At 65.6% G+C, this 225,635-nt stretch carries 213 protein-coding genes, 3 tRNA genes and 3 pseudogenes; 108 read left to right on the top strand and 111 right to left on the bottom strand.

Annotation, left to right across the window (positions count from 1 at the left end; all coding sequences use genetic code 11):
- Positions 1-34 precede the first annotated feature (34 nt).
- Together F7D01_RS01080 and cpdR are read right to left on the bottom strand one after the other, a co-directional pair.
- Positions 35-109 (bottom strand) — tRNA-Val (locus F7D01_RS01080).
- 74 nt (positions 110-183) lie between these two features.
- Positions 184-576: a cell cycle two-component system response regulator CpdR gene (gene cpdR / locus F7D01_RS01075; protein ID WP_215228446.1), complete on the bottom strand. Its 393-nt coding sequence runs from the start codon at positions 574-576 to the stop codon at positions 184-186.
- A 145-nt stretch (positions 577-721) separates the two neighbouring features.
- Between cpdR and F7D01_RS01070 the strand changes: the two genes are divergently transcribed.
- Positions 722-1,633: an N-formylglutamate amidohydrolase gene (locus F7D01_RS01070; protein WP_251566963.1), complete on the top strand. Its 912-nt coding sequence runs from the start codon at positions 722-724 to the stop codon at positions 1,631-1,633.
- 221 nt (positions 1,634-1,854) lie between these two features.
- On the opposite strand, the gene F7D01_RS01065 is transcribed toward F7D01_RS01070, so the two are convergent.
- Both F7D01_RS01065 and F7D01_RS01060 read right to left on the bottom strand, forming a co-directional pair.
- Positions 1,855-2,649: a SapC family protein gene (locus F7D01_RS01065; RefSeq protein ID WP_215228444.1), complete on the bottom strand. Its 795-nt coding sequence runs from the start codon at positions 2,647-2,649 to the stop codon at positions 1,855-1,857.
- 75 nt (positions 2,650-2,724) lie between these two features.
- On the bottom strand, positions 2,725-4,173 hold the full coding sequence (locus F7D01_RS01060) for an FAD-binding oxidoreductase (protein WP_215228443.1): 1,449 nt from the start codon (positions 4,171-4,173) through the stop codon (positions 2,725-2,727).
- A gap of 166 nt (positions 4,174-4,339) precedes the next feature.
- Between F7D01_RS01060 and F7D01_RS01055 the strand changes: the two genes are divergently transcribed.
- Together F7D01_RS01055 and F7D01_RS01050 are read left to right on the top strand one after the other, a co-directional pair.
- A complete protein-coding gene (locus F7D01_RS01055) occupies positions 4,340-4,906 on the top strand; it encodes a hypothetical protein (RefSeq protein ID WP_215228442.1) in 567 nt (188 codons plus the stop codon).
- Between the two features lie 105 nt (positions 4,907-5,011).
- Complete coding sequence (locus F7D01_RS01050; protein WP_215228441.1) at positions 5,012-6,394, top strand: DEAD/DEAH box helicase; 1,383 nt, start codon at positions 5,012-5,014, stop codon at positions 6,392-6,394.
- 15 nt (positions 6,395-6,409) lie between these two features.
- Here the strand turns inward: F7D01_RS01050 and F7D01_RS01045 are convergent, their stop codons facing one another.
- Both F7D01_RS01045 and F7D01_RS01040 read right to left on the bottom strand, forming a co-directional pair.
- The gene (locus tag F7D01_RS01045) at positions 6,410-8,221 is read right to left on the bottom strand and encodes a diguanylate cyclase (RefSeq protein ID WP_215228440.1); all 1,812 of its coding nucleotides are present in this window, start codon (positions 8,219-8,221) and stop codon (positions 6,410-6,412) included.
- Positions 8,222-8,299: 78 nt separating this feature from the next.
- Positions 8,300-10,603, bottom strand: a complete 2,304-nt coding sequence (locus F7D01_RS01040; protein WP_215228439.1) for an ATP-dependent helicase — start codon at positions 10,601-10,603, stop codon at positions 8,300-8,302.
- Positions 10,604-10,741: 138 nt separating this feature from the next.
- Here F7D01_RS01040 and F7D01_RS01035 point away from each other — a divergent pair, with 138 nt between their 5' ends.
- Entirely contained in the window at positions 10,742-11,311 is a 570-nt protein-coding gene (locus F7D01_RS01035; protein WP_215228438.1) for a hypothetical protein, read from the top strand.
- A 90-nt stretch (positions 11,312-11,401) separates the two neighbouring features.
- On the opposite strand, the gene rsmD is transcribed toward F7D01_RS01035, so the two are convergent.
- Genes rsmD through F7D01_RS01020 form a run of 3 tightly spaced genes read right to left on the bottom strand, consistent with a single transcriptional unit; the run spans position 11,402 to position 13,486 of the window.
- On the bottom strand, positions 11,402-11,947 hold the full coding sequence (rsmD, locus tag F7D01_RS01030; RefSeq protein WP_215228437.1) for a 16S rRNA (guanine(966)-N(2))-methyltransferase RsmD: 546 nt from the start codon (positions 11,945-11,947) through the stop codon (positions 11,402-11,404).
- Positions 11,944-12,708, bottom strand: a complete 765-nt coding sequence (locus F7D01_RS01025; RefSeq protein WP_215228436.1) for a pseudouridine synthase — start codon at positions 12,706-12,708, stop codon at positions 11,944-11,946. Before F7D01_RS01025 ends, rsmD begins: the two co-directional genes overlap by 4 nt.
- 46 nt (positions 12,709-12,754) lie before the next feature.
- Positions 12,755-13,486, bottom strand: coding sequence for a DUF6445 family protein (locus F7D01_RS01020; RefSeq protein ID WP_215228435.1), 732 nt, complete (start codon positions 13,484-13,486; stop codon positions 12,755-12,757).
- Positions 13,487-13,559: 73 nt separating this feature from the next.
- Here F7D01_RS01020 and F7D01_RS01015 point away from each other — a divergent pair, with 73 nt between their 5' ends.
- A complete protein-coding gene (locus F7D01_RS01015; RefSeq protein ID WP_215228434.1) occupies positions 13,560-15,284 on the top strand; it encodes an MFS transporter in 1,725 nt (574 codons plus the stop codon).
- Here the strand turns inward: F7D01_RS01015 and F7D01_RS01010 are convergent.
- From F7D01_RS01010 to purB, 8 genes are all read right to left on the bottom strand, one after another.
- A complete protein-coding gene (locus tag F7D01_RS01010; RefSeq protein WP_215229600.1) occupies positions 15,281-16,576 on the bottom strand; it encodes a folylpolyglutamate synthase/dihydrofolate synthase family protein in 1,296 nt (431 codons plus the stop codon). The genes F7D01_RS01015 and F7D01_RS01010 overlap by 4 nt on opposite strands.
- 5 nt (positions 16,577-16,581) lie before the next feature.
- Positions 16,582-17,430, bottom strand: coding sequence for an acetyl-CoA carboxylase, carboxyltransferase subunit beta (gene accD, locus F7D01_RS01005; RefSeq protein ID WP_215228433.1), 849 nt, complete (start codon positions 17,428-17,430; stop codon positions 16,582-16,584).
- A complete protein-coding gene (gene trpA / locus F7D01_RS01000) occupies positions 17,427-18,227 on the bottom strand; it encodes a tryptophan synthase subunit alpha (RefSeq protein WP_215228432.1) in 801 nt (266 codons plus the stop codon). Before trpA ends, accD begins: the two co-directional genes overlap by 4 nt.
- A gap of 427 nt (positions 18,228-18,654) precedes the next feature.
- Positions 18,655-19,869: a tryptophan synthase subunit beta gene (gene trpB, locus F7D01_RS00995; RefSeq protein ID WP_215228431.1), complete on the bottom strand. Its 1,215-nt coding sequence runs from the start codon at positions 19,867-19,869 to the stop codon at positions 18,655-18,657.
- Positions 19,866-20,507 carry a phosphoribosylanthranilate isomerase gene (locus F7D01_RS00990; protein ID WP_215228430.1) on the bottom strand — a complete coding sequence of 214 codons (642 nt, stop codon included), beginning with the start codon at positions 20,505-20,507 and terminating at the stop codon, positions 19,866-19,868. Before F7D01_RS00990 ends, trpB begins: the two co-directional genes overlap by 4 nt.
- A 4-nt stretch (positions 20,508-20,511) precedes the next feature.
- The gene (gene pyrF, locus F7D01_RS00985; RefSeq protein WP_215228429.1) at positions 20,512-21,186 is read right to left on the bottom strand and encodes an orotidine-5'-phosphate decarboxylase; all 675 of its coding nucleotides are present in this window, start codon (positions 21,184-21,186) and stop codon (positions 20,512-20,514) included.
- Positions 21,183-21,587 carry a LapA family protein gene (locus F7D01_RS00980; RefSeq protein ID WP_215228428.1) on the bottom strand — a complete coding sequence of 135 codons (405 nt, stop codon included), beginning with the start codon at positions 21,585-21,587 and terminating at the stop codon, positions 21,183-21,185. Before F7D01_RS00980 ends, pyrF begins: the two co-directional genes overlap by 4 nt.
- A 54-nt stretch (positions 21,588-21,641) precedes the next feature.
- Positions 21,642-22,952, bottom strand: coding sequence for an adenylosuccinate lyase (gene purB, locus F7D01_RS00975; protein ID WP_215228427.1), 1,311 nt, complete (start codon positions 22,950-22,952; stop codon positions 21,642-21,644).
- Between the two features lie 193 nt (positions 22,953-23,145).
- Here purB and F7D01_RS00970 point away from each other — a divergent pair, with 193 nt between their 5' ends.
- Positions 23,146-25,941, top strand: a complete 2,796-nt coding sequence (locus F7D01_RS00970) for a DUF3857 domain-containing protein (RefSeq protein ID WP_215228426.1) — start codon at positions 23,146-23,148, stop codon at positions 25,939-25,941.
- Between the two features lie 28 nt (positions 25,942-25,969).
- On the opposite strand, the gene radC is transcribed toward F7D01_RS00970, so the two are convergent.
- On the bottom strand, positions 25,970-26,680 hold the full coding sequence (gene radC, locus F7D01_RS00965; protein ID WP_215228425.1) for a DNA repair protein RadC: 711 nt from the start codon (positions 26,678-26,680) through the stop codon (positions 25,970-25,972).
- Between the two features lie 195 nt (positions 26,681-26,875).
- Here radC and F7D01_RS00960 point away from each other — a divergent pair, with 195 nt between their 5' ends.
- From F7D01_RS00960 to F7D01_RS00940, 6 genes are all read left to right on the top strand, one after another.
- On the top strand, positions 26,876-27,244 hold the full coding sequence (locus tag F7D01_RS00960; RefSeq protein ID WP_215228424.1) for an AtpZ/AtpI family protein: 369 nt from the start codon (positions 26,876-26,878) through the stop codon (positions 27,242-27,244).
- Positions 27,245-27,256: 12 nt separating this feature from the next.
- Positions 27,257-28,051 carry a F0F1 ATP synthase subunit A gene (locus F7D01_RS00955; RefSeq protein ID WP_255750116.1) on the top strand — a complete coding sequence of 265 codons (795 nt, stop codon included), beginning with the start codon at positions 27,257-27,259 and terminating at the stop codon, positions 28,049-28,051.
- A gap of 39 nt (positions 28,052-28,090) precedes the next feature.
- Positions 28,091-28,318: a F0F1 ATP synthase subunit C gene (locus tag F7D01_RS00950; protein WP_215228423.1), complete on the top strand. Its 228-nt coding sequence runs from the start codon at positions 28,091-28,093 to the stop codon at positions 28,316-28,318.
- Positions 28,319-28,408: 90 nt separating this feature from the next.
- Positions 28,409-28,903: an ATPase gene (locus F7D01_RS00945; RefSeq protein ID WP_215228422.1), complete on the top strand. Its 495-nt coding sequence runs from the start codon at positions 28,409-28,411 to the stop codon at positions 28,901-28,903.
- Entirely contained in the window at positions 28,896-29,090 is a 195-nt protein-coding gene (locus tag F7D01_RS15445) for a hypothetical protein (protein ID WP_371819623.1), read from the top strand. The genes F7D01_RS00945 and F7D01_RS15445 overlap by 8 nt, the downstream gene beginning before the upstream one ends.
- The gene (locus F7D01_RS00940) at positions 29,087-29,473 is read left to right on the top strand and encodes a hypothetical protein (protein ID WP_371819622.1); all 387 of its coding nucleotides are present in this window, start codon (positions 29,087-29,089) and stop codon (positions 29,471-29,473) included. Before F7D01_RS15445 ends, F7D01_RS00940 begins: the two co-directional genes overlap by 4 nt.
- 91 nt (positions 29,474-29,564) lie before the next feature.
- Here F7D01_RS00940 and gloB read toward each other — a convergent pair whose 3' ends face one another.
- Positions 29,565-30,326, bottom strand: coding sequence for a hydroxyacylglutathione hydrolase (gene gloB / locus F7D01_RS00935; RefSeq protein ID WP_215228421.1), 762 nt, complete (start codon positions 30,324-30,326; stop codon positions 29,565-29,567).
- Between the two features lie 114 nt (positions 30,327-30,440).
- Entirely contained in the window at positions 30,441-32,144 is a 1,704-nt protein-coding gene (gene rpsA / locus F7D01_RS00930) for a 30S ribosomal protein S1 (RefSeq protein ID WP_215228420.1), read from the bottom strand.
- 565 nt (positions 32,145-32,709) lie between these two features.
- Between rpsA and F7D01_RS00925 the strand changes: the two genes are divergently transcribed.
- Positions 32,710-33,420 (top strand): EAL domain-containing protein, encoded by a 711-nt coding sequence (locus tag F7D01_RS00925; protein ID WP_215228419.1) that lies wholly within the window; start codon positions 32,710-32,712, stop codon positions 33,418-33,420.
- An 18-nt stretch (positions 33,421-33,438) separates the two neighbouring features.
- Here the strand turns inward: F7D01_RS00925 and F7D01_RS00920 are convergent, their stop codons facing one another.
- The 4 genes from F7D01_RS00920 to aroA are packed head-to-tail and all read right to left on the bottom strand — an operon-like array spanning position 33,439 to position 36,270.
- Positions 33,439-34,062 carry a DUF2238 domain-containing protein gene (locus F7D01_RS00920; RefSeq protein WP_251566961.1) on the bottom strand — a complete coding sequence of 208 codons (624 nt, stop codon included), beginning with the start codon at positions 34,060-34,062 and terminating at the stop codon, positions 33,439-33,441.
- Entirely contained in the window at positions 34,059-34,685 is a 627-nt protein-coding gene (locus F7D01_RS00915) for a d(CMP) kinase (protein WP_215228418.1), read from the bottom strand. The genes F7D01_RS00920 and F7D01_RS00915 overlap by 4 nt, the downstream gene beginning before the upstream one ends.
- Positions 34,682-34,951, bottom strand: a complete 270-nt coding sequence (locus F7D01_RS00910) for a permease (RefSeq protein WP_215228417.1) — start codon at positions 34,949-34,951, stop codon at positions 34,682-34,684. Before F7D01_RS00910 ends, F7D01_RS00915 begins: the two co-directional genes overlap by 4 nt.
- Positions 34,948-36,270: a 3-phosphoshikimate 1-carboxyvinyltransferase gene (aroA, locus tag F7D01_RS00905; RefSeq protein ID WP_215228416.1), complete on the bottom strand. Its 1,323-nt coding sequence runs from the start codon at positions 36,268-36,270 to the stop codon at positions 34,948-34,950. Before aroA ends, F7D01_RS00910 begins: the two co-directional genes overlap by 4 nt.
- Positions 36,271-36,417: 147 nt before the next feature.
- Here aroA and F7D01_RS00900 point away from each other — a divergent pair, with 147 nt between their 5' ends.
- From F7D01_RS00900 to rimM, 5 genes are all read left to right on the top strand, one after another.
- Positions 36,418-36,747: a TIGR02300 family protein gene (locus F7D01_RS00900; RefSeq protein ID WP_215228415.1), complete on the top strand. Its 330-nt coding sequence runs from the start codon at positions 36,418-36,420 to the stop codon at positions 36,745-36,747.
- A gap of 123 nt (positions 36,748-36,870) precedes the next feature.
- A tRNA-Ala gene (locus tag F7D01_RS00895) sits at positions 36,871-36,946 on the top strand.
- 248 nt (positions 36,947-37,194) lie between these two features.
- Entirely contained in the window at positions 37,195-38,667 is a 1,473-nt protein-coding gene (gene ffh / locus F7D01_RS00890; RefSeq protein ID WP_215228414.1) for a signal recognition particle protein, read from the top strand.
- 33 nt (positions 38,668-38,700) lie between these two features.
- Entirely contained in the window at positions 38,701-39,183 is a 483-nt protein-coding gene (gene rpsP, locus F7D01_RS00885; RefSeq protein WP_215228413.1) for a 30S ribosomal protein S16, read from the top strand.
- Between the two features lie 55 nt (positions 39,184-39,238).
- Positions 39,239-39,784 carry a ribosome maturation factor RimM gene (gene rimM / locus F7D01_RS00880; protein ID WP_215228412.1) on the top strand — a complete coding sequence of 182 codons (546 nt, stop codon included), beginning with the start codon at positions 39,239-39,241 and terminating at the stop codon, positions 39,782-39,784.
- Here rimM and F7D01_RS00875 read toward each other — a convergent pair.
- The gene (locus tag F7D01_RS00875) at positions 39,781-40,668 is read right to left on the bottom strand and encodes an oxidoreductase (protein WP_215228411.1); all 888 of its coding nucleotides are present in this window, start codon (positions 40,666-40,668) and stop codon (positions 39,781-39,783) included. The genes rimM and F7D01_RS00875 overlap by 4 nt on opposite strands.
- Before the next feature lie 53 nt (positions 40,669-40,721).
- On the bottom strand, positions 40,722-41,630 hold the full coding sequence (locus F7D01_RS00870) for an NAD(P)/FAD-dependent oxidoreductase (protein WP_215228410.1): 909 nt from the start codon (positions 41,628-41,630) through the stop codon (positions 40,722-40,724).
- Positions 41,631-41,686: 56 nt separating this feature from the next.
- Here F7D01_RS00870 and trmD point away from each other — a divergent pair, with 56 nt between their 5' ends.
- The 12 genes from trmD (at position 41,687) to F7D01_RS00810 (ending at position 54,279) form a co-directional block, all read left to right on the top strand.
- Complete coding sequence (gene trmD / locus F7D01_RS00865; RefSeq protein WP_215228409.1) at positions 41,687-42,433, top strand: tRNA (guanosine(37)-N1)-methyltransferase TrmD; 747 nt, start codon at positions 41,687-41,689, stop codon at positions 42,431-42,433.
- The gene (rplS, locus tag F7D01_RS00860; RefSeq protein ID WP_215228408.1) at positions 42,430-42,801 is read left to right on the top strand and encodes a 50S ribosomal protein L19; all 372 of its coding nucleotides are present in this window, start codon (positions 42,430-42,432) and stop codon (positions 42,799-42,801) included. Before trmD ends, rplS begins: the two co-directional genes overlap by 4 nt.
- Positions 42,802-42,929: 128 nt before the next feature.
- Entirely contained in the window at positions 42,930-45,203 is a 2,274-nt protein-coding gene (locus F7D01_RS00855; RefSeq protein ID WP_215228407.1) for a S9 family peptidase, read from the top strand.
- Positions 45,200-46,384 carry an APC family permease gene (locus tag F7D01_RS00850; RefSeq protein WP_215228406.1) on the top strand — a complete coding sequence of 395 codons (1,185 nt, stop codon included), beginning with the start codon at positions 45,200-45,202 and terminating at the stop codon, positions 46,382-46,384. The genes F7D01_RS00855 and F7D01_RS00850 overlap by 4 nt, the downstream gene beginning before the upstream one ends.
- Positions 46,385-46,462: 78 nt before the next feature.
- Entirely contained in the window at positions 46,463-47,671 is a 1,209-nt protein-coding gene (locus F7D01_RS00845; protein WP_215228405.1) for an APC family permease, read from the top strand.
- 99 nt (positions 47,672-47,770) lie between these two features.
- The gene (locus F7D01_RS00840; protein ID WP_215228404.1) at positions 47,771-48,796 is read left to right on the top strand and encodes an aspartate-semialdehyde dehydrogenase; all 1,026 of its coding nucleotides are present in this window, start codon (positions 47,771-47,773) and stop codon (positions 48,794-48,796) included.
- Between the two features lie 17 nt (positions 48,797-48,813).
- Positions 48,814-49,371, top strand: coding sequence for an aspartate-semialdehyde dehydrogenase (locus F7D01_RS00835; RefSeq protein WP_215228403.1), 558 nt, complete (start codon positions 48,814-48,816; stop codon positions 49,369-49,371).
- The gene (locus F7D01_RS00830) at positions 49,368-50,129 is read left to right on the top strand and encodes an alpha/beta fold hydrolase (RefSeq protein WP_251566960.1); all 762 of its coding nucleotides are present in this window, start codon (positions 49,368-49,370) and stop codon (positions 50,127-50,129) included. Before F7D01_RS00835 ends, F7D01_RS00830 begins: the two co-directional genes overlap by 4 nt.
- A 61-nt stretch (positions 50,130-50,190) precedes the next feature.
- Positions 50,191-52,047 (top strand): M2 family metallopeptidase, encoded by a 1,857-nt coding sequence (locus F7D01_RS00825; RefSeq protein ID WP_215228402.1) that lies wholly within the window; start codon positions 50,191-50,193, stop codon positions 52,045-52,047.
- 24 nt (positions 52,048-52,071) lie between these two features.
- Positions 52,072-52,533 (top strand): RimK/LysX family protein, encoded by a 462-nt coding sequence (locus F7D01_RS00820; protein WP_215228401.1) that lies wholly within the window; start codon positions 52,072-52,074, stop codon positions 52,531-52,533.
- A gap of 13 nt (positions 52,534-52,546) precedes the next feature.
- Positions 52,547-53,452, top strand: coding sequence for a 30S ribosomal protein S6--L-glutamate ligase (gene rimK, locus F7D01_RS00815; protein ID WP_215228400.1), 906 nt, complete (start codon positions 52,547-52,549; stop codon positions 53,450-53,452).
- Between the two features lie 86 nt (positions 53,453-53,538).
- Positions 53,539-54,279, top strand: a complete 741-nt coding sequence (locus tag F7D01_RS00810; RefSeq protein WP_251567327.1) for an SIMPL domain-containing protein — start codon at positions 53,539-53,541, stop codon at positions 54,277-54,279.
- Here F7D01_RS00810 and F7D01_RS00805 read toward each other — a convergent pair whose 3' ends face one another.
- The 4 genes from F7D01_RS00805 to rpsF form a co-directional block, all read right to left on the bottom strand.
- Positions 54,280-55,719, bottom strand: a complete 1,440-nt coding sequence (locus tag F7D01_RS00805) for an AMP nucleosidase (RefSeq protein WP_215228398.1) — start codon at positions 55,717-55,719, stop codon at positions 54,280-54,282.
- A 129-nt stretch (positions 55,720-55,848) separates the two neighbouring features.
- Positions 55,849-56,481, bottom strand: a complete 633-nt coding sequence (gene rplI, locus F7D01_RS00800; protein WP_215228397.1) for a 50S ribosomal protein L9 — start codon at positions 56,479-56,481, stop codon at positions 55,849-55,851.
- Between the two features lie 13 nt (positions 56,482-56,494).
- Positions 56,495-56,719, bottom strand: a complete 225-nt coding sequence (gene rpsR / locus F7D01_RS00795; RefSeq protein ID WP_215228396.1) for a 30S ribosomal protein S18 — start codon at positions 56,717-56,719, stop codon at positions 56,495-56,497.
- The gene (gene rpsF / locus F7D01_RS00790) at positions 56,719-57,084 is read right to left on the bottom strand and encodes a 30S ribosomal protein S6 (RefSeq protein WP_215228395.1); all 366 of its coding nucleotides are present in this window, start codon (positions 57,082-57,084) and stop codon (positions 56,719-56,721) included. Before rpsF ends, rpsR begins: the two co-directional genes overlap by 1 nt.
- A gap of 223 nt (positions 57,085-57,307) precedes the next feature.
- Between rpsF and F7D01_RS00785 the strand changes: the two genes are divergently transcribed.
- The gene (locus F7D01_RS00785) at positions 57,308-58,279 is read left to right on the top strand and encodes a DUF808 domain-containing protein (protein WP_215228394.1); all 972 of its coding nucleotides are present in this window, start codon (positions 57,308-57,310) and stop codon (positions 58,277-58,279) included.
- Here F7D01_RS00785 and F7D01_RS00780 read toward each other — a convergent pair.
- Complete coding sequence (locus F7D01_RS00780) at positions 58,276-58,551, bottom strand: hypothetical protein (protein ID WP_215228393.1); 276 nt, start codon at positions 58,549-58,551, stop codon at positions 58,276-58,278. The genes F7D01_RS00785 and F7D01_RS00780 overlap by 4 nt on opposite strands.
- Complete coding sequence (locus tag F7D01_RS00775; protein ID WP_215228392.1) at positions 58,548-59,978, bottom strand: glutamate ligase domain-containing protein; 1,431 nt, start codon at positions 59,976-59,978, stop codon at positions 58,548-58,550. Before F7D01_RS00775 ends, F7D01_RS00780 begins: the two co-directional genes overlap by 4 nt.
- A 75-nt stretch (positions 59,979-60,053) precedes the next feature.
- Here F7D01_RS00775 and F7D01_RS00770 point away from each other — a divergent pair, with 75 nt between their 5' ends.
- The 5 genes and pseudogenes from F7D01_RS00770 (at position 60,054) to dnaN (ending at position 65,934) form a co-directional block, all read left to right on the top strand.
- Positions 60,054-60,884, top strand: a complete 831-nt coding sequence (locus tag F7D01_RS00770) for an LD-carboxypeptidase (protein ID WP_215228391.1) — start codon at positions 60,054-60,056, stop codon at positions 60,882-60,884.
- 32 nt (positions 60,885-60,916) lie between these two features.
- Positions 60,917-61,840: pseudogene (gene fabD, locus F7D01_RS15100) on the top strand (ACP S-malonyltransferase); the annotation flags it as partial.
- Positions 61,817-63,862, top strand: coding sequence for a beta-propeller domain-containing protein (locus F7D01_RS15095; protein ID WP_371819730.1), 2,046 nt, complete (start codon positions 61,817-61,819; stop codon positions 63,860-63,862). The pseudogene fabD and the gene F7D01_RS15095, both read left to right, overlap by 24 nt.
- A 25-nt stretch (positions 63,863-63,887) precedes the next feature.
- Positions 63,888-64,640 (top strand): 3-oxoacyl-[acyl-carrier-protein] reductase, encoded by a 753-nt coding sequence (fabG, locus tag F7D01_RS00760; RefSeq protein ID WP_215228389.1) that lies wholly within the window; start codon positions 63,888-63,890, stop codon positions 64,638-64,640.
- A 166-nt stretch (positions 64,641-64,806) separates the two neighbouring features.
- Entirely contained in the window at positions 64,807-65,934 is a 1,128-nt protein-coding gene (gene dnaN, locus F7D01_RS00755) for a DNA polymerase III subunit beta (protein ID WP_215228388.1), read from the top strand.
- Between the two features lie 19 nt (positions 65,935-65,953).
- Here dnaN and F7D01_RS00750 read toward each other — a convergent pair whose 3' ends face one another.
- Both F7D01_RS00750 and F7D01_RS00745 read right to left on the bottom strand, forming a co-directional pair.
- A complete protein-coding gene (locus F7D01_RS00750) occupies positions 65,954-66,967 on the bottom strand; it encodes an NAD(P)-dependent alcohol dehydrogenase (RefSeq protein ID WP_215228387.1) in 1,014 nt (337 codons plus the stop codon).
- Between the two features lie 78 nt (positions 66,968-67,045).
- On the bottom strand, positions 67,046-68,350 hold the full coding sequence (locus tag F7D01_RS00745) for an FAD-dependent oxidoreductase (RefSeq protein WP_215228386.1): 1,305 nt from the start codon (positions 68,348-68,350) through the stop codon (positions 67,046-67,048).
- Between the two features lie 252 nt (positions 68,351-68,602).
- Between F7D01_RS00745 and F7D01_RS00740 the strand changes: the two genes are divergently transcribed.
- The 3 genes from F7D01_RS00740 to F7D01_RS00730 all read left to right on the top strand — a co-directional run bounded on the left by F7D01_RS00740 (position 68,603) and on the right by F7D01_RS00730 (position 73,923).
- On the top strand, positions 68,603-71,254 hold the full coding sequence (locus tag F7D01_RS00740) for an EAL domain-containing protein (RefSeq protein ID WP_371819621.1): 2,652 nt from the start codon (positions 68,603-68,605) through the stop codon (positions 71,252-71,254).
- 74 nt (positions 71,255-71,328) lie between these two features.
- The gene (gene lepA / locus F7D01_RS00735) at positions 71,329-73,146 is read left to right on the top strand and encodes a translation elongation factor 4 (RefSeq protein WP_215228385.1); all 1,818 of its coding nucleotides are present in this window, start codon (positions 71,329-71,331) and stop codon (positions 73,144-73,146) included.
- A gap of 30 nt (positions 73,147-73,176) precedes the next feature.
- Entirely contained in the window at positions 73,177-73,923 is a 747-nt protein-coding gene (locus F7D01_RS00730) for a sce7726 family protein (RefSeq protein WP_215228384.1), read from the top strand.
- On the opposite strand, the gene F7D01_RS15440 is transcribed toward F7D01_RS00730, so the two are convergent.
- From F7D01_RS15440 to F7D01_RS00700, 6 genes are all read right to left on the bottom strand, one after another.
- Entirely contained in the window at positions 73,920-75,026 is a 1,107-nt protein-coding gene (locus tag F7D01_RS15440; RefSeq protein WP_215228383.1) for a beta family protein, read from the bottom strand. The two genes, F7D01_RS00730 and F7D01_RS15440, sit on opposite strands and share 4 nt — an antisense overlap.
- A 4-nt stretch (positions 75,027-75,030) precedes the next feature.
- Positions 75,031-75,516, bottom strand: coding sequence for an ImmA/IrrE family metallo-endopeptidase (locus F7D01_RS00720; RefSeq protein WP_215228382.1), 486 nt, complete (start codon positions 75,514-75,516; stop codon positions 75,031-75,033).
- Positions 75,504-75,896 (bottom strand): hypothetical protein, encoded by a 393-nt coding sequence (locus F7D01_RS00715; RefSeq protein ID WP_215228381.1) that lies wholly within the window; start codon positions 75,894-75,896, stop codon positions 75,504-75,506. Before F7D01_RS00715 ends, F7D01_RS00720 begins: the two co-directional genes overlap by 13 nt.
- A gap of 104 nt (positions 75,897-76,000) precedes the next feature.
- The gene (locus F7D01_RS00710; protein ID WP_251566958.1) at positions 76,001-76,741 is read right to left on the bottom strand and encodes a hypothetical protein; all 741 of its coding nucleotides are present in this window, start codon (positions 76,739-76,741) and stop codon (positions 76,001-76,003) included.
- Positions 76,742-77,135: 394 nt separating this feature from the next.
- Complete coding sequence (locus F7D01_RS00705; RefSeq protein ID WP_215228380.1) at positions 77,136-78,401, bottom strand: glutamate-5-semialdehyde dehydrogenase; 1,266 nt, start codon at positions 78,399-78,401, stop codon at positions 77,136-77,138.
- Positions 78,402-78,451: 50 nt separating this feature from the next.
- Positions 78,452-79,300 (bottom strand): pyrroline-5-carboxylate reductase, encoded by an 849-nt coding sequence (locus tag F7D01_RS00700; protein WP_256443712.1) that lies wholly within the window; start codon positions 79,298-79,300, stop codon positions 78,452-78,454.
- Positions 79,301-79,408: 108 nt separating this feature from the next.
- Here F7D01_RS00700 and proB point away from each other — a divergent pair, with 108 nt between their 5' ends.
- From proB to ligA, 5 genes are all read left to right on the top strand, one after another.
- A complete protein-coding gene (proB, locus tag F7D01_RS00695) occupies positions 79,409-80,563 on the top strand; it encodes a glutamate 5-kinase (protein ID WP_215228378.1) in 1,155 nt (384 codons plus the stop codon).
- Positions 80,564-80,656: 93 nt separating this feature from the next.
- Complete coding sequence (locus tag F7D01_RS00690) at positions 80,657-81,454, top strand: outer membrane protein assembly factor BamD (RefSeq protein WP_215228377.1); 798 nt, start codon at positions 80,657-80,659, stop codon at positions 81,452-81,454.
- Positions 81,455-81,591: 137 nt separating this feature from the next.
- The gene (gene recN, locus F7D01_RS00685) at positions 81,592-83,256 is read left to right on the top strand and encodes a DNA repair protein RecN (protein WP_215228376.1); all 1,665 of its coding nucleotides are present in this window, start codon (positions 81,592-81,594) and stop codon (positions 83,254-83,256) included.
- A gap of 29 nt (positions 83,257-83,285) precedes the next feature.
- Entirely contained in the window at positions 83,286-84,173 is an 888-nt protein-coding gene (locus tag F7D01_RS00680) for a S9 family peptidase (RefSeq protein WP_215228375.1), read from the top strand.
- Entirely contained in the window at positions 84,170-86,329 is a 2,160-nt protein-coding gene (gene ligA, locus F7D01_RS00675) for an NAD-dependent DNA ligase LigA (protein WP_215228374.1), read from the top strand. Before F7D01_RS00680 ends, ligA begins: the two co-directional genes overlap by 4 nt.
- A gap of 26 nt (positions 86,330-86,355) precedes the next feature.
- On the opposite strand, the gene F7D01_RS00670 is transcribed toward ligA, so the two are convergent.
- Positions 86,356-87,387, bottom strand: a complete 1,032-nt coding sequence (locus tag F7D01_RS00670; protein WP_215228373.1) for a histidine kinase dimerization/phosphoacceptor domain -containing protein — start codon at positions 87,385-87,387, stop codon at positions 86,356-86,358.
- Positions 87,388-87,640: 253 nt separating this feature from the next.
- Between F7D01_RS00670 and F7D01_RS00665 the strand changes: the two genes are divergently transcribed.
- Positions 87,641-89,122, top strand: coding sequence for a carboxylesterase/lipase family protein (locus tag F7D01_RS00665; protein ID WP_215228372.1), 1,482 nt, complete (start codon positions 87,641-87,643; stop codon positions 89,120-89,122).
- Between the two features lie 3 nt (positions 89,123-89,125).
- Here F7D01_RS00665 and F7D01_RS00660 read toward each other — a convergent pair whose 3' ends face one another.
- The 4 genes from F7D01_RS00660 to F7D01_RS00645 form a co-directional block, all read right to left on the bottom strand.
- Positions 89,126-90,484 (bottom strand): MFS transporter, encoded by a 1,359-nt coding sequence (locus F7D01_RS00660; RefSeq protein ID WP_215228371.1) that lies wholly within the window; start codon positions 90,482-90,484, stop codon positions 89,126-89,128.
- A gap of 168 nt (positions 90,485-90,652) precedes the next feature.
- Complete coding sequence (locus F7D01_RS00655; protein ID WP_215228370.1) at positions 90,653-91,432, bottom strand: DUF2459 domain-containing protein; 780 nt, start codon at positions 91,430-91,432, stop codon at positions 90,653-90,655.
- Positions 91,392-92,294, bottom strand: a complete 903-nt coding sequence (locus F7D01_RS00650; RefSeq protein ID WP_215228369.1) for a 50S ribosomal protein L11 methyltransferase — start codon at positions 92,292-92,294, stop codon at positions 91,392-91,394. Before F7D01_RS00650 ends, F7D01_RS00655 begins: the two co-directional genes overlap by 41 nt.
- 9 nt (positions 92,295-92,303) lie before the next feature.
- Entirely contained in the window at positions 92,304-93,050 is a 747-nt protein-coding gene (locus F7D01_RS00645) for an SDR family NAD(P)-dependent oxidoreductase (protein ID WP_215228368.1), read from the bottom strand.
- 138 nt (positions 93,051-93,188) lie between these two features.
- On the opposite strand from F7D01_RS00645, the gene sdhC reads away from it, so the two are divergent.
- The 4 genes and pseudogenes from sdhC to F7D01_RS00625 all read left to right on the top strand — a co-directional run bounded on the left by sdhC (position 93,189) and on the right by F7D01_RS00625 (position 96,720).
- Positions 93,189-93,584: a succinate dehydrogenase, cytochrome b556 subunit gene (gene sdhC, locus F7D01_RS00640; protein ID WP_215228367.1), complete on the top strand. Its 396-nt coding sequence runs from the start codon at positions 93,189-93,191 to the stop codon at positions 93,582-93,584.
- Positions 93,585-93,595: 11 nt separating this feature from the next.
- The gene (sdhD, locus tag F7D01_RS00635; RefSeq protein ID WP_215228366.1) at positions 93,596-93,982 is read left to right on the top strand and encodes a succinate dehydrogenase, hydrophobic membrane anchor protein; all 387 of its coding nucleotides are present in this window, start codon (positions 93,596-93,598) and stop codon (positions 93,980-93,982) included.
- A pseudogene (gene sdhA / locus F7D01_RS00630) lies at positions 93,982-95,819 on the top strand (succinate dehydrogenase flavoprotein subunit). Before sdhD ends, sdhA begins: the two are co-directional and overlap by 1 nt.
- Before the next feature lie 37 nt (positions 95,820-95,856).
- On the top strand, positions 95,857-96,720 hold the full coding sequence (locus F7D01_RS00625) for a glycoside hydrolase (protein WP_251566957.1): 864 nt from the start codon (positions 95,857-95,859) through the stop codon (positions 96,718-96,720).
- A gap of 1 nt (position 96,721) precedes the next feature.
- Here the strand turns inward: F7D01_RS00625 and F7D01_RS00620 are convergent, their stop codons facing one another.
- Together F7D01_RS00620 and F7D01_RS00615 are read right to left on the bottom strand one after the other, a co-directional pair.
- Positions 96,722-97,282, bottom strand: coding sequence for an ATP-dependent Clp protease proteolytic subunit (locus F7D01_RS00620; RefSeq protein WP_215228365.1), 561 nt, complete (start codon positions 97,280-97,282; stop codon positions 96,722-96,724).
- A gap of 62 nt (positions 97,283-97,344) precedes the next feature.
- Positions 97,345-98,223, bottom strand: a complete 879-nt coding sequence (locus F7D01_RS00615; RefSeq protein WP_215228364.1) for a neutral zinc metallopeptidase — start codon at positions 98,221-98,223, stop codon at positions 97,345-97,347.
- Between the two features lie 107 nt (positions 98,224-98,330).
- Between F7D01_RS00615 and F7D01_RS00610 the strand changes: the two genes are divergently transcribed.
- The 6 genes from F7D01_RS00610 to F7D01_RS00585 all read left to right on the top strand — a co-directional run bounded on the left by F7D01_RS00610 (position 98,331) and on the right by F7D01_RS00585 (position 104,924).
- Positions 98,331-99,083 (top strand): 3-hydroxybutyrate dehydrogenase, encoded by a 753-nt coding sequence (locus F7D01_RS00610; RefSeq protein ID WP_215228363.1) that lies wholly within the window; start codon positions 98,331-98,333, stop codon positions 99,081-99,083.
- A gap of 32 nt (positions 99,084-99,115) precedes the next feature.
- Positions 99,116-100,591: a M20/M25/M40 family metallo-hydrolase gene (locus F7D01_RS00605; RefSeq protein WP_215228362.1), complete on the top strand. Its 1,476-nt coding sequence runs from the start codon at positions 99,116-99,118 to the stop codon at positions 100,589-100,591.
- A 98-nt stretch (positions 100,592-100,689) separates the two neighbouring features.
- Entirely contained in the window at positions 100,690-102,153 is a 1,464-nt protein-coding gene (gene guaB, locus F7D01_RS00600) for an IMP dehydrogenase (protein WP_215228361.1), read from the top strand.
- A gap of 40 nt (positions 102,154-102,193) precedes the next feature.
- Entirely contained in the window at positions 102,194-103,180 is a 987-nt protein-coding gene (locus F7D01_RS00595; protein WP_215228360.1) for a hypothetical protein, read from the top strand.
- The gene (locus tag F7D01_RS00590) at positions 103,177-104,358 is read left to right on the top strand and encodes an RsmB/NOP family class I SAM-dependent RNA methyltransferase (RefSeq protein ID WP_215228359.1); all 1,182 of its coding nucleotides are present in this window, start codon (positions 103,177-103,179) and stop codon (positions 104,356-104,358) included. Before F7D01_RS00595 ends, F7D01_RS00590 begins: the two co-directional genes overlap by 4 nt.
- Before the next feature lie 59 nt (positions 104,359-104,417).
- Positions 104,418-104,924: a tetratricopeptide repeat protein gene (locus F7D01_RS00585; RefSeq protein WP_241553653.1), complete on the top strand. Its 507-nt coding sequence runs from the start codon at positions 104,418-104,420 to the stop codon at positions 104,922-104,924.
- A gap of 38 nt (positions 104,925-104,962) precedes the next feature.
- Here the strand turns inward: F7D01_RS00585 and F7D01_RS00580 are convergent, their stop codons facing one another.
- Positions 104,963-105,439 (bottom strand): RNA pyrophosphohydrolase, encoded by a 477-nt coding sequence (locus tag F7D01_RS00580; RefSeq protein ID WP_215228357.1) that lies wholly within the window; start codon positions 105,437-105,439, stop codon positions 104,963-104,965.
- The gene (locus F7D01_RS00575) at positions 105,436-106,392 is read right to left on the bottom strand and encodes an alpha/beta hydrolase (protein ID WP_215228356.1); all 957 of its coding nucleotides are present in this window, start codon (positions 106,390-106,392) and stop codon (positions 105,436-105,438) included. The genes F7D01_RS00580 and F7D01_RS00575 overlap by 4 nt, the downstream gene beginning before the upstream one ends.
- 174 nt (positions 106,393-106,566) lie before the next feature.
- Here F7D01_RS00575 and F7D01_RS00570 point away from each other — a divergent pair, with 174 nt between their 5' ends.
- From F7D01_RS00570 to F7D01_RS00555, 4 genes are all read left to right on the top strand, one after another.
- Positions 106,567-108,591, top strand: a complete 2,025-nt coding sequence (locus F7D01_RS00570; protein WP_215228355.1) for a 2-oxoacid:acceptor oxidoreductase subunit alpha — start codon at positions 106,567-106,569, stop codon at positions 108,589-108,591.
- Entirely contained in the window at positions 108,588-109,634 is a 1,047-nt protein-coding gene (locus F7D01_RS00565; RefSeq protein WP_215228354.1) for a 2-oxoacid:ferredoxin oxidoreductase subunit beta, read from the top strand. The genes F7D01_RS00570 and F7D01_RS00565 overlap by 4 nt, the downstream gene beginning before the upstream one ends.
- A gap of 114 nt (positions 109,635-109,748) precedes the next feature.
- Positions 109,749-110,417, top strand: coding sequence for a hypothetical protein (locus F7D01_RS00560; protein ID WP_215228353.1), 669 nt, complete (start codon positions 109,749-109,751; stop codon positions 110,415-110,417).
- A 108-nt stretch (positions 110,418-110,525) separates the two neighbouring features.
- Entirely contained in the window at positions 110,526-111,470 is a 945-nt protein-coding gene (locus F7D01_RS00555; RefSeq protein ID WP_215228352.1) for a metal-dependent hydrolase, read from the top strand.
- On the opposite strand, the gene F7D01_RS00550 is transcribed toward F7D01_RS00555, so the two are convergent.
- Positions 111,427-112,095 carry a phosphatase PAP2 family protein gene (locus F7D01_RS00550; protein ID WP_251566955.1) on the bottom strand — a complete coding sequence of 223 codons (669 nt, stop codon included), beginning with the start codon at positions 112,093-112,095 and terminating at the stop codon, positions 111,427-111,429. The two genes, F7D01_RS00555 and F7D01_RS00550, sit on opposite strands and share 44 nt — an antisense overlap.
- Positions 112,096-112,136: 41 nt before the next feature.
- Between F7D01_RS00550 and F7D01_RS00545 the strand changes: the two genes are divergently transcribed.
- From F7D01_RS00545 to F7D01_RS00535, 3 genes are read left to right on the top strand one after another with little or no spacing between them, the layout of a single operon-like run.
- Positions 112,137-113,531: a deoxyribodipyrimidine photo-lyase gene (locus F7D01_RS00545; protein ID WP_215228351.1), complete on the top strand. Its 1,395-nt coding sequence runs from the start codon at positions 112,137-112,139 to the stop codon at positions 113,529-113,531.
- A gap of 28 nt (positions 113,532-113,559) precedes the next feature.
- Positions 113,560-114,825, top strand: a complete 1,266-nt coding sequence (locus F7D01_RS00540) for a cyclopropane-fatty-acyl-phospholipid synthase family protein (RefSeq protein WP_251566953.1) — start codon at positions 113,560-113,562, stop codon at positions 114,823-114,825.
- Positions 114,822-115,994: a serine hydrolase domain-containing protein gene (locus tag F7D01_RS00535; protein WP_371819620.1), complete on the top strand. Its 1,173-nt coding sequence runs from the start codon at positions 114,822-114,824 to the stop codon at positions 115,992-115,994. The genes F7D01_RS00540 and F7D01_RS00535 overlap by 4 nt, the downstream gene beginning before the upstream one ends.
- A gap of 116 nt (positions 115,995-116,110) precedes the next feature.
- On the opposite strand, the gene F7D01_RS00530 is transcribed toward F7D01_RS00535, so the two are convergent.
- The gene (locus F7D01_RS00530) at positions 116,111-116,824 is read right to left on the bottom strand and encodes an SDR family NAD(P)-dependent oxidoreductase (RefSeq protein WP_215228350.1); all 714 of its coding nucleotides are present in this window, start codon (positions 116,822-116,824) and stop codon (positions 116,111-116,113) included.
- Between the two features lies 1 nt (position 116,825).
- Positions 116,826-118,298, bottom strand: a complete 1,473-nt coding sequence (gene purF / locus F7D01_RS00525) for an amidophosphoribosyltransferase (protein ID WP_215228349.1) — start codon at positions 118,296-118,298, stop codon at positions 116,826-116,828.
- A 145-nt stretch (positions 118,299-118,443) separates the two neighbouring features.
- Between purF and F7D01_RS00520 the strand changes: the two genes are divergently transcribed.
- The 7 genes from F7D01_RS00520 (at position 118,444) to F7D01_RS00490 (ending at position 126,981) form a co-directional block, all read left to right on the top strand.
- Positions 118,444-119,727, top strand: a complete 1,284-nt coding sequence (locus tag F7D01_RS00520; protein WP_215228348.1) for a lipoprotein-releasing ABC transporter permease subunit — start codon at positions 118,444-118,446, stop codon at positions 119,725-119,727.
- Entirely contained in the window at positions 119,720-120,403 is a 684-nt protein-coding gene (locus F7D01_RS00515; protein ID WP_215228347.1) for an ABC transporter ATP-binding protein, read from the top strand. The genes F7D01_RS00520 and F7D01_RS00515 overlap by 8 nt, the downstream gene beginning before the upstream one ends.
- A gap of 64 nt (positions 120,404-120,467) precedes the next feature.
- Positions 120,468-120,746 (top strand): hypothetical protein, encoded by a 279-nt coding sequence (locus F7D01_RS00510; protein ID WP_215228346.1) that lies wholly within the window; start codon positions 120,468-120,470, stop codon positions 120,744-120,746.
- Between the two features lie 78 nt (positions 120,747-120,824).
- The gene (gene dnaE, locus F7D01_RS00505; RefSeq protein WP_215228345.1) at positions 120,825-124,307 is read left to right on the top strand and encodes a DNA polymerase III subunit alpha; all 3,483 of its coding nucleotides are present in this window, start codon (positions 120,825-120,827) and stop codon (positions 124,305-124,307) included.
- Positions 124,308-124,354: 47 nt separating this feature from the next.
- Positions 124,355-125,965, top strand: a complete 1,611-nt coding sequence (locus tag F7D01_RS00500) for a long-chain fatty acid--CoA ligase (protein WP_215228344.1) — start codon at positions 124,355-124,357, stop codon at positions 125,963-125,965.
- 37 nt (positions 125,966-126,002) lie between these two features.
- The gene (locus F7D01_RS00495; RefSeq protein WP_215228343.1) at positions 126,003-126,434 is read left to right on the top strand and encodes a DUF1330 domain-containing protein; all 432 of its coding nucleotides are present in this window, start codon (positions 126,003-126,005) and stop codon (positions 126,432-126,434) included.
- Between the two features lie 130 nt (positions 126,435-126,564).
- Positions 126,565-126,981, top strand: a complete 417-nt coding sequence (locus F7D01_RS00490; protein ID WP_215228342.1) for a hypothetical protein — start codon at positions 126,565-126,567, stop codon at positions 126,979-126,981.
- Between the two features lie 819 nt (positions 126,982-127,800).
- Here F7D01_RS00490 and F7D01_RS00485 read toward each other — a convergent pair.
- The 4 genes from F7D01_RS00485 to F7D01_RS00470 are packed head-to-tail and all read right to left on the bottom strand — an operon-like array spanning position 127,801 to position 132,035.
- Positions 127,801-128,886 carry a PA0069 family radical SAM protein gene (locus F7D01_RS00485; protein ID WP_215228341.1) on the bottom strand — a complete coding sequence of 362 codons (1,086 nt, stop codon included), beginning with the start codon at positions 128,884-128,886 and terminating at the stop codon, positions 127,801-127,803.
- 42 nt (positions 128,887-128,928) lie between these two features.
- Positions 128,929-129,456 carry a molybdenum cofactor biosynthesis protein B gene (gene moaB / locus F7D01_RS00480; protein ID WP_215228340.1) on the bottom strand — a complete coding sequence of 176 codons (528 nt, stop codon included), beginning with the start codon at positions 129,454-129,456 and terminating at the stop codon, positions 128,929-128,931.
- A complete protein-coding gene (locus tag F7D01_RS00475) occupies positions 129,456-131,225 on the bottom strand; it encodes a lytic transglycosylase domain-containing protein (RefSeq protein WP_215228339.1) in 1,770 nt (589 codons plus the stop codon). The genes moaB and F7D01_RS00475 overlap by 1 nt, the downstream gene beginning before the upstream one ends.
- 3 nt (positions 131,226-131,228) lie before the next feature.
- Positions 131,229-132,035 (bottom strand): uracil-DNA glycosylase family protein, encoded by an 807-nt coding sequence (locus tag F7D01_RS00470; RefSeq protein WP_215228338.1) that lies wholly within the window; start codon positions 132,033-132,035, stop codon positions 131,229-131,231.
- 87 nt (positions 132,036-132,122) lie between these two features.
- Here F7D01_RS00470 and F7D01_RS15435 point away from each other — a divergent pair.
- From F7D01_RS15435 to F7D01_RS00435, 8 genes and pseudogenes are all read left to right on the top strand, one after another.
- Positions 132,123-132,227 (top strand): annotated as a pseudogene (locus tag F7D01_RS15435) (FAD-binding protein); the annotation flags it as partial.
- A gap of 102 nt (positions 132,228-132,329) precedes the next feature.
- Positions 132,330-133,772, top strand: coding sequence for an electron transfer flavoprotein-ubiquinone oxidoreductase (locus F7D01_RS00465; protein ID WP_371819729.1), 1,443 nt, complete (start codon positions 132,330-132,332; stop codon positions 133,770-133,772).
- Between the two features lie 466 nt (positions 133,773-134,238).
- Positions 134,239-135,045: a 4-(cytidine 5'-diphospho)-2-C-methyl-D-erythritol kinase gene (locus F7D01_RS00460; protein ID WP_215228336.1), complete on the top strand. Its 807-nt coding sequence runs from the start codon at positions 134,239-134,241 to the stop codon at positions 135,043-135,045.
- Positions 135,042-135,773: an N-formylglutamate amidohydrolase gene (locus F7D01_RS00455; RefSeq protein ID WP_371819619.1), complete on the top strand. Its 732-nt coding sequence runs from the start codon at positions 135,042-135,044 to the stop codon at positions 135,771-135,773. Before F7D01_RS00460 ends, F7D01_RS00455 begins: the two co-directional genes overlap by 4 nt.
- Positions 135,774-135,852: 79 nt before the next feature.
- Positions 135,853-137,700: a dihydroxy-acid dehydratase gene (gene ilvD, locus F7D01_RS00450; protein ID WP_215228335.1), complete on the top strand. Its 1,848-nt coding sequence runs from the start codon at positions 135,853-135,855 to the stop codon at positions 137,698-137,700.
- Complete coding sequence (locus F7D01_RS00445; protein WP_215228334.1) at positions 137,697-138,077, top strand: hypothetical protein; 381 nt, start codon at positions 137,697-137,699, stop codon at positions 138,075-138,077. The genes ilvD and F7D01_RS00445 overlap by 4 nt, the downstream gene beginning before the upstream one ends.
- On the top strand, positions 138,067-139,458 hold the full coding sequence (locus F7D01_RS00440; protein ID WP_215228333.1) for an NAD(P)H-hydrate epimerase: 1,392 nt from the start codon (positions 138,067-138,069) through the stop codon (positions 139,456-139,458). Before F7D01_RS00445 ends, F7D01_RS00440 begins: the two co-directional genes overlap by 11 nt.
- Entirely contained in the window at positions 139,455-140,648 is a 1,194-nt protein-coding gene (locus F7D01_RS00435; protein WP_215228332.1) for a class I SAM-dependent RNA methyltransferase, read from the top strand. The genes F7D01_RS00440 and F7D01_RS00435 overlap by 4 nt, the downstream gene beginning before the upstream one ends.
- Here the strand turns inward: F7D01_RS00435 and F7D01_RS00430 are convergent.
- Genes F7D01_RS00430 through F7D01_RS00415 form a run of 4 tightly spaced genes read right to left on the bottom strand, consistent with a single transcriptional unit; the run spans position 140,645 to position 142,685 of the window.
- A complete protein-coding gene (locus F7D01_RS00430) occupies positions 140,645-141,430 on the bottom strand; it encodes a hydrolase 1, exosortase A system-associated (RefSeq protein WP_215228331.1) in 786 nt (261 codons plus the stop codon). The genes F7D01_RS00435 and F7D01_RS00430 overlap by 4 nt on opposite strands.
- On the bottom strand, positions 141,427-142,134 hold the full coding sequence (locus F7D01_RS00425) for a hypothetical protein (protein ID WP_215228330.1): 708 nt from the start codon (positions 142,132-142,134) through the stop codon (positions 141,427-141,429). Before F7D01_RS00425 ends, F7D01_RS00430 begins: the two co-directional genes overlap by 4 nt.
- Before the next feature lie 12 nt (positions 142,135-142,146).
- Positions 142,147-142,446: a phosphopantetheine-binding protein gene (locus tag F7D01_RS00420; RefSeq protein ID WP_215228329.1), complete on the bottom strand. Its 300-nt coding sequence runs from the start codon at positions 142,444-142,446 to the stop codon at positions 142,147-142,149.
- 35 nt (positions 142,447-142,481) lie between these two features.
- Complete coding sequence (locus F7D01_RS00415) at positions 142,482-142,685, bottom strand: hypothetical protein (protein WP_215228328.1); 204 nt, start codon at positions 142,683-142,685, stop codon at positions 142,482-142,484.
- Between the two features lie 19 nt (positions 142,686-142,704).
- On the opposite strand from F7D01_RS00415, the gene F7D01_RS00410 reads away from it, so the two are divergent.
- The 4 genes from F7D01_RS00410 to F7D01_RS00395 all read left to right on the top strand — a co-directional run bounded on the left by F7D01_RS00410 (position 142,705) and on the right by F7D01_RS00395 (position 148,258).
- Positions 142,705-144,231 carry an acyl-CoA ligase (AMP-forming), exosortase A system-associated gene (locus F7D01_RS00410; protein WP_215228327.1) on the top strand — a complete coding sequence of 509 codons (1,527 nt, stop codon included), beginning with the start codon at positions 142,705-142,707 and terminating at the stop codon, positions 144,229-144,231.
- On the top strand, positions 144,228-145,469 hold the full coding sequence (locus tag F7D01_RS00405) for a pyridoxal-dependent decarboxylase, exosortase A system-associated (RefSeq protein ID WP_215228326.1): 1,242 nt from the start codon (positions 144,228-144,230) through the stop codon (positions 145,467-145,469). The genes F7D01_RS00410 and F7D01_RS00405 overlap by 4 nt, the downstream gene beginning before the upstream one ends.
- Before the next feature lie 222 nt (positions 145,470-145,691).
- Positions 145,692-147,002, top strand: a complete 1,311-nt coding sequence (locus F7D01_RS00400; protein WP_215228325.1) for an XrtA/PEP-CTERM system-associated ATPase — start codon at positions 145,692-145,694, stop codon at positions 147,000-147,002.
- 314 nt (positions 147,003-147,316) lie between these two features.
- Positions 147,317-148,258 (top strand): crotonase/enoyl-CoA hydratase family protein, encoded by a 942-nt coding sequence (locus F7D01_RS00395; protein WP_251566951.1) that lies wholly within the window; start codon positions 147,317-147,319, stop codon positions 148,256-148,258.
- On the opposite strand, the gene F7D01_RS00390 is transcribed toward F7D01_RS00395, so the two are convergent.
- From F7D01_RS00390 to F7D01_RS00375, 4 genes are all read right to left on the bottom strand, one after another.
- The gene (locus tag F7D01_RS00390; protein ID WP_215228324.1) at positions 148,255-148,953 is read right to left on the bottom strand and encodes a pirin family protein; all 699 of its coding nucleotides are present in this window, start codon (positions 148,951-148,953) and stop codon (positions 148,255-148,257) included. The genes F7D01_RS00395 and F7D01_RS00390 overlap by 4 nt on opposite strands.
- A gap of 73 nt (positions 148,954-149,026) precedes the next feature.
- Positions 149,027-150,142 carry a cell division protein ZapE gene (gene zapE, locus F7D01_RS00385; RefSeq protein ID WP_215228323.1) on the bottom strand — a complete coding sequence of 372 codons (1,116 nt, stop codon included), beginning with the start codon at positions 150,140-150,142 and terminating at the stop codon, positions 149,027-149,029.
- Positions 150,139-150,594, bottom strand: coding sequence for a PaaI family thioesterase (locus F7D01_RS00380; RefSeq protein ID WP_215228322.1), 456 nt, complete (start codon positions 150,592-150,594; stop codon positions 150,139-150,141). Before F7D01_RS00380 ends, zapE begins: the two co-directional genes overlap by 4 nt.
- A gap of 1 nt (position 150,595) precedes the next feature.
- Positions 150,596-151,378, bottom strand: coding sequence for a succinate dehydrogenase iron-sulfur subunit (locus tag F7D01_RS00375; RefSeq protein ID WP_215228321.1), 783 nt, complete (start codon positions 151,376-151,378; stop codon positions 150,596-150,598).
- A gap of 113 nt (positions 151,379-151,491) precedes the next feature.
- Here F7D01_RS00375 and F7D01_RS00370 point away from each other — a divergent pair, with 113 nt between their 5' ends.
- The gene (locus F7D01_RS00370; protein WP_215228320.1) at positions 151,492-152,226 is read left to right on the top strand and encodes an SDR family NAD(P)-dependent oxidoreductase; all 735 of its coding nucleotides are present in this window, start codon (positions 151,492-151,494) and stop codon (positions 152,224-152,226) included.
- Positions 152,227-152,284: 58 nt separating this feature from the next.
- Here F7D01_RS00370 and F7D01_RS00365 read toward each other — a convergent pair whose 3' ends face one another.
- Complete coding sequence (locus F7D01_RS00365) at positions 152,285-155,089, bottom strand: ribonuclease E/G (RefSeq protein WP_215228319.1); 2,805 nt, start codon at positions 155,087-155,089, stop codon at positions 152,285-152,287.
- A 481-nt stretch (positions 155,090-155,570) separates the two neighbouring features.
- Here F7D01_RS00365 and F7D01_RS00360 point away from each other — a divergent pair, with 481 nt between their 5' ends.
- From F7D01_RS00360 to prfB, 4 genes are all read left to right on the top strand, one after another.
- On the top strand, positions 155,571-156,437 hold the full coding sequence (locus tag F7D01_RS00360; protein ID WP_371819618.1) for an N-acetylmuramoyl-L-alanine amidase: 867 nt from the start codon (positions 155,571-155,573) through the stop codon (positions 156,435-156,437).
- Positions 156,438-156,505: 68 nt separating this feature from the next.
- Complete coding sequence (locus tag F7D01_RS00355) at positions 156,506-159,043, top strand: penicillin-binding protein 1A (RefSeq protein ID WP_215228317.1); 2,538 nt, start codon at positions 156,506-156,508, stop codon at positions 159,041-159,043.
- A 50-nt stretch (positions 159,044-159,093) separates the two neighbouring features.
- Positions 159,094-159,645, top strand: coding sequence for a peroxiredoxin (locus tag F7D01_RS00350; RefSeq protein WP_241553697.1), 552 nt, complete (start codon positions 159,094-159,096; stop codon positions 159,643-159,645).
- A gap of 88 nt (positions 159,646-159,733) precedes the next feature.
- Positions 159,734-160,860, top strand: a protein-coding gene (prfB, locus tag F7D01_RS00345) for a peptide chain release factor 2 (protein WP_215228316.1) whose coding sequence is annotated in 2 segments (ribosomal slippage) — positions 159,734-160,115 and positions 160,115-160,860 — 1,128 coding nt in all. Because the reading frame shifts where the segments join, the coding sequence is not laid out codon by codon here.
- A gap of 140 nt (positions 160,861-161,000) precedes the next feature.
- Here the strand turns inward: prfB and F7D01_RS00340 are convergent.
- Complete coding sequence (locus F7D01_RS00340; protein WP_215228315.1) at positions 161,001-161,372, bottom strand: hypothetical protein; 372 nt, start codon at positions 161,370-161,372, stop codon at positions 161,001-161,003.
- A gap of 181 nt (positions 161,373-161,553) precedes the next feature.
- Between F7D01_RS00340 and F7D01_RS00335 the strand changes: the two genes are divergently transcribed.
- Positions 161,554-162,498 (top strand): ATP-binding cassette domain-containing protein, encoded by a 945-nt coding sequence (locus tag F7D01_RS00335; RefSeq protein WP_215228314.1) that lies wholly within the window; start codon positions 161,554-161,556, stop codon positions 162,496-162,498.
- Positions 162,495-163,217 carry an ABC transporter permease gene (locus tag F7D01_RS00330; RefSeq protein WP_215228313.1) on the top strand — a complete coding sequence of 241 codons (723 nt, stop codon included), beginning with the start codon at positions 162,495-162,497 and terminating at the stop codon, positions 163,215-163,217. Before F7D01_RS00335 ends, F7D01_RS00330 begins: the two co-directional genes overlap by 4 nt.
- A 273-nt stretch (positions 163,218-163,490) precedes the next feature.
- Here the strand turns inward: F7D01_RS00330 and F7D01_RS00325 are convergent, their stop codons facing one another.
- From F7D01_RS00325 to miaA, 10 genes are all read right to left on the bottom strand, one after another.
- Positions 163,491-164,453, bottom strand: a complete 963-nt coding sequence (locus tag F7D01_RS00325; protein WP_215228312.1) for a nitronate monooxygenase family protein — start codon at positions 164,451-164,453, stop codon at positions 163,491-163,493.
- Positions 164,454-164,572: 119 nt separating this feature from the next.
- Positions 164,573-166,387 carry an SLC13 family permease gene (locus tag F7D01_RS00320; protein WP_215228311.1) on the bottom strand — a complete coding sequence of 605 codons (1,815 nt, stop codon included), beginning with the start codon at positions 166,385-166,387 and terminating at the stop codon, positions 164,573-164,575.
- Positions 166,388-166,453: 66 nt separating this feature from the next.
- Positions 166,454-168,145 carry a 2-isopropylmalate synthase gene (gene leuA / locus F7D01_RS00315; RefSeq protein WP_215228310.1) on the bottom strand — a complete coding sequence of 564 codons (1,692 nt, stop codon included), beginning with the start codon at positions 168,143-168,145 and terminating at the stop codon, positions 166,454-166,456.
- Between the two features lie 201 nt (positions 168,146-168,346).
- Complete coding sequence (locus F7D01_RS00310) at positions 168,347-168,997, bottom strand: YceI family protein (RefSeq protein WP_215228309.1); 651 nt, start codon at positions 168,995-168,997, stop codon at positions 168,347-168,349.
- 54 nt (positions 168,998-169,051) lie between these two features.
- A complete protein-coding gene (locus F7D01_RS00305) occupies positions 169,052-169,435 on the bottom strand; it encodes an I78 family peptidase inhibitor (RefSeq protein WP_215228308.1) in 384 nt (127 codons plus the stop codon).
- Positions 169,436-169,490: 55 nt separating this feature from the next.
- Entirely contained in the window at positions 169,491-169,937 is a 447-nt protein-coding gene (locus F7D01_RS00300; RefSeq protein WP_215228307.1) for a hypothetical protein, read from the bottom strand.
- A 58-nt stretch (positions 169,938-169,995) separates the two neighbouring features.
- The gene (ilvC, locus tag F7D01_RS00295; RefSeq protein ID WP_215228306.1) at positions 169,996-171,015 is read right to left on the bottom strand and encodes a ketol-acid reductoisomerase; all 1,020 of its coding nucleotides are present in this window, start codon (positions 171,013-171,015) and stop codon (positions 169,996-169,998) included.
- Between the two features lie 118 nt (positions 171,016-171,133).
- A complete protein-coding gene (ilvN, locus tag F7D01_RS00290) occupies positions 171,134-171,649 on the bottom strand; it encodes an acetolactate synthase small subunit (protein ID WP_215228305.1) in 516 nt (171 codons plus the stop codon).
- 1 nt (position 171,650) lies between these two features.
- Entirely contained in the window at positions 171,651-173,414 is a 1,764-nt protein-coding gene (ilvB, locus tag F7D01_RS00285) for a biosynthetic-type acetolactate synthase large subunit (RefSeq protein ID WP_215228304.1), read from the bottom strand.
- A gap of 96 nt (positions 173,415-173,510) precedes the next feature.
- Positions 173,511-174,482, bottom strand: coding sequence for a tRNA (adenosine(37)-N6)-dimethylallyltransferase MiaA (miaA, locus tag F7D01_RS00280; RefSeq protein ID WP_251566949.1), 972 nt, complete (start codon positions 174,480-174,482; stop codon positions 173,511-173,513).
- On the opposite strand from miaA, the gene serB reads away from it, so the two are divergent.
- On the top strand, positions 174,475-175,359 hold the full coding sequence (serB, locus tag F7D01_RS00275) for a phosphoserine phosphatase SerB (RefSeq protein WP_215228303.1): 885 nt from the start codon (positions 174,475-174,477) through the stop codon (positions 175,357-175,359). The genes miaA and serB overlap by 8 nt on opposite strands.
- 90 nt (positions 175,360-175,449) lie before the next feature.
- On the opposite strand, the gene bfr is transcribed toward serB, so the two are convergent.
- From bfr to purL, 3 genes are all read right to left on the bottom strand, one after another.
- Positions 175,450-175,983 (bottom strand): bacterioferritin, encoded by a 534-nt coding sequence (gene bfr / locus F7D01_RS00270; RefSeq protein ID WP_215228302.1) that lies wholly within the window; start codon positions 175,981-175,983, stop codon positions 175,450-175,452.
- A 97-nt stretch (positions 175,984-176,080) separates the two neighbouring features.
- Positions 176,081-176,275, bottom strand: a complete 195-nt coding sequence (locus F7D01_RS00265) for a bacterioferritin-associated ferredoxin (protein WP_215228301.1) — start codon at positions 176,273-176,275, stop codon at positions 176,081-176,083.
- A 68-nt stretch (positions 176,276-176,343) separates the two neighbouring features.
- Positions 176,344-178,578 carry a phosphoribosylformylglycinamidine synthase subunit PurL gene (purL, locus tag F7D01_RS00260; protein ID WP_215228300.1) on the bottom strand — a complete coding sequence of 745 codons (2,235 nt, stop codon included), beginning with the start codon at positions 178,576-178,578 and terminating at the stop codon, positions 176,344-176,346.
- 119 nt (positions 178,579-178,697) lie between these two features.
- Between purL and F7D01_RS00255 the strand changes: the two genes are divergently transcribed.
- The 7 genes from F7D01_RS00255 to F7D01_RS00225 all read left to right on the top strand — a co-directional run bounded on the left by F7D01_RS00255 (position 178,698) and on the right by F7D01_RS00225 (position 184,057).
- Complete coding sequence (locus F7D01_RS00255; protein WP_215228299.1) at positions 178,698-178,961, top strand: exodeoxyribonuclease VII small subunit; 264 nt, start codon at positions 178,698-178,700, stop codon at positions 178,959-178,961.
- Positions 178,954-179,877, top strand: a complete 924-nt coding sequence (locus tag F7D01_RS00250; RefSeq protein WP_215228298.1) for a polyprenyl synthetase family protein — start codon at positions 178,954-178,956, stop codon at positions 179,875-179,877. The genes F7D01_RS00255 and F7D01_RS00250 overlap by 8 nt, the downstream gene beginning before the upstream one ends.
- Complete coding sequence (coaD, locus tag F7D01_RS00245; RefSeq protein WP_215228297.1) at positions 179,877-180,389, top strand: pantetheine-phosphate adenylyltransferase; 513 nt, start codon at positions 179,877-179,879, stop codon at positions 180,387-180,389. The genes F7D01_RS00250 and coaD overlap by 1 nt, the downstream gene beginning before the upstream one ends.
- 81 nt (positions 180,390-180,470) lie before the next feature.
- Positions 180,471-181,196 (top strand): peptidylprolyl isomerase, encoded by a 726-nt coding sequence (locus tag F7D01_RS00240; RefSeq protein ID WP_215228296.1) that lies wholly within the window; start codon positions 180,471-180,473, stop codon positions 181,194-181,196.
- 104 nt (positions 181,197-181,300) lie between these two features.
- Complete coding sequence (gene queA / locus F7D01_RS00235) at positions 181,301-182,332, top strand: tRNA preQ1(34) S-adenosylmethionine ribosyltransferase-isomerase QueA (RefSeq protein WP_215228295.1); 1,032 nt, start codon at positions 181,301-181,303, stop codon at positions 182,330-182,332.
- Positions 182,333-182,339: 7 nt separating this feature from the next.
- Positions 182,340-183,296, top strand: a complete 957-nt coding sequence (locus F7D01_RS00230) for an ABC transporter ATP-binding protein (RefSeq protein ID WP_215228294.1) — start codon at positions 182,340-182,342, stop codon at positions 183,294-183,296.
- Entirely contained in the window at positions 183,293-184,057 is a 765-nt protein-coding gene (locus F7D01_RS00225) for an ABC transporter permease (RefSeq protein WP_215228293.1), read from the top strand. Before F7D01_RS00230 ends, F7D01_RS00225 begins: the two co-directional genes overlap by 4 nt.
- On the opposite strand, the gene F7D01_RS00220 is transcribed toward F7D01_RS00225, so the two are convergent.
- Positions 184,047-184,820 carry a TSUP family transporter gene (locus tag F7D01_RS00220; RefSeq protein ID WP_215228292.1) on the bottom strand — a complete coding sequence of 258 codons (774 nt, stop codon included), beginning with the start codon at positions 184,818-184,820 and terminating at the stop codon, positions 184,047-184,049. The genes F7D01_RS00225 and F7D01_RS00220 overlap by 11 nt on opposite strands.
- Before the next feature lie 120 nt (positions 184,821-184,940).
- Between F7D01_RS00220 and F7D01_RS00215 the strand changes: the two genes are divergently transcribed.
- Together F7D01_RS00215 and tgt are read left to right on the top strand one after the other, a co-directional pair.
- On the top strand, positions 184,941-185,933 hold the full coding sequence (locus tag F7D01_RS00215) for a YdiY family protein (protein WP_215228291.1): 993 nt from the start codon (positions 184,941-184,943) through the stop codon (positions 185,931-185,933).
- Between the two features lie 4 nt (positions 185,934-185,937).
- Positions 185,938-187,077 carry a tRNA guanosine(34) transglycosylase Tgt gene (gene tgt / locus F7D01_RS00210; protein ID WP_215228290.1) on the top strand — a complete coding sequence of 380 codons (1,140 nt, stop codon included), beginning with the start codon at positions 185,938-185,940 and terminating at the stop codon, positions 187,075-187,077.
- On the opposite strand, the gene F7D01_RS00205 is transcribed toward tgt, so the two are convergent.
- A complete protein-coding gene (locus F7D01_RS00205) occupies positions 187,074-187,250 on the bottom strand; it encodes a hypothetical protein (RefSeq protein ID WP_215229854.1) in 177 nt (58 codons plus the stop codon). The two genes, tgt and F7D01_RS00205, sit on opposite strands and share 4 nt — an antisense overlap.
- 99 nt (positions 187,251-187,349) lie before the next feature.
- The gene (gene rpsD / locus F7D01_RS00200; RefSeq protein WP_215228289.1) at positions 187,350-187,964 is read right to left on the bottom strand and encodes a 30S ribosomal protein S4; all 615 of its coding nucleotides are present in this window, start codon (positions 187,962-187,964) and stop codon (positions 187,350-187,352) included.
- 244 nt (positions 187,965-188,208) lie between these two features.
- Here rpsD and F7D01_RS00195 point away from each other — a divergent pair, with 244 nt between their 5' ends.
- Entirely contained in the window at positions 188,209-188,520 is a 312-nt protein-coding gene (locus F7D01_RS00195) for a chorismate mutase (RefSeq protein WP_215228288.1), read from the top strand.
- A 4-nt stretch (positions 188,521-188,524) separates the two neighbouring features.
- Here the strand turns inward: F7D01_RS00195 and F7D01_RS00190 are convergent, their stop codons facing one another.
- The 10 genes from F7D01_RS00190 to F7D01_RS00145 all read right to left on the bottom strand — a co-directional run bounded on the left by F7D01_RS00190 (position 188,525) and on the right by F7D01_RS00145 (position 198,109).
- Positions 188,525-189,262: an RNA methyltransferase gene (locus F7D01_RS00190; RefSeq protein WP_215228287.1), complete on the bottom strand. Its 738-nt coding sequence runs from the start codon at positions 189,260-189,262 to the stop codon at positions 188,525-188,527.
- Positions 189,263-189,266: 4 nt separating this feature from the next.
- Positions 189,267-189,758, bottom strand: coding sequence for a transcriptional regulator NrdR (gene nrdR, locus F7D01_RS00185; RefSeq protein ID WP_215228286.1), 492 nt, complete (start codon positions 189,756-189,758; stop codon positions 189,267-189,269).
- Positions 189,759-189,977: a hypothetical protein gene (locus tag F7D01_RS00180; RefSeq protein WP_215228285.1), complete on the bottom strand. Its 219-nt coding sequence runs from the start codon at positions 189,975-189,977 to the stop codon at positions 189,759-189,761.
- An 11-nt stretch (positions 189,978-189,988) separates the two neighbouring features.
- Positions 189,989-191,314, bottom strand: coding sequence for a serine hydroxymethyltransferase (gene glyA / locus F7D01_RS00175; RefSeq protein WP_215228284.1), 1,326 nt, complete (start codon positions 191,312-191,314; stop codon positions 189,989-189,991).
- On the bottom strand, positions 191,311-191,775 hold the full coding sequence (gene rpiB / locus F7D01_RS00170; RefSeq protein ID WP_215228283.1) for a ribose 5-phosphate isomerase B: 465 nt from the start codon (positions 191,773-191,775) through the stop codon (positions 191,311-191,313). The genes glyA and rpiB overlap by 4 nt, the downstream gene beginning before the upstream one ends.
- Positions 191,776-191,939: 164 nt before the next feature.
- Entirely contained in the window at positions 191,940-192,881 is a 942-nt protein-coding gene (locus tag F7D01_RS00165; RefSeq protein ID WP_215228282.1) for a retropepsin-like domain-containing protein, read from the bottom strand.
- Positions 192,882-192,955: 74 nt separating this feature from the next.
- The gene (gene rpoD / locus F7D01_RS00160; protein WP_215228281.1) at positions 192,956-194,980 is read right to left on the bottom strand and encodes an RNA polymerase sigma factor RpoD; all 2,025 of its coding nucleotides are present in this window, start codon (positions 194,978-194,980) and stop codon (positions 192,956-192,958) included.
- An 8-nt stretch (positions 194,981-194,988) separates the two neighbouring features.
- Positions 194,989-196,884, bottom strand: coding sequence for a DNA primase (gene dnaG, locus F7D01_RS00155; protein ID WP_215228280.1), 1,896 nt, complete (start codon positions 196,882-196,884; stop codon positions 194,989-194,991).
- A gap of 32 nt (positions 196,885-196,916) precedes the next feature.
- Entirely contained in the window at positions 196,917-197,660 is a 744-nt protein-coding gene (locus tag F7D01_RS00150) for a hypothetical protein (protein ID WP_215228279.1), read from the bottom strand.
- Complete coding sequence (locus F7D01_RS00145; protein WP_215228278.1) at positions 197,657-198,109, bottom strand: GatB/YqeY domain-containing protein; 453 nt, start codon at positions 198,107-198,109, stop codon at positions 197,657-197,659. Before F7D01_RS00145 ends, F7D01_RS00150 begins: the two co-directional genes overlap by 4 nt.
- 153 nt (positions 198,110-198,262) lie before the next feature.
- On the opposite strand from F7D01_RS00145, the gene carA reads away from it, so the two are divergent.
- From carA to greA, 4 genes are all read left to right on the top strand, one after another.
- Positions 198,263-199,444, top strand: a complete 1,182-nt coding sequence (gene carA / locus F7D01_RS00140) for a glutamine-hydrolyzing carbamoyl-phosphate synthase small subunit (RefSeq protein WP_215228277.1) — start codon at positions 198,263-198,265, stop codon at positions 199,442-199,444.
- Positions 199,441-200,196 carry a hypothetical protein gene (locus F7D01_RS00135; protein ID WP_215228276.1) on the top strand — a complete coding sequence of 252 codons (756 nt, stop codon included), beginning with the start codon at positions 199,441-199,443 and terminating at the stop codon, positions 200,194-200,196. Before carA ends, F7D01_RS00135 begins: the two co-directional genes overlap by 4 nt.
- Positions 200,196-203,525: a carbamoyl-phosphate synthase large subunit gene (gene carB, locus F7D01_RS00130; protein WP_215228275.1), complete on the top strand. Its 3,330-nt coding sequence runs from the start codon at positions 200,196-200,198 to the stop codon at positions 203,523-203,525. The genes F7D01_RS00135 and carB overlap by 1 nt, the downstream gene beginning before the upstream one ends.
- A 111-nt stretch (positions 203,526-203,636) precedes the next feature.
- On the top strand, positions 203,637-204,104 hold the full coding sequence (gene greA / locus F7D01_RS00125; protein WP_215228274.1) for a transcription elongation factor GreA: 468 nt from the start codon (positions 203,637-203,639) through the stop codon (positions 204,102-204,104).
- A gap of 90 nt (positions 204,105-204,194) precedes the next feature.
- Here the strand turns inward: greA and F7D01_RS00120 are convergent, their stop codons facing one another.
- From F7D01_RS00120 to F7D01_RS00100, 5 genes are all read right to left on the bottom strand, one after another.
- Positions 204,195-204,425, bottom strand: a complete 231-nt coding sequence (locus F7D01_RS00120; protein ID WP_215228273.1) for a DUF4170 domain-containing protein — start codon at positions 204,423-204,425, stop codon at positions 204,195-204,197.
- Between the two features lie 101 nt (positions 204,426-204,526).
- The gene (locus F7D01_RS00115; RefSeq protein ID WP_215228272.1) at positions 204,527-205,006 is read right to left on the bottom strand and encodes a hypothetical protein; all 480 of its coding nucleotides are present in this window, start codon (positions 205,004-205,006) and stop codon (positions 204,527-204,529) included.
- A 78-nt stretch (positions 205,007-205,084) separates the two neighbouring features.
- Positions 205,085-205,429, bottom strand: a complete 345-nt coding sequence (locus F7D01_RS00110) for a hypothetical protein (RefSeq protein WP_215228271.1) — start codon at positions 205,427-205,429, stop codon at positions 205,085-205,087.
- Positions 205,430-205,446: 17 nt separating this feature from the next.
- Positions 205,447-205,869 carry a phage holin family protein gene (locus F7D01_RS00105; RefSeq protein WP_215228270.1) on the bottom strand — a complete coding sequence of 141 codons (423 nt, stop codon included), beginning with the start codon at positions 205,867-205,869 and terminating at the stop codon, positions 205,447-205,449.
- Between the two features lie 21 nt (positions 205,870-205,890).
- Entirely contained in the window at positions 205,891-206,490 is a 600-nt protein-coding gene (locus tag F7D01_RS00100) for a hypothetical protein (RefSeq protein WP_251566947.1), read from the bottom strand.
- 159 nt (positions 206,491-206,649) lie between these two features.
- Here F7D01_RS00100 and eno point away from each other — a divergent pair, with 159 nt between their 5' ends.
- Positions 206,650-207,936, top strand: coding sequence for a phosphopyruvate hydratase (eno, locus tag F7D01_RS00095; protein ID WP_215228269.1), 1,287 nt, complete (start codon positions 206,650-206,652; stop codon positions 207,934-207,936).
- On the opposite strand, the gene F7D01_RS00090 is transcribed toward eno, so the two are convergent.
- The 9 genes from F7D01_RS00090 to F7D01_RS00050 form a co-directional block, all read right to left on the bottom strand.
- Positions 207,933-208,859, bottom strand: a complete 927-nt coding sequence (locus F7D01_RS00090; RefSeq protein ID WP_215228268.1) for an aldo/keto reductase — start codon at positions 208,857-208,859, stop codon at positions 207,933-207,935. The two genes, eno and F7D01_RS00090, sit on opposite strands and share 4 nt — an antisense overlap.
- A gap of 35 nt (positions 208,860-208,894) precedes the next feature.
- Entirely contained in the window at positions 208,895-209,320 is a 426-nt protein-coding gene (gene ribH, locus F7D01_RS00085; RefSeq protein ID WP_215228267.1) for a 6,7-dimethyl-8-ribityllumazine synthase, read from the bottom strand.
- Positions 209,321-209,325: 5 nt separating this feature from the next.
- The gene (gene ribB, locus F7D01_RS00080; RefSeq protein WP_215228266.1) at positions 209,326-210,585 is read right to left on the bottom strand and encodes a 3,4-dihydroxy-2-butanone-4-phosphate synthase; all 1,260 of its coding nucleotides are present in this window, start codon (positions 210,583-210,585) and stop codon (positions 209,326-209,328) included.
- A gap of 162 nt (positions 210,586-210,747) precedes the next feature.
- Positions 210,748-210,823: transfer RNA gene (locus F7D01_RS00075), tRNA-Lys, on the bottom strand.
- Between the two features lie 92 nt (positions 210,824-210,915).
- Positions 210,916-212,037 carry a rod shape-determining protein RodA gene (rodA, locus tag F7D01_RS00070; protein WP_215228265.1) on the bottom strand — a complete coding sequence of 374 codons (1,122 nt, stop codon included), beginning with the start codon at positions 212,035-212,037 and terminating at the stop codon, positions 210,916-210,918.
- Positions 212,034-214,082 carry a penicillin-binding protein 2 gene (gene mrdA / locus F7D01_RS00065; RefSeq protein ID WP_215228264.1) on the bottom strand — a complete coding sequence of 683 codons (2,049 nt, stop codon included), beginning with the start codon at positions 214,080-214,082 and terminating at the stop codon, positions 212,034-212,036. The genes rodA and mrdA overlap by 4 nt, the downstream gene beginning before the upstream one ends.
- Entirely contained in the window at positions 214,082-214,636 is a 555-nt protein-coding gene (mreD, locus tag F7D01_RS00060) for a rod shape-determining protein MreD (protein WP_215228263.1), read from the bottom strand. Before mreD ends, mrdA begins: the two co-directional genes overlap by 1 nt.
- Positions 214,636-215,565, bottom strand: coding sequence for a rod shape-determining protein MreC (mreC, locus tag F7D01_RS00055; protein WP_215228262.1), 930 nt, complete (start codon positions 215,563-215,565; stop codon positions 214,636-214,638). Before mreC ends, mreD begins: the two co-directional genes overlap by 1 nt.
- Before the next feature lie 19 nt (positions 215,566-215,584).
- Entirely contained in the window at positions 215,585-216,631 is a 1,047-nt protein-coding gene (locus F7D01_RS00050; protein WP_215228261.1) for a rod shape-determining protein, read from the bottom strand.
- A gap of 195 nt (positions 216,632-216,826) precedes the next feature.
- Here F7D01_RS00050 and mutL point away from each other — a divergent pair, with 195 nt between their 5' ends.
- Both mutL and F7D01_RS00040 read left to right on the top strand, forming a co-directional pair.
- Positions 216,827-218,677, top strand: a complete 1,851-nt coding sequence (mutL, locus tag F7D01_RS00045; RefSeq protein WP_215228260.1) for a DNA mismatch repair endonuclease MutL — start codon at positions 216,827-216,829, stop codon at positions 218,675-218,677.
- A complete protein-coding gene (locus F7D01_RS00040) occupies positions 218,677-219,156 on the top strand; it encodes a hypothetical protein (RefSeq protein WP_215228259.1) in 480 nt (159 codons plus the stop codon). Before mutL ends, F7D01_RS00040 begins: the two co-directional genes overlap by 1 nt.
- Here F7D01_RS00040 and F7D01_RS00035 read toward each other — a convergent pair.
- Genes F7D01_RS00035 through ychF form a run of 4 tightly spaced genes read right to left on the bottom strand, consistent with a single transcriptional unit; the run spans position 219,153 to position 223,204 of the window.
- Positions 219,153-219,617, bottom strand: a complete 465-nt coding sequence (locus F7D01_RS00035; protein WP_215228258.1) for a MaoC family dehydratase — start codon at positions 219,615-219,617, stop codon at positions 219,153-219,155. The two genes, F7D01_RS00040 and F7D01_RS00035, sit on opposite strands and share 4 nt — an antisense overlap.
- A gap of 14 nt (positions 219,618-219,631) precedes the next feature.
- On the bottom strand, positions 219,632-220,447 hold the full coding sequence (locus F7D01_RS00030) for a DUF1206 domain-containing protein (protein WP_215228257.1): 816 nt from the start codon (positions 220,445-220,447) through the stop codon (positions 219,632-219,634).
- A 56-nt stretch (positions 220,448-220,503) separates the two neighbouring features.
- Entirely contained in the window at positions 220,504-222,060 is a 1,557-nt protein-coding gene (locus tag F7D01_RS00025) for an alkaline phosphatase (protein ID WP_215228256.1), read from the bottom strand.
- A gap of 43 nt (positions 222,061-222,103) precedes the next feature.
- A complete protein-coding gene (ychF, locus tag F7D01_RS00020) occupies positions 222,104-223,204 on the bottom strand; it encodes a redox-regulated ATPase YchF (RefSeq protein WP_215228255.1) in 1,101 nt (366 codons plus the stop codon).
- Between the two features lie 132 nt (positions 223,205-223,336).
- Between ychF and F7D01_RS00015 the strand changes: the two genes are divergently transcribed.
- On the top strand, positions 223,337-223,579 hold the full coding sequence (locus F7D01_RS00015) for a hypothetical protein (protein WP_215228254.1): 243 nt from the start codon (positions 223,337-223,339) through the stop codon (positions 223,577-223,579).
- Here the strand turns inward: F7D01_RS00015 and pth are convergent.
- On the bottom strand, positions 223,576-224,145 hold the full coding sequence (gene pth / locus F7D01_RS00010) for an aminoacyl-tRNA hydrolase (protein WP_215228253.1): 570 nt from the start codon (positions 224,143-224,145) through the stop codon (positions 223,576-223,578). The genes F7D01_RS00015 and pth overlap by 4 nt on opposite strands.
- A gap of 200 nt (positions 224,146-224,345) precedes the next feature.
- Between pth and F7D01_RS00005 the strand changes: the two genes are divergently transcribed.
- Positions 224,346-225,371: an IS110 family transposase gene (locus F7D01_RS00005; RefSeq protein WP_215228252.1), complete on the top strand. Its 1,026-nt coding sequence runs from the start codon at positions 224,346-224,348 to the stop codon at positions 225,369-225,371.
- Positions 225,372-225,635: the final 264 nt, after the last annotated feature.

Raw genomic sequence — 225,635 nt, 5'->3', positions numbered from 1 at the left:
GGGGCGCGGGGCCCGGCGGGGTCTTGCTTGCCGATGGTGGGCGTAGGAAGAGTTGAACTTCCGACCCCTGCGATGTCAACACAGTGCTCTACCACTGAGCTATACGCCCGAACCGTCGGCCCTGCGCGGGTCAGCCCCGCGAAGGAGGCGGCGTTTAGCGACGCCCGAATGGGCGCGCAACCCTTAAAGCGAGGCCTGTCGCTCGGTCTCGAACACGCGATCCACCTCGAGCACCAGATCGCGCAGGTGAAACGGCTTGGACAGGATCTTGGCGCGCGGCTGGTCGGCCTGCGCCTTCAGCGTCACGGCGGCGAAGCCGGTGATGAACATCACCTTCGTGCCGGGGCTGACCTCGTTGCAGCGCTGCGCCAGTTCGATCCCGTCCATTTCCGGCATTACGATGTCGGACAAAAGCAGGTCGAACTCGCCCTCTTCCAGAAGCGGGATCGCGGCGGTTCCGCGATCGACGCTTTCGACTTCGTATCCGGCCTTGATCAGGGCGCGGGACAGGTAGGTGCGCATGGCCTCGTCATCTTCGGCGAGCAGGATTCGGCGGGGAAGGGGGGGAGCATTCATGGCTGATGCCGATAGCACCGCTCCCTTAAAAAATCCTGTCCCGGGGCGCGCGAAAACCTGTTTTGACATCCGGCCCGCGGCGGTACAGCCTGCTGCAGATGGACGGCACCTCAATCCTTTTCCGGCGGACCGGGCGATCGCATTCGTGATCGAGACCGGAAGGGTTCCGGGCCTCGATACGCCCGCTTTCCGCGTGGTGTCGCCCGATCGCCCCGCGCTGCCGGTCCTGATCGCCGCGCCCCATGGCGGGCGCGCCTATCCCGAGGCGTTGAGCGAGCGCATGCGGGTGCCCGATGCCACGAAGCTGCGGCTGGAGGATCGCTATGTCGATCGGCTGGCCGAGGAGGTCGCGAACCAGACGGGCGCGGTGCTGATCGCGGCGAACGCGCCGCGCGCGATGCTCGACCTCAACCGCGCGCCGGACGACATGGACTGGACGATGGTGAGCGGGGAGAAGCCCGCGGGCAAGCAGCATTCGCTTGCCAACCGCCGCGCGCGCACCGGGCTGGGGCTCGTGCCCCGGCGCATTTCCGGCATCGGGGAGATCTGGCGGGACCGGCTGAGCAGCGCGGAACTGGACGACCGGATCGCCGCCATACACGCACCCTATCACGCGGCGGTCGCCACGATCCTGCGCGACATCCGGACGCGGTGGGGGGCGGCGCTGCTGGTCGATCTGCATTCGATGCCGCCGCTGCGCCGCCGCCATCCGTCGGACGTGACGGCCGAGTTCGTGCTCGGCGATCGATTCGGTGCATCCTGCGATCCGATGATCAGCGCCACTGCGATCGGATATCTCTCCGGGAAGGATCGACCCGTCGCGCATAATCGCCCCTATGCGGGGGGTTACGTCCTAGATCGGCACGGGCGACCTTCGCTCGACATCCACGCGTTGCAAGTGGAGGTGTGCCGCACCCTCTATCTCGACCGGCGGGGGGAAGGATTGAGCGCTCGCATGCCCATGACCGCGCGGCTGCTGGCCGGAATGGTGCGCGCTCTGGCGGACGAGCTCAATCGCCAGCAGAGCGGCGGTCGCAGTGCCGAGGCGGCCGAATAACCCATAGAAGACTGCTGCCGTGCGATGCACTCGTTCAGATGGCACATAAAAAACCACCCCGTGCGATGCACGGGGTGGCCAAGGTTCAGGGAGGGGGTGCATCGAATGCACCCGGCCCGGACAAGCCATGAGGGGAGCGCTGCCGGGCTGCTCCATATGTGGGGAATTGCGGGTCGCGGATCAAGTCCCCATCGACCGCAAATCGGTTTCGCTTTATCGCGTCAATTCTGCAGTTCGGCGGTCGCCGCGTCGGGCATGACGGGTTTCTTGCCCTGCTGCGCCTGCCGCGCGAAGATAACGCGCATCAGATCGACCGAGAAAAGATGGGCGTAGATCAGCTGCAGAATGCCGTTCTCGTTCCATTCCTTCAGCCGCTCGGGCGCGAGTTCGCGCAGTTTGTTCTGATCGACCACCTGAAAACCGCGATAGACGAACGGCTTGCCGGGATTGCTGGCTTCCTCGATCCCGATTTCGCCATCGATCAGCAGGTCGTTTTCCTTGAGCGCAGCGATGAAGTTCTGCGTGCGCATCCCCGCCTCTTCGAACTGCTGGCAGAATTCCAGAATGCCCTGGGTCGCCTCGGTCGGCTTGCCTTCGCCGTCGAACACCGCCTCGCCACCGGCATCTTCGCCCACCAGGTCGGAGGTCGGATCGAAGCACAGCGACAGATCTTCGCTGTCCGGCTGAAGCCGGGCGAGCATGAAGGGATAGCGGCGGATATAGGCCGGAATGTAGACCGGCTCGGTCACCTTTCCGCTATCGTCGACGAAGGTATTCACGCCTTCGTTCAGACCCATCAGAGCGAGCGGAAGAGGCGCATCGCCCGACGAAAAGATGATCGGGAAATGGCGGCTGGCCGGCACGAACTCGTCGGAGGTCAGCGGGATTGCGTGCTGCCCGACCAGCCACGAGGCAGTCTCGGTCTGCCGCGTCTTGTATTGCGCGTGATCGCGCGAATTGAGCGGCATCAGATCTTTGTAGAACAGGGGCAGATTGGGCTGCGGCGCACTGGCCATCGGTCATCTCCGAAAAAGCTGAAGCGGGATCGATCGCGAAAACCCCGAGGGGCGCGGTCGAAGGGCGGGAGGGCTTTAGGAGTTCGCTTGCGCCGGTGCAAGCGGCACCAGTTTGCCCGGATTCATCAGGCCCGCCGGATCGAGCGCCTGCTTGACCTGCCGCAGCATCGACAGGGCGACGGGGTCGCCGAGCCGGGCGAAATCTTCGCGCTTGAGCTGGCCAATGCCGTGTTCGGCGCTGAGCGACCCGCTCCATTGCGTCACCAGTTCGTACACCTGAGAACTGATCTCCTTCCCGTCGCCGGTCATCCATTCCATCGGCTCCACGCCGGGTGGGGCGATGACGTGGAAGTGCACGTTGCCATCGCCCAGATGGCCGAAAGCGATGGCCTGCGTTCCCGGCCAGGCGGCTTCCACCTTGGCGACCGCTTCGGTAACGAAGGCGGGCATCCGGTCTACCGGCACGGAGATATCGTGCTGGACCGCCGGCCCCTTCTCCCGCTCCGCCGGGGCGATCGAATCGCGCAGCAGCCAGAAATATTCGGCCTGGCTTTCGTTCGCCGCGATCACCGCGTCTTCTAGCAGGTCGTGTTCCAGCGCATCCATCAGCACGGTTTCCGCCAGTTCGCCGAGGCGATCCGCATCGGCCCCTGTCGCGACCAGTTCGATCAGTGCGTGCCATGCATGGCGGTCCTCCAACGGCGGGCGCGCATCCGATAGGTGTGCGACGACATCGTCGAGCGTTTCCTGCAACACGACTTCGAACCCCTCCAGCGCGTCTCCGCATGCGCGCTGGCAATGCACGAGCAAGGTGCGAGCCGCCTCCAGCGACGACACGCCCGCCCAGATGACCCGCCGCTCCGCGATCGCGGGTTGCAGGGCCAGCGTGGCGGCCGTGACAATCCCCAGCGTCCCTTCCGACCCGATCAGCATCTGCTTCAGATCGAAGCCGCGATTGTCCTTCTTGAGCGGGGTGAGGGCGGAGAACACCTGACCATCGGGCATCACCGCCTCTATTCCCAGCACCTGCGCGCGCATCGAACCGTGGCGCAGAACCTGCGTGCCACCGGCATTGGTGGAAATGAGGCCGCCCACCGTGGCAGAGCCTTTCCCGCCGAGAGTGAGGGGGAAGCGCAGCCCCTCCGCCTCCACCCGCTCGTGCAGGGTTTGCAGGATGACGCCCGCTTCGCAGACCACCTGCCCGGATTCGGTATCGAGGTCGCGGATCGCGTTCATGCGTCGCAGGGAAAGCAGGATCGCGTGCCCGCTATCGTCGGGGGTGGCGCCGCCGCACATGCCGCTATTGCCGCCCTGGGGCACGATGGGCACGCCGTGGCGCGCGCACAGCTTCACCAGTTCGGCAACCTCTGCCGTATTTGCAGGGGAGGCGAGGGCGAGCGCGCTACCACTGAACCGTCCCCGCCAATCGGTGAGCCACGGCGCCATATCCTGCGCATCGCGGGTGAAGCCCTTGGCCCCGAGGAGGTCGGACGCCTGTTGCAGAAACTGTTCGATTTCGCTCATATCAATTCCCATGCCACAGGCTGCCCTGCCATCGCCAGCGCTTTGCGCCAATTAAGCCGCCATTCAAATCCGGGCGCTATCATGGCGTCGTTCCGGTCCGTGGGGGTATCGGCAACGCACTATCCGCGCACAGACCTTTCGAGCAAGACGGACGGACCGGGTTAGAATGACGACTTTCGCCGCATTTCTCGCCCCCCTCGTGTTCCTCCTGCCCGCTGCGCCGTTTTCCGGCCATGCGGAAACGGACGAAACCGACGCCCCGGGCTTTGCGAAATCGCCGGAAGCGCGGGCGGACGAGCCGACGCCGCCAGCCAATCGGTTTCCTCTATCCGCTGTCCTTCGCCCGGACGCTCACCAGGTCCGTATCGAACAGAGGATCACCATCCGGATCTCTCCGCGAACACCGGAAATGCAAAGCGCCGTCGCGGAAATTCAGCGGCGACAGCGCAACACGCGATGGGAAGAGCGCAAGACGAGCGGCTGCATTCCCATGGCTTCGCTGGTCGGTGTGCGCGTGAACGGGGCGGACCAGCTGTTGCTCTACACCCGGGACCGGTCGATGTTCACCGCCCGGCTCGAGGGGTCTTGCAGCGCCCGCGACTTCTATTCCGGATTCTATGTGGAGCCGAACAAGGACGGCAAGCTGTGCATCCGGCGCGACCGGCTTCAGTCCCGCAACGGGGCGAGCTGCCAGATAGCGCATCTCGGGCGACTGGTCCCCGTCTCCGATTGACCGGGAGCGGGCACCGCTTCCCTTGACAACTCGCGGCTTTGCGGCGATGGGCGCGGGATATGAAAGAGGAACCGGGTTCGGTTCCGCATTTTTCCGGACATTTGGATGAAGTTTGCCGATCTCGGCCTCTCTGATGAATTGCTGAAGGCGGTCGAGGCCGCCGGATACGACACGCCTACGCCGATTCAGGAACAGGCGATCCCGCCGGTCCTGATGATGAAGGACATCATCGGCATCGCCCAGACCGGGACGGGCAAGACCGCCAGTTTCGTGCTGCCGATGATCGACATCCTCAATCACGGTCGGCGGCGCGCCCGTATGCCGCGCAGCCTGATCCTGGCGCCGACGCGCGAACTGGCGGCGCAGGTCGCGGAAAACTTCGAAAAATACGGCGTCAATCACGACCTCACGCTCGCGCTGCTGATCGGCGGCGTGCAGATGGGCGACCAGGTGAAGGCACTGGACGAGGGCGTCGACGTGCTGATCGCGACGCCGGGCCGCCTGATGGACCTGTTCGAGCGGGGCAAGATCCTCCTCAACGGGTGCGAGCTGCTGGTGATCGACGAGGCGGACCGGATGCTCGACATGGGGTTCATCCCCGATATCGAGTTCATCTGTTCGAAGCTGCCCGAAACGCGGCAGACCATGCTGTTTTCCGCCACCATGCCGCCGCCGATCGAGAAGCTGGCGAAGAAGTTCCTTGACGATCCCAAACGGATCGAGGTCAGCCGCGCGGCGACCACCAACAAGGACATCACCGCGTTCAAGGTGATGGTCGGCCAGCGGCAGAAGCGCGAAACGCTGCGCTGGCTGCTCGCCCACGACCACGTCGATACGGCGATCGTGTTCTCCAACCGCAAGACCACGGTGCGCGAGCTCAACAAGAGCCTGCAGCAGCACGGTTTTGCCAGCGGGGAAATCCACGGCGACATGGACCAGACCAGCCGTATCCGCGAACTCGACCGGTTCAAGGCGGGGGAAGTCAACATCCTCGTCGCCAGCGACGTCGCGGCCCGCGGCCTGGACGTGAAGGGCGTGAGCCACGTCTTCAATTTCGACACGCCGTGGCATCCCGACGATTACGTTCACCGGATCGGTCGAACGGGCCGCGCGGGTGCCAAGGGGCGGGCGTTTACGTTCGTCACGCCCGAGGATGCCGAGGCGATCGAGAATGTCGAGAAGCTCACCGGCAACGCCATTCCCGTGTTCGGCAAGGACGACGTCCGCGTCGAGCTGAAGGAGCAGGGCAATGCTTCGGAAGCCGAAGCTACGAAACCGCGTCGCGCCACGAGAGAGAAGCGCGAGCGCCCCGAAAGGGAAGACCGTCCTCGCGACGAAGCTGCGAAACCCCGTCGTTCCGACAGGGGCAATGATACTAGGCGCGGGTCCAGCCGCGGCGGCAGGAACGACCGGGACGATGAAGGTTCCGTGCCTGCGGGCGAATGGAACGGGCCCAAGCCCGATTTTCTGAGCGTCAGCGCGAGCTGAACGCCGTCCCGGCGGTCAGGCCGCCAGCCGGTAGCAGTTCTTCCCGCTGGCCTTCGCCTCGTACAAAGCGAGATCGGCTGCTCCCAGCAGGGTTTCGGCGGTACCGCCTTCCTTCAGTTCGGCAACGCCCAGACTGACCGATATCGGGCCGGTGGGGCGTCCCCGACCGGCTTTGGCCGCGATCTGCGACCGGATGCGCTCGGCGACGTTGGAGGCGATTTCGAGATCGGTTCCGGGCAGGATCACGCCGAATTCCTCCCCGCCAAGCCGCCCCACCAGGTCTCCCTTGCGCAGGCACGACGCGGCGATCTGTGCGATGCGGACCAGCACGGCGTCCCCTTCCGGATGGCCGTAAGTGTCGTTGATCGACTTGAAATTGTCGACATCGAACATGACGAAAGAGAGCGGGGCCTTCATCGCCCGGGCTTCGCCCACCTGTTCGTCCAGCCGCGCGATAAGCTTGCGACGATTGGCGATACCCGTCAGCTGGTCGGTCTCGGCCAGCTTGAGCGCGTGTTCCGCCTGACGTTCCGCGGATCGCCGCACGGCTTCGAGCTGGTCTATCGCCTCCGCCTTTTCCGTCACGTCCACGATGGTGCCGAACATCGCCACCGGTTCGTCGTCCTGCACCTCCACGATTCCGTGACATTCGACACGACGCATCGTGCCGTCGGGCAGGACAAGTCGTGCCTGGAAGAAATAGGGATCGCGGGTCGCGAGGGACTGTTCGATCGCCTTCTCCACTATCGGCCGGTCGTCCTCGTGATAAGCCGTGATCGCGTTTTCCAGCGGGACCATCGCGTCCGTCACTTCCAGCCCGTGGATACGGAAGACCTCTTGCGACCAGAACACCTCTTCCGCACCTATCTCCAGCTGCCAATGGCCGACCTTCGCCGTCCTTTCCGCCATGGCGAGCAAGCGGTTCTGTTCTGCGAGCAGGGCGGCGCTACGGCGTGATTCCGACAGGAGCGCCGCAGTCGGGAGGCCGCAGGCAAGCAGAGTGAGCAGGAAGAATTGCAGATAGATCACCCGCCCCTGAATGTCGGCCCCGATCGAATTGATGGGACCGAGCTGATGGCTCGTCATCACGCTCCCCATGATGGCGATGATGAACACGGCACGCACCGCGCCGCCGACTCCCGCCGCGAAGGAAGCGAGGATGACGGTCGCGAGCGCCAGGAACAGCAGCGGAAACGCGGTCTGCGCGAAGGCGGCGAACCCTGCGATGGCGGCCAGGGCGATCACGACCGCATAGGCGACCGATCGTGATCCGGTTCGACGCTTTGCGGGGAACACGAACGGCACGAACAGTTCAACCAGCAGCGGGGTGACGATCAGGATCCCCAGTACGACGGTGGAGAACCACGCCGCAAAGAACGGCACCAGCTCTGCCGAACCGACGACGGTCGAGGTCGCGATCGTCGCGCTGGTCAAGCCGGCGATCAGCGTTCCCTTGCCGAAAGCGATCAGGCCCAGCCGGCTGTCGAAGGCGGGCAGTCCGGCCGTCCCGCGAAGGATGTAATGCGATGCGATGAGGCATTCCGCGACATTGGCCACGGTAAATCCGACACTGCCCAGCAGCGGCGTGCCTTCGAGCAGATTGGCTGCGCAGCTGGCGACCCCGATGCACAGGGCGAGGCGATACCGAAAAGCCGGCCAGATCACGCTCATCGCAGCCACGGCTACGCCGCTCGCAGGCCAGATGAAGGCGATTCCGCCCGTGCCCTTCGTCAATTCCAGGGTGAACACGCCACAGGCGAAATAGGTCAAACCGGTGGCAATGCAGATCAGCCAGAGCTGGTACGGGGATAGATCGCGCCTCTCCATGCGCCGACCGTGCCCAAGCTTGGTTAAGACCAGGTAACCCGCTTAGCGTAAATTACGTATTTCACGCCGGACCGACGATCAGGCGAGCTTGAGAAAGCTGTCGATCACGCGCTTCTCGCCGGCCTGCTCGAACTCGATGGTCAGCTTGTTGCCTTCCTGATCGGTCACCGTTCCGTATCCGAACTTCTCGTGAAAGACCCGCGCCCCGATCGCGATATCGGTTCGCGGCCGCGCCGCGAAGCTCGCGGCGCTGCGACGGCTTTCCTGCACGCGCGCCGGCTTGGTTTCATACCCGGTAGAGAGCGCCCGCTGCCATCCGGGCCCGCGCTTGCTGGCGCGATCGGGCGAGCTTTGGGACAGGTGCGCGAAGGGGTCCTCCTGTTCGCTCCAGTTCGCGCGCCAGAGCGATGCGCCGCCGGTCATCGTCGTTTCCTGATCGATGTGTTCCTGGGGCAGCTCTTCTATGAAGCGGCTGGGGATCGAACTCGTCCATTGGCCGTAAATGCGACGGTTCGCGGCGTGGAGGATGGTGCAGCGCCGCCGGGCGCGGGTGATCGCGACATAGGCGAGCCGACGCTCCTCCTCCAGGCTGGCAAGCCCGCCTTCGTCGAGCGAGCGCTGGCTGGGGAATACGCCTTCCTCCCAGCCGGGCAGGAACAGGTGATCGAATTCGAGGCCCTTGGCGGCGTGGATGGTCATGATCGTGACCTTCTCCTCGTCCTCGTTCGCGTCGTTATCCATCACCAGGCTGACATGTTCGAGGAAATCGCCGAGATCGTCGTAATCTTCCATCGCGCGGGCGAGCTCGGACAGGTTCTCCAGCCGCCCGGCCGCCTCGGCACTGCGTTCCTTCTGGAGCATCTCGTTATAGCCGCTTTCCTCCAGCAGCGTGCGCATCAGTTCCGCCGGCGTGACCTTGTCCGCCTGCTCGCGCCAGTCGCGGAACTGCACCATCAGGCGCGCGATCGTGTTCGCGGCGCGGGCGGGCAGTTCGTCGCTGTCGGCGAGTTGCAGGGAAGCGGCGGCAAGCGGCAGGCCGGTCCGCCGCGCATGCTGGTGCATCTTCTCCAGCGTCTTCGCACCGAGCCCGCGCTTGGGCTGGTTGTAGATACGCTCGAACGCCAGATCGTCCGCAGGCTGGGCAATGACGCGCAGATAGGCCAGCGCGTCGCGTATCTCGGCACGCTCGTAGAAGCGGAAGCCACCGACGATGCGATAGTTTAGGCCGATCTGGATGAAGCGGTCCTCGAACTCGCGGGTCTGGTATTGCGCGCGGACGAGGATCGCGACCTGGTCCAGCGAAGCGCCTTGCTCGATCCGCTCGATTTCGTCGCCGACGCGGCGGGCCTCCTCCGGCCCGTCCCACACGCCGATGATGCGCACCTTCTCGCCCGCGTCGAGCTCGGTCCACAAGGTCTTGCCCAGACGCTCGCTATTGGCGCGGATCAGGCCGGAGGCCGCGGCGAGGATATGCGGCGTGGAGCGATAGTTCTGCTCCAGCTTGACCACCTTGGCGCCGGGAAAATCCTTCTCGAAGCGCAGGATGTTGGCGACCTCCGCCCCGCGCCAGGAATAGATCGACTGGTCGTCGTCGCCCACCACGCAGATATTCTTGCGCTCCTGCGCCAGCAGCCGCAGCCACAGATACTGGACCGCATTGGTGTCCTGATATTCGTCCACCAGGATATATTTGAAGCGGCGCTGATACTGCTCCAGCACCTCGCGCTCGCGGCGGAAGATGTTGAGCATGTGGAGCAGGAGGTCGCCGAAATCGCAGGCGTTCAGTTCCTTCAGCCGGTCCTGATACAGGCCATAGAACTGCGCGCCGCGACCGTTGGCGTAGGCCTCGTTCTCGACCGCATCCAGATCGCGGGGATTGAGCCCCCGGTTCTTCCACCGGTCGATCAGCCCGGCCAGTTGCCGCGCCGGCCAGCGCTTCTCGTCGAGGTCGTTCTGCGCGATCAGCTGTTTGAGGAGCCGCAGCTGGTCGTCCGTATCGAGGATGGTAAAGTTCGATTGCAGCCCGACCAGTTCGGCGTGGCGGCGCAGCATCTTCGCGCAGATGGAATGGAAGGTGCCGAGCCACGGCATCCCTTCCACCGCGTCGCCGATGTGCCGCCCGACCCGCTCGCGCATCTCCCGCGCGGCCTTGTTGGTGAAGGTGACGCACAGAATTTCGCTCGGCCATGCACGCCGGGTTGCGACGAGATGTGCCAAACGTGCGGTTAGCGCCGCAGTCTTGCCGGTTCCCGCCCCGGCCAGCATCAATACCGGCCCCTCGGTCGTCAGCACGGCCTCGCGCTGCGGCGGATTGAGCCGCGCGGCATAGGGCGGAGCGGCGGATTCCGGAGTGCCGGCGGGAAGGGTGCTTTCGTTCGTCATGTCGGGTGTCGCGCGAACAGGTAGGGAACGACGCGCTTGGGGGCAAGCGGTGGATCGGCGGAACCGGTCCGGAACCCTGATAGCGCTTGCCCGTTATGTCGGCGAAACCGGTTTACGGCAGGAATAAGGAGCAAACATATGAAAACGATCCTAGCAGCAACCGCCGCCATGGGACTCGCGATCGCCGCAGTCCCTGCCGTTGCGCAGATGAACAACGACAGCATGGGCGAGATGAATTCCACCGGCATGCAGATGACGGCACAGCAGCAGGCCGCGTATGACGGCTGGCGCCAGTCGCGTCAGGAGGCCTACGACACCTGGGACGACAAGACCAAGACCTACTTCTGGACGCTCGACCCCATGGAGATGGAGGGCTGGTGGGCCCTGTCCGACGCGCAGAAGGCCAAGGTGCTCAGCATGACTCCGGAGCAGCAGGCGCAGACCTGGGCTTCGATCAAGTCGCAGCTTGCGAGCACGCCGGCGACGTCGAGCACCACCAGTTCGACCACTTCCAGCGGAATGTCTTCGTCGAACAGCGGCATGTCTTCCTCGAACAGTGGCAACATGTCGTCCAGTGCGAGCACGCCGCGCTATGTGAGCAACGAGATGGTGCAGAACATGGGCGCCGCAACGAAGCCGGCCGGCGGGGAATACCCGACCTGTTCGAAGACAGTGACCGATAACTGCGTGAACCCCGGCGCTCGCTAAGAGCTAGGATTCCGTATCGCTCCGGCATCCTGCAAAGGCTACCGGAGACGAGTAACGAACAAGAGGCCGCCCTGTCCGGGGCGGCCTTTTTCATATGCCCTGGCGCAAGAGCCAGAGCTTCGCCCGACCCACCTTTCGTTCTGCTGCTATCGAATAGCTGCGCAGGGACGGCTCTTCGTCGCACGCCGTTTCCAGCGCGACCCAGGTGGCGGGTGCCACCCAGCCGAGGCGCGCCAGCCGGTCGAGGGCGACGCCCCCCGCGCCGGTGTGATACGGCGGATCGAGCAGGATCAGATCGTGCGCCTGCTTGGCAGGGCCCAGCGAGAGAACCGATCCCGTCTGCACCGCGCTGCGGGTCTTGGCGTCCAGCGCGGTAATATTGTCGCGGATGGCTCGCACGGCGTTCTTGTCCTCCTCCACGAACAGGCAGAACGCGGCACCTCGCGACAGCGCCTCCAGCCCCAGGGCGCCCGATCCGGCGAAAAGATCGACGACGCTGAGCCCGTCGAACCCGCCGAGCCGGCTGGCGAGCATGCTGAACAGCGTCTCGCGCGTCCGATCCGCCGTGGGTCGGGTCGCCTCGCCTTTCGGCGCGACCAGGTTCCTCCCACGCCAATCCCCGGCGACGATCCTCACCGTCGGCGACCCTTGCCGAGGGTGCTGCGAAACCGACCGAGTTCCTCCTTGCGTATCTCTCGCACCTGGCCGCGCGCGAGATCGCCGAGCTCGAAGGGGCCGTAAGCGGTGCGGATCAGCCGGTTCACCTGGAGCCCGAGATATTCGAGCACCTTGCGCACCTCGCGATTCTTGCCCTCGGTTATCGACATCACGATCCACAGATTGCTCCCGGTCCGGCGTTCGATATCGGCATCGATCGGGCCGTAGCGCACGCCCTCGATCGTGACGCCTTCGATCAGATCGTGCAGCGCGGTTTCGGCCACTTCGCCGAAGGCACGAGCGCGATAGGTGCGCGGGATGCCCGATGCCGGAAGCTCCATCTGGCGTTTCAACTCGCCATCGTTGGTCAGCAGCAGCAACCCCTCTGTGTTGAGATCGAGCCGCCCGACCGGCATGACACGCGGCGCACCCTGGGGCAGGGCGTTGCGCAGCGCGGTGTAGATCGTCGGGCGCCCCTTCGGATCGCGCTCTGCGGTGATCAGCCCCTGCGGTTTGTGGAAGGCGAACAGGCGCGCGGGCTCGGCCTTGCCGATCGGTTTGCCGTCGACCGTCACCCCGCGCAAACTGGGAATGATGGTCGCCGGCGTATCGAGCACCTTGCCATCGATCGCGACCCGGCCATCGCCGATCATGCGCTCCACTTCGCGGCGGCTGGCGACGCCTGCGCGGGCAAGCAGTTTGGCGATGCGTTCGCCCTCGGGTCGGGAGTTCTCGGTCATGGCGCGCGCCTACGCCGTGGCGACGGCACGCGCAATGCGGGCGCGATCAACGCTGTCCGATCAGAAAGGCGTTGATGGTCACGCGACCGCTTTTTCTCAACCCATCGGGGTCCGATGGGGGAGGCGTGGGGACGACGCCCGAATGCAGGTTCCACCCGCGATAGGCGACCAGCCTGTCGGGCGCGGCCTCGACCTCCCCGATCATCTCGTAGCGGTCGGTGTCGCCGTAATAGTATTCGCCCGGCAGAGGGCCGAACGCAGCTTCGTCCGCCTTGACCGCCGCCTCGTATTCGTCCGCCCGCTCTGGCCGCACCGTTTCGAACCCGGTTCGCCGGTGGCGGTAGAACGCGGTCCCGCCACTCCCCTCCTCGCCGGTGTAGTGGACGGTCGCGACGAGGTCGGGCCGCGTGCCATCGTAGTGGGGGCGTCGCTGCATCGGGGTGAGGTCGGCGGGCCGCGCGGCGACGATGGAAAAGGCGCAGCTTTCCACCCCGAAATTCCCTTCGAACCCCAGATGTTCCGCGAAGAGCCGCGCCAGCAGAGGACCACCCAGCCGCAGATAGTTGGGGTCGAGCAGGCTGCGCAGGCCGGGGTAGCCGACCACGGGCGAATAGCGCGCGCGCCGGGCCGCCGCTTCCAGCTCCGCGATCCGCCCACTGAACGCGTCGATCACGATTACCGGTTCGCCCTCGCGCCCGAAACGTTCCACGCGGTAGCGTCGCCCGTTATCCTCTCCCTCTGCCACCGGCTTGTGGACGTTCGTGACGCCGAGGTTCATGTGCACTTCCCTATCGCTGGCCCGCGCGGCTAGTGTCGCAGAAATCGGAACCTACGGGAAGGACGGGCCGCATATGGCAGACGCCGCAGCGAAATCGAGTAAGCCAGGCTGGCGCGAGCTGTTTCGGGCGATGCGTAATCACAAGACCGGGTTCATGGCCCTGTTCGGTTTTGCCAGTGGCCTGCCCTTCGCGCTGTTCCTGGGCACCCTGTTCGCGTGGTTGAGCGAAACCGATGTCGAGCTGGAAACGATGGGCGTGTTCTCGCTGATCGGGCTCGCCTACGCTTTCCAGTTCATGTGGTCGCCGTTGATCGAGCGGGTCAACATCGCCGGGTTCCGGCGGCTCGGCAAACGCAAGCAGTGGATCGTGCCGGCGCAGATCCTGCTCGGCATAATCCTGGTCGCGCTGTCGCTCAGCCATCCTAGCAATTCCACGATCGGGTTCTTCTCGTTGCTCGCCGGGATCGGGGCGCTTGCTTCGGCGACGCAGGACATCGCGATCAACGCCTGGCGGATTGACGTGGCGGACGAGGTCGCGACGCTCGATATCCTCTCCACCATCTACCAGATGGGCTATCGCCTCGCGGCTCTGGTCGGCGGCGCGTTCGGCCTGATCATCGCGGAGCGGATCGGCTGGCCGCAGACATATCTTATCATGGGCGGCATCCTGCTGGTGATCGGGCTGGTCGGATTGCGGGCACCGGATTCCGATTCCGAGGTGAGCGATGTCGGTTCGCGGGGTGACGAGGACCTTCTGGCCCTGCGCAAGGCGGGCGAACTCCACCCCCGCATCCGTTTGCGCGCATTGTGGGCCGTCGGGCTGCTATGGGCCGTCGCGATCGCGATCGTGCTTATCTTCATGGGCCTCTCGCTGTTCAGCGCGCCCGAGAACCGCCCGAACCCGACCGACTTCACCGTGCAGTTCGGCCCTTGGATCATCGTTGCAACCGTCGTGCTGCCTGCGCTGATCGCGGGGTGGCTGGCCGCGAAGAAACGCGAAGGCACCTATCTGCTGGAAGCCGACGCCCCCGCGAGCAGTCGCGGCAGCTTCGTGATGGACCACCTTTATCGTGCCCTCGTCCTGCCGCTGGTCGAATTCGTCGGCCGATTGGGCTGGTCGCTGGTGCTGATCCTCGCGCTGGTGCTCACCTACCGGATTTGCGACGCGATCTGGGGGACGTTCGCCTACCCGTTCTATCTGGGCGAGTTGCACTATACGAACGACGAGGTCGCGGTTGCTTCGAAGTTTTTCGGCGTCGGCGCCATCGTCCTGGGCCTCGCGCTGGGCGGATACATGCTGACCGTGTTCGGTCGGATGTTCACCCTGACGCTCGGCGCGCTGCTGGCTGCGCTGACCAACCTGCTCTACGCCGATCTGGCGGTGGGCGGGCGCTACATGGGTATGGCGAGCGACGCGATCGGGCTGACCTGGGCGGTGGAGCAATTCCCGGGCGGCAGTGCGAGGCTCGCCAAGCTGATGCTGACGATCGGCGGCGAGAATCTGGCCATCGGGATCGCGGGCGCGGCCTACATCGCCTGGCTTTCCTCGATCGTGTCCAAGAAGTTCAGCGCGGTGCAGTATGCGCTCCTGTCGTCCCTCACCCTGCTGATCGGCACGCTGGGGCGGGGCGCGCTGGGGCAGATGATCGAGGAGCGGGGCTATTACGACGTCTTCGTGCTGACGACCTTCATCGGCATCGGCGCGGTGGTGCTGTGTATCGCCGAATGGATCCGTCAGAAGCGCGCGGGCGCCAATTCCGGCGTGGTCACGCCCGAGAACCCCGCGGCGGCGGCCTAGTCCGGCATCTCCCCGTTCAGGCGCAGCACCTCGCCCGCGAGGTAGAGCGATCCGGCGATCAGGACCGGCAGCCCGTCAGGCGGGATCGCACGCAGCGCCTCGGTAACGCTGTCGAAGCTGCGCGCGGCTCCGAAGGCGGCGGCGGGGTGCGAGGCATGGCCCGGCACCGCCACTGCCGAAAGCGTCACGATGTTCTCCGCCAGCGGGTCGATCAGCGCGCGCGGTGCCTTGTTGTCGAGCATCCCGAGCACGAGATGCAGCTTCCGCCCGGCGAAATGCCGCGCGATCGCTTCGCCTGCGTTCGGATTGTGCCCGCCGTCGAGCCACAGGTCGTGTCCGGGCACCAGCGCCGCCAGCGGGCCTTCGCCCAGCGCCTGCATCCGGGCGGGCCAGCGCGCACCGCGCAATCCGGCGGCGATCGCCTTGTTGCCGACGGTCACGTGGTCCTGATGCCGCAGCATGGCAATGGCGAGGCCCGCATTCTCGGCCTGATGCGCGCCGGGCAGGGCGGGCAGAGGCAGGGCGAGTTCGCCCGCGCGGTCGGCATAATGCAGCTCGACTTCCGTCGCCGCGACCGACCAGTCGCCGCCGCGCAGATGCAGGGGCGCACCTGCCACGCGCGCCGCGCGCTCGATCTCGCTGGATGCTTCGGGCGGATAGGACAGGGCGATTAGCGGTGAGCCCGGCTTCGCAATCCCCGCCTTCTCGAACGCTATGCGAGCGAGGGGGAGGGTGGGCGTGCCCTCCTCCGGTGCCAGCAGGAACCGCTCGTGGTCGATGCCCAGCGCGGCGATGCCACACGCCGCAGGCCGGGGCAGCACGTTGGTCGCATCGAAGCGGCCGCCGAGGCCGACCTCCACCACGCAGGCATCGGCGGGCACGCGCGCGAATTCGGTGAAGGCGGCGGCAATGGTCACTTCGAAGAAGCTGGGGTTGAGATCCTCGCCAGCGTCCAGCACCTGCGCCAGCAACTCGGCCAGCCGGTGGTCGGAGATCAGCTCGCCAGCGACCCGGATGCGCTCGTTATAGCGCACCAGATGCGGGCTGGTGGTGACGTGCACCCGTTTGCCATCGGCCTCCAGCATGGCGCGCAGGAAGGCGCAGACCGACCCCTTGCCGTTCGTGCCCGCGACATGGAACACCGGCGGCAGGCGGTCCTGCGGATGGCCCAGCCGCGCCAGCAGTTCGCGAACGGTGCCGAGGCCCAGCCGCCCGTCCGGCACCGAGAGCGCCGCCAGCCGGTCGAGCTGCGCCTGCACCGCGGGCGAATCGGAGCGGGCGAAGTCCTTCAGCGTCGTCAGGCCGCCGCGCGCGGCCGCATGTATTCGAGCAGCGTCGCCAGTTCGCTGCGCAGGTTGCGCCGCTCCACCACGCGGTCGATCATGCCGTGCTTGTGGAGATATTCCGCGCGCTGGAAGCCGTCGGGCAATTGCTCGCGGATCGTGTCCTGAATCACCCGCTGCCCGGCGAAGCCGATCAGCGCGCCCGGCTCGGCCAGCTGGACGTCGCCCAGCATGGCGTAGCTGGCGGTGACGCCGCCCGTGGTCGGGTCGGTCAGCAGCACGATGTAGGGCAGCCCGGCCTCGCGCAGGCGGCGTGTCATCACGGTCGCCTTGGGCATCTGCATCAGGCTGAGGATACCCTCCTGCATCCGCGCGCCGCCCGCGGCGGTCACCACGATATAGCCGCATTTGCGGTCGAGCGCGCGCTGCGCGCCGTTGCAGAAGGCCTGGCCGACGGCCATCCCCATGCTGCCGCCCATGAAGCCGAAATCCTGCACGCCGACGACCGCGTCCTGCCCCTCGATCGAACCCGATCCGACCACGAACGCGTCGCGCAGCGGGGTCTTTGCCCGCGCCTGCTTCAGCCGGTCGGTGTATTTCTTGGTGTCGCGAAACTTGAGCGGGTCCTGCCGCACCTCGGGCTGGGGCAGGGTTTCGAACCCTTCGTCCATCAGCTGGGAAAGCCGCTCCTGCGCGCCGATGCGTCCATGATGGCCGCAGCGCGGGCAGACGTGCAGGTTCTCCTCGTACTCCTTGGCGAAGATCATTTCCTGGCATCCTGGGCACTTGACCCACAGATGGTCCTTGGTTTCGCGCTTGCCGACGAAGGGCAGCGAATTGCGTACGCGGGTAAGCCAGTTCATGGGGTCGCCTTTGCCGCCGAATGCACCGCCTTGGCAAGCGCCGCGGTCAGCTCGCGGATGGCGGCGGGCGCGTCGGCACCGTGCTCGGCGACCAGTTCCACCAGCGCGGAGCCGACCACCACCCCATCGGCCACCGCAGCGATTTCAGCAGCTTGTTCGGGTGTCCTGACACCGAATCCCACGGCGACGGGGATGTCGGTCGCGCGCTTGATGCGGCCGACATTGGAGCGAATCGATTCGATCGCCGCCTGCTGCATGCCCGTAATACCCGCGACCGCGACATAATAGAGGAAGCCCTCGCTGCCATCGATCACGGCGGGCAGGCGCTTGTCGTCCGTGGTCGGCGTGGCGAGCCGGATCGGCGCGATCCCGGTGTCGCGCAGAGCGGGGCCGAGCGCATCGTCCTCCTCCGGCGGGATGTCGACGCAGATCACGCCGTCGACGCCCGCATCCTTCGCGGCGGAGGCGAACCATTCCGGTCCGCGCCGGATCATGGGGTTGGCGTAGCCCATCAGGATCAGCGGCACCTGCGCATGACGCTGGCGGAACGCGGTCGCGATCCGCAGGACGTCCGCAGTGGTCGTCCCACGCCCGAGCGAGCGGATGTTCGCCTGCTGGATCGCCGGGCCGTCCGCCATCGGATCGGTGAAGGGCATCCCTAGCTCGATCACGTCCGCGCCGCCCTCGACCAGCGCATCGAGATTGGCCGCCGTGTCGCCATCGCCCGCCGTGAGGAAGCAGACGAGCGCGGGGTGGGGTTTGGCAAAGGCTGAGGCGAGGCGTGTCGGGGCGGTCATTCTGAAGCGGGAAGTCCTACAGGATGGAACACATGGAACAGTGTCCTAGGGGCGGAAAAATCCGGTCCGCGTGCGCATGGCAAAGAACGGCTGGATGGGGAAGGGTATGGTTGCGGGCATGGCGTGATTATGCCTGTGGGGAGCGCTGTAGGACATACTCTGCCGCAACCGTCGCCCCGGCCCTCGAGCCGGGGTAGTGCTTCGTTTGGGCGTCGCAAGAAGGAAGCACTATCCCGGGTCAAGCCCGGGATGACGATCGGGGATCGGGGCGCGCGAGTCTGGCACGGGTGTTGTGTGCGGTTCCTCTCTCACCTTCAGCCCTGAACAGGAGAGCCATTTTCCCGCCGGAATGACGTCAGCGAGACACTGTACCTCATCACTCTATCGCATGCTGGATGTCAGATATCTTCGTCCGCTGCCAATCCGCTCAAATCTCCACTCCCAGCCGCTCGGCGACGGTGAAGATGTCCTTGTCGCCGCGGCCACACAGGTTCGCGAGGATCACGCTGTCCCTCGGCATTTCCTTCGCGCGCTTCGCCACGGCGGCGATCGCGTGGCTCGGCTCGAGCGCGGGGATGATGCCCTCGGTCCGGCAGAGGAGCTGGAAGGCCTCCAACGCTTCCTCATCGGTGACGGCGGTGTATTCGACCCGGCCGGTATCCTTCAGCCAGGCGTGTTCGGGGCCGATACCGGGATAGTCGAGCCCCGCGCTGATCGAGTGGCCTTCGGTAATCTGGCCGTCCTCGTCCTGCAGCAGGTAGGTCTTGTTGCCGTGGAGCACGCCGGGGAAGCCACCGAGCAGGCTGGCCGCGTGTTCGCTCCCGTCGAGCCCATGCCCCGCCGCCTCGACGCCGAGCATCTTCACGTCAGCGTCGTCGAGGAAAGGGTGGAACAGGCCGAGCGCGTTGGACCCGCCGCCGATCGCCGCCACCAGCAGGTCGGGCAGGCGGTCGATACGCGACAGCATCTGCGCGCGCGCTTCCTTGCCGATCACGCTCTGGAAGTCGCGGACCAGCTCCGGATAGGGATGCGGGCCGGCGGCGGTGCCGATGATGTAGAAGGTGTCGTGGACGTTCGCGACCCAGTCGCGCAGCCCTTCGTTCATCGCGTCCTTCAACGTCGCGCGGCCGCTGGTGACGGGGATTACTTCCGCGCCGAGCAGCTTCATGCGGAATACGTTGGGCTGCTGGCGCGCCACGTCGGTCGCGCCCATGTAGATGACGCAGGGCAGGCCGAACCGCGCGCAGACGGTGGCGGTGGCGACGCCGTGCTGGCCCGCGCCGGTTTCCGCGATGATCCGCGTCTTGCCCATCCGCATCGCGAGCAGGATTTGCCCGATGCAATTGTTGATCTTGTGCGCGCCGGTGTGGTTCAGCTCGTCGCGCTTGAACCAGATCTGCGCGCCCCCGACCGCCTCGGTCAGCCGTTCCGCGAAATAGAGCGGGCTGGGGCGGCCGACATAATGTTCCAGCAAGTCGTCGAACTGCGCCTTGAACGCCGGGTCCGCCTGCGCCGCGCGGTATTCACGCTCCAGATCGAGCACCAGCGGCATCAGCGTCTCGGCGACGTAGCGCCCGCCGTAATCGCCGAAATGGCCGCGCTCGTCCGGCATCTGGCGGAAGGTGTTGGGTTGATCGGTCATGCACGAGCCGCTTTGCAAAAGGCGACGATCTTGTCGACATCCTTCTCGCCCGGCGCGCTTTCGACGCCGCTGGAGGTATCGACCAGCGGCGCGGCGGTTTGCCGGATCGCCTCCGCCACGTTCGCGGGGTTCAGCCCGCCCGCAAGGCCCCATGGCAGCGCGCCGCGATAGTGCGCGAGCAGGCTCCAGTCGAAGGTGAGGCCCATGCCGCCGGGAAGGGCCGAGCCCGAGGGCGTTTTCGCATCGAACAGGATCAGGTCCGCCGCGCCCTGATAGCCGTCGGCGCGTGCAACATCCTCCGCCTTCGCCACCGGCAGCGCCTTCCACACCGGAAGGGAGAAGCGCGCCTTCACCTCGGCGCAGCGCTGCGGCGTTTCCGCCCCATGTAACTGTATGGCGTCGAGCCGACCGGCTTGCACGCCCTCCGCCAGCAGGCCATCGTCGGCATCGACGAACAATCCGACGCGCCCAATCCGCTGCCCCGCGCGCGCCGCCAGCGCGGACGCCCCCCACGTATCGACGTGGCGGGGGGAAGGGGGGAAGAAGACCAGGCCGATGAAGTCCGCCCGCGCGCCGATCGCGGCGTCCAGCGCTGCGGGCGTCGAGATGCCGCAAATCTTGATGAGCGTGGTGGGCACGGGGCTAGAGCGTCGCCTCGATCTCGCGCGCGGCTTTCGCCGGGTCACCGGCCTTGCTGATCGGGCGACCGATTACGAGGACGCTCGCGCCATCGTCGCGCGCCTGGCGGGGCGTGACGACGCGCTTCTGGTCGCCGGTGGGTGCGCCGGTCGGGCGCAGGCCGGGGACGACGAAGAAGCCGTCCCGCCACTGTTTGTGAACCGCCTTCACCTCCTGCCCGGAACATACGACGCCGTCGAGCCCGGCCGCCTCGGCCAGTTCCGCCAACCGCATGACCTGATCGTGGGGCGCTCCGTTCACGCCGGTGCGCGCGAGATCGCGCTCGTCGAGGCTGGTGAGCATCGTGACCGCTACGACCTTGGTGTTCTCGCCCGCCGCGGCCTTCGCATCCTCCATCATCGCGCGCCCGCCGCTGGCGTGAACGGTGACGATCGCGGGCTCCAGCACATGGAGCGCCTGCATCGCCCCGGCGACGGTATTGGGGATGTCGTGCAGCTTCAGGTCGAGAAAGACCGGTAGGCCGAGCTGCGCGATCTCGTGCACGCCATGATGTCCGTGGGCGCAGAAGAATTCGAGCCCCAGCTTGACCCCGCCGATATGCCCGCGAACCTTTTGCAGCAGGTCCTTCGCCGCATCGATGCGCGGCAGGTCGAGCGCGAGATAGATGGGGTTGCTCACCGGCGTTCGCTCTCGTCCGGTTCGGCCTTGGGAGAAGCCGGGGCGAGGTGGTTCTCGCGGTAGTCGGTATCCTCCCTCGCTACCGTGGTCGCAGTCGCGGGCGGGGGCACGGTGACCGGGTGGGGAGTGGGCGTCGCGACGGGCGCGGCGGTAGCGGTATTGGTCCGCGCCGCCGTTTCCAGCGAGTTGATCTTGCGTTGCAGGCTCCACCTGATCCCGCGCGACCACAGCCAGGTCGGCACCAGCCCGAGCAGGAAGGAGACGACGACCAGCGCAGGGATCTTGGTCTGGAGGATCAGATCCTCCCAGATGACCACATCGACCTCGCGCCAGTTGAAGAACGAAAATGCCAGCAATGCGAACAGGATCAGAACCCAGACGATGGTGCGAACGATCTGCATGGTCGATTTCCTTTGCGCGTGGCACCCGATGCTAGGGCGGGGGTGCCTCTTCGTCTAGCCGAAGACCCGGTCGAAGATCGTATCGACGTGCTTGAAATGGTATTCGAGGTCGAACTTCTCTTCCAGTTCCTCTTCCGAAAGCGCGGCGCGCACCTCCTCGTCGTTCTTGAGCAGGTCGAGCAGCGACAGCTCGCCATTGCTGGCCCACACCTTCATCGCGTTGCGCTGTACCAGAGCATAGGCATCCTCGCGGCTGACACCCGCCTGCGTCAGCGCCAGCAGCACGCGCTGCGAATGGATGAGGCCGCCCATCCGGTCCATGTTTGCCTGCATCCGATCGGGATAGACCAGCAGCTTCTCGACCACACCGGTCAGCCGGGCGAGCGCGAAGTCGAGCGTGATCGTCGCGTCCGGCCCGATGAAGCGCTCCACGCTGGAATGGCTGATGTCGCGCTCGTGCCACAGGGCGACGTTTTCCAGTGCGGGGAGGGCGTAGGCGCGGATCATGCGCGCCTGCCCGGTCAGGTTCTCGGTCAGGATCGGATTGCGCTTGTGCGGCATCGCGCTCGACCCCTTCTGCCCGGGACTGAAATACTCCTCCGCCTCCAGCACTTCGGTGCGCTGGAGGTGGCGGATTTCCACCGCCAGCCGCTCGATCGAGCCCGCGATCACCGCCAGCGTGGCGAAATACATCGCATGCCGGTCGCGCGGGATGACCTGCGTGCTGACCGGTTCTGGGGCGAGGCCGAGGCGCTCCGCGACATGGTGCTCCACCTCGGGCGAGACGTTGGCGAAGGTGCCGACCGCGCCGCTGATCGCGCAGGTCGCAATCTCGGCCCGCGCGGCGACCAGCCGCTTGCGGCAGCGGGCGAATTCGGCATGTGCCTGCGCCAGCTTGAGCCCGAAGGTGACGGGCTCTGCATGGATGCCATGGCTGCGCCCTATGGTGGGGGTGTATTTATGCTCCTGCGCCCGGGTGCGCAGCGCATCCAGCAGCCGGTCGAGATCGCCCAGCAGGATGTCGGAGGCGCGGGCGAGCTGAATGCTCAGCGTCGTGTCGAGCACGTCGGAGCTGGTCATGCCCTGGTGCATGTAGCGCGCCTCGTCGCCCACCTGATCGGCCACCCAGGTGAGGAAGGCGATGACATCGTGCTTGGTCACCGCCTCGATCGCGTCGATCGCGGCGACGTCGATCGCGGGCTCCGTCGCCCACCAGTCCCACAGCGCCCTGGCCGCGCTTTCGGGCACCACGCCCAGCTCGGCGAGCTTTTGCGTGGCGTGCGCCTCGATCTCGAACCAGATGCGGTACTTCGCCTCCGGCTCCCACAGGGCGGTCATTTCGGGGCGGGCGTAGCGGGGGACCATGCGTAAAACTCCATTGAACCGGCCTGTCGCGCCAGCCGCTAGGGCGCGGCCGGGCCGATGGCAAGCTTGGGGGGCGACCGGCGCGCCGATAGCATCGGCTATGGGGTATTCCCGCTTGGCAAGCGCGCCGGGCGGGTGATACCCCTATGGAGTGCGGGGTATCTCATCCGCTTTGGGGGTTGCAGGGGTATATATGAACAGGACGACGTATTTCGTGGCCGGCACGGTGCTGGCTTGCGTGGCGGCTCCGGCGGCGATCGCCGGGGAAGAGGTGCTGTACCGCCCGGCTCCGGACTGGGTCGAGGTGAAGACGCTGACGGCGAAGGATCTCGCCGACGGACCGCCGATCGTGAACGTGGAACAGCAGGTCCGGCTGGAAGGCGGCACCGTCTCCACCTACCGCGAGACCGCGCTGCGCCTCAATTCCCCGGAAATGATCACCAATGCGAGCACTCTGACCGCGAGCTGGATGCCCGACAAGGGCGATCTCATCATCCACGACGTGAAGCTGATCCGCGGCGACGAGATCGTCGACGTGATCGCGGGCGGGGCGAAGTTCGACGTGCTGCGGCGCGAGGCGCAGCTGGAGCGCCGGATCGTGGATGGTGCCCGCACCGCCACGCTGGTGCTGCCCGGCGCGCGCGTCGGCGACGTTCTGCGGTTCTCCTACAGCACCACGCAGAAGGATCAGGCGTTGGGCGAGAATGCCGAGTTCGTCTCTCCCCTTCCAACAGAGCCGGTCCCGATCGCGGACGGCCGCTTGATCATCTCCTGGCCGGAAGGAGAGGACGTCGACTGGATGCTGCGCGGCGCGGCTGGCGATCAGGCACCCGTGGCTCGCGATGGCTATCGTTTCCTGTCGGTGCCGCTGCCCTTGCCCAAGCCCGACGAGATGCCGTTCGATTCGCCCCTTCGCTATCGCCTGGGCGCGTTCGTGGAGGCGAGCACTTTCGCCGACTGGAAGCAGGTCTCGAGCGTGATGGCGCCGCACTACCTCGACAAGCTGTCCCTCGCCGCCGACGGCCCGATCATGGAGCAGGTGCGCGAGATCGAGGGGAAGACCTCCGATCCGCTGGAGCGTGCGGCGCTGGCAACGCAGCTGGTGCAGGACCGGATCAGCTATATGCTGAACGGCATGGACGGGGGCAATTACCTGCCCCAGGCCCCGGACGTTACCTGGCGCGAGCGGTATGGCGATTGCAAGGCGAAGTCGGTGCTGCTCGTCGCCATGCTGCGCGCGATGGACATCGACGCCGAGCTGGTCCTGGTGTCCACGATACAGGGCGACGCGATCCCAACGCTGCTGCCCACGCCGGGCAATTTCAACCACGTCATCGCCCATGCCGTGATCGGGGGTGAGGACTACTGGCTGGACGGCACGACCGCCGGGACGCGCCTCGCCAATGTGTCCGCCGTTCCCGCCTTCTCCTACGGCCTGCCCCTGCGCGCCGGGGGTGCGGATCTGATCGAGCTGGAGGCGCGCGTCCCACCGGTTCCCGATGCGACTGCCAGGGTGACGCTCGACAGCCGGGCCGGGCCGAACCTGCCCACGCTGTTCGATATCGAGCTGGGCCTTTCGGGTGCGGCCGCGGGGCAGTTGCGCGTGGTCAACGACCAGATGGGCAAGGAGATCGTGGACAATGTCGCGAACGCCGCCGTGCGCAGTTACCTCGGGAATGCGCGGATCGTCGATCGCTCGCTCGAATTCGACGACGAGACCGGGCGCGGCACGCTTCGCGCGACCGGCGTGATCGATTCGCCGTGGTCTCGCCAGGAAGAGGTGTATCAGCTCGAGCCGCCGGGCCAGCCAGCCGCGTCCGTTTCGTTCGACGCCGATCGTGCGCGTGCCGCGTGGCGCGATATCCCGCTGGCGCTGGGCGCTCCGACTTACGAGACGGTCGATCTCAAGGTGCTGCTGCCCGACGGCGGGAAGGGTTTCACGATCGAGGGCGAGCCCGATATCGACCAGACGATTTCCGTCGTGGAGGTGGACTCCTCCGCCGCGATCACCGGGGACGTGTTCGAACTGAAGCAGAGCCTGCGCTCGACCGGGGGCGAGCTGGCGGTCGGGGACCTGGTTGGCGCGAAGCGCGATACGGCGGTCTTGCAGCGCAAGCTGCCGACCATTATCGCGCCTGCCGATCTCGCGCTGACCTGGACCGGTGCGAAACTCGATCCGGCGCGCATGAAACCGCTCGAGGACGCCTTCGCCAAGATCATCGCCAAAGCCGACGAGCGCGAGCTTGCCGGTGCCTATTACGGGCGGGCGGCGTTGCGTAGCTCGGTTTACGACTATTCCGGTGCGCGCGACGACCTGACCAAGGCGATCGAGGCGGAGGCCTCGGCCGACATGTATTCCGAACGGGCGGGCCTCGCCTATCGCATGGGCGATTTCGAAGCCAGCCTGGCGGATTACCAGCAGGCCGAAGCGCTGAATGCCGACGGATCGACCTATTGGTCGCAGGTCGATCTGCTCGGCCTGCTGGGTCGGCCGGAAGAGGGACTGACGCTGGCGGAAGATTACGCCGACATTGCCGAGAAAAACTCCGACGCGCGCAGCCTGATGGCGTCTGCGCTGATGTGGAACGGCCAGATAGAGGAGGGGCTCTCCATCCTCGCGTCCGAGGTGAAAAAGCGCCCCGGCGACCCGACCCTGCTCAACAGCGAATGCTGGCAGGGCGGCATCTGGAACGCGGCCGACGCGTCGCTGCTGAGCGTCTGCGACCAGGCGGTCGCCAAGTCGGACTGGTCGGCAGACAAGCTCGACAGCCGGGCGATGGTCCATTTCCGGCTGGGCGAAATGGAGGAGGCGCTGACCGACCTCGACGCCGTGCTCGCCAGTGCGCCCGAACTGGCGCAGTCGATGTTCCTGCGCGGTATCGTCCGCCTGCGGATGGGCGACAAGGGTGGCCGCAAGGACATCGAGCTGGCCCAACGCATTCAGCCGAGCGTGGCGCGGATCAACAAGGCCTACGGCATCGAGCCCTGATCGGACCGGGGGCGGGGCCGGACGCCGGTCAGATAAGCCCCTTGGCGCGGAGGCTGACATGGCCTTCGCGCCCGACGATCACATGATCGTGCACGGTCATGCCGAGCAGACGGCCGGCCTCCATGATCCTCTGCGTGATCTGGATGTCGGCCCGGCTCGGCTCCGGATTGCCGCTGGGATGGTTGTGGACCAGGATCATGGCCGTAGCCCCCAGGTCGAGCCCGCGGCGAATGACCTCGCGCGGGTGGATCGCCGCCTCGTCCACCGATCCATCGCCCACATGATGGTCGCGGATGAGCTGGTTACGCGCATTGAGATACAGCACGCGCACCCGCTCCACCGTCAGATTGCCCATGTCGATGGTGAGATAGTCGAGCAGCGCCTGCCAGCTGCTCAGGACCGGTCGCTGTTCCACTTGTGCGCGGGCCATGCGCCGCGCGGCAAGCGCCACGGCCTTGAGCGCGGCGGCGCTGGTCTCGCCCATGCCCTTGACCGCGGCGAGCGCAGCGGGATCGGCGTCGAGCGCGCCGGGAAGCGAGCCGAAATGCTCGATCAGGCGCTTGGCTAGCGGCTTGGTATCGCCTTGCCGGAAGGCGGCGAACAGCAGGTATTCGAGGACCTCGTAATCGGCCAGCGCCTCCGCTCCTCCGGTCAGCAGGCGGCGGCGGAGGCGTTCGCGATGCCCCGCGCCGCCATGGGCGGGGGGCGGGGTTTTCCCGGTTTCCTGGTTTCCGCTCAATTCGTCGCGCCCCCGCTGCAATGCGTGGGAGCGGCATGACGGCTGTCACGCGAGTGCGCAAGTGGAGCGAATTGAATGGCTTCGCGGGCACCGCTCCGGTTGACTCGGATTTACCCCCCTTCTAAGGGGGCGGCGCCCTCGGCGGGCAGCTCTCGCCTATGCCGCGCACCCCTTCTACACGGAAAGGAGCTTGGCATGAGCGATGAGAAGCCCGCACGGGAACCCATTGCCGAGGATGCGCGGATCGATGCGCTCGAGGCGCGGCTGAAGGCCGCACGCGAGCGGGAAGATGAGCGCAACCGGTCCAGGACGGATGATCCCGATGCGAGTTATCGCATGGGCAACCGGGTACTGGCCGATCTTCTTGGCGGGCTTCTCGGCGGTGCGCTGATCGGATACGGCTTCGACGCCTTGTTCGGGACGCTGCCCTGGGGTCTGTTGGTGGGGCTGTTCGCAGGAATAGTCGTGGCCTTCAGGAACGTTTTCCGGATCGCGAGCGGGCCCTCCGGCGGTTCTTCCCAGGAAGAACGGGACCAGGGGCACGATCGGGATCAGACGCGATAGGGAATAGCGCAAGTGGCGGCAGAACATGCCAAGGTCGACCCGATGCACCAGTTCGCGATCGAACCCCTGTTCGGTTCGCGGACGTGGGAGCTGGCCGGCTTCAACATCTCCTTCACCAACAGCGCGCTGTGGATGCTGATCGCGGCGATCGCGCTGGGCATCTTCGTCTATGGCGGCATGAAGCGTGAGCTGGTGCCCGGCCGCTGGCAGATGATGGTGGAAAGCTGCACCGGCTTCATCGAGGACCTGCTGCGCGCCAATATCGGCGAGGCGGGACGTAAATACGTCCCCTACATCTTCAGCCTGTTCATGTTCATCCTGTTCGCGAACCTGCTGGGCCTGGTGCCGCTGCCGCTGGCCATGGCGGGCATCCACCCGTTCACCTTCACCAGCCACTTCACGATCACCGGGATCCTCGCGATCATGAGCTTCCTGATCGTGCTGGTGGTCGGTTTCTGGAAGCACGGGTTCCACTTCTTCAGCCTGTTCATCCCGCACGGCACCCCGGTGCCGATGATCCCGCTGATCTTCCTGATCGAGCTGTTCAGCTTCATGATGCGGCCCTTCAGCCTCGGCCTGCGACTGTTCGTGGCAATGATGGCCGGGCACGTCCTGCTGGAAATCCTGGGCAGCTTCATCATCGACAGCACCAATGCGGGCGCGGGCTGGGGCCTTGCCATCGGCACGCCCAGCTTCCTGCTGATGCTGGCGATCTGCGCGCTGGAACTGCTGGTCGCTGCGATCCAGGCCTACGTCTTCGCACTGCTTTCCGCGCTCTATATCAACGACGCGGAAAACCTTCACTAAGCCTTTCAACCAACGTATTTTACCCAAAGGAGTTTTGTCATGGATATGGAAGCTGCCAAGCTGATCGGTGCCGGTCTCGCGGCCATCGGTGCGGGCCTCGCCTCGATCGGCGTGGGCAACGTGTTCGGTTCGTTCCTCGAGAGCGCGCTGCGCAACCCGGGTGCCGCCGACGGCCAGCAGGGCCGCCTGTTCATCGGCTTCGCCGCCGCCGAACTTCTCGGCCTGCTCGCGTTCCTTATCGCGATCATCCTGATCTTCGTCGCCTGATCGACGGATACGCACAGTGCCGGCCGGGTTCGCGCCCGGCCGGCGGTGCACCCATCCTAGACTTGCGATCGATCTGACCGGACCCGACCCATGCCCCAGATAGCCCAGCTGACCGAAACCTATTCCAGCCAGATATTCTGGCTGCTGGTGATTTTCGGCCTGGTTTTCTTCGTCGTCGGCCGGGGCATGGTGCCCAAGGTCGTGGCGACCGTCGCCCAGCGTGACGAGCAGATCTCGGCCGACCTGGCCGCCGCGCAGGCCGCGCGCGACAAGGCGGACGAGGAAGAGGAAGCCTGGCGTCAGCGCGAGAACGAAAATCGTGTGAAGGCGCAGGGCATCGTTGCCGAGGCCAAGGCCGAAGCCGCCGCCAAGAGCGAGAAGAAGCTCTCCGCGGCGCAGGGTCGGATCGACAAGAAGATCGCCGAGGCCGAAGAGCGGATCGCGCAGTCGCGCGATGCCGCAATGGCCGAGGTCGAAACCGTTGCGGCGGACGCTGCGCAGGACATCGTGCGCCGCCTCGCCGGTGTGGATGTCAGCGCGGGTGATGCCAACGCCGCCGTAAGGAAGGTCATGGCCCATGGCTGAGCCCACCACCGATCCATTCGTTCCTGAGAACCCCGCCGTGGCGGAGCAGGTTGCCGAAGGCCACATGGTCAAGGATGCGCCGCATGCCGAGCCGAGCGCGCTCGGCCTGACGCCCGGCGGGTGGGTCGGTGCCTCGATGCTCGTCCTGCTTCTGATCCTGATCTGGAAAGGCGGGCTCAGGCGATGACCGGCGGGCTCGATTCGCGCATCGCCGCCATTCGCGAACAGCTCGACGAAGCGAAGAAGCTGCGTGCCGAGGCTGAAGCGCTGCGCGACGAATACACGACCAAGATCGCCAATGCGGAGAAGGACGCCGAGGCGATGCTCGAGAATGCGCGGCACGAAGCCGACGCCCTGCTCGAGAAGGCCGAGGAAGACAGCAAGGCGCTGGTCGAGCGGCGCAAACGGATGGCGGACGAGAAGATCGCCGCCGCCGAGCGCGAAGCGGTCGAGGACGTGCGCAACCGCGCGGCGAGCGCCGCTGCTGCCGCGAGCCGGGGCCTGATCGCCGAGAAGCACGATGCGAGCGCCGACAGCCGCCTTGCCGACGAGCTGATCGCGGGCATCTAACCTTCCAATAGTAGAGATTGCAAAAGGCCCTGCTTCGGCGGGGCCTTTTCGTATGCGCGGCGTGTGCACCTCGCCGAACCCGCCGGTCCCGCTAGAACGCGTCCTTGGCAGCCCTCAGCGCGGCAAAGGTCTGCGCCGGTGTTTCCCCGCCCCAGCGTTTCCGCATGGCGGGCTCGTCGGCGCGCAGGAAGGGATTGGTGGCTAGCTCGCGCGACAGCACGGTGGGCACGGTCGGCTCGCCGTGCAGCCGCTTCGTATCGACCTCCGCCGCATAGACTGCCAGCGCCCGGTTGTCGGGATCGGCATGGCGCGCGAATTTCGCATTCGCCGCGGTGTATTCATGCGCGCAGTAGAGCGTGGTTTCGGGCGGCAGGGCCTTGATCCGTTCCAGCGCGGCCCAGAACTGCTCCGGCTCGCCCTCGAACATCCGCCCGCAGCCCAGCGCGAAGACGCTGTCGCCGACGAAGGCGATGGCGTCGTCGGCAAGGTGGTAGGCGATGTGGCCATTGGTGTGGCCGGACACGTCGATCACGCGCGCTTCGTGCGATCCCAGGGTCACGGTGTCGTCATGCCCCACAACGCTGTCGATAGGAGAGATCTTCTCGACCTCGGCGGGCGCGATCACCCGCGCGCCGGTCGCCTCCACAATAGCCTTGTTCCCGCCCGCGTGGTCGGGATGCCAGTGCGTGTTCCAGATCTCCGTGATGCGCCAGCCCTTGCTTTCGGCCTGATGCAGATATTCCGCGCCATCTGGCGTATCGATCGCCGCGGTCTCTCCGCTGGCGGGATCGTGGAGCAGGAACCCGTAATTGTCGGAGAGGCAGGGGAACTGGTGAATTTGGAGGTCGGCCATACCCTTCGATGTAGGAACGGAGGGTAGAGTAGGAAAGGCCCGCCGCTCCCGGGCAGGGAGGGCGGGCCTTTCTTGTTACCTTCAGGCGCCGACGGACGGCGCCTTGGGGTCTACTTAGTCGTCGGCCTTCTTGAGCGCTTCGCCCAGGATGTCGCCCAGCGACGCGCCGCTGTCGGACGAACCGAACTGCGCCACCGCCTGCTTCTCTTCGGCGATCTGGTAGGCCTTGATCGAGAAGTTCGGCTTCTTCGAGCGGTCGAACCCGGTGACCATGGCGTCGACCTTCTGGCCGGTCTGGAAGCGATCGGGACGCTGTTCGTCGCGGTCGCGGCCGAGGTCGGAACGCTTGATGAAGCCGGTCGCGCCGTCTTCGCCGACCTGCACTTCCAGTCCGCCGTCGCGCACTTCGAGAACCGTGACGGTCACGGTCTCGCCGCGGCGCAGCGTGCCTTCCATGCCCGATTCGGTCGGTGCACCCTTTTCGAGCTGCTTCATGCCGAGGCTGATGCGCTCCTTGTCGATGTCGACGTCGAGCACGATGGCCTCGACCTCTTCACCCTTGCGGTGCAGCGCCAGCGCGTCCTCGCCCGAGATGCCCCAGGCGATGTCGGACATGTGGACCATGCCGTCGACGTCGCCGGGCAGGCCGATGAACAGGCCGAACTCGGTGGCGTTCTTGACTTCGCCCTCGACCTTGGAGCCGACCGGGTGCGCCTCGGCGAACTCTTCCCACGGATTGCGCTGGGCCTGCTTGAGGCCGAGCGAGATGCGGCGCTTCTCGGAATCGACTTCCAGCACCATCACTTCGACTTCCTGGCTGGTCGAGACGATCTTGCCCGGATGGACGTTCTTCTTGGTCCAGCTCATTTCGGAAACGTGGACCAGGCCCTCGATCCCCGGCTCCAGCTCCACGAAGGCGCCGTATTCGGTGATGTTGGTGACGGTACCGGTCAGCTTCATGCCCACCGGGTACTTCTGGCTGACGCCTTCCCACGGATCGCTCTCGAGCTGCTTCATGCCCAGGCTGATGCGCTGGGTATCGGCATTGATGCGGATGATCTGCACCGTGGCGGTCTGGCCGATCTCGACCACTTCGCTGGGGTGGTTGATCCGCTTGTAGCTCATGTCGGTGACGTGGAGCAGGCCGTCGATGCCGCCCAGGTCCACGAACGCGCCGTAATCGGTGATGTTCTTGACCACGCCGTCGATCACCTGGCCCTCGGCCAGATCGCTGATGAGCTCGCTGCGCTGTTCGGCGCGCGTCTCTTCCAGCACGGCGCGGCGCGACACGACGATGTTGCCGCGGCGGCGATCCATCTTGAGGATCTGGAACGGCTGCGGCTGATCCATCAGCGGGGTGACGTCGCGCACGGGGCGGATGTCGACCTGGCTGCCGGGGAGGAAGGCCACGGCGCCGTCGAGGTCGACGGTGAAGCCGCCCTTGACGCGGCCGAAGATGCGGCCTTCGACGCGCTTGCCTTCGCCGAATTCGCTTTCCAGCTTGTCCCACGCGGCTTCGCGGCGGGCGCGGTCGCGCGACAGCATCGCTTCGCCGTCGGCGTTCTCGACGCGGTCGACATAGACTTCGACTTCGCTGCCGACCGTCAGACCGTGCTCGTCCTTGTTACGCTCGAATTCCTTGAGGTCGACGCGGCCTTCGCTCTTCAGGCCCACGTCGATCACGGCCATGCCGGCCTCGATCGCGGTGACGGTGCCCTTGACCACGCGGCCTTCGAAGCCGCCGTCGTCGACATTGCCGAGCTGTTCGTTGAGCAGCGCCTCGAAATCGGCGCGAGTGGGATTGGCTGCTGTTGCCATAATGGGGTTCAGTCCTGTTTCAGTCATTTCCGGCCACCGGTTTTACCGGGGTCTTGTGGCCAGACTCTCCGCCGGGCCGGATGCCGTGGCGAAGGCCCTCGGGCGCGCCACCCTGGCCGAAATGCGATGCGGCGGCGCGTGAGTGCGCCAGCGGCTAACGGGCATCGGTCAGGAAAGCGTCCGTCGGACGGGCGCGCACATAGGCAAAACGGGCCGATTTGGCAAGCGGAAAGGTAGCGCTGCTGGCTATCCGAATCCTACACGATGGAACACATGGAACAGTGCCTTGGGCGGGAAATCGAACCCGCCCAATGGCCCGGCAAGAGAGCGTTTGAAAAGGAGGGAGCACAAGACTGCATCGCCGATCCGCATAGTGGAAAGCGGAAGGGTAGGACAGGCGCGCCATATCGTTCCGCGCCGGTGGCCGCAAAGGGTCGGCTGGAGGCGAAAATGCCAGCGTTCACGATATTTTATCGACTGGCGATTAATCCGCGACCGACAGGAGACGAAGATGGTTACTGGGTGTCAAGGTTGTCGCGGGGAAGACCACGCGTTCGATATCGCGATGGCGTTCCAGCCCATCGTCGATTGCGAAACCGGTGCGCCTTTCGCGTACGAGGCGCTGGTTCGCGGGGCCGACGGGGCAAGCGCGCACAGCGTCCTCTCCCGCGTTCATGCCGACAACCGCTACGCCTTCGACCAGAAATGCCGCGTCGCCGCGATCGAAGGTGCGGTGGCCGCTGGCATTATGGACACGGATGCGAAGCTTTCGATCAATTTCCTGCCCAATGCGGTCTATTCGCCGCTTGCCTGTATCCAGCTGACGCTGAAGACCGCCCGCGCTTGCGGCTTCCCCACGGATCGGCTGATTTTCGAATTCACCGAGGACGAGCACATGGCCGACACCGACCATGTGAAGCTGATCATCGAGACGTACCAGAACATGGGCTTCGGTACCGCGATCGACGATTTCGGCGCGGGCTATGCGGGGCTGGGCCTGCTCGCGGGCATCCAGACCGACTACCTGAAGCTCGATATGGAACTGGTGCGCGGTATCGATGCCTCGCGCCCGCGCCGCCTGATCGTGGAAGGCGTGGTGCGCATGGCGCGCTCGCTGGGCATCGCGGTGATCGCCGAGGGGATCGAGACGGCCGCAGAATACGAGACGCTGCGGGTGCTGGGCGTGCGCTATCTGCAGGGCTATCACTTCGCCCGCCCGGGTTTTCGCGAATTGCCCGCGATCGGCCCTGTGGAAAGCTACGCCGCCGTCGCCTGACGGAACCGCGGGCGCAAGTCAGGTCAGCCGCGCCAATTGCCGGTCATGCGGGCGCGACAGGAACAGCAGGGCCGCCGCCGCGCCGACCAGGCACATCAGCATGTCCCACTGGGTATCCCACGGGTCGCCCTGCGTCCCGAGGAACTCGTCCGCGCCTTGGCCTAGTGCCATGGCCGCACCGAACTCTATCAGTTCGTAGGAGGCGCTGACCGCGAGGCAGCAGGCGAGCACGAGCACGGTGAGCAGGGTTCCGCGGCCCAGCGCGCTAAGGCGCAGCAGCAATTCGCGAAAGACGATGGCGGGGACGAAGCCCTGCATCAGGTGGCCGAACCGGTCGTAGGGATTGCGCGCGAGGCCCAGCGAGTCCTGCACCGCGAAACCTGCCGGAACGCGCGCGTAGGTGTAGGCTCCGCCGAGCATCAGGACGAGGCCGTGCAGGCCGATCAGCACCAGTGCTAGCGTCGTGAGCGGGAAGCGCCGCCGCGTGGTCCACAGGACCGGGAGCGCGATCAGCGCCGGCGCGACCTTCATCCACCATGTCGCCCGGTCGTAGGGCGCCCATCCGGACCAGATCAGCGCGACGGCCCATACCGCGGTGAGGAGCCACAATCGTCTGGACGAGGGGCCTCTCGCCGTCGTCACTCGCCGCGGATCGCGGTTTCGACCGCCTCGATGGTGAAGCGGATCGCCTGATCGCGGTCGAGCGCGGTGGTGTCGATCACCTGCGCGTCGGGCGCGGGGGCCAGCGGGGCGACGGCGCGGCTGCGGTCGCGCCGGTCGCGCGCCTCCAGATCGGCGACGATGTCCTCCAGCGAGACGTCCTGCCCGCGCCCGCGCATCTCGGCCCAGCGGCGCTCCGCGCGCGCCTGCGTGCTGGCGGTGATGAACAGCTTCACCTCGGCATCTGGCGCGATAACGGTGCCGATATCGCGCCCGTCGAGCACCGCGCCGCCTTCCTGCGTGGCGAAGCTGCGCTGGCGCTCGAACAGCGCCTGGCGAACGCCGGTATGGATCGAGACGCGGCTGGCGAGACCGCCGACCCGCTCGGTCCGCAATTCGGGGTCGGCCAGCAGCCCATCGGGGAAGCCGCACGCGGCCAGCGCGTCGCCCCCGTCGTCCGGGTTGCCACCTTCGAGGAAGACCTGCCAGCCCACCGCGCGGTAGAGCAGGCCGGTGTCGAGATGCGGCAGCCCGAAATGCGCGGCCAGTGCCTTGGCGATGGTGCCCTTGCCACTGGCGGTCGGTCCGTCGACGGCGATGATCATGCCTCGCGCTCCTGCCCCTTGCGCCCGGTGCGGATCGCCTTGACCAGGCCGTAGATCGCGATCGCGGCCCAGAAGCCCTCCAGCACCAGCGACGGCCAGTTGGTGTGGACCAGCAGCGATACGGTGAGCAGCGCCGCGCCTGCCAGATTGGTGCCGTGCAGCACGAACGGGTTCGGCTTCGGCTGCCAGGTCAGATAGGCATAGGCGGCGATGATGCAGGCCATCCCGGCAAAGCCGACGATCGTGTAGATGTCGAGGTTGGTCATGCCGATGCCTCGGCCAGCAGCGCCTCGAAACTCGGGAAGCTGGTTGCGATCGGGCGGGTGTCGTCCACCTCCACCCCTTGGCGGCTGGCAAGCCCCGCGACCGCCATGCTCATGGCGATGCGGTGGTCGAGATGGGTGGCGACGGGGCCGCCGCCGGGCAGAGGCTCGCCGCCGGTCCCCTCTATGACGAGGCCGTCCGGCGTTTCCTCCACCCGCGCGCCGATGGCCGCCAGCGCGGTGGCCATGGCGGTCAGGCGGTCGCTTTCCTTCACCCGCAGTTCCTCCAGCCCGGTGGTGCGGGTGGTGCCCCGCGCCAGCGCGGCGGCGACGAACAGCACGGGAAATTCGTCGATCATGCTGGGGGCGAGGGCGGGGTCGACCTCGATCCCCGTCAGCGCCGCGTGGCGCACGCGCAGGTCGGCGACCGGCTCCCCGCCGACGTCGCGCCGGTCGAGCTCCTCGATATCGGCTCCCATCTCGCGCAGGACCGCGATCAGGCCGGCGCGCGTGGGATTGAGGCCGACATTTTCGATCGTCAGGTCGCTTCCCTCGACCAGCGTCGCGGCGACGATGAAGAACGCGGCGGAGGAGGGGTCGCCCGGCACCTCGATCGTCTGCGGTGAAAGATCCGCTTCTCCGGTCAGCCGGATCGTGCGCTCGCCCCCCGTTTCCTCGACCTCGATCGCCGCGCCGAAGCCTTTCAGCATCCGCTCGGTGTGGTCGCGCGTCGGCACCGGCTCGATCACGCCGGTGATACCCGGCGTGTTGAGCCCTGCGAGCAGCACCGCACTCTTCACCTGCGCCGATGCGACGGGCAGGCGGTATTCGATCGGGATGGCGGGGGTCATGCCCTCCATCGTCAGAGGCAGCGTTCCGCCGGGCGCGCCGTGGAACTGCGCACCCATGCGCGAAAGCGGCTCTATCACGCGGTTCATCGGTCGCTTCGACAGGCTGGCATCGCCGGTGAAAGTCGCGGTAATGCCGTGGCTGGCGATCAGGCCCATCAGCAGCCGGGTCGACGTCCCGCTATTGCCCATCTCGATCGCGGTGCGCGGTTGCAGCAGGCCGCCGACGCCCACGCCGCGGATCGACCAGGTGCCGTCCTCACCGCGCTCCACCTGCGCGCCCATGGCACGCAGCGCGGCGGCGGTGGCGAGCACGTCCTCCCCCTCCAGCAGGCCGGTCACGCGCGTCTCTCCGATCGCGAGCGCCCCGAACATCAGCGAGCGGTGGCTGATCGACTTGTCGCCCGGCACGCGGATGCGCCCGGTCAGCGGATTGGAAGGGGCGAAGCGGCGGGGCAGGGGGGCGGCGTGCATGGCGCGCGGCTTTGACACCGCAGGGGCCGCGTGGCAAGGCGCGCGCCACGCTTGATTCGGGGCGCCTGCGCCTCCACATCGAACCCGTATTCGAATTCAATTGCACGAGGGGCGGCGAACAAGCCGCGCCCGCACGAGGAAGATAACATGGCAAAGCCGGAATGGGGCACGAAGCGTAGCTGCCCCAAATGCGGAACGCGTTTCTACGACCTGGGCAAGGACGATCCCGTCACCTGCATCGAATGCGGTGAGGAATGGGATCCCGAGCCCGTGCTGAAGTCGAAGCAGCCGATCCCGTTCGAGGAAGACGAGAAGAAGAAGAAGGACGCGGAGGCCGATTCCGATCTGGCCGACGACGATCTGGAAGACATCGACGAGGACGACGATTCGCCCGACAACGAAGTCGATCTGGGCGGCGACGACGATCTCGGCGTGTCGAAGGGCAAGGGCGACGACGAAGGCGACGACGAAACCTGATCGCGTTCGTCGCCGATCTGGAACTTGCAACGATATAAGGCTTGCATTGGGCGGTGCGCCTTTCTAAAGGCCGCTTCCCGCAAGGGCGGTGCCTCCCAGGGCGCCGCGCAAGACAAGTGATTTGGGGCCTTAGCTCAGCTGGGAGAGCGCTACAATGGCATTGTAGAGGTCAGCGGTTCGATCCCGCTAGGCTCCACCACTTCACCGTTCTGCGGCTCTGGACTTGCTGCAAACGGCGGTGTCGTCCGCTTCCGGTGCTCACGGACTTGATGTCCGCTGCGCGCCGGTTCTCCGACACCACCGTTTTCGCTGGCGTTCAGAACCACAGTCCGGCAAAGTGGACTGCAATGAAGTCGGGATATTCCCGCACGCTGGCCGACGAGGTTTCGTCCGCCGGCGTTTTTCGCGTTTGCTGCGGGTTCGCGGCGTTTGGAGTGACGAGACACGATGTTTGAAGCGCTGTCCGATCGCCTGACCGGCACTTTCGACCGCCTCCGCGGGCGTGGTGCCCTGCGCGAACAGGATGTGCGCGACGCGATGCGCGAGGTGCGGGTCGCGCTGCTGGAAGCGGACGTGGCGCTGCCCGTCGCGCGCCAGTTCATCGACCGCGTCACCGAGAAGGCGGTGGGCCAGGACGTGCTGCGCTCGGTCACCCCGGGCCAGCAGGTGGTCAAGATCGTCAGCGACGAGCTGGTCGAGATGCTGGGCGGGGAAGGGCATGAGGATATCAACCTCGCCGCGCGCCCGCCGGTCGTCGTGATGATGGTCGGCCTGCAGGGTTCGGGCAAGACCACCACAACCGCGAAGCTGGCACGCTATCTGCGCGAGAAGCACGGCAAGCGCGCGCTCATGGCCTCGCTCGACGTCAATCGCCCGGCGGCGCAGGAACAGCTGGCGGTGCTCGGCACGCAGGTCGATGTCGCGACGCTGCCGATCGTCGAGGGCCAGCAGCCGGTCGATATCGCGCGCCGCGCGATGGAGGCGGCGCGGTTGCAGAACGCCGATGTGCTGATGCTCGACACCGCGGGCCGCCTGCATGTCGACGAAGCGCTGATGGCCGAGATGAAGGCGGTGGCCGGGGTTTCGACCCCGACCGAAGTGCTGCTGGTGGTCGACAGCCTGACCGGGCAGGACGCGGTCAACGTCGCGCAGAGCTTCTCCGACGAGGTGCCGCTGACCGGCGTGATCCTGACCCGGATGGATGGCGATGCACGCGGCGGCGCGGCCCTCTCCATGCGCGCGGTCACGGGCAAGCCGATCAAGTTCGCGGGCACGGGCGAGAAGCTCGACGCGCTGGAGGCGTTTCACCCTAAGCGGGTCGCCGACCGGATCCTGGGCATGGGCGACGTCGTCAGTCTGGTCGAAAAGGCCGCGGCGACGATCAAGGAAGAAGACGCCGAAGCGCTCGCCAAGCGCATGTCGAAGGGGCAGTTCGACCTCAACGATTTGCGCATGCAGCTGGCCCAGATGCAGAAGATGGGCGGCCTCGGCATGCTGGCCGGCATGATGCCGGGCATGAAGAAGGCCAAGGCGGCGATGGCGGCGAGCGGGATGGACGACAAGGTGCTCGTCCACATGGACGCGATCATCGGCTCCATGACCGGCAAGGAACGCGCGAACCCCGCGCTGATGAATGCGAAGCGCAAGAAGCGCGTCGCGGCGGGTTCCGGCGTGCAGGTGCAGGACGTCAACAAGCTGCTGAAGATGCACCAGGAAATGGCGCGCGCGATGAAGCAGATCAAGAAGATGGGCGGGCTCAAGGGCCTCGCCGCAATGTTCGGCGGTGGCGGCGGCATGGGTGGTGCCGGCGGCCCCGGAGGAATGGGTGGCGGCGGAATGCCCGGCCTGCCCGGCGGCGCTGGGGGCCAGGACGCGATGTCGGCTGACCTCGCCAATCTGCTCAACAAATCCAAGAAATGATTTCAGACGTTTAGAATCGAAAGGTAACACATCATGGCAATTTCCCTCCGTCTCTCCCGTGGTGGCGCGAAGAAGCGTCCCTATTACCGCATCGTCGCCGCCGACAGCCGCAAGCCGCGTGACGGCGCCTATCTGGAACAGATCGGCACCTACAACCCGCTGCTGGCGAAGGACGACGAGAAGCGCGTCCAGCTGAACGAGGACCGCGCGCGTTACTGGCTGGGCGTCGGCGCGCAGCCGAGCGACCGCGTCGCCCGCTTCCTCGACGCCGCCGGCGTGAAAGAGCGCACCGCGCGCAACAACCCGAACAAGGCCGAGCCGGGCGAGAAGGCCAAGGAACGTGCCGAGGAGAAGGCCACGAAGGCTGCCGAGGCCGAGGAAGCGCGCAAGGCCGCCGAGGAAGAAGCCAACGCTCCGGCCGAGGAAGCGGCCGCCGAGGAGGCTCCTGCCGCCCAGGAAGGCGCTGCGGAAGAAACCGCGGCGACTGCAGACGAAGGCGAGAAGGCCGAGGGCTGATGGCCCTCTCTCCCCTCCCGCTTGCGGGAGGGGCCGGGGGTGGGCGTGTGAAGCTATGACACGCCCCGCCAGGCCCCCCTCCAACCCCACCGACGGGCGCGAGGGGAATTCTCCTGGCCGCGCCGTCACGCTCGCGGCCGTTACCGGCGCGCACGGCGTGACGGGCGAGGTCCGGCTGAAGCTGTTCGGCGAGGACGGCGTCGCATCGCTGAAGCCGCATAAGCGGTTCAACGACGGCACGCTGACCCTTGCGAAAGTGCGCGACGACGGGAAGGGCGGGGCCATCGCCCGGTTCGCCGAGATCGCCGATCGCAATGCCGCCGAAGCGCTGCGGGGCACGGTGCTTACCGTGCCGCGGGAAACCCTCCCGCCGCTCGAAGAGGGCGAGTTCTACCATGCCGACCTGATCGGCCTGTCCGTGGTGACCGATGCGGGCGACCCGATCGGCACGGTCGCCGACGTGGTGAATTACGGCGCGACCGACATCATCGAGATCGCGCGCCCCGATGCGAAGCCTCTGCTGGTGCCGCTGATCGACGCCGCCGTGCCGGAGTGGAACGGCGAACGGCTGGTGGTGACCGCCGCTTTTGTCGAGGACTAGTCCGCGATCCCGTTCAGCCGCTCCAGCGCGTCCTCGGGCAGGTCCAGCGACGCCGCCGCGATGTTCTCGCGCAAATGCGCGCGCGAGGAGGTGCCGGGGATGACGAGGATATTGTCCGACCGCTGGAGCAGCCAGGCGAGTGCGACCTGGAATGGCGAGGCGTCGAGGTCCTTCGCCACCGCGTCCAGCGTCTCCGACTGCAGCGGACTGAACCCGCCCAGCGGGAAGTAGGGCACGTAGGCGATATCCTCATCGGCCAGCCAGTCGATCAGCGCATCGTCGCCGCGATTAGCGAGGTTGTAGGCGTTCTGGACGCAAACGATGGGACAGATGGTTCGGGCTTCCTCGACCTGTCCTCGGGTCACCGTGCTGATGCCGACATGCCGCACCAGCCCTTGTTCGCGAAGCCGCGCCACCGGTTCGACGAAGCGCGCGACACTCTCGCCGGTCGGGACGACGCCGCCATCGCCGCTGCCCATGATCCGCACGTTCACGACTTCCATCGCCTCCAGACCAAGATGTTCCAGATTGTCGCGTAGGCCCTGTTCGAGCGCATCGGGATCGTTCCAGGGGAGCCACTGCCCCTCTTCGTCGCGCCGTGCGCCGAGTTTGGTCACGATGGTCAAATCATTGGGGTAGGGATGCAGCGCCTCGCAGATCAGCCGGTTGGTTATGTGCGGACCGTAGAAGTCGCTGGTGTCGATATGATCCACGCCGAGTTCGACCGCTTCGCGCAGCACGGCCAGCGCCTCTTCGCGATCCCTGGGCGGCCCGAATACGCCTTCGCCTGCGAGTTGCATCGCGCCGTAGCCCATGCGTTTCACGGTGCGGTCGCCCAATTGCCACGTTCCGGCGGCGGCGGGGTCGAGAGGGCGATCGGTCATGCGGGTTCTCCTTTACGACCCGAAGCGCGAGGGGGCGTGCATGGTTCCGCTGGTCAGCGCCGCAGGGGCCGTTCCTGCGCCAGATGGTTGCGGATCGTCGTCGCGGCGACTCCGGCCTGCCCCATCGCGTGGCTGATCTGATCGAGCCCGAGCACCACGTCGCCCGCAGCGAACAGGCCGGGCACCGTGGTTTCCAGATGGTCGTCGACCGTCAGGCAGCCCTCTTCCGTTGCCTCCGCGCCGAGATTTACCGCCAGTTCGGAACGGATGTGGGAGCCGAGCGCGGGATAGACGCTGTCGAATTGCAGCCAGCCGTCGGCGGTTTCGACCGCGAGCCTGTCGCCCTCGATCCGATATTCGCCGCATGGGCCGTCGTGTGTTTCAATTCCGGCTTCGGCGAGTTCGGCCTGGCATTCCTCGTCCAGCTCGTGATCTACATCGGGCGCGACCAGCGTCACGTCGGCGGTATAGCCGCGCAGGAACAGCGCCTCGCGCGTGCCATGGTCGCCGGTGCCGATCACGCCCACGCGCTTGTCGGTGACCTCGTAGCCGTCGCAGATGGGGCAATAGCGCAGCAGGCCGCGCGCCAGCGCCTCGTCGTGCAAGGTGTCGTCCATGCCGGGCGGGTGGCGGTTGAACACGCCGGTCGCGAGCAACACGGAGCGCGCGGCGAAGCTCTCCCGTTCGGTCTCGATCCGGAAATGCCCGTCCTCGCGGGCCAGCGCGGTGACCCGCCGTTCCTCTCGTACCGCGCCGAAGCGGGCGGCCTGCCTGCGCATGCGGTCGAGCAGGTCGGTACCCGTAATCCCATCGGGATAGCCCGCATGGTTGTGCGTGCGCGGGATCAGCGCCGCCCGGCTGGTGCCGCAATCGAACAGCCGGACCTTGAGATAGAACCGCGCGAGATAGATCGCCGCAGTCAGCCCCGCCGGTCCCGCCCCGATGATGATGCAATCGTCCATCGCAGCTCAAACGCACGGGATGGCGTTGCGCTCCTGCGCGGTCTAAGCGGCGCGCCATGACCTTCGCCGCCACCGTCCTGACGCTTTATCCCGAGATGTTTCCCGGGCCGCTCGGTGTTTCGCTGGCGGGGCGGGCGCTGAGCGAAGGCGCATGGTCCCTCGATACCGTGCAGATCCGCGATTTTGCCACCGACCGGCACCGTACGGTGGACGATACCCCGGCGGGTGGCGGAGCGGGGATGGTGCTCAAGCCCGACATTCTCGCCGCTGCGATCGACCATGCGCGCGAGAAGCAGCCCGCCGCGCCGGTGCTCGCGATGACGCCGCGCGGGACTCCGATCACGCAGGCGCGTATCCGGGACCTGGCGGCGGGGCCGGGGGTGACGGTGCTATGCGGCCGGTTCGAGGGGTTCGACGAGCGGATTTTCGCCGGGCGGGACGTCGAGGAGGTTAGCCTTGCCGACATCGTGCTGTCCGGCGGCGAACCGGCGGCGCTCGCCATACTCGACGCTTGCATTCGCCTGCTTCCCGGCGTAATGGGCGCGGCTTCAAGCGGTATCGAGGAATCCTTCGAGGAAGGGCTGCTCGAATATCCGCACTACACCCGACCTCCGGAATGGGAAGGGCGCACGATCCCCGAAGTGCTGCGATCGGGGGATCATGCGAAGATCGCGGCGTGGCGCAAGCAACGCAGCGAGGACGATACACGGTTACGCAGGCCGGACCTTTGGGAGCGCCGCGGTGGCGCTCGGGCCCAGTCTGCCTCTGGCGCGCGGCATGAAGATAGGGACCAGGGTCAATGAACCTGATTCAGCAACTCGAAGCCGAGGCGATCGCCAATCTCGGCAAGGATATTCCGGATTTCCGCCCCGGCGATACGCTGCGCGTCGGCGTACGCGTGGTCGAGGGCACCCGTGAGCGCGTGCAGAACTTCGAAGGCGTGTGCATCGCGCGTTCGAACCGCGCGATGGGCAGCAATTTCACCGTCCGCAAGATCAGCTTCGGCGAAGGTGTGGAGCGCGTCTTCCCGCTCTATTCGCCGATCATCGACAGCGTCACCGTGGTCCGCCGCGGCGTTGTGCGCCGGGCGAAGCTGTATTATCTGCGCGGCCGCACCGGCAAGCGCGCCCGCATTGCGGAGCGCCGCGACAACCGGCCGGTCGACGCGTAAGCATCCACTCGCCTGCAACGGTAAAGACGGGGGCGGCCTTTCGGGGCCGCCCTTTTCTTTTGTGCAAAGGTCGGGCATCGCGCGCAAAACTTGCCGTTTTCACCCGATACGAAAGGCCCCGCCTTGCCATGCGAACCATGCTTCTCGCCGCCGCTGCCGCCCTGTCCATCTCTGCGCCCTTGGCCGCGCAGGACAATCCGATGAGCGACAGCGCCGCGGCAAGCCAGGTGCAGCAGCAGGGCGACATTTCCTTCCAACGCGTCTTCGGCAGCCCGAGCCTGAGCGGTTCCACCCCGCGCGCGACGAAGCTCTCGCCGGACGGACGCTGGCTGACCGTGCTGCGCCCGCGCGAGGACGAGAAGGAGCGCTACGACCTGTGGGGCTACGACCGCGAGAACGGCACGTGGTCGATGCTGGTCGACAGCAAGAAGCTGAGCAGCGGGCGCGAACTTTCCGAAGCGGAAAAGATGCAGCGCGAACGCGCGCGCATCGGCAGCCTGAAGGGGATCGTCAGCTATCAGTGGACGCCCGACGGGAACGCGATCCTCGTGCCGCTGGAAGGCGATCTCTACCTGGCGCAGCCCGGCGGTGATGTGCGGCGCCTGACCGACAGCGAGACGGGCGAGCTCAACCCCGCGATCAGCCCTGGCGGCGGCTATCTCTCCTACGTCGCGGACCGGCATCTGATGGTCGGCCCGGTGGGCGGCACGGCGCAGGAGGTGACGCCCGACGAGGCGAACGAGAACGTCCACTGGGGCGAAGCCGAATTCGTCGCGCAGGAGGAACTCGACCGGTCGACCGGATACTGGTGGAGCCCGGACGACCGGCGCATCGCGGTGGAGCGCTTCGACGAGAGCCGCGTGGGCGTCGTCACCCGCGCCGCCATCGGCGCGACCGGGACCAAGGTGTTCGACCAGCGCTATCCCGCGGCGGGCACGCCCAACGCCGTGGTCGATCTTTATGTCATGAACCCGGACGGGTCGGACAAGGTGAAGGTCGATCTGGGCAAGAACGACGACATCTATCTCGCCCGCGTAAACTGGGCACCCGATGGCAAGACCCTGTATGTCCAGCGGCTGGATCGCGAGCAGACGAAGATCGACATGCTGAAGGTCGATCCGGCCACGGGCAAGTCGTCGGTGCTGTTCACCGAGAAGGCCGCGCTACCCGATTACTGGGTCAACCTCACCAGCAATTACAAGTGGTTGAAGGACGGTTCTCTCATCTGGTGGTCGGAGCGCAGCGGCTACGGCCAGCTCTACCGGCTCGCCAACGGCAAGTGGACGCAACTTACCGGTAAGGGGCGCGATGCAGACTGGGTGGTTACCGACCTGGTCGGGGTGGACCAGGACACGGGCACGGTGTTCTTCGCCGGGACGAAGGACGACCCTCTCGCCAGCCAGATCTATTCGGTCGACTATCGAAAGCCCGGCGAGCCCAAGCGGCTGACCGACCCGGCCTTCGTCAACCAGGCCTCGATGGACGACAAGGGACGCACGCTGCTGATCACCCGGTCGAGCGACACGCAGCCGCCGCAGACCTATCTCGCCGACCAGGCGGGAACGGAACTGGCATGGGTCGAGCAGAACCGGCTCGACGCCGATCACCCCTACGCTCCCTATGTCGCGAGCCACGAACTGGCGAAATACGGCACGCTGAAGACGCGCGACGGCGCAACGCTGCACTGGAAGATGATTACGCCCGAAATGAAGCCGGGCAAGCGCTACCCCGTGTTCTTCAGCCATTACGGCGGGCCGCACGCGCAGGTCGTGACTAAAGGCTGGGACGGGCCGCTGCCACAGGCGATCGTGGACCAGGGCTACATCTATTTCGAGATCGACAATCGCGGCAGCGCCAATCGCGGAGCCCGGTTCGAGCAACCGATCTATCGCGCGATGGGCGGGATCGAGGTGTCCGACCAGAAACAGGGGGCGCAGTTCCTCAAGTCGCTGGACTACGTCGATCCGGACAAGATCGCGATCTATGGCTGGTCCTATGGCGGCTACATGACGCTCAAGATGCTGGAGGCCGATCCCGGCCTGTACGCCGCGGGGATATCCGGGGCGCCGGTGACCAAGTGGGAATTGTACGACACCGCCTATACCGAACGCTACATGGGCACGCCGCAGGACGACGCGGCAGCCTACGCGAAGGCGGATGCACTGGCGGACGCGGGCAAGATCGCCGATCCGATGCTGCTGATCCACGGGATGGCTGACGACAACGTGGTGTTCGAGAATTCGACCGCGCTGATCGCCGCGCTGCAGCAGTCGCAGACCCAGTTCGACATGATGCTCTATCCCGGCCAGACGCACGGTGTGGGCGGGCCTAACATCAGCCCGCAGTTGTGGAACACGATCTTCCGCTTCCTGAAGAATAACGGGGTGACCCCGCCCGAATGAGCGAAAGCCGATCCAGCGACCGGATCGGGCCCGCCGCGGTATGGGCCATCGCCGTCGGCGGGATGGTCGGCGGCGGGATCTTCTCGACGCTGGGGGTGGTGATATCCAGCGCGGGGCAATGGGCGGGCGTCAGCTTCGTGCTCGGCGGGCTCGTCGCACTGGCGACGGGCCACAGCCTGTCCGCGCTGACCGTCGACAGTGACGAGGCGGGCGGCATCTACAGCTTCCTGCGCGATCTCGGGCGCAAGCGGATCGCGGCGGCTTCCGCCTGGGTGCTGCTGGCTGGATACGTGCTGACCTGTGCGGTCTATGCCTACACTTTCGGGGCCTACATCGCCCACGCGGTCGGCGGGCCGGGGTGGATCGCGCCGGCGATGGCGAGCGCGGCGATAGTGTCGATGGCGGCGATCAATTTGCGCGGGGCGGGGCAGGCGACCGGCGTGGAAATCGCCATCGTCGCGGTGAAGCTGGCGATCCTTGCCGCGCTGGCGGCTTTCGGCCTGTCGAAGTTCGATGCCAGCGCGCTGACGATCCCATCGCAGCCGGGGCTGGTCGGCATCGTGGTCGGCGCGGCGAGCGTGTTCATGGCTTACGAAGGCTTCGAACTGCTGGCCTACGATTACGACGAGATGCGCGATCGCAAGCGCACGATCACGCGCATGATGGCTCTTTCCATCGTCAGCGCTGCGGCGATCTATGTGCTCGTGGCGCTCGCGGTGCCGATGCTGACGGGGACGCAGGCGGTGATGCAGGATGGCGAGGTGGCCCTGTCCAATGCCGGGCAGGCCGCGCTGGGCACGGCCGGGCTGATCGCAGTGACGATCGCCGCGGCGCTTTCCACCGCATCGGCCATCAACGCGACGATCTTTTCCAGCGCGCGGCTGGCCGAGGAAGTGGCGAAGGACGGTGCGCTGCCCGGCTGGCTGGACAACCGCAACGGACATGGCGCGCCGCAATGGGCGGTGCTGTCCCTCTCCGCACTCGCCTTGGGACTCGCTATCGTCGGGGGGCTGGGCGGTCTCGTCAGCGGGGCCAGCCTGGTGTTCCTGCTGGTGTTCGGCACGGTCAACGCGCTCGCCTTCGCTGAAAAGGTCGGGCGGCGCTGGGTATCGCTGCCGGGCGCGATCGGTGCCTTTTCCGCGATGGCGGTGCTGGTTCTGCATTTCGCCGGAGTGGCCTGAGCAAGAACTTTCCGTACTGATCTACGTTAAGTCTGCGTGGCCGCCGTTCGCGACCTGAAACGCAGGAGCACGTCGACCATGGCGACGAAAACCGACAAGTCCGATGGCGGCAAGCTGAGCCTGAACGCATCATGGTCGATGGCGGTCGGCGGAATGATCGGCGGCGGCATCTTCGCCACGCTGGGCGTGGTGTTCGACACTGCCGGAGCCTTCGCCCCGATCGCGTTTCTGATCGGCGGCCTGATCGCGCTCGCGACGGCCCATAGCTATGCCGAACTGACCCGCCACCACGACAAGTCGGGCGGCGTATTCATCTATCTCCATCAGGACGGCCATGAAACCGCCGCCAGGATCTCGGTCTGGGTCCTGCTGGCGGGCTACACCCTGACCGTCGCGGTCTATGCCTATACCTTCGGAGCCTATCTGTCCGACGCGCTGGGCGGACCCGACTGGATCAAGCCCGCCGCCGCTGTCGCCTCCATCGCGATCCTGGCCGGTGTGAACCTGATGGGGGTAAAGGAAAGTGCGGGGGTGGAGATCTTCGTCGTCTGGGCGAAGCTTATCATCCTGCTGGCGCTGGCGGTGATCGGCATTGCCCATTGGGCGCCCGATAACTTGCAGGTGACCGGCGATGGCGGCGGCGGACAGTCGCCTTTCCTCGGCGCGATCGTCGGCGCGGCCAGCGTGTTCATGGCCTATGAGGGTTTCCAGCTGCTGTCCTACGATTACGAGGAAATGGAGAAGCCCAAGCGAGACATTGGCCGCGGCATGATCCTGGCCGTGGCGGCGGTGATCGTCGTCTACATACTGGTCGCGGTCGGCACCGGCATGCTGATCGGCGCGGACAAGGTGATCGCGGAGAAGGAAGTCTCGCTGGCCATCGCGGGCCGCGCAGCGGCGGGCGAGGTGGGCTTCATCGCGGTGGCGATCGCCGCGCTGTTCTCGACCGCGTCGGCGGTGAACGCGACGATCTTCTCGACCGCCCGGCTGACCAAGCGCGCTTCCGAACTGGGCGAGATGCCTGATGCATTCGATAAGACCAATTCGGCGGGGGTACCGTGGTTCGGCACCGTGCTGATCGCGGTGGTGGCGGGCGTGCTGGCGCTGTTCGGCGGGCTCGACCCGTTGGTGAAGGCGGCCAGCCTCGTCTTCCTCGCCATCTTCGCGATCGTGAACCTGATTTCGATCCGCAAGGATGCGGGTATCCGCTGGATCTCGGTCGCTGGGCTGATCGGCGCGGTCGCCTCGGCAATCGTGCTGGTGATCCACTTCTTCGGCGTGGTGTAGCGCGAACGCTGGCTGCCCCCGCGCGAAGCAGGGATTGCTTGCCCGGCGGGCACGCGCGCCCTAGGTCGGCGCGCGAGAAAGCCAAGGAGTACGAAGCGAATGGGTTACCGCGTGGCCGTAGTGGGCGCGACCGGCAATGTCGGGCGCGAAGTGATGCAGATCCTGGCGGAGCGTGCCTTCCCGGCGGACGAGATCGCCGCCGTGGCGAGCAGCCGCTCGATCGGGACCGAGGTCGAATACGGCGACAGCGGCAAGATGCTCAAATGCAAGAACATCGAGCATTTCGACTTTTCCGGCTGGGATATCGCGATCTTCGCCGCGGGTAGCGGCCCGGCGAAGGATTACGCGCCCAAGGCCGCGGCTGCGGGCTGCGTGGTGATCGACAACAGCTCGCTCTATCGCATGGACCCGGACGTGCCGCTGATCGTGCCCGAGGTGAACCCCGACGCGATCGACGGCTACACGAAGAAGAACATCATCGCGAACCCGAACTGTTCCACCGCGCAGCTGGTGGTCGCGCTAAAGCCGCTGCACGACGCGGCGAAGATCAAGCGCGTGGTGGTCAGCACCTACCAGTCGGTCTCGGGTGCCGGGAAGGCGGGAATGGACGAGCTATTCGAGCAGAGCCGCGCCATCTTCGTCGGCGATCCGGTCGAGCCGAAGAAATTCACCAAGCAGATCGCCTTCAACGTCATCCCGCATATCGACGTGTTCATGGATGACGGTTCCACCAAGGAAGAGTGGAAGATGGTGGTCGAGACCAAGAAGATCCTCGACCCCAAGATCAAATTGAACGCCACCTGCGTGCGCGTGCCGGTGTTCGTCGGCCATTCGGAAGCGATCAATATCGAATTCGAGAACGAGCTGACCGCCGACCAGGCGATGGACATCCTGCGCGAGGCCCCGGGCTGCATGCTGGTCGACAAGCGCGAGGACGGCGGATACGTCACGCCGGTCGAAAGCGCGGGCGACGGTGCGACCTATATCAGCCGCGTTCGCGAGGACCCGACGGTGGAGAACGGGCTGACATTGTGGTGCGTGTCCGACAATCTGCGCAAGGGCGCGGCTCTGAACGCGGTACAGATCGCCGAGCTGCTCGGTCGGCGGCACCTGAAGAAGGGGTAGGACGCATGCGCATCGCCATGGCAACCGTAGCAGCCCTTGGCCTCGCTCTGGCCGCGTGCCAACCATCCGACGATCCCTCGGCGAAGGAGAGCGGCGCGGCGCAGACCGATACCGGCGAAGCGCCCGAGGCCGATGCGGTAACGTTGCGCGGCGACGGGCTGGCGGCTGGCGCGGAGAGCTTCTATTTCGGCGCGGGCCGCAGCGAGGTGGAAGCGGGCGTGACCAGCGCGCTGGGTGAGCCGACGGAGCGCGGCGATAACGCCGAGTGCGGCGCGGGGCCGGTGCAATTCACCATCTATCCCGGTGATCTCCACCTCAATTTCCAGGACGGCAAGCTGGTCGGCTGGCTGGTGCAGGACGGAAATTCCTCCCCCACCATCCGGACGGCGCAGGGTGTCGGCATCGGCACACCCGCGCAGGATGCGGCGGCGCGGATCGACGCGAAGCCGGTGGAAGGCTCCACCCTCGATGGCGAGTTCGCGGCAGCGGGCGACATCGGCGGCTTCTTCCGCCAGGCGGGCGGCGCGAAGCGTGTCACCGGGCTCTACGCCGGCACGAACTGCTTCGCCCGGTGAGCAACGACGCTACGACCGAACGTTTCGCCAGCTTCGACGGGGTCGAACTCGCGCTGCATCGTGTGGGCGAGGGCGCGCCGCTGTTGCTGTTGCATGGCCTGTTCTCCAGCGCGCAGATGAACTGGATCAAGTGGGGCCACGCGCAGCGGCTCGCCGATGCGGGATTCGCGGTCGCGATGCTCGATTTCCGCGTGCATGGTGAGAGCGCCGCACCGCATGACGAGGCGGCCTACCCGGAGAACGTGCTGGTCCGCGACACGGTGGCCGCGCTCGCGCATCTGGGCTGGGACGATTACGTGCTCGGTGGCTTCTCGCTCGGCGCGCGCACATCCTTGCACGGGGTGGTCCAGGGACTGCTGGAGCCGCAACGGCTGATCGTCGGCGGGATGGGCACCGCGGGGCTGGGCGAATGGAGCACGCGCTCCGCCTTCTTCCGCCGCGTGATCGACGAATTCGACACCATCGGGCGCGACGATCCGGCGTATTTCTCCCGCCAGTTCCTGAAATCGCAAGGGGTCGACCGGGTCGCGGCGCGGCTGCTGCTGGGCACGCTGCCCGACATGGAGCTCGGCGATCTCGACCGGGTCACGATGCCCACGCTGGTCGTGTGCGGCGACGAGGATCGCGACAACGGCTCGGCCGAGGAGCTCGCCGCGCTGCTGCCCGACGCGACCTATGTCGAGGTGCCCGGCACGCATATGTCCAGCGTGACGAAGCCGGAGCTGGGCCAGCGCATGGCGGAGTGGCTGACCGCTTGATTAAGCCGCGCGGCGCGGGCAAACCCGTCTCAACCGCAACCGGTTTTCGAGAGGGGAATCCATGAAATTCGCGCCCGTCGCCCTGTCCGCCATCGCCATCGCCCTGTCCACACCCGCCATGGCGCAGGACCAGACGCCCTTGGAAGATGCAGCCAGCGAAGTGGCCGCCGATTATCCCATGACGCCGGAAGGGGCGAAGGCGTGGGTCGCCGCGGTCGAGAAGGACCTGTTCGACTTCTCCGTCGACGCGGCGCGCACCCAGTGGGTTAACGCGACCTACATCACCGACGATACCGACGCGCTGGCAGCCAAGAGCGGGGCCGAGGGGACCGAGAAATCGGTGACCTACGCGTTGGAAGCGGCGGAATATGCCGAGGTCCCCGGGCTCGATCCCGATGTGAAGCGCAAGCTCGATATCCTGCGCAACGGCATCGTCCTGCCCGCGCCGACTACTCCGGGGGCCGCCACCGAGCTGGCCGAAATCGCGACCGGCCTGCAATCGCAATACGGCAAGGGTAAGGGCACGCTGAACGGGAAGCCGATCTCCGGCTCCGATATCGAGGCGGAGATGGGCAATCTCGAGCACACGCCAGACGAGTTCGAGGAGATGTGGACCAGCTGGCACGACAATGTCGGCGCGCCGATGAAGGGCGATTACGCCCGCATGGTAGAGATCGCGAACCAGGGCGCGAAAGAGCTCGGCTTCAGCGATGTGGGCGCGATGTGGCGTTCGGGCTACGACATGCCGGCTGACGATTTCACTGCCGAGACCGAGCGGCTGTGGCAAGAGGTGAAGCCGCTCTACATGGCGCTCCACACCTATGTCCGGGGGCGACTGAACGCGAAATACGGCGATGCGGTGCAGCCGAAGACCGGCCCGATCCGCGCCGACCTGCTCGGCAATATGTGGGCGCAGGAGTGGGGCAACATCTATCCCCTGGTCGCGCCCGCGGGATCGGGCGATCTGGGCTACGACATCGGCGACCTGCTGCAGGAGAAGGGCAAGGGCCCGCTCGACATGGTGCATATCGGCGAGAACTTCTATTCCTCGCTCGGTTTCGAGAAGCTGCCGGAGACGTTCTGGCAGCGCAGCCTGTTCACCAAGCCGGCCGACCGCGAGGTCGTGTGCCATGCGAGTGCATGGGACGTCGACAACAAGGACGATATCCGCATCAAGATGTGCATCAAGGTGAATGCGGACGATTTCGTCACGATCCACCACGAACTGGGCCACAACTACTACCAGCGTGCCTATAGCGACCAACCCTATCTCTATCTCAACGGCGCGAATGACGGCTTCCACGAGGCGATCGGCGATTTCGTCGCCCTGTCGATCACGCCCGAATATCTCGTCCAGATCGGGCTGCTCGATCGCAAGGACGTGCCGAGCGCGGACAAGGATATCGGCCTGCTGCTGCGCCAGGCGATGGACAAGGTCGCGTTCCTCCCCTTCGGCCTGCTGGTCGACAAATGGCGCTGGGGCGTTTTCGACGGATCGATTACCCCGGCAAACTACAATCAGGCATGGGTCGACCTGAAGCAGGAATATCAGGGCGTCGCCCCGCCGGTGGAGCGCCCCGCCGATGCCTTCGACCCAGGTGCCAAATACCACATCCCGGCGAACACGCCCTACATGCGCTATTTCCTCGCGCGGATCCTGCAGTTCCAGTTCTACAAGGCGGCGTGCGATCAGGCGGGCTGGAAGGGGCCGCTGCACCGCTGTTCCTTCTACGGTAACAAGCAGGTCGGGGACCGGCTGAACGCGATGCTGGAAATGGGCGCGTCCAAGCCCTGGCCCGATGCTCTGGAAACCTTTACCGGCAGCCGGCAGATGAGCGGCAAGGCGATGATGGAGTATTTCGCCCCGCTCAAGAAATGGCTCGACGAGCAGAACAAGGGCATGAAGAGCGGATGGTGACCCGCGCGCGATTGCGGGGGGCGCATGGCGAAGTCTGACCCGCTGCCGATCATCGGCTGGCGCGAGGTGATCGCGCTGCCGGAGCTGGGCCTGTCCGCCATTCCCGCCAAGATTGACACCGGCGCGCGCACATCGTCCCTTCACGCCACGGTGCTGGAGGACTATGAGCGGGACGGTCAGCATCTGGTGCGCTTCGCGGTCGATTATCACGAGCAGAAGGTACGCCAGGTGTGCGAGGCGGTGCAGGTTGGCTGGCGCGGCATCACCAGCTCCAACGGGGAAACCCAGCGGCGCCTGGTGGTGAAGACCCTGATGGAAGTGGGCGAGTACACGTTTCGGGCCGAGATCAGCCTGGCGGACCGCTCGGACATGAAATTTCCAATGTTGATCGGCCGCTCGGCACTACGGCGTCGTTTCGCCGTTGATAGCGGTCATTCCTGGTTGCAGACGCCGGGTCGCAACCCCGTTTCGGGACACAAGCCATGACGGACGCCTGCCGATGAAAATCGCGATGCTCGCCCGCAATCCGAACCTTTATTCGCATCGGCGGCTGGTCGAGGCGGCGGAGGCGCGGGGGCACGAGATGCACATTCTCAACACCCTGCGCTGCACGGTTCACATCGCCAGCCATCGCCCGCAGGTGTGGTACAATGGCGAGCCGTGCGAGGGTTACGAGGCGATTATTCCGCGAATCGGAGCCTCTATTACCAGCTACGGCATGGCGATCCTGCGCCAGTTCGAGATGCGCGGCTGTTGGCCGCTGAACGAGAGCGTCGCCATCGGGCGCAGCCGCGACAAGCTGCGCTCCATGCAGATCCTGGCGAAGCATGGGCTGGGCCTGCCCCTGACCGCCTTCGCCCACGATCCCAAGCAGGCGGAGGAGATCATCCGCTCCGTCAACGGACCGCCGGTAGTGATCAAGTTGCTGGAGGGGACGCAGGGTATCGGCGTGGTGCTGGCGGAGACGATGTCCAGCGCCAAGTCGGTGATCGAGGCTTTTCGCGGGGCCAATGTCTCCATCCTGGTGCAGGAATTCATCAAGGAAGCCGGTGGGACGGACATCCGCGCGCTGGTGATCGGGGGCAAGGTCGTCGCGGCGATGAAGCGCACCGGCGCGGCGGACGATTTCCGCAGCAATCTCCATCGCGGCGGCAGTGCGCAGCTCATCAAGATTACGCCCGAGGAACGCAGCACCGCGGTGCGTGCGGCGAAGCGCATGGGCCTGAACGTGTGCGGCGTGGACATGCTGCGCTCCAACCACGGACCGGTGATCATGGAGGTTAATTCCTCGCCCGGTCTGGAGGGAATCGAGAACGCAACGGGCAAGGACATTGCCGGGCAGATCGTTGATTTCGTCGTCGCGAACGCCAGGGACGGGAGGACGAAGACCAAGGGGCGCGGCTGAATTGTCTTGGGGGGTTCACGAAACGTGGATAGGCTTTGCCTGAGCGGTCGGATGCGCCGCTTTCAGGGGAGATTCCAACCGTGAAAATGCACCTTCTCGCCAGTTCGCTGCTTCTCGCGATTCCCGCCGGACTTTCGGCGCAGAGCGCGGAAATGCTCGCTCCGGGACAGACATTGCTTCAGGTGCAGGCCACCGGGGAATCCTATGCGGCCCCCGATATGGCGAGCGTGAGCGGCGGGGTCGTCACCTTCGCGGCGACATCGCGGGAGGCCGCGTCCTCCAATGCCGACGCGATGAACACGGTGGTCGCGGCGCTGCGCAAGGCGGGCGTGGCGGCGCGCGACATCCAGACGCAGAACCTCTCGCTCAACCCGCAATACAACTACAACCGCAGCGAGGGTCAGCCCCCTGCCATTACTGGCTATCAGGCGACCAACAGCGTGACCGTGCGAGTCCGCGACGTGAAGAAGGCGTCGGATCTGCTGACGGTCATGTTCGATGCAGGGGCCAACAACGTTTCAGGTCCCAACTTCTCCCTGTCCGATGACAAGGATGCCGTTGCCAAGGCGCGCATGGCGGCAGTGGCGGAAGCCAAGGCGGAGGCGGAGGCCTACGCCGCGGCGTTCGACATGAAGGTCGTTCGCGTGATCCGCATCAGCGAGCGTTCGCAGAGCGCGCAGTACGAGCCGATCATCGTCACCGGCTCGCGCATCGGCGCACCCCCGCCGCCTCCGCCGCCCCCGCCGGTCAGCGCACCGGCGGTCGAAGTCGGGGAGATGCAGCAATCGGTGACGCTGTTCGTCGATTACGCGCTGGGGCCGCGCTGATCAGCGGAACGGCGGCTCGTTGAAGGCGCGCAGCTTGCGGCTGTGGAGCCGCTGTCCCTCCTCGCGCAGGCGGCGGCAGGCGGTGACGCCAATCTGCAAATGCGCGGCGATCGCTTCCTCGTAGAACTTGTTCGCCTGCCCCGGCAGCTTGATCTCGCCGTGCAGCGGCTTGTCGCTGACGCATAGCAGCGTGCCGTAGGGCACCCGGAAGCGATAGCCCTGCGCGGCGATGGTCGCGCTTTCCATGTCGATCCCGACCGCGCGGCTGAGCGACAGGCGGCGCGCGGACTGGGTGTAGCGCAGCTCCCAATTGCGGTCGTCGGTGGTGACCACGGTGCCGGTGCGCATGCGCTTCTTGAGGTCGGCGCCATGCTCGCCGGAAACCTGCTCAGCCGCGCCGGCCAGGGCCTGCTGGACCTCGGCGATGGCGGGCAGGGGGATTTCGGGCGGCAGCACCGGGTCGAGCACATGATCGTCGCGCAGATAGGCGTGGGCGAGCACGTAGTCCCCGATCTTCTGGCTCGGGCGCAGGCCACCGCAATGGCCGATCATCAGCCAAGCTTCGGGCCGCAGCACCGCCAGGTGATCGCAGATCGTTTTCGCATTGGACGGGCCGACACCGATATTGACCAGCGTGATGCCGCCGCCATCCTCGCCCAACAGGTGGTAGGCAGGCATCTGGTGCCGCCGCCACGCGGTATCGGACAGCTGGTCGCGCGCATTGTCGACCGGCTCGTCTATATAAAGCCCGCCCGCACCGGCCAGCGCGGTGCAGCCGTTCTTGCCCAGCTGCTTGCCCGCCCAGTCAACGAATTCATCGACATAGCGATGATAGTTCGTGAACAGGACGAAGCGCTGGAAATGGTCGGTGTCGGTGCCGGTATAATGCGCCAGCCGGGCGAGGCTGAAATCGGTCCGCAACCCGTCGAACAGCGACAGGGGGATGGTGTCGGTATCCTCGTCCAGCTCGATCCCGTCGGCCAGCTCGTCGCCGATCAGCGCCAGCTCCGTGGAGGGGAAGTGGCGCGCGAGATCGTTCGGATCGATCCCGGCGAGTTCGGCCCCCACCGCGCCGTCGAGGACGTAGGGGAAGGGAATTTCCTGCCGCGAGCGCTGAACTTCCAGCGAGACGTCGTAATCCTCCCCGATCAGGCGCAGCTGCTCGGCCAGATAGGTCGCGAACAGGGCGGGGCGGGTGACGGTGGTGGCGTAGATGCCGGGCGCGGTGAGACGACCGAAGGAGCGGCTGCGATCGCGCGGCTGCTCGCCCCCGCGATAGATCAGGCGCAGCTCGGGATAGGCGTAGCTGCCATCGGTGCGACGCTCAGGTGGGGGCAGGGTGCCCTCGCGCGCATAGGCGACGACGTCCCTGCGCAGCCGTTCGATCGCCTCGTCATAGAGGCGGGTCAGGTCGGATATTATTGTTTCGATCGATTCCATCGCGCGGCTGATAGTATCGCGCGGATGCGACAGGCAAGAGAAAGGGGCGCGATCCGGTGTGGACCGCGCCCCTTTGCTGTTCCGTCCGGCGGTATGGGCCGGGGATCGGTCGGGCCGTGGCCCGCGCCCTTAGTTCTCGGTCGATTCGTCCGCAGCGTCCGCCTCGGCGTTCTCTTCCAGCAGCTCGGCGGGGATTTCGCCCGGCTCGAGGTTCGGATCGACGGCGTTGGCCTGCGCCATCGCCTCGATCTCGCGCTGCTCGTCTTCGAACATCTGCGCGAGGACGTCGACGCCCTGGCTCTGCAGTTCGGCTTCGTCGTCCGAACGCGCAACATTGGCCTTCACCGCGACGTGCACCTCGGGGTGCAGCGCGATGGTCACCTCGTGCATGCCGATCGTCTTGATCGGGCTGCCCATGATGACCTGCTTCTTGTCGATCGAATGGCCCTTCTCTTCGAGGCCGTTGACGATGTCGCGAACGTTGACCGAACCGTAGAGCTGGCCGGCGTTGGAGGAGGCGCGGATCAGCACGATTTCCGTGCCGTCGACCTTCTCGCCCGCCTTCTCGGCCTCGCCGCGGCGTTCCGCGTTTTCCTTCTCCAGGCGATCGCGATTGGCCTCGAAGACCTTCTTGTTCGCCTCGTTGGCGCGCAGCGCCTTCTTCTGCGGGAGGAGGAAGTTGCGGGCGTAGCCGTCCTTCACGGAAACGACGTCGCCGATCGAACCCAGATTGCCGATCCGTTCGAGGAGGATGATATCCATGTGTCTTCTCCTCTTACTTCACGATGTAGGGCAGCAGGCCGATGTGGCGCGAACGCTTGATCGCCTTGGCGAGTTCGCGCTGCTTCTTGGCGCTGACGGCGGTGATGCGGCTGGGCACGATCTTGCCACGCTCGGATATGAAACCCTGCAGCAGGCGCGTGTCCTTGTAATCGATGGTCGGCGCATTCTTGCCCGAGAACGGGCAGGTCTTGCGGCGGCGAAAAAACGGGCGGGCCATCAGTCGTCTCCCCGATCGCGATCGCGGCGCTTCTTGTCGCGGTCGTTCTTGCGCATCATCACGCTGGGGCCTTCCTCGTGTTCGTCCACGCGGATGGTCATGTAGCGGATGACATCTTCGTTGATGCGCGTCTGGCGCTCAAGTTCCTGAACCACGGCGCCCGGACCCTCGATATTGAGGAGCACGAAATGCGCCTTGCGGTTGCGGTCGATCTTGTAGGCGAGATTCTTGAGGCCCCAGGTCTCGGTCTTGGTGACCTTGCCTTCGTTCGCCTCGACGATCTCGGTGGCGGTCGCGGCCAGCTGATCGACCTGAGCCTGGCTCAGATCCTGGCGCGCGAGAAACACATGCTCGTACAGAGCCATGCTCGCTTCCTTTCATGTTGCTGCCGATCGCTGGCTGATCCGTCCGGATGACGGGGCCCCTCCGGCTTTCTTGGTTTCCACGGGGGCCGTCGCCCCCGCGGAAGGGGCGCACATAGCGACATTGGCCGCGAATGCAAGCGGCAGCGCGTTCGCGCACGGCGGATTGCATCGCCGGGCCGGGCACCCTAACGACCGGAACTTAACGGGGAAAGGAATTCGCAACATGCCCGGTGGTCTCGCCGCCCTTCTGGACGACGTTTCGGTAATCGCGCGCGCTGCGGCCGCTTCGGTGGACGATGTCGGCGTGGCCGCGGGCCGGGCCGGATCGAAAGCGGCGGGCGTGGTGATCGACGATGCGGCGGTCACGCCCAACTACGTCACCGGCATCACCCCGGCGCGCGAATTGCCGATCATCTGGCGTATTACGCTCGGCAGCCTGAAGAACAAGCTGCTGATCCTGTTGCCCGGCGCGCTGATCCTGAGCGAATTCCTGCCTGCGGCGATCATCTTCATCCTGATGGCGGGCGGTGCGTACCTGTCCTACGAGGGCGCGGAGAAGGTGATCGAGAAGCTTGGCGGGGAAAAGCACGGCGAGACGCTGGAAGACCCGATCGAGGACCCGGCGGAATTCGAGAAGAAGCGCACCGCGGGCGCGATCCGCACCGACCTGATCCTGTCGGCGGAGATCATGGCGATCACCCTGAACGAGGTATCGGCGGAAACCCTTGTGACCCGGGCGCTGGTGCTTGCGCTGGTCGGCGCGGGGATCACTTTCGTCGTCTATGGCGCGGTGGCGCTGATAGTGAAGCTCGACGATATCGGCTTGCACCTGAAGACGAAGACGTCCGCCTTCGCGCAGAGCGTGGGCGGCCTGCTTCTGAAGGCGATGCCCAAGATCCTAATCCTGCTGTCCTTTGTCGGCACGATCGCGATGCTGTGGGTCGGCGGGGGGATCATCCTGCACGGATTGGAAGAGCTCGGCCTGCACGCGCCCGCCGATCTGGCGCACGGGGCGCAGCACGCGGTGGAACATGCCACCGGCCCGCTCAGCGGAGTGCTGGGCTGGGCGACCTATGCCGGGCTATCGGCGCTGGTCGGCCTGTTGCTGGGCGCGGTGATCGTCTTCGTGCTGCACAAGGTGCTGAAGATCGGTCATGGGGACGGCCACGACGATGGGGCCGAAACCGGACACTAATCGACGCGGGTCAAGTCCAGTCCGCAGCGGGTGCAGGTCCTGTTCGGCCACGGTACCATGATGAACCGGCGGAAGAACAAATTGCTGCGGCAGCGCGGGCAATTGTAGCCCAGAATGCCGATATTGCCGACGAACAGGCCAAAGATCACGATCGCGAAGGCGATGCTGGAGTGCCCGACCCACTGATCGAACGCGATGATGAACACCACGCCCACGCCGACGAGGCCGAGCATCTTGAGCGCATGGCGCCGGGCGCGTTGGTAAAGGCTCATCCCAGCCGCGCGAGCACGTCGTGGGCGAACTGGCTCAGCGTGTCGTCGCGCGCGCCCATGATCACGATCCGGTCGCCGGGCCGCGCGTTCTCGACCAGGAAATCGCCGCAGCCGTCGCGGGTATTTATATGAATCGCCTTGCCACCGGCCTCGGCTATCATGTCCACGATCTGCTCGCTCCCCGCGCTGCGATCGACCGTGCCCCCGAAATAGACCGGGTCACACAGCACGGTCACGTCCATCGGGCCGAGCTCGCGGGCGAAGGTTTCGGCAAGTTCGCGTCCCATCTGGCGCAAGGGGCCGTAACCATGGGGCTGGAAGAAGGCGAGCACGCGGCCCTCGTGCGCCTTCAACGTGCGCAGGGTCGCGGCGCACTTGTCGGGATTATGGCCGAAATCGTCGATCACGCTCACGCTCGACGGACTGGTCCCGACGATGTCGAACCGGCGCGCCAGGCCAGTGAAGCTGCCGAGCGCGGCGACAGCGTCGGCCACCGGCACGCCCGCCGCGCTCGCCCCGGCGATCGCTGCCATCGCGTTGGAAAGGTTGTGCCGCCCGGGCAGGTGCAGCGTCAGCGCATGTTTGGTATCATCGCGCAGATCGTGGACCATCGCCGCTTGGCGCACAGGGCCGTCGGCGATCGAGCCCTTCTCGATCTGCAGTGCGGCGCAGCCGTTCTCCACCCCGAAGGTGATCGGGTCGTTGGCATGCGCAACAAGGCGGAAGGCCTCGGTATCGTCGGCATTGACCACGCCGACCTTCGATCGTTCGAGGAACGCTCCGAACAGGTCGCGCAGCTCGTCCATGCTCTTGTGGTCGAGCGAGACGTTCAGGAGGATGCCGACCGCCGGATCGTACTGAGCGATCGAGCCATCGCTCTCGTCAACTTCCGATACGTAAAGTTCAGGTCCGCCGACGACCGCGCTGGCGAAGGGGCGATCCTCGCTGACGAAGTTCTTCATCACCGCGCCGTTCATGATCGTCGGATTACGGCCCGTCTCGTGCAGAATCCAACCGAGCATGCCGGTAACGGTCGACTTGCCGCTGGTGCCTGCCACCGCGATGCCATTATCGGCGGCATTGAACAGCGCGGCGTTGAGATCGGCGCGGGTCAGGCGTGGAATGCCCAGCTCCTTCGCGCGGCCGACATCGGGCACGCTGTCTTCCACAGCGGCGCTGGCGACCAGCACTTGGGCAGGGTCGGTTATCCCGCTGCCATCCTGAGGGAACAGGGCGAAACCCTGTCGCTCCAGCGCGGCGAACTTCTCGGGGGTGCGACCTTGGTCGAAACTGCGGTCGGAACCGGCCACCTCCGCCCCGTGCGCCTTCAGGATTTGCGCCAGCGGCTGCATGCCCGATCCACCGATCCCGCAGAAGAACCAGGGGCGGGCGGTCAGGTCGGCTGTGGGATCGGGCAAGTCGCTCATGGCGGATCGAGGTAGGCGGGGAGGGCCGCTTTGTGAAGCGTTGCCAGCGCGACTTGCTAACCTTAGACCGGGCCGATGACCCGTATTGCCGTGTGTGCCCCCGCGACTCCCATTTCCGAAGCCAGCGCGCAGGCCTGCCGCCAGCTCGTCGCCGATGAATTCCCCGACCAGGAGGTCTGGTTCCACCCGCAATGTTTTGCGAAGCAGGGCCATTTCGCAGGGGACGACCTCGTCCGGCTGACCGCGCTGCTCGAATGCGCCAACGACCCACAATGGGATGCGGTGTGGTTCGCACGCGGCGGCTACGGCTCCAATCGCATCGCCGAGGCGGCGATCTCGCAGATGACAGGTCCTGCGCGCGAGAAGACCTATGTCGGTTTCTCGGACATGGGTTACCTCTTGGCCGCGCTCTACCGCGCCGGGATCGGCCAGCCGGTGCATGGCGCGATGCCGATCAGCTCGGGCAGCGAAACGGGCCGCGAAAGCGTGCGCCGCGTGCTGCGCTGGTTCTCGGGCGATCCCTCGGGGCTGGAGCCGCATGTGGATGGCCGGACACCAACCGCCGCCTTCAACCTCATCACGCTCACCATGTTGATGGACACGCAGCTGATGCCCGACCTTTCAGGCCATGTGCTGATGGTGGAGGAGGTCAGCGAATATCTCTATTCGATCGACCGGCTGTTCTTCAGCCTGACCCAGCGCCTGCCCCGCATCGCCGGGCTTCGCCTGGGCGCGGTGACGGCGGTGCCCGACAACGAGCGCGAGTTCGGTCAAAGCGCGGAGGATATCGCGCAATACTGGTGCGCGCGGGCGGGCATTCCCTATCTCGGCCGGGCCGAGATAGGGCATTCGGCGATCAACCGCATCGTGCCCTTCGGCCTTGCGCGCCCCGCCCCCGCTGTCTAGCCGCGCCGCCACAGGTTTTTACGGAGATATCGATGCGCGCATTCCTTTTTCCCGGACAGGGTAGCCAGAAGACCGGCATGGGGGCCGAACTCGCCGATGCGAGCCCCGTCGCCCGCGAAGTGTTCGAGGAAGTGGACGAGGCGCTGGGCCAGAAGCTGTCGCGGATCATGCGCGAAGGGCCGGAGGACCAGCTCACTCTTACCGAGAACGCGCAACCCGCGATCATGGCCAACGCCATCGCCACCCTGCGGGTGCTGGAGCGTGAGGGTGGCCTCACCATCGCGGACAAGGGCAATTGCGTCGCCGGGCATTCGCTGGGCGAGTACACAGCGCTGTGCGCCGTCGGAGCGTTCCCGCTGGCCGATACCGCGCGGCTGCTGAAACTGCGCGGACAGGCGATGCAGGCGGCGGTGCCGGTGGGCGAGGGTGCGATGGCCGCGCTGCTCGGTGCCGATGTCGAGAAGGCAGAGGCGCTTGCCGAAGCCGCCGCGCAAGGCCAGGTCTGCGAAGTCGCCAACGACAACGATCCGACCCAAGTCGTGATCTCCGGCCATCGCAGCGCGATCGAGCGGGCCATCGCGCTGACCAAGGAGCATGGGATCAAGCGCGGCATCCTGCTGCCGGTGTCCGCGCCGTTCCATTGTTCGCTGATGCAGCCCGCCGCCGATGCGATGGCGAAGGCGCTCGACGACTGCCCCCCGCGCGGGTTCAGCCTGCCGCTCTATGCCAACGTCACCGCCGCACCGGTCAGCGACCCGGTGGAGGAGCTCGGCCTGCTGGTCGAGCAGGTTACCGGCCGCGTGCGCTGGCGCGAAAGCGTGCTCGCCATGCGCGAGGACGGAATGGAAGATTTCGTCGAACTGGGCGGCAAGGTGCTCGGGCCCATGGTGGCCCGCATCGACCGCGAGGCAAATGTGACCAGCGTCATCTCTATGGACGATATCGAAAGTCTCGCTAGCTTCTCTGACGACCAATCTCGTCGGGACAAGGGGGCTGAGATGGGATGGAAGCTGAGACTGGGATTGCTCGGGCTCGCGGCGTTGACGGCCGGATGTGCAACGAGCGAATCTGTCGATCAGAATGCGAGATCCGCGATGCCCGCAGTTCGGGGGGAGCGCCAGCTCTCGCGCTACTTCGCCCAGGCGGAGAAGGACTACGATCGGTATCCTCCCATGCCGATGGCTCTCCCAGCGCCACTGGCAGTGGAGCAAGGGCCGGTGTTGAGCGATGCGGGGTCGGCCCCCAGCGCGGACACGAGCCAATTGGTGGTCGTCACCGGCACTCGCGTCGAGGAGCCGGGGATCACCAACACACAAGAGGTGGGAGTTGACGAGGGCGGCATCGTCAAGCGACACGGCGATCACCTGATCGTGCTGCGCCGGGGGCGCCTGTTCAGCGTGGCGATCGGTGAAGGTGGATTGGCTTCGGTCGACGCCATCGACGCATTTGCACCGGGGGATGACGACCCGGGCGACACATGGTACGACGAGATGCTGATCGAGGGCGATCAGGTCGTGGTGATCGGCTATTCCTACGGCGATGACGGAACCGAGATCAATCGGTTCACGATCTCGCCGGAGGGTCGCTTCGCCTATCGTGACACGCATTACCTCACATCGGGCGATTATTACAGTTCGCGCAACTATGCGTCGCGATTGATCGGGGACGAGTTGCTCTTCTACGCCCCGGTCCAGATCGATTTTGAAGATTGGCGAGCGGCGCTGCCGACTGTGCGCGCGCGCGAAGCGGATGGGACGATAAAGGAGGCTCGGCGCAATTCCGGTGCCACTACGCTTTTCGTGCCCGGAGCAGTTCTTGCCAAGCCTAACGGGCAACTCGATACGTTTCATACTGTGACATCGTGTTCGCTTTCCGGTCCCGATCTGCCTTGCCGGTCCACCGTCGTTTTGGGGGCTTGGGGACGCGATTTCTATTTCTCCTCAACCGCAGCCTACGTCTGGACCGATGGCATCAATCGGCTGAACCAGCAGACGTTCGACGAGGAGCCGTTCATTCCACCGATGCTTTATCGCATTCCGCTCGATGGATCGGCACCCCGGGCCATCGGCGTTGCAGGCAGTCCTGTCGACCAGTTCTCCTTCCGGGAGGACGGTGGAAGTGCGATCGATATCCTGACGCGTGCCGAGGACGGTGGCGGCGGCATGTGGGGAGGCGAGGTCAGTGACGGAACGCCGATGTTGCTCCACTTATCGCTCGACCGACTTGGCGACGGTTCGGACGATGCCAGACGAGGCGATTATCGCGAATTGCCGCCGGTCGATGGATATCGTTTTTTCAATCGGTATGTCGGTCGCCATTTGCTCTACGCCAGCGGGTCCTACGGGCGTGAAGAGAACACACCCGAAATCTATATCGTGCCGCTCGATCATCAGTGGGTGACGACGATCAAGCTGCCGCACGGAGTTACGCGCTTCGATGCGTTGGGCGACGACGCGGTCGCGATCGGTCCGGATGCAGCAGGTGGCCTGGGCTTTTCATCCATCGCGCTCGATCGTGCCAACGGTTCGGCACGGCTCGTGAACACATATGCGATGGCCCGAGCCGAAGAGGCAGAAACCCGCAGCCAAGCACTCTTCTATCGGTCCGATCCGGGCTCGCCCGATGGAGCAAACGGGATGCTCGGCCTCCCGGTATCGTTGCAATTACGCGACGATTTGGGTGAGTTTCTTGGAGATGCGTCAGCTATCGCTTTCCTACGCCGTGACGATCGGAAGCTTTCGCCTGCCGGTCAACTCGACAGTCGGCCGGTTGCAAACGCCGACGGCCGGGAAAGCGATCAATGCCAGGCGTCGTGCACTGACTGGTACGGTAACGCCCGCCCGATCTTCATCGGCAACTTGGTTTTCGCGTTGATGGGTTATGAAATCGTCGAGGGTCGCCAGGACGGCGCGCGGATCGTCGAACGTCGCCGGGTTGACTTCACGCCGGTGTCGCGTGAGGGGGCCAGCCCCAACTGACGGGCAGCACGAAAGGTTTGCGTCAATGTTTTCGCTCGAAGGAATGACCGCGCTCGTGACCGGTGCCAGCGGTGGCATCGGGTCCGCGATCGCGCGCGCGCTCGCCGCGCAGGGTGCGCGGCTGGCGCTGTCTGGCTCCAACGGCGACAAGCTGCGCGCCTTTCGCGAGCAGTTGCAGGACGAGTGCGGCGGCGACCACATCGAGATAACCTGCGACCTTTCCAGCCCGGACAGCGTGGAAAAGCTGATCCCCGCCGCGGTCGACAGCCTCGGCCAGCTCGATATCCTGGTGAACAATGCCGGTATCACGCGCGACAACCTCGCCATGCGGATGAAGGACGAGGAGTGGGACGATGTCATCCGCATCAATCTGGAGGCGGCGTTTCGCCTGATGCGGGCTGCGGCGCGGCCGATGATGCGCGCGCGGTTCGGCCGGATCGTCTCGATCACCAGCGTGGTCGGGGCGACGGGCAATCCGGGGCAGATGAACTACACCGCGGCCAAGGCGGGCCTGACCGGCATGTCGAAGAGCCTGGCGCAGGAGCTGGCGAGCCGCAACATCACCGTCAACTGCGTCGCGCCGGGCATGATCCGCACCGCGATGACGGAGCGGCTGGACGACAAGCAGAAGGATGCCATCAACGCTCGCATCCCGATGGGGCGGATGGGCGAGGGCGACGAGATCGGCGCGGCGGTGGCCTATCTCGCTTCGAAGGAGGCCAGCTACGTCACAGGGCAGACCTTGCATGTGAACGGCGGAATGGCGATGCTGGGCTGACCGACCAGAATTCCTGCGTCTTATCCCCAGCTTCGCCCGTCGGTCGGATACGAGAACTTGCCCCATGAGCACCCAGCGTTAAGGGTGTAGGAGAATATTCCGGCGCCGCGGGCGATTCCGGCCGACGGGTCGCAGCGACGGCGCATCAGGGGGTTGAAAGGGACCGATGAAGGCTACCATCGAACGCGCCACGCTGCTCCGCTGCCTGTCGCATGTGCAGTCCGTGGTGGAGCGCCGCAATACCATTCCGATCCTGTCGAACGTGCTGATCGACGCGAGCGAAGGCGGACAGGTGAAAGTCATGGCGACCGACCTCGACCTGCAGGTGGTCGAGACCATGAGCGCCGCCAGCGTCGAAAGCCCCGGTGCGATCACGGTGTCGGCACACCTGTTGTTCGATATCGCGCGCAAGCTGCCCGATGGCAGCCAGGTCAGCCTGGAAACGGCCGACAATCGCATGACGGTGAAGGCCGGGCGCGCCCGGTTCCAGCTGCCGACTCTGCCGCGCGACGACTTCCCGGTGATCGTGGAAGGCGACCTGCCGACCAGCTTCGAGATTCCGGCCAAGACCTTGGCGGAGCTGATCGACCGCACCCGCTTCGCGATCAGCACCGAGGAAACGCGGTATTACCTGAACGGCATCTTCCTGCACGTTTCGGACGAGGATCGCCCGGTGCTGAAGGCCGCTGCCACAGATGGGCATCGCCTGGCACGCTTCACCATCGATCGGCCGGAAGGGGCCGAGGGCATGCCGGACGTCATCGTGCCGCGAAAGGCCGTGGCCGAATTGCGCAAGCTGCTGGAGGAAGCGCTCGAGGGCAATGTCGAGCTCGACCTGTCGGCCAGCAAGATCCGCTTCACGCTGGGCGGCGAGGGCGGGGTGGTCCTGACCAGCAAGCTGATCGACGGCACCTTCCCAGATTACAGCCGGGTGATTCCGACCGGCAATGACAAGCTGCTGAAGCTCGATCCCAAGAGCTTCTTCGCCGGGGTCGACCGCGTTGCCACGATCGCCACCGAGAAAACCCGGGCGGTCAAGATGGCGGTCGAGAGCGACAAGGTCACGCTGTCGGTCACCAGCCCTGACAACGGCACCGCTGCCGAGGAACTCGCCGCCGATTACGGTAGCGACGGGCTCGAGATCGGGTTCAACGCCAACTACCTGAAAGATATCCTGAGCCAGATCGATAGCGACACGGTGGAACTCCACCTCGCCGATCCGGGCGCGCCGACACTCATCCGCAAGGACGAGAACAGCCCGGCGCTCTACGTGCTGATGCCGATGCGGGTCTGACCCGCACCGGCATTTCGCCTCAGCCGATTTCGATCGCGATCTTGCCGAAATGCTCGCCGCTCTCTTCGCGGCGGAAGGCGTCGGCAAGGTCTTCCAGCGCAAAGGTATCGCTAACCTGGGGCTTGATCCCGTTCGCCTCGATCGCGCGGACCAGCTCCATTTGATGGGTGCGGCTGCCCACGGTCAGGCCCTGCAACCGCTGGTTCCTGCCCATCATCTTGGCGGTCGCCACCTCGCCCGACTGGCCGGTGAGAACCCCGATCAGCGCGATGTGCCCGCCCATGCGCGTCGCGTCGATCGACTGGTCGAGCGTACCGGGTCCACCGATCTCCACCGTCACGTCTACTCCGCGCCCGTCGGTCAGCTCCGAGACGCGTTTGCCCCACTGCGGCAAGTCCTCGTAGTTGATCGTCTCGTCTGCCCCGAGCGCGCGAAGCCGCTCCAGCTTGTCGTCGGAGGAACTGGTGGCGATGACCCGCGCGCCCGCCGCCTTCGCCAGTTGTAGCGCGAAGATCGAGACGCCGCCGGTTCCAAGCACCAGCACGGTGTCGCCCGGCTTGACGTCGTCGTCGACGAACAGTGCACGCCAAGCGGTAACACCGGCACAGGTGAGGGTCGCCGCCTCGACGTGAGAGAGATTGCGGGGTGCGAAAGTGAAGCAATTCGCCGGACGAACGACAGCTTCGCGCGCATGGCCATCGATGCCGTCGCCCGGCACGTCCGCGAACCCGGGCTTGTCCGGGGAAGGCCCCGATTGCCACTTCGTGAAAAAGGTCGAGACCACCCGGTCGCCGACTGCGAAGTCGCTGACGCCGTCGCCTACCGCAACGACTTCGCCCGCCCCATCGGATAGCGGGATGCGGTGGCCGTCCGTCGGGATCTTGCCGGTAACGACGGCATAGTCGTGGAAGTTGATCGAGCTGGCCTTCAGGTCGACCCGGATTTCGCCGCGGCCGGGCTCGCCCGGATCATCCATCTCGAAGACTTCGAGTGTATCCAGTGCGGCAGGGGATCCGGTGCGAATGGCTTTCATGGTGATGTCCTGTCGTTGGAGAGTTTGCTTACTCGCTTCCAACGTGGCGGGCGGACGATCGTTTCTCCGCCTGAACAGTCAACGTCCTGCGCGGATCATCGCTTCGATATCGACGAACTTCTCCCGTGGGGAGCCCTCGCGGGCGGCGGCCTCTTCCGCCTCCTCGATTCTTTTCCAGTCCCGGAAGGTCACGATGTCGAGCCCGCGTTCTTCGGCCATCCGATCGAATCCGGCGCGGCCTTCCTTGTCGGAACCGGAGCCGATGTCTGCGGCGATGCGGTCCACAACGTCAAAGCCGTCGGGCCGGTTGGTTCCGATCGTCCCTGTCGGTCCGCGTCGCGCCCAGCCGACGCAGTACAGCCCCGGCCGGATCCGTCCTTCATCGTTGGCGAAGCGCCCCTGGCGCTCGTCGTACGGCACCTCGGGAATGGGGGCGGTGCGGTATCCGATGCAGGAGACGACGAGATCGGCGGGCAATCGATAGAGTTTTCCGGTGGGTTCGGGCCTGCCATCCACCAGCCGCGTTTCCGCGACTTCCACCTCTCGCACCCTTCCATCGCCGTGCAGGGCGACCGGGCTGGCGAACATGTCGAATTCGATTCGGACCGGCTTGGTCCCGCGCTCGGCCTCCGCTCGCGTCGCGAAGCTGCGCAGCAGACCGACCGACTTGCGAACTCCCGGATCGAGGTCCGCATCCGCTTCCTCCGGGGGAAAATCCGCAGGATCTACATGCGGTTCGGCCCGTTCGAGCGATGCGAGTTCGCCCAGTTCCTTCGGCGTCATCGCGATCTGATGCGGCCCGCGGCGCCCCAGGACGGTAATCGTCTCGATCCGGCTTTCGCGCAATCGGTCGAGCGCATGGCCGACGATGTCCGATCCGGCGAACTCAGCCTCCGTCTTCGACAGGATGCGCGCCACGTCGAGCGCGACGTTACCCATGCCGATGATGACGGCGTGGCGGCCGGTTAGATCGGGGGCGAGGGCGGTGAATTGCGGATGCCCGTTGTACCAGCCGACCAGCTCTGCGCTGCCGAAGATATTGCCAAGATCGCTGCCCGGTAGGTCGAGCGGGCGATCGTGCGGTGCGCCGGTGGCGAGCACGATCGCGTCGTAAAGCCCGGCAAGTTCCGTGATGGTGATATCCTCGCCCACGGTAACATTGCCGACGAACCGGGCATTGTTGCCGAGGCTGGTTTTCTCGAACCGGCGCGACACGCCCTTGATCGACTGATGGTCGGGTGCCACCCCGGTACGAATGAGGCCATAGGGCACCGGCAGACGATCGAATATGTCGATCCGCACGTCATCGCCCCATTTTTTCTGGGCCGCTTCCGCGCTGTAGTAGCCGGCGGGCCCGGAACCGATGATCGCGATATGCAGCATCGTCCGGCATTCCTCCAATCGCCACTACGTATGTCATGCGCGCCTGCCCTATCCAACACAAATACGGGGCGCTCGGGCCTTTCCTCTCGCAGCCATACGAGCGTCGCGTTTTATTTCGGCCTGAAGGTTAGGAGATTGATTACGCTTTTTGGTCATGGAGCCGTTATGGGAGGCGCACCAGCTACAGCACGATCGGACGATGAGACGGGGCGCCAGAGCGCGCGTGTTCGCGCGGAGCCCGCATCGAGCCCTGTGGGCTTGCCGCACGAGACTATTTCGCCCGTTGCGGCGGTCAAGCATCGCGGAGGGCGGGCTCGCGCCGCGGCCAACCAGGGCAACGCTGCTCGGCCCGAACAGTTCGATCGCTACGCAATGGTGCCCTCGCAATGGCACCACCTGGCGATCGCGCCGCTCCTTTCGATCCTGATCGGAGTGCTGGAGACATTCGCTTTTCCACCGCTCGCGCCGTTCCTCATGCTGCTCGCAGCCTCCGGATTCTTCTATTTCGGGAAGAGGGTGCATGCGTGGGAGCTGGAAGGCGACCGGGGGAAGGGGCCTACCGCCGTCATCGGCGGGGCGGTGACGGTTCTTCCCAGCCTGCTCACAGGCTTCGCTCTCGCGTTTTGGATGTTTCGCGCGGACCTTCACCTCGCCATCGGCGGCGCCCTGCTGATCTGTGCGAGTGCATTCGCCAGTGCTCTGATGAGCCGGCGTCCGATTCCGCTGGTCGTTTGCAAGGTCGCCTTATGGGGACCGCTGGCAGTAGTCGATATGACGGGCGTCTCCGCAGCCGCCCTGGGCATAATGATCGGCGGAGGAGCAGCGATCGCGTTCCTCCAGGTGCGTTTCGATCGATCGCGTGCGACGAAGGTCGAGATCGACGCGCGGGTGCAGACGCGCTCGATCGACATTCTGCGCGATTACGAAGAGACTGGACTGGGATGGTTCTGGGAAACACAGGCGGACGGGAAGATGACCTACATCTCCGATCCGCTTGCAGAAAGGCTGGGGGTAACGAAGGATGACCTGCTCGGTCGATCTTTCATGATCCTGTTTGATCCCGACGTTACGACCCGCGACAGCGAACGTACCATAAACTTCCACCTGTCCGCCCGATCGCCATTCCACGAATTGCCCATCAAGGCGGCGCCGACCTACGGCAGCGAGCGCTGGTGGTCGGTCAGCGGGCGTCCGATCTTCGACAGTTTCGAGAATTTCTGCGGGTTCCGAGGCTTCGGCACCGACCTCACGGAACAACGCCGCAGTCAGGAGCAGGCGTCTCGCCTGGCGATGTTCGACTCCCTGACCGGTCTCGCGAACCGCCATCAGATGTCGCAGACGCTGGAGAAGATCCTGCAGGCACGGCAAGTGCACGGCCGCGCTTGTTCGCTTCTCATGCTCGATCTCGATCGCTTCAAGCACGTGAACGACACCATGGGGCATCCGGCGGGCGATGCCTTGCTCGGACAGGTCGCCCATCGGCTCGAGAACGCCGTCGGATCGCTGGGGCGGGTAGGACGGCTCGGCGGGGATGAGTTCAAGGTTATCCTACCGGGTGCATTCGAACGCGACCGATTGGCTACCCTTGCCAAGGAGATAATCCACTCGCTGTCGCAACCGTATTCCATCGATGGCCAGCGCGTGGTGATCGGCGCCTCGATCGGTATCGCCTTGGCACCCGAAAACGGAACCGAAAGCGAGGAACTGATCCGGAATGTGGATCTCGCGCTATACGCGGCGAAGGAACGAGGCCGCGGTCGCTATCATTTCTATTCGCCAGACCTCCACAGCGCCGCGGAGGAACGCAGCCAGCTGGAGCAGGAACTGCGCGATGCGATCAGCACCGGTGGATTGGAACTGTATTATCAGCCGGTGGTGGAAACCGCGACCGAACAGATCGCCGGGTTCGAAGCGTTGCTGCGATGGACCCATCCGGTGCGCGGAAATATCAGCCCGGACAAGTTCATTCCCATCGCCGAGGATACCGGCCTGATCCAGTCGATCGGGGATTGGGCCTTGCGCACCGCCTGTGCCGACCTCGCCAAGTGGCCCGAGGAGGTACGGTGCGCGGTCAACGTATCGCCGCTTCAATTCGCCAACCCGAAGCTGCCCGCGATTATAGCCAGCGCGTTGGCGCACAGTGGCGTCGACCCTTCGCGGCTCGAACTGGAAATCACCGAGAGCGTGTTTCTGAGCGACGATACCGGCACGGAAACGATGTTCGCAGCACTGAAAAAGCTCGGTGTGAGGCTGGCTTTGGACGATTTCGGCACCGGCTATTCCTCGCTCGGCTATCTACGAAACGCTCCGTTCGACAAGATCAAGATCGATCAGAGCTTCGTGCGCGGAGCCACGATCCCCGGCAGCCGCAACGGCGCGATCATCCAGGCGATCACGAGTCTCGCCCATGCGCTGGGCATGGATACGACCGCGGAAGGCGTCGAGACGCTCGACGAACTGGATCTCGTTAGGATGCAGGGATGCAGCCACGTTCAGGGCTATATCTACGCCAAGCCTCTCAGCGCACAGGCGGCGGGTGAACGTCTGGCGACCGGGCTGGCGGCGGTCGCTCGCGGGCCGCGTTCCTCGCGTCCGCCGCGCCAGACGATGCTCCGCAAGGTACGGGTTCGTCATGAAGGCAACGAATACGACGCTACCATCCGCAATATTTCGGTATCGGGCGCCATGCTCGAAGGGCTGTGGAACGTGCCGCCGGGCACAGAGTTCGAAATTGTGCTGTCGCCGCATCTCTCGCTCGCGGGCGTGTCGCGCTGGAGCGAGGAGAACCGGCTGGGCGTGCACTTCCACACCGAGCTGACGCGCCATTCCTCCGGCACCTTCGTCGAGCTGATGGAGGATGCTCGCATGCCCCGGGCGCAGAGTGTGCGGCGGGTGAGCGCGTAAGGCGTATACCCCCCGCGTCGAAACCCGTGCAAACAGGCTGACAGCGGGGGTTGGCGGGGCTAATGGCGGGGGTGATGACCGACCTTTCCAAGATCCGCAATTTTTCCATCATCGCGCATATCGACCATGGCAAGTCGACGCTCGCCGACCGGCTGATCCAGGTCTGCGGCGGGCTGACCGACCGCGAGATGAGCGAGCAAGTCCTTGATAACATGGACATAGAGCGCGAGCGGGGCATCACCATCAAGGCGCAGACCGTCCGCCTTTCCTACACCGCGAAGGATGGCGAGACCTACGAGCTCAACCTCATGGACACGCCCGGCCATGTCGACTTCGCCTACGAGGTTTCGCGCAGCCTGGCCGCGTGCGAGGGCGCGCTGCTGGTGGTGGACGCGGCACAGGGGGTGGAGGCGCAGACCCTCGCCAATGTCTACCAGTCGATCGAGCACGACCACGAGATCGTCCCCGTCATCAACAAGATCGACCTGCCCGCGGCCGAGCCCGAAAAGGTCAAGGCCGAGATCGAGGACATCATCGGCCTCGACGCCAGCGACGCGGTGCTCACCAGCGCCAAATCCGGCATCGGTATCGAGGACACGCTGGAGGCGATCGTCGCCCGCATCCCGCCCCCCACGGGCGACCGCGACGCGCCGCTGAAAGCCATGTTGGTCGATAGCTGGTACGACCCGTATCTGGGCGTCGTCATCCTGGTCCGCGTGCTCGACGGCTTCCTGCACAAGGGGCTCAACGTCCGCTTCATGCAGGGCGGCACGCAGCACCTGGTCGACCGCGTCGGCGCCTTCACGCCCAAGCGCGTCGACCTGAAGGAGATCGGCCCGGGCGAGATCGGCTTCATCACCGCGCAGATCAAGGAGGTCGACCAGGCCCGCGTCGGCGACACCATCACCACGGTGAAGGGCGGGGCGGACAAGGCGCTGCCCGGCTATCGCGAGCCGCAGCCGGTCGTGTTCTGCGGCCTGTTCCCCGTCGACGCCGCCGATTTCGAGAAGCTGCGCGAATCGATCGGCAAGCTGCGCCTGAACGATGCGAGCTTCACCTACGAGATGGAATCCAGCGCCGCGCTGGGCTTCGGCTTCCGCGCCGGCTTCCTCGGCCTGTTGCACCTGGAAATCATCCAGGAACGCCTGAGCCGCGAATACGACCTCGACCTCATCACCACCGCCCCCAGCGTGGTCTATCGCATCCAGCTCGGCCACACGAAGAACGAGGAAGCGAAGGTGATCGAGCTGCACAACCCGGCCGATTACCCCGACCCCAACCGGATCGAGTGGATCGAGGAGCCGTGGATCAAGGCGACGATCTACACCCCCGACGACTATCTCGGCTCCATCCTGAAGCTGTGCCAGGACCGGCGCGGCATCCAGACCAACCTGACCTATGTCGGCGGCCGCGCGCAGGTGACCTACGAGCTGCCGCTGAACGAGGTGGTGTTCGATTTCTACGACCGGCTGAAGAGCATCAGCCGCGGCTATGCCAGCTTCGATTACGAGCAGATCGGCCTGCGCGAAGGCGACCTCGTGAAGATGAACATCCTCGTCAACAACGAGCCGGTCGATGCGCTATCGCTGATCGTCCACCGCTCCGTGGCGGAGGAGCGCGGACGCGGCATGTGCGAGCGGCTGAAGGACCTCATCCCGCGCCATCTGTTCAAGATCCCCATCCAGGCCGCGATCGGCGGCAAGGTGATCGCCCGCGAAACCATCGCGGCGCTGCGCAAGGACGTGACCGCCAAATGCTACGGCGGCGACATCACGCGCAAGAAGAAGCTGCTGGAAAAGCAGAAGAAGGGGAAGGCGCGGATGCGGGAATATGGGAATGTGAGCATCCCGCAGGAGGCGTTTATCGCGGCGCTGCGGATGGGGGAGGAGTGATTGCTTTAAATTCTGGACACCGGATTACCCATGCGTGAAACCGACATCAAAGCGGCGCTAATCGACCACCTGCGTTCTATGGGCGAGATAAAAAGGGGCGCCAGCTTGATATCTGAGCTCGCTATTGGAATGCAATCTAATCGAGTTGATCTCACGTTGGTGGATGATCGTATACATCATTTTGAAATTAAATCTGCATTCGATAGCCTATCTCGATTGGATGATCAGATAAATTCCTACTTAAAGTGCTCTGATCTCGTAACGTTGGCGGTTTCGACAAGGCACTTAAATGCTGCAATTTCTAGAATTCCCGAGAGCGTTGGAGTTCTAGAGATTACGACATTCGATGCGACGAGCCCTATCAAGAAAGTGAGAGAGCCTGCAAAAAGTCCTAATATTGAAAATAGTGCGATGTTGGAGATAATGCCTGTCGAAGCAATTAAAGAGCACTTTCAATTGAGCGATCGTTCCCTTCGAAGGGCAGATTTGCCCGATGCTTTTAAAGATGTTGACGTGATGCACGTAAAGCATCGGCTGACAAAATTCTTGCATAATCGATACGGTCCCTCAACACGTTCTTTTTTGCGGAAGGTCCGCGGTCGGGCGATAAAGAGAGATGACCTAGATATTCTCCGCCTTTGGTCGGCTGAACGCAGTTCCATATGCAAGGATAATTTCGACGCTAGCTACGAAGACATGGATAGGATGGTATTTGCATCGATTGGCGAAAGTTTTGGGCCAATACCGGATTACATTAGAAGTGAGATTGAGAGTTAATCAACCCATTCCTCATCTGCCGAAGAATTCCAATCGCCTCCTGCGTGCGCTTGACGATGTAGGTGAATATTAATGCGAACGGCCACCCACGGACTTTGGGATTTTAGGCCGGTCATATCCCCACCTGCAGCTGTCCTTATCCGTTGAGCTCCCCAACAAAGTAAATCGTCGTCCCATTGGGGGTCCTGCCGTGTTCGTAGCGCAGCGGTATCGAAACCGGAGTTTGAGCGGTGGTAGATCCAGCCAGACGCAGTCGGGTAGTCAACCCTTGGGGCGCCTTTGAAGGCTGGAGGGCGCTCTGCAGCGTAAACAGCGGCATGGTCGCCATACTCAAGCGAAATTGAGGCGTCGATAAGTGGCGGGCTCATTCTTAGCAGGTCGAAAAGTTGGCGCTCTCTCAAGGGGAGACTTGCATACTCAGGGTGAATGTCCGCGAAGGATGAGGGAAAGCTTGAGCCCATTAGCACGTATGTCCGTTGGCCTCCCTTCAAGATGTTATTAGCGGCTAAAATTGCATTCTGAGCGAGGGTCCCCACGGCCGTAAGGTCTTCCTTAGGTCCGATTTGTTCGCAGTCAAAAACTATTAGAACATGGTGATTTTGAAGGTCCTTCAACGCCAATGGACTAATTTTATCGAGGTCCCAATTACGAGAACGCCGTAACCGAATTACTAATCCTCTACCCCACGATAAATATCTTTCTATTTGGATAGCTAAGTTGTGGGGATCCGAATCTAATTGGGTAACCGGAGTTATGTCTTCCCGGTCTTGAATCAAAGTGCACCAGCAGTCATGACCGTTTGTCTGATCATGAAGCTGAGTGATCTCTGTGGTACCTAGTTTGCCCCAATCTGAGTCTAAATCGGATCGCGCCGCGGCTAAATCGAGCGCAAACGGCCTCGGCCCGAATGCTTCCGCGAAAGCTTCCAGACTTCGATCAATTGGGCCACCTGCTCCAGCTTTTGATCGAGGCCATGCTTGAAGTCGCACAAGCGGAAAAAGCAAATCCTTGGTGGGAGACGCAAGGTGCCCGAGAGCTCGACATTCGCCTTCACGAATAGTAAGGCCCGGGAAATAGTGCTTGGAGTCCAAGGGGTAGCTCATTTTCCTAAGTAGGCAGACCAAGCCGTATTGACATAGCAGCGGGCGAAACTTCAAGTGCCTGCGCGAGTTCCTTCGAAGAATTGTTTCCTTTTCGCATTAATTCTTGCACAAGAGCCCAAGGCATCAGGATGTCCGCAGCAAGTGCATTAGCTTCATATTCTCGCTGCTCAGAGAGACCGCTTCGATAGAAAGTATCATCCACAAGCTCATTGTCGATAACATCTCGATGCAGGACGAAATGAGCAATTTCATGAGCGATAGTGAACCGTTGCCGATTCTTGTGTTCATGCCGGTTTACGCGAATGGTCCAAGCGCCGTCATCTGCATTTCGGCTTAATGTCCCAGAAACTGCCAATGGTAAATCACTGATCACGACCTTGACGCCCAAGTCTTTGGCGATCGCGCCAACTGGTACGGGGGCGGCGGTTTGGTTCTTTCTAATAATTTCTTGCGCTCTTGGCGGGACGTCGGTGAAGGTCAATCGACCCATTCTTGTTCTCCATTGCCCTCGCTAGCACCGTCGTCGTTCCTGACGATTAGGGGCGCAAGCGCATCTTGGACTGCGTCTCTGGCAGACGCTTCAATTGCGGTCTGAATACGCGTGTTGATGATCGTCTGAAATTCAGGTGACTTCAAAAAAGCCTCGCTCCCCAATTTGGAGGTCTCGACCGCTTTTTCCTCAGCCATCGTCTTCAAGGTTTGGAAACCCCAGATGGCCGCTATAGCAATTATGATGCCTACGAACGTAACGATCACAGACACAACAGTAAGCAAGATTGATATAAGGTCCTTGTACTCCCAAGAACCTTTAACGATCAGTTCGGCACCTACTGCATGAAGCAATAGGATCAAAGCTATCGTCAGTGCCACATTGAGAGCTGGTAGCGCCCATAGAAGTCGTCTCATTACGTTTCACTAGAATTTCGAAACATGTTTGTCGATCCGTCAAGCGCACCGGTCGATTCTTAAGGCGCTCAAGCCCAACTCTCATCCTTCAAGCGCCTGATGCGGGGCTCATCTTCGCGCTCCTTCGCAGGCTCGGGATAGCGGCGCCAGCCGGGCGGGGGGAGCGATAGGGCCTCGTCCTGGTCCGCCGCGTCGGCCTGTGGCTGGTTGGCGGGCCATTCGTGGTAATGCGGGTTCTCCGGGTCCTCGTACCAGAGATAGCCGTTTGCCGCGTCCTCCTCCTCCAGCCGCCGGACCTCCGCCTCCGCGGCGCGCACGCGCGGGCTCTTGGCGCGGTCGTCCTCGCGGCGCATGTTGTCGATCAGTTCGTTGATCGAGGCGACGACCTCCTCCTCGCTGCGGCCGTCGCGTTCCGCCTCCCACTCGGCGCGCCACTGCTTCTTCAGCCGCCGCCGCTCCATCTCGCCGATCGCGCCGCGGTTGGCCCGCGCGCCGTCCGCCGCGAAGCGTTCCGGGCTGCGGTTCCGCAGGAGGAACATCAGCAGCCGGTCGTTGAAGACGCGGCGCGTGCCGACCAGCTTGCCGTAGGAGTACACGGGCACCTCCACCCCGTTCAGCGCGCGGTCCATCGCGGTGTCCTCCACCCGCTGCATCCCGATATCGAGCGCGGCGTTCCACGCGGCGCGGAAGCTCTCCGCCTCCGGGTGGCGGCGCAGCAGATAGGCGCCGTGGTCGGAGCGGTTCACGCGCTTGCACGCTTCGCTGACGCTGCCGGTCTCCGCCAGCGCCTCGATGAAGTTGCGCTGCACCTCGGGCTTCCACCCGTTCGAGCGCTCCTTCGCCCGGGGGACCGGGGTGAAGGCGGGGAGGGTGGTGCGGGGGCCGGGGGTTATGCGGTGGTGTCTCGTCGTCCATCGGCGAGGATGGAGCACAAACGCGGCGAGTAGGAAAGTTTGCGGGGGGTGGGTGATTTAAGGCCTCAGACGCCGGGCGGGGCGCATCCGCGCCCCTTGGCTTCCTCCGCGCAAAGCGCTCCGGGCGGGCGGTCGCCCTTGCGGTCCGCTGGTCGCGGACCGGACCTTTCCCGGCCTTGGGTGCAGGACTTAGGTCCGGTTGCGCCCGCGACCGCAAGGCCGACCGGCCGTCGCGGCTTATGCCGCGAAGCCAAGCGGGCCGGATGGCCCGCGCCCGGCGTTTGAGGGTCTACGGACGAATTTGCCCCTCGCCATGGACGAGGTACTTGAAGCTGGTGAGCTGTTCGAGGCCGACCGGCCCGCGCGCGTGCATCTTGCCGGTCGCGATGCCGATCTCCGCGCCCATGCCGAACTCGCCGCCGTCGGCGAACTGGGTGGAGGCGTTGTGCATTACGATGGCGCTGTCGATCGCGGTCATGAACTTCTTCGCCGCGGCCTCGTCCTCGGTCAGGATGCAGTCGGTGTGGTGGCTCGAGTGGGTGTCGACCCAGGCGATGCCCTCGTCCAGCCCGTCGACCACCTTCACCGAAACGATGGGGTCGAGATATTCGGTGGAGAAATCCTCCTCCGTCGCGGGCTTGATCCGGTCGTCGAGCTTCGCCGCCTCGGCGTCGCCGCGGATCTCGCAATCGGTGCCGAAGATCTCGGCCAGGGCGGGCACGGCCTTGTCCGCCACCGCGCGGTCGACCACGATGCTTTCCGTCGCGCCGCACACGCCGGTGCGCCGCAGCTTCGCGTTGCGGATGACCTTCACCGCCTTGTCGATGTCGGCCGCCTCGTGGATGTAGCTGTGGCAGTTGCCGTCGAGGTGGAGGAGCGTGGGGACGCTCGCCTGGTCGCGGACCAGCTCCACCAGCCCGCGTCCGCCGCGCGGGATCACCAGGTCGACGAACTCGTCCGCCTTGAGCAGCGCGGCGACTGCGGCACGGTCGGTGGTCCCGACGGTCTGCACCGCGTCCTTGGGCAGGCCCGCCGCCTCCAGCCCGGCCTGCATGCAGGACACGATGACGCGGGTCGAGTTGCGGCTTTCCGAACCGCCGCGCAGGATCACCGCATTGCCGGATTTCAGGCACAGCGCACTGGCGTCCGCGCCCACGTTCGGGCGGCTTTCGTAGATCATGCCGATGACGCCGATCGGCACCGCCACCCGCTCGATCTTGAGGCCGTTGGGCCGCTCGAAATGCGCCAGCTCGCGACCGACCGGGTCGGGCAGCTCGGCGATCTGTTCCAGCGCGCTCGCCATGCCTTCGACGCGCTCCTCGGTCAGGCGCAGGCGATCGACGAAGCTGTCGGGCTTCTTGCCCTCGACCGAGGCGACGTCCTTGCCGTTCGCCTCCAGCAGCTCGTCCATCGAGCCGCGCAGGGCCTTGGCCGCCTCGCGCAGCGCGGTGTTCTTCTGCTCGGTCGTCGCCTGAAGGAGGCCGCGCGCCGCCTCGCGGGCGCGGCTGCCGAGGTCGTGGATATGGATCTGCGGATCGAGGGTCTGATCGTTCATGTCGTGGGTCCTTATATATCTTGTCGTATCTTGGGCGCGGGAGCGGCGCGTCAGCGCAGCTCCACCGCGCGGTCGTAAGCGGCCTGCAGCGTGGCGCGCAGCTTGTCGGAGACGACGCCATCCCCGTTCAGCGCATCGAGCCCCGCGGCCGTGGTGCCGCCCTTGCTGGTAACCGAATTACGCAGCTCGGCCAGTTCGGTTTCCCCTTCCTCCTGCGCCATGGCGATGGTGCCTTCGATCGTGCCGAGCACCATCTCGCGCGCCTGCGCCTTGTCGAAGCCGAGCTCTTCGGCCGCCGCGACATAGGCGCGCGCAATCTCGAACACGTAGCCCGGGCCGGAGCCTGCCACGGCGGTGACGCGGTCGAGCGCGTCCTCGCTGTCGACGGTGACGGTGCGCCCGGCGCGGCCCATTAGGTCCTGCGCATGGGAGAGCTGATCCTGGTCCACGCCGTCCGCGGCGCAAATCCCGCTGACCGCGCGGCCGATTGCTGCGGGCAGGTTGGGCATCACGCGAATGACGGGCGCGCCGTCCATCGCGCTCGATAGGCGCTCGATCGAGCAGCCTGCGGCGATCGAGAGCACGTAGCCATCGTCCGCCAGCAGGTCGGCGAAACCGGGAAGGATATCGCCCACCATCTGCGGCTTGATCGCCACGATGATGACGTCGAACCTTTCATCCGATCCGAATTCCTCGCGGCCTTTCACCAGTCGCGCGCCATGCGGCCCGCTTTCCAGTGCCGGGTCGGTGACGGTGAAATCCTCCGCCCCCTTCATCCAGTGTCCCAGAAGGGCGCCGCCCATCTTTCCACAGCCGATCAGCAGAACTCTTTTCGAAATGGTTCGTTCTCCCTTTAAGAATATCGAAAAAGCGCGTCTGGCAGGGTATCGGTTCCCCACCGGATTCCGGCCTGCAAAGCGAAGCTTTACAATTGCGCCGGTTGTGCGCCGCACAATCAATACCTAGGTGGATCGCCGCCTTATTCAACCGGAGGACGAAGATACAGCGTGCCCGATAACCATACCGTCGTCGTCAAAATCGGATCGGCCCTCTTGGCCAATACCGACCTTCTCACCCCCCGTTTCGGATTCATGCAGCGCATGATGGAGGACGTGGCCCAGTTGCGAGAGGAAGGGACCAATGTGATCCTGTGTTCCTCCGGTGCGGTCGCGCTGGGGCTCAGGATGATGGGCGAGACCCCGGAAAGCGCGGGCGTCAGTGACAAGCAGGCGGCCGCCGCGTGCGGCATGCCGCTGCTGCTCAACGCATACAAGCAGATCGGGCACGAATACGGGATCGACATCGCGCAGGTGCTGCTGACGCTCGGCGATTTTGAGGATCACCGCCGCTTCCTCAACACCCGCAACACGGTCAACCGCTTGATGGAAGCGGGCGTGGTACCGATCGTGAACGAGAACGATTCGATCACGACCGAGGAAATCCGGGTCGGCGACAACGACCGGCTGGCGGCGAAGGTCGCGCAGATGGTCGGCGCGCAGGACCTCATCATCCTGACCGGGGTGGAGGGGCTGTACGACCGCAATCCCGACGATCCCGAGGCCAAGCTGGTCGAGGTGGTCGAGGACGTGGCGCCTTATATCGAGGCGACCAAGGGCAAGAGCACGCTGGGCACCGGCGGGATGGAAACGAAGCTGATCGCCGCGAACATGGCGCAGGAGGCCGGCTGCACCACCTGGATCGCCGATGGCGAGGTGGACAATCCGCTCACCTCGGTCCTGCGCGGTGAGCGCCGCTGCACGAAATGCGTCGCCCATGCCGATCCCGCGACCGGCTGGGAAAGCTGGATCGCCAACCGGCTGCAGATGGCCGGCAGCCTGGTGGTCGACCCGGACTTTGCCGGAGCGCTGGCTAATGGCGACCGCTCGATCACGCGCGACGATCTGGTGTCGGTCGACGGCGACTTCACCCGTGGCGACGTGCTCCACATCTATGACACCAATGGCGAGGAACGCGCACGCGGCCTCAGCGATTTTACTGCGGAGGAAATCCGCGTGATGGTGAACAATCGCGATATGCCGGCGGAGCAGCTGCTGGGGTACAATACGAAGGGCGAGATCGTGCGCGCGAAGAACCTCGTCTCGCTGCAAAAACGCCACCTGCGCTGGGACGCGCCATCGCCGACAGAGGGCCGGGTCAGCTAGGAATAGCGGCTTCTCGCCGCGCATGCGCAAGCCGTCGACATCCGCGCCAACTTCACTTGGCGTTCAGCGGAGCCGCGGTTATAGGCTTGCCCCATGACGACCCGTTCCCTCCGGCGCGCCGCCGCCGTTTCGCTTCTTGCCGCAACCACCGTGGTTTCCGGCTGTGCAACCGGCGCCAGTGGCGGGCCGCGCGATACCGCCTATGTCGCGCGCGACGTGGAGACGCTGTATCTGAGCGCGAAGGAACGGCTCGACCGGGGCGACACCAAGCTGGCCGCGGCGCTGTTCGACGAGGTCGAGCGCCAGCATCCCTATTCCCCGTGGGCGCGCCGCGCCCAGTTGATGAGCGCGTTCTCCTATTACGTGGCGCAGGATTACACGAAGGCGATCCAGAGCGCCCAGCGTTTCCTGTCGATCCACCCGGGCAACAAGGACGCGCCTTATGCCTATTACCTGATCGGGCTGAGCTATTACGAGCAGATCGGGGATGTGCAGCGCGACCAGAAGACGACCGAGCAGACGCTGACCGCGCTGCGCGAGCTGACCCGGCGGTTTCCCTACAGCGAATACGCCGCCGACGCGCAGCTGAAGATCGACCTGGTGAACGACCATCTCGCGGGCAAGGAGATGGCGATCGGCCGCTATTACGAGAATTCGGGCAAGTGGCTGGCCGCCGCGATCCGGTTCCAGAACGTGGTCGAGAACTACCAGACCACCAGCCACGCACCCGAGGCGCTATACCGCCTGACCGAAACCAACCTGGCGCTGGGCATTCCGGGCGAGGCGAAGAAATACGCGGCGGTGCTGGGCGCGAACTATCCGGGAAGCGAGTGGTACGAAAAAGCGTACAAGCTGATCGACGAGTACGCGCCGAACGCCCAGGCGACCTGACGGCCGAGCTGGCGGGTCGGGGATCGCGGGCGCTTTCCCGCTAATTCCGAGTTCGGCGGTCCGGCCGTTGGCTCTGGGGATATAGACCGGTGAGACCGCGTGACGCCGCGCTGCAGTCGCGCTAGACCGTTGGATCCATGCTGACCCGGCTTTCCATCCGCAACATCGTGCTGATCGAGGCGCTCGATCTCGATTTCGGGCGCGGGCTCGGCGTGCTGACCGGCGAAACCGGCGCGGGCAAGTCGATCCTGCTCGATGCGCTGGGGCTGGTGCTCGGCAATCGCGCCGACAGCGGTCTGGTGCGGGCGGGGGAAGAGCGGGCCAGCGTTACCGCCAGCTTCGAATTCGGCGCGCTTCCGGCGGCGCTCGTCGAAGCGCTCGACGATGCCGGGGTGGAGATCGAGCCGGGCGAACCGTTGCTTATCCGTCGGCAGCTGCGCGCCGATGGCGGCTCCAAGGCTTTCGTCAACGACCAGCCGGCGGGCGTCGCGCTGCTGCGCGAACTGGCCCCGGCGCTGGTCGAATTGCACGGGCAGCACGACGATCGCGGTCTGGTCAATCCGCGCGGGCATCGGGCGCTGTTGGATCGCTATGCCGGTGCGGATACGGCCGCGGTCGCGCGCAGCTGGCAGCACTGGCGCGCGGCGTCAGAGGCGCTGCGCGAGGCGCGCGAACGGATCGATACCGCGAAGGAGGAGCAGGACCTGCTGCTCGCCCATCTTGCCGAACTGACCGCGCTGGAGCCGCAGGCGGGCGAGGAAGAACGCCTCGCCGAAGCGCGCGCCGCCATGCAGAAGGGGGAGCGGCTGTCGGGGGACCTCGAGGAGCTGCGCCATGTGTGGGACGGTTCGGACTCGCCGCTGGCGGCATTGCGCGGGGCGGCGCGGCGGCTCGACCGGATCGCGCCCGAGCACGCGTTGCTCGCCGAAGCGCTCGCCAGCCTCGACCGCGCGGTAATCGAGGCGACCGAGGCGGAAGAGAAGCTGGAGAAGGCGGCAGAGGCGCTCACCCACGATCCCGCCGCGCTCGAGGCCGCCGAGACGCGCCTGTTCGACCTGCGGGCGCTGGCGCGCAAGCATCGCTGCGAGGTGGATGAACTGCCGGAAAAGGCGCGCGAGTTCCGTGCCGCTCTCGACGCGATCGAAGGCGGGGAGGCGGAGCTCGACGCGCTGGAGGCGGCGGAGCGCGAAGCGGGCGAGACCTATCGCGATGCGGCACATGCGCTGCACGCGGCGCGCGTCGCGGCGGCGGAGCGGCTGGACGTTGCGGTGGCGGAGGAGCTCGCCCCGCTGAAGCTCGACGCCGCGCGCTTCCGCACCCAGGTGACCGAATTGCCGGAGGAGCGCTGGGGCGCGCACGGGCTGGACGCGGTCGAATTTCTGATCGCGACGAACCCGGGCGCGGACTTCGCGCCGCTGGGCAAGATCGCGAGCGGGGGCGAGCTGTCGCGCTTCATCCTGGCGCTGAAGGTCGCGCTGGCGGAGCAGGGCGGGGCGGCGACGGTGATCTTCGACGAGATCGACCGCGGCGTGGGCGGCGCGGTCGCGAGCGCTATCGGCGAACGGCTTGCGCGGCTGGCGCGAGACGGGCAATTGCTGGCCGTCACCCACTCGCCGCAGGTCGCGGCGCGCGGGCGCATGCATTACGTCATCCACAAGTCGAGCGAGGGCACGGTGACGAAAACCAGCGTCACCCTGCTCGACGAGAGTGGGCGGCAGGAAGAGATCGCGCGGATGCTGTCGGGCGCGGAAGTGACGCCCGAGGCAAGGGCGCAGGCAGACAGATTGCTGGAGGGAGTATGAGAGGTGTCGTTGCCGCAGGAGCGTTGCTCATGATCGCGGGGTGCGCCGCGAAGGGCGATCCCACGGAGTCCGAGCAGCCGATCGCGCTTGCCGCCGACGGCGCGATGTGGGGGACGGATACCCATATGCCACCGGGCCAGCCCAGTGCGCTTATGCGCTATGCCGATCACGCGCGCGGCTACGCGGCGCTGCGGCTGCCGCAGGGGGACGGACCGTTTCCGCTCGCGGTGCTGTTCCATGGCGGTTGCTGGAAGGCAGGAGTAGCCGACACCGCCTATCTCGCGCCGCTCGCCACCCGCTGGCAGCAGCAGGGGATCGCGACGCTGAACGTCGATTATCGCGAGGTGGGCGAAGGGAAATTCGGCGGTGGCGGATGGCCCAATTCCTTCACCGACTGGCAGAAGGCGGCGGGGCTGATCGATCAGCTCCTCGCGAATTACCCGATTGATCGGAACCGCATCACGCTGGTCGGGCACTCCGCCGGTGCGCTGCCCGCTTTGTGGCTTGCCGAGCAGCGCGGGACGACCAGCCCCGGTGGCGGTGCGGCCCCGGTGAAGGCGCGGGCGGCGATCATCTTCGACGGTCCGGCAGATGTCGGGGCGGAGCGCGAGGCGTTCGACGCCCTGTGCGAATTCTCGGCGGTCGATCCGTTCATGGGCGGCTCGCCCGATGCCGTCGCCGGGCGCTACGCCGCCATCTCACCCGGCGAGCATCCACCGCAACTGAAGGAAATCCTGTTCGTCAACGCCCGCCTACCGCAGCCGCCTAAGAGCGCGCTCGACGCGGTGGGTGCCGGCGGGGCGAAGGTGGAAACACGGAGCAATCCCGGCGCGAGCCATTTCGACATCATCACCCCCGGGGCCGAGGCCTACACCGCGAACGAGCCTGCGATCATGAAGGTGCTGCGCGGGGAATGAGCGACGTAGACCCGTCGGCGATGACCGATGCCGAGGCCGCCAATGCGCTGATGCGGCTGGCGAAGCAGATCGCGCATCACGACCGGCTCTACCACGCCGAAGACGCGCCCGAGATCACCGATCAGGAATACGACGCGCTGGTGCGGCGCAATGCGGCGATCGAGGAGGCCTTTCCCCATCTGGTGCGCGAGGACAGTCCGAGCCGGCAGGTCGGGCACGCGGTTGCCGCCTCTCCGCTGAGCAAGGTCGCGCACGAGGTTCGCATGATGAGCCTCGACAATGCCTTCGCCGACGAGGAGGTGGCCGAATTCGTCGCCCGCGTGCGCCGTTTCCTGTCGCTGGAGGACGACGCACCGCTCGCCTTTACCGCCGAGGACAAGATCGACGGGCTCTCCTGCTCGCTGCGCTACGAGGACGGGCGGCTGGTGCGCGCCGCCACGCGGGGCGACGGTCAGGTGGGGGAAGACGTCACTGCCAACGTGCAGCATATCGCCGATATCCCGCAGCAACTAGACGGCAAGGACATCCCTGCGCTGTTCGAAGTACGCGGCGAGGTCTACATGGAAAAACAGGCGTTTGCCGCGCTCAATGCTGCGCAGCAGGACGCGGGTGGGAAGCAGTTCGCGAACCCGCGCAACGCCGCCGCCGGATCGCTGCGTCAGAAGGATGCGAGCGTCACGGCGAAGCGTCCCTTGCGCTTCTGGGCGCACGGGTGGGGCGCGGTTTCCGAAGGTGCCGTGCCGGGCGATACGCAGGAAGAGGTGATGCGGGCGATCGAGGGCTGGGGCCTCCCGCTGAGCCCGCATTTTTCGCGGGTCGAGGATGTCGACGGCATGTTCGCTGCCTACGAACGGATCGCCAAGGACCGAGCCGAGCTGCCCTACGAGATCGACGGCGTCGTCTACAAGGTCGACCGGCTCGACTACCAACATCGCCTGGGCTTCGTCGCCAAGGCACCGCGATGGGCGATCGCGCGCAAGTTCCCGGCGGAAAAGGCCGAAACGACGCTGGAAGCGATCGACATTCAGGTTGGGCGCACCGGCAAGCTGACCCCCGTGGGACGGCTCGCCCCAGTGCTGGTCGGCGGGGTCACCGTCACCAACGTCACCCTGCACAACAAGGACGAGATCGAGCGCTTGGGCGTGCGGCCCGGCGATCGAGTCCGGGTCCAGCGGGCGGGCGACGTGATCCCCCAGGTGGTCGAAAACCTGACGCCGGACGAAACGCGCGATCCCTGGCATTTCCCCGAGCATTGCCCCGAATGCGGTAGCGAGGCAGTGGCCGAGGAAGGGGAGGTCGATATTCGCTGCACCGGCGGGTTGATCTGCCCCGCGCAGCGCACCGAGCGGCTGGAGCATTTCGTCAGCCGCGGGGCGCTCGACATCGAGGGGCTGGGCGAGAAGACCATCGCGCAGTTCTTTGCTCTGGGCTGGCTGGAAAGCCCGGCCGACATCTTCCGGCTGAAGTCGCGGCGCGAGGAGATCCTCGCGCTCGAGGGCTGGAAGGACAAGTCTGTGGATAACCTGTTGGCGAGCATCGAGGCGAAGCGCACGCCAGACGCCGCGCGGCTGCTGTTCGGCCTGGGTATCCGGCATGTCGGAGCGGTCACGGCGCGCGACCTGATGAAGGGCATCGGCGATATCCGCCGCCTGCCGGAGAAAGCTGCCGAAATTCGCGCCTACCGCGAGGATAACCCGCGCGCGGAAGGGGAGGCCGAAAGCCCGTTCAACACGCGCATGGTGGAGGCCGTGAAGAGGATACTGGAAGTGCAGGCGGACGGGATCGGAACGGCCGTCGGGTTCGCGCTGGCTGACTTCTTCCACGAACAGCACAATATGGATGTCTGGAACGAGCTCATCGGACCGGAGCCAGGCGCGGGCGAGCTCGATCCTCCACGCTACGAGGTGGAGACGCGCGCCAGCCCGGTTTCCGGCAAGACGGTGGTCTTTACCGGCAAGCTGGAAACCATGAGCCGCGACGAGGCAAAGGCGCAGGCCGAGCGGCTCGGGGCGAAAGCGGCGGGTTCGGTCAGTGCCAAAACCGACCTCGTGGTCGTCGGCCCCGGCGCAGGCAGCAAGCTGAAGCAGGCCGAGAAGCTGGGTATCGAAGTGATCGACGAGGCGGGCTGGGCGGATATCGTCGCCGCGGCGGGGTAAGGCACCTCGCGAATTTCAGCCCGCCGCTATCGCGCCGTGGCAGTATCTGTCGCCGCCACGCGGCTGCTGCTCAGCGAGGCGCGGAAGCCGCCCACGATCGGAGCAGCCTCATGCGTACCGCCTGCCTGCTGGGCGAACGCGGCCATCAGGCTGGTGCCGAGGCCGCCCGAACCATCGGATACGGCGCCATGCCCCACGCCGTTGTCGTCGACGGTAAGCCGCCACTCCCCTTCCGTGACGTGGAAGAAAACACCGATCGTGCCGCTCCGCCCGTCGGGGAAAGCGTATTTGAGGCAATTCGACAGCGCTTCGTTGAGATACAGCCCGATGGCGACGGCGGTCTCACGCGGTAGCGTGACCGGCTCGATCTCGCGGTACAGGCGGACATGGCTGGGCACCGCGGCCTTTTCGAGCCGGTTCATCAGAGCGTCCAGATAGAGCTCCATCTCGACGTCGCTGTGCTCGGCCTGCTCGTAGGCGAGATTGGAATAGGCATCGGCGAAGGTGCGGATGCGACCGACCGCGTCGTCGATCGGGCGGTGCAGGGTGATGTCGGACAGGCGGCGCTTCTGAAATTCGAGCATGCTCGCCACCAGCGCGAAATTGTTCTTCGTCCGGTGCTCCAGCTCCGCGAGGAGGGTCAGGCGCCGATCCGCGGACCTCTGTATTTCTTTCAGAGAGCCATGCGCGGCCCGGCGGAAGGCCTCTGCAAAGCACATCACGATCAGGCAGCACACCGCATTAAGCACGACCCGCCCGGGGTCGGTCGGGTTGGTGAAGGTGAACGAGGACGGTGCCGGCAGGACGAAGTACCACGCCCACAGGAACGTCAGGATTGCCGCCGTGACCCCGGCGCGCAAATGGCCGTAGAGCGTGGCGAGCAGGACGGTGGGGTAGATCAGCGCGAAAGGCCCAGAACTCGGTGCGATCAGATCGACCGTGGTCCTGACGCCGATCATCGCGCCGGCGCACATTACGCCGAAGCCGTATTGCGCCGCCTTCTTCCCCCGGCGGGTCTGGAATTGGCGCGATACGTCGAACTGAGCCAGTCTGTGCATGGGCGACTCTTCGGGTGGTGGGTTTGCGAGACGGCGGACATGCGATCTCACCAGCTGGGCAACCCGGTCCCGTGGCTTGTGGTTGCAATAGCGCCTACTCGCCCGATTGTCGAACTTCGCTGGAAAAAGCGCGGGTAGCGATCCCGCTTGCGCGGGTCGGCCAATGGTGGGACGGTGCCTCCCTCAATGGATGAAGAGGGGAGTGGGGATGTCGCGAGTCGGAAAATCGCGGGCGCGAACCGCATGCGGAGCCATGATGGCGGCAGCCGCGATCGGGGCACTGGCGGTTGCTTCCCCGCTGGTTGCGCAAGGCGAACCAGTCCCGCAGGTCGCGGTCACGGGTGGGACGATCGCGGGCGAAATGGCGGAGGGCGGCGGTGCGCTGGTCTTTCGCGGTATTCCCTTCGCCGCTCCGCCAATCGGAGAACGGCGGTGGAAGGCCCCGCAACCGGTCCAACCATGGACGGGCGTGAAGGAAACGACCGAGCCGACCCCCGCCTGCATCCAGAACGACCAGGGCTGGAACCGCGCGGACTATCTCTTCGCGGACGAGGACTGCCTGACGCTGGACGTGCGCACGCCCGCCCTGTCGGGCAAGCGCCCGGTAATGGTCTGGATTCACGGCGGGTCGAACAAGGCGGGATCGGCCCATGGCATGGTCGAATCGCGCATCACCGATCAGGGCGTGGTGCTGGTGGCGATCCAGTACCGGCTCGCAATCTTCGGCTTCCTCGCTCCGCGGGGCGCGGCGGCGGAGGCGGGCGGCCATGCGGGCAATTACGGCCTGATGGACCAGATCGCGGCACTGCAATGGGTCCACGAAAATATCGCGAAGTTTGGCGGCGATCCGGACGACGTGACGATCTTCGGCGAAAGCGCGGGCTCGCAGGACGTCTCGCTGATGCTGGCCGCACCGCAGGCGCGTGGTCTGTTCGGACGCGCGATCATGCAGAGCGGCACGCCCGGCTTCGGCATGCCGTTCCGCAGCCAGGAAGAAGCCTTTGCGATCGCCGACCAGACCGACAAGCTGCTCGACACCGGCGGGTCGATCGAGAAGCTGCGGCGGACCTCGGTCAACGCGCTGCTCGACGCCGATCTGAAGCTGGAGGACAAGAGTATCCAGGGCAACGGGCTGATGTGGCTGAAGACCACGGTCGACGGCGTGGTCCTGCCCGACAGCCCGAAGGCACTGCTGGCTAAGGCGCCGAAGAAGCCGGTGATCATCGGGTCCAACCGGGCCGAGTTCGGGCCGCCGGCGGGCACCTATCCGATCGAGGCGATGGTCGGGCAGATCTACGGTCCGAATGCGGCGAAGGCGCTGGCGTTCTATGATTTCGACGGGGCGGACCACGATCCCCGGCTGGGCCATCCGCAGCTGGAGGTGGCGACCGACTACGTCTTCCGTTGCCCGGCGAACAATCTGGCGACCATGCTGGCGGGCGAGGGGTGGCCGGTGTGGCGCTACGAATTCGACCTCTCGCAGGACGGCGGGCTGACCGCGCATGCGAAGGACGTGGCCTATGTCATGGACTCGATCGCGTTCGGCGGCGGGGTCTCGTTGCAGGATTACTGGACCAACTTCGCCAGGACCGGCGATCCGAACGGCAAGGGCGTGCCGCAATGGCCCCGCTGGCAGGGCCGGCAGAAAGCCTACGTCCTGTTCGACGATACAGGCGTCACGAAGAAGTCCGACCTTCGCGGCGACTTGTGCGAACTTCTGCCGCCGGAACTCTGAACCTCAGTCGGTCTCGTCCAGCCCGCGCAGAACCGGCGGGCTTTCGATCGCGACCTCGTCCTCGCCATCCAGCCATTGTTCGAGTTTCGGCGTGGGCAGGCGGCGATAGCTGGTGAGGAAGGCGATCGCCACGAACAGCAGCGTGGCCGCGCCCATCGCCACCGCGATGCCGAGCGTGATGTCGACCGACTTGGTGGTGATCGTATCGCCGGTGGCGATCAGCACCGCGAACTGCGCGAGCACTGGGCCGATCAGGAAATCGCCGACCGAACGCACCAGCTCGATGAAGGCGAACACACGGCCGAGCAGGTTCGACGGGACGGAGAACGCAGCCAGGAACAGGGCGGGCGAGACGGTGGATCCGGCGCCGAAACCCAGCAGAGCCGCTCCGATGGTGACGAACGAGACCTGGTCCGGACCCTGCGCCGCCATCAGCAGGCCGCCCGCCACTGCGGTCACGCTCATGCCCGCCAGGATCATGATCGGCAGGTAGCGGGTGCGGAACACGAAATAGATCAGCACCGAAGCGAGCAGCGCACCCGGGAGCAGCGGCCAGAAGGCAAGACCCGCCTCGCCCGGGCTCCAGCCCCAGATCGTCGTCAATCGCTGGAGCGAGAGCGTCAGCAGGGTGAGGAACACGCCCCCGGCGAACGACGCGATGATGGTGCCGATGATCGGCAGGGTATGCAGCATCTGCCGCACCTTGATCAGCGGCTCGCGCGCGCGGTCCTCCACGATGAAGATCGCGGCGAAGCTGGCGAGCCCGATCGCCAGCGGCACCAGGAACAGGGGCGAGACGAAGCCCGTCGCGGGCAGGAAGGCGACCGCGCCGAAGGGAAGGATTGTGGCCCCGGCGCTCAACACGACCACTCGCCAGTCGAAGGTCAGGCCGGGCTCCGGCGGCTCCTCGTGCGGCAGGACGATGCGGCTGAGCACGCACGCCAGTGCCGCGATCGCGGCGAACGCGGTGAACATCGTGCGCCAGCCCAGCCCGCTCGCCGCCAATCCGCCCATCAGCGGTCCCGCTGCGATCCCGCCGAACAGCGCGATGTTGACGAATGCGGCGGTTATGTGGAGCCGACTGGCCGGAAAGTGCTGGAAGCACGGGGGCAGGGCGACCACCAGCAGCAGGCCGGTCGACAGGCCCGCCAGGACGAGGCCGATGGCGAACGCCGCCGGGCCCATGCCCGATACCGTCAGCGTCCAGGCGACGGCCGCGCTCGCCGTGAACAGCGCGAACAGCGGGCGGCGGTGGAAGCGCAGGCCGATATCGCCCGCCAGCAGTGCGCCGAAGGCGTAGCCCGCGGTCGCCAGCGAGGTCGCGAGGCCCAGCGCCCCCTTCGATATGCCGGTGTCGCGCATGATCGCATCGCGCAGCAGTTCGGTGGCGCTGGTCGCAATCAGGTACGGGACCAGGGCGAACAGGTGATGGCGAGCACAAGCGCGTAGTTTCCGCGCAATGCGCCCTTCAGCCCTGTGTCGCTCATGAACATGCCCCTCTGCGGTGCGAACCCGTGGATGGAAGCCCTTCTAACGGGCGAGGGCGCGATTGGTTCGCGCGCGCCATTCGCCGGACCGTTCGGCCGGGCGCGGAATCCATTTCATCACCCCGCCCGCGAACGGTGTCCAGCGCCCCATTTCGACCCCCGCTGCGGCCAGCGTATCGCCGACCCACTGGTTGCAGGTGTTGCCCAGGGTGTAGCGCCCAGTTGCGTCGAAATTGCGCGCGTTGGCCTGGTAACTGGTATAGGCGACGCGGCCCGCGCCGGGCGCGAGCGGGGGCAGGGCGGCCTCGATCCGCCGCACCAGCCGTGCATACTCCGCCGGGCGCAGGCGCAGCGGGCGCCAATCCTCGCCCGGCGCGGGGCGGGCGAAGGGAACCACACGGAGCAGTCCCGGCCCGCCCTCCGTGACGATGCGCAGCACCGTCCGCGCCTTCAGGTCGCTCCAGCTCGGAACGTTCAGGAACACCTCGCGCTCTCCCCAGCCGACATCGATATGCGTCGGCTGCTCGCCGCCCGGCAGAGGGTCGCGCAGGAAGGGGAAATCCGTGCGCCAGTCCTTCTGCGCGGTGACGATGGGCAACACAATTCCGGTGTGTACCCCGTTGCTCTCAACCATGATGGTCACGCCATCCTCGGGTTCGCGCCATCCGGCATTGCGCGGGATCGAGCTGCCGATCCATGCCGCCAGTAGAAACAGCAGAATCGCCGCCGACAGCCCGCCCGTCAGCCAAAGCGCAAGGCGATAGGCTCCCGTCCGCACCGCCTCAGCGACGCCGCACCAGCCACAGGATCGACCAGTCGCCATTGACCAACCGTGCCCGCAGGCGGAAGCCCGCGCGCCGGTAGGCCCGGCGCACCGCCGCCTCCTGCGTCGTCAGCAAGCCGGCCAGCAGGATCTGTCCGCCCGGAGCGACCGCTTCCGCGAAATCCGGCGCAAGGTCGATCAGCGGCCCGGCCAGGATGTTCGCGATGAGCAGGTCGTACGGGCCACGCGCCGCCAGCAGCACATCGTCCATCCCGTCCGCGACGACCATCGCCAGTTCCCCCCGGCCGGAACCCATCGGGATGCCGTTCGCCTGCGCATTGTCTTCCACCACGCCGACGCACACGGCATCTATGTCGGACGCGGTGGCGAAGGCGCGCTGCCACAGCGCCAGCGCGGCGAAGGCGAGCAGTCCGGTCCCGGTTCCGATATCCGCGACATTGCGGGCGACGATGCCGCCGCGCTTCATCGCGTCGAGCATGGCGAGGCAGCCCGCGGTCGTCTCGTGCTGGCCGGTGCCGAAGGCCTGGCTGGCGGGAATGACGAAATCGACCGTTCCCGCCGCTTTGTCGGGCGCATGGTCGGGCGTGCGGACATGGAACCGCGCGGCGCGGATCGGGTCCACACCTTGCTGGCTGAGCGTCAGCCAGTCCTCGTCCGCCAGCTTCTCGACCGTGAACTGCGGCGCGTCGCCCGCAAACAGCGCGGCGAGCGCAGTTTTTTCAGCCTTGCCGGGCCGGCGCGGATACCACGCCTCCAGCACCCAGTCGTCGGGCCGGTCCTCAGCGATCTCGCTGCCCGAAATGACGAGCTCCGGATCCCAGTCCTCGCGCTCGTCGTGGGCCAGTAACGCCGCCTGCACGACCGGCTTGGCGGCATGGGCGGAAAGCTTCCAACTGGTCACCGGGAATTCCTAACGAACATAGCTCGCCCCGTTGGCGTCGATCGTCGCGCCGGTCATGCTGGCGGGGGCGTCCAGCGCGCAGAAGGCGATGATCGCGGCCATCTCCTCCGGCTCCGCCACGCGGCCGAGCGGTATGTCGGCGAGCAGCCCCGGTCCGCCGCGGCTGGCGAGATAGTCGCCCGCCATCGCGGTGTCGGTAAAACCGGGCGTGACGGCGAAGCTCAGGATGTCCTCGCCAGCGTAGGCGCGCGCGATGGTCTTGTGCAGCGCCAGCATCCCGCCCTTGGCCGCGGCATAGTGCCAGTGCTGCGGCGAATCGCCCCGGTGCCCGGCACGGCTGGCGACATGGACGATCCGCCCCGGTCGCCCCGTCTCCTGCCAGTGGCGCACGGCGAACCGGCTGAGCTGCGCCGCCGCGGTCAGGTTGATCCGCAGCGTATCCTCCCATGCGTCGAGCCATTCGATGTCGGATGCGTCGAGCGGAACGCCGCGAAACAGCCCGGCATTGTTGACCAGCACGTCGATCTCGCCACCGGCGGTATCTAGCGCTTCCTCCCACAGCATCTGCGGGGCGGGCGGGTCGAGGAAATCGGCGGCGATCTCGCTCGCGCTGTCTCTGGCCCCATCCGTGGCCCCATCCCTTGCGTCGTCTCCGCGCGTGGAATGGCCGATGACGCGCGCGCCGCGCGCCTCCAGCATGTCGCGGGTGGCGGCGCCGATTCCACGGCTCGATCCGGTAAGAAGAACGGTAGGCATGGGGTCCATATCGAAAAGATTCCGCCCGCTGTCGAGCGTAGCTGCGCTTGCGCGAAGCGGCTCAATCGCTAATTAGGCCTCCGAACGCCGAAGGTACGGGCCGCCGCTGGCGCGGTCGCAAAGGAAACGAACACCCGCATGGCCAAGCCTCCCTCCGCCGACCGCCCGATCGCACCGCACCTGTCGATCTACCAGCGCAAGCCGCACATGATCGTGTCCATCCTGCACCGGATTACCGGCGACGGCATGGGCATCGTCGGCGTCGCGGTGCTGCTGTGGTGGCTGGGCGCGCTGGCAAGCGGACCGGCGGCCTACGAGACCTTCCATGGGGTGATGAGCTCCCCCATCGGATACATCGTGCTGATCGGCCTCACCTGGGCCTTCTTCAATCACATGGCGAGCGGCCTCAGGCACTTCGTGCTCGATATGGGGGCCGGTTACGAGCTCAAGACCAACGAGGCCTGGTCGGTCGGCGTGATGGTCATCGGCGTCATTCTCACCATCGCCTTCTGGGCGGTGATCCTGCTTCGATAGAGGAAAGTACCTTGGGTAACGGAACGTCCATCGGCCGCGTGCGCGGCCTCGGCTCGGCCCACGAGGGGCCGCATCACTGGATGCTGCAGCGCTTCACCGCGATCGGCAATCTGGTGCTGGTGGTGTGGTTTCTGGCCAGCATGCTGATGCTGCCCGACATGTCCTACGCCACGGTCAGCAAATGGCTGGCCGCGCCGATCCCGGCGGCGGCGATAGTGCTGCTGATCATCTCAACCTTCTGGCACGCGCGGCTGGGGCTGCAGGTGATGATCGAGGATTACGTCCATACCCCCGGCAACCGGTTCGCGGCGCTGGCGCTGCTCAACGTCGCGCTCGTCGCGGGGGCGGTGTTCGGGATCTTCTGCATCGTGCGCCTCGCACTGGGAGGGGCCGCCTGATGTCTAACCAGAACCCGAACGAAACCGGCGCGACCACGCAGCCGGCCTATTCCATCATCGACCACACCTTCGACGTCGTCGTCGTCGGTGCGGGCGGATCGGGCCTGCGCGCGACCATGGGCGCGGCAGAGGCCGGTTTCAGCACCGCCAACATCTCCAAGGTGTTCCCCACCCGCAGCCACACCGTGGCGGCGCAGGGCGGCATTGCCGCCTCGCTCGGCAACAATACCCCCGACCACTGGCAGTGGCACATGTACGACACCGTGAAGGGGTCGGACTGGCTGGGCGACCAGGACGCGATCGAATATCTCGCGCGCGAGGCCCCGGCTGCGGTCTACGAGCTGGAACACGCGGGCGTGCCGTTTTCGCGTAACGAGGACGGGACGATCTACCAGCGCCCCTTCGGCGGGCACATGCAGAACATGGGCGAAGGTCCGCCGGTGCAGCGCACCTGCGCCGCTGCGGACCGGACCGGGCATGCGATGCTTCATGCGCTCTATCAGCAGAGCCTGAAATACGATGCGGACTTCTTCATCGAGTATTTCGCGCTCGACCTGATCATGAAGGACGGGCGCTGCGTCGGCGTGATCGCGATGTGCCTCGACGACGGGACGATCACCGCTTCCGCGCGCAGGCCGTGGTGCTGGCGACCGGCGGCTATGGCCGCTGCTACTACACCGCGACCAGCGCTCACACCTGTACCGGCGACGGCGGCGGCATGGTGCTGCGCGCAGGCCTGCCGCTGCAGGATATGGAGTTCGTGCAGTTCCACCCGACCGGCATCTACGGCGCAGGCGTGCTCATCACTGAGGGCGCGCGGGGCGAGGGCGGCTACCTGACCAATAGCGAGGGCGAGCGCTTCATGGAGCGCTATGCCCCCAGCGCCAAGGACCTCGCCAGCCGCGACGTCGTGTCGCGTTCCATGGCACTGGAAATGCGCGAGGGGCGCGGCGTGGGGCCGGAGAAGGATCATATCTACCTCCATCTCGACCACATCGATCCGAACATACTGGCCGAGCGGCTGCCCGGCATTACCGAAAGCGGCAAGATCTTCGCCGGGGTCGACCTGACGCGCCAGCCTCTGCCGGTGACGCCGACCGTCCACTACAACATGGGCGGCATCCCGACGAACTATCACGGCGAGGTTCTGACCGTGAAGGACGGCCAGCCCGACACCGTCGTGCCCGGCCTCTACGCCGCTGGCGAGGCGGGCTGCGTTTCGGTCCACGGCGCGAACCGACTGGGCTCGAACTCGCTGATCGACCTCGTGGTGTTCGGCCGCGCGATCGGTCACCGGCTGAAGGACACGATCACGCCGGGCGCGAACCAGGAACAGCTGGCGAAGGACAGCGCCGAGTTCGCGCTGACCCGGCTTGATCATTTCCGCCACGCGAAGGGCGGATCGTCCACCGCCGAAATCCGCGCCGAGATGCAGAAATCGATGCAGAAGCACTGCGCCGTCTTCCGCGACACCGAAACGCTGGCCGAGGGCAAGAAGGAACTCGCCGCGATCAACAAGCGGATGCAGGACATCCACGTCACCGACCGCTCGCTGATCTGGAACAGCGATCTGGTGGAGACGCTGGAGCTCGACAACCTGATGGCGCAGGCCAACGTCACCATCGCCAGCGCGGACAACCGCAAGGAAAGCCGCGGCGCCCACGCGCACGAGGACTATCCCGAGCGCGACGACGCGAACTGGATGAAGCACACCGTCACCTGGTTCGATGGCTGGGGCGGTAATGGCGGCGATATGAAGATCGATTACCGCCCGGTGCACGAATACACGCTCACCGACGACATCGAATACATCAAGCCGAAGAAGCGGGTGTATTGATCGCAGGTTCAGCCGGGGCGAGCTAACGGAACCACCCATGGTGAAGTCCGCGCTCGCCCTGATCCTGTTGCCTGTGGCGGCGTGCGCATCCGCCATCGGGCACCCCCCACGCTCGCTCGGGCTCGATCCGTTCTACACGCAGTATCTGGATGCCGAGGGTATCCCAATCGTCGCGTCTTCCCGCGTGTCGAGGGCTGCGCTGACCGATGCGCGCGATATGGTCGAGGGCATGCTCGCCTTCCGGCCCGATCTGGCGGCGTGGCTGTCCAAAAATGGCTATCGCGTGGCCATCATGGCGGAGAGCGAGACCACGACCGACCTGCCGGAGCAGGCGCACTGGACCCGGCCCGCGAAGGACGATCCGCGCCTTACACGGTGCGAGCGCAAACACTACGACGAGCGCATCGGCGCGATGACCGACCGGCAGTATTGGGACAGCCGTGCCCGCGGCATGGCGGGGCCGCTCACCAGCGGGGCGGAGGAAGATATCCTGGGTAAGCCGTCCTCGCGCTATTACGGCGAGACGATTTTCGTCCACGAATTCTCGCACAATGTTCTTGCCGCGATCCGCGCGGTCGATCCCGCGCTCTCGCGGCAGATCGACGCGGCTTACGAGGCGGCGCAGCAGGCCGATCGCTGGCACAACGAATACGCCATGACCAGCGTCGACGAATATTGGGCCGAAGGGGCGCAGTTCTGGTTCAATTCGAACCGGCTGGCAGTGATGGACGGGCGCAGGGTGCTGAACGCCGACGACCTGAAGGCCTACGATCCGGCGCTCTACGCTGCCCTCGGCAAGGCATTCGGCGACAACCACCGCCTGCCCGCCGACCCGTTCTGGATGGCCGACGCGCGTGTGCCGCCGGGGCCGATCCCGGAAAATACCGCCGAGGTGTGCTAGATCACACCACGCCCGCGATCAGCCCGCGCTCCAGCGCCTCGTGGCAGTCGATGTACCAGTTGTCGGGCGCCTTCTTGCACACTTCCTCGAAATCGACCTCGCTTCCCTCGACCATGGCGCGAAAGCCCTCCTGCTCGATATTGATCGAATGCTCGATCTCGTGGAGCACGGCGCGCAGCTGGTCGGTGCAGCTTTGCAGCGGGCCGGAGAGGTTGATCGTGCGGGTGATCTGCCGCTCGTGCACCATCAGCCGCGTGCCCTTCGTCAGATAGCGGTTCGAGATGGGAAAACCGGCCATGAAGGTTGCGCCCGCCGAATAGACCGCCGCCTTACCAAGGAACAGCAACTCGCGCCCGGATTCGCGCAGCAAGCGCACATCGTCCGCCATGCAGCGCGCAATCTCCGGGTTGCCGCCCAGGGTGGTGATCGCGATCACCAGCGGCCCGTCCTCCGGCGCGGCGTTCAACTGATCGCGAAATTCATTGTACATCGCCTCGTTCACCCCACCGACGAGGCGGAGTTGCGGCGAGGAAAGAAGGCGCGGGTGGTCTTTTACGGACATGATTGCTCCTGAGGTTAAGGCCTAGGAGCGATGCGCGGGTGGTTCCGTTCCGAAACTGACGATCAGCTCATCTGAAAGTACCGGTCGCACTGGCTTTCGTCGCCGCTTTGCATGCCTAGGCGCAGGGCGTCCATTCGCTGGCTGCTGCTGCCATGGGTGAAGCTTTCCGGGTTCACCTGTCGCCCCGCGTTCTGCTGCAAGGTATCGTCACCGATCGCGGCGGCGGCTTTCATGCCTTCTTCGAAATCGCCCGCATCGATCTGGTCGCGATTGAGTCCGGCCCAGACGCCTGCATAGCAGTCCGCCTGCAGTTCCATGCGCACCTGTAGCGAATTCGCCGCCGAGCGGTCGCGCTGCTGCAGGCTGCGCACCTGCTGGTCGAGCCCGACCAGATGCTGGATATGGTGCCCGTATTCGTGCGCGATGACGTACAGGCGGGCGAAATCGCCGGGGCCGGCACCCAGCCGGTTGGCGAGCTCGTCGTAGAAACTGGTGTCGAGGTAGATACCTTCGTCCGCGGGGCAATAGAACGGCCCCATGGCGCTCTGCGCCGCGCCGCAGCCGGAGCGACCCGCGCGGGAGTAGAACACCAGCTTGGGCTGCTCGAACGCGATCCCCGCCTTCTGGAACACCGGTTGCCAGGTGCGGTCGAGGGAAGCTAGCGCGGCGCAGCTTTCCTGGCTGTACTGGTTGACCGAGCAGCTTTCGGCCGCGGTGCGACCGCCTGTATCGCCTGCGCCGGTATCCGCCGGTGCACCCTGCTGTTCGACCTGTTGCAATCCGCCGATCATCTGGCCCGGATCGACGCCGAAGATCACCGCCGCGATCAGCGCGATGACCAGCGTTCCGCAGCCGACTTTGCCCCCGCCGCCGCCGGGGAACCGCATGCCGCGCTGGTCCTCCACGCGAATATCGTTCGGATTGAACGGATTGAGCCGCATGATAACTCCCCTCGATCGGCCCCCCTGGCCGTGTTGTCTGCGCTAGGAACCGCAAACCAAGCCTGCGGGTTCCAGACCGTATATTCCTTCCAATTGGAGCTCCCCCTATGTTTCTGACCGGAAAGCGTGCCCTCGTAACGGGATCGACCTCGGGCATCGGGCTCGCGGTGGCCCGCGCGCTTCACGCCGAGGGGGCCGATATCGTGCTCAACGGCTTCGGTGAGGAGGAAGAGATCGCAGCGCTGAAGGACGAGCTGAATGCCGCTCACTTCGGCACCGACCTGACCGATCCGGACGCTATCGAGGCCATGATGTCCGAGGCGGGCGACATCGACATTCTCGTCAACAATGCAGGAATGCAGCACGTCGCCCTGATCGAGGAATTTCCGGCTGCGAAATGGGACGCGATCCTGGCGCTCAACCTGTCGGCGGCGTTCCACACCGCGCGACTGGCGGTGCCGCATATGAAGGCGAACGGCTGGGGCCGGATAATCAACACCGCCAGCGCGCATTCGAAGGTCGCATCCCCTTACAAGAGCGCGTATGTCGCGGCCAAGCACGGCTTGGCGGGCCTGACCAAGGTGCTGGCACTGGAGCTGGCGCAATGCGGGGTTACCGCTAATTGCATCAGCCCCGGCTATGTCTGGACCCCGCTGGTCGAAAACCAGATACCCGACACGATGAAGGCGCGCGGCCTCAGCCGCGACGAGGTGATCAACGATGTGCTGCTGGCGCCGCAGCCGACCAAGCAATTCGTCCAGCCAGAGGATATCGGCGCGCTCGCCGTATTCCTGTGCCGCGACGAGGCGGCGAACGTAAACGGAGCCAATTGGAGCATTGACGGCGGCTGGACCGCCTGAACGAAGGAAACGGGGCGACATTGCAACGGGGCATGGGGCTTTTCTCAGCTAGAGGGTTCGCGGCGCTGCTGGCGGCGGCGCTGTCGCTCGCGCTGGCGGCATGTGCGAGCGTACCCGAGCAGGGCGGCACGCGATTGGCCCCGATCGAGCAAGCGCTCTCTCGCGACATCGCCTTCCTCGCTTCCGACGAGCTGGAGGGTCGGCAGCCGGGCACCGAAGGCGCGCGCCATGCGCAGGATTACATTGTCGAACAGCTGCGCGCCGCGGGTTATCGCCCCGGCGTACCGGTCGCCGGGGGTGGCGACGGGTGGCGGCAGCGGATCGAACTGGTCCGATTCGACCCGGGGGAGCTGCACGTCACGGTGACTTCCGCGCACGGATCGCTGGTGCTGTCGGACCAGGCGGTCCTCTCCGGTCCGCAAACGACGGTGGGCTCGATCCGCAAGGCGCCGCTCGTCGCCATGCGCTCTACCGGCGAAGTGCTGCCGGAGGGTATTCTGGAGCATCGGGCGCTGTTGCTGGCATGGGACAAGCTCGATGGGCGGCTGGCGGCTGTGCAGACCGCTGCGCCGCAGGCCGTGCTCCTGACCACGCAAACCACTGAGGAGTTCGATCGCGCTGTGCACTTCCTGCGTGCCGACAAGTGGGCTCTGGCCTCAACAGAAACGGTGCCGGCGTGGATTCTGCTGCCGCCGCAGGATAGCGCGCGGCTGCTGTCCTTCGTGGAGAGGGCCCGACCGGAACATGGCGGATCGCTGCTCCCCCGGCTGGGTGCGCGGGTCGATGTCGATTTCACGCGGACCCGCAAGGCGATGGAGACCGCCAACATCCTGGGTCATCTTCCCGGCACCCGCCCCGGAAGCGGGGCGGTGCTGCTGCTCGCCCACTGGGACCATCTGGGTATGTGTGGAGAGCCCGAAGATGCGCACCGCATCTGCAACGGGGCGGTCGACAACGCCAGCGGTGTCGCGGCGATGCTGGAGACCGCACGCCGCGTTGCTGCCGCCGGGCCGCTGGAGCGCGACCTATACGTGCTGGCGACGGGCGCGGAGGAATGGGGCCTGCTGGGTGCGCGCGCCTTCACCGACGATCCGCCGGTTCCGCTGCCCACCATCGTGGCCGCGTTCAACATGGACATGCCCGCCATTTCGCCTGCCGGATCGAGCGAGACCGTAATCGGGTGGGGGCGGACCGGCCTCGACGACGGGATCGCGCAGGTGGCGCAGGCGCTGGGGCTGACGCTGGATACGCAGAACATTCGCGAGGACTATCTGCGGCGGCAGGACGGCTGGGCGCTGCTCGAACGCGATCTGCCCGCAGTGATGGTAACCAGCGCCTATGGCGACCGGGAGGCGTTCGACCGGTTCATTGCCTCCGGCTACCACACCCCGAACGACCGCTGGTCGCCGGACATGGAGCTGGGCGGCGCGGCGCAGGACGTGTTGTTCCACGTCGCGCTCCTGCGCCACTTCGGAAACACGCAATCCTATCGCGTCGGGCAGGAATGATCCGCCGGGCCTAGCCGAATGGCCGAAAGCGGGTTAGGGGGCGGCGCACGATTCCTCCCGGCAGCGAAGCTGCCTCCCTCGTGCGAAAGGCGCCCCTCGTGGCTACCAAGGACATTCCCCTCGGCCTCACCTTCGATGACGTGCTGCTGCGCCCTGCGGCCAGCGACGTCGTGCCGAGCCTCGCCAATACGCGAACCCGGCTGAGCCGGGAGATCGCGCTTTCCATTCCGGTCATCTCCGCCGCGATGGACACCGTGACCGAAGCCGACATGGCGATCGCCATGGCGCAGATGGGCGGGATCGGGGTGCTCCACCGCAATCTGGAGGTCGACGAACAATGCGCCGCCGTGCGCAGCGTGAAGCGGTTCGAGAGCGGCATGGTCGTGAACCCGATCACGATCCGTCCCGACGCGACTTTGGGCGAGGCCGAGGCGCTGATGGATTCGCATCGCATCAGCGGCATCCCGGTGACGGGGCCGGACGGCAAGCTGGTAGGCATCCTGACCAATCGCGACGTCCGCTTCGCCGAGAACCCGCACCAGCCGGTGCGCGAACTGATGACGACTGAAAATCTCGCGACCGTGCCGCTGGGCACGGGGCAGGACGAGGCGCGGCGGATGCTGCACCAGCGGCGCATCGAGAAGCTGCTGGTGGTGGACGACGATTATCGCTGCATCGGGCTGATCACGGTCAAGGATATCGAGAAGGCGGTGACCTATCCTGACGCGACGAAGGATGCCGCGGGCCGCCTGCGCGTCGCCGCCGCGACCACGGTGGGCGACAAGGGTTTCGCCCGCACCGAAGCGCTGATCGATGCGGAGGTGGACGTAATCATCATCGATACCGCGCACGGCCACAATGCCGACGTGGCCCGCGCGGTCGAACGGGCCAAGACGCTGAGCAATTCGGTCCAGATCATCGCCGGCAACGTCGCCACGGCGGAGGCCACCAAATCGCTGATCGATGCGGGCGCGGATGCAGTGAAGGTCGGGATCGGACCGGGCTCCATCTGCACCACGCGGGTGGTGGCGGGGGTAGGCGTGCCGCAGCTCACCGCGATCATGGATTGCGCCGAGGAAGGCGAGAAGGCCGGTATCCCGGTCATCGCCGATGGCGGCCTGCGGACCAGCGGCGACGCGGCCAAGGCGCTTGCCGCCGGTGCCTCCAGCGTGATGATCGGATCGATGCTGGCGGGGACCGCCGAGGCTCCGGGCGAGACGTTCATCTATCAGGGCCGCAGCTACAAGGCATATCGCGGCATGGGCAGCGTGGGCGCGATGGCGCGCGGCAGCGCCGACCGCTATTTCCAGCAGGACGTTTCGGCGATGAAGCTGGTACCCGAAGGGATCGAGGGACAGGTGCCCTACAAGGGTGCGGCAAAGGACGTCGTCCACCAGCTCGTCGGCGGGATCAAGGCGGCGATGGGCTATACCGGCAGCCGCACGATCGAGGATCTGCGCACCCGTGCACAGTTCGTGCGGATCACCAATGCCGGGCTGACCGAGAGCCACGTCCACGACGTCGCGATCACGCGGGAGGCACCGAACTATCCGACACGGTAGGAGCCTCCTCTGCCTCGCCGCCCTGCCGGCCGCCGCGGCGATGCTCGCGGCGGCGGTGCAGTCGGATGCGGTGGACTACTGGTCGACCCGCGACCTGAGCTTCATCGGCGGGGGCGAGAAATACGCGCGCACCCGCGCGATCTGTGCCGCCGTCTCCGACGCGCAACCGGCGGCTGCCGACATCCCATCGCCGAGCGAGCGGAAAGCGCTCGAAGGATGCGATAGCGAAGCGCTCTATTTCGGGTTCGGGGTCCCGATGGATCGGGCGAAAGCGCGTAAATGCGCGGTGGCCGAACGCGGCCATACCGAATACACCCTCGCGCTGCACCATGGCGCGGGATTGCTCGCCATGGCCTATGCCAATGGGGAAGGCGGGCCGAAGAACCTCGCCGTGGCGATCCACATGGCTTGCCAGATGGAGGACGCCCCGGCCGCGATGGATGCGCGGATCGAGCATCTGGACGATATCCGGAGCGGCAAGGCGGAGGGGGGAAGCTTCGATACCTGCGACGACATCACCAGCGGTGCGAGCGGCGGGGTCTGCGCCCAGTTCGCCGCGAGGCGTAGCCAGCAGGATCGCCAGCCGGAGATCGCCCGACTGAAGCGTGGGTGGACCGATGCGCAGGCGGAGGCGTTCGACAGGGCATACGAAGCGTTCCGCGCTTACGCCGATGCCGAACACGAGATGGACTGTTTCCGCGGCACCGCCCAGGCCGCATGCAACATTTCGGGGCGCGAGTACGAGATCGAACGTTTCTTGGATCGGATTGCCGCGCTCAAGGTAGGGGCACCTTTCGCGAAGGACGACGAACAGGAGCTCGGCATACCCAACCCGGCAATCAACCCGACCGCCTGGCGGAAAATGGTCGCCGATATGGATTCCGACACTCGCGCCTTCTACGAGCGCAACCGCGACGAAATACTGGACAAGCGCGCAACGTTCGAGCGCGCTCTGGTGCGGTTCGTCACAAGCACCTTCCCGGCCATGACCGCGCACGAAACGCGCGTGCGCTTTTCCGACCTATGACCCCGAGCGCGCGGATCGCGGCCGCCATCGACATTCTCGACAGCGTCGTCGAAGCGGCCCGGGGAGAAGGCGCACCCGCCGACCGGATCGTTGCCGAATGGGCGCGCGCGCATCGCTTCGCCGGATCGAAGGATCGCCGAGCCATTCGCGAACTCGTTTACGATGCGATTCGCCATTGTGGCCCCATTCCCGCATCCGGCCGCGCGGCGATGCTGGCGCTGGCGGAGCATCGCCCCGAAATCGCCCCGCTGTTCGACGGGTCGCAATACGGCCCGGCGGCGCGCCTGGACGACGAGCAGGCCGCAAAACCGGGCATTGCGCCCGATTGGCTGGTGGCCGAACTTGCGAATTCGGGTGTCGACGATGAAGAGGCCGCCGCGCTGATGGATCGCGCGCCGCTCGATCTGCGGGTCAATACGCTGAAGGCCGATCGCGACACTATCGAATTGCCGGAACGCGGCGAGCCGCTGGCCGCACCGCAGGGCCTGCGCTTCGCATCCGGCACGATGGTAGAGCAATGGGCCACCTATCGCGACGGGCTGGTCGAGATACAGGACCATGGCAGCCAGCTCGCCTGCGCCGCCGTCGCCGCGCGACCTGGAGAGACCGTGATCGACCTTTGCGCCGGTGCGGGTGGCAAGACGCTCGCGCTCGCCGCGACGATGGAGAATTCGGGCACGCTGCTCGCCTGCGATACCGACAAGCGGCGGCTCGGCAACCTGCCCCCACGCGCCGCGCGGGCCGGGGCGGGCCTGATCGAGACGATGCTGCTCGACCCGGGTCGCGAGCTGGAAGCCTTGCGGCCGTGGCAAGCGCAGGCCGACGCGGTGCTGATCGACGCGCCCTGCTCGGGGACGGGGACATGGCGGCGCAAGCCGGAAGCGAAGTGGCGATTAACGCCTCAGCGCCTCGCGCAGTTCGGGGGTGTGCAGGATCGCCTGCTCGACATCGCGGCCAGGCTGGTGAAGCCCGGCGGGCGGCTGGTGTTCGTGACATGCTCGCTGCTCGATGCAGAAGGGGCGGACCGGTTCGCGGCATTTCTCGAAGGCCACCCGACCTGGACCGGCGACCGGCCCGATCTCCCGCTCGGACGCGAGCGAGGCGAGGGCATTCGCCTCTCGCCCGCACGCGACGAAACGGACGGATTTTTCATCGCACGTGCATTCCTGCCGTGTTAGGTTCGCCTCGTATGCTCGATGCGCCCACCCCCGATCGCGCTCGCTGGAAGGACCTGCTCATGCGTTTTACGCCCGTCGCCGCCGCTCTTTCGCTGTTCGTGGCGGTGAGCGCCAGCGTGGTGCATGCCGATAGCGGGGAGCCCGATCCGCGCGCGGAAGTGCTGCTCGACCAGGGCAAGGCGGCGCTCGCGGCCGATCAGCCGCAGCAGGCGGTCGATGCGTTCGAGGCGGCGCTGGCGATCGATCCCGGTTACGAGGGAACCTACCTGGCGCTGGGCGAGGCGGCCCGCGCACAAGGCCTCCAGGGCAAGGCGATCCGCTATTACCGCGAAGTGCTGACCCGCAAGCCCGACGATTACGGCGCGATTTCGGGCGAGGGCATAGCGATGGTGGAGAAGGGCGCAGTGGAGAAGGCGCGGCTCAACCTGTCCCGCCTGGAATCGCTGTGCGGCGACGATTGCAGCGAGACGCAGCGCCTTGCCGCCGCGATCGCGCGCGGGCCGCAGCAACCGGTGCTGACGGCGGAGGCGGTGATGCCGGAAGCCAAGGTGTCGCAGAACAACTGACCCCGTTGCCGTGACGACCGAGGGTCGGGCCTGCCGACTCACACCAGCTCGCGAAACGCCTCAAGCACGGTACGATAGACCCGCTTCTTGAACGGCACGATCAGTTCGGGAAGCTGCTCGGGATCGACCCATTTCCAGTCGCAGAATTCAGGCGGGTCGTGCGCTTCCAGATCGATGTCGGCATCGGTGCCGGAAAAGCGCGCGAGAAACCAGGTCTGCTCCTGTCCGCGATATTTGCCGCCCCACAGCTTGCCGATCAACTCCTCGGGCAGATCGTAGCGCACCGGCTCTTCCATGCGCTTTAGCAGCGTCGCGTGCCGATCGGTCACTCCCGTTTCCTCGCCGAGTTCGCGGAACGCCGCGGTGTCCAGATCCTCCCCCGGATCGACTCCCCCCTGCGGCATCTGCCACCAGTCGCCTTCCTTGTTGTCGATCCGGCGACCGACGAAGACGCGGCCCTCTGCATTGACCAGCATCACGCCCACGCAGGGGCGGTATCCGAGTGTATCGTTCATTTCGCGTGTCGCTCCAGCATGGCGGCGATGGCATGGGTGAAGGCGGCGAGATCGCTCTGGCCGCTGGCGATCGCCTTGCGCAGATTGGCGAAGCCATGGATGATTCCGGGAAATTCCATATAGGTCACGTCGACGCCCGCCTGGATGAGGTGCGCGGCATAATTGCGCCCGCTATCGCGCAAGGGATCGAGGCCCGCGGTGCACAACACCGCCGGGGGAAGGTCGTGCGCCTGGCGCAGGATCGGCCAGTTGCGCACATCGCCTTCTGTGGGAGCGTAGCTCCTGGTGAAGAACGACATCGCGTCGCGGGTGAGCAGGTAGCCTTCCGAAAAATCCTGGAAGCTCTGATGCCCCGCGATATCGTCCGCCAGCGGGTAGATCGGTGCCTGCACCAGCACCGGGACGTCGGCAGGCTCGTCGGCGAGCGACTGCGCGGTGACGATGGTGAGGTTGCCGCCCGCGCTGTCGCCGCACAGCACCAGACCGGTGGTTTTCCGGTTCAGCTCCGTGGGATTGCTCGCCACCCAGCGCGCCGCTGCCTCCGCATCGTCGGGCGCTGCGGGGAAGGGGTGTTCGGGGGCGAGGCGATAGTCGACCGAAACCACCGGAATATCGAGCGAGGCGGAGAGTTCGCTGCACAATGCGTCATGGGTGTCGAGGTCGCCGATCACGAACCCGCCACCGTGGAAGAAGACCATGACCGGCCCCGCCTCGCGACTTTCCCGCGCGTCGTAGAGGCGCAAGGGGATGTCGCCAGCCGGGCCGGGGCAGGAAAGGTCGCGCTTCACCGCCATGTCCTTCGCCGGCAGTTCGGCGATGTGCACGCTGGCGTGCATGCCGGCGCGCGCTTCCTCCAGCGACAGCTCGCTCATCGGCGGCCTGCCGGCGCTTTCGAGAAAATCGAGGAAGGCGCGAACGTCATCGCGCACGAAGTGGTCGGTTTGCTCGGACATCGATCCTCCTGGGGCCTCAACCAAACCAAGCCTTCGGCATTTCGATCCCCTTGTCCATGCGACTTTTCCGAGCGTGGAGAAAAACTTGATTGTGGTGGCGGGCACGCGCACCTAGGTGACGCCCGCGAAAGAACGACGCCGCGCACGACGCGGCGCGACCGAAGGAATTTACGGATGGCAACAGCCGCCAGGGCCCCGCAGGAGCAGGCCCGAGACCCGCAATCCCCCGACGCCGTCGTGGTCCGTTTCGCCGGAGATTCCGGCGACGGCATGCAGCTGACCGGCGGTCAGTTCACACTGTCGACCGCGCTGGCGGGCAACGATCTGGCGACCTTCCCGGATTTCCCGGCGGAGATCCGCGCACCGCAGGGCACGCTGTTCGGCGTGTCGGCGTTCCAGATCAATTTCGGCTCTCGCGCGATCAACACGGCAGGCGACGCGCCCGACGTGCTGGTGGCGATGAACCCCGCGGCGCTGAAGGTGAACCTCGCCGCGCTGAAGCCCGGCGGGCTGGTGATCGCCGACACGGGCGAGTTCACGAAGCGCAATCTCGACAAGGCGAAATACGACAGCAATCCGATCGAGGACGGCAGCCTCGCGCCCTTCGACGTGCTCGCTTTCGACATCTCGCAGCGCACGATCGAGGCGGTCGAGCCCTTCGGCCTCGGCAAGAAGGATGCGCTACGCTGCAAGAACATGTGGACGCTGGGCCTCGCGCTGTGGATGTTCGACCGCCCGCGCGAGCCGCTGCACGACTGGCTCAAGCAGAAATTCGCGAAGAAGCCCGAAATCGCGGAGGCGAATATCGCCGCGCTCGACGCGGGCCATGCCTATGGCGAGACCGCCGAGCTGGCGGGGCCGCTGAAGCAGGTCCACATCCCGCCGGTGCCGAGCGAGCCGGGCCTTTACCGGACCATCACCGGCGCGGAGGCGGTCAGCCTGGGGCTGGTCGCGGGTGCGCAGCTGGCCGAGCTGCCGATGTTCTTCGGCGGCTATCCGATCACGCCTGCCAGCGCGATCCTGCACCACCTCGCGCGACTGAAGGAATATGGCGTCACCACCTTCCAGGCGGAGGACGAGATCGCCGCGATCTGCGCCGCGATCGGGGCGAGCTATGCCGGGCAGCTGGGCGTCACCAGCTCCAGCGGGCCGGGCATCGCGCTGAAGACCGAGGCGATCGGGCTGGGCATCATGGTCGAGCTGCCGCTGGTGATTGTGAATTCGCAGCGGGGCGGCCCGTCCACCGGCCTTCCGACCAAGACCGAGCAGAGCGACCTCTATCAGGCGGTCTATGGCCGCAACGGCGATGCGCCGATGCCGGTGGTGTCTACGCGCAGCCCCTCCGACGCGTTCGAATGCGCGATCGAGGCGTGCCGCATCGCGGTGCAATACATGACTCCGGTGATGCTGCTGACCGATGGCTACATCGCCAATGCCGCCGAACCATGGAAGGTGCCGGACCCGGCGAAGTACGAAGCTTTCCCGGCGAAGTTCATGGAAGAGCGCGAGAATGGCGAATTGCTGCCGTACAAGCGCGATGCGAAGGGCGCGCGGCCGTGGATCAAGCCCGGCACGCCCAGCCTGATGCACCGCATCGGGGGGATCGAGAAGGACGCGCTGAGCGGCAACATCTCCTACGATCCGGCCAACCATCAGGCGATGACCGACGCGCGCAAGGGCAAGGTGGAAGGCATCGCGGTGCCCGATCAGGAGGTATCCTCCGGCGAGAGCACCGGCACGCTGGCCGTAGTCGGCTGGGGCAGCACCTACGGGCCGATCCGGCAGGCAGTGCGCCGCGCCATCGCGAAGGGGTGCTCGGTCAGCCACATCCATGTGCGCCACATCTGGCCGCTGCCCGCCAATATGGGCGAGCTGCTCGCAGGGTTCGACCATGTGCTGGTGCCCGAAATGAACACCGGGCAGTTCAAGACCGTGCTGCGCGACCAGTTCCTTGTCGATTGCGAGAGCCTGACGAAGACGAGCGGTCAGCCGTTCAGCATCGGCGAACTCGAAGAGGCGATCGCGGCCTATTTCGACGATGTCGACGGCAATGAAGGCGGCGCGGTCGAAGTCAACGAAACGCAACTGCCGGGCCGTGAGAGCGGCCACGACGACGGATCATATCCAGACGCACCGTTCCACGGCGCAGGAGCGACTGCTCCGGGCAAGGGTTCGGATGAGGAAGCGGTGAACCAATGAACGCCCCCGTAAAAATCGAAACCACGCTGAAGGACTGGGAGACCGACCAGGAGGTTCGCTGGTGCCCCGGTTGCGGGGACTACGCGATCCTGAAGGCGGTGCAGCGCACGCTGCCGCAGCTTGGCAGCGATCCGGCGAACACCGTATTTATCTCCGGCATCGGGTGCTCCAGCCGCTTCCCCTATTACATGGAAAGCTACGGCTTCCACACCATCCACGGCCGCGCGCCGGCGGTGGCGACGGGGGTGAAGCTCGCCAATCCGGACCTCGACGTGTGGCTGGTAACGGGCGACGGCGACGGATTGTCCATTGGCGGCAATCATTTGATGCATGTTCTTCGCCGCAACGTGAACATGCAGATCATGCTGTTCAATAACGAGATCTACGGGCTGACCAAGGGGCAGTATTCGCCCACCAGCCGCGAGGGCACGCGCAGCCCCTCCACCCCGATCGGCAGCGTCGATCACCCGGCCAACCCGTGCGCCTTTGCGCTGGGGGCGGGGGCGCGCTTCGTCGGGCGCGGGATCGACGTGTCGAAGAACCTGCCCGACGTGCTGAAGGCCGCGCATGCGCACCAGGGCGCGGCATTCGTGGAGATCTTCCAGAACTGCATCGTCTATAACAAGGACGTGTTCGACGATTTCGCCGCGCCGAAGGGTGCGGAGGATCGCCAGCTGTGGCTGGAGGATGGCGAGCCGATGCTGTTCGGCAGCGAGAAGACCGGCGGCGTGAAGGGCCTTTCCTTCGATGCCGACAGCCTTTCCTTCCGCGTGGTCGAAGTGACCGACGGAGACTGGCAGGCAGCGGGCGTGCGCGTCCACGACGCGAAGAACCGCACCATGGCGCATATCCTTGCCGAGCTGCCCTTCGGCGAGTTCCCGATGCCGCTGGGCGTGCTCTACGACGATCCGCGCGCGACCTTCGAAAGCGGCGTCATCGCGGAGCGCGAGCGCGCGGTCAGCGGCAAGCAGGCGAACCTCGCCAAGCTGCTCGGGTCGGGGCAGACCTGGACCGTCGACGGCACCGCGCAGGACCCGGTCTGAGCAGGTCCTTCCCAAAAATCTCGGTTTTTCAGAACCTTTCGCGTCGCTGATCCATTGGTGAACTGCAAGCGCGCTTCGGCGCGATACATCCAGCAGACCAATGGGAAGACAGATATGAAACGCGTTCTTTTACTCGCCTCCGCTGCGGCAGCCATCTCACTGGCGGCCTGTTCGGACAATGCCGACGACACGGTCGATGCCACCGATGCTGCCGTCCCCACCGCGGATACCGCGATGATGGACGACAACGCGATGCCGATGGGCGGCGATCTGACGACGCAGCAGCAGACGAACTACGACGCGATGGATCGCCAGGCTATCAGCGACGAATACGACACCAATCGCGACACGATGATGGCGCAATCCACGAGCACTCCCGGTGCCACGCCGACCGGGACGGCCTCCAGCGGAACGAGCGATATGGCCGCCGGAAACGCCTCGTCCGGCGACATGTCTTCGGGCGACAGCATGAGTGGTTCGTCGTCGAGCAATTCGATGATGCCACGCGGTCAGATGGATTTCGCCTATCTCGATCGCAACAACGATGGGAAGCTGTCGGTCGCCGAGTACGCGATCTGGGCGGTGCCGGCGAACCCGAACAATCAGACGAGCATGGAAGACGCGACGAAGCCCTACATCTCGACCGAGCAGATCAACGATGCGGGCAAGACGTTCTTCTTCTTCGACAAGGACGGAAACACCTATCTCTCGCCCGAGGAGTTCACGATGGCGCGCAACAGCGCGCGCGCACCGGGCGCCAGCGCGACAGGCGCGACGATGTAATTCTCGCAAGACAACACATTACCGAGAGGGGCGGCAGGCGACTGCCGCCCTTTTCCTTGTCGGCCTTTTCATTTGACCGGGGCGAGGTAAGCGCGACACTGCGCGACCATGGATAACCTTACCCATTCGCTGGTCGGGGCGCTGCTGGGGCAGGCCGGGCTGAAGCGGCGCACCGGGCTCGCCATGCCTGCGCTGATCATCGGGGCGAACCTGCCCGATATCGACGCGACCTGCGTGATATACGGTACCGAGAGCCTCGCCATGCGACGCGGGCTGACCCACGGCCCGCTGGCGCTGGTGATCCTGCCGGTGGTGCTGGCGGCATTGCTCTACGCGTTCGACCGATGGCAGGCGCGGCGCGGCACACGACCCGAGGGGCGATTGCCGGTGCGGTTCGGCTGGCTGGTCGCGCTATCCTTCCTCGCCTGCCTGACGCACCCGGCGCTCGACTGGCTGAACGTCTACGGGATCAGGCTGCTCGCGCCGTTCAGCCAACGGTGGTTCTACGGCGACACGCTGTTCATCGTCGACTGGGTGCTGTGGCTGGTCATGGGGTTTGCGACATGGCTGTCGTGGCGGCGCGACCGGCACGGTTTGGCAACCTGGCGCAGACCGGCGCGTTACGGCCTGGCTTTCCTTGGCATCTACATCGCCCTCAACGGCATACTGACGGGCATGGCCGAGCGGGTAGGGGCGGGGTTGGCCCCGGAACCCACCGTTCTCATCGCCAGCCCGGCGCCCGGTCAGCCGTGGAAGCGGGACATAATCTTCGCCGACAGCACGCTGCGCTGGTATCAGGTCGGCTGGACGCCGCTGGGCTTGCAAGGGCAGCCGCTGATGATGGAGCCCAATCAGTGCCCGGTCGAGGTGGCCGATCTGCCGCGCTCTTCGGCAATCGACGCATTCCTGTTCTGGTCCCGCGCGCCGCTGTTCGCGCGTGGCGACGATGGCGCGGTGACGCTCTACGACGCGCGCTTCTACGATCCGCGGACGCGCGGGCGCTTCGCCGTCAACCTGCCCGGACTACAGTGCGAGCGCCCGCCGGCGCCATGAGCGGGATCAGAGCGGCGGCGGCAAAGGCCCAGCCTGCGCCGCCGAGCCAGCCGGCGAAGACGTCGCCCGGATAGTGCACCCCCAGCCACACCCGGCTCATGCCGATGGCGGCACCCAGCGCCAGTGCGCAGAGGAGCAGTGCGATCCGAAAAGGGCGACGGGCGATCAGGGGCGCAAACGCCAGCGCGATCGCGAGCCAGACGAGGGTCCCGTTGAACGCATGTCCGCTGGGAAAGCTGAACCCGCTCGCGTGCATCATGTGCGGCACGAAGTCCGGCCGGGGCCGCGCGACCACCACTTTGAGCAAGGTTCCAACCGCCCATCCGGTCAATACCGTGACCGCCAGCCACGCCGCCAGCCGCCATTGCCGCAGCGCCACGAGGAACCCCGCCGCGATGAGCGCGAACAGCATGCGCAGCGGCACACCGCCCAGCGCGGTGACATCGCGCACCGCCTCCGCTCCGCGCGTTGCCGCCCGATGCGGCACGAGCAGCGCATGCTCGATACCGGTGGTATAGCCTGCCGCGATGGCGATCGCGGTCGCGATGAAGCCCGCCCAGCACAGCAAGGCTCCCATGGCGGCGCGGCGCGGATCGATCCGTTCGTAGATTGCGGGAAGGGGCACAGGTCGGGAACCAGCGCACACGCCGTCTCGTTCCGCGCCCGATGGCCGATCCCCAGATAGTATGGTTCCGGCGCGATTTGCGCCTGTCCGACCAGCCCGCCCTTGCCGCCGCTGCCGAGGCGGGGCCGATCCTGCCCGTTTTCGTCCTCGACGACGATCGACCCGGCGATCGGAAATATGGCGGGGCGCATCGCTGGTGGCTGCACCACTCCCTCGAAAGCCTGGGCAAGGGGTTCGGTCGCCATAATGGCTCGGTCGTCCTGCGGCAGGGGGACAGCGTTTCCGTCCTAGCGAGCCTCGCCGACCAGATCGGGGGGGGGGCGGTCCATGCCAACCGCCATTACGAGCCCTGGTGGCGCGAGGCGGAGGAGGAGTTGCGGGACGCCTTGCCGGAAGGGTGCGAACTGGTGCTGCACGATGGCAATTACCTGTTCCCGCCCGGCACCGCCACGACCGGATCAGGCGATCCCTACAAGATTTACACCCCCTTCATGCAGGCGCTGCGCGAGCATTTTCCTCCACGCGACGAGATTCCGGCTCCCAAGCACTTCGCCTTCGCCGATGCGCCGGAAAGCGACGACCTGTCGGACTGGGACCTCCTGCCGACCAAGCCCGACTGGGCGGGCGGGATGCGCGATTTCTGGAAGATCGGCGAGGACGCCACGCGTGAGCGGCTGGACTGGTGGGCGGATCACGTCGCCGATTACGAGGACGACCGGAACCTGCCCTCGATCGATGGCTCCTCCCGGCTGTCTCCGCACCTCCACTGGGGCGAAATCTCGCCGGTGCAGGTTTGGCATCGCCTGAGCGGACGACGCGGGCAGGGGTGGGAAACTTACGAGAACGAGCTGATCTGGCGCGATTATGCTCAGAACGTGCTCTATCAGTTCCCCCGCTATCCCGAGGAAAGCTATCGCGATTACGACAGCTCGCTGTGGCGCAATCCCAATCGCGGGCATCTGATCCAAGAGGAACTGGAGGCCTGGCAGCAGGGGCGCACCGGCTACCCGATCGTCGATGCCGGCATGCGGCAGTTGTGGCAGACCGGGTGGATGCACAACCGGGTGCGGATGATCGCGGCGAGCTTCCTCATCAAACATCTGCTGATCGACTGGCGGCACGGCGATCGCTGGTTCTGGGATACGCTGGTGGACGGCGACTACGCCAGCAACGGCGTCAACTGGCAATGGGTCGCGGGCACCGGGGTCGATTCGAACATGTTCGTGCGGATCATGGCTCCACTCGGCCAGAGCGAAAAATTCGACGCGGGCGACTACATCCGCGAATATGTGCCCGAGCTGGCCGATCTAGACGACGACCAGATCCACGATCCCGACGACGAGCACCGTCCCGACGATTATCCGGAGAAGCTGATCGGTCACAAGGAGGCTCGCGAGCGGGCGCTGTCCGCCTATCGCGAGATGAAGGGCGACTGACACCCTTGCCGCACCGCCCGCCAGGAGTATGAGCGGGGCTATGGCGACGAAGGGGCACATGCGCGGAAGCAGCCTGCTGCACGGGGCACGACGGTTCGAGATCAAGCCGGGCTGCCTGGCGCGCATCTTCGCGCCCGGTTTTCACAAGGTGCTCGACCGGATCGACGCCGGACTGGCGACGGGCTCCATCACCGGGCGGCTGCCGGACGGCAGCGTGCGCGTGCTTGGCGGTCGCAGGCCGGGCTTCGACGCGGACGTCACGGTCAACAGCTGGCGCGCGCTGGTCCGGCTCGCCACCACCGGCTCGGTCGGCTGGTATCAGGCATGGGAAGCGGGTGAGTGGGAAAGTCCCGATCCGGTGCCGCTGTTCGCGCTGTTCATGGCCAATGCGCAGACGCTGGGCGATGCCGGGCGGGCCAAGCATTTCTGGCGCAAGGCGCTGCGTGCGGCCCATGCCATCAACCGCAATACGAAGAGCGGCTCGGCCCGCAATATCGAGGCGCATTACGATCTCGGAAACGATTTCTACAGCGCGTGGCTGGGGCCGACGATGGCCTATTCCAGCGCGCTCTTCTCTGACGGGGCGCGAACGCTCGAGGCGGCGCAGGCGGCGAAGATGGCGGCGATCCTCGACCGCCTCGCTCTCGCGCCGGGCAAGCGGCTACTGGAAATCGGGTGCGGCTGGGGGACGCTGGCGCAAGAGGCGCACCTGCGCGGAGCAGGCGTCGAAGCGATCAGCCTGTCGGACGAGCAACTGGCCTGGGCGCGCGAACAACAGGACGATGCGATCGAGTTCCTCCACCGCGATTACCGCGACGTGGACGGGAAATACGACGCGATCGCCAGCGTCGAAATGGTCGAGGCGCTGGGGCGCGAATACTGGCCGACCTTCCTAGACTGCGTCGCCCGCAACTTGAAGCCGGGCGGCCGCGCGGCGATCCAGTATATTTCCATGCAGGAGGCGCTGTTCGAAGGTTACGCCGACAGCGCCGACTTCATTCAGGCCTACATCTTCCCCGGCGGGCTGCTGATCCGCACGAGCGAATTCCGCGCGCTGGCGGAGGAGCGCGGCCTCGTCTGGACCGATCAGACCGATTTCGGGCAGGACTATGCCCAAACGCTGCGCCTGTGGCGCGAAAGGTTCGATAGTGCGGTGAGCGAAGGGCGCCTGCCGGCCGAGTTCGACGAGCGCTTCAGGCGCCTGTGGCGATATTACCTGATGTATTGCGAAGGCGGATTCCGGGGTGGCGGGATCGACGTGCACCAGGTCACGCTGGTGAAGGGAGAGGGATGATGAAGAGACTGTTCGTTTCGCTGGGCGCGCTGGCGCTGGCTTCGTGTGCCACCATGCCGATGGCGCAGGGCCCCGCGACGCAGATGTCGCAGCCGAAATTTCCCGATGCGGCGGATTCGCGCGAGGTGCTGTTCTGGAACGACGAGACGCGCTCGGCCCGCTTCCGCGCGATGGAGGATTACTTCGCCGGGATCGAGGTGGCGCACGCCGACGAAGTACGCGAACTGCCCAAGGGCGAGCCGCTCGGCGCTGCGACGCGGTCGAAGGTCGACGGCTATCTCGAAGCGATGAACGCCGCCGGGATCATGGTGCTGCAGGACGGCAAGGTGCGGTACGAAGCGTACCGGCTCGGTTTCGGACCGGAGGGGCGCTGGACCAGTTTCTCGGTCGCCAAGAGCTTCACCTCTACGCTGCTGGGCGCGGCGGTGAAGGACGGCGCGATTGCCAGCCTAGACGATCCGGTGACCAAATACGTACCCGCGCTGTCGGGCACCGCCTATGACGGCGTAACGGTGAAGCAGGTCGCCACCATGACCTCCGGCGTAGCGTGGAACGAGGACTATACCGACCCCGACAGCGACGTGGCGAAGTTCCTGAACATCGCGCCGGTGCCCGGCGAATCGCAGGTGGTTACCTACGCCCGCACGCTCAAGCGCGAGTCCCCGGCGGGCGAGAAGTGGGTCTACAAGACGCTGGAAACGGGCCTGCTCGGCCTGCTCGTGGAGAATGCCACGGGCGAGAAGCTGGCCGAATACGCCAAGCACAAGATCGTCGATCCGGCTGGCTTCGCGGGCGACATGTTCTGGATGACCGACCTGTCGGGCGGCAATATCGGCGGCTGCTGTGTCTCGCTAAGCCTGTCGGATTATGCCCGCATGGGGCAGTTCGTGCTGGAGGGTGGGCAGCCCTCGGTGCCGCAGGGCTGGTTCGACGAGGCGGGATCGGCGCAGGTCGAATTCGGCGGCGGCTACGGATACGGCTATCAATGGTGGACCTTCCCCGGCGGCAATTACGGCGCGCAGGGGATATTCGGGCAATACATCACCATCGTGCCGGATCGGAACCTGGTGGTGGCGGTCGTCTCCAACTACCCGACCGCGACGGGTGAGGGCCTGACCAAGGCGCGGCGCGAGTTGTGGCAGACCCTGATCGACGCGACGAAGGACTAAGCTGCAGATACGCTCGTCTTGAGCTTGTTGAAGGATCGCACTTTATCTTTTGCGTTGCGCCTTAAGTAAGGACGGCCCTTCGACAGGCTCAGGGCGAGCGGGATTATGTCGGTTGGCTAACCCACCCGCTCGCGGTGGGCGGTCTTGAAGTCTTCCTGCACCAGCGCGACGATCCGCTTCGCAACGTCTTCCGGCGGCTTGACCGTGTGCGGGTCTTCGCCAGGGAAGGCCCTGGCGCGCATCGCGGTGCGGGTGGCCCCGGGATCGAGGATCGCGACGCGGGTCTTGCTGATCTTCTCCACCTCCTGCGCGTAGCATTCGAGGAGGTTGTCGAACGCCGCCTTGCTCGATCCGTAGGCCGACCAGAAGGCGCGGGACTTCTCGCCGACGCTGCTGGTCAGGCCGACCACGCGCGCGGCATCGGCGCGCTTCAGCATCGGATCGAAATTCGCCAGCAGCGCCTGCGTCGCCAGCACATTGATCGTCAGCGCCTGATTGTACTGCTTCTGGTCGATCTGCGTCACGGGCGTCAGCATGGGCAGATAGGCCGCGCTGATGACGAGGTAGTCGAGCGCGTCCCAGCGCCCGTGGATGGCGGTTGCCAGGCGGGCGATACCGTCGGGCTCAGCGAGGTCGACGGGCGCGATGGTCGAGCTGCCGCCCGCATCGTGGATCGCGTCCTCCGTCGCCTCCAGCGCCTTCACATCGCGCGCCGTCAGGATCACGTGCGCGCCGGCGCGGGCGAACTCTATCGCCGTCGCCGCGCCGATTCCGCGCGATGCGCCGGTGACGAGGGCAAGCTTGCCCTCGAGCGGTTTGTTGTCGGCCATGTCAGGCAACCTTGTGTGTCGGGAATGTCAGCTGGTCGGCGCCGCGATCGCGCCGTTCGAGATCGGTCAGCGAGGTCGGATAGTCGCCGGTGAAGCAGGCATCGCAGAATTGCGGGCAGCCCGCATCGCGGGGCGCACCGCCGACCGCGCGGTAGAGGCCGTCGATCGACACGAAGGCGAGACTGTCGGCGCGGATGAATTCGCGCATCGGCTCGACCTCCATCCGCGCGGCGAGCAGCTTCGATCGCTCGGGCGTATCGACCCCGTAGAAACAGCTATGCGCCGTGGGCGGGCTGGCGACCCGGAAATGGACCTCCGTCGCACCGGCATCGCGCATCATCTCGACGATCTTCATGCTGGTGGTGCCGCGCACGATCGAATCGTCGATCAGCACGATCCGCTTGCCTTCGACCAGGCTGCGATTGGCGTTGTGCTTGCGCTTCACACCCGAATGGCGCGCGCTGTCGCTCGGCTGGATGAAGGTGCGGCCGACATAATGGCTGCGGATGATGCCCAGTTCGAACGGAACACCCGATTGCTGGGCATAGCCGATCGCCGCGGGCACGCCGCTATCGGGCACCGGCACGACCAGATCGACATCGCACGGGTTCTCGATTGCCAGCTGCTCGCCGATCGCCTTGCGCGCGGCATAGACGCTGCGTCCGTCGAATACCGAATCCGGGCGGCTGAAATAGACATGCTCGAAGATGCAGGGGCGCGAGCCGGCATTGCCGAAGGGGCGGTAGGAGGTGACCTTGCCGTCGTGATCGACCTCGATCATCTCGCCGGGCTCCACCTGCCGCTCGAATTCCGCGCCGACCACGTCGAAGGCGACCGTCTCTGACGCGAAGACCACCGCCTTGCCGATGCGGCCCATCTGGAGCGGGCGAATACCGAGCGGATCGCGGCAGGCGATCATCCCGGCCGGCGTCATCACGATCAGCGCATACGCACCCTCGACCAGCCGCAGCGCGTCGACCAGCCGGTCGCGCAGGGTGGGATAGCGACTGGTGGCGACGAGGTGGATGATTACCTCGGTGTCGCTGGTCGACTGGAAGATCGCGCCTTTCTGCACCAGCTCCTGCCGCAGCGTGCCGGCGTTGGAGAAATTGCCGTTATGCGCCACCGCGAACCCGCCGCTGGCGAGATCGGCGTAAAGCGGCTGCACATTGCGCAGGCCCGATCCGCCGGTGGTCGAATAACGCACATGCCCAGCCGCCATTGCGCCCGGCAGCTCGGCAATCGATTCCTGGCTGGAGAAATTCTCGGCCACGTGGCCGAGGCCGCGGCGGGTGACGAACTGCGTGCCGTCGAAGGCGGTGATGCCCGCCGCTTCTTGCCCGCGATGCTGCAGGGCGTGCAGGCCGAAGGCGGTCAGCGCCGCCGCATCGGACGCGTTGACCGCGCCGAAAACGCCGCATTCCTCGTGCAGCGTATCGCCGTCTTCGTCCATCCAGGGGTGGGTGGTGTCCATCAGAAAAGCCCGCGCCGATAGGTGTTTCGCCCCGCGCGCTCCCAATGGCGATGTTGCGGTATGATTACAAGGCCGGTGCGACGGGTGACACACGCAATCCCCGCCCGTCGGCCAATTTCATTGCGCAGACAGGTACGGGTGCCTAATGCGGCGCAAATTTCAGCAATTTCGCGGGCCTGCCATCTCCCTCTTCCTCTCTCCCTTCGAACGCATGATCGCCCGGCGCTATTTGCTGCCGGGGCGGGGCGAGGCGTTCATCGCGCTGGTCGCGAGCATCTCCATCGGCGTCGTCATGCTGTCCGTCGCCATGCTGGTGATCGTGATGAGCGTGATGAACGGATTTCGTGCGGAGCTGATCGACAAGATCGTGGGCATCAACGGCCACGCGATCGTGCAGGCCTATGGCGGGCGGCTCGACAACTGGCAACAGATCCTGAAGGAGGTCGAGGCGACGCCCGGCGTGACCGAGGCGAGCCCGCTGATCGAGCAGCCGCTGATGCTAACCTATAACGGCCGGGTCGAAGGCGTGCTGGTCCGCGGCGAGACTCCGAAGCAGATCGCGCAGCTGAAGGACAAGGTGGTCGGTGGCGATCTGAGCGCGCTGCGGCCCGATGCGGGCACGGTCGCGATCGGCGCGCGCCTGGCCGAGAACATCGGTGCGCGCGTCGGCGATACCATCACGATCGTCAATCCCGCCGGGCGCAGTACGCCGTTCGGGACCGTGCCGCGCCAGGTCGGCTATCAGGTCGCCGCGATCTTCGAAGTCGGGCTCTACGATTACGACAACAGCTTCGTCGTAATGCCGATGCAGGATGCGCAGACGCTGCTGCTGATCGGCGACAAGGTCCAGATGATCGAGGTGAAGACCAACGATGCCGACAATGTCGGCGAGATCATGGCTCCCGTGGCGAAGAAGCTGCAGGGTCAGGCGGTGGTCGCCGACTGGAAGTCGATCAACAGTTCGATCTTCGAAGCGCTTCAGGTCGAACGGGTGGCGATGTTCTTCGCCCTGAGCTTCATGGTGCTGGTCGCCGCGTTCAACATCCTCTCCAGCCTCGTCATGCTGGTCCGGGCGAAAACGCGCGACATCGCGATCATGCGGACCATGGGCGCGACGCGCAAATCGCTGCTGAAGATCTTCGTCACGACCGGCTTCACCGTTGGCGCGATTGGGACGGTTGCCGGCCTGATCTTCGGCTTCGTGGTGCTCTATTTCCGCGAGAGCATCGTGCGGGTGATCGGCTTCGTGACGGGACAGAACCTGTGGGATCCGCAGGTTCGGTTCCTCTCCACGCTACCGTCGCGGACCGATCCATGGGAGATTTTCGGTATCGTGGCGCTCGCGCTGATCCTCAGCTTCCTCGCGACGCTTTATCCCGCCTTCAAGGCGTCGAGCACCGATCCGGTACAGGTGCTGCGCTATGAATGAGGGCGCCACCCACGTCGTCGAATTGCGCGGCCTGACGCGCAGCTTCACCCAGGGCGAAACCACGATCAAGGTGCTGCGCGGCGTGGACCTGGCCGTCCGCCCGGGCGAGATCGTCGCGCTGCTGGGGCCATCCGGTTCGGGCAAGTCGACGCTGCTACAGGCGGTCGGCCTTTTGGAAGGGGGCTTCGGCGGCCAGATCGTGCTGGCGGGCACCGCGGCGGAGAAATCGAACAGCGCCATGCGCACGCAGCTGCGGCGCGAGAATCTGGGCTTCGTGTATCAGTTCCACCACCTGCTGCCCGACTTTAATGCAGCTGAGAATATCGTCCTGCCGCAGCTCGTGGCGGGCAAGCCGCGCGACGAGGCGGAAGTGCGCGCGCGCGAACTGCTGGAGGCGCTGGGGCTGGGTCAGCGGATGGATCATCGACCGAGCCAGCTTTCCGGTGGCGAGCAACAGCGCGTGGCCGTGGCCCGCGCGCTCGCCAACCGCCCGCGGCTGGTGCTGGCGGACGAGCCGACCGGCAATCTGGACGAGGCGACCTCCGACCGTGTGCTGGCGCAATTCCTCGAACTCGTGCGGGGCGAAGGCAGTGCCGCGCTGGTGGCGACGCATAACGAGCGGCTGGCCGCACGAATGGACCGGGTCGTCCGGCTGCACGAAGGGCTTCTCGAATAACATCTCATTCGCGGTGGACCTTGAGGCGCGGTCTCGCGTTTCCGACCACGAAGGAGATTGAAGCATGAGCGACCACCCCAGTACTTTCGACGCCACGCCGGTCAATTCGGACGAAGACGCGTGGGACGATGCGGCGGCGTTGCACGAGGCCGACGACGGCCAGGGCGTACTCGATTCGGCCAAGGCGCTGCGGCGCGGCAGCTTTGCCGACATGATCCGCTACCTCACCCGGCTGCCCGAGGAGGAGCGTGAGAAATACGTCATCCAGAAGGCCGGCGACCGTCAATACACCGCCGACGAGGCGGAGGGTCTCGCGGCACGGCCGGACTTCCCCAAGAGCTGACGAATAATTGCGGCGGGTCGGTGGAATAGCGCCGCCCGCCGCCTTGGCTAATCCGTTCCGCGGTCGCATATTGGGGCCATGTCCTTTGCCCCGTTCGTACCCCTTCGTATCCTGTCGAGCTATTCGATGCTGGAGGGCGCGATCGACCCCAAGGCGATCGCGAAGCTGGCGAAGGAGCGGGGCTTCCCTGCCATCGCCATCTGCGACCGGAACGGGCTTTACGGCAGCTACGCCTTCGCCTCGGCCTGCTTCGAGCAAGGGGTGCAGCCCATCGTGGGCACCCTCCTTGGTGTCGCGCGCCCATCGTCGGAGGCGATCGATCACCTGGCGCTGTTCGCACAGGATGAGGCAGGGTGGCAGAACCTGTGCCATCTCGTCAGCCGTGCCCATCTGGAGCGGCCGCTGGAGTTGGAGCCGCATGTCGCGCTCGATGAACTGGATGGCCGGACCGAGGGCCTGATCGCGCTCACCGGGGCGAGCGAAGGCGCAATGACCTGCCTGTTCGCGGAGGGGCAGGGCAGTCATGCCCTGTCCTATGGCGAGCGGCTGGAGGCGCTGTTCCCCGGTCGGCTGTATGTCGAGCTGTCGCGGCGCGGAAACGCAGTGGAAGACGCCGCCGAAGCGGCACTGGTCGACTGGGCCTACGACCGCGATCTGCCGCTGGTCGCGACCAATCCGGCCAATTTCGCCGATCCGCATTTCCACAAGGCGCACGACGCGATGCTGTGCATCTCGCATTCTCGCAAACTGTGGGAAGAGGACCGTCCGCGCTCCGCGCAGGAAAGCTTCGTCAAATCGGCGACGATGATGGAAGAAGCGTTCGACGACCTGCCCGAGGCGGTCGCGAACACGCTCGTCATCGCGCAACGCTGCGCCTACGCGCCGCCCGAGCGCGCCCCCATCCTCCCCAGCCTCGCCGGTGATATCGAAGGCGAGAAGGCGATGCTGGAGAGCGAAGCGAGGCGCGGCCTCGCCAAGCGGTTGGAGCCCTATGAGGAGCTCACCGAGGACGAGCGCAAGACCTATTACGACCGGCTCGATTACGAGATCGGCATCATCAACCGGATGGGGTTCCCGGGCTATTTCCTGATCGTCGCCGACTTCATCCAGTGGGCGAAGGATCAGGGAATTCCCGTCGGACCGGGCCGTGGCTCCGGCGCGGGCAGCCTCGTCGCCTGGGCGCTCACCATTACCGACCTGGACCCGATCCGGCTCGGTCTGCTGTTCGAACGCTTCCTCAACCCGGAACGCGTGTCGATGCCCGACTTCGACATCGACTTCTGCGAAACGCGGCGCGGCGAGGTGATCCGCTACGTCCAGAAGAAATACGGCCACGACCACGTCGCGCAGATCATCACCTTCGGCAAGCTGAAGGCACGTGCCGTGCTGCGCGATTGCGGGCGCATTCTCGACCTCGGCTACAACCGCGTCGATCGGCTGTGCAAGATGGTGCCCAACCATCCGACCGACCCGTGGAGCCTGCCACGCGCGCTGAACGGTGCCGCTGAGTTCAAGCGCGAATACGACAACGACAATGATGTGAAGCAGCTCGTCGATCTGGCGATGCAGCTGGAGGGGCTGCCGCGCAACTCCTCCACCCACGCGGCGGGCGTGGTGATCGGCGACCGGCCGCTGGCACAGCTGGTGCCGCTGTACCGCGATCCACGCTCCGACATGCCGGTGACGCAGTTCGACATGAAATATGTCGAGGGCGCCGGGCTGGTGAAGTTCGACTTCCTCGGGCTGAAGACGCTGTCCGTGCTGCAGCGGGCGGTCGATCTCCTTGCCAAGCGCGGGATCGCGGTCGATCTGGCGGGCCTCGCCTGGGACGATCCGGCGGTTTTCCAGCTCCTGAAGCAAGGCAACACGGTGGGCGTGTTCCAGCTGGAATCGGAAGGGATGCGCCGTACGCTGACGGCGGTGAAGCCGACCAAGTTCGAGGACATCATCGCCCTCGTGTCGCTCTATCGCCCGGGCCCGATGGACAACATCCCGCTGTTCGGGAAGCGTAAGGCGGGCGAGGTCGAGATCGAGTATCCGCACCCCAAGCTGGCGGGTATCCTGGAAGAGACCTACGGCATCTTCGTCTATCAGGAACAGGTGATGCAGGCGGCGCAGATCCTGGCGGGCTATTCGCTGGGTGATGCCGACCTGCTGCGCCGCGCGATGGGCAAGAAGAAGCAGTCCGAGATGGATGCGCAGCGCCAGCGCTTCATCGCCGGCTGCGCCGAGCATTCGCAGATCGACGCGAAGCGCGCGAACGAGCTGTTCGACTTGATCGACAAGTTCGCCGGCTATGGCTTCAACAAGTCGCACGCCGCCGCCTACGCGCTGCTCGCCTATCAGACAGCGTGGCTGAAGGCGCATTATCCGGAAGAATTCTACGCCGCCTCCATGTGCTTCGACATGCACCAGTCGGAAAAGCTGGCGGTGTTCGTCGACGATGCGCGGCGGTATCCGGGTAGGGAAGGCGGCGTCGCGGTCGAGCAGCCCGACATCAACCGTTCGGAGGCGGACTTCACCGTGGAGCGCACGGACGAGGGCTACGCCGTGCGCTATGCGCTGGCTGGTATCCGCAATGTCGGCGGCAAGGCGATGAAGGCGCTGTGCGAGGAGCGCGAGGCGCATGGCTGGTTCGAAAGCCTCGACGACCTGTTCGCGCGCATCCCGCAAGGCTGCATGAATTCTCGCCAGCTCGAAGCCCTGATCGCGGCGGGCGCGCTCGACCGGCTGGAGCCGAGCCGGGGGCGGCTGGCCGCCAATATCGACCTGCTGCTCGCCACCGCAGATGCCGCCCAGCGCGAGCGATCGAGCGGGCAGGAGGGGCTGTTCGGTGGCGACGACGGCCCCGGCAATACGCTGCGTCTGAAGGAGGCCGACGACTGGTCGCGCGCCGACAAGATGGCGAAGGAGCGCGAGAATTTCGGCTTCTATTTCTCCAGCCACCCGGTCGAGGCCTATCGCGACATCGCCAGCGCCAATGGCGCGCGGCCCTACGCATCGCTGATGGCGGCAGGTGCGCCAATGGGCGGCCGCTCCCGCGCGGTCATGGCGGCGATGGTGGAGAAGGTGAACAAGGGGCGCACGCGGCGCGGCGCGGATTTCGTGCGCGCCGATTTCTCCGACAGTTCGGGCCAGTTCAGCGCGGCGTGTTTCGAGGAGGCGCTGGTCGCGAATTTCGAGAAATGGGCCGAAGACGGCACCTGCGTCCTGCTGACGGTCGAGCTCGATTCCCCGTCGCCCGACGAGCCCCCGCGCGTGACGGTGCGCGGCGCGCGACCGCTGGCGGCGGTGGCGGGCAGCCAGCGCATGCTGCTGACGCTGGAAGTCGCGCACGAGGCCGCGATCGCGGAACTGGCCCTCGCTCTCCAGCCCGGCCCGCCGGGATATGGCGAGGTGGTCGCGAAGCTCGCTCTGCCTGCCGGTGAGCAGGCGATGATGCGGCTGGGATACGATTTCCGCCTCGACGGCGCGCTCGCCGAAACGCTGGGCGGGATCGAGGGGATCGCCAATGTCGCGCTGATCCCGAAAACTGGGCCGAAGCTTTTCCGCGCCGCCTGATTGCGATACCGGTTGCCCGGGAAAACGGGAAAGCGGGAGAGAATCGGATGGCAGGCCTGGGTGCGATGCAGGACTGGAAGATGCGGATCACGCATGTGATCGATCATGCCGCCCGCGAACATGCCACGCGCGAGATCGTGACCCACTGGGCCGATGGCAGCGAGACGCGCACCAACTGGGGCGAGATCCACCGAGACGCGCGCCGGATGGCGCAGGCGCTGGAAGCATTGGGGATCGAGCCCGGCGATCGCGTCGCGAGCATGGCGATGAACCATTCGCGCCACCTCGTCAGCTGGTTCGGTGTCGCCGGGATGGGCGGGGTGCTGCACACCGTAAACCCGCGCCTGTTCGAAGATCAGCTCGAATATATCGTCAACCACGCCGAGGACCGCGTGCTGTTCTACGACGCGGCGTTTCAGCCGATCGTGGACCTCATGCGCGACCGCTGGAGCACGGTCGAACACTATATCTGCTACGATCCCGCGCCGGGCTCCGACCTTCTGGCCTTCGAGGACTGGATCGGCGCGCAGGACGGCGATTACGCCTGGGTGGATGGCGAGGAGCGCGATCCGTGCATGCTGTGCTACACCAGCGGCACGACGGGCCACCCAAAGGGCGTGCTGTACGAGCATCGCTCGACCATGTTCCACGCCTGGTCCGGTCTCCAGCCGAGCGCGCACGATTTCGATCCCAGCACGGTGATGCTGCCGGTGGTGCCCATGTTCCACGCCGCGAGCTGGGGCCTGCCCTATGGTGGCGCGATGGCGGGGGTGAAGTTCGTGTTCTCCGCCGTCAACGAACCGCAGGTGCTGTGCGACCTGATGGACCGGGAGGGCGTCACCACCAGCGCCGGCGTGCCGACCGTGTGGCTCGCCATGTTCCAGCATTGCGATGCCACCGGCCGCGATCTGCCGAAGCTCGACAGCGCGACCATCGGCGGATCGGCCGCGCCGCAGTTCATGATCGAGCGGCTGATGAAGGCCGGGATCAAGGTCCAGCACGCCTGGGGCATGACCGAGACGAGCCCGATCGGGACGGTGGGCTCGCCCACCGCCGACTGGGCACGGATGTCGTTCGAGGAGAAGGTCGCGAAGTCGCGCATGCAGGGCCGCCCGATCTTCGGCATCGAACTGCGCACGGTCGATCTCGACGACCGGACGAAGGAGCTGCCGCGCGACGGGGAGAGCTCGGGCGCGCTGCAGGTGCGCGGTCCATGGGTCATCAAACGGTACTTCAAGGCGGAGGAGGACGCGGTCGATGCCGAAGGCTGGTTCGACACCGGCGATGTCGGCATCCTGCATCCCGACGGCACGCTGCAACTGACCGACCGGACCAAGGACGTGATCAAGTCGGGCGGCGAGTGGATCAGCTCGGTCGAGCTGGAGAACGCCGCTTGCGGCCATCCTGCGGTGGCCGAAGCCGCGGCGATCGGCGTGCACCACCCCCAGTGGGACGAGCGCCCGGTGCTGTTCGTCGTTCGCAAGGAGGGGCAGGATGTCGGCGCGCAGGAGGTGGTGAACTTCCTGTCCGACAAGGTCGCGAAGTGGTGGCTGCCCGATGCGGTCGAGTTCGTCGACGACATTCCGCACACGGCGACCGGCAAGATCAGCAAGAAGGACCTGCGCGATCGCTTCGCCGACTACCGGCTCGCGGACTAATCCCCCCCCCGGAACGGGGAGGATCGAGGAGAGACCAATGACCGAACGCTACATCAACCCCGGAGAAGCCAACTTCGCCGCGTTCAAGGATCTGCCCCGCGACCGGCCGATCCATATGCTCAACCTGGTGCAGTACCGCGACGAGGCGGCCTATCCCGAGGGTCATGAGAATGCGGGCAAGGGCTGGTCCGGCGCGCGGGCCTACAAGGAGTACGGCAGGACCAGCGGCCCGATCTTCGCCCGCGTCGGCGGCAAGATCGTGTGGCGCGGCGCGTTCGAGGCGGTGCTGACCGGACCGGAGGCAATGCACTGGCACGACGGCTTCATCGCCGCCTATCCCAGCGCCGATGCCTTCTTCGAGATGATCAAGGACGCCGAATACCAGAAAGCCGTCGTCAACCGCACCGCCGCGCTCGCCGACAGTCGCCTCGTGCGCTTCGATCCAGGGGAGAAAGGGGCGGGGTTCTGAGTGTGCCGGGCGGCGCGAAGTCCTACAGGATGGAACACTTGGAACAGTGTCCTGAGGCCGGAAATACCTTCCCCTTGCTCTTGCCCTTGCTGCGGCACAAATTTGCCATGTCGAAGATGCTCGATATGCCTTGCGTGACGAGCCAACAGTAACCGCAAGTTTTTATCCGGTGGATAGTGGGGACTATTGGCCGGCCCATGTCGCTCTGGCCATCAATTTCGGTGAGACCGGTCGAACTTACTGGTGGCTTCCCGCGAGTGGCGGAAGCAACAATTTGCAATACATCGTCTCGACGACAGATGTCACTCTGCCCGAATGGCATCCGCCATCCCCGGATGGGGGTGAAAGGCCACTGGGAGAGATTGAATATATCGGGACCGATGCCGATTATAACATCATCGACGATATCCCCACGATGGGCGGCATTGCACCGGCGCATATGTTGCTCACCTCGCTCGGGGACCGGACATGGCACTGGAGCACCACGCAGCGCGATAGCGCGCCCAAGCAATTTTTCGATCTGATCGGGTGCGCGTCCGACAACTGAGACACTCGTTCTCAGTCGAGCGAAATTTCCTGCGCCGCGCTCGCCGACAGTCGCCTGGTGCGCTTCGATCCGGGGGAGACGGGAGCGCATTTTTGAGTACGTCGGGCGAGCTAAGGTCTAGATGTTACCTTCTCCGCAACACTTGGATGTCTAGGATTATCTCGCTTCTGCAAACTTGCACGATAGGGGATGCCAGCATGAACAAGCATCAAACGATCCTTCCGATCCTATCCGCGACGCTTGTCTTGGCGATTAGCGCGGTTCCCGCAAATGGCGTTGCACAAACCGCGCCGGCTGCGCCCCCGGGGGAACAGGTTTGCCTAGCCATTGGTGTTTCTCATGGGACCATATTTGTAGACGACGGCGGCCAGCGGATTAGCTTGCATTGGTAGGCGGACCTTCGAGCGGCCCATGCTCGTCAGGGCCTTCCGGTATTGAAAGCCTGCTTGTCTCCTACAGCGAAAAGCCTGATGCCGGATCCGATGTTGTTTTGTCCGAAGACTGTCCCTCGTTCGAGGCCCAAATCGACGCGTTGTGGTCAAAGAAGGCTATCCATTTGCGCCTGGATGATCTTCCATCGGAGGTCGAAATTGGCCCGTTTGCGGTCAGCGACACAGACGATCTTTTCGATTTGGATTCCAGTAGCGGACGCCGAGGCGCTGATAGGTGGATACGCGAGACACTGGGCGCAGTTAGATCATGCTGGAATACCGTGAGAGCCGATACAAGCTATTCGGTCGTTGACGACTTATATCAAAGGCTATCGATCAAATTGCCGACGGCGACAGCGTCCGATGCCTTATGAAGATACTCTTTAGCTCATAACAACCGCAACTGCCCACCCACATCGGGTGCCCTGAACTGCGAGCAATCCAGCTCGAACTTGCCCTTCTCCATCCCCGCGCGTTTGCAGGCGAGGCGGAAACGGGCGCGGAAGAGGTCGGCCCAGACGCCGGTGGGGCGCAAGCGGCTGAAGAAGGCGGGGTCGTTGTCGCGGCCGTTTCGGATGGAGCGAACGATGCTCATCACCTTGTCGCCGCGTTCGGGGAAATGGACCGAGAGCCATTCGCGGAATAGCAGGGCGACCTCGTGCGGCAGGCGCAGCGGGATCCAGCCCGCGCTACGCACGCCCAGTTCGGCAGCGCGGGCGACGATCCCTTCCATGAACTCGTCGGTGATCGCGGGAATGACGGGCGCGATCGAGCAATGCGCGGGGATGCCTGCCTGAACGAGTTTTCCCAATGCGGCCATGCGCTTGGCGGGTGAAGCTGCGCGCGGTTCGAGTTTGCCGGATAGCGCCGGGTCGAGGCTGGTGACCGAGATCGCTACCGCGACGAGGTCCATCCGCGCCATCTCCGCAAGAAGGTCGAGATCGTCCAGCACCCGGTCGGATTTGGTGGTGATGGTGACCGGGTGGCGCGCGTCCAGGCACACCTCCAGCACGGCACGCGTGATGCGATAGCGCCGCTCGATCGGCTGGTAGGGGTCGGTGTTGGTCCCCATCGCGATCGGGGCGGGGCGGTAGGCGGACTTCGCCAGCGTCTCGCGCAGCAGCCGCGCCGCGTCCGGCTTCGCAAACAGCCTGGTCTCGAAATCGAGGCCGGGCGAGAGGTCGTGATACGCATGCGTGGGCCGCGCGAAGCAATAGACGCAGCCATGCTCGCACCCGCGATAGGCGTTGACCGAGCGGTCGAAGAAGATGTCGGGCGACTGGTTGAAGCTGAGGATCGACTTGGGCCGTTCCTCGGTCACCTGCGTACGCAGCTTGACCGGAAGACCATCGAGGGCCTCCATATGGTCGCGCCAGTCGCCGTCCGCCTCGCGCGTGGCGAGGCCGAAGCGCGTCGGCACCGCGTCCGATTGCGCCCCGCGGCCGTGCACGACAGGTTCGCGACTCCGTTCCATGAGTTGGAACATATAGAGAACATAAAAAGGGCGCTAGCGAAATTACACTTCGCGCAGCCGGGGCATCAATTCGACGAAGTTGCAGGGCCGGTTGCGGCTGTCGAGCTGTTCGGCGAGGATGCCGTCCCAACCGTCCTTCACCGCGCCGTTCGAGCCGGGAAGGGCGAAGATATAGGTGCTGTCCGCCACCACCGCGCAGGCGCGGCTCTGCACCGTGCTGGTCCCGATCGCCTTGAAGCTGAGCCAGCGAAACAGCTCGCCGAAGCCGGGAATATCGCGGGTGGCGACGCGCGACAGGGCCTCTGGCGTCACGTCGCGGCCGGTCAGGCCGGTGCCCCCGGTGCTGACCACGGCGTCGACCTCCCGGTCGGCGATCCAGGTGCGCAACTGCTGTTCGATCAGGTCGGCATCGTCGCGCACGATCGTCCGCGCGGCGAGGGTATGGCCGTGGTCGGTGAGACGCTGCACCAGGATATCGCCGGAGGTATCGTCGGCTTCGGTGCGGGTGTCCGACACCGTCAGCACGGCGATCCGGACGGGCTTGAACTCTTTTGCTTCGTCGATCGCCATCAGTCGGCGCGGCTGAGCCGGACCGGTCCGCCGCCCGAGGAGACATCCGGGAAGGTCGGCCACATCCCCTGCGCCAGGGCCTCGCGGCTGGGGGAGGGGGCGGCGGCCTGCCGCTCGTACATCCAGTAATTGCGCATCACGATCGCGACGTAACCGCGCGTTTCCCAATAGGGGATGCTTTCCATGTAGAGCAGCGGATCGTCCTCGTCGTTGACCTCGCTGTTCCAGCGGCCGACCGGGACCAGCCCGGCATTGTAGGCGGCCATCACCTTCGGCAGCAGCCCGCCGGTCGCGCCGCTATTTTTGAGCGTTTCGAGATGGCGCTGCCCGAAGGCGAGATTGACTTCCGGGCGATTGAGATCGCTCGGCCGCCCGGTGTAACCCAGCGCGCCCGAATGATCTTGCGCCGCGGCGGGCATGATCTGCATCAGGCCGCGCGCACCCTTCGGGCTGACCACGGCGGCGCGGAAATTCGATTCCTGCAGCGAATGGGCGAAGGCGAGAGCGGGATCGACCTTCCAGCCGTCGACCGGCTGCCATTTGGGCGCGGGATAGCGCAGCGAGGGGTCGGCATGGCCGCCGCGCGGCACGTTGTGCGCCATCCACAGCTGGGTGGAAGGCAGGCCAAGCTCGCGCGCGAGCCGGCATAGCGCGTCGAACTGGTCCGGATCGCCGATGCGGGCCTGGTGGCGCAGCACCTCGTCCGCGAGTTCGTCGCGCCCGATTTCGGACAGGGCGACGGCGACGCGCACATTGTCGACATCGCGCAGCCGCCGCCAGTCATTGGCGTCCAGATCTGCGGTCGCACCGGCTCCGGGCAGGGTCTCGCCCAATTGCTCGCGCGCCAGCATGCCATAGAGCGTTTCGTCCATCCGCGCGGCCCCGCGCAGTTCCTCCGCCGCTGCCTCTGGCTTGCGGCACCGCACCAGCGCGCGCGAAGCCCAGTAGTAGCCCGCCGCCGAAAGTTCCGGGTTGGCGGCCTGGCGCGCCGCGTCGCGGAACCCCTGCGCCGCCGGTTCGCAATGGCCCATCCGCCATGCGGCGAGCCCGGCGACCCAGGCCCCTTCGGCGACCCACGGGCCGCTGCCCTCGGCAACCGTCTGCGCCATGGCGAAGGCGGCGGGGTCCTGGTTCTCGATGTAATAGCTCCACGCGACGCGCTGGCGCCATTCGGCCCGCGCGGCGGAGCTGAGCGTCGCGTTGATCCCGTCGAGGAGGAGCCGCGCGCCGTCCGGATCGTCGCTTACGATACGCTCGGTAATGGCGCTTGCGATGTCGGCGGGCATCGTCCCGTCCCGAATGCCGTCGGGCAGGATGCGCTTGGAGATGTAGGGCTGGCTGGTGAAGCTGTTCTGGCGCGGCAGATAGGGCGCGCTCATCAGCCCGCGCTTCATGCCAAGATTGGTGATCTGCTCGGCCTGCGGCAGGCTGTCTCCCTTCGCCAGCCACGCCTGGATCGCGGGCAGTTCGATCCGCGGGGAATTGGCGTCGAGATAGTATTCGGCCATCGCGACCTGCGTCAGCGGGCCGTCCGGCTTCTGCGCCAGCATCGTGTCGACCTTGACCCAGTCCTGACCATCGATCGCGCGGAACAGGTCGGCGTAGAACGCCCGCTCGTCGGAAGAGAGGAGCTGCGGTACGTTGCTCGACGTGGCGCGAGCGCGGAAATAATCGACCGCGCTGCTGTTCGCCATCGCGGGCGCGGGGAGCGCGCCCAGAGCGGCTATTCCGATCAGTGCGGCTGCGAAGCCCTTGCGTTTGGGTGCCATGATTTACCTATCCGTCCAAGCGAGCCAGTTGCGCCAGAACCGGGTTCGCGCCGCCTTGCGCTGTAGCAGGGTCGCGAAGTCGCCGGCCGGCAACAGGTCTATCCCTCCCTCGTCATGGTTAAAAATCCGTGTATTGTCAGCCTGCTGCGCTGGCTCGTGTGGAATGTGGGACAGGATGTTGCGACCGAAGCAAATAATGCGCTTCGGGCCGACCATATCGATGTGGTGCGCCAGCAATTTCGCGTATCCGGCGCGACCGATTTCCTCCCAATCGGGATGAAGCGTATGGCGGGGGAGGAGCGCCGCGAGGTACGCTGCGTCCGCGCCCACCGCCATGGCGCGCAGGATCGCATCGAGGAAGGCGCCCTTCGGCCCGGAAAGGAGCCGATCGTTGTCGCTCTCCTCCGGCTGTTCGACCACGACCATCAGTTCCGCGCCCGCGGCTCCGCGCGGCGCAACGCGCGGATAGGCCCCGCCGCGATCGATCGAGCGATCCTCCAGCCACCAGGTCCGAAACGATTCGAGATCGGTCGGCCAGTTCGCCGGATCGCCGCCCGCCTGCACGACCGGATCGGTTGCGATGCGAGAAATCGCCTCGCGACCCTGAGGCGGGGGAGCGGGTTTGGGAACCTTGGGTGCCGCGCGCGGCTTGGTATCGGGAGAAGCGTCATCGGCAGCGCCGCCGGTTTCCGCGTCGAGCCATGCCGTAACGGCATCGCCCGTATCGATCGCGACCCCGGCATCGCGCCACCAGGCGAGCGCCGCCGCGATCTGCTCCCGAGCGGAAAGGGGTGGGGCTTCATCCGTCACGCAGGGCGGGTCTTGACCTGTCGCAAGGCACCAATCAAGGCATTTGCCGTATATTCCAAGCATTCCAATGGGGAAGGATTAGAGCGCATGAGCGAACGGGAATCGATGCCGTGCGACGTCGTGATTGTCGGGGGCGGGGTCGCCGGCCTCTCCGCCGCGATCAGGCTGAAGCAGATAAACGAAGAGCTGGAAGTCGTCGTGCTGGAGAAAGGCTCCGAGATCGGGGCGCATATTCTCTCCGGTGCGGTGGTCGATCCCAAGGCGCTCGACGAGCTGCTGCCCGACTGGCGCGACATGGACTGCCCGATGGCGGAAACACCGGTGACAGACAACTGGCACTGGCTGATGACGAAGGGTGGGAAGACGTCGATCCCGCACCTCGCGATGCCGCCGTTCATGTCCAACAAAGGGTGCTACACCGGCTCGCTGGGCAATCTCGCCCGCTGGCTGGGCGAGCAGGCCGAGGGACTGGGCGTAATGGTCTTCCCCGGTTTCCCCGCATCCGAAGTGCTGTTCGACGATAGCGGCGCGGTGGCCGGCGTCATCACGCAGGACATGGGCGTGGCGGCGGATGGCAGCCACAAGCCCGATTACCAGCCGGGCATGGAAATCCACGCGAAATACACCCTCTTCGCAGAGGGCGCGCGCGGGAACCTGACCAAGAAGATGAAGGCCAAGTTCGACCTGGAGGCGGATTGCCAGCCGCAGGTCTACGGCCTCGGCATCAAGGAATTGTGGGACATCCCGGCGGACAAGCATGTGCCGGGCCGCGTGATCCACACGCAAGGCTGGCCGCTGGCCGAAAGCGATACCTGGGGCGGGGGCTTCCTCTACCACCAGGCAAACGGGCAGGTTGCGCTCGGCTTCGTGACGGCGCTCGACTACAAGAACCCCTACGTCTCGCCGTTCCAGGAATTCCAGCGCTGGAAACAGCATCCGGCGATCCGCGAATATCTGGAGGGCGGCACCCGCGTCGCCTATGGCGCGCGCGCAATCAACGAAGGGGGCTGGCAAAGCGTACCCAGGCTCGCCTTCCCGGGCGGCGCGCTGATCGGCTGCGCGGCGGGCTTCGTCAACGTGCCCCGGATCAAGGGCAGCCACACCGCGATGAAGAGCGGCATGCTCGCCGCCGAGAGCGCGGCGGCGGCTATCGCCGCGGGCCACGAGAAGACCGAGCTGGCCGATTACGACACCAACCTGCGCGACAGCTGGATCGCGAAGGAACTGAAGCAGGTGAAGAACGCGCAGCCGCTGGTCGCCAAGTTCGGCGGCGATGTCGGCACGATCCTGGCGGGCGTCGATATGTGGATGCGCCAGCTGAAGATCGGCCTGCCGCTCTCGATGAAGCATCACCGCGATTACGAGGAATTGCAGCGCGCCGACCTGCACCAGCCGATCGCCTATCCCAAGCCAGATGGCGAGATCAGCTTCGACCGGCTGACCAGCGTCGCCTACAGCTTCACCAACCATGCCGAAGACCAGCGCAACCATTTGCTGGTGGAGGACATGGAGCTGCAGAAGCGCAGCGAGCTCGGCGTCTATGCCGGTCCCTCGACCCGCTACTGCCCCGCGGGCGTCTACGAATGGGTCGAGAACGAGGATACGGGCGAGCCGAAATTCGTCATCAACTCGCAGAATTGCGTCCACTGCAAGACTTGCGACATCAAGGACCCTAACCAGAACATCGAATGGACAACGCCCGAAGGCGGCGGCGGGCCGAACTATCCGAATATGTGATGGGGAGCGATAAGGCGTCCACTCCGGGCGCACCGTTGGGGTGCGTGCTGATCCTGGTGGTCGTCAATCTTCTGTCCATGGGCGCAATTGCTACGTCTTTCTCGCAGGGGCCATACTCCAGCCTACAACAAGAAATCTGGTACCGGTACGTGGCGCTAGGCTTCTTCATACTCGGTGCCGTCCTACCGACCGTCACACTGCTCCTTTTTAGGCGGCGCCAAGAATGGTTTGGAACTTTAGTGATCTGGATGCTCTCGGCTTTGCTATTTTTCGGAATTTACCTCTTTAATTCAGGTGGAGGGATTTGAGTTGGCGTGGCTCCCTTCTTCCTTTCTCCCCTTAAGGGAGAGATACGAGACTTGGGTCTGCGTATGCAAGCCCTAGTCGCAGTTGAGAGGGGGCATGGGCCGAAGCGGGCGCTTCGGTCCCCTCACTCAACCCTCTCCCGCGAGGGGAGAGGGCTCTGATGCGCGAAACCGCTTACGCCAAGATCAACCTTGCGCTGCATGTCCGCGCGCGGCGGGACGATGGGTATCACGAGCTCGAGACGTTGTTCGCCTTCGTCGATGTGGGTGACACGCTGACCGCTCGCCCGGCCGAAGCCGACCGGGTCGAGACCGTTGGCGAGTTTGCGGGTACGCTAAGCGATCCGTTCGACAATCTGGTTGCGCGCGCGCTGAATGCACTGCCCCGGCAGGACAGTCTTACGACCACGCTGGAGAAGAACCTCCCCGTCGCGGCGGGGTTGGGCGGGGGCTCGGCCGATGCGGGGGCGGTGTTTAGGATCGTACGCGAACTGCACGGCCTGCCCGACGACTGGCGGGAACGCGCCGCGAAGCTGGGGGCCGATGTGCCTGCCTGCGTCGAGAGCGTCGCCTGCATCGGGCGCGGTACGGGCACCGAGTTGGAGCCGATCGACAACGACCTGGCGGGCACGCATGTATTGCTGGCCAATCCCCGCACGCCGCTCTCCACCGGCCCGGTGTTCGCGCATTGGGACGGGCGTGATCGCGGTGCGATGCCCCGCGGAACCGTGCGCGAGATCGCGCTGGCCGGGCGCAACGATCTGGAAGGCCCGGCAATCGCGCTATGCCCGCCGATCGCGGGTGTGCTTGCTGCCCTGGCCGAAACCGAGCCCATGCTCGCGCGCATGTCGGGCTCCGGCGCGACCTGCTTCGCTTTGTATTCGAGCGCCGAATCCCTACATGAAGCCGCAGAAATGCTGGCCCGGGACCATGCGGGCTGGTGGCAGATGCGAGGACGATTGCGATGATGATTGACGACAAGCCCTATCGCCAGGTCGGTGAGCCGGTGCCGGGGAAGATCGTCTGCGTCGCGGATCATGCATCGAATTACGTTCCCGAGGACATTCCGCTCGGCATTCCCGACCGGCTGCTCGACACGCATATCGCGGTGGATATCGGCGTGAACGGCATGGCCGAACGGCTGGCTCGTCGGCACGCCATCCCGGCGCATATCGCCACTGTCAGCCGCCTGGTGGTCGACCTTCACCGGACAGAGGACGATCCGGCGGCGATCCCGATGACCAGCGACGGGCACACCATTCCCGGCAATATCGGTGCCGACCGCGAGATGCGGCTGAACCGTTTCCACCGCCCGTATCACGAGGCGCTGGCCAAGTGGCTCGATGCCGCGCGGCCCGAGCTGATCGTGGCGCTCCATACCTTCACGCCCGACCTTGAGAGCAAGGAGGAAGAGCGGCCGTGGGAAGTGGGCCTGCTCTACAATCGGGACGATTCCGCCGCCCGCCACGCGATTCGGCTTTTCGGGGAGGAGGGCCTGACCGTGGGCGACAACCAGCCCTATTCAGGCAAGCAGCTGAATGCGACGATGGACCGCCATGCGGAGGCGCACGGGCGGCGCTATCTCACGATCGAGATCCGGCAGGACCTGGTTCAGACCGAGGCCGATCAGTCGCGCTGGGCCGCGCTGGTCGCCGATATCGCCAACCGCACCGCACTTGCGCTGAAGGGCGGGTAAAGAAAACCCGTTTCGACAGCGCCGCCGCGTTCCCCTAGGGTCGCGACCCCAACCGCCGACGACCGACAGGATTTTCGCAATGCCCGCCTACCGTTCCCGCACCTCCACCCATGGCCGCAACATGGCAGGCGCGCGCGGGCTGTGGCGCGCGACGGGAATGAAGGACGAGGATTTCGGCAAGCCGATCGTCGCCGTCGTCAATTCCTTCACCCAGTTCGTGCCGGGCCATGTCCACCTGAAGGATCTGGGCCAGATGGTCGCGCGCGAGATCGAGGCGGCGGGCGGTGTCGCCAAGGAATTCAACACTATCGCGGTCGATGACGGGATCGCGATGGGCCATGACGGCATGCTCTATTCGCTGCCGAGCCGCGACCTGATCGCCGACAGCGTCGAATACATGGTCAACGCCCACTGCGCCGATGCGATGGTGTGCATCTCCAACTGCGACAAAATCACGCCCGGCATGCTCATGGCGACCATGCGGCTCAACATCCCGACCGTGTTCGTCAGCGGCGGGCCGATGGAAGCGGGCAAGGTCGTGGTGAAAGGGCAGGAGCGCGCCCTCGACCTGGTCGATGCGATGGTGGCCGCGGGCGACGAAAGCTACACCGACGAGGAAGTGGCGAGCATCGAGCGCTCCGCCTGCCCGACCTGCGGATCGTGCAGCGGCATGTTCACCGCCAATTCGATGAACTGCCTGACGGAAGCGCTGGGCCTTTCCCTGCCCGGCAATGGCTCGACCTTGGCGACCCATGCCGACCGCAAGAGCCTGTTCCTGCGGGCCGGGCGGCTGGCGGTGGCGCTGTGCAAGCGCTGGTACGAGGAAGACGACGACAGCGTCCTGCCGCGGACCATCGCGGGCAAGACCGCGTTCGAGAACGCCATGAGCCTCGACATCGCGATGGGCGGCTCGACCAATACCGTGCTGCATTTGCTCGCCGCGGCGCACGAGGCGGAGGTCGATTTCACCATGGCCGACATCGACCGGCTCAGCCGCCATGTCCCATGCTTGTGCAAGGTTGCGCCCGCGAAGTCCGACGTTCACATGGAGGATGTCCATCGCGCGGGCGGGATCATGGCGATCCTGGGCGAACTCGACCGGGCGGGCCTGCTCGATACGGCGGTGCCGACGGTCCACAGCCCGACCATGGCCGACGCGCTGGACGATTGGGACGTGGTGCGCACCGGGCAGCCGACCGTGCACGATTTCTACCGTGCGGCGCCCGGCGGCGTGCCGACGCAGACCGCCTTCAGCCAGGACCGGCGCTGGGACGCGGTCGATCTCGACCGCGAGGCCGGGGTGATCCGCTCCCGGGAACATGCCTTCAGCCAGGATGGCGGGCTCGCAGTGCTTTACGGCAACCTCGCCGAGGATGGCTGCATCGTGAAGACCGCGGGCGTGGACGACAGTATCCTCACCTTCCACGGCCCCGCGCGGGTGTTCGAGAGCCAGGACGCCGCCGTCGCCGCGATCCTGACCGACCAGGTGCGCGAAGGCGACGTGGTCGTCATCCGCTACGAAGGGCCGCGCGGCGGGCCGGGCATGCAGGAAATGCTCTACCCGACCAGCTATCTCAAATCGAAGGGGCTGGGGAAGGATTGCGCGCTCATCACCGACGGGCGCTTTTCCGGCGGTACCTCGGGCCTGTCGATCGGCCACGCCTCGCCCGAAGCGGCGGAGGGCGGCACGATCGGGCTGGTGGAAGAAGGCGACCGGATCGAGATCGACATCCCCAATCGCACGATCAATCTCGCGGTGGATGCCGCCACGCTGGCGAAACGGCGCGAGGCGATGGACGCTTCAGGCTGGAAACCGGCCGCTCCGCGCAGCCGCAAGGTCTCGGTCGCCTTGCGCGCCTATGCCGCGATGGCGACCAGTGCGGCGAAGGGAGCGGTGCGCGACGTGACGCGGATCGAGGACGCATGACCGGGCGCGGTCGCTTCGGTTCCATCGCGCTGGTCGCGCTTGCGCTGGCGGGCTGCGACAATTCGTCGGCGGGCGATGCCACGGGCCTGTCCGCCGCGATAGACAACGCCAATCCCCCATTGGAATGCGCTCCGTCGGGTGCACCCACCTTCGCGCCCGACTGTACGCTGGAGCGGGTGGGATCGAGCGACCACTGGCGGGTGACCAACCCCGATGGCAGCTTCCACCGGCTGGACAAGGGCGACAGCCCGAGCGGCTATGTCGCCGCCGCGGGTGTCGATCGTGGGTCGTCCGAGATCGCGGGCGATTACATCGTGATGACCATCGGGCGCGACCGCTATCGCTGGCCCGCCCCGAAGAGCCGCAATGCCCGCTGATCCGGTCCTCACCGCGAACGAAACGCGCCAGGCCGAACAGCGACTGGTCGAGCAGGGCATTTCCGAGCGCGAGCTGATGCAGCGTGCCGGCGAGGGCGCGGCGCATTGGGTCTGGCGTCTCGCCGCCGGTCACGCGGTCACGGTACTGTGCGGCCCCGGCAACAATGGCGGCGACGGCTATGTGATTGCCGCAGAGCTGGCGCGGCGTGGCGGCGAGGTGCGCGTGGTCGCGCCGCTCGATCCCTCGACCGACACGGCAAAGGCCGCGCGGGAGGATTGCCCGGTCGATGTCTCTTGCGATGCAGACGGCGCGAACGGCGCGGTGTTCGTCGATGCGCTGTTCGGCAGCGGACTTTCGCGCGCGCTCTCCGACGATTTGCAGGCGCTACTCGCGACACTCCACGAAGCGCACGACCACGCCGTCGCCATCGATCTGCCGAGCGGGGTGGAAACGGATCGCGGGCACTGCCTGAACCGGGTGCCGGAGTACGACCTGACCCTCGCGCTCGGCGCGTGGAAGGTTGCGCATTTCAGCGGCGAAGGCGCACTTAAGTCCGGCGCATTGCGACTAATCGATATCGGGGTCGAAGTTATCGCCGAAGGCGGAAAGCTCGCGCAGGCACCGTCTTTTCGTGCGCCCGAACCGGACGCCTACAAATACACCCGCGGCTTGCTGGCGGTTGTCGGTGGGGAGATGCCGGGCGCCACGCTCCTCGCCTCGCGTGCGGCGATGGGCGCGGGAGCGGGCTATGTGAAGCTGCTGGCGAGCCACTCCCATCCCGACGTCCCGGCGGATCTCGTGCTGGACGAGAGCGACCTGTCCGAGGCGCTGCGGGACGATCATATCCGCGCGATCCTGGCGGGTCCGGGTCTGGGGCGGAGCGCGCGATCGCGCGAGCGGCTGGCGGCGGTTCTCGGCACGGGGGCGAGAGCGGTACTGGATGCCGACGCGCTCCATCTGCTCGATCCCGACATGCTCGAAGGGGTGGACGCCACCCGCCTGCTGCTGACCCCGCACGAGGGCGAACTGGCGAAGCTGTGCGGAGCGTTCGAGGTCGATGGCGATACCAAGCTCGACCGCGCGCTGGCGCTCCATGATGCGATCGGAGCGGCGGTGCTCGCCAAGGGGCCGGACACGCTGCTGGTGGCCGATGGCGATACGCTGTTCTTCCCGCGTGGGCCGAGCTGGTTGTCGGTCGCGGGGACCGGCGATGTGCTGGCGGGCACGATCGCGTCCCGGCTTGCCACCGGTGACAGCATTACCGACGCCGCGACGGCTGGCGTCTTCCTCCAGCACCGAGCCGCGACGCTGGCCGGTCCGGCCTTTTCCGCACGGGATCTCGCCGAGGCGGTGCAGGAGGCGTTCGCGCAGTTCCTGTGAGCGGCGGGGAGGAGATCGTCCGCATCGCCGCCAAGGGCGATGGCGTGACCGCGAGCGGTACGCATGTGGCGGGCGCGGTGCCGGGCGACCGCTTGGGCGAAGACGGGGCGATCGTGCCCGGGCCGCACCATGTCATGCCGCCCTGCCGCCACTTCGCAACTTGCGGAGGGTGCCAGTTGCAGCATGCCGACGAGCGCGCGCTGGCCCAATTCGTCATCGACCGGGTGGTGTTGGCGGCGCAGGGGCAGGGGATCGAGGCCGAGCTGGTCGCCCCGGCGCATCTTTCCCCGCCTCGAAGCCGTCGCCGGGCCACGCTGCACGCGGCACGCGCGGGCAAGCGTGTCGCCATCGGTTTTCGCGAGGCGCGCTCCAACCGGATCGTCGACATGGCCGAATGCCATGTGCTGCGGCCCGAACTCTTCGCGCTGGTAGAGCCTCTGCGCGGCCTCTTGTCGCGCTGGGATCGCCTTGCCGTAGATGTCGATCTGACCATCACCGACCGGGGTATCGCCTGCGATATCCGCGGTCTCGCGCCCGATGGACTGGCGCAGACCGAGGCTCTGCTCGATTTCGCGCGCGACCATGCACTCGCGCGCCTGACGGTGGACGATGGGGCCGGGCCGTTGCCGCAATGGGAGCCCGAGCCTGCCACCGTCACGCTCGGCGGCGTTCCCGTCGCCTTGCCAGTCGGTGCCTTCCTGCAGGCGACGCAGGACGGTGAGGCGGCGCTGGTCGCGGCGGCGCGCGACTGGCTGGGTGAAACGAAGACCGTGGCCGATCTGTTTTCCGGCCTCGGCACCTTTGCCCTCGCGCTGGCGGGACCGGCGAAGGTGCTGGCGGTCGAGGCGGCGCGCGACGCGCATCTGGCGAACCAAGCGGCGGCGCGGGCGCATGGACGGCCGGTGTTTGCGCAGCATCGCGACCTGTTCCGCAATCCGTTGTCGGCAGAGGACCTCGGAAAGTTCGACGCGGTGCTGCTCGACCCACCCCGTGCCGGGGCGCGCGAGCAGGTCGACCGGATCGCACAAAGCACGCTGTCGCGCGTGGTCTATGTCAGCTGCAATCCGGCGAGCTGGGCGCGCGATGCGCGGCGGCTGATCGAGGCGGGCTTTACGCTGAAGGAACTGCGTCCCGTCGGCCAATTCCGCTGGTCGACCCATGTCGAGCTGGCGAGCCTGTTCGTCCGCTAGGCGCGCAGCATCTCCAGCAATTGCGCCTCCAGCCAGTCGCGCGCGTGGGGCTCGACATAGGCGTGGCTTGCACGCTCGCAGCGGCGGATGCGCGGATCTTCTGCGTCCCAGCCGCTTTCGAACACCTGCGCGGTACTGTCGGCGGTGGCGAGGAGGATTGCGGTCGGCCCGTCGAAGGCGGAAAGCCCGGTCGCCATGCGCTGCGCCAACCCGCCGGGCGCGGCGACGGGCCGCGCGGCCCGCACCAGCCCGCGCGCCAGCTTGCCCAGATCGACCCCGCCGGTGGCCAGGCGGCGCAACTCGGCCGGGTTGGTCAGCTTGGACAGATAGCGCGCGCGGCTCGCGTCGGGTGGTGGCAGGGCATCCTGCTGCTGTGCCGTTTCCTCGATAGTCCACGGGTTGGACAGGACCAGCGCGTCGCACCCTGCGCCACCAGCCAGCATCAGCGCACTGGCCGCGTCGCCATTGCCGAAGGCGACGACCCGCGAAACCTTGGGCGCGATGCCGCGAAAGGCGTCGATCGCGGCGCGAATGTCGTCCGCGCTCTTCTCGAAACCGCGATTGGCGCCGCTGCTGTCGCCGACCCCCCGCCGGTCGTAGCGAAAGACGGGAAATCCCTGCGCCGCGATACGCTCGGCGAGGTGCGCCTGGCCGGAAAAGGCACCCGAGCGGACTTCGTTGCCGTCACTCACGATCAGCAGACCGCTCGCCTCGCGCCCGCTGTCGAGCGTTCCGGCAAGCGTCTCGCCCGCGCAGGGGAAGGTGAAATGCAGGCGGCTCACTCCGGCTTCTCCGATGACCCCGGATTCTCGGAAGAAAGCGTATGGGTGATGATGGCGACCAGCGCGTCGGCCTGGTCGGAATCGGTATCGGGCTCGGCCCGCAGCCAGAGCGGATTGCCGCAGATATCGCTCTGAGCGATCGTCTTGCGCACCGGGTCGGGCGTGTATTCCGCGCCTTCGAGTTCCGCGAACAGTGTCGGTCCGAGCTGCCACCCGGCGAGCTCGACGCCCTCCCTCCGACCGGTTTCGGCGATCGCATCGGAGCTTTCCTCGCGCCCCGCCTCCCGCGCGGCGATCGTGCGCGCACGGAGCATCCCGCGCAGCATCTGGCGACCGCCGATCGGGGCGTAGTCCCATCCGGGCAGGCCATCCGGCACCAGCAACGCGCCAGCGCGCACGGCGAGCGCATGGGAAGTCCCAAAATGCCCGGCCGCGCTCGCCATGGCGGAGCGCCAGCCGGACAGCGATTGCTCGCTCAGCGGCGCGGTGCTCTCGTTCCAGCCGGGCAAGTCGGGCAGCACGCTGTCCACCCCGGCACGGCCCAGCCGGCGCATTACCGCCGCCAGTTGCGCGCGCAGCTTGTTCGCCTCATCGAACAGCGGCGGAATCACGAGCACGCGATGGGCGTGCCCGTTATCCTGGACGCGCGCCATCTCGCCGGCGGTCTCGCCGCCGGGTCGGGGACAGGGCCATTCTACGAACATGGGCAGGGGGCGTCAGCCCTCGACGACCTTCGCTTCGGCAAAGGCGAGCAGGGCGCCATAGGTTTCGAGCATTTCGCCATCGACGTCGTCGTCCTCGATCTCGATGTCGAGGCGGTCTTCGAGCTCGGTCAGCAGGCCCGCCACGGCCATCGAATCGAGTTCGGGCAGATGGCCGAACAGGCCGGTATCGGCGTCGAACCGGGCGACCTCATCGCCATCGAGGGCGAGAATGTCGGTCAGGATTGCGCGCAATTCGGCGTCCACCTTTGCGCGGCTGGCGCCGATATCGCTGTGGAGAGGATCTGTCGCCATCACAATTCCTGTTGCGCCCCGAAAACCGGCGCTCCCTAGCTGTGTCGCCGCGCCCGTGCAAGCGTATGCACGATGCGCCTGGCCAGTGGCGGCCAGGCGCGCGGGCTGCGCGGATCGAGGCAATCGAGGCGAAAACGCGGGGGAACTTCCTCCATCCTCCGCCAGCGCGACCAGCGGCCCGGCATCGCCCCTTGCAAGACATCGACGGTGTCGTGATAGCTGACCGCGATCGCATTCACGAGGCTGCTCCGAATTTCGATGACCCAATCGCCGGACCCGATGCCCAGGCCGCTCGACCATCTCGCCGAGAGGGGCGAGGGCGGTGCGCCGGCGCTGGTGTTGCGCGAGCGGACGCTTACCTACGATGACTTAAGAAGCCGTGTCGCGGCGCTCGCGGCATGGTTGCAGGCGGAGGTGGGCGAACCCGGTGCGCGGGTGGCGAGCTGGGCGGGGAAGACCGAGCTGACCTGCCTGTTGCCGCTGGCCGCGGCTCGGGCCGGGCTGGTGCATGTGCCGGTCAACCCGGTGCTGAAGCGCGGCCAGGTGGCGCATATCCTGGCCGATAGCGGGGCGGCGCTGCTGATGGGGCAGGCCGCGCGGCTCAAAACCCTCGAAGAGGGCGACGTACCCGAACCCTGCCGCGTTCTGACGGAGGAAGAGGTGTGGGGCGCGGTCGAGGCTCACGCCGGTTCGCTCGGTCCGTCCGACGCGGACACCGATGCGCTGGCCGCGATCCTGTATACCAGCGGATCGACCGGGCGGCCCAAGGGCGTGATGCTGAGCCATGCGAATATGTGGCTGGGCGCGGTCTCGGTCGCGCATTACCTCGGCATGGCGGCGGACGATGTGGTACTGGGCGTGTTGCCACTGAGTTTCGACTACGGCCAGAACCAGCTTTTCAACGCCTTGTATGCGGGCGCGAGTGTGGTGCCGCTCGATTATCTGCTGCCACGCGATGTCGTGAGGGCTTGCGCGAAGCATCGGGTGACGACAATCGCCGCCGTGCCGCCGCTGTGGATCCAGCTGACCGAGATCGACTGGCCTGAGGAAGCGAGCGGGCCGGTGCGGCGGCTGACCAATTCGGGTGGCGCGCTGACTGTGGAACTGGTCCGCGACATGCGCCGGAGCTTCCCCGATGCGCGGCTCTATCCCATGTACGGCCTGACGGAGGCGTTCCGTTCGACCTATCTAGATCCCGATCTGGTGGAAACGCACCCGACCTCGATGGGTCGCGCGATCCCCTTCGCCGAGATCATGGTGATCGACGACGAGGGGCACGTGGCCGATACCGGGGCCGAGGGCGAGCTCGTGCATTGCGGGCCGCTGGTGGCGCACGGGTACTGGCAGGATGCGGAGCGGACCGCCGAACGGTTCCGGCCAGCGCCCGCGCAGTCCCGATATGGCGGCACCGCCGTATGGTCGGGAGACCGGGTGCGGCGCGCGGACGACGGCTTGCTCTATTTCGTCGGGCGGCGCGACGCGATGATCAAGAGCGCGGGCAATCGCATCAGCCCGCAGGAGCTGGAGGATGCGGCGCGCGCCACCGGGCTCGTCGCCGAGGCGGTCGCCTTAGGGGTGAAGGACGAGCGGCTGGGGCAGGCGGTGCATCTGGTGGTACGGCCGCTGGCGGGCGCGCAGGATGCCGAGGCGCAATTGCCGAAACTGCTGGCGAAGGAGCTGCCGAATTTCATGCAGCCGCAAGCGATCCACTGGCGCGAGACGCTGCCGTTCAATCCCAACGGCAAGCTCGACCGCACCGCCATCGCGCGGGAGATAGGGGCATGAGCGTGGCGAAGCCCAAACCGCTCGGCCCGATCCCGGCGGGTTACCGGGCGATCGACGGTGAACTCGCGATCGGTGGCCGCACCGCGTCCGATCTGGTCGCCGAAGCGGGCGACACGCCGTTGTTCGTCTATTCGCGCGACCTGATTGCCGCGACGATGCAGCGCTTGCGCGCGGCGATGCCGGAGCGGCTTGGCATCAATTACGCGATCAAGGCCAATCCGCACCCCGACCTGCTCGCCTTCATGCGCGATCTGGTCGACGAATACGACATCGCGTCGGCGGGCGAGCTGGCGATCGTGCAGGATGTCGGGATCGATCCTGCCATGGTCAGCTTCGCCGGGCCGGGCAAGCGCGATCGCGAACTGGAGGCGGCAATCGCGGCGGGCGTGACGCTGAACCTCGAATCGGAGAACGAGGCCCGGCGCGCGCTGGCCATCGCCGACCGGCTGGGAACGACGCCGCGCCTGGCGATCCGCGTGAACCCCGACTTCGACATGAAGGGATCGGGCATGAAGATGGGCGGTGGTGCGAAGCCGTTCGGCATCGACGCGACGCGCGTGCCCGCGCTTGCTCGCGATATCATCGCCGCTGGGGCCGACTGGCGCGGCCTGCATATCTACACCGGGAGCCAGGCGCTCTCCGCCGACGCCGTGATCGAGACGCAGGCCAACGTGCTGGCGCTGGCCCATGCCATCGCGACCGATATCGGCGGTCCGTTGCCCAAATTGAACATGGGCGGGGGGTTCGGCATTCCCTATTTCGCGGGCGACGAACCGCTCGATATCGACGCTGTCGGCTCCGCGCTAAAGGAGCGGTTCGACGCGCTGCCCGATACGCTGGCGGACACGCAACTGTGCATCGAGCTGGGGCGCTATCTCGTCGGTCTTGCGGGCGTCTATCTCACCCGGATCGTCGACCGGAAGGACAGCCATGGGGAGACCTTTCTTGTAACCGATGGCGGGCTGCATCACCAGCTCGCCGCCTCTGGTAATTTCGGCACGGTGGTGCGCCGCAACTATCCCGTCGCGATCGCCAGCCGCTTCGCTGCCGAGCTCGAAGAGGTGGCGAATGTTGTCGGGTGCCTGTGCACGCCCCTCGACCGGTTGGCCGAGCGGGCACAATTGCCGGTGGCACAGGTGGGCGACCTCGTCGCCGTGTTCTGTGCCGGTGCCTATGGCGCGACCGCGTCCCCCGCGCAGTTCCTCGGGCAGGGGCCGGCGCGCGAGATCCTCATCTAGGGGGTTCCCTTCGTTAACGCTTATCGCCCCGCCGTTCATGTGCCCGAACCCGGTCCGAACTAACCGGATATTCACCCTTTTCCCGCAGATACCGCGTGCTTCGCGTCCGCTTGTCGCAATATATCGAGAACCCCATCGTGTCCGTTGGGGCCGGGACCAGACCACCGCCTCCGCCCTGTCGGGCCTGCGCTATGATTTCTGAAACCCGCAAGGGAGACGACGATGTTTGACGATTTCTATGGTCTGACCGGGCGCCCGTTCCAGCTCACGCCCGACCCGGCGTTCTATTTCGAGAGCGCGACGCATCGCAAGGCGCTGTCCTATCTCGGCTACGGCATGGCGCAGGGCGAGGGCTTCATTGTCATCACCGGCGAGATCGGGGCGGGTAAGTCCACTCTCGTCGCGCACCTGACGAAGAAGATCGATCCCGAACAGATGACGGTCGGGCAGATCGTCACCAGCAGCCTGGATGGGGAGGAAATGGTTCATCTCGTCGCGCAAAGCTTCGGCCTGGCGGTCGAGGGGCGCGACAAGGCGAGCGCGCTGGGCGAGATCGAGGCTTTCCTGCACGAGGAAGCGCGGGCCGGGCGCCGCTGCCTGCTGGTGGTGGACGAATCGCAGAACCTATCCAGCGAGGCGTTGGAAGAGCTGCGGATGATGTCGAACTATCAGCTCGGCTCCCACCCGCTGCTCCAGCAACTCCTGCTGGGTCAGCCCGAGTTCAAGGCGATGCTCGCCGATAGCGACCGGCTGGAGCAATTGCGCCAGCGAGTCATCGCCACGCATCATCTGGGCGCGATGCAGCGCGAGGAGGTGCGGCCCTATATCGAACATCGCCTTAAATGCGTCGGCTGGCAGGGCGAACCCGCGTGGGACGACGACGTGTTCGCCGGAATTTTCGCCGCGACGGGTGGTATCCCGCGCCGGATCAACCAGGTCGCGACGCGCCTCCTGCTGCTCGGCGCGGTCGACCAGCGCACCCGCATCGACGCGGCGATGCTGCGATCGGTTTTGGAAGAGATGGACAGCGACAACAGCCTGCCCGGCGCGGCGGAGACCATGCAGGACAATGAGCGCGATACGCCGGGCGGATCGCGCGAACCTGATCCCATCCAAGACCATGCGGAAAGTGAAGAGCCCGCCGAACCCGAAGACGACGGTATCTTTGCCGGCGGTTTCGCGCTCGATGCCGACGCCTTCGACGATCTCCAGCCTGCGACCTATCGCGGGTCGTCGCCTTCCGCCGACATTGCCCGGCCGTTCGAGAAACCGGTGGAGGCTCGGGACGAAGCGCCTGTCGAAGATCAAGACGACGATGCATCGCCCACCGAGCAGCCAGTCCCGTTCGCCGTGGTCGCCAGGATGGAGCCGGAACCTGCGGCCGAACCCGATACGGGGCGCGAAGACCGCGATGCGCTGCTGAAGCGTATCGAAATGCTCGAGGCGCGGCTCGAGGAGCAGGAGCGCGGCGTCAGACACGTCATCGCGCTTCTGATCGAATGGCTGGAGGACGGCGCGCGCGAAGCCGCCTGACCTCTCCCGGTTGCCGACGGCGGCATGGCATTGCGGGTGAGCGATAATGTCCACTGCGCGCTGCCCTATCGCTTGGCCAATGGCCTATTGCGCAGAACAACCGCGAGGAGCGCCGCCCGGCGGGGTTCTGCTTCCACTCATGGGAGCCGATTCCTGCCAGCGCACTTGTCCAATGCGCCGCTCCGATCTCGCCTGCAGAAGCCGAACGCCTCCTGCCACGAATCACTTTAGGTTAATTTCGCACAATTTTTTTGCCTCCTTGGCCGTCGTTTGGTAACAATTGCGTGGAAGCGGTGATCCAACCGGGGGCGCAGATGGATCAAGCAGCACGTGAGTTCGATAGCCGGTCCGGCATGGATCCGGAGCAGGAAGATCCTGCAGAAGCGGGCGGACGCTCGGTCTTCGCCGGGTGGAGCGAGCCTGTTCCGGAAGGGTTGTTCGAACTTTCCGAACTGGATGTGTTCTACGAAACGGCGAGCCAGAGCCTGTGGACTTTCATGCGGCCGGACGGACGGGCGAGTTTCACGCCTACGATGCTGCACGATTTCGAACGGTGGCAGCGCCTGATCGGCGAAGGGTTCGGACCGGGCAAGGTTCCCTTGCGCTTCCTGATCCTGGGCAGCCGCGCGCCCGGCGTGTTCTGCTATGGCGGCGATCTCACACTGTTCCGGAAACTGATCCTCGAAGGCGATCGGGCCGGGCTGGTCCGCTATGGTCATCGCTGCTGCGAGATCCTCCACCGTAATATCCACACGCTCGGCATCCCGATGCTGACCGTGGGGCTGGTGCAGGGCGCAGCGCTAGGCGGTGGGTTCGAAGCGCTGCTGTCGTTCGACTATATCATCGCCGAACGCAGCGCGACCTTCGGCCTGCCCGAAATCATGTTCGGCCTGTTCCCCGGCATGGGCGCGCACGCGCTGCTCAGCCGGATGATCGGCAGCGCGATGGCGGATCGCCTGATCGTGTCGAACGAGACCTTCACGGCGCAGCAGATGTACGATCTCGGCCTCGTGCACCACATCGCGGAGGATGGCGAGGGGGTGGAAGCGACCCGCGCCTTCGTCAAGAAGTCGGATCGGCGCCATGCGGGGCTGGTGGCCGGGCGACGTGCGATGAAGATGACCTGGCACCTCGAACTTGCCGAGCTGTGCCGGATTACGGAGCTGTGGGCGGATGCCGCCCTGCAGCTGGGCGAGCAGGACCTTCGGCTGATGGCCCGGCTCGCCGCAGCGCAGGAACGGCGCAAGATCGCCTAGCGGGCGTCGACCAGAATCACCTCGGCATCGTCGAGCGCCTCGACGGTCAGCTTTTCCTCACCGGTCACGGCAATGCCGTCGCGCGCACTGGCCTGCTGGCCGTTGACGGCGATCCTGCCCCTGGCAGCGACGAGATAGACGTGCCGGTCGCCGACGGTGGTCCATTCGGCGCTCTGCCCTGCGCGCAGCGTGGTTGCCGCGACGCGCGCATCGGCGTTGATCGGCAGCGTTTCGTCACCGCTACCGGCTTTGGCCGCGAGAACCTCGAATCCGCCCTCGCGCGTCGAGGAGGGGAATTCGCGCTGGCTCCAGCCCGGCTTCTCGCCGCGCCGGTCGGCTTCGATCCAGATCTGGAACAGCGTGGTGGCCTCGTCTTCCAGATTGAATTCGGCATGGCGGATGCCGGTACCCGCGCTCATCACCTGCACGTCGCCCGCTCCCGTTCGCCCGCGATTGCCCAGCGAATCCTCGTGCGTGATCGCGCCGGTCCGGACGTAGGTGACGATTTCCATGTTGTCGTGCGGATGCGGCGGAAAGCCGCTCTTGGCCGCGATCGTGTCGTCGTTCCACACCCGGATCGCGCCCCAGCCCATGCGGGCGGGGTCGTAGTAACCGGCGAAGCTGAAATGGTGATGCGCGTCGAGCCAGCCGTGATTGGCCGCGCCGAGGCTGTCGAACGGTCGTATTTCGATCATGTCGGTAGTCCCACATCGGCGGGGTTGCCTGTCCGCCGGAACGGGTGGGAGATGGGAAGCGGCGCGGCCCCCGTCAATCGCTGCCGTGGCCAAGTGCCATGTATTGCGGGCTCTGCATTTCTTCCAGCCGGCTGACCGTGCGTGCGAATTCGAAACTGCCGTCGCCATCCGGGTAGAGGTTCTCCGGCTCGACCGCGGCAGTGGCGAAGAACTTCACCTTCAGCTCGTACAGCGCGTCGACCAGCTTGGTAAACCGGATCGCCTCGTTGCGCCGGTCCGCGTCCATCTGCGGAATGCCGACGACGATCACGGTATGATAAGCACGCGCGATGGCGAGATAGTCCGCCGCGCCGCGGTTTTCACCGCATAGCCGCTTGAAGCTGAAGACCGCCACGCCCTTCAGACTCTTGGGCACGTGTAGGCTGCGACCGCCCCCGAGGTCGAGATCGGCGGAGGGGACATGCGCCGCGTCTTCCGGCTTGTAATCGGTCAGGCGGAAGAACGCCTCGCGCACCTGCTCGGTCGATGCTTCACCCAGCGGCGTGTGCCAGGTGTCGAGTTCGCCCAGCCGGTCCAGCCGGTAATCGGTCGGCCCGTCGAGCGCGACCACGTCCAGCTCCGCCTCGATCAGATCGATGAACGGCAGGAATAGCGAGCGATTGAGCCCGTCCTTGTAGAGATCGGACGGCGGCCGGTTGCTGGTGGTGACGACCGTCACGCGTTCGTCGCGGATCAGAGCGGTGAACAGCCGGCTCATGATCGCTGCGTCGGCGGTGTTGTTGACGACCATCTCATCGAAGGCGAGCAACCGCACGTCTTCCGCGATCCGCTTCGCCACCGGGGCGATGGGGTCGCCGCGTTGCCCCTCGCGCTCCTCGCGGATCATCGCGTCGACTTCGAGCATAAAGGCGTGGAAGTGGACCCGGCGCTTGGCCCGCATGTCGAGCGTTTCGAAGAACAGGTCCATCAGCATCGACTTACCGCGCCCGACGCCGCCCCAGATATAGAGCCCGCGCGGCGGCTGTTCCGGGCGATGCAGTAACCGCCCGAGCGCGGATCGCTTCACGCGGCTGCTCTCGAGTTCGCTCTGAAGCGCCTCCAGACGCTCCGCCACCGCTCGCTGACCCGCATCGGCGCGCAGTTCGTCCGCGGCGATCAGCGCCTCGTATCGGCTCAGCATGCCGCTCATCTTGGCGGCAGTTTCCTCACGATACCGGAATAGGCGGCGACGATATCGTCGTCCTGTTCGACCGTGCCGCGAACGAACAGCAGCCGGCCGGTCTCGCGCATCACTTCGCTGACCGCATCCAGCGGGCGATTGGGATCGCCCCCGCCGATGAACTGGGTGGAGATTTCGAGGGTGACCGACGGACCTGCGTCACTGCGCCCCAGCGTGTGGAGCGTCGCGAATAGGGCGATGTCGATCAGGCCCTGCGTCGCCGCGCCGTGAACCATCCCTTGCAGGTTCTCGTGGCGGCGCTGGGGGAACATGCGCAGGCGGCATCGTTCGTCCTCGCGCCGCACGATCAACCGGCCGAGCACCGCCGTATTGAACAGCGTCTCGTCCCGTAAATTCCACTGGTTCCAGCCCGGATGGTCCGGATCGGGACCGGTTTCGAACGCGTCATCGGCAATCGCCAAGTTACATCTGCCGTTCGACCATCATCTTCTTGGTCTCGGCGATCGCCTTCGCCGGGCTCAGGCCCTTGGGGCAGGCGTTCGCGCAATTCATGATGGTGTGGCAGCGATAGAGTCGGAACGGATCCTCCAGATCGTCGAGCCGCTCGCCGGTCATCTCGTCGCGGCTGTCTGCGAGCCAGCGATAGGCCTGGAGCAGGATCGCGGGGCCGAGGAACTTGTCGGAATTCCACCAATAGCTCGGGCAGCTGGACGAGCAGCAGGCGCACAGGATGCATTCGTAGAGGCCGTCGAGCTGCTCGCGCTGTTCGGGGCTCTGGAGCCGTTCCTTGCCGCTGGGCGTCGGGCTGACAGTTTGCAGCCAAGGGCGGATCGAGGCGTATTGCGCGTAGAAATGGGTGAAGTCGGGGACCAGATCCTTGACCACTTCCATGTGGGGAAGGGGGGTGATGCGGATGTCGCCCTTCAGATCCTCGATCGCGGTGGTGCAGGCGAGCCCGTTCTTGCCATTTAGATTCATCGAGCACGAGCCGCAGATGCCCTCGCGGCAGGAGCGGCGGAAGGTCAGCGTCGGATCGACCTCGTTCTTGATCTTGAACAGCGCGTCGAGAACCATCGGGCCGCAATTGTCGAGATCGAGCTCGAACGTGTCGTACCGGGGATTTTCGCCGCTTTCCGGATCGTAGCGATAGATCTTGAAAGTCTTGATCCGGCCGCCGCCCTCGGCCTTGTGGACCTGCCCCTTGCCGTTGACCTTGGAATTTTTCGGAAGAGTAAGCTGCGCCATGAACAATCCTGTTTTCGCTTCGGTGCCTATCTAACGATTGTGCCGCGCTGCACAAGGCGTTCGGGGTGCGTGCGCGAGGGAACTGTCGCGCGTGTTTCCCCGTCTATTCCCGTATGGCGGCGGCGAAACATGATTTGGAAAGCGCGGCAGTGTTCGGGGCAAGCGGCGGGATCGGGCGCGCGTTGGTCGCAGCGCTGGCCGAACGCGGGGTTCAGCGTATTCATGCCGGATCGCGCAGCGGCGAGGGACCGGGCCTCCCCAGCGTCGCGCCCTTTCGCTTCGATCTGGAGAACGAGGACAGCATCGCTGCGGCGGCGCGCACGATGGCCGACGATCCGCCGCGCCTCGTGATCGTTGCCAGTGGCGTACTCACCCTGCCGGAAGGGCGGGGGCCGGAACGCAGTTTTCGCCAGCTCGACGCGGACGCGATGGAGCGAGTGTTCCGCATCAATACCATCGGCCCCGGGCTCATCGCGAAGCATGTGCTGCCGCTTTTCCCGCGCGAGGGGCGTAGCGTGTTTGCCGCGCTGTCCGCGCGCGTGGGTTCGATCGGGGACAACCGGATCGGGGGTTGGCACAGCTACCGCGCGAGCAAGGCGGCGCTCAACATGATGATCCGCAACTTCGGCATCGAACTGGGCCGGACGCACAGCCAGGCGGTGGTCGCCGCGCTGCATCCCGGAACGGTCGATACCGCGCTGTCGGAGCCGTTCCAGTCCAACCTGCGAGACGGTCAGCTGACCGACGCGGGCCGGGCGGCGGAGAATTTGCTAGGCGTGATCGACGGTCTGACGCCGTCGGACAGCGGTGGGCATTTCGACTGGAAGGGCGAGCAGGTTCCAGCCTGAGACCTGAGAGATGAGAAGGGGGCGGGGCGCGGAAGAAAACTCCCGCGCCCCGGACCCGTCATTCGCCGAAGGTGCGCTGCCACCAACCCTTGCGGGCGGGCTTGGCAGTCTCGACCGTACCCGCGCTGCCTTCCGGCTGCTCGGTCGGCTCCGTCGGTTCGCTCGGCTTGGCAGCCTTGCGGGTCGACTTCTTCGCGGTTTTCGCGACGTCTCCCGCAGCCTGTTCCACCAGCGAGGTATCGTCCGCAGGCTGCTCCCCGGCAGGCTTGTCGTCGGCCTTTTTCGCGCGACTGCGGCGCTTGGGCTTGGCCGGCGCTTCGGCCTCTTCGGACTTGGCTTCGCTATCGCCGTCCGCGGGCGCATCGGCCTTCTTGCGGCGGGTGCGTTTCGGCTTGGGCTTTTCCTCCGCAGCCTCTTCGGTTGCCGGCGTGTCGGTTGCCGGTGTGGCGTCGCTCGTATCGGGAGCGGCGTCCGCCTTCTTGGCGCGGGTGCGCCGCTTGGGCTTGGCCGCTTCCTTCTCCGCCGCGTGGTCCGCCATGGCTTCCGCGGTTTCCTCGGCCCCGTCGGGACCGGCAACCACCGCCATGTCGTCCTGCACCTGTTCGGCGACCTTTTCCGCCGCTTTCTCGTTGGCCTCGTCGGTGCTCTCGTCATGCGAGCCGTCCTGGCCGCCGCGCGAACCGCGCCCGCCCCGGCGGCGACCGCCACGGCGACGCCGCTTCTTGGGCCTCCCTTCGCCTTCGTCCGAGCCATCATCGCCGTTCGACCGCGAAGTGTTGTCGTCCTCGTCCTCGCTATCGTCGTCGGAGCCGGAATGCTCGTCGTTGCCGGAGTTCTTGTTGCGGCCGCGGCCACCCCGGCGACGGCGACGCTTCTTGTTCGAGCGATCGCCCCGATCGTCGCGATCGTCGCGGTCGTCCTCTTCGTCGCGCTCGTCGGTGTCGCCGGTATCGTCTTCCTCCGGCTCCTCGTCATCGACGATGGGGTCGAATTTCGGTGCCTCGGTCGGGCGGGGGCCGGAGCTGCCCACCGTCATCTTGGCACCTTCGTCCTCGCCTTCGGGCACCACCTCGACACTGACGCCATAGCGCTGCTCGATTTCCTGCAGGTCGGCGCGCTTGGAATTGAGGAGATAGACCGCCGCCTCGGTGCTGGCCGACAGGGTGATGACCGTGCCCTTGCCCTTGGCCGCCTCGTCCTCGATCAGGCGCAGCGCGGAAAGGCCCGCGCTGGACGCGGTGCGGACCAGCCCGGTGCCGTCGCAATGCGGGCAGGCGCGCGTGGTCGCTTCCAGCACGCCGGTGCGCAGGCGCTGGCGGCTCATTTCCATCAGGCCGAAGCCGGAGATGCGGCCGACCTGGATACGGGCCCGGTCGTTCTTGAGCGCGTCCTTCATCGCGCGCTCCACCTTCCGGACATTGCCGTTCGATTCCATGTCGATGAAGTCGATCACGACGAGACCGGCCATGTCGCGCAGGCGCAGCTGGCGGGCGATTTCCTTCGCCGCTTCCAGGTTGGTCGCGACCGCGGTCTGCTCGATCCCGTGTTCCTTGGTCGAGCGGCCCGAGTTGATGTCGATCGAGACCAGCGCCTCGGTCGGATTGATGACCAGATAGCCGCCCGATTTGAGCTGCACGACCGGATCGTACATCGCCCGCAGCTGGTCCTCCGCGCCATAGCGCTGGAACAGCGGGACGGGATCGGAATAGGCCTTCACCCGGCGCGCGTGGCTGGGCATCAGCAGTTTCATGAACTGCTTGGCCAGCTTGTAGCCGTCCTCGCCCTCGACCACGACTTCCTCGATCTCGCGATTGTAGATGTCGCGGATCGCACGCTTGATCAGGTCGCTGTCCGAATGGATCAGGCTCGGCGCGCTGGAAGAGAGCGTCTTCTCGCGAATTTCGTCCCACAACCGGGCGAGATAGTCGAAATCGCGCTTGATCTCGGTCTTGGTCCGCTGGAGCCCGGCGGTGCGCACGATAAGGCCCATCGATTTCGGCAGGCTGAGATCGTTCATCACCTGCTTCAACCGCTTGCGGTCGCTGGCGGAGCTGATCTTGCGGCTGATGCCGCCGCCGTGGCTGCTGTTGGGCATCAGCACGGTGTAGCGGCCCGCGAGGCTGAGATAGGTGGTCAGAGCCGCGCCCTTGTTGCCGCGCTCTTCCTTGACGACCTGTACCAGCAGCACCTGGCGGCGGTGGATGACGTCCTGGATCTTGTAGCGGCGGCGCAGCGCCTGGCGGCGCGCGCGTACTTCGTCGACCTGCTTGGCCCGGCCGCGCTGGTTGCCGCCCTTGCCCTGGCGGCGACCGCGACCACGACGGCCGCGGCGGTTCGAGCTTTCGCCGTCGTCGTTATCGTCGTCGCTGTCGTCGTCATCGTCGCCGTTGTCGACGCGGCCTTCCTCGATGGTAGAGACCCGGTCCTTCTCGGAGGTGTCGATTTCCTCGACGCCGTCCTCGGCCAGGTCTTCGGCCAGTGCTTCGGCGCTTTCCTCGTCCTCGGCGTCGTATTCGTCGCCGGGCAGGTTGCCGTGCTCTTCGTCCTCGGCGCGCAAGCGCGCCTCTTCCTCGGCCGCTTCCGCTTCCTCGGCCAGGAGCGCCTCGCGGTCCTCCTTGGGGATCTGATAATAGTCGGGGTGGATTTCACCGAAGGCGAGGAAACCGTGCCGGTTACCGCCGAAATCGACGAAGGCCGCCTGCAGCGACGGTTCGACCCTGGTTACTTTCGCGAGATAGATATTGCCTTTGATCTGCTTGTGTTCGGCAGATTCGAAATCGAATTCCTCAATCCGGTTGCCTTTGAGGACCGCCACCCGGGTTTCTTCCTGGTGGCGCGCATCGATAAGCATGCGCGTTGCCATATTGTATTCTCCATGCGCCGGGGCGCCGGGACAGGCCCGGGGCGCGGCGGCGCGAATTTTGGGAAAGGCCGCGTCCGTCCGGAAGGGACGGCGCGGAATGCGGGAACCGCCCCGGGCGCTGCGTCGCCACGGTGCGGGGGATCGTGTCTGCGCCAGCGAATGCGCACGTCGTGTGCGCCGCTTTCCCCGCACCGATCGCCGTAATGCCTGGCATTGGCATGGCGAGGGAGGGGAAGGAGCTGTTCATCTGTCGCATCAACCTGTCATTGGATCGGGCATAGGTACCCGTCCGTGCCACGGGAACATTCACCGGGTAGTGGACGCGGAAGCGCGCGATGTCGCCGCCGCCGCCTGCTATCCTCCCGGCCCGTTCCTTGGGCCATCATGGGCTAGCACCCCCGCGGGGCCACGGCAACTGCGAAGCTTTCTATGATGTTGCCATCGGGGGCTTACCGCCCGTATCTGCGGGCTGGCGATGTCGATGCGCGCGAAAATCCTGCTGGTCCTGCTGTGTCCGCTGGCGCTGTGCGGCGCGCTGCTGGCGCTGGGCCTGACGCTGCCGGTGCCGTATCTCGGCCGCGACTACGTGCTGACGTTGCGATTGCCCGATACGCACGGTGCCGAAGACTTGCCGCCCGTCCAGGGTCCGATGGACCGCTCGCGCCCCCTGGTGGTCATCGATGCCGGGCACGGTGGCCGGGACCCGGGCGCCAGCGCCGGGGGGATAGAGGAAAAGCGGCTGGTGCTGGCGCTCGCCCAGGCATTGCGCGATCGCCTGCTGGAAGAAGGCGGGGTGCGGGTGGCGATGACCCGCGACGACGACAGCTTCCGCATCCTGTCCGAGCGGCCCGAAGTCGCGCGCCGCCTCGACGCCGACCTGTTCATTTCCATCCACGCGGACAGCTCGGCGGAAGATTCGCCGGTTCAGGGGGCCAGTATCTACACGCTGTCGAGCAAGGCATCCAGCGAGGCGGCCGCCCGCTTTGCCGAGCGGGAAAACGATGCCGACCGGCTCAACGGCGTCGATGTGGCGGATACCGACAGCGAGGTCAGCTCGATCCTGGTGGAACTCTCGCAACGGCGGGTGCAGGAGAAATCGGAGGAATTTGCGCGGCTGATCATGCGCGAGGGGGAAGGGCGGCTGCAATTCAATCCGCAACCCCGCCGCTCCGCCGCGCTGGCCGTCCTTCGCGCGCCTGACTTGCCGGCGGTGCTGTACGAAGCGGGCTTCCTCACCGATCCATCTGATGCCGCGCGGCTCGTCTCGCCGGAGGGGCGGCGGCGCTTCGCCGACACCATGGCGCGGGCGATCCGCATCTACTTCGCGCGCCAGACGCCGGTCGGCTAGGCTGGCCCGTGGCGAGAGATTGGTTATGGCGCGCGACAGGATCGCCATGCTAGGGCCGCGCGCGCATCATGTCTGACGGTACCGTTCCTTTTCATTATCGCATCCGCCGAGAGGCGTCGGGGGCGTTTTCCCAGCTTACTGAGGGCTGGCATGCCCTCGTCGATGGCTTTCGCGGATGGTGGAATACCAGCGGGCTGTTCCGCTGGCTGTTCTCCCTCGGCGCGATCGGGCTGGCCCTGCTGTTGGCGCTCTACGTCTATCTCGTCTGGAGCCTCCCCGACGCGGAATCGCTGACCGATTACGAGACCCCGCTGCCCACGGTGGTGCGCGGGATCGATGGCGAGATCGTTCATTCCTATGCCCGCGAGCGGCGGGTGCAGCTGCAATATGCGGACTTCCCGAAGCCGCTGATCAACGCGTTCCTTTCGGCGGAGGACAAGACCTTCTTCACTCACGGCGGGGTGGACCTGTCGGGCACGCTCAACGCGGTGGTCGACTACGCGCGCAAATACGGGTCGGACGAGCGCGCGGTGGGCGGGTCCACCATCACCCAGCAGGTGGCAAAGAACCTGCTGCTGGGCGACGAATACTCGGTCACGCGCAAGCTGAAGGAAATGGTGCTCGCGCGCCGGATCGAAAGCGTGATGAGCAAGCCGGAGATCCTGACGCTCTATCTCAATGAAATCCCGCTGGGCCGGCGCAGCTTCGGCGTGCAGGCGGCATCGCGCGCCTATTTCGACAAGGACGTCGCCGATCTCGACCTGCACGAGGCGGCGTTCCTGGCCATCCTGCCCAAGGCACCGGAGCAATACGGCCGCGCGAAATATCACGACAAGGCGGTGGCGCGGCGCAATTTCGTGCTCGACCAGATGGCGAAGAACGACTTCATCACGCCGGCCGAGGCGCGCGCCGCGGAGGCGCAGCCGCTCGGCCTCGTGACTCAGCGCACCACTCGCTCTGCCGATGCGGGCTATTTTCTGGAGGAGGTCCGGCGCGAACTGATCGACCGCTTCGGGGAAACCGCCGAGGATGGGCGCAACAGCGTCTATGCCGGGGGCCTGTGGGTCCGCACCTCGCTGGACACGCAGTTGCAGGACGCGGCCCGCGACGCGCTGCGCTACGGCCTCTTGCGCTACCATGGCAGCCGCGGCTGGAGCGGGCCGATCGCGACGATCGATTTCGACGACGGCGACTGGCAGAGCCAGCTCGCAAGCTCCAACCTGGGCGTGAACTACAAGGACTGGCGCGTCGGCGTGGTCACCGAACGCAGCGGCTCGCGCGCGACGATCGGTTTCTCCGACGGGAAGACCGCGCCGCTGATCGGCCTGCCGTCGAAGCTGAAGGCAGGCGACGTGATCGCGGCCGCGCCATCCGGCTCCAACTACGCGGTTCGCACGATACCCGAGGTGTCGGGCGGCATGGTTGTGGAAGATCCGCAGACCGGCCGCGTCACCGCGATGCAGGGCGGGTTCGATTTCCGCCTCGGCAGTTTCAACCGCGCGACGCAGGCGATGCGGCAGCCGGGATCCACCATCAAGCCGTTCGTTTACGCCACCGGGCTCGACCACGGCATGACCCCCTCCACGCAGGTCGCGAACACCTCTTACTGCTTCTACCAGGGCGCCAATTTGGGCGAGAAATGCTTCAGCAATTCGGGCGGCGGCGCGGGCGGCACGCATACCCTGCGCTGGGGGCTCGAGCAGAGCCAGAACCTGATGACGGTCCGCATCGCGATGGATGCGGGGATGAAGAACGTCGTCGACACCTTCAAGCGGATGAATATCGGCGATTACAAGCCGTATCCCGCCTTCGCGCTGGGAGCGGGCGAGACCACCGTGCTGCGCATGGTGAACGCCTATGCGGCGCTGGCCGATCGCGGTCGACTGCATAATCCGACGCTGATCGATTACGTTCAGGACCACCGGGGCAAGGTGATCTGGCGCGCCGACGACCGCCCGTGCGAAGGCTGCAACATGGCCGAATGGGACGGGAAGCCGATGCCGCGCCTCGGCCCGACGGGCAAGCAGGTGCTCGACCCGCGCACAGCCTACCAGGTCACGCATATGCTCGAAGGCGTCGTGATCCGGGGCACGGGCCGCCGCCTTTCCGGCATGGGCCTGCCGCTGTTCGGCAAGACCGGCACGACCACGGGGCCGAAGGACACCTGGTTCATGGGCGGCACGCAGCAGCGCATCGCGGGCGTCTTCATCGGGTTCGACAATCCGCGCAACATGGGCGGCTATGCCCAGGGCGCGACGGTCGCCGCGCCGGTGCTGAAGAAGTTCATCGAGGATACGCGCAAGCGGTGGGACGATTCCCCCGCGGTGGCACCGCCGGGCGTGCGGATGGTTCAGATCGACCGGGTCAGCGGGAAACGCGTGTTCGGCCAGACGGCCAGCGATGCGGTGAAGGCATCGGTGATATGGGAGGCTTTCAAGCCCGATACCGAACCGCCCCGGACCACCCGCCGCGAGCAACTGGCGGCGGAACGGCGGCGCATCCTGGCCCTTATCCGCGAGGCGGAGCGGCCCGTGACGGAACGCCGCAGCACCCAGGGCGAAGAGCGCCGGAACGACTTCGTAGAGCAGCAAGGCGGGATCTACTAGCCGCCAGATTGCGCTTGGCGGCGGCGCGTCAGCGGTTCATGATGCGTCGCATGACCCGCTACGCACCCTTCGCCGCCATGGCGCTTGCCGCTGCGACCCTTGTCGCGTCGCCCACCATGGCCGAAATCCCGGTCGGCAAAGCCGCGCCAGCCTTCACCGCGCGCGGGGCGATGGCGGGCAAGCCGGTGACCGTCGATCTGAAAGCCGCGTTGAGGAACGGGCCGGTGGTGCTCTATTTTTTCCCCGCCGCCTTCACCCCCGGCTGCAATGTCGAGGCGCATACCTTCGCGCAGAATATCGCCAAGTTCAAAGCCGCGGGCGCGACCGTGATCGGCATGACCGCAGGCAATACCGACCAGCTGGCCAAGTTCTCATCCGAGAAATGCGCCGGCAAGTTCACCGTCGCCGCGGCCAGCCCGGCCTTGCTGAACAAGTACGATGTGTCGCTGAAGGGCAAGGACGGGGCGACGACCGGCTATTCCAGCCGCACGACCTATGTCATCGGACAGGACGGTAAGGTGGCCAGCGTCTATTCCGACATGAATCCGGCCGAGCATGTGAAGAACAGCCTCGCCGCCGTACACAGGCTCACCGGACGGTAGCGATTGCCTCGACCGGGGGCGGCGGCCTTTCCCCCGCGCGCGTGCTGCGCTAGGCGCGCTTTCCAGACGAATTCAGGAGTTTTCCCATATGCGTGCCGAAGGGCAGGCCCATATCGACCGTATCGACGCCGCGCTCGCGCTGGTGCGCCAGTCGCTGGACTGGGAGCGCGCGCTGCGCCGCCTCGACGAGCTCAATGCCCGCGTGCAGGACCCCACGCTGTGGGACGATCCCAAGCAGGCACAGGCGATCACGCAGGAGCAGAAGCGGCTCGAAAACGCGGTCAACACCGTGCGCGAGATCGACTCCGAGAAGAACGACGCGATCGAATTCGTCGAGATGGGCGATGCCGAGGGCGACGACGACATCGCGAACGAAGGTCTCGCGAGCCTGGCGAAGCTCGCCGACCGCGCCGATGCCGACAAGGTGCAGGCGCTGCTGTCGGGCGAGGCGGACGCCAACGACACCTATATCAAATCCACGCGGGCGCGGGCGGCACCGAAAGCCAGGACTGGGCCGAGATGCTGCTGCGCATGTACGCGCGCTGGGCCGAACGGCGCGGCTTCAAGGTGGAGACGGTCGAATATCAGGCGGGCGAGGCCGCGGGCATCAAGTCCGCCACGCTGCTGGTGAAGGGCGAGAACGCCTATGGCTATGCCAAGACCGAGAGCGGCGTGCATCGGCTCGTGCGGATCAGCCCCTATGATAGCTCGGCCCGGCGCCACACCTCGTTTTCCAGCGTGTGGGTCTATCCGGTGATCGACGACGATATCGAGATCGAGATCAACGAAAGCGACCTCAAGATCGACACTTACCGCGCCAGCGGCGCGGGTGGACAGCACGTCAACACGACCGATTCCGCGGTCCGCATCACCCACCAGCCGACCGGCATCGTGGTCGCGAGCCAGAACGACCGCAGCCAGCACAAGAACCGCGCGACCGCGATGAACATGCTGAAAGCGCGGCTGTTCGAACGCGAGATGGCCGAACGCGAGGCGGCGGCCGGTAGCGAATATGCCGAGAAGACCGAGATCGGCTGGGGCCACCAGATCCGCAGCTACGTCCTCCAGCCCTACCAGCAGGTGAAGGACCTGCGCACGGGCGAAATCTCGACCAGCCCCGACGACGTACTCGACGGCGCGATCGACCCCTTCATCAGCGCCGCCCTGGCCCAGCGCGTGACCGGCGAAACGGTCGATGTGGAGGACGCCGAGTAGGGGGGCGACCCCAGAGACGCAGGGTTGTGCGGACGTTAGTCGGTCGCGTCGAGGTCCGTTTCGGCATAGATTTAGTCGAGCAAGTCGCCCGGTCATCCTGCGCTCGGCAAGGACATCATCGCGCGTGATCCTTACGGGGATCAGAACAATCCACCCAATTCTTCCTCGGCCGCGGCGCGTTTCGTCACAAAGGCCATTACCAACATCAGAAAGCCGACCAGAACGACGGTGATAACCGGCGGATCGACTGCTAGCCTTGCGCCATTTGCGGGACCGAGAAGCAGCCCCCACAATGATGGGTCAGGAAGACGCTGGCCGTACCGCCAGCTGCCAGCGCCCTCCCAAAGGAGTCGCAGGCGGAGGTGCAGCAGTGGTTGAACATCTGACCCCAGGCCAATCGAGCGAAAGCTGTCTGACGGTCCATACACCCGCAAGGTAGACCAGCATCGGTAGCCGATTGGGCGGGAAACCGCCGAGTTCGTGCACCAGCGCGCGTTGGAAACGAAAAGCATGACAATCTCCATCCCGAACGCGACCACTAGTACGAAACGTACCCCCGGTGATGGGTGACGCTGGCAGCTGCTCCAATCGCGAAAAAGCGTGTTGGGTCTTAGCGCGATTTAATCTTGACTTAAATTTTCGATCTGCCCAGAATTTAGCTCTCAATTAAAGAGTCGCAAGAGGGCTGCACCCATGTTCGCGATCGAGACACAGAACCTGACGAAGCGCTTCGGCAAGACAGTGGTGGTCGATGGATTGAGTCTGCAGGTCCCTACCGGCTGCGTCTTTGGCTTCCTCGGGCCGAACGGCGCGGGCAAGACCACCACGTTGCGCCTTTTGCTCGGCCTGCTGCGACCCGACCGGGGATGCGTCCATCTGCTGGGCCACAACCTATTTGCGCACCGTCTTCAGGCGTTGTCCGGCGTGGGCGCGTTTGTGGAAAGCGCGTCGGTCTACGACCATCTGAGCGGGCGCGCCAACCTTGAACTCACCCGAAGGGTGCTGGGTTTGCGCGAACGCGAGATCGACCGGGTTCTCGAACTGGTAGAACTTCAGCGCGCGGGCAATAAACGCGTGCGCGACTATTCCCTGGGCATGAAACAGCGCCTTGCCCTCGCGCGTGCATTGCTAGGAAAGCCGCGCCTCTTGCTGCTCGACGAGCCGACAAATGGCCTCGATCCGGACGGCATCATGGCAATGCGCAGGCTCATACGCGAATTGCCGGACCGGATCGGAGGCACGGTCTTCGTATCCAGCCACCTGCTTTCTGAGGTCGAGCAAACCGCCCAGGGACTGTGCCTGCTTCGCGCCGGATCAGCGGTACTGCAGGGCTCCGTCGCGGACCTGCTGGACCGCTCGTCGCAAATCGATTTCACAGTGGACCGCGCAGGCGCGGCGATGGAGGTCTTGATCGCTAACGGAGTGCCAGCGAGCCTTGTCGATGAAGGTGCCATCCGCGTTCAGTGTCCTGGTGAAGATCGGGCAGCGGCCGCTGCCGCAAATCGACTATTGGTCACGCACGGAATCGCGGTGTCGGCAATGACGCCGCGCAAGCGTAGCCTGGAAGATCTCTATCGCGATACTTTGCGTGCCGAGGATGGCGCAGCGCGGCAGGGCCCGAAAAGGAGAGCGGCATGATCGCGCTCGTCGTTAACGAGGTGCACAAGCTCAGGGGATCGCTCGCTTTGCTGATCGCGGTGGTCGCACCGGCTCTCCCGGGATTGCTGGTGATGCTGGCCCTGCTGTCGAACGATCGTGCGGCGTCGTGGACCGATACATATCGCTTCGCTCTGCCACTCTGGGCGCTGTTCCTGGCGCCGATGGTCATCGCCGCCTTCACCGCATTGACCGCCCAGATCGAGCATCGGGGGCACGGTTGGGACCACTTGCTCGCATTGCCCATCGCGCGGTGGCGGATATTCGTGGCGAAGATCATTGTGACATTGGCAGCCGTGATCCTGATGACCGCGCTCGTCCTTGCCTTTGCCAGTCTCGGCACGTGGCTGGGTGGCGCGATGGGCCCCGGCCTTCCCAAGGAACCTTTCCCATTGTCGAGACTGGCGCAAAAGGGCGCACTGATGACCGCCTCCATGACTATCTTGGTCGGCCTTCAACTATGGGTTTCATTGCGCTTTGCCAATTTCGTCGTCCCGCTGATCTTCGGTATCGGTGGCACCCTGGTTGCGCTTGCCGTGATGATCAGCCGGAGGCAGCAGGCCGAGTGGTTTCCATGGGTGCTGGCCTACAACACGCTGATTCAGCCAACGCCCGAACGATATGCGATGGCTGGGCTGGTCGTGGGTATCGCCATTCTGGTGGCAATGGTGCCGATGTTGGCAAGACATCAGTTTCGGTAAAGGCAGCCTCCGCCGGGCGTCGTTCCGGTGCCAGAGACAGCATGACCGCAGTCGCAACGCCCTGAAGCCGTGGCACCCGCGCTTTCCTACTTGGACGCAGCTCGGTACCGGCGGAGGGTCTTTCTCATTGTCGGCCCCTTTCAGGAGCGCGTTTCGCCTCCCTCCCACTGTCCGTCCGCTTTTCGGAGCGGTCAGTTTATGCAATTATAACATCGATTTGCTTGCCGGGACCGAAAGTGACGCCCTGTAACCTTTGTCACCCCTCTTGGCTTGTCATCCCGCCAGCAACCGCTCCCGCGCCTCGGCGTACTGCGCCTCCAGGCGGTCGACGAAATCGGCGACGCTTTCGACTGCCTTGACCGCGCCGATGCCTTGGCCGGAGCCCCAGATGTCCTTCCACGCCTTGCTCTTCGAGCTGCCGCCGCTGCCGAAATTCATCTTGCTCGGGTCGCTTTCGGGCAGGTTGTCGGGGTCCATGCCCGCCGTCTCGATGCTGGAGCGCAGATAGTTGCCGTGCACGCCGGTGAAGAGATTGGAATAGACGATCCCCTCGGCGCTGCCGTCGACGATGCCCTGCTTGTAGCCGTCGACCGCGTTCGCTTCCTTCGTCGCGATGAAGGCGCTGCCGATATAGGCAAAGTCGGCGGCGAGCGCCTGCGCCGCCAGGATCGAGCGGCCATGCGCGATCGAGCCCGACAGCGCGACCAGCCCGTCGAACCACTCGCGGATTTCCTGCATCAGCGCGAAGGGCGATTGCGTGCCAGCATGCCCCCCGGCACCGGCGGCGACGGGAATGAGCCCGGTCGCGCCTTTGTCGATCGCCTTGTGCGCGAAGCGGTTGTTGATGACATCGTGCAGGGTGATGCCGCCCCAGTTCTTGACCGCGGCAAACACCTCTTCGCGCGCGCCGAGCGAGGTGATGACCAGCGGCACCTTGTACTTCTCGCACACGCCCATGTCCTCTTCGAGCCGGGCGTTGGACTTGTGGACGATCTGGTTGACGGCGAAGGGCGCGGATGGGCGATCCGGATTGGCTCGATCGTGCGCGGCCAGTTCCTCGGTAATCCGGGCGAGCCATTCGTCGAGCACGCCGCTGGGGCGCGCGTTCAGCGCCGGAAAGCTGCCGACGATGCCCGCCTTGCACTGCGCGATGACCAGCTCGGGGCCGGAAACGATGAACATCGGCGAGGCGATGACGGGTAGGCGCAGCCGGTCGAACGGGGCGGGAAGGGGCATGGGCACTGTCTCCGGACAAAGTGTTTTTGCCCGAGTATGGCGCACCGGCGCGGTTGTCGAGAGCGGGTGCGGCGGCGCCTGCGGGCCGTAGCGTCAGGCCGAGCGACGAAAGCTGCGCGCTATCCGAAGAACGCCTCGATCGCGATGCACGATGCTATCCCGACGACGATGTTCATGGGGAGCCCGATCTTCACGAAGTCCATGAAACGGTAATTCGCCGCGCCATAGACCAGCGTGTTGGTCTGATAGCCGATCGGGGTCGCGAAACTGGCGCTGGCCCCGAACATGACCGCCACGATCATCGCGCGGGGATCGACCCCCAGCGCATTGCCGAGGGTGATGACGATCGGGGTGAGAATGACCGCCACCGCGTTGTTCGTCACCGTTTCGGTCAGGAAACTGGCGAGCGCATAGGCGGCGATCAGCAGGACGAGGGGGGAGGCGGTTCGCAGGAACGGCTCCAGCCAACCCACCACCAGCTCTACCGTGCCGCAGTTCTGCAAGCCTTCGCCGAAGGCGAGCATGCCGAAGATCAGCACGAGCGTGTTGCCGTCGATCGCGCTCCATGCCTCTTCCGGCTCGATGCAATGGGTGACCAGCACCACCGCGACACCGACCAGCGCCAGCGCGGCGATCGAGTAATCGAACAACGCGGCACCCACCACGATGGCGATGAGAGTCAGGATCGCGATCGGAGCCTTGGCCCGTTTGAAGCTGCGGGCCGGGGCCTGCGAGACCTGCGCCAGGTCGACATTGCTCTGCAGCTCCGCCGCGGAATCGGGCAGGGCGGCGATCAGCAGGCGGTCTCCGGCGCGCACCCGCACCTCGGTCAGGTCCGGACCGGCGAGATGGCGAGGCCGGGACAGGCCAAGCACGCGGATCTTCAGGCGGGAGAGAAGCGGGATCTCTGCCAGTCGACGGCCGATGACGGGATGGGTGTGGGACACCACGGCCTCTATCAGGCGCGCGTCCGCGTCGCGATCGGGGCCAGCCATGGTGATGCCGCCGCCGACCCCGGTGAGCCCGACGCGGAAGTCACGCGCCTCGGCCAGGGAAGCGAGCTCCTCCGGCGAGGTGGCGATCACCAGGCGGTCGCCCGCCTGCAGCACGATCGCTGTCAGCTCCCGGCGCCAGGTCGTAACGCCGCGTTGCACCGCGATGATACGCACCCCCGGCCGCCGGGTGAGGGCGGTATCGCCGACCGGTCGACCGACATAATCGCTCTCGGGCACCAGCACGAGTTGCGAGAGATAAGTGGTTCGCTCGCTGTCCTCCGCCAGAACGCGGTCCTTGCGGTCGGGCAGCAGGGCGGGGCCGGCGAGCGCAAGGAAGGTAAAGCCCGTGATCGCGGCGCACAGGCCCACGCCCGTGATTTCGAAGATACCGAACGCGGCCTGCCCCTGCTCGCGCGCGACCCCGTCGACCAGGATATTGGTCGACGTGCCGATCAGCGTCAGCGTTCCCCCCAGGATTGTCAGGTAGGACAGGGGGATCAGGAGGCGCGTCGCATTGATGCCCAGCACACGCGCGAGCCGCTTAACGATCGGAATCATCACGATCACTACCGGCGTATTGTTCATGAAAGCGGACGCGGCGAGCGTACCCGCGCCGATCTCCGCCACGGCCAAGCGCGGCCGGCGCAAGGTGCGGCGGATGACCCAGCCCGACACTTCTTCCAGCGCTCCGGTTCGCAGCAACGCGCCGCTGATGACGAACATCGCGCCGATCGTGACAGGTGCGGAATTGCCGAAAACTGCCAGCAGCTCGTCCGGCTTGACGTAGCCGAGAACCAGCATGGCCATCCCGCCGACAACCGCGATGACCACCGGGGGGTAACGTTCGACCGCGAAACCGAGGAACAGCGCTATCAGCAGCGCCAGGCCGATCCAGTCACTGTGAGGGGCCAGCAACTGGCCGAAAGAAAGAAGCGCCAAGAACGGGTTCCATCCATCGAAGAGAACCCGGTCATACTGCGGCCCGAACCCCCGGTAAATCGCAAATTACGCAGTCGTACGCGCAACTTCTGCCGTGTTTACCGCGCTCAGCACCGCCCGAACGCTGGCGGTCGCCACGTCCTCGTCTATGCCGCAACCCCATACCGTTCGCCCGTCGGCATCCCGGCATTCCAGATACGCGGCGGCGCGTGCCTCGCGTCCGGTGGAAAGCGCGTGTTCGGTGTAATCGCACACTTCCAAGAATACGCCGAACGCGTCCTCGATCGTGCTGAGGACGGAAGAGATGAGGCCGTTGCCACGTCCGCTGACACGCTGTTCGTGTCCCTCGACAGAAATCGTGCCCGCGAAGATGCGCGTGCCGTCCGGCGCGCGCGTCTCCTCGTAATCGACCAGTTCGAACGGATTTTCACCCGGTTCGAGATGATAGGCCTTGCGGAAGGCTTCCCAGATATCGGGCGCGGCGAGTTCACGGCCGATTTCATCCGCAAGGTGCTGCACGTGGCGGCTGAAATCCGCCTGCATCTTCTTGGGCAGCTTCAGGCCGCGATCCTGCTCCAGCACCCAGGCGAATCCGCCCTTGCCGGACTGCGAGTTGACCCGGATCACCGCTTCGTAATCGCGGCCGAGATCGGCGGGGTCGATCGGAAGATACGGCACGCGCCACTGCTCGTCGTTCTGCGCGGCGTGCGCTTCGAACCCCTTCTTGATCGCGTCCTGGTGACTGCCGGAAAACGCGGTGTAGACCAGTTCCCCGCCATAGGGATGGCGCTGGTGGACGGGCAGTTGGTTGCAGTATTCGACCGTTTCGATCACGCGGTCGATGTCGGAAAAGTCGAGGCCCGGATCGACCCCTTGCGTGTACATGTTGAGCGCCATGGTCACGAGGCAGCAATTGCCCGTGCGCTCGCCGTTTCCGAACAGGCATCCTTCGACCCGGTCCGCCCCTGCCATCAAGCCCAGTTCCGCCGCCGCGACGCCGGTGCCGCGATCGTTATGCGTATGCAGGCTGACGATCGCGCTCTCGCGATTAGGCAGGTTGCGGCAGAAATACTCGATCTGATCGGCGTAGATATTGGGTGTCGCCGCCTCCACCGTGGCGGGCAGGTTGAGGATTATCGGATGCTCGGGCGTCGGGGCCAGCACTTGCATCACCGCCTCGCAGACCTCGATGCTGAAATCGAGTTCGGCGGTCGAGAACGTCTCGGGCGAATACTCGAAATGCCAGTCGGTGTCGGGGCGCTTCGCCGCCTCGTCGCGCAGCACCTTGGCACCGGCGATCGCGATCTCGCGCACCTCGTCGCGCGTCATGCGGAAGACGATATCGCGCCAGGCTGGGCTGACGGCATTGTAGAGGTGCACGATGGCGGCGCGCGCACCTGCCAGGCTGTCGAAGCTGGTGCGGATCAGGTCCTCGCGCGCCTGAGTCAGCACCTGCACGGTCACGTCATCGGGAACCCGTCCGGATCGGACAAGGCCGCTGATGAAGTCGAATTCGGTCGCACCCGCACTGGGGAAGCCGACCTCGATCTCCTTCATGCCCACTTCCACCAGCAGGTCGAAGAACCGGTTCTTCTTCACCGCGTCCATGGGATCGACGATCGCCTGGTTGCCGTCGCGCAGGTCCGTGCTGAGCCAGCGTGGCGGTCGCGTTATCGTCTGGCCCGGCCATGTGCGGTCGGGCAGGGGGACCTGCGGAAATGGCGCGTATTTGGCGGACGGATCGCGAAGCATGGGCATGACATTGGCTCGGTAACGGAAGTGGGCTGGACGAGAGGCAGTTCCCTTGGGCGCTCCCGCGCGCCCTGCGGGCACGCGTCAGATCACGCCCAAGGGCGCGTAAGTCGTAGCAGCGATAGCGTTCCGTTGCGCTTCATGCGCACTTGCATTGCCGAATCCTGCCGCGATGGCAACCCGCAATGTTCGGTTGTTGCTTTGCGCTTATTGCTTTTCGAACGCTGCCGTGATGTCCAGTTCGACCGCATCGCTCACCAGCGGAATGCCGTACTCGATGCCCCAGCGCGACCGTTCGATGGTGGTGGTCGCTTCGAAACCGATCGTTTCCGTTCCGCCCATGGGGCTGGCTCCTACGCCAGTAAAATGCGTGTCCAGCACGACGGGATGCTTCTGTCCATTCATCTCCAGCGTGCCGGAAATGAGTGCCCGGGTGGAGCCGAAGCGCGTGACCTTGTCCGATACGAAATGGGCCATCCCCGGCTCGGGGCCGAAGAAGTCGGCCTTCGCCCCGTCCTTGCCCGCTCGCAGCAGGTGGTCTTTCAGGCCTTCGCTGGCCACGGTCACCTTCGCTATCGGGATTCGGATATCGACAGATGTCGCGTCCATGTTCGCCGGATCGAGCGTCAGCGTGCCTTGCGCATCTCCGAACAGGCCGAAATAATCGTTGAACCCGAGGTGATTGACGCGCCACCCGACTAGGGTGTGACCCGGGTCGGCATCATAGGTGCCTTTCGACACCTTGCTCACGTCCATGGTGCCACGCGCCGGCATGTCCTGCGCGACAGCCACCATGGCAACGGATGTGCCAGCGACGGCCAGAGCCGCGAGTGTCACGCCCAGTACGGTTCTTTTCATCGTGCTTCTCCTGATGGCTTCCTGGGAATTTCCGGGCGAAGCTAGATCGGAAACCTATCCGCACGCAACCGAGACTATCTTGCCGTCTTCACCGAGCTCGACATTCAGCCGCTGGGGAACGGTTTCGGGTTCGGGTGTGGGATCGCCGGGCGACATCCACCGGACATTGGTGATGGGGGCGATATCGGTCAGCAGACGGCCGCGTGTCTCCGCGTCGGCTTCCCGCCCGACATAGGCAGAGGCGACCTGAGCATGGCAATCGTCGGATTCAACGGCTTCGGGCGAAGTCCCCGGATCGGGAATATCGCGATCGTAATCCGCAACCGGCGCCTTCTCGACCAGAGGTTCGCTATCCGCCTGGTTGACGGGAACGGCCTGACCGCACGCGGCGAGCAGCAGCAGAGGAAGACCGGCGGCAAGTGACGAGGGAATACGCATGGCTCACCAACCGGGGCACCGCGCGGAGGTTCCGTGCGACCGGCGGCAGCGCGCATCACCCACAGCGCAGATCGCGGATAACGCCTGTATAGTCGATCATCACATTCAGGCGATCGGTCTGGTCCTCGACCCGATCCGATGTGCCGGCGGGCAGGAACCGCAGGGTAGCGCCAGATCCGACGGCCTCGGCGATCTTGGCGCGCGTAGCGGGGGAGTCTGGTTGATTGAGGAAGGGCTTCGCAGCGGGCGCATTGCACCGTTCGGCACCTGCCGCCAGCGCCGACCCGCGCGATCCGTCGGGCATCACTTGCGGGGGTGGGGCCGTTTGCGGATCGGCCCCAGTTTGCGCGCCCTGCTGAACATTGGCTGCCGGTGTCTGGCCTCCTGCGACACGCGCGGCGTAGTCGTCTGCCGTCTCGCCCTGCTGCGAGGGCTGGCCGCAAGATGCGAGAAGGCAGGCGCTAACCGCCAGGAAAGCGAAGTCGGAACGCACTCGGATCATTGGTAGACCTCCATTGATCCGCCCGCTTTGCCCGCTCAACGCGACAATCGTGTGACCGTCAGTTCCTGTCCTTGTCGACCAGCCGGTTGGCGGTGATCCACGGCATCATCGCACGCAGGCGAGCGCCGGTTTCTTCGATCGGATGCGCCTCGGCCGCCTTGCGCGCCGCCTTGAGTTCGGGCTGGCCCGCTCGGTTGTCGAGCACGAAGTTTTTTACGAACCGTCCCGACTGAATGTCGGCGAGCACGCGTTTCATCTCGGCCTTGGTCTCGTCGGTGATGATCCGCGGGCCGGTGGTGATATCGCCATATTCGGCGGTGTTGCTGATCGAATAGCGCATGTTGGCGATGCCGCCTTCGTACAGCAGATCCACGATCAGCTTGGTTTCGTGCAGGCACTCGAAATAGGCCATCTCGGGCGCATAGCCCGCCTCAACCAACGTTTCGAACCCGGCCTGAATCAGATGCGTGATGCCGCCGCACAGCACCGCCTGTTCGCCGAAGAGGTCGGTCTCGCACTCTTCCTTGAAATTGGTCTCGATGATGCCGCTGCGTCCACCGCCCACGCCGCTGGCGTAGGCGAGGGCGACGTCGTGTGCGTTGCCGCTGGCGTCCTGATTGATCGCGATCAGGCAAGGCACGCCGCCGCCACGCTGATACTCGCTGCGCACGGTGTGGCCGGGGCCCTTGGGCGCGATCATGATGACGTCGATATCTTCCGGTGCCTCGATCAGACCGAAATGGACGTTGAGCCCGTGGGCGAAGGCGATGGCGCTACCGGAGCGCATGCGGCCCTTGAGATCGTCGTTCCAGATCGCCGCCTGATGCTCGTCCGGCGCGAGGATCATCAGCACGTCGGCCCATTCCGCCGCGTCGCCGTTCTCCATCACGGTGAACCCAGCGTCCTCGGCCTTCTTGGCGCTGGAGGAGCTCTTGCGCAGCGCGATGCGGACGTCCTTCACCCCGCTGTCGCGCAGGTTCTGTGCATGGGCATGACCCTGGCTGCCATAGCCGAGAATGGCGACCTTCCTGTCGGTGATAAGGTTCAGGTCGGCATCGGCGTCGTAATAGACTTTCACTCTGATATCCCCATTTCCGTCGTCATCCCCGCGAAGGCGGGGATTCAGTGTGCTCCGTCGTTAGCTGGATTCCCGCCTTTGCGGGAATGACGATATTGTTGATTGCAGTGCAGCTTATCTAAGCCCTCGCGGGCCCGCGCATCATTCCGACGACGCCGGTGCGCCCCACTTCGACCAGCCCCAGCTCTCGCATCAGGGCGATGAAGCTGTCGACCTTTTCCGGTGGGCCGGTGATCTCGAAGATAAAGCTCTCGGTCGTGGTATCGACCGGGCGCGCGCGGAAGATGTCGGCGAGGCGCAGCGCTTCGACCCGCTTCTCGCCTGTGCCCGTGACCTTCACGAGTGCGAGCTCGCGTTCGACATGCGGGCCTTCCTCGGTCAGATCGGTCACGCGGTGGACCGGTATCAGCCGCTCGAGCTGCGCCTGGATCTGGTCGATCACCTCGGGCGGTCCGCGGGTGACTATGGTAATGCGACTGATCGCGTGATCTTCCGTAATGTCGGCCACGGTCAGGCTGTCGATGTTGTAGCCCCGTGCGGTGAACAGTCCGGTGATCTTGGCGAGGATGCCCGGTTCGTTGTCGACCTGCACCGCGAGCACATGCCGCTCGCCCGCTTGTTCGGTGATCTTCATCTCACACCAGCGCCTTCGCTTCGTCGTCCATCGTACCGGCGACGGTATCGCCGTAGAGCAGCATCTCGGTATGGGCGGCGCCACTCGGGATCATGGGGAAGCAGTTCGCATCCTTGGACACTTGGCAGTCGACGATGACCGGCCCGTCGTGGGCGAGCATCGCCTCGATCCCCGCGTCCAGGCCGGCCTCATCCTCGATGCGGATGCCCTTCCACCCGTAGGCCTCGGCAAGCTTCACGAAGTCGGGCAGGCTGTCGGAATAGCTGTTGGAATAGCGGCTTTCGTAGGTCAGTTCCTGCCACTGGCGGACCATGCCCATATATTCGTTGTTGAGGATGAATATCTTGACCGGCAGGCGATACTGGCTGGCGGTGCCGAGCTCTTGGATGTTCATCTGGATGCTCGCCTCGCCGGCGATATCGATCACCAGGCTCTCGGGATTGCCCAGCTGCGCACCGATCGCGGCGGGCAAGCCGTAGCCCATCGTGCCCAGGCCGCCGCTGGTGAGCCATTTGTTCGGCCCCATGAAGCCGAAATACTGTGCCGCCCACATCTGGTGCTGACCGACTTCCGTAGTGATGATCGGGTCGCGATCGCGGGTGAGCGCGAAGAGCCGCTCGACTGCAAGCTGCGGCATAATTTCGTCTTTTCGCGGCGGGTAGGCCAGGCTTTCGCGCGCCCGCCAGCCGGTGATCCGCGCCTTCCACTCGCCGCGGTCGCGTGGCTTTCGGCTGCCCCATGCCTCCACCAGCTGGCCGAGCACGGTGGCGCAATCGCCGACGATACCGAGTTCCACGGGCACGATCTTGTTGATGCTCGCGCGGTCGATATCGATATGGATCTTCTTCGCCTGCGGCGCGAAGGCGTCGAGCCGTCCGGTGACCCGATCATCGAACCGCGCGCCGATCGCCACGATCAGGTCGGCTCGGTTCATCGCCATGTTTGCTTCGAACGTACCGTGCATGCCCAGCATACCCAGCCAGTCAGGATGGTCGGCAGGAAAAGCACCGAGGCCCATCAGCGTCGAGGTGACGGGCGTATCGGTCAGCTTCTGGAGCTGGCGCAGCGCGGCGCTGGCATCCGGCCCGGCGTTGATGACCCCGCCACCGGTGTAGAACACGGGACGTTCCGCCGCGGCGAGCATGTCGACCGCTTCGGCTATCTCGTCCGCGGCAGCGACGGTGCGCGGCTGGTAGCGATGCGACGCGAGGGCGCGCGACGGTGCCTGCGCGTCCCAGGGCGCGGTGGCGATCTGCACATCCTTTGGAATATCGACCAGCACCGGCCCCGGACGCCCGCTGGTGGCGATGCGGAACGCTTCGGAGATCGTGGCGGCCAGGTCCTCGGGATCCTTCACCAGATAGTTATGCTTGGTGCAGTGGCGGGTGATGCCGACCGTGTCCGCCTCCTGGAACGCGTCGGTACCGATCAGGCCGGTCGCGACCTGGCCGGTGATCACGACCAGCGGGATCGAGTCCATGAACGCGTCGGCGATGCCGGTGACCGCATTGGTGGCGCCGGGGCCGCTGGTGACGAGGACCACGCCGGGCCTGCCGGTAGAGCGCGCATAGCCTTCCGCCGCATGCGCAGCGCCAGCCTCGTGCCGGACGAGGATATGGCGGATATGGTCATCGCCGAACAGTTCGTCGTAGATCGGAAGCACGGCCCCGCCGGGATAGCCGAACACGAACTCGACCTTCTCGCGCTTCAGGCATTCGAGCAGGATCGCAGCGCCGCTGCGTTCGGTCTGGCTCCTCTCGGTCATCGCATCATCTCCCGCGGTAAAAAACGGCCCGGCGCATCGCTGTGCCGGGCCCATCGGTAATGGGCGAGTGGCAGCTATAAAATATCCTGTCAAGCGCTATCTAAGACATAAAGTTGCGCAAATCCGGCCCAAGGCAGCTGAAGAAGTCTCCGTGCGCATCCAATCTTGCGGAGGCTGGCGGCGAAACCAGGTATATTGTCGTTTCGCGTAATTGCGGGTCGCCTGCTGACCGTGCTTGATAGCTTCCTCTCGCGGCCAGTCACCGCGCAGCCAACCGGCGATTTCGGGTACGCCGATCGCTCGCATGACCGGCAGGTCAGGGTCGAGCCTGCGCGCTAGCAAGGCTTCGACCTCCGCGATCGCCCCACTGGCGATCATGCGTTCAAAACGGGTGTCGCAGCGCGTGTAGAGCCATTCCCGCTCTGGAAGCAGCACCGCAGGCAGCAGCGACACCGCATCGCCGATGCCGCCTTCCTTGCGCGACTGCCAGTGCGCCAGCGGGCGACCCGTGCTCCGCACAACTTCCAGCGCGCGGGCAATCCGCTGCCTGTCATTGCGAGAAAGCGCGGCATGACGCTCCGGATCGGCGTCAGCGAGCGCAGCGTACGCCTCCTCTACCGGAAGGGCGCGGACATCGTCCCGAATGTCCGGAGCGATCGGCGGGATCGGCGCGATCCCTTCCAGCAGGGTCTTGAAGTAGAGCCCTGTACCTCCAACCAGGATCGGCAGCGTGTCGTCGGCATGAGCCGCCGCGATCTCGCGCTTCGCCGCAATGGCCCACTCCGCCGCTGAGCACGCCTGCGCGCCGTCCCACGTGCCGAACAGCCGGTGTTCGATCCCGCGCATCTCCGCTTCGGTCGGGCGGGCGCTCAGCACCCTCAGATCGGCATAGACCTGCGCGCTGTCGGCGTTGATCACCACCGCTCGGCCACCCGCGGCTTGCCAACGCAGCGCCAGCGCGACCGCGCAATCGCTCTTGCCGCTGGCGGTAGGCCCTGCGATGAGCGCCACCTGCGGCTTGCTACCGGGCTTGCCACCAACGTCCATCGGAGATCGCACCATGCTCATCGCCCGCCTGATAGCAGACCCTGCCGATCTCGAAACAAGGCTCGACGTGGCGAGCCAGGAGCTAGAGCGGCGGGGCATGCCGATCGCTGCGGCGGCCATGCTCGATTTCTGCGGCGACGTGCTCCAGATCAGCCTGCCGGAAGGCGACGCGGGCGTGCTCCGCGCAGTCTTCGACACGCATTTCGGACCGACCGATGGCTTGATCGCGCAGGACACGATCGCGGTGCCGCACCTTTTCGTCTCCGACATGGATTCGACCATGATCGGGCAGGAATGCATCGACGAGCTGGCCGACTATGCCGGGCTGAAGGACCAGATTGCGGCGATTACCGAGCGCGCCATGCAGGGCGAGCTCCATTTCGAGGCGGCGCTGCGCGAGCGGGTCGGGCTGCTTGCTGGACTGGAAGAAACCGCGATCGAACGCTGCCTCGCGGAGCGGATCGAACCGAGCCCCGGCGCGGCGACACTGGTCGCGACATTGAAATCGAAAGGATGCCATACCGTCCTGGTGACCGGCGGCTTCCACCATTTCGCCGACCCGGTGGCCGAACGCATCGGGTTCGAACGCGTGGTCGGCAATCGCTTGGCGGTCGGTGAGGGCGCGTTGACGGGCGAACTCGCGGCAGCGGTGGTCGACAGCGAAACGAAGCTGGACACCCTGAGGGCGGAAGCCGAGCGGCTAGGGCAGGACGCGATCACCATGGCGGCGGGCGACGGGGCGAACGATATCCCGATGATCGACGCCGCCGATTACGGCTTCGCCTATCGCGCCAAGCCGAAAGCACGCGCGGCCGCCAATGGCTGGATCGATCGCGGCGACCTGACCGCGATCCTGAAGCTGCTCGCCATTCCCGAAAGCGAGTGGGTCCGCGCATAGCTTGCGCGGGGGCGAGCGCACGCGGCGGACGACAACAGGCAACTGGCAACCGCCACCCGATAGCTATCAGGCGGCGTTGACCCCAGCGCGCTAGTTGCCCTTGCCGAAACCCTTGGTGTCACCCGCGGTCGCGGCGCCGATATGCTGTTCGGGCGCGGGGGCGGATTGCAGCTGAATGTAGTTCTGCAGCCCCATCTTCTCGATCATCTCTTGCTGCGTTTCGAGGTGGTCGACGTGATCCTCCTCGTCGCGCAGGATTTCCTTTAGCAGGTCGCGGCTGACATAATCGCGCACGCTCTCGCAGTACTCGATCGCATCGCGCAGCAGCGGGATGGCTTCTTCCTCGAGTTCGAGATCGGCCTGGATGACCTCCTCGACCGTTTCGCCGACCCGCACATTGCCCAGGCGCTGGAAATTGGGATGCCCATCGAGCAGCAGGATGCGCGCGGTCAGATGGTCGGCATGGACCATTTCCTCGATCGACTCCTTGCGCTCATACTGGGCCAGCCACGTCATGCCCCAGTGATCGAGCATGCGGAAATGCAGCCAGTACTGATTGGTCGCGGTCAGCTCGTTGGTGAGAGCCTGATTGAGATATTCGATTACTTTCGCATCGCCCTTCATGGCCTATCTCCTTGTATTGGGGAGGGCCTAGGCGACCCGTTGCCGGTTTGGCCAGTGAAAGCGACTCGCAGTTTTCAGCCGCTATTGCGCATGATTTTCAGGCAGCCTGCGTGTCGCAGGGAAGCATCGCGGCGCGTTCTTCCTCCACGAGTTCCTCGGCGTGATCTTCGCAATTGAAGCATTGGAACTGGCAGCCGAGCGAGCGGTAGGCCGTCTCGGCATCGGGGCAACCCCGGCGGGCGGCGGCGCGAATGTCCCTCTCCCGGAGGACGTTGCAACTGCATACGATCATGCCGCCGAGTTTATGGTAATGCGAATGGATTGCAACAGGAAATTTGCGATCCGTTCGCAAAAGCGGGCTCAGCCGCTCATCCAGTTCCGGAAGAACCTCTCATTGGCTTCGTGCAGATCGGTCAGCGACACGCCGACTACGCTATCCCCGCCGACGGTGCCGATGCGACGGATACCGATCAGTTCGCCGTCCTCGTCCTCCGGCCCCTCGGCGACGACCTTCGCAAAACCTGCGAGGTCCCTGGCGGTGACGACATAGCGCGCCTGGTCCTCGCCGAACCACCATTGCGCGGGCGTATAGGCGTCGTCGCCCGCCACTTCGGCACCGACATTGCCGGCCAGCGCCATCTCGGCCAGTGCAACCGCGAGGCCTCCGTCCGACAGGTCGTGGACCGCGTTGACCAGTCCGCGCTCGATCAGGCTGCGCACGATCCGTCCCGCGCCGCGCTCCGCTTCGAGATCGGTCGGGGGCGTGCGGCCTTCGTCGCGGCCCTTGACCACGTCGAGCCAGAGCGACTTGCCCAGATGCGAGCGGGTCGGGTCCGGTCGCGCCCAGAAATCGGGCGCGATCAGATAGATAGCGTCGCCTTCGTTCTTGAACCCCATGGTCATCATGCGACTGTAGTCGTCGATCAGGCCGACGCCGCCGATGGCGGGCGTGGGCAGGATCGCGCTCCCGCCGCCCGTCGCCTTGCTCTCGTTATAGAGCGACACGTTGCCGCTCACGATGGGAAAATCGAGCGCACGGCAGGCGTCGCCCATCCCCTCCAGCGCGTGGACGAACTGGCTCATGATCTCGGGCCGCTGTGGATTCGCGAAGTTGAGGCAATTGGTCACCGCGAGGGGGCGCGCCCCGACTGCGCAGAGGTTGCGATAGGCCTCCGCGATCGCCTGCTTGCCGCCTTCATACGGGTCGGCATGGACGTAGCGCGGGGTGCAATCCGTTGTAATCGCGAGCGCTTTCTTCGTCCCGTGGACCCGCACGACACCCGCATCGCCGCCGGTCTGCAGCGTATCGGCACCGACCTGGCTGTCATATTGCTCCGCGATCCAGCGCCGAGAAGCGAGGGCGGGGCTCGCCATCAAGTTCAACAAATCGGCCCCGATGTCCGAACTTTCGGGCACCATGTCCAACGGTTTCACCTGCGCCCAGGCCTTGTAGTCCTCCGGCGAGAGATAAGGCCGGTCGTATTCGGGCGCATCCGCCGCGAGCGGGCCGAGCGGGATGTCGCACACCACTTGGCCATCGAATTCCAGCACCATGTGCTGCGTATCGGTGACCTCGCCGATCACCGCGAAATCGAGCTCCCACTTGCGGAAGATCGCCGCGGCCATTTCTTCCTTGCCGGGTTTCAGCACCATGAGCATCCGCTCCTGGCTTTCGCTCAGCATCATTTCGTAGGGCGTCATCCCTTCTTCGCGGCAGGGCACAGCGTTCATGTCGAGCCGGATACCCGCCTTGCCGTTGGTCGCCATCTCGACGCTGGAGGAGGTCAGGCCCGCCGCGCCCATGTCCTGGATCGCGACGATGGCGTCGGTCGCCATCAGTTCGAGGCACGCCTCGATCAGCAGCTTCTCGGTAAAGGGGTCGCCCACCTGCACGGTCGGTCGCTTCGCCTCGGCATCTTCGCCGAAATCCGCGCTGGCCATGGTCGCGCCGTGGATGCCGTCGCGGCCGGTCTTGGAGCCGACATAGACGATCGGATTGCCCACGCCCGTCGCCGCCGAGTAGAAGATGCGGTCTGCATCGGCCACGCCGACGGTCATCGCGTTGACCAGGATATTGCCGTCATAGGCGGGGTGGAAGTTGGTCTCGCCCGCCACCGTCGGCACGCCGACGCAATTGCCGTAGCCGCCGATGCCCGCGACCACGCCCTGCACTAGATGCTTCATCTTCGGATGGTCGGGCCGCCCGAAGCGCAGCGCGTTGGCGTTCGCCACCGGGCGCGCGCCCATGGTGAAGACGTCGCGCAGGATCCCGCCGACGCCCGTCGCCGCGCCCTGATAGGGTTCGATGTAGCTGGGGTGGTTGTGGCTCTCCATCTTGAAGATGGCAGCTTGCCCGTCGCCGATGTCGATCACGCCCGCATTCTCGCCCGGGCCGCAGATCACCCACGGCGCTTCGGTCGGCAGCTTCTTCAGGTGCAGGCGGCTCGACTTGTAGCTGCAATGCTCCGACCACATGACCGAGAAGATGCCGAGCTCGACCAGGTTCGGCTCGCGGCCCAGGGCATGAAGGACGCGGTCGTATTCCTCGGTGCTGAGGCCGTGCTGCTCGACGATTTCGGGGGTGATTTCGCTCATGGCCGCGCCTTAGCGGCGGCGGGGGCGATATTCCAGCGGGTGGAACGGCAAAATTGTGCGCCGTGCCCCGGCGCGTCCACGGTTGACCGGCGCGGGCAAGCCCGCCAATGCTCCGCCGCATGACAGAGGGGACCGCAGAAATATCGCAGATGAGCTTCGAGGATGCGCTGCGCGCTCTCGAAGACGTGGTGCGCCAGCTCGAAAGCGGGGACGTGCCGCTCGACAAGTCGATCTCTCTCTACGAACGGGGGGAGACCCTGCGCAAGCACTGCCAGGCGCGGCTCGACGCGGCGCAGGCGCGGATCGAGGCCATCGTGCAGGACGGGGCTGAAAACGGGGTGGGCCGCGCGAGCGGCACGCGGCCGTTCGACTCCGATGGCTGAGCTGCAACTCGTGCGGGGCGAGGGTGCGCTGCAACGGGCACTCGCGGCGATCCGCGAGGACGTGGACGATTTCTTCGACCGGACACTCACGGTACCGAATGACCTTCGGGCGCGACTGGTGTCCGCGATGCGTTACGCGGTGATCGGTGGGGGCAAGCGTTTGCGCCCCTTGCTGACCGTATCGACCGCGGCGCTTTACAATGTCGATCGCGCGCAGGCCGTGCGCGCTGGTTGCGCGGTGGAGGCGATCCACGTCTATTCGCTGATCCACGACGATCTCCCCTGCATGGACGACGACGCGCTGCGGCGCGGGCAGCCGACCGTGCACCTGGAATATGACGAGGCGACCGCGGTGCTGGCGGGCGATTCGCTCCATGCGCTCGCGTTCGAGCTGCTGAGCGAACCGGCGATGAGCACCGATCCCTTCCTGCGGGCCGAGCTGGTCGAATGCCTCGCGCGGGCGAGCGGCCATGGTGGTATGGCGGGCGGCCAGATGATGGACATGGCGAGCGACTTTCCCGACACGCCGCCGTTCGACCTCCACACGATCACCCGGTTGCAGCAATTGAAAACCGGCGCGCTGCTGGGCGCGGCGGTGGAAATGGGCGCGATCCTGGGCCGCATTCCGCCAGACGGGCGCAGCCATCTGCGCGCCTATGCCCGCGATATCGGCCTCGCATTCCAGATCGCCGACGATCTGCTGGATGTGGAAGGCGATGAAGAAACCGTGGGCAAGGCGGTGGGCAAGGATAGCGCGCAGGGCAAGCAGACCTTCGTCACGCTGATGGGCGTCGACGGCGCGCGGGCGCAGGCGAATGCGCTGGTCGAACAGGCCATCGGCCACCTGTCCAATCACGGCGACGAGGCTGAGGTGCTGCGCGCCATCGCACGGTATATCGTCGAGAGGGACAGGTGATGAGCGAACGCGTAGGGATCTATCCGGGCACGTTCGACCCGATCACGCTTGGTCATGCCGACATCATCCGGCGCGGGGCGACGCTGGTCGACCGGCTGATCGTCAGTGTCACCACCAATCCCAGCAAGAATCCGATGTTCTCGACCGAGGAACGCCTTGCCATGGTGAAGCGCGAGATCGCCGCGATGGGCATTCCCAATGTGGAGGTGCAGGGCTTCAACGCATTGCTGGTCCGCTATGCCGAAAAGGTCGGGGCCAATGTGATCGTACGGGGCCTGCGCGCCGTGGCGGACTTCGAATACGAATACCAGATGGCGGGCATGAACCAGCAGCTGTCCGACGATATCGAGACGGTGTTCCTGATGGCGGACGTGTCGCTGCAACCCATCGCGTCGCGGCTGGTCAAGGAGATCGCGCTGTTCGGGGGCGACATCGCGCCCTTCGTCAGCCCGGCGGTGAAGGACGACATTCTCGCCCGGGTCGAGAAGCTGGGGCGACGCGGCGATTATTGAACGCGGGATAGCTATTCATTGCAGCGACAGCGCGGCGGCGCTAGTTCCGCCAGCCTGAATTGAGACTGTTCCGGGATTACCATGATCAAACGCCTCATCGCCGCCAACGCCCTTGCCGCGATGGCCATTTCCCCCGCTTTCGCGCAGGACGACACGCAGGATGACAACGCGACCGCGACGGCGGAAGTCGCCGCGACCGCGGCGCCGCGCCCCGCGAGCGCCTATGCGAAGGTCGATTTCAATCCCGAGGACGACCGCGACAACATCCTGCTGCTCGACCTGTCGAACGGGCAGCGCGTCGCGATCCGCCTGATGCCCGACTGGGCCCCGCAGCATGTGGAGCGGATCAAGACGCTGGCCCGGCAGGGCTTCTATGACGGGGTGATCTTCCACCGCGTGATCGATGGCTTCATGGCGCAGACCGGCGATCCGACCGGGACCGGGCAGGGCGGTTCGCAGCTTCCCGACCTGCAGCAGGAGTTCAATCCGATGCCGCATGTGCGCGGCACCGTGTCGATGGCGCGCGCCGCGGGCGAAAACAGCGCGAACAGCCAGTTCTTCATCGTCTTCTATCCCAAGCTGGCGCTCGACCGGAACTACACCAATTTCGGCCGGGTGATCGCCGGAATGGATGCGGTGGACGCGATCCATCGTGGGGAACCGCCGCAGGACCCAACCTATATCGTGCAGGCGTCCATCGCTTCGGACGACAAGCCGATGCCGGTCGCGTCGACGGTCCTGCCCAAGGGCGTGCAGAGCCAGGGTGCGATCACCGCCGATCTGCCGAGCGCGCCGGGCCAGCAGTGAGTTGAGCCGCGCGGGCGGGGCGTGACGTGCCCGCCCATCTGTTATAGCGGCGCGCCCACCATGCGCGCCTTTCGACCAGCCCAAGACAATCGGGATCGCCTTCCATGAAAGTCGATCTTTTCGATTTCGACCTCCCCCCAGAGCTCATCGCGCTGCGCCCCGCCGTGCCGCGCGATGCGGCGAGGATGCTGGTCGTGGATGGCGCGGACGCGCCATTGGCGAACCGCACCGTGCTGGACCTGCCCGATCTGTTGCAGCCGGGCGATGTGCTGGTTTTCAACGATACGCGGGTCATTCCCGCCCAGCTGGAGGGGCGACGCGGCGAGGCGCGGATCGGCGCGACGCTGCACAAGCGGATCGACCTGCGGCGCTGGCAGGCCTTCGTGCGCAATGCCAAGCGGTTGCGGCCCGGCGACCGGATCGAATTCGGGGCGGACGTGACGGCTATTGCGGAAGAACGCGCGGCGGATGGCAGCTGGACGTTGGCCTTCGAAGGGGATGAGCCGGTGGAGGTCTTGTTGGACCGAGCGGGCCGAGTGCCGCTGCCTCCGTATATCGCCGGTAAACGCCCGGCCGACGCACGGGACCGGGAAGACTACCAGACGATCTTCGCGCGCGAGGAGGGGGCCGTCGCCGCACCCACGGCCGCGCTGCATTTTACCGACCGGCTGCTCGACCGGCTCGACGCGCGCGGGATCGGGCGCGAGACGCTGACCCTGCATGTGGGGGCGGGCACGTTCCTGCCGGTCAAGGCGGAGGATACCGACGATCACGCCATGCACGCCGAATGGGGCCGGATCGAGCCCGAAACCGCCGCTCGGCTCAACGCCGCGCGCTCCGCGGGCGGCCGCCTGATCGCGGTCGGCACCACCAGCCTGCGCCTGCTCGAAAGCGCGGCGGACGATAGCGGCACGATCCAGCCCTTCGCGGGCGATACGGCGATCTTCATCACCCCGGGATACGCGTTCCGCGCGGTGGACGGGTTGATGACCAATTTCCATCTACCGAAATCGACGCTGATGATGCTGGTCAGCGCGCTGATGGGGCGCGAGCGCATGATGGCCGCCTATGCCCACGCCATCGCGCACGGCTATCGCTTCTATTCCTATGGCGATTCCTCGCTGCTGCTGCCATGAAGCGCGCATGAGCGAGCCGATCCTCGAACTTGAGAGCCTGACCAAGGTCTATCCGAGCGGGCTGAAAGCGCTCGACAATGTGGACCTTTCCATTCGCAAGGGCGAAATCTTCGCCCTGCTCGGGCCGAACGGCGCGGGGAAGACGACGCTGATCGGGGCCGTGTGCGGGCTGGTCAGGGTCACGTCCGGCACCATCCGCGCCTTCGGGGAGGATCTTCAGCACAACTGGCGCGACGCGCGTCGCCGTATCGGCCTGGTACCGCAGGAAATCGGCGTCGACATGTTCGACACGGTCGAGCGGCAAGTGAAGTATTCGCGCGGCATGTTCGGGCGCGGGCCGGACGATGCGCGGGTGGACGAGGTGCTGCGCTCGCTGAGCCTGGGCGACAAGAAGAAAGAGCAGGTGCGCAAGCTTTCGGGCGGGATGAAGCGCCGCGTGCTGATCGCGAAGGCGCTGGCGCACGATCCCGACATCCTGTTCCTGGACGAGCCGACGGCCGGCGTCGACGTTGAGCTACGCCGCGACATGTGGCGGCAGATCGACGGTCTGCGCGCGCAGGGCGTCACCATCATCCTCACCACCCATTACATCGAGGAAGCCGAAGAGATGGCCGACCGGGTCGGCGTGATCGACAAGGGGCGCATCCTGCTGGTGGACGACAAGGACGCGATGATGAAGCGGCTCGGCCGGACCGAGGCGCATTTCACGCTGGTCCAGCCGATGACCGAGCTGCCAGAGTGGGTCGATGCGGAGGCGGTGACCTTGCAGGACGACGGCCATACGCTGGCCTATCGCGGCGGCGACGGGACGGGGAAGGGCAAGGCGGAGGTTGCCGAACTGGCGCAGGAGCTAGCCCGGCGTGGCATCGCCTATGCCGCGCTCGACCAGAAGGAATCGAGCCTGGAGGACATCTTCGTCGATCTGGTCGAGCGCGACCATCACGCAACGGAGCACGCCGCATGATCGCCTGGCGCTCGGCCTATGCCATCTACCGCAACGAGCTGTCGCGGTTCCGCCGCACGACCTTCGGCTCCATCATCGGCCCGGTGCTGACCACCTCGCTCTATTTCATCGTCTTCGGTGCGGCGATCGGCGGCCGGATGCAGGCGGTGAACGGCGTGAATTACGGCGCCTTCATCGTGCCCGGCCTGCTGATGCTGACACTGCTGTCCGAAAGCACCAGCAATGCGAGCTTCGGGATCTACATGCCCAAGTTCACCGGCGCGATCTACGAGCTGCTGTCCGCACCGGTGGGCGTGGTCGAAACGCTGCTGGGCTTCGTCGGCGCGGCCATCACCAAGAGCATGATCCTGGCCGCGATCATCCTCGTCACCGCGACCCTGTTCGTCGATTACACCATCGCGCACCCGATCCTGGCGGTGTTCTACATCATGCTGGTCGCGGCGGCGTTCTCTCTGCTGGGCTTCATCCTGGGCCTGTGGGCCGAGGGGTTCGAGAAGCTGCAGATGGTGCCCCTGCTGATCCTGACCCCGCTGACCTTCTTGGGCGGTACGTTCTATTCGATCGACATGCTGGCCGAGCCGTGGCGGACGGTCGCCTATTTCAACCCGATCGTCTATCTTGTCAGCGGCCTGCGCTGGACTTTCTACGGCCAGGCGGACGTGAACATCTGGATCGCCGCCGGGCTTACCGTGGCGGTGCTGGCGGTGTTCATCGCGATCATCGCCGTCATCTTCCGCACCGGATGGCGGCTCAGGTCGTAACCGCGTCCCAGATTAGCTTGGCCGTCAGGCCGAGCGAGGCGACGATCATCAGCGGGCGGATGATCCGCGCGCCGTGGCGCATGGCGAAGCGACTGCCCAGCGTTCCACCCAGCATCGCGCCCGCCGCCATGGTCAGGCCCATCACCCACAAGATCTTTCCGCCCAGCGCAAAGGCGAGCACCGCAGCCCAGTTGGTCGCGGCATTGAACAGCTTCGCATTGGCGGCCGCGCGGGTCAGCCCCTTGCCGCGCAGCGCGACCAGACTGGTGGTGAAGAACTGCCCGGTGCCGGGGCCGAAGAACCCGTCGTAGAAGCCGATCGCGCCCGCCACCGGGGTATAGCCGCGACGCGACAGGCGGACATGCGCGTCCTCGTCCGTCATGCGGGGGCTGAAGATGACATAGCCCGCCATCAACAGCAGGAAGACCGGGACGATATAGGCCAGCGTTTCGGAGGAAATGGTCTGGATCAGTGACGCCCCGGCGATCGAGGCGACGAACACCACCACGACCAGCGGCGCGTAGCTGCGCCATTCGACCAGTCCGCCGCGCGCGTAATTGACGCAGGCGGTGGTGGTGCCGAAGACGGACTGGATCTTGTTCGTGCCCAGCGCCAGGTGCGGCGGCAATCCGGCGGCGAACAGCGCGGGCATCATGATCAGCCCGCCGCCGCCGGCGATCGCGTCCACGAAACCGGTCAGCACGGCGACGCCGGTCATCAGTGCGATCAGCCAGGGTTCGGGTTGGAAGGCAAGCAGCAGCATGGTCGCGGTGCCATGCGGACAATCGCGGCCATTCGCAAGGTCGCGGCCCTATAACCGCTGGTCGTTTCCTGCCCTCACACCCTCTTTATCACGCGCGCGAAGCCCGCTAACCGGTCTTCGATGAAAGGTTTCGTCCTGCCCGTTGCCGCCGCGCTGGTCGCGTTCCCCTCCGCCCCGGCCCATGCCGAGCCGACTGAAGACGAGGCGGCACCGGCGGCCCCTGCAGCGTCGCTGCCCGATCCCGTGCGCGCAATGATCGATGCGGCGATCGCGACCGGCGACGAGGCGAAGGTCAAGACGGTGGTCGAGCTCGCCAAGCAGACCAATCCCGACAATGCCGAAGAGCTCGCGGCGATCCATAAGCAATTCCGCGATCGTAAGGCGGAAGAGAAGCGCCTGGCCAAGGAGCAGCAGGAAGAAGCCATCCGCACCGCCGGGGTGTTCGAACGCTGGACGGGCGAAGGGCAGATCGGCGCGTTCCAGTCTTCGGGCAACAGCGACAATGTGGGGGTGAGCGCCGGACTGAAGCTGACGCGAGAAGGGCTCGACTGGACGCACCAGCTGCGTGGAACCTTCGATTACCAGCGGTCCAACGGCACCACCACGCGCGAGAAGTATTTCGCCGCCTACGAGCCGCGCTACGACGTGCAGGACGGGTTCTTCGTCTATGGTCTGGCGCAATACGAACGCGACCGGTTCCAGGGCTTCAACGGTCGCTATGCGTTGTCGGCGGGGGCGGGATACGATCTCGTCAATCGCGACGGGCTGAAGATTTCCGTGAAGGCCGGTCCGGCCTATCGCCGGACGGAGTTGCGTGACGGAACGGCGGACGACCGGCTTGCGGGCTTGATCGGAGCGGATGCCAACTGGCGGATCAGCGATTGGCTGACCTTCACCCAGTCGAGCAATGCGGTGGCCGAGACGGGCAGCAACGCCACCGTCTTCTTCGATTCCTCAAACACGACGCTGAATCTGGTATCGGGCCTGAAGGCGAAGGTGAGCAACCGGGTCAGCACGCAGTTCACCTACCAGCTGCAATATGACAGCAACCCTGCGCCGGGGGCGGTGACGACCGATACGCTGTCGCGCTTCACGCTCGTCTACGGCTTCTAGCCGGATGTCCGCCCGTTTCAGCTTCACCGTCGCCGCGACGGACGGCGCGGCGCGCACCGGCACGATCGCGATGCGACGCGGCGAGATTCGCACGCCCGCCTTCATGCCGGTGGGCACGGCGGCAACGGTGAAGGCGATGAAGCCGCAGACCGTGCGCGCAACCGGCGCCGACATCCTGCTGGGCAATACCTACCATCTGATGCTGCGCCCGGGGGCCGACCGCGTCGCGCGCCTGGGCGGCCTCCACCGCTTCATGAACTGGGACCGCCCGATCCTGACCGATAGCGGCGGTTATCAGGTGATGAGCCTGTCGGACCTGCGCAAGCTGACCGAGGAAGGCGTCGAGTTCCGCAGCCATATCGACGGGTCGAAGCATATGCTGAGCCCGGAGCGCTCGATGGAAATTCAGCGCTTGCTCGGCTCCGACATCGTCATGGCGTTCGACGAATGCCCGCGCGCCGACCGGCCGCTGGCGGAGATCGAGGCGTCGATGGAATTGTCCATGCGATGGGCGCAGCGCAGCCGCGACGCCTTCGATGCGGGCGGCGCCCATGCGGAAGGGGCGGCGCTGTTCGGCATCCAGCAGGGGGCGCTCGACGAAGGCTTGCGGGCCCGCTCGGCAGAGGCCCTGCGCGCGATCGGTTTCGACGGCTACGCGATCGGCGGCCTCGCCGTAGGGGAGGGGCAGGAGGCGATGTTCGCCACGCTCGATTTCGCGCCCGCCCAGCTACCCGAGGATGCGCCGCGTTACCTGATGGGCGTCGGCAAGCCGGATGATCTGGTCGGCGCGGTGGAGCGCGGCGTCGACATGTTCGATTGCGTGCTGCCCACCCGATCGGGGCGTAACGGTCAGGCGTTCACCTGGAACGGCCCGCTGAACCTGCGCAATGCCCGTTTCGCGGAAGATCCTGAGCCGCTGGAGGAAGGGTGTCCGTGCGACGCCTGCACCCGCTTCTCCCGCGCCTATCTCCATCACCTCAACAAGGCGGGCGAGATCTTGGGCGCGATGCTGGTGACGGAACACAACCTCACCTTCTACCAGCGCCTGATGCAGGCGATGCGCGATGCGATCGCGGCGGGGCGGTTCGCAGGCTTCGCTGCGCAATTCCGCGCCGATTACCTTGGGCGGTCGCACGCTTCCTAGCGCAGTTCGAGGATCGTCCCGCGATAGGGGACGAAGCTGCCCGATCCGTCGAGAAATCCCGCGCCGATCGCACTCGCCTGGCGCTGTGCATCGATCAGGTTGGCGTACCATTTACCGCGTCTGCGCGGCGTGATGTAGCGATAGTGCGGCATGACGCCGAATAAGCGCTTCACAACGAATCCGGTTCCAGCGGAAACCAAATAAACCTTTGATAGAAAAGAAAAAGGGCGACCCGCGGGCCGCCCTTTTCGTGTTCGGTATGTGACCGGCGATCAGCGCGAGTAGAACTCGACCACCAGGTTCGGTTCCATGGTGACGGGGTAGGGCACCTCGTCCAGCTGCGGCACGCGGGTGAAGCTCACCTTGTCGTTGCCGTCGGGCGCGACGTAATCGGGAATATCGCGCTCGGGCAGGCTCTGCGCCTCGATCACCAGCGCCATGTCCTTGGCCTTGTCGCCCAGGCTGATGACGTCGCCGACATCGACCCGGCGGCTGGCGATGTTGCACTTCACACCGTTCACGCGGATGTGGCCGTGGTTCACGATCTGGCGCGCGGCGAAGATGGTCGGCGCGAACTTGGCGCGATAGACCACCATGTCCAGCCGGCGTTCGAGCAGGCCGATCAGGTTCTGGCCGGTGTCGCCCTTCATCCGCGAGGCCTGCTGGTACGTGCCCTTGAACTGCTTCTCGGTCACGTCGCCGTAATAGCCCTTCAGCTTCTGCTTGGCGCGCAGCTGCAGGCCGAAGTCGGACGTCTTGCCCTTGCGGCGCTGGCCGTGCTGGCCGGGGCCGTAGGAACGCTTGTTCACCGGGGAGTTCGGGCGGCCCCAGATGTTCTCGCCCATACGGCGATCGAGCTTGTGCTTGGCGCGGGTGCGCTTCGACATGGTATTTCCTTCCAATTTGCATGGGGCGGCCCAGCGCCGCCCCGTTGAACCCGGTCCGCACCATCACGGCAATCATCCGTGATGCGGCCGCCGCTTCACCGGGATGCGGGGCCAATCGGGCGCAAGACGTGTCTCGCGGTGCCGAAGTGAAGCGCGCGCAATAGCGGGTGCAGGTGCGAAGTCAAGCGTCGTGGGCCATCGTGATCCCTCGACAAACCGCCGCGTTGCCGCCACTGCACCGCGCATGACCAATGCGATCAAATCACCCGAGAAATGCCAGACCATGCCCGAAGTGCGCACGGGCGTCGACGCCACCGATCGCGCGCTGATGACGCTGCTCGAACAGCGCTTCGGCTACATGCGCGCCGCCGCGCGGATCAAGCAGGATCGCGACAGCGTGCGCGACGAGGCGCGCAAGCGGGCGGTCATAGAAGCGGCGATGGCCGACGCGATCGAGCGCGGCCTGCCGGGCGATGTGATCGCGGAAATCTGGGACCGCCTGGTAGAGGGCTCGATCGCCTACGAGCTCGCCGAGTGGGATCGCCAGCGCGCCTGATAGCTCAGTCTTCCAGGCGGTCTCCGCGGCCCAGCGAGCTGAGCACGCCGCGCAGGGTGCGGACCTCCAGATGGTTCCAGCCGGGGCGGGTCAGGATCGTGCGCAGGGTGCGGCGGGTGGCCTCGGCGCGCGATGCCGGGAGGAAGTAGCCCTTGGGCTCCAGCATGGTCTCGAGATGGGCGATCAGTCCTTCCAGCTCGGACTGAGGCGCAGGGGGGAGGGTATCCTCCTGTGTCGGCTGCACCAGGGCCTGGCCCTGACCTTTCGACCATTCATACGCGCACAGGATGACCGCTTGGGCGAGGTTGAGCGAACCGAAGCCGGGATCGATCGGCACCGTCACGATCGCGCGGGCGAGGGCGACGTCCTCGGTCTCCAGCCCCGATCGCTCTGGCCCGAACAGGAACGCCGAGCGCCCGGTCGCCGCGTTGATCTCGCGCGCGGCCTCTTCCGGCGTGTGGACCGGCTTGGTCACGCCGCGCTTGCGCACCGTGGTGGCATAGACATGCGCGCAATCGGCCACCGCGTCCGCCACGCTGTCGAACACTTGCGCATTGCCGAGCACGTCGTCCGCTCCCGCCGCTGCGGGGCCGGCCGCGGGGTTGGGCCAGCCGTCGCGGGGCGCGACCAGCCGCATGTCGGTGAGCCCGAAATTGCGCATCGCCCGCGCGGCCTTGCCGATATTCTCGCCCAGTTGCGGGCGCACGAGCACGATCGCGGGTTTGGTTGCCGTATCCGACATCGTTTCAGCCCGCGGTCCGTTCGTCGCGCGCCGCGTCCTGCACGGTGCTGGCGAATTCCTCGAAATCGCGCGCCTCGCTGAAATCGCGATAGACGCTGGCGAACCGGATATAGGCTACGCTGTCGATCTGCTTCAGACCGTCCATCACCAGCTGGCCGATATGGGACGAGGCGACCTCGCTCTCGCCCGAGGTTTCGAGCTGGCGCTGGATGCCGGACACCAGCTGATCGATCCGCTCCTGCGCCACGTTGCGCTTGCGGCAGGCGAGCATGACGGATCGTTCGAGTTTCGAGCGTTCGAACGCCTCGCGCCGCGCCGCGCGCCCGTCTCCGCCCGCCTTGACCACGACGACATCGCGCAGCTGGACCCGCTCGAAGGTGGTGAAGCGGCCGCCGCAAGAGGCGCATTGCCGTCGCCGCCGGATCGCCGCATTGTCTTCCGCGGGTCGGCTGTCCTTTACCTGGCTGTCGTCATGCGCGCAGAACGGGCAGCGCATTCAGCGGCGCATCCGGTCGTAGAGGGCGAAGCCCCCGCCGGCGATCGCGCCGATGGCAATGCTCAGGCCCGGCAGGACTGCACCAGCCAGCGCGCCGATGGCGAGACCGGTCGGCACAGGTTTGGTGGAGGGATGATCCATCCCGCCACGCGCCATGCCGGTGATTTCTTCGCGCGTATCCTCGACCCAGTCGCGCTTTTCCGGTTCACGCTCGTCCATGATGTTCCTCCTTATCGACCGGGATAGACCGGGAAACGCTGGCAGAGTTCGCTCACGCGCTGCTGCACCGCCTGCTCCACCTGGCCGTCGCCCTCGGCGCCGTTGCGGGAAAGGCCATCGACGACCTGGGCGATCAGTTCGCCGATGACGGCGAATTCGTCCGTTCCGAACCCGCGGGTCGTGCCGGCCGGGGTGCCGAGCCTGATGCCGCTGGTCACGAAGGGGCTGCGCGTGTCGTAGGGAATGCCGTTCTTGTTGCAGGTCAGCCAGGCGCGATCGAGACCGGTCTCGGCGTCCTTGCCGGTCACGTCCTTGGCCGAAAGGTCGACCAGCATGGAGTGGTTGTCCGTGCCGCCCGACACGACGCGCAGGCCGTTCCGCTCCAGACTGGCGGCGAGAGCTCGTGCGTTCTCAACCACTTGTGTGGCATAGCTGCGAAACTCCGGCCGCAATGCCTCGCGGAAGGCGACCGCCTTGGCCGCAACGATGTGCATCAGCGGGCCGCCCTGCAGGCCGGGGAAGACGGCCATGTTCAATGGCTTCGTCAGGTCCGGATCGTTCCACAGGATCACGCCCGAGCGGGGACCGCGCAAGCTCTTGTGCGTCGTCGTCGTCACCACATGCGCATGGGGGAAGGGGGAGGGGTGCGCGCCGCCTGCGACCAGGCCGGAAATGTGGCTCATGTCGACCAGCAGGTAGGCCCCGACCGCATCGGCGACCTCGCGGAAGGCGGCCCAGTCCCAGGCGCGGGAATAGGCGGTCCCGCCCGCGATGATCAGCTTGGGCTTATGTTCCTTCGCCAGAGCCATGACGTCGTCCATATCGATCCGCTCGTCGTCCTTGCGAACGCCGTAGCTGACCGGGTTGAACCACTTGCCGCTGATATTGACGGGGGATCCGTGAGTCAGGTGTCCGCCGGCGTTGAGATCGAGCCCCATGAAAGTGTCGCCCGGCTGCAGCAGGGCGAGGAAAACCGCCTGGTTCATCTGGCTGCCGCTATTGGGCTGCACATTGGCAAAATCGCATCCGAACAACTGCTTGGCGCGATCTATTGCCAGCGTTTCGACAACGTCCGCATATTCGCAACCGCCGTAATAGCGCTTGCCCGGATAGCCCTCGGCATACTTGTTGGTGAAGACGCTGCCCGCGGCCTCCAGCACCGCCGCACTGGCGATGTTCTCGCTCGCGATCAGTTCGATGCGGTCGCGCTGCCGCTCCAGCTCGTTACCGATCGCCGCGTGGATCTCCGGGTCGGCATCGATTAGCGAATCGCTCCAGAAGCGATCGAGCCAGGGCGCGTCGGTCGCGGGGGCTTCTTTGAGGGCGCTTGCAGTCATTGGTGCGGTTCGATCCTGTCGGAGAGGAAGGGAGGAGCGCCGAGCTTGTCGACCCGGCGCTGGTGGCGGCCACCGGCGAAATCGCCGGCGAGAAAGCTTTCGAGGCAGGCGACGGCCATGTCGCGGCCGATCAGGCGCGCACCCATGGCGATCACGTTGGCATCGTTATGTTCGCGCGCGAGGGCGGCGGAAAGCGGTTCGGACACCAGTGCGCAGCGGACGGCGGCGTTGCGGTTGACGGCCATCGAGATGCCGATGCCCGATCCGCACAGGGCGACGCCGCGTTCGGCGGTTCCTTCCGCAATCACCTCGGCAAGGCGGTAGCCGTAATCGGGATAATCGACGCTTTCCGGGCCGTCGGGGCCGAGATCGGCGACCTCGTGCCCCTCCTCGATCAACCATTCGCGCAAGGCGGTCTTGAGCTCGATGGCGGCATGGTCGGAGGCGATGGCGATACGCATGGGGCGCACATACGCGCATGTGCCGCCATGTTCCACCCGCAAGTCCGATTCATCCGCCACCGCGCGGCGCAGACCTGCGGGTGCTCTTGCTCCTTGCCGCAGGGGGCGAGGTTGGGGTGTGCGGGATGGCGGAGAGGGGCTGAACCCGCCCAGGCGAGTTTGTCTCAGGGAGACGGCGGGCAAAGGAGCCGCAGGTCCCCCGTCTCGCGAACATAGGTGATGCTGGCGCAGCGGCCCAGCACGTCTCGACCGAGGTAGAGGAAATGCGCGGCTCTGGTGCGATCCGTTTCGCCCACGACCCTGATGGTGTTCTCGTCTTCGTTCTCACCCGTGTCGTAAGCGGGAAGCAGATCGTCTCCCTGGTAGTCGCGCAGCCTCACCAGGACATTGTCGATCCTGAAATCCCCGACGCGAAGCGGCGTTGCGAATGTCATGGGACGCACCGGTCGGTTAATCCCGTGGACGATGGGATACATCGCGTCCGGCCCGGTCCATGTCCCACCCAACCGTTCGGCGAGAAAGGCCCCGGTGGAAGTCGTGAGCACGGTTTGCGCGGATTCGAGGTCGGGCCGGATATCGATACGCCGGTCGCCTTCAAGATGGCGATAGACCACCGCAAAGCCTCCCCGATCCTCGGTCGGAAGAGTCGACCACCGGTCGGCATCGGTGGAGGGGCGCAGATTGAGTGTAACCGATGGGAAAGGCAGGTAGGCGATATTGATGACGCCATCCGCGCCGGCACCCACATCGGCATCGTACCACTCGATGCGCGGATACGAGCGGACGGGTCCGATCGCGACCTCCGCCGTGGCGTAGCGGCCTGGAACCGTCTTCTTGCCCAGCCTGATAGAGGTCGGCGAACTGTCTTCGGTAATCCCGAGGCGCTCGGCGGCGGTCTCCTTCAGCTGGATGCCCCTGTCGCGCAGGGATACCAGCAGGCGGACGGGCTGCCCGTTGATAGTGGCATCGATCAGATAGCCGCCCGCAGCGTCGAGGACGAGTGGCGGGGTGGCGACTGGATCGCCTGCCTCCCCGGTCCCCGCCGCTTGGGCGCTTGCGATCTGCTCCCACTTCGCGACATTGTCGGGCAGCAAGACGATGTGCAACCGGTAAGGAGGGTGGCCAACACCGCGATCGACGCAGCCCCGGCCACCCGGCCTCGCCAGCCCGCGTGGCGCACCTACTGGTCTAGGAAGCTGCGCATCTTGCGGCTGCGGCTCGGGTGCTTGAGCTTCCTCAGCGCCTTCGCCTCGATCTGCCGGATGCGTTCGCGGGTCACCGAGAACTGCTGGCCGACTTCCTCCAGCGTGTGATCGGTGTTCATGCCGATGCCGAACCGCATGCGCAGCACGCGTTCCTCGCGCGGGGTCAGGCTGGCCAGCACGCGGGTCACGGTTTCCTTGAGGTTGGAATGGATCGCGGCGTCCACCGGGATGATCGCGTTCTTGTCCTCGATGAAATCGCCCAGGTGCGAATCTTCCTCGTCGCCGATCGGCGTTTCAAGGCTGATCGGCTCCTTGGCGATTTTCATCACCTTGCGCACTTTTTCGAGCGGCATGGAAAGCCGTTCCGCCATCTCCTCCGGCGTGGGCTCGCGGCCCTGCTCGTGGAGGAACTGGCGCGAGGTGCGCACCAGCTTGTTGATGGTCTCGATCATGTGGACCGGGATACGGATCGTGCGCGCTTGGTCGGCGATAGAGCGAGTGATCGCCTGACGGATCCACCAAGTGGCATAGGTGCTGAACTTGTAGCCACGGCGGTATTCGAACTTGTCGACCGCCTTCATCAGGCCGATGTTGCCTTCCTGGATCAGGTCGAGGAATTGCAGGCCGCGATTGGTGTATTTCTTCGCGATAGAGATCACCAGGCGCAGGTTCGCTTCGACCATCTCCTTCTTCGCGATGCGCGCCTCGCGCTCGCCCTTCTGCACCATGTTCACGATGCGCCGGAACTCGTCGAGGCTCATGCCGGTAGCGCTGGCGATGTCGCCGATCTCGGTGCGGATGCGGTCGACCGCCTCGGCTTCCTTCTCGGCGAAGGCGGCCCATTTCTTATCCTTCTTCGCATTGTCGGACAGCCAGGTCTCGTCCAGCTCGTTGCCGATATAGACGTCGAGGAAGTCCTTGCGCTTCACCTTGTGGCGTTCGGCCAGGCGCAGCATCTGGCCGCCGAGCGCGGTCAGGCGGCGGTTGAAGGCATAGAGGTTGTCGACCAGGAACTCGATCTTGGTGGCATGGAACTGCACGCTTTCGACCTCGGCGGTCAATTCCTCGCGTAGCGCTTCGTATTTCTTCTCCTTCGCGGCGGGGAAGGCATCGCCGCGACCGAGCACCTCGACCCGCTCGTTCTGCAGTTTCTCGAACTTGCCAAACGTGTCGGTGATGCGCGCGAAGCGTTCGATGGCGTCCGGCTTCAGCGCGGCTTCCATCTGGGCGAGGGACATGGTGTTGTCTTCTTCCTCGTCGTCGTCGCGACGCTTGGAGGAGCCTTCTTCGCCATCCTCGTCGTCACCGTCCTCGTCCTCCACCTCGTCGTCGTCGCGAATGGTGGGACCGGCGGTCTCTTCGGAAATCTCGCCGTCGTCCTCGTCCTCGGCACCTTCCTCCATCTTGTCGACGGGCGGTTCCTTGGACAGCATGGCGTCGAGATCGAGAATCTCGCGCAGCTGCATTTCCTCGGCGTTCAGCGCCTCGGACCACTGGATGATGGCGTGGAAGGTGATCGGGCTCTCGCACAGGCCCATGATCATCATGTCGCGACCCGCCTCGATCCGTTTCGCGATGGCGATCTCGCCCTCGCGGCTGAGCAGCTCCACCGCGCCCATTTCGCGCAGATACATGCGAACGGGGTCGTCGGTGCGGCCTTCGCTGGCGGTCTTCTTGGCAGCCGCGGGAGAGGCTTTCTTGGTATCCTTCTTCGCCGGACCGTCGTCGGCGGAGATTTCCTCGACTTCCGATTCCTGGTCCGCTTCCGCTTCGGCATCCTCGTCGTTCTCGACGATGTTTACGCCCATCTCGCTGATCGCGGACATCACATCCTCGATCTGATCGGTGCTCATCTGATCCTGCGGCAGCGCCTCGTTGAGCTCGTCCACGGTGACGTAACCGCGCTTCTTCGCCTTCGCGATCAGTTTCTTGACGGAGGCCTCGTTGAGATCGATCAAAGGTGCGTCGTCGGTCTCAGCGGTCTTAGCTTCGGAAGCCATAAGTGGTTTCAGTCCGTTTCCTGTACGCCGCCGTCGGAAGACGCCGGCTCCAATTCCTGTTCTCGCGCCGCGCGTGCGGCCCTGCGACCCGTCATCTGGCCCAGCCGCGTCTCGAATTCCAGCTTTCGCTTCAGCAAACGCTGCTGTTCGGCGAAGGCTCCTTCGGGATCGGTCTCGAAACGGGCGGTGGCGGACGCAAGCGCGGCCTCCAACGCCGGTCTTTCAACCAGCAGGGCGACGGCTTCGGCCAGGTCCTCGCGCGCATCATCCGGATCGTATCCTTCCGACAGGAAGGCAAAGCGGTTCTTATCCGCGTGCGGCGCAGGTCCGGTCGAATCGGATATGGGATGTTCGCCCCCCGCTTCAAGCGCTTCTATCATGTCGAGTAGCGGATTGATGGCCGCTGCGGCTTTCGGGTCACGCGCGGCAAGGTCCGCCAGCGCGCTTTCATGGCGCGCGAGTTGATCGGGAAAGCGGATCAGGCCAGCGGCGACCGCCGCCGTCAGACGGTCGCGCCCACCGCCCGCGGCGTTGCGGCGCAGCGCCTCCATCGCTCCGGGAGCGGGGGCCGGGGTGGGCTGGAAGCGGCCGTTGCGGTTCTGCCAGTTTCCGCGCTGGGGTGCTTGGCGTGGCGGGCGCGGCGGAAATGCGAAGGCGGAATAGCGGTCGAGCAGTTCGCGGCGATAGAGCGATTTGATGTCCGGATGCTCGATCCGCTCCACGTGCTCCATCAGCCGCGCCTTAAGCCCTGCCTTGGCTTCCGGTGAATCGAGCGGTTGCGCATCGCGCTCTGCCGCCCACACCGTATCGAGCAGCCCGGCAGGCTCGGCCAGAAGCGCCTCCATCGCATCCTTCCCGCGCTGGCGGATCAGGTCGTCCGGGTCGAGCCCGGCGGGTAGGCGGACGATACCCAGCGAGTGGGCAGGACGGAGCAGCGGCAACGCGCGGGCGATCGCGCGCATCGCGGCGCGCTGGCCCGCCGCATCACCGTCAAAGCACAGGATCGGGCGCTCGACGCTGCGCCACAGGATCTCGATCTGCTGCTCGGTCAGCGCGGTGCCCAGCGGAGCGACCGCTTCCCCGATCCCCGCATCGGCCAGCGCGATCACGTCCATATAGCCTTCGACCACGACGATCCGGCCGGTCCTGCGCGAGGCGGGCAGGGCGCGGTGCAGATTGTAAAGCGTGCGCCCCTTGTCGAACAGCGGCGTGTCGGGCGAGTTGAGGTATTTCGGCGCCTTGGTGTCCGCTGCAAGAATACGCCCGCCGAACGCGACGACCCGCCCGCGCGTGTCCTGGATCGGCAGCATCAGCCGGTCGCGGAAACGGTCGTAGGGTTCCTTGTCCTCGACCTCGATGCGCATGCCGGCTTCGACCCGCATCGGCTCGTCGAACTGGCCGAGCGCAGATTTGAGCGCCTGCCGGTCCGGCAGGGCATAGCCGAAGCCGAACTCGCGGACCGTGGCGGCGGAAAAGCCACGACCGGCGAGATATTCTCGGGCCGCCGCCCCTTCCACGCCATCGAGATTGGAGACGAAATGCGCCTGCGCAGCCGCCGTCACATCGTGCAGGCTGGCCCGCTTTTCCGCCACGCGAGCGGCGCGCGGGTCGGGTGCGGGGACCTCCATCCCGGCCTGCGCCGCCAGTTCCTTGACCGCATCCATGAACGGCAAGCCGCGCTGGTCGGTCATCCAGCGGATCACGTCGCCATGCGCCTCGCACCCGAAGCAATGGTAGAAGCCCTTCTCGTCGTTGACGTAGAAGCTGGGCGTCTTCTCGTTGTGGAACGGGCAGCACGCCTTCCATTCGCGCCCCGCGCGCTGGAGCTTGGTCGTGCGCATGACCACGCTCGACAGCGTAACCCGCGCGCGCAGTTCGTCCAGCCATTGGGGGGTCAGCGCCATCGCGCAAAGGTAACGCGCGCGGCGCCGCCTGCCTAGCCTGCCGGGGTACCCGTCCCCGTCGATTTCGGCTCAGGTGCCTTTTCGGGCGGGAAGGGCCCGGTGGCGTCGCCCGCGCGATTGTTCAGCTCCAGCCGATAGGCCGAACCCGGCCCCTCGGGCGGCAGCGTCGATTGCCAGAAGAAGGTGATCGGCATTCCCGGCGTCCAGCCGGAGCCCTTCGTCACGCGCCAGATCAGCTGGCCCGCATCGGTGGTGACGGTGATTGCGTCCTCGGCACCCAGCGCGGCCTTGGCCTGCTCGCGGTCGTAGCCGAGCGCGCCGTTGAAGCCGGTCGCGCGGCGGGTGGTGCGGAAGATCGAGGGCGCGGTCTCCATTCGCTGCGCACCCGATTCGGTATCGGCGGCGGGCGTCGCGCTCTCGGTCGGTGCGGCCTCGTCCTGCGTCGGCGTCACGACATGGACGTAAGTGAACACGGTGCCTTCGGGTGCGGTTTCGGGATCGCAAGCCTCGGTCATATCCTTCGGACAGGCGACGTAGCTCACCACATCGGCGATCGTCTTGCCGTCCGCGGTAATCTCGCTCTCGACCTCCGGTCCCTTCGGTCCTTCGATTTTCGCGCCGAGGCTCTCCGGATCGAAATTCGCGGCGACGAGATTGCGCGGCGCCGCCACGGTGGGCGTCGGCGTGGGTGCCGGCTCGGGCGCTCGCGCACGGTCGCACCCGGCGGCGAGCAAGGGCAGGGGAAGGGCCAGCGCCAGCAGCGCCCGGCGGCTCACGACAGCGCTTCCTTCACCAGGCCGCTGGCGATGCTCATGTCGAGCGTCGCGCCGTGGCGCGCCTTCAGCTCGGCCATGACCTTACCCATGTCCTTCATGCCCTCGGCACCGACATCGGTCTTCACCTGCGCGATCGCCGCCCTGGTCTCGCCTTCGTCCATCTGCCGGGGGAGGAATTCCTCGATCACGGACAGCTCGTGCTCTTCCTTCTCGGCCAGCTCGTCGCGCCCGCCCTCGCGGTACATGTCGATCGATTCGCGGCGCTGCTTCGCCATCTTCAGCAGCACGTCCTGCACCAGATCGTCGTCGTCGGGCACGGATTTGGCCGTCCGCTGCTCGATATCCCGGTCCTTGATCTTGGCCGAGATCAGGCGGAGCGCGGCGGTGCGCGGCTTGTCCCCACCCTTCATCGCGGCGATGGTTTCTTTCTGGATATTTTCCCTGAGCATGGCTTTCCTGTGGATCGTTAGTCGCTATCTAGCGGTTCGACGCGGCGTTACACCCAATCTTCCCGCCGCGCCACGCTTGACGAATGCGAGGCCGGGGCCTAGCCGCCGTGACTTAGCACACATCGCCGGAAAACCCTTGTAACGGAGCGCCCCATGGCCCTTGCCGACATTACGCCTGCGCAACCAAAAGGCGCGACCGGGCTGCTTCTCCTTGCCGACGGCACCGCCCTGTGGGGCCATGGCTTCGGCGCGATCGGCGCCAGCGTGGGGGAGGTCTGCTTCAACACCGCGATGACCGGTTATCAGGAGGTGATGACCGATCCCAGCTACGCGGCGCAGATCGTCACCTTCACCTTCCCCCATATCGGCAATGTCGGCACCAACCACGAGGATATCGAGGCGAAGGTCGAAAGCGCACTCGGCTGCGTGGTGCGCGAGGCGGTGACGCCTGACAGCAATTTCCGCAGCAAGCAGAAGTTCGATGAGTGGATGCGCGCGAACGGCAAGATCGGCCTGTCGGGCATCGACACCCGCGCCCTGACCCGCTTCATCCGCCTGAACGGCGCGCCCAATGCCGCGATCGCGCATGCGCCCAATGGCGAGTTCGATCTGCCCGCGCTGCTGGAGCGGGTGCGGGGCTGGGCCGGGCTGGAGGGCATGGACCTCGCCTATCGCGTCAGCCGCGAGAAGCACGAGGGCTGGGACGGCGGCCCATGGACGCTGGGCAAGGGATACGGCCGCGCGCCGTGGATCAAGAAGCCGCACGTGGTCGCGATCGACTACGGCGCGAAGGACAACATCTTCCGCAACCTGGTGAAGGCGGGCGCGCGGGTCACCGTGGTGCCGGCCAGGACGCCGCTCGACGACATCCTGGCGCTGGAGCCCGACGGCGTGTTCCTTTCCAACGGTCCCGGCGATCCGGCGGCGACGGGCGAGTACGCGGTGCCGACGATCCGCGCGCTGCTCGATCGCGACATTCCGATCTTCGGCATCTGCCTCGGCCACCAGATGCTGGCGCTGGCGGCGGGGGCGAAGACGGCCAAGATGCACCAGGGCCACCGCGGCGCGAACCACCCGGTCCAGCGCGTCGGCGGTGGCTGGGATGCGACCGAGGGGCTGGTCGAGATCACCAGCATGAACCACGGCTTCGCGGTCGACGGCACGACCCTGCCCGAAGGGGTTGTCGAGACCCACCGCTCGTTGTTCGACGGCTCCAATTGCGGGATTTCGATTACGGGCAAGAAGGCGTTCGGCGTCCAGTACCACCCCGAGGCGAGCCCGGGGCCGCAGGACAGCTTCTACCTGTTCGAGAAGTTCGTGGGGATGTTGGGGTGAACGAACTACCCGCGATTGAGCCGAGCGTTGAAACCTTTTTTTGGCTTTCTTCAGCGTGGAAGAATGGATGGCCCGAAGGTTGGGTTAAGCGTGAACTATTCGTAGAGAGTGTTCAAAATCAAATTGTAGATAAACTTCAGAGGTATGGCCCGAAAGTTTCCCGGCCATACCCAGCGTTGTCGGAGGATATCGTCTCCCGCTTAGTGGAAGCTGGGGCGATCAAGACCCTCACTAATCCAGTATCTGGCGACTATCACCATATCGAAAACACTAAGCTCACCCAATATCGCAATAATTGGGTTGCGAACGATGACTTGGCCAAACAACATTCGGCAATTGGTAGTCGGTTGTTTGAGGACATATTCGCTGTCTACACTGCGGCGAGCGGAAATGCTGGATTTCGGGACGGAGGAATGGCGGAAGCGGCACCAGCGTCAGATCGGGTGGTGAAATTCAGCGATAATTCCGCTCCGTTTGCTGAAGCTGTTTCCCGCCTTGACGACTTCCTAGCAGTGCTCGATTCCACAAATGATTATGGCGAGATGACTGATCCGGAGATCGAGGTCGCCAAACTGGAAGTCAGAGAAATCGCCGAGGCTTTGAAGTCTGGGCTTGGGCGGCCACGCCGCCTTTGGAACCAAGCAAAATCCACTTTTGGATGGATAGGCACAGTTGCCGCTGAAGCGGTCATAGGAGCTGCGGCAATGGGTATCCTGGCGCTTCTATACAACCTTCTTAAGGTCTACCTCTAATGCCCAAACGTACCGACATTTCCTCCATCCTCGTCATCGGCGCGGGGCCCATTATCATCGGGCAGGCCTGCGAGTTCGATTACTCGGGCACGCAGGCGATCAAGGCGCTGCGCGAGGAGGGCTACCGGGTGATCCTGGTCAACTCCAACCCCGCCACGATCATGACCGACCCGGACATGGCGGATGCGACCTATATCGAGCCGATCACGCCCGAGATCGTCGCCAAGATCATCGCCAAGGAAAAACCCGACGCGCTGCTGCCCACCATGGGCGGGCAGACCGCGCTCAATTGCGCGCTGAAGCTCGACCAGATGGGCGTGCTGGCGGAGCATGGGGTGGAGATGATCGGCGCGCGCGCGGACGCGATCGACAAGGCGGAGAACCGCCAGCGCTTCCGCGAGGCGATGGACAAGATCGGCCTCGAAAGCGCGGCGTCGGGCGTCGCCAACACGATCGAGCAGGCGCGCGCCGTGCTGGAACGCACCGGCCTGCCCGCGATCATTCGCCCCAGCTTCACGCTCGGCGGCACGGGCGGTGGGATCGCCTACAACACCGCCGAATTCGACCGGATCGTGCGCGAGGGCCTCGACGCCAGCCCCACCACCGAGGTGCTGATCGAGGAATCGCTGCTCGGCTGGAAGGAATTCGAGATGGAGGTCGTGCGCGACCGCGCCGACAATGCCATCATCATCTGCGCGATCGAGAACGTCGATCCGATGGGCGTGCACACCGGGGATTCCATCACCGTCGCCCCGGCACTGACGCTGACCGACAAGGAATACCAGATCATGCGCAGCGCGAGCATCGCGGTGCTGCGCGAGATCGGCGTGGAGACCGGTGGCTCGAACGTCCAGTTCGCGGTCAATCCCGACGACGGCCGGCTGATCGTGATCGAGATGAACCCGCGCGTCTCGCGCTCCAGCGCGCTCGCATCCAAGGCCACCGGCTTCCCCATCGCGAACGTCGCCGCGAAGCTGGCGGTGGGCTACACGCTGGACGAGATCACCAACGAGATCACCGGTGCGACACCCGCGAGTTTCGAGCCGACGATCGACTACGTCGTCACCAAGATCCCGCGCTTCGCCTTCGAGAAATTCAAGGGCGCCACGCCCGACCTCGCCACCGCGATGAAATCGGTAGGCGAGGTCATGGCGATCGGGCGCAATTTCCAGGAAAGCATGCAGAAGGCGCTGCGTGGCCTCGAAACCGGGCTGGACGGGTTCAACCGGGTGACCGAGCTGGAAGGTTGCGCGAAGGATGTCATCACCGCGGCCCTGTCGCGCCGCACGCCGGACAGGCTGCTGAAGGTCGCGCAGGCTTTCCGTGAGGGGCTGACGATGGAGGAAATCCAGGCGGTCACCCATTACGACCCGTGGTTCCTGCGCCAGATCGAGGCGATCGTCTACGAAGAGCAGATGATCAGCCATAACGGCCTGCCGCGCGATGCGCAGGAGATGCGGCGGATCAAGGCGATGGGCTTCTCCGACAAGCGGCTCGCCACGCTGGCGGTGCGTTCGGTCGGGGTCGCGGGCGGTCTGGGCGAAACGCAGGCGCGGCGCAGCGGCCTGCTGCACGACACGCTGCGCGCGATGGCGGGCGCGACCAGCGAGGAGGAGGTGCGCAAGCTGCGCCGCAAGCTGGGCGTGGAGCCGGTGTTCAAGCGGATCGACAGCTGCGCCGCCGAGTTCGAGGCGATCACGCCCTACATGTATTCGACCTACGAAGCCCCGACCTTCGGCGAGCCGGAGGACGAGGCCAACCCCAGCGACCGCAAGAAGATCGTGATCCTGGGCGGCGGGCCGAACCGGATCGGGCAGGGCATCGAGTTCGACTATTGCTGCGTCCACGCCTGCTTCGCGTTGAGCGAGGCCGGGTTCGAGACGATCATGGTCAACTGCAACCCGGAAACCGTCTCGACCGATTACGACACCTCCGACCGCCTCTATTTCGAGCCCCTGACGGCGGAGGACGTGCTGGAAATCCTGCGGGTCGAGCAGCAGGCGGGCGAGCTGGTCGGCGTGATCGTGCAGTTCGGCGGGCAGACTCCGCTGAAGCTGGCGCGCGCGCTGGAGGAGGCGGGTATCCCGATCCTGGGCACCAGCCCCGATGCGATCGATCTTGCGGAAGACCGCGAGCAATTCGCGCGGCTCGTCAACAAGCTGAACCTCAAGCAGCCCGACAACGGCATCGCGAAGAGCCGGGACGAGGCCGCCGCGGTCGCCAGCATGATCGGTTATCCCGTGCTGCTGCGCCCAAGCTACGTCCTGGGCGGGCGGGCGATGGAGATCGTCGATTCCGAGGCGCAGCTCGACGACTATATCAACACCGCGGTCAATGTGTCGGGCGACAGTCCGGTGCTGGTCGACCAATATCTGCGCGACGCCGTCGAATGCGATGTCGATGCGCTGTGCGATGGCAGCGAGGTGCGCATCGCGGGCGTGATGCAGCATATCGAGGAAGCGGGCGTGCATTCGGGCGATAGCGCCTGCACCCTGCCGCCCTACAGCCTCCCGCGCGAAATAGTGGCGGAGATGGAGCGGCAGGCCGCCGATCTCGCCATGGCGCTGAAGGTGCGCGGTTTGATGAACGTCCAGTTCGCGGTGAAGGACGGGGAGGTCTATCTGATCGAGGTCAATCCGCGTGCCAGCCGCACCGTACCCTTCGTTGCGAAGGCGGTGGGCCAGCCGGTTGCAAAGATCGCCGCGCGCATCATGGCGGGTGAACCGCTGTCGAACTTCGAAACCTGGAGCCTGGAACCGGGTCACATGGCCGTGAAGGAAGCGATCTTCCCCTTCAGCCGTTTCCCCGGCGCCGATCCGGTCCTCTCGCCGGAAATGAAATCCACCGGCGAGGTCATGGGTATCGACCGCGCTTTCCCCGAGGCGTTCCTGAAATCGCAGATGGGCGTCGGCATGGGCCTGCCCGACGCGGGAACCCTGTTCGTATCGGTGAAGGACGGCGACAAGCCGGTGATCCTGCCCGCGGTGCGCCGCCTGATCGAACACGGGTTCCGCGTGATCGCGACCGGCGGCACGCAGGCATTCCTGAAAGAGCAGGGGCTGGGGGTCGAGCTGGTGAAGAAAGTCGCCGAGGGGCAGCCGCATATCGTCGATGCGATCATCGACGGGAAGGTGGATTTGATCTTCAACACTACCGAAGGGTGGCAGTCCTTGCGCGACTCGCAATCGATCCGCGCGTCGGCGCTGGAGGCGAAGCTGCCGTATTACACCACAGCGGCCGCCTGCGTGGCCGTGGCAGAGGCTATTACCACCGTCGATTCCGCCCGGCTTGAAGTCCGCTCGCTACAGGATTATTATAGCGTCAACTGAACGAACGCTCTCCCCTTCCGAAAATTCGCCCGACGCTCCGCTCCTGCGATGAAGCGGCAAGGGCCGAATTGCCGGTTCGGGCCACACTCTGACTATTGATTGGAAAGTAGAATGGAAAAGGTTCCGATGCTCGCCGAGGGTTATGAGCGGATTACCGCCGACCTGAAAGTGCTGCGGGCCGAGCGTCCCAAGGTGGTGGATGCGATCGAGGAAGCACGCGCGCACGGCGACTTGTCCGAGAACGCCGAGTACCACGCGGCGAAGGAACGGCAGGGCCAGATCGAGGCGCAGATCGCGGAACTCGAAGACCGGGTCAGCCGCGCGCAGATCATCGATCCGTCGACCCTGTCGGGCGACAAGGTGATGTTCGGGGCGACCGTCACCCTGCTCGACGAGGAAGAGAAATCGATCAAGTACCAGATCGTCGGTCAGACCGAGGCCGATGCGGCCAAGGGCCGGATCTCCTATAGTTCGCCCATCGGGCGCGCGCTGATCGGAAAGAAGGTCGGCGAAGAGATCGAGGTGACCGTGCCTTCTGGCGATAAGTTCTACCTCATCGACGAAATCGAATTCGTCTGAGGTGGAGAGGACCCGGCGAGAGCAGGGCCCTCCTACAGTTTCAAGCAGACTGGTTTCCAGTCCCGGCCGGTGCAGGGACTGGAAAAACCATTACGCATCCGGCGTCAGCAGGCGGTGGATGTGCACGATGACGTAGCGCATTTCCGCGTCGTCGACCGTGCGCTGTGCATTGGCGCGCCACGCCTCCTCGGCGGCTTCGTAATTGCTGAATACGCCGACGACGTGAATGCTTTCGGGGTCGGCGAACTCGACCGATCGGGGATCCTTCACACGGCCACCCATTACCAGGTGGAGCCGCTGCGGCATTTCGGTTTCTTCCATCTCGGATAAATCCTTCACTGTGCACTATCGCCACGGCGCATAAAGAAAGCGGCGCGACAGGCAAGCCCGTCGCGCCGCTCGAAAATCTTGCTGCGTTCCGTTCAGACGGCGACGCGCGAGCGCAGGTCGCGATATTTCCGACCGGCACCTCGGGCAAACTTGCGAGCGGCAAACTGCGCTTCGTCACGACCGTCGTAAGCGGCGCGCGATACGCGGCGACCCGCCTTGCGCGAGGAATGGGCGATGTCGTCGCTCCAATCTTCCAGCTTCGCTCCGCCATGGCGTACGGCGTCGCCGGCGCTGTCGAACAGGCCACTGGCGTAGGCGAGGCCCATCTCGGCGGCGTAATTGGCCATTGCACCGGCGCGGCGACCCGCGCGGCGGCCCGGGCGCGTCATCGCGCCGATCGCGAGACCGAGAACGGCAACGCCGGCCACGGTCGCGACAGGGTGCTCTTTAACGAACGCGGTCGCTTTGTCCGTCGCATCGCGGGCATAATCCGCGAGCGAGCGATCCGCGTTCCGCTGCTCCGCCGCCTCGATCTTGGCGCGCAGTGCATCTCTTTGTTCCTTGGTGCTCATAGGGTGTCTCCGGATGATAGTATCGGGGGTCGGTGATTACCGAACCAACGCAACGTGGCGGCCCGATGTTCCGTGATTTCAGCGATAACGCCGAGGCGGGGGCTCGTCGGCTAAGTCGTATTCTGCGCGATCGCGATCGTATCCGTCGTCCTCCTCGTCTTCGTCTTCATCGCGACCGAACAGGAGGCCGAGGATCGGGCGCCGGGCGAACCAGAGGATGATCGCAGCGACTACGGCGGAAGCGAGACCGCGATGCTGGTCGGTGACGTAGGCCGCCTCGTCCAGCACATCGATCGCGGCATCCTTCGCCTTATCCATCGCGCGCTCGGCGGGGCTGCGCTTGGCGAGGTCCCCGCGAAGATTGGCGATATCCGCCTTGACCAGCGCGAGCGCCGAGTTTCGCAGCGCGCGATCGGCGCGCATTTGCCGCCCCCGCGCCGTCATGCGTCGTTCTCGAACGCTTCGCTGATCCGGCGGAACTGGCGCAGGGCCATCCAGCCGGCGATAGCGGTGAACAGGAACATGAGCGCCACCATCAGGCCCATCGCGCCGAACGCGCCAAGATAGGGACGCAAGGCGATGATGAGCCCGACCACCAGCCCAAGCAGGGCGAGGTGGAGGAACGCCATCGCGCAAAGGCCATAGAAGGCGGCCGACCGGGTATGGTGAGCCGCATAGGCGAGCCGCGATTTCTGGAACGCGACTTCCGCTTCCAGATAGGTTCGACTGTCCTCGTAAAGCGATTCCATGTCGTCCCGGAGCGAGCCGTAGGGCACCTCGCGGTCGGACTCGCTTTCCATTGCCTCATCGGAAACGCCCGGCGCGAAATCCGCACCGGGCGTCTCTTCGTTTTCATCTCGCATCGTCACGCGCTGTCAGGACGATCAGCGGCGGAACATGCGGGCGACCATGTAGCCGCCAACTGCAGCTAGTCCGACAGCGAGCCCCGGGCTGTTGCGAACCCATTGACGAGCGTCTTCGCCCAGTTCGTTCACACTCTTGTCGTCGAGGCGGGTGGCAGTCTCGTGAAGCGACCGCGAGGCGTTACGCGCGTAATCGCCGTATTTCGGGCCGAAATTCTCGTCCAGCTTGGCTGCGTTGTCGGCAACATACTTGCTCAGCGCGGCGATCGCGTCGCTGGCGCGCGTCTTGCCTTCCACGGCCAGCTCGTTCGCCTTGACCTTGGCCTGGTCGGAATATTCGCCCTGCTTGCCTTTCGCCTTGGTGCGATAGGCGGATGCGCGATCGCCAGCTTCGGCGCGCAACGCCGCTGCCCCTGCCTTCGCTTCGTCGAGCGCGGCGTTGAACCGGCTCTTCGCTTCGGTCCGATGGGCTGAGGCGGACGCCTTCTTGGCGCTGCCCTTCGCTTCGGTGGCGATATCGGCGGTGGCAGAGCCGGTCGCTGCGCCAACCGCATCCCCAGCGGCGGCGGTTGCAGTGGCAGGCTTCCTGGTGGTCTTCTTCGGCGTCGGTGCGGTGGCCATAATTCTTATCCCCGTTCTGACTGTCGTAACTGGTGTTTGATGCCATGCATGCCGTGGCATGCACCTCGATTACCCAACGCGACTTGCTTGGCTTCGTTCCGCAGCATAGAGCGCCTGCCGAGATCGGTAGATCCGCACATTCCTCATCACGGAGCCAGCATGACCGCAATTCTCGACATCCATGCCCGCCAGATCCTCGATTCCCGGGGGAATCCGACCGTCGAGGTCGACGTTCTGCTGGAGGATGGCAGTTTCGGCCGTGCGGCGGTCCCCTCGGGTGCGTCCACCGGCGCGCACGAGGCGGTCGAGTTGCGGGACGGGGATGCGGATTACTTCCTCGGCAAGGGCGTGACGAAGGCGGTGGATGGCGTGAATTCCGAGATCGCCGACACACTGCTCGGCCTGGATGCGGAGGACCAGCGCACGATCGACACCGCGCTGCTCGATCTGGATGGAACGGAGAACAAGGCGAAGCTTGGCGCGAATGCGATCCTGGGCTGCAGCCTCGCGGTTGCGAAGGCGGCTGCCAATGCGCGCGGCCTGCCGCTGTTCTCCTATGTCGGGGGCGTTTCGGCGCACGTTCTGCCGGTGCCGATGATGAACATCGTCAATGGCGGCGAGCATGCGGACAATCCGATCGATATCCAGGAATTCATGGTCATGCCGATAGGCGCGCCCTCGCTGGCGGAGGCGGTGCGCTGGGGTTCGGAAATCTTCCATACGCTGAAGAAGGGTCTGTCGGAGAAGGGGCTGTCGACCTCCGTCGGTGATGAGGGGGGTTTTGCTCCCGACCTTTCGAGCACGCGCGATGCGCTCGATTTCATCATGGCGTCGATCGAGAAGGCGGGCTTCACGCCGGGCGAGGACGTGGCGCTGGCGCTCGATTGCGCGGCGACCGAATATTTCCGCGACGGCAAGTACGAGATGGCGGGCGAGGGTGCCTCGCTCGATGGATCGCAAATGGCAGATTATCTCGCCAGGCTGTGCGACGATTACCCGATCCGCTCGATCGAGGACGGCATGGCCGAGGACGATTTCGAGGGGTGGGATGCGCTGACCGAGAAGCTGGGCAATCGCATCCAGCTGGTGGGCGACGACCTGTACGTCACCAATCCGGAGCGGTTGCGCATGGGCATCGACCGCGGTCTCGCCAACTCGCTGCTGGTGAAGGTCAACCAGATCGGCACGCTGACCGAAACGCTGGAAGCGGTCGATATCGCTCACCGCGCGGGCTACACCTGCGTGATGAGCCATCGTTCGGGCGAGACCGAGGATGCGACCATTGCCGACCTCGCTGTCGCGACGAATTGCGGGCAGATCAAGACGGGAAGCTTGGCCCGGTCCGACCGGCTTGCGAAGTACAACCAGCTGATCCGGATCGAGGAAGAGCTGGGCGACGCCGCGCATTACGCTGGCGTCGCCTGCTTCGGTCGACTGGCGGGCTAGGCACCCGCGCGGGTCAGCCGGTCGATTTGGTCGCGGCTCAGCTCCAGTTCGGTATAGGCCAAGAGGCCTTCCATCTGGTCGAGATTGCGCGCGCTCGCGAGCGGCGCGGCGATGCCCGGTTGCGCCGCGAGCCAAGCCAGCGCGATGGCAGGTAGCTCCGCACCGGTTTCCTGCGCCACGCGGTCCATCTGCGCGAGGACGGTCGGGCCGTCTTCCTTGTACTTCTCGGCCATATCGGAGCGACGCGAGCCGCCGAAATCGTCCTTGTCCCGGTACTTGCCGGTCAGATACCCCGCGGCGAGACTGAAATAGGGGAACATCGCGATCCCGCGCTCCAGGCAGAGGCGCTGCATATCCTGCCCGTAATCGTCGCGTTCGACCAGATTGAACTGGTTCTGCAGGGCGGTGAATCCGGTAATCCCCTTCGCCTCCGCATGGTCGAGCGCGGCGCGAAGGCGGCTGACGGTGAAATTGGACGCGCCGATGCTCTTGGCGCGGCCATCATCCGTCACGGCGGCGAAGCTCTCGGCAATCGTCTCGATCGGCAGGTCTTCGTTGTCCTTGTGGCAATAGAACAGCTCGACCCGGTCCGTGCGGAGCCGTTCGAGACAACGGTCGAGCGCGTCGGACACGGCGTCGGCGCGGTAATGTTCGGATTCTCCCAGCATGCCGGTCTTGGTCGCGATCAGCATGTCGTCGCGAACGCCGCGATCCTCCATCCATTCGCCGATGAAGCGTTCGGACTCGCCGCCTTCATGGCCGTCGACCCAGGCGGAATAGACATCGGCGGTGTCGACCATGCGCCCGCCGGCCTCGTGCCATTTGTCGAGCACGGCGAAACCGTCGTCGCGGTTCGCGGTCCAGCCGAAGACGTTGCCGCCGAGCGAGAGGGGCAGGCCCCCGATTGCAGGATGTTGGGTCATGCCCTCCGGACGCGCGGAAGGGCAGGGCGGTTCCGTCAGCCGGGGAGGAATTTGCGCTGCAGGTCGAACAGCGCGAGCGCCGCCCTGGCCGCTTCGCCGCCCTTGTCCTTCTGCGAGGGGTCGGCGCGCACCAGCGCCTGATCCTCGTTCTCGACCGTCAGGATACCGTTTCCGATGGCGATCCCGTCCATGGTGAGCGCCATGATCCCGCGCGCGCTCTCGCCCGCGACGATCTCGAAGTGATAAGTCTTGCCCCGGATCACCACGCCGATCGCGACGAAGCCGGCATAGCCGCCGCCTTCCACCGCGAGCGCGATCGCGCCGGGTATCTCCAGCGCGCCAGGCACGGTCAGCACGTCGACGTCATGCCCCGCACCCTCCAGCACGGCCCGCGCGCCGGCGATCAGCCGGTCGTTGAAAGATTCGTAGAAGCGTGCCTCAACGATGAGAAAGCGAGCCATAGCGGTTACTCCGGAATTTCGCGCTGGCCGACGATTTCGAGATCGAAACCGTCGAGCCCGACGATGTGACGGGTGGAATTGCTCAGCAGGGTCATGCGATGGACGCCGAGGTCGGTCAGGATCTGGGCACCGATGCCGTAGGTCCGCAATTCGTCGGACGATTGGGCGTCGCTTTCGCTTGCGCCCTGTCCCTCGCGCGGGCGGACGAGCAGGACGATGACGCCGCTGCCTTCGCGTCCGATTTCATCCATGGCGCGCTGGATCAGGTTTTTGTTCGGGCCGGGCTGGCCCAGCATGTCGCTCAGCAGCGACAGCGTATGGACGCGAACCAGCGTGACCTCGTCCTCGCTTGCGCGCCCTTTCTGCAAGGCGAAGGCGAGGCTGCCGTCCACATTGTTGCGGTAGGTGTAGAAATTCCACTCTCCGCCGTGATCCGATTCGAAGCGCTGCTCGGCCAGTCGCTCCACCAGATGATCGTAGCGATGGCGGTATTCGATCAGGTCGCGGATGGTACCGATCTTCATGCCGTGCTTGCGCGCGAACACGGTGAGGTCATCGAGGCGTGCCATCTCCCCATCCTCGCGCATGACCTCGCAGATGACGCCTGAGGGATTGAGCCCGGCCAGCCGCGCGATATCGACCGCCGCCTCCGTATGGCCGGCGCGCACCAGCACGCCGCCATCTCGCGCGATCAGGGGAAAGACGTGGCCGGGGGACACAATGTCCTGGCTGCCGCGCGCGGGATCGGTCGCGACCGCCACGGTGCGCGCCCGGTCGGCCGCGCTGATACCTGTGGTCACGCCTTCGCGCGCCTCGATCGAGACGGTGAAGGCGGTTTCGTGCCGCGAGCCGTTGTTGCGGCTCATGAGGTCCAGCCCGAGCTGCTCGGTCCGCTCGCGCGTCAGCGACAGGCAGATAAGTCCGCGTCCATGCGTCGCCATGAAATTGATCGCATCGGGAGTCGCCATTTGCGCCGGGATGACGAGATCGCCCTCGTTCTCACGATCCTCGTCGTCGACCAGCAGGAACATGCGCCCGTTGCGCGCTTCGGCGATCAGCTCCTCGATCGGAACGATAACCGGCGTATCTTCCTGCGCATCCAGAAAGCGATCGAGCTTCGCCAGAGTGTCGCTGGTCGGGTTCCAGCCGTCCTCGGTACAGCCGCGCAGAGTGTTGGCATGCAGCCCCGCCGCGCGAGCGAGGGATGCCTTGCTGAATGTGCCATCGGCCAAAAAGGCCCGCACGCGTTCGATCGTCGATACCATGCTTACGCGCTATCACATCATAATGTGATGTTAAAGGCCAATAGGCACAGGCCGCTGTAGAAGGGCCGGTCGGAGCGCGATCTAGGGAATGGCTTTTATCTCGCCGCGGCTTACGAAAAGCTTCTTGGAGGCAGCCGAGATTTGCCTGCGAGTTTGAGGTAGTGGTGGACGCACTAGGGTTCGAACCTAGGACCCGCTGATTAAGAGTCAGCTGCTCTACCAACTGAGCTATGCGTCCATTCGCAGCGTCTGCGAGCGCCCCGTTTCCGGGGAGCGCCGCATTTAGCGAGTCTGGGCCGCGATGCAAGAGTCGATTTGCGGGAATTGCATTCAGCTGGGTTCCAGCGCACCGCGGCGGCCCGACGTGCCCCAGCTGCGTACCATCATCAGCGTGCCGAGGCAGATCATGTTGGTCATCATCGACGACCCCCCATGGCTCATGAAGGGGAGGGGGATGCCCACCACCGGTGCCAGGCCCATCACCATCATCAGGTTGATGGCGGCGTAGAAAAACATCGTTGCGACCATGCCCGCCGCAAGCAGACGGTCGAACCGCTGCTCAGCATTGCGAGCGACGCTCAGCCCCCACCACAGGATCGCCGCGAAGCAGAACAGCACGAACAATCCGCCCAGAAATCCCCATTCCTCCGCCATGGTCGCGAAGACGAAATCGGTGTGGGGTTCCGGCAGGTAGTTGAGGTGGCTTTGCGAGCCTTCGTTGAAGCCCTTGCCCGAAAACCCGCCGGATCCGATCGCGATCTTCGACTGGGTGATGTGATAGCCCGTGCCGAGCGGATCGCTCTCGGGATCGAGGAAGGTGGTGACCCGCTTCTGCTGATAGGGTTTCAGCGCGAAGAGATAGGCGAGCGGCACCGCGATCGCCCCGGCGATACCGGCGCCAGCAAACCATAGCATCGGCAGGCCGGCTAGGAACATGATGACCACCCCGCCGAAGCCGATTGCCAGCGCGGTACCGAGGTCCGGCTGCGCCAACACCAGCAGCATCGGCATTCCGATCAGGCCCGCAGCGGGGAGCAAAGCGCGCCAGCCGTTGATCATCCCGGTCGGCAACGTGTCGTAGAAGCGGGCGAGGGCAAGCACGATCACGGGCTTCATCAGTTCGGACGGTTGCAGCACCAGCGGGCCGATATTGAGCCATCGCTGGCTGCCACCGCCGATCGCGCCCACGGTCTCGACCGCCAGCAGCAGCAGCAGCACCCCGCCATAAGCGGGATAGGCCATCATCCGCACGAAATCGCGGTTGAACAGCGTCATGCATGCCGCGACGACGAACAATATGCCAAAGCGCAGCAGGTGCGAACTGGCGTAGGGAGAGAAATGTCCCCCGCCCGCGGAATAGAGCACCGCCGCGCCGAACAGGGTCAGTGCGACCAGCGGAAACAGCATGCGCCATGGCAGGCGTGCGATGGGGGTGGGGACAATGGAGTTCATCGCGGCTCGGCTCCGCCGTCGTCCTCGATCGTCTCGGGCCGGGTCTGCGCCGCGTCCTGCGCCAGCTTCTCGCTATTGCGCGCGGCGGCGCGTGCCTCGGCGTCGACGCGCTTGGCGATATCGTCGTCGTGCGGGACAGGCGGCGGAATGTCGGCACCGATATTGGAGGCGTAGCTTGCGTAATTGCGCGCGTAGCGCTCCGCCGCAGTGCCGCCCCACTGTTTCTCCAGCGCGTGGAGCGCCTCGAGCGCCTTGCCGGGATCGAACAGGAACGTCATCACGTCGCGCGCCACGGGGTAGGCTGCACTCGACCCGCCGCCATGCTCGATCGTCACGGCGCAGGCGTAGCGCGGATTGTCGAAGGGCGCGAAACATATGAAGTGGCCATGGTCGCGATATTTCCATGGGCCCGACTTGCCGTCCGAGATGTTGAGCGAAACCACCTGTGCCGTGCCGGTCTTGCCCGCCAGTTTCACCCCCTCGATCGGCAACGCGGCGCGGCCCGCCGTGCCCGGCCCGTTGACGACGTCGCTCATCGCCTGCCGCACGAATTTTACATGCTCGGGCGCGAAATCGGCCGGTGCGAAGGGCACTTTCTTGCCGTCATTGATAAGGCGCGGCTCGATATGGTGGCCCGACGCGAGGCGCGCGGTGTAAACCGCCAGCTGCAGCGGATTGAATAGCATGTAGCCCTGACCGATGGTCGCGTTGACTGTGTCGTAGGTCTGCCATTCCTTCCCGTATTTCTTCATCTTCCAGGCGGGATCGGGGACGGTGCCATAGAACTGGCTGGTCACTGGCAGGTCGAATTCCTGGCCGAGACCGACCCGGCGGGCCATCGCCGCGATCGGGTCCATCCCGATCTGCTGGGCGAAGTGATAGAAATACACGTCGCAAGACTGGTAGATGCCCTTCGCCATGTCGACCCGGCCGTGGCCGCCGCGTTTCCAGCAGTGGAACACGCGATTGCCGACGCGCAGACCGCCGCTGCAGGTGGTGGCCTTCTCCGGTTCGAGTCCCTCGCGCAGAAAACTCATCGCCACCATCGGCTTTACCGTGGACCCGGGCGGGTAGAGCCCCTTGAGCACCTTGTTGCGCAAGGGAACGCGCTGGTCCTCGCGCAGCATGGCGTATTCGACGCTGCCGATCCCTTCGGAAAAGCTGTTGGGATCGAAGCTGGGCATTGAGGCCATGCACAGGATATCGCCGGTATGCGTGTCGATCACGACGACCGAGCCGGATTCGAGGCCGATCCGGCGTGCGGCGTAATCCTGTAGCGGACCGTCGATGGTCAGACGGACCGGATCGCCCTGGACATCGGGACGGGACGACAGATCGCGGATGATGCGCCCCGATGCCGTCACTTCGACCCGCCGCGCTCCGGGTTCACCGCGCAGATCCTGCTCGAATTCCTTCTCCAGCTCGGCCTTGCCGATCTTGTATCCCGGCGTGATCAGGATCGGATTCTTGTCCGCCTCGTACTCCTCGGCATTGGCCGGGCCGACATAGCCTAGCAAATGGCCGACGGAGAGGCCGGTGGGGTAATAGCGCGAGAAGCCACGCTGCGGCACGACGCCGGGCAGCTCGGGCTGGCGCAGCACGACAGATGCGAACTGGTCGTAGGTTATGCCGCTCGCCACCTCGATCGGAGCGTAGCCGCGCGCGCTTTCGAGATCATGGCGAAGGTCGCGCAGCTTGCTTTCGGGCAATGCGAGCAACTGACCGAGTTCACGGACCGTCCGCTCCTTGTCGTGGATCCGTTCGGGGATCAGGTCGACGCGGAAGTCGGCGCGGTTGGATGCCAGCGGGGCGCCGTTGCGATCGAGGAACCAGCCGCGCCGCGGGGGGATCAGCGTCAGGTTGACGCGGTTGCTCTCGCTCTCGGTCGCGTATTTGTCGTTCTCCGCGATCGATAGATAGGCCATCCGCCCGGCGAGCAGCAGGCCCACGCTCGCGCCGCCCATGCCCAGCACGAAGCTGCGCCGGTCGAAACTCGTCCTGAGCGTAGTGGGGCTGACGAAGCGCGTCCCCTTGAACAGGGACATCAATCTTCCACCCTGAACCGGACGAGGCGGATCCTGTCGAAAATGGCGACCATGCGCGCGATAATGGGATAGCTCAGGATGGACAGCAAGGCCTGCGGCCACAGATAGGTGATCGTCACCGCGTCGATCCGCGCACCCGACAGGATCAGGCTGAGGAACAGGTACGCGGCGGAAAGGACGCTGGCGAGCAACCAGTCCTGCAGGAAGCTGCGCCATGGGAAGCGCGCCTCCAGCGCCTCGATCCCCAGAAGGATGAGCGAGAACAGCAGGATTGCCGAACCGAACGGCTGCCCGCTGAACAGATCGTCCCATAGCCCCAGCGGAAAACCGGCCCATACGGGCACCACGCCAGGACGGATGAAACGCCATGCGAGCAGCAGCAAGAGCGCCAGGGGCGGCATCAGCGGAATGGCAGAGACGACCGGCAGCGCGGTGACCAGCGATCCGAGCATGATGGTGAGCCACGGCACGACCGAGGCGAATACGGGCGAATGGGCGCGATTGATGCGGCTGCCATAGACATCGCGGCGGGCGCGGGGATTGAGCCGCTCCATCACTCGGCGGATGGGGCGTCGCCGCCCTCTTCGCCTGTTTGCGATCCGGGCAGGGGCTGATCGACGGGAGTGCGCGCGGCCTTGGTCAGCACGGGTTGATAGAGTGGCTCGACCGCCACGAAATCGGCGGCGGCGGGATCGCTCACGATCCGCGCGATCGCGCCGTCGTCCGTCAGCTGTTCGACCAGTGCGACCGGGAGACCGGGCTGGAAGAAGCCGCCCGCGCCGCTGGTCACGAACATATCCCCGCGTTTGAGCGGGTTGAGGCCGAGGTTGATCAGACGAATGTCGATGCGTCCGTCGCCGCGCCCTTGCGCGAAAGCGATGACGTCGCGGTCGGCAAGGCGAACGGGCAGCACGCTCTGGCTGTCGGTCAGGAGCAGGACGCGCGACGTTGTGAACGAGGTTTCGAGCACGCGGCCGACCACGCCACGCGCCGTGCGTACGGGCATGCCCGGCGTCACCCCGCGATCGCGGCCCGCGCCGATATAGCCGAAGCGGCGCGCACTCGACCCGGACGAACCGAGCATGTGGGTGATCGCAACCGGCTCGACATCGCTGTTGCCGAGGCCGAGCAGCCCCTTCAGCCGGGCGTTTTCCTGCTTGAGGGACTGCGCCGCGGCGAGCCGGATGCGGGCGAGTTCCACCTCGCGCTTCAGCGCGGCGTTCTGGCTGCCCGCGCGCAGATAGCCGCGCACGGTCTCGATCAGTCCCTGTCCGCCCTCACGTGCGCGGGCCGTGGTGCGGGACACGGGGCTGGTGACGTCGATCGAAACGCCGCGCAGACCGCCGAAGGCTGCGGGTTCGAGCAGCGAGATGGCGAGCAGCGCCGCGCCGATCAGCGCGCCGATGCCCGCGATGACGTAACCCGTGAACAGGCCGTATTGCGCCTTGCGCGAATGCCCCGGGCGCCGGCTCGGAGGCGCCATGTGCCTACCTCCTTACGCGTCAGGCGTTCATGAGGACGCCGCGATAGATCGGGTCCTCCATCGCTCGCCCGGTTCCGATCGCGACGCAGGACAGCGGATCTTCCGCGATGCTGACGGGCAGGCCCGTTTCTTCGCGCAGATAGGAATCAAGGCCGGAAATCAGCGCCCCGCCACCGGTGAGCACGATGCCCTGATCGACGATGTCCGCCGCCAGTTCGGGGGCGGTGTTTTCCAGCGCGATCCGTACGCCTTCCACGATGGCCCCGATCGGCTCGTTCAGAGCCTCGGCGATGTGCCCCTGGTTGATCGTGATTTCCTTGGGCACGCCGTTGACGAGGTCGCGCCCCTTGATCGTCACCGTCTGGCCGATGCCGTCTTCGGGAGCGACCGCGATGCCGTAATCCTTCTTGATCCGCTCCGCGGTGGCTTCGCCGATCAGCAGGTTGTGGTGGCGACGGACGTAAGAGACGATCGCCTCGTCCATCTTGTCGCCGCCGGTGCGCACCGATGTGGTGTAGGCGAGGCCACGCAGCGACAGGACCGCGACTTCCGTCGTGCCGCCACCGATATCGACAACCATGGAGCCGACCGGCTCCGTCACCGGCATGTCGGCACCGATCGCGGCCGCCATCGGCTCCAGGATCAGCATGACCTGGCTCGCGCCTGCATTGCTCGCCGCGTCGCGGATCGCGCGGCGTTCGACCGAGGTCGAGCCCGACGGCACACAGATCACGATTTCGGGTGGGCTGAACATGCTGGTCCGCTTGCCGTTCACCTTGCGGATGAAGTGCTTGATCATCTCTTCGGCGATTTCGATGTCGGCGATCACGCCGTCGCGCAGGGGGCGGATGGCCTCGATCGAATCCGGCGTCTTACCCATCATCATCTTCGCATCGTCGCCCACGGCCTTCACCCGCTTGATCCCGGCGATGGTCTCGATCGCGACCACGGAAGGTTCGTTCAGGATGATTCCCTGATCGGCGACATAGACCAGGGTATTCGCGGTCCCGAGGTCGATCGCCAGGTTCTGCGAACCGAATTTGAAGAGTCTGTTGAAAAAGCCCATTTCTGTACGCGTTCCGTAGTCTTTGCCGGATGATGGGAGGCAATGGATTGAATTGATCGCCCGATCCCGCGGGCATGCGACCGAGCGACCCCTTAACGAACGAGTCGCGAAAAGGCCAAAATTTTATCGCAAAATGCGGGATAAAACCGGCGGTTCATCTCGAAATGGCGGCACATCGTCGCTAGCCCTCCACAGATGGCCGATATTCGCCGCCTGCCCGAAGCACTCGTCAACCGCATCGCCGCGGGGGAAGTGGTGGAGCGCCCTGCCGCCGCGCTCAAGGAGCTGCTCGAAAACGCCGTCGATGCCGGGGCGACCCGCATCGCCATCGCGCTGACCGAAGGGGGGCTGACCCGCATTGAGGTGACCGACGACGGTTGCGGGATGGCCCCCGCGCAGATGGCGCTCGCGCTGGAGCGGCATGCCACCTCGAAGCTGCCCGACAGCCTGATCGGGGAAGGGCAGGCGATCGAGCGGGTCGCGACGCTCGGCTTTCGGGGGGAAGCCTTGCCCTCCATCGCCAGCGTATCCCGCTTCACGCTGGAGAGCCGCCCGCACGACGCGCCGCAGGGGTGGCGCACGGTGGTCGATCATGGGGAGCGGGTGGAGGACGGGCCGGCCGCACTGCCGCCCGGCACTCGCTCCCGGGTGGAGCAGGTATTCGCCAAGGTCCCCGCGCGGCGCAAGTTCCTGCGCACTGCGCGCAGCGAATCCGCCGCGTGCCTCGACGTGGTCCGCCGCCTGGCGATGGCGCGACCGGAGATCGGCTTCACGCTCGACCATGGCGAGCGCCGCGTGCTGGCCTTGCAACCGGACCAGAGACTGGCGGACCGCGTGGCGCAGGTCGTCGCGCGCGAATTGCGCGAGAACGGCGTGCTGATCGACATGGAGCGGGGGGCCATGCGCCTCACCGGCGTGGCGGGCCTGCCGACCTACAATCGCGGGGTGGCGGATCATCAGTATCTGTTCGTCAACGGCCGTCCGGTGAAGGACCGATTGCTGGTCGGCGCGGTGCGCGGGGCCTATTCCGACATGCTCGCACGCGACCGGCATGCGGTGCTGGCGCTGTTCCTCGACCTTCCGGCGGAGGACGTGGATGTGAACGTCCATCCGGCGAAGACCGAGGTCCGCTTTCGCGATTCGCAGGCGGTGCGCGGTTTCATCGTATCGGGACTGCGGCAGGCGCTTTCCACCGGCGATCGCCGCAGCGCGCAGGCACCCGACGCCGCCGCCATGGGCCGCTGGCAGCGCGAGGGGGAAGGGGAGCCCGCGCCCGCGCTGCGCTCCATCTTCCAGAATCGCGACTGGAGCGCGCCTGACTCTTCGCGCGTGGCCGAACCCGCGGCACCGTGGCGCGGCCAGGATGCGGGCGTGATGGACCAGCCGCGCGTGGATGCGCCGATGGGCCGCGCCATCGAGGCGGGGCAGCCGGTCGAAGGGGAAAACGACTACCCGCTCGGCATTGCGCGTGGTCAGGTGGCGAACACCTATATCGTCGCCGAGGCGGCGGACGGGCTGGTGCTGGTCGACCAGCACGCCGCGCACGAACGCCTGGTGCTGGAGCGGTTGCGGGCGGCGGGGGCGGGCGATGCCGTTGCGCGCAGCCAGGCGCTGCTGATCCCCGACGTGGTCGAACTGGACGAGCCGGATTGCGACCGGCTGGAGGAAGCCGCCGGCCGCCTCGAAGCGCTGGGCCTCTCGATCGAACGCTTCGGGCCCGGGGCGATGCTGGTGCGCAGCGTGCCCCATGCGCTGGCGGGATCGAACCCGCAGAAATTGCTGCGCGACATCGCGGACGATCTGGCGCATCACGGCGTCGATGGCGAGCGCGGCGCATTGCTGCTGGGCGAGAAGCTCGATTTGGTGCTGGCGACCATGGCCTGCCACGGATCGGTCCGGGCGGGGCGGGTGCTGCGGGTCGACGAGATGAACGCGCTGCTGCGCGAGATGGAGCGCACCCCGCGCTCCGGCCAGTGCAATCACGGCCGCCCGACCTGGGTGAAGTTGTCGATGGACGATGTAGAGAAACTTTTCGGGAGGCACTGATGCGCTGGATTTTCCCTTTGCTGGCAATCGCGGGGCTGGCTGCGTGCAGCGAAGAACCAAGCGAGGAGGACAACGCGGCGAAGGTTGCGGCGGTCGAGGCGAACCAGATCCCCGCTGTCATACCCGCCACGCCGCAGCCGCTCGAGGAAGCGGTGGTGCAGAGCCACCCCGAAGGCTGTAGCTTCATAAATGGCAAAACCGGCGCGGTGATCGCCTTCGCGGGTTCGCAGTATGGGTTCATGAAGCTCGATGGATCGATGGATCGCTTCGCTCCCGATGTCGGTTCGCCGCAGACCGACGTGGGGCTGCCGAGCAACTACGACGGTGCGAATGCCTCGTTCACCTTGCACATGCAGAGCCGCGAGGAGCGGGCGGGCATGCCGGTCGGGCTGTTGACGGTGACCGACGGGTACGACCGCGTGATCTATCAGAAGGAAGGCACGGTAGACTGTCGCGGGGTGGGACCGGACACGGACTAGCTTTCCATCGGTGCCGCTGGGTCGCGCACCTTGATTAGCCCGTTCGACACCATTTCCAGCACCGCTTCATCGTGCTGGTTGAACGTCTTCAGCCGTGACTTGAACAGGCCCATCTCGGGCCGAGAGCGGCTGCGCCGCTTTTCCAGCACTTCGCTCTCGCAGCGCAGCGTGTCGCCGGGATAGACGGGCCGCAACCAGCGTAGCTCGTCGATCCCCGGCGATCCCAGGCTGGCGGTGGCGTCCTCGCCCATATTGTCGACCATCATACGCATGGTCATGGCGCAGGTATGCCAGCCGCTGGCCGAAAGCCGCCCGAAATAGGTCTGCGCGGCGGCTTCCTCGTCGAGGTGGAACGGCTGCGGGTCGTAACGCGAGGCGAAGTCGATCACTTCATCGCGGGTGACCTTATAGCTACCGAAGCTCTCGCGGGACCCGACGTCGATATCCTCGAAATGCCTCATCTCGGATTGTGCCTTCAGGCGCGGAACGCCGGTACGCGGCCGTTCTCGCCCAGCTCGGGAATGATGCGATAGCGGGTCAGGATGAGGCTGAAGAGGCCGAACAGCAACAGGCCCACCGCCGTCAGCTTGAACAGGACGCCGGTGCTCGCAAGCGCGGCAACCGCATCGGCCAGGGTCTTGATCTGGTCGGCCCCGCCGGAGAAGAACCCCGCTTTCACCAGCGACAGGCCGATCACGGCATAGACCACCCCGCGCGCGCAATAGCCTGCACCGCCCAACCAGCGGGTGAAATCGGGGGCGGAGGCGGAAATGCGGTTCATGAACTCGCCGGTCAGCCCCTTCTTGAACTGGAATAGGCTGGTGGCGAAGAAGGCGAGCCCCAAGAGGCCGAGGACGATCCCGCCGAATTCGAAGGACAGCACGCTGGACGCGGCTTGTTCCGCCCCGCCACCGCCGCTTTCGCCGCCATGTCCGGAGGTGTCGTTGGACGCGAGCTGGAACGCCGCCCATGCCAGCGTCAGGTGGCCGATGCCGCTGCCGGCATGTCCGATCCGTTCGGCCCAGCCCTTCGCGTCGGAGCCCGTGTTCTCGATATCGAACAGGGGCGAGCAGAACCGGAACAGCGCATAGGCGAGCAGGCCTACCGCCATAATCCACAGCATCGCCTCGCCCGCGGGATATTCCTCGATCGCCTGGAACAGCCCATCGGTGCCTTCCGCGATCCGGTTCGCATTGGTCAGCGCGAGGAACCCGAGCATGATGTAGAAGATCGCGCGGCTGAAATAGCCCACGCGCACCAGCCAGCTGAACTTCTCCGACTTATCGACCATGAAAATCTCCCCTGCGTTGCGGCCTCAACGGTCGGGGGCTCCGATCGTGCCCATGATCAAACGATGGAAAGGTTCGCCGGTCCTGCCGCGATCTCGGCGCTGGCCCTGCGGCTGAGCGTACCGCCTCGGCTCGATACCTGGTCCAGCACCATGAAGTCCGTCCGCCAGCTTTCCGGCGTTACGGAGCAAACGCCATAGCCACGCTGGTCGTTGATGAAGCGGAGCTGCGGGTTCTCAGCGAGAATGCGGTCGCTTCCGGGCCGCTGGTCCTGTCCGTCGCCGCCGCTACTGACAGAGGTTACGACGCATTCGACGCCGACCGGCTTCTCGCCCGACATCAGGAGCCCGGCATAGTTCTGATGCTCGTCACCGGTGAGCACCACCGCGTTGTCGACCTTCGCAAGGCGCGCCATCAACCGTTCTCGCGGTGCCGCGTAACCCGCCCAGCTATCCAGATTGTACATCAGTTCGGGCTGGTCGTCGTCGGTACGCCGGTTGAGCGGCATCATCATGATCTGCTGCGCGATGCAGTTCCAGCGCGCGTCCTTGCGCCCGAGGTTGTCGTCGAGCCACTTCTCCTGCGCCGCTCCCAGCACCTGCGCGTTCTTGTCGAACACGGCTTCGCACGGCTCCACGCCCCATTTGTCGTCGCAGGGCTGGTTGGTGCGGAAGCTGCGCGTGTCGAGCAGGTTGATCGCCGCCAGATCGCCGAAGGCGATGCGGCGGTTGGCCAGGATCAGTTCGCCGCGCGGGATCATCGAACGGCGCACGGGCATGTTCTCGTACCACGCCTGCATCGCGGCCTGGCGGCGCAGCGCGAAGACCTCGGGCGGGATGGAGGGATCCTGCGCGAAATCGTCCACCCAGTTGTTTTGGACCTCGTGGTCGTCAAACGTCGACAGGAAAACCTGCGAACTGCGCGCCGCCTGCAGGTCCAGATCGAGCAGGTACTGCGCATAATGCTGGCGGTAATCGGTCAGCGAGACGACCTCGCGCAGGCGATGCTCGCGCACCTTGGGCACCGGCAGGCGGTCGGGGCCGTAATTGTAGTCGTACGCATATTCGTACATGAAATCGCCATAGTGGAAGACGAAAGCGAGATCGTCCTCCGCAATGTCGCGATAGGCGGTATAGAAACCGCTTTCGTAATGCTGGCACCCGCACACGCCGAAGCGCAGTTGGCCGACCGGCGTGCCGGCGACGGGCAGCGTCCGCGCGCGGCCGGTGAGCGACCGGTCCGAACCGACGGTGAAGCGGTACCAATAGGGGCGGTCGGGCTTCAGTCCGGCCACTTCGACATGGACGCTGTGGCCCAGTTCCGGCCGGGCCAGCTCGGTCCCCTTCGCAGCGATGGTGCGGAAGCGGTCGTCCTCGGCCACTTCCCAGTCCACCGGCAGGGCCGACATCGGCACGCCCGCATGCTGGCCGAACGGATCGGGCGCGAGGCGCGTCCACAGCACGAAACCGTCGCTGGCGGGATCGCCCGACGCGACGCCCAGCTTGAACGGATACTCCGCGAACCAGCTTTGTGCGGAAAGGATCGCGGGAGCGGAGAGGGTCGCCGCGGCGGCGCCGACGGCGGTAGTGCGGATGAGCGAGCGACGTGTGATCATGTTCAGGCCCCTACGACGCGGTCGTGACGGTTGCGTGGCAAGGTCAGACGTTGAACTTGAACAGCATGATGTCGCCGTCCTGCACCAGGTACTCCTTCCCCTCCTGACGCAGTTTGCCCGCCTCGCGCGCGCCCGCTTCGCCATTCAGGGCGATGTAGTCGTCGTAGGCGATGGTCTCGGCCCGGATGAAGCCCTTCTCGAAATCGGTATGGATCTCGCCCGCAGCCTGCGGTGCCTTTGCCCCGGAGGGAAAGGTCCAGGCGCGCGTTTCTTTCGGCCCCGCAGTGAAGAAGGTGTTGAGGGAGAGGAGCTTGTAGCCTGCCCGGATCACGCGGGAGAGGCCGCTTTCCGTCAGGCCTAGCTCCGCGAGGTATTCGGCACGGTCGCCCGGGTCCATCGCCACCAGCTCGGCCTCGATCGCGGCGGAGACGACCACCGCCTCCGCCCCCTCGCGCTCCGCCTTGGCGAAGACTTCGGCGGAGAAGGCGTTGCCCTCGGCGGCGTCTTCCTCACCCACATTGCAGACATACAGCACGGGCTTGGCGGTCAGGAGCTGCGCCTGTCGGAACAGCCGCGCCTCCTCCTCGTCGTTGGGCTGTGTCAGTCGGGCGGGCTTGCCGTCGCGCAGCAGGTCGAGCGCCTGGCCAAGCACGCTGGCCATGATCTTCGCTTCTTTGTCGCCGCCGGTCGCGCCCTTGGCCGCGGCGGGCACGCGCTTCTCCAGGCTTTCGAGGTCGGAGAGCATCAGCTCGGTCTCCACCACCTCCGCATCGGCGATCGGATCGACCTTGTTCGACACGTGCTGAATATCGTCGTCCTCGAAACAGCGCAGGACGTGGACGATCGCGTCGACCTCGCGGATATTGCCGAGGAACTGGTTGCCGAGCCCTTCGCCCTGACTGGCCCCTTTGACCAGTCCGGCGATGTCGACGAAGGCGAGCTGGGTCGGCAGGACCTTCGCGCTGCCCGCGATCTTGGCGATCTTCTCCAGCCGCTCGTCCGGCACGGAGACCTGCCCGACATTGGGCTCGATCGTGCAGAAGGGGTAGTTCGCCGCCTGCGCGGCCTGCGTTTCGGTCAAGGCATTGAACAGCGTGGACTTGCCGACATTGGGCAGGCCCACGATCCCGCATCGAAAACCCATCGTCGGCTCCGGTAGATCGTGAAATTGAAAGGTCGGGCGCGCCTTAGCGGGGCGGGGCGGGCAGGGCTAGTCCCGCGCGCGAAGGACGGCTTTCGCTTGTCACGATTGCCAAGTCCGGGATAGTTGCGCAGCATGTACCGCATCGCCATCCCGCTCGCTGCGCTCGCCCTGCTGTCGGGTTGCAAGACCACCGACAGCGACGAGTGGAATGGCGGGGCGACGACGCCGTTCAATCAGGCGAAGAACTCCTGCTTCGATCAGGCGGATAACCATGCACAGGAAGGCAAGCAGACCGCGTTCTTCATCGGCTGCATGGGCGCGCTGGGGTGGCAACCGAAGAACCCGAACATGAGCATCGACGGGCTCGACGACTAATCCTGCTGCCGCATGGCGACGTCGCTCATGAAGCGCTCGTCCTCGCCCCCCGCCAGCCGGTCGGCCTCCGCGCCGATCGCGGCGAGCATGTCAGCCAGCGGGTCCATCTCCGCCTTCGCGTAGTTGCCCAGAACGTGCCCGGTCACGCGGTCTTTGTGCCCCGGGTGCCCGATACCGATCCGCACGCGGCGAAAGTCCGGCCCGATATGCTGGTCGATGCTGCGCAGGCCGTTATGCCCCGCCAGCCCGCCGCCGGTGCGCACCTTCACCTTCATCGGCGCGAGGTCGAGCTCGTCGTGAAAGACGGTGAGCGCCTCCGGCCCCAGCTTGTAGAACCGCAGCGCCTCGCCCACGGCGCGCCCGCTCTCGTTCATGAAGGTCGCGGGCTTCAGCAGCAGCACCTTCTCGGTACCGATCCGCCCCTCCTGCACCCAGCCGGAGAACTTCTTCTGCACGCTGCCGAAATCGTGCATCTCCGCAATGACGTCACACGCCATGAAGCCGACATTGTGCCGGTGGAGCGCATATTGCGGTCCGGGATTTCCTAGGCCTGTCCAAATCTGCATGGCCGCCGCGTAGCGCGTCTCGCAGGCGGGGGGAAGGTGATGGGGGCTCGGGGGTAGCGCCGACTAGGGAATGAGGGATGCGTTCGAGCAAAGGGTGGTAATCATAAAGGTCTGGAATTGGGGTGATGGGTTGGACGCCCCCCGGCGGCATCTATGTGCCATAGTGGAGGTGTTTGAACACCACTAGAGAGGAGGCGTCCATGTCGGAAGTTAGCATCATCGGGTTGGATATCGCAAAGTCTGTTTTCCAGGTTCACGGGGCCGATGCGTCGGGCCGTGTGGTGCTTCGCAAGAAAGTCAGCAGGGCGAAGCTCTTGCCGTTCTTTGCCTCGCAGCCCTCCTGCCAGGTGGTCCTGGAAGCGTGCGGGGGCGCGCATCACTGGGCGCGTGAGCTGACAAAGCTCGGTCATGAGGTCCGGTTGATCGCTCCAGCTTACGTAAAACCGTTCGTGAAGCGCCAGAAGAACGATGCTGCGGATGCCGAAGCCATCTGCGAGGCGGCGCAGCGCCCGAGCATGCGGTTCGTGCCAGTAAAGACCGAAGCGCAGCAAGCAGCCGCGCTGGTGTTCCGGGCCCGCGACCTGCTGGTCAAGCAGCGCACGCAGATCAGCAACGCCGTTCGCGGTCACATGACCGAGCATGGCTGGATCGCGCCGCAAGGCCTGGCGCACATGAAGAAGCTGGCTGCGCTGCTTGAAGATCCAAGCGCAGTTCCCGAGAGCGCACGGCCGGTACTGGAGATAATGCTCGATCAGATGGCGGTGCTGAGCGAGCGCATTGCCGAACTTGATCGGGAGATCGCCCGGCGTGCCCGCGAAGACGAGACCGCGCGGCGGCTGATGACGATCCCGGGCATCGGACCGATCACGGCAACCGCGATCACCGCACTTGCACCTCCGCCCGGCACCTTTGCCAAGGGCCGCGACTTTGCCGCATGGGTCGGGCTTACACCGCGCCAGCACTCGACCGGCGGCAAGCAAAGGCTCGGCGCGATCTCGAAGATGGGCGAGCGAACGCTGCGTCGGCTACTGATCATCGGCAGCAGTGCGGTCGTGCTCCAGGCAAGCAGGCGCGGCGCACCCGCGGGATCGTGGCTGGAACAGATGATGGCGCGCAAGCCGCGCATGCTGGTCACGGTGGCGCTCGCGAACAAGACCGCACGCATCGTCTGGGCAGTGCTGACGAAGAACGAGGATTACAGGGCTCCGGTCTCGGTCGCGGCGTAAGCCGGGCCGGACCAGAGGTCGCCGGAAGGACGTAGGCGGACGAAGGAGAGTATGGCAAAACAGTCGGCGAGACGGGACCGGAAGAACCAGGGCTTTCCACCGTGCTTCATCAGCACGCTGCGGGTGATGTGGTTCCGGTCCGCGAACTCCCATACGGGCCCGCAGCACGAAAAGCTGCACCAGGAGGCCGGACAGATGGCAGCATCCGACTACGTGCCAAACCTCTCAAAATACCGCTTGCATCCTGCGGGGCGTCCACAGATG

Source organism: Erythrobacter sp. 3-20A1M, from assembly GCF_018636735.1.
Classification (GTDB): Bacteria; Pseudomonadota; Alphaproteobacteria; order Sphingomonadales; family Sphingomonadaceae; genus Alteriqipengyuania.
This window is presented reverse-complemented; position numbering and strand designations above follow the sequence as displayed.

What these genes read in the sequence shown, in the direction of transcription:
- cpdR (WP_215228446.1), bottom strand. Translation starts at nt 576, where the DNA reads ATGAATGCTCCCCCCCTTCCCCGCCGAATCCTGCTCGCCGAAGATGAC.
- F7D01_RS01065 (WP_215228444.1), bottom strand. Translation starts at nt 2,649, where the DNA reads ATGGCCAGTGCGCCGCAGCCCAATCTGCCCCTGTTCTACAAAGATCTG.
- F7D01_RS01060 (WP_215228443.1), bottom strand. Translation starts at nt 4,173, where the DNA reads ATGAGCGAAATCGAACAGTTTCTGCAACAGGCGTCCGACCTCCTCGGG.
- F7D01_RS01055 (WP_215228442.1), top strand. Translation starts at nt 4,340, where the DNA reads ATGACGACTTTCGCCGCATTTCTCGCCCCCCTCGTGTTCCTCCTGCCC.
- F7D01_RS01050 (WP_215228441.1), top strand. Translation starts at nt 5,012, where the DNA reads ATGAAGTTTGCCGATCTCGGCCTCTCTGATGAATTGCTGAAGGCGGTC.
- F7D01_RS01045 (WP_215228440.1), bottom strand. Translation starts at nt 8,221, where the DNA reads ATGGAGAGGCGCGATCTATCCCCGTACCAGCTCTGGCTGATCTGCATT.
- F7D01_RS01040 (WP_215228439.1), bottom strand. Translation starts at nt 10,603, where the DNA reads ATGACGAACGAAAGCACCCTTCCCGCCGGCACTCCGGAATCCGCCGCT.
- F7D01_RS01035 (WP_215228438.1), top strand. Translation starts at nt 10,742, where the DNA reads ATGAAAACGATCCTAGCAGCAACCGCCGCCATGGGACTCGCGATCGCC.
- F7D01_RS01025 (WP_215228436.1), bottom strand. Translation starts at nt 12,708, where the DNA reads ATGACCGAGAACTCCCGACCCGAGGGCGAACGCATCGCCAAACTGCTT.
- F7D01_RS01020 (WP_215228435.1), bottom strand. Translation starts at nt 13,486, where the DNA reads ATGAACCTCGGCGTCACGAACGTCCACAAGCCGGTGGCAGAGGGAGAG.
- F7D01_RS01015 (WP_215228434.1), top strand. Translation starts at nt 13,560, where the DNA reads ATGGCAGACGCCGCAGCGAAATCGAGTAAGCCAGGCTGGCGCGAGCTG.
- accD (WP_215228433.1), bottom strand. Translation starts at nt 17,430, where the DNA reads ATGAACTGGCTTACCCGCGTACGCAATTCGCTGCCCTTCGTCGGCAAG.
- trpA (WP_215228432.1), bottom strand. Translation starts at nt 18,227, where the DNA reads ATGACCGCCCCGACACGCCTCGCCTCAGCCTTTGCCAAACCCCACCCC.
- trpB (WP_215228431.1), bottom strand. Translation starts at nt 19,869, where the DNA reads ATGACCGATCAACCCAACACCTTCCGCCAGATGCCGGACGAGCGCGGC.
- F7D01_RS00980 (WP_215228428.1), bottom strand. Translation starts at nt 21,587, where the DNA reads ATGCAGATCGTTCGCACCATCGTCTGGGTTCTGATCCTGTTCGCATTG.
- purB (WP_215228427.1), bottom strand. Translation starts at nt 22,952, where the DNA reads ATGGTCCCCCGCTACGCCCGCCCCGAAATGACCGCCCTGTGGGAGCCG.
- F7D01_RS00970 (WP_215228426.1), top strand. Translation starts at nt 23,146, where the DNA reads ATGAACAGGACGACGTATTTCGTGGCCGGCACGGTGCTGGCTTGCGTG.
- F7D01_RS00960 (WP_215228424.1), top strand. Translation starts at nt 26,876, where the DNA reads ATGAGCGATGAGAAGCCCGCACGGGAACCCATTGCCGAGGATGCGCGG.
- F7D01_RS00950 (WP_215228423.1), top strand. Translation starts at nt 28,091, where the DNA reads ATGGATATGGAAGCTGCCAAGCTGATCGGTGCCGGTCTCGCGGCCATC.
- F7D01_RS00945 (WP_215228422.1), top strand. Translation starts at nt 28,409, where the DNA reads ATGCCCCAGATAGCCCAGCTGACCGAAACCTATTCCAGCCAGATATTC.
- F7D01_RS15445 (WP_371819623.1), top strand. Translation starts at nt 28,896, where the DNA reads ATGGCTGAGCCCACCACCGATCCATTCGTTCCTGAGAACCCCGCCGTG.
- F7D01_RS00940 (WP_371819622.1), top strand. Translation starts at nt 29,087, where the DNA reads ATGACCGGCGGGCTCGATTCGCGCATCGCCGCCATTCGCGAACAGCTC.
- gloB (WP_215228421.1), bottom strand. Translation starts at nt 30,326, where the DNA reads ATGGCCGACCTCCAAATTCACCAGTTCCCCTGCCTCTCCGACAATTAC.
- rpsA (WP_215228420.1), bottom strand. Translation starts at nt 32,144, where the DNA reads ATGGCAACAGCAGCCAATCCCACTCGCGCCGATTTCGAGGCGCTGCTC.
- F7D01_RS00925 (WP_215228419.1), top strand. Translation starts at nt 32,710, where the DNA reads ATGGCGTTCCAGCCCATCGTCGATTGCGAAACCGGTGCGCCTTTCGCG.
- F7D01_RS00915 (WP_215228418.1), bottom strand. Translation starts at nt 34,685, where the DNA reads ATGATCATCGCCGTCGACGGACCGACCGCCAGTGGCAAGGGCACCATC.
- F7D01_RS00910 (WP_215228417.1), bottom strand. Translation starts at nt 34,951, where the DNA reads ATGACCAACCTCGACATCTACACGATCGTCGGCTTTGCCGGGATGGCC.
- aroA (WP_215228416.1), bottom strand. Translation starts at nt 36,270, where the DNA reads ATGCACGCCGCCCCCCTGCCCCGCCGCTTCGCCCCTTCCAATCCGCTG.
- F7D01_RS00900 (WP_215228415.1), top strand. Translation starts at nt 36,418, where the DNA reads ATGGCAAAGCCGGAATGGGGCACGAAGCGTAGCTGCCCCAAATGCGGA.
- ffh (WP_215228414.1), top strand. Translation starts at nt 37,195, where the DNA reads ATGTTTGAAGCGCTGTCCGATCGCCTGACCGGCACTTTCGACCGCCTC.
- rpsP (WP_215228413.1), top strand. Translation starts at nt 38,701, where the DNA reads ATGGCAATTTCCCTCCGTCTCTCCCGTGGTGGCGCGAAGAAGCGTCCC.
- rimM (WP_215228412.1), top strand. Translation starts at nt 39,239, where the DNA reads ATGACACGCCCCGCCAGGCCCCCCTCCAACCCCACCGACGGGCGCGAG.
- F7D01_RS00875 (WP_215228411.1), bottom strand. Translation starts at nt 40,668, where the DNA reads ATGACCGATCGCCCTCTCGACCCCGCCGCCGCCGGAACGTGGCAATTG.
- F7D01_RS00870 (WP_215228410.1), bottom strand. Translation starts at nt 41,630, where the DNA reads ATGGACGATTGCATCATCATCGGGGCGGGACCGGCGGGGCTGACTGCG.
- trmD (WP_215228409.1), top strand. Translation starts at nt 41,687, where the DNA reads ATGACCTTCGCCGCCACCGTCCTGACGCTTTATCCCGAGATGTTTCCC.
- rplS (WP_215228408.1), top strand. Translation starts at nt 42,430, where the DNA reads ATGAACCTGATTCAGCAACTCGAAGCCGAGGCGATCGCCAATCTCGGC.
- F7D01_RS00855 (WP_215228407.1), top strand. Translation starts at nt 42,930, where the DNA reads ATGCGAACCATGCTTCTCGCCGCCGCTGCCGCCCTGTCCATCTCTGCG.
- F7D01_RS00850 (WP_215228406.1), top strand. Translation starts at nt 45,200, where the DNA reads ATGAGCGAAAGCCGATCCAGCGACCGGATCGGGCCCGCCGCGGTATGG.
- F7D01_RS00845 (WP_215228405.1), top strand. Translation starts at nt 46,463, where the DNA reads ATGGCGACGAAAACCGACAAGTCCGATGGCGGCAAGCTGAGCCTGAAC.
- F7D01_RS00840 (WP_215228404.1), top strand. Translation starts at nt 47,771, where the DNA reads ATGGGTTACCGCGTGGCCGTAGTGGGCGCGACCGGCAATGTCGGGCGC.
- F7D01_RS00835 (WP_215228403.1), top strand. Translation starts at nt 48,814, where the DNA reads ATGGCAACCGTAGCAGCCCTTGGCCTCGCTCTGGCCGCGTGCCAACCA.
- F7D01_RS00825 (WP_215228402.1), top strand. Translation starts at nt 50,191, where the DNA reads ATGAAATTCGCGCCCGTCGCCCTGTCCGCCATCGCCATCGCCCTGTCC.
- F7D01_RS00820 (WP_215228401.1), top strand. Translation starts at nt 52,072, where the DNA reads ATGGCGAAGTCTGACCCGCTGCCGATCATCGGCTGGCGCGAGGTGATC.
- rimK (WP_215228400.1), top strand. Translation starts at nt 52,547, where the DNA reads ATGAAAATCGCGATGCTCGCCCGCAATCCGAACCTTTATTCGCATCGG.
- F7D01_RS00810 (WP_251567327.1), top strand. Translation starts at nt 53,539, where the DNA reads ATGCACCTTCTCGCCAGTTCGCTGCTTCTCGCGATTCCCGCCGGACTT.
- F7D01_RS00805 (WP_215228398.1), bottom strand. Translation starts at nt 55,719, where the DNA reads ATGGAATCGATCGAAACAATAATATCCGACCTGACCCGCCTCTATGAC.
- rplI (WP_215228397.1), bottom strand. Translation starts at nt 56,481, where the DNA reads ATGGATATCATCCTCCTCGAACGGATCGGCAATCTGGGTTCGATCGGC.
- rpsR (WP_215228396.1), bottom strand. Translation starts at nt 56,719, where the DNA reads ATGGCCCGCCCGTTTTTTCGCCGCCGCAAGACCTGCCCGTTCTCGGGC.
- rpsF (WP_215228395.1), bottom strand. Translation starts at nt 57,084, where the DNA reads ATGGCTCTGTACGAGCATGTGTTTCTCGCGCGCCAGGATCTGAGCCAG.
- F7D01_RS00785 (WP_215228394.1), top strand. Translation starts at nt 57,308, where the DNA reads ATGCCCGGTGGTCTCGCCGCCCTTCTGGACGACGTTTCGGTAATCGCG.
- F7D01_RS00780 (WP_215228393.1), bottom strand. Translation starts at nt 58,551, where the DNA reads ATGAGCCTTTACCAACGCGCCCGGCGCCATGCGCTCAAGATGCTCGGC.
- F7D01_RS00775 (WP_215228392.1), bottom strand. Translation starts at nt 59,978, where the DNA reads ATGAGCGACTTGCCCGATCCCACAGCCGACCTGACCGCCCGCCCCTGG.
- F7D01_RS00770 (WP_215228391.1), top strand. Translation starts at nt 60,054, where the DNA reads ATGACCCGTATTGCCGTGTGTGCCCCCGCGACTCCCATTTCCGAAGCC.
- F7D01_RS15095 (WP_371819730.1), top strand. Translation starts at nt 61,817, where the DNA reads ATGGACGATATCGAAAGTCTCGCTAGCTTCTCTGACGACCAATCTCGT.
- fabG (WP_215228389.1), top strand. Translation starts at nt 63,888, where the DNA reads ATGTTTTCGCTCGAAGGAATGACCGCGCTCGTGACCGGTGCCAGCGGT.
- dnaN (WP_215228388.1), top strand. Translation starts at nt 64,807, where the DNA reads ATGAAGGCTACCATCGAACGCGCCACGCTGCTCCGCTGCCTGTCGCAT.
- F7D01_RS00750 (WP_215228387.1), bottom strand. Translation starts at nt 66,967, where the DNA reads ATGAAAGCCATTCGCACCGGATCCCCTGCCGCACTGGATACACTCGAA.
- F7D01_RS00745 (WP_215228386.1), bottom strand. Translation starts at nt 68,350, where the DNA reads ATGCTGCATATCGCGATCATCGGTTCCGGGCCCGCCGGCTACTACAGC.
- lepA (WP_215228385.1), top strand. Translation starts at nt 71,329, where the DNA reads ATGACCGACCTTTCCAAGATCCGCAATTTTTCCATCATCGCGCATATC.
- F7D01_RS00730 (WP_215228384.1), top strand. Translation starts at nt 73,177, where the DNA reads ATGCGTGAAACCGACATCAAAGCGGCGCTAATCGACCACCTGCGTTCT.
- F7D01_RS15440 (WP_215228383.1), bottom strand. Translation starts at nt 75,026, where the DNA reads ATGAGCTACCCCTTGGACTCCAAGCACTATTTCCCGGGCCTTACTATT.
- F7D01_RS00720 (WP_215228382.1), bottom strand. Translation starts at nt 75,516, where the DNA reads ATGGGTCGATTGACCTTCACCGACGTCCCGCCAAGAGCGCAAGAAATT.
- F7D01_RS00705 (WP_215228380.1), bottom strand. Translation starts at nt 78,401, where the DNA reads ATGAACGATCAGACCCTCGATCCGCAGATCCATATCCACGACCTCGGC.
- F7D01_RS00690 (WP_215228377.1), top strand. Translation starts at nt 80,657, where the DNA reads ATGACGACCCGTTCCCTCCGGCGCGCCGCCGCCGTTTCGCTTCTTGCC.
- recN (WP_215228376.1), top strand. Translation starts at nt 81,592, where the DNA reads ATGCTGACCCGGCTTTCCATCCGCAACATCGTGCTGATCGAGGCGCTC.
- F7D01_RS00680 (WP_215228375.1), top strand. Translation starts at nt 83,286, where the DNA reads ATGATCGCGGGGTGCGCCGCGAAGGGCGATCCCACGGAGTCCGAGCAG.
- ligA (WP_215228374.1), top strand. Translation starts at nt 84,170, where the DNA reads ATGAGCGACGTAGACCCGTCGGCGATGACCGATGCCGAGGCCGCCAAT.
- F7D01_RS00670 (WP_215228373.1), bottom strand. Translation starts at nt 87,387, where the DNA reads ATGCACAGACTGGCTCAGTTCGACGTATCGCGCCAATTCCAGACCCGC.
- F7D01_RS00665 (WP_215228372.1), top strand. Translation starts at nt 87,641, where the DNA reads ATGATGGCGGCAGCCGCGATCGGGGCACTGGCGGTTGCTTCCCCGCTG.
- F7D01_RS00660 (WP_215228371.1), bottom strand. Translation starts at nt 90,484, where the DNA reads ATGCGCGACACCGGCATATCGAAGGGGGCGCTGGGCCTCGCGACCTCG.
- F7D01_RS00655 (WP_215228370.1), bottom strand. Translation starts at nt 91,432, where the DNA reads ATGGCGACTGGTCGATCCTGTGGCTGGTGCGGCGTCGCTGAGGCGGTG.
- F7D01_RS00645 (WP_215228368.1), bottom strand. Translation starts at nt 93,050, where the DNA reads ATGCCTACCGTTCTTCTTACCGGATCGAGCCGTGGAATCGGCGCCGCC.
- sdhC (WP_215228367.1), top strand. Translation starts at nt 93,189, where the DNA reads ATGGCCAAGCCTCCCTCCGCCGACCGCCCGATCGCACCGCACCTGTCG.
- F7D01_RS00625 (WP_251566957.1), top strand. Translation starts at nt 95,857, where the DNA reads ATGGTGAAGTCCGCGCTCGCCCTGATCCTGTTGCCTGTGGCGGCGTGC.
- F7D01_RS00620 (WP_215228365.1), bottom strand. Translation starts at nt 97,282, where the DNA reads ATGTCCGTAAAAGACCACCCGCGCCTTCTTTCCTCGCCGCAACTCCGC.
- F7D01_RS00615 (WP_215228364.1), bottom strand. Translation starts at nt 98,223, where the DNA reads ATGCGGCTCAATCCGTTCAATCCGAACGATATTCGCGTGGAGGACCAG.
- F7D01_RS00610 (WP_215228363.1), top strand. Translation starts at nt 98,331, where the DNA reads ATGTTTCTGACCGGAAAGCGTGCCCTCGTAACGGGATCGACCTCGGGC.
- F7D01_RS00605 (WP_215228362.1), top strand. Translation starts at nt 99,116, where the DNA reads ATGGGGCTTTTCTCAGCTAGAGGGTTCGCGGCGCTGCTGGCGGCGGCG.
- F7D01_RS00595 (WP_215228360.1), top strand. Translation starts at nt 102,194, where the DNA reads ATGCTCGCGGCGGCGGTGCAGTCGGATGCGGTGGACTACTGGTCGACC.
- F7D01_RS00590 (WP_215228359.1), top strand. Translation starts at nt 103,177, where the DNA reads ATGACCCCGAGCGCGCGGATCGCGGCCGCCATCGACATTCTCGACAGC.
- F7D01_RS00585 (WP_241553653.1), top strand. Translation starts at nt 104,418, where the DNA reads ATGCGTTTTACGCCCGTCGCCGCCGCTCTTTCGCTGTTCGTGGCGGTG.
- F7D01_RS00580 (WP_215228357.1), bottom strand. Translation starts at nt 105,439, where the DNA reads ATGAACGATACACTCGGATACCGCCCCTGCGTGGGCGTGATGCTGGTC.
- F7D01_RS00575 (WP_215228356.1), bottom strand. Translation starts at nt 106,392, where the DNA reads ATGTCCGAGCAAACCGACCACTTCGTGCGCGATGACGTTCGCGCCTTC.
- F7D01_RS00570 (WP_215228355.1), top strand. Translation starts at nt 106,567, where the DNA reads ATGGCAACAGCCGCCAGGGCCCCGCAGGAGCAGGCCCGAGACCCGCAA.
- F7D01_RS00565 (WP_215228354.1), top strand. Translation starts at nt 108,588, where the DNA reads ATGAACGCCCCCGTAAAAATCGAAACCACGCTGAAGGACTGGGAGACC.
- F7D01_RS00560 (WP_215228353.1), top strand. Translation starts at nt 109,749, where the DNA reads ATGAAACGCGTTCTTTTACTCGCCTCCGCTGCGGCAGCCATCTCACTG.
- F7D01_RS00555 (WP_215228352.1), top strand. Translation starts at nt 110,526, where the DNA reads ATGGATAACCTTACCCATTCGCTGGTCGGGGCGCTGCTGGGGCAGGCC.
- F7D01_RS00545 (WP_215228351.1), top strand. Translation starts at nt 112,137, where the DNA reads ATGGCCGATCCCCAGATAGTATGGTTCCGGCGCGATTTGCGCCTGTCC.
- F7D01_RS00540 (WP_251566953.1), top strand. Translation starts at nt 113,560, where the DNA reads ATGAGCGGGGCTATGGCGACGAAGGGGCACATGCGCGGAAGCAGCCTG.
- F7D01_RS00535 (WP_371819620.1), top strand. Translation starts at nt 114,822, where the DNA reads ATGATGAAGAGACTGTTCGTTTCGCTGGGCGCGCTGGCGCTGGCTTCG.
- F7D01_RS00530 (WP_215228350.1), bottom strand. Translation starts at nt 116,824, where the DNA reads ATGGCCGACAACAAACCGCTCGAGGGCAAGCTTGCCCTCGTCACCGGC.
- purF (WP_215228349.1), bottom strand. Translation starts at nt 118,298, where the DNA reads ATGGACACCACCCACCCCTGGATGGACGAAGACGGCGATACGCTGCAC.
- F7D01_RS00520 (WP_215228348.1), top strand. Translation starts at nt 118,444, where the DNA reads ATGCGGCGCAAATTTCAGCAATTTCGCGGGCCTGCCATCTCCCTCTTC.
- F7D01_RS00515 (WP_215228347.1), top strand. Translation starts at nt 119,720, where the DNA reads ATGAATGAGGGCGCCACCCACGTCGTCGAATTGCGCGGCCTGACGCGC.
- F7D01_RS00510 (WP_215228346.1), top strand. Translation starts at nt 120,468, where the DNA reads ATGAGCGACCACCCCAGTACTTTCGACGCCACGCCGGTCAATTCGGAC.
- dnaE (WP_215228345.1), top strand. Translation starts at nt 120,825, where the DNA reads ATGTCCTTTGCCCCGTTCGTACCCCTTCGTATCCTGTCGAGCTATTCG.
- F7D01_RS00500 (WP_215228344.1), top strand. Translation starts at nt 124,355, where the DNA reads ATGGCAGGCCTGGGTGCGATGCAGGACTGGAAGATGCGGATCACGCAT.
- F7D01_RS00495 (WP_215228343.1), top strand. Translation starts at nt 126,003, where the DNA reads ATGACCGAACGCTACATCAACCCCGGAGAAGCCAACTTCGCCGCGTTC.
- F7D01_RS00485 (WP_215228341.1), bottom strand. Translation starts at nt 128,886, where the DNA reads ATGGAACGGAGTCGCGAACCTGTCGTGCACGGCCGCGGGGCGCAATCG.
- moaB (WP_215228340.1), bottom strand. Translation starts at nt 129,456, where the DNA reads ATGGCGATCGACGAAGCAAAAGAGTTCAAGCCCGTCCGGATCGCCGTG.
- F7D01_RS00475 (WP_215228339.1), bottom strand. Translation starts at nt 131,225, where the DNA reads ATGGCACCCAAACGCAAGGGCTTCGCAGCCGCACTGATCGGAATAGCC.
- F7D01_RS00465 (WP_371819729.1), top strand. Translation starts at nt 132,330, where the DNA reads ATGGACTGCCCGATGGCGGAAACACCGGTGACAGACAACTGGCACTGG.
- F7D01_RS00460 (WP_215228336.1), top strand. Translation starts at nt 134,239, where the DNA reads ATGCGCGAAACCGCTTACGCCAAGATCAACCTTGCGCTGCATGTCCGC.
- F7D01_RS00455 (WP_371819619.1), top strand. Translation starts at nt 135,042, where the DNA reads ATGATGATTGACGACAAGCCCTATCGCCAGGTCGGTGAGCCGGTGCCG.
- ilvD (WP_215228335.1), top strand. Translation starts at nt 135,853, where the DNA reads ATGCCCGCCTACCGTTCCCGCACCTCCACCCATGGCCGCAACATGGCA.
- F7D01_RS00445 (WP_215228334.1), top strand. Translation starts at nt 137,697, where the DNA reads ATGACCGGGCGCGGTCGCTTCGGTTCCATCGCGCTGGTCGCGCTTGCG.
- F7D01_RS00440 (WP_215228333.1), top strand. Translation starts at nt 138,067, where the DNA reads ATGCCCGCTGATCCGGTCCTCACCGCGAACGAAACGCGCCAGGCCGAA.
- F7D01_RS00425 (WP_215228330.1), bottom strand. Translation starts at nt 142,134, where the DNA reads ATGTTCGTAGAATGGCCCTGTCCCCGACCCGGCGGCGAGACCGCCGGC.
- F7D01_RS00420 (WP_215228329.1), bottom strand. Translation starts at nt 142,446, where the DNA reads ATGGCGACAGATCCTCTCCACAGCGATATCGGCGCCAGCCGCGCAAAG.
- F7D01_RS00410 (WP_215228327.1), top strand. Translation starts at nt 142,705, where the DNA reads ATGACCCAATCGCCGGACCCGATGCCCAGGCCGCTCGACCATCTCGCC.
- F7D01_RS00405 (WP_215228326.1), top strand. Translation starts at nt 144,228, where the DNA reads ATGAGCGTGGCGAAGCCCAAACCGCTCGGCCCGATCCCGGCGGGTTAC.
- F7D01_RS00400 (WP_215228325.1), top strand. Translation starts at nt 145,692, where the DNA reads ATGTTTGACGATTTCTATGGTCTGACCGGGCGCCCGTTCCAGCTCACG.
- F7D01_RS00395 (WP_251566951.1), top strand. Translation starts at nt 147,317, where the DNA reads ATGGATCAAGCAGCACGTGAGTTCGATAGCCGGTCCGGCATGGATCCG.
- F7D01_RS00390 (WP_215228324.1), bottom strand. Translation starts at nt 148,953, where the DNA reads ATGATCGAAATACGACCGTTCGACAGCCTCGGCGCGGCCAATCACGGC.
- zapE (WP_215228323.1), bottom strand. Translation starts at nt 150,142, where the DNA reads ATGAGCGGCATGCTGAGCCGATACGAGGCGCTGATCGCCGCGGACGAA.
- F7D01_RS00375 (WP_215228321.1), bottom strand. Translation starts at nt 151,378, where the DNA reads ATGGCGCAGCTTACTCTTCCGAAAAATTCCAAGGTCAACGGCAAGGGG.
- F7D01_RS00370 (WP_215228320.1), top strand. Translation starts at nt 151,492, where the DNA reads ATGGCGGCGGCGAAACATGATTTGGAAAGCGCGGCAGTGTTCGGGGCA.
- F7D01_RS00365 (WP_215228319.1), bottom strand. Translation starts at nt 155,089, where the DNA reads ATGGCAACGCGCATGCTTATCGATGCGCGCCACCAGGAAGAAACCCGG.
- F7D01_RS00360 (WP_371819618.1), top strand. Translation starts at nt 155,571, where the DNA reads ATGCGCGCGAAAATCCTGCTGGTCCTGCTGTGTCCGCTGGCGCTGTGC.
- F7D01_RS00355 (WP_215228317.1), top strand. Translation starts at nt 156,506, where the DNA reads ATGTCTGACGGTACCGTTCCTTTTCATTATCGCATCCGCCGAGAGGCG.
- F7D01_RS00350 (WP_241553697.1), top strand. Translation starts at nt 159,094, where the DNA reads ATGACCCGCTACGCACCCTTCGCCGCCATGGCGCTTGCCGCTGCGACC.
- F7D01_RS00340 (WP_215228315.1), bottom strand. Translation starts at nt 161,372, where the DNA reads ATGCTTTTCGTTTCCAACGCGCGCTGGTGCACGAACTCGGCGGTTTCC.
- F7D01_RS00335 (WP_215228314.1), top strand. Translation starts at nt 161,554, where the DNA reads ATGTTCGCGATCGAGACACAGAACCTGACGAAGCGCTTCGGCAAGACA.
- F7D01_RS00330 (WP_215228313.1), top strand. Translation starts at nt 162,495, where the DNA reads ATGATCGCGCTCGTCGTTAACGAGGTGCACAAGCTCAGGGGATCGCTC.
- F7D01_RS00325 (WP_215228312.1), bottom strand. Translation starts at nt 164,453, where the DNA reads ATGCCCCTTCCCGCCCCGTTCGACCGGCTGCGCCTACCCGTCATCGCC.
- leuA (WP_215228310.1), bottom strand. Translation starts at nt 168,145, where the DNA reads ATGCCCATGCTTCGCGATCCGTCCGCCAAATACGCGCCATTTCCGCAG.
- F7D01_RS00310 (WP_215228309.1), bottom strand. Translation starts at nt 168,997, where the DNA reads ATGAAAAGAACCGTACTGGGCGTGACACTCGCGGCTCTGGCCGTCGCT.
- F7D01_RS00305 (WP_215228308.1), bottom strand. Translation starts at nt 169,435, where the DNA reads ATGCGTATTCCCTCGTCACTTGCCGCCGGTCTTCCTCTGCTGCTGCTC.
- F7D01_RS00300 (WP_215228307.1), bottom strand. Translation starts at nt 169,937, where the DNA reads ATGATCCGAGTGCGTTCCGACTTCGCTTTCCTGGCGGTTAGCGCCTGC.
- ilvN (WP_215228305.1), bottom strand. Translation starts at nt 171,649, where the DNA reads ATGAAGATCACCGAACAAGCGGGCGAGCGGCATGTGCTCGCGGTGCAG.
- ilvB (WP_215228304.1), bottom strand. Translation starts at nt 173,414, where the DNA reads ATGACCGAGAGGAGCCAGACCGAACGCAGCGGCGCTGCGATCCTGCTC.
- serB (WP_215228303.1), top strand. Translation starts at nt 174,475, where the DNA reads ATGCTCATCGCCCGCCTGATAGCAGACCCTGCCGATCTCGAAACAAGG.
- miaA (WP_251566949.1), bottom strand. Translation starts at nt 174,482, where the DNA reads ATGAGCATGGTGCGATCTCCGATGGACGTTGGTGGCAAGCCCGGTAGC.
- bfr (WP_215228302.1), bottom strand. Translation starts at nt 175,983, where the DNA reads ATGAAGGGCGATGCGAAAGTAATCGAATATCTCAATCAGGCTCTCACC.
- F7D01_RS00265 (WP_215228301.1), bottom strand. Translation starts at nt 176,275, where the DNA reads ATGATCGTATGCAGTTGCAACGTCCTCCGGGAGAGGGACATTCGCGCC.
- purL (WP_215228300.1), bottom strand. Translation starts at nt 178,578, where the DNA reads ATGAGCGAAATCACCCCCGAAATCGTCGAGCAGCACGGCCTCAGCACC.
- F7D01_RS00255 (WP_215228299.1), top strand. Translation starts at nt 178,698, where the DNA reads ATGACAGAGGGGACCGCAGAAATATCGCAGATGAGCTTCGAGGATGCG.
- F7D01_RS00250 (WP_215228298.1), top strand. Translation starts at nt 178,954, where the DNA reads ATGGCTGAGCTGCAACTCGTGCGGGGCGAGGGTGCGCTGCAACGGGCA.
- coaD (WP_215228297.1), top strand. Translation starts at nt 179,877, where the DNA reads ATGAGCGAACGCGTAGGGATCTATCCGGGCACGTTCGACCCGATCACG.
- F7D01_RS00240 (WP_215228296.1), top strand. Translation starts at nt 180,471, where the DNA reads ATGATCAAACGCCTCATCGCCGCCAACGCCCTTGCCGCGATGGCCATT.
- queA (WP_215228295.1), top strand. Translation starts at nt 181,301, where the DNA reads ATGAAAGTCGATCTTTTCGATTTCGACCTCCCCCCAGAGCTCATCGCG.
- F7D01_RS00230 (WP_215228294.1), top strand. Translation starts at nt 182,340, where the DNA reads ATGAGCGAGCCGATCCTCGAACTTGAGAGCCTGACCAAGGTCTATCCG.
- F7D01_RS00225 (WP_215228293.1), top strand. Translation starts at nt 183,293, where the DNA reads ATGATCGCCTGGCGCTCGGCCTATGCCATCTACCGCAACGAGCTGTCG.
- F7D01_RS00220 (WP_215228292.1), bottom strand. Translation starts at nt 184,820, where the DNA reads ATGCTGCTGCTTGCCTTCCAACCCGAACCCTGGCTGATCGCACTGATG.
- F7D01_RS00215 (WP_215228291.1), top strand. Translation starts at nt 184,941, where the DNA reads ATGAAAGGTTTCGTCCTGCCCGTTGCCGCCGCGCTGGTCGCGTTCCCC.
- tgt (WP_215228290.1), top strand. Translation starts at nt 185,938, where the DNA reads ATGTCCGCCCGTTTCAGCTTCACCGTCGCCGCGACGGACGGCGCGGCG.
- rpsD (WP_215228289.1), bottom strand. Translation starts at nt 187,964, where the DNA reads ATGTCGAAGCGCACCCGCGCCAAGCACAAGCTCGATCGCCGTATGGGC.
- F7D01_RS00195 (WP_215228288.1), top strand. Translation starts at nt 188,209, where the DNA reads ATGACCAATGCGATCAAATCACCCGAGAAATGCCAGACCATGCCCGAA.
- F7D01_RS00190 (WP_215228287.1), bottom strand. Translation starts at nt 189,262, where the DNA reads ATGTCGGATACGGCAACCAAACCCGCGATCGTGCTCGTGCGCCCGCAA.
- nrdR (WP_215228286.1), bottom strand. Translation starts at nt 189,758, where the DNA reads ATGCGCTGCCCGTTCTGCGCGCATGACGACAGCCAGGTAAAGGACAGC.
- F7D01_RS00180 (WP_215228285.1), bottom strand. Translation starts at nt 189,977, where the DNA reads ATGGACGAGCGTGAACCGGAAAAGCGCGACTGGGTCGAGGATACGCGC.
- glyA (WP_215228284.1), bottom strand. Translation starts at nt 191,314, where the DNA reads ATGACTGCAAGCGCCCTCAAAGAAGCCCCCGCGACCGACGCGCCCTGG.
- rpiB (WP_215228283.1), bottom strand. Translation starts at nt 191,775, where the DNA reads ATGCGTATCGCCATCGCCTCCGACCATGCCGCCATCGAGCTCAAGACC.
- rpoD (WP_215228281.1), bottom strand. Translation starts at nt 194,980, where the DNA reads ATGGCTTCCGAAGCTAAGACCGCTGAGACCGACGACGCACCTTTGATC.
- dnaG (WP_215228280.1), bottom strand. Translation starts at nt 196,884, where the DNA reads ATGGCGCTGACCCCCCAATGGCTGGACGAACTGCGCGCGCGGGTTACG.
- F7D01_RS00145 (WP_215228278.1), bottom strand. Translation starts at nt 198,109, where the DNA reads ATGCTCAGGGAAAATATCCAGAAAGAAACCATCGCCGCGATGAAGGGT.
- carA (WP_215228277.1), top strand. Translation starts at nt 198,263, where the DNA reads ATGGCCCTTGCCGACATTACGCCTGCGCAACCAAAAGGCGCGACCGGG.
- carB (WP_215228275.1), top strand. Translation starts at nt 200,196, where the DNA reads ATGCCCAAACGTACCGACATTTCCTCCATCCTCGTCATCGGCGCGGGG.
- greA (WP_215228274.1), top strand. Translation starts at nt 203,637, where the DNA reads ATGGAAAAGGTTCCGATGCTCGCCGAGGGTTATGAGCGGATTACCGCC.
- F7D01_RS00120 (WP_215228273.1), bottom strand. Translation starts at nt 204,425, where the DNA reads ATGGAAGAAACCGAAATGCCGCAGCGGCTCCACCTGGTAATGGGTGGC.
- F7D01_RS00115 (WP_215228272.1), bottom strand. Translation starts at nt 205,006, where the DNA reads ATGAGCACCAAGGAACAAAGAGATGCACTGCGCGCCAAGATCGAGGCG.
- F7D01_RS00110 (WP_215228271.1), bottom strand. Translation starts at nt 205,429, where the DNA reads ATGCGCGCCGATCGCGCGCTGCGAAACTCGGCGCTCGCGCTGGTCAAG.
- F7D01_RS00105 (WP_215228270.1), bottom strand. Translation starts at nt 205,869, where the DNA reads ATGCGAGATGAAAACGAAGAGACGCCCGGTGCGGATTTCGCGCCGGGC.
- F7D01_RS00100 (WP_251566947.1), bottom strand. Translation starts at nt 206,490, where the DNA reads ATGGCCACCGCACCGACGCCGAAGAAGACCACCAGGAAGCCTGCCACT.
- eno (WP_215228269.1), top strand. Translation starts at nt 206,650, where the DNA reads ATGACCGCAATTCTCGACATCCATGCCCGCCAGATCCTCGATTCCCGG.
- F7D01_RS00090 (WP_215228268.1), bottom strand. Translation starts at nt 208,859, where the DNA reads ATGACCCAACATCCTGCAATCGGGGGCCTGCCCCTCTCGCTCGGCGGC.
- ribH (WP_215228267.1), bottom strand. Translation starts at nt 209,320, where the DNA reads ATGGCTCGCTTTCTCATCGTTGAGGCACGCTTCTACGAATCTTTCAAC.
- ribB (WP_215228266.1), bottom strand. Translation starts at nt 210,585, where the DNA reads ATGGTATCGACGATCGAACGCGTGCGGGCCTTTTTGGCCGATGGCACA.
- rodA (WP_215228265.1), bottom strand. Translation starts at nt 212,037, where the DNA reads ATGAACTCCATTGTCCCCACCCCCATCGCACGCCTGCCATGGCGCATG.
- mrdA (WP_215228264.1), bottom strand. Translation starts at nt 214,082, where the DNA reads ATGTCCCTGTTCAAGGGGACGCGCTTCGTCAGCCCCACTACGCTCAGG.
- mreD (WP_215228263.1), bottom strand. Translation starts at nt 214,636, where the DNA reads ATGGAGCGGCTCAATCCCCGCGCCCGCCGCGATGTCTATGGCAGCCGC.
- mreC (WP_215228262.1), bottom strand. Translation starts at nt 215,565, where the DNA reads ATGGCGCCTCCGAGCCGGCGCCCGGGGCATTCGCGCAAGGCGCAATAC.
- F7D01_RS00050 (WP_215228261.1), bottom strand. Translation starts at nt 216,631, where the DNA reads ATGGGCTTTTTCAACAGACTCTTCAAATTCGGTTCGCAGAACCTGGCG.
- mutL (WP_215228260.1), top strand. Translation starts at nt 216,827, where the DNA reads ATGGCCGATATTCGCCGCCTGCCCGAAGCACTCGTCAACCGCATCGCC.
- F7D01_RS00040 (WP_215228259.1), top strand. Translation starts at nt 218,677, where the DNA reads ATGCGCTGGATTTTCCCTTTGCTGGCAATCGCGGGGCTGGCTGCGTGC.
- F7D01_RS00035 (WP_215228258.1), bottom strand. Translation starts at nt 219,617, where the DNA reads ATGAGGCATTTCGAGGATATCGACGTCGGGTCCCGCGAGAGCTTCGGT.
- F7D01_RS00030 (WP_215228257.1), bottom strand. Translation starts at nt 220,447, where the DNA reads ATGGTCGATAAGTCGGAGAAGTTCAGCTGGCTGGTGCGCGTGGGCTAT.
- F7D01_RS00025 (WP_215228256.1), bottom strand. Translation starts at nt 222,060, where the DNA reads ATGATCACACGTCGCTCGCTCATCCGCACTACCGCCGTCGGCGCCGCC.
- ychF (WP_215228255.1), bottom strand. Translation starts at nt 223,204, where the DNA reads ATGGGTTTTCGATGCGGGATCGTGGGCCTGCCCAATGTCGGCAAGTCC.
- F7D01_RS00015 (WP_215228254.1), top strand. Translation starts at nt 223,337, where the DNA reads ATGTACCGCATCGCCATCCCGCTCGCTGCGCTCGCCCTGCTGTCGGGT.
- pth (WP_215228253.1), bottom strand. Translation starts at nt 224,145, where the DNA reads ATGCAGATTTGGACAGGCCTAGGAAATCCCGGACCGCAATATGCGCTC.
- F7D01_RS00005 (WP_215228252.1), top strand. Translation starts at nt 224,346, where the DNA reads ATGTCGGAAGTTAGCATCATCGGGTTGGATATCGCAAAGTCTGTTTTC.